General features: G+C 42.1%; 220 protein-coding genes, 1 pseudogene and 1 other annotated feature (1 of these 222 running past the window's edge). Of the genes and pseudogenes, 30 read left to right on the top strand and 191 right to left on the bottom strand.

Annotation, left to right across the window (positions count from 1 at the left end; translation table 11 throughout):
• Positions 1-43: 43 nt before the first annotated feature.
• From HNR41_RS02855 to HNR41_RS02515, 69 genes are all read right to left on the bottom strand, one after another.
• Entirely contained in the window at positions 44-1,861 is a 1,818-nt protein-coding gene (locus HNR41_RS02855) for an ABC transporter ATP-binding protein (RefSeq protein WP_184281533.1), read from the bottom strand.
• Complete coding sequence (locus tag HNR41_RS02850) at positions 1,854-3,575, bottom strand: ABC transporter ATP-binding protein (RefSeq protein WP_184281531.1); 1,722 nt, start codon at positions 3,573-3,575, stop codon at positions 1,854-1,856. The genes HNR41_RS02855 and HNR41_RS02850 overlap by 8 nt, the downstream gene beginning before the upstream one ends.
• Positions 3,576-3,779: 204 nt before the next feature.
• Entirely contained in the window at positions 3,780-4,538 is a 759-nt protein-coding gene (locus tag HNR41_RS02845; protein WP_184281529.1) for a TIGR00282 family metallophosphoesterase, read from the bottom strand.
• Positions 4,539-4,802: 264 nt separating this feature from the next.
• Positions 4,803-5,783 (bottom strand): nuclease-related domain-containing protein, encoded by a 981-nt coding sequence (locus HNR41_RS02840; protein WP_184281527.1) that lies wholly within the window; start codon positions 5,781-5,783, stop codon positions 4,803-4,805.
• Between the two features lie 479 nt (positions 5,784-6,262).
• Entirely contained in the window at positions 6,263-7,822 is a 1,560-nt protein-coding gene (gene rny, locus HNR41_RS02835; RefSeq protein ID WP_184281525.1) for a ribonuclease Y, read from the bottom strand.
• A 167-nt stretch (positions 7,823-7,989) separates the two neighbouring features.
• Positions 7,990-9,051, bottom strand: coding sequence for a recombinase RecA (gene recA / locus HNR41_RS02830; protein WP_184281523.1), 1,062 nt, complete (start codon positions 9,049-9,051; stop codon positions 7,990-7,992).
• Positions 9,052-9,222: 171 nt separating this feature from the next.
• Complete coding sequence (gene pgsA / locus HNR41_RS02825; protein ID WP_184281521.1) at positions 9,223-9,807, bottom strand: CDP-diacylglycerol--glycerol-3-phosphate 3-phosphatidyltransferase; 585 nt, start codon at positions 9,805-9,807, stop codon at positions 9,223-9,225.
• Between the two features lie 6 nt (positions 9,808-9,813).
• Complete coding sequence (locus HNR41_RS02820; protein ID WP_184281519.1) at positions 9,814-10,656, bottom strand: helix-turn-helix domain-containing protein; 843 nt, start codon at positions 10,654-10,656, stop codon at positions 9,814-9,816.
• 16 nt (positions 10,657-10,672) lie between these two features.
• Positions 10,673-11,443 carry a DUF3388 domain-containing protein gene (locus HNR41_RS02815; protein WP_260399585.1) on the bottom strand — a complete coding sequence of 257 codons (771 nt, stop codon included), beginning with the start codon at positions 11,441-11,443 and terminating at the stop codon, positions 10,673-10,675.
• A gap of 47 nt (positions 11,444-11,490) precedes the next feature.
• Positions 11,491-12,177 (bottom strand): SDR family NAD(P)-dependent oxidoreductase, encoded by a 687-nt coding sequence (locus HNR41_RS02810; RefSeq protein ID WP_184281515.1) that lies wholly within the window; start codon positions 12,175-12,177, stop codon positions 11,491-11,493.
• Complete coding sequence (gene yfmH, locus HNR41_RS02805) at positions 12,170-13,465, bottom strand: EF-P 5-aminopentanol modification-associated protein YfmH (protein ID WP_184281513.1); 1,296 nt, start codon at positions 13,463-13,465, stop codon at positions 12,170-12,172. The genes HNR41_RS02810 and yfmH overlap by 8 nt, the downstream gene beginning before the upstream one ends.
• Positions 13,455-14,729, bottom strand: coding sequence for an EF-P 5-aminopentanol modification-associated protein YfmF (gene yfmF / locus HNR41_RS02800; RefSeq protein WP_184281511.1), 1,275 nt, complete (start codon positions 14,727-14,729; stop codon positions 13,455-13,457). Before yfmF ends, yfmH begins: the two co-directional genes overlap by 11 nt.
• Positions 14,730-14,744: 15 nt before the next feature.
• Positions 14,745-17,186 carry an FtsK/SpoIIIE family DNA translocase gene (locus tag HNR41_RS02795; RefSeq protein WP_184281509.1) on the bottom strand — a complete coding sequence of 814 codons (2,442 nt, stop codon included), beginning with the start codon at positions 17,184-17,186 and terminating at the stop codon, positions 14,745-14,747.
• A gap of 83 nt (positions 17,187-17,269) precedes the next feature.
• On the bottom strand, positions 17,270-18,943 hold the full coding sequence (locus HNR41_RS02790) for a ribonuclease J (protein ID WP_229714922.1): 1,674 nt from the start codon (positions 18,941-18,943) through the stop codon (positions 17,270-17,272).
• 36 nt (positions 18,944-18,979) lie between these two features.
• A complete protein-coding gene (gene pnp, locus HNR41_RS02785; protein ID WP_184281507.1) occupies positions 18,980-21,100 on the bottom strand; it encodes a polyribonucleotide nucleotidyltransferase in 2,121 nt (706 codons plus the stop codon).
• Between the two features lie 481 nt (positions 21,101-21,581).
• Positions 21,582-22,568 (bottom strand): nuclease-related domain-containing protein, encoded by a 987-nt coding sequence (locus HNR41_RS02780; protein WP_184281504.1) that lies wholly within the window; start codon positions 22,566-22,568, stop codon positions 21,582-21,584.
• 251 nt (positions 22,569-22,819) lie between these two features.
• Positions 22,820-23,089, bottom strand: a complete 270-nt coding sequence (rpsO, locus tag HNR41_RS02775; protein WP_184281502.1) for a 30S ribosomal protein S15 — start codon at positions 23,087-23,089, stop codon at positions 22,820-22,822.
• A 158-nt stretch (positions 23,090-23,247) separates the two neighbouring features.
• The gene (gene ribF / locus HNR41_RS02770) at positions 23,248-24,186 is read right to left on the bottom strand and encodes a riboflavin biosynthesis protein RibF (RefSeq protein WP_184281500.1); all 939 of its coding nucleotides are present in this window, start codon (positions 24,184-24,186) and stop codon (positions 23,248-23,250) included.
• A complete protein-coding gene (gene truB / locus HNR41_RS02765; protein ID WP_184281498.1) occupies positions 24,173-25,123 on the bottom strand; it encodes a tRNA pseudouridine(55) synthase TruB in 951 nt (316 codons plus the stop codon). Before truB ends, ribF begins: the two co-directional genes overlap by 14 nt.
• 182 nt (positions 25,124-25,305) lie before the next feature.
• Positions 25,306-25,656 carry a 30S ribosome-binding factor RbfA gene (gene rbfA / locus HNR41_RS02760; RefSeq protein WP_184281495.1) on the bottom strand — a complete coding sequence of 117 codons (351 nt, stop codon included), beginning with the start codon at positions 25,654-25,656 and terminating at the stop codon, positions 25,306-25,308.
• A gap of 2 nt (positions 25,657-25,658) precedes the next feature.
• Positions 25,659-27,752, bottom strand: coding sequence for a translation initiation factor IF-2 (infB, locus tag HNR41_RS02755; RefSeq protein ID WP_184281493.1), 2,094 nt, complete (start codon positions 27,750-27,752; stop codon positions 25,659-25,661).
• Between the two features lie 14 nt (positions 27,753-27,766).
• Entirely contained in the window at positions 27,767-28,063 is a 297-nt protein-coding gene (locus HNR41_RS02750; protein ID WP_184281491.1) for a L7Ae/L30e/S12e/Gadd45 family ribosomal protein, read from the bottom strand.
• Positions 28,060-28,344, bottom strand: a complete 285-nt coding sequence (gene rnpM, locus HNR41_RS02745; RefSeq protein WP_184281489.1) for an RNase P modulator RnpM — start codon at positions 28,342-28,344, stop codon at positions 28,060-28,062. The genes HNR41_RS02750 and rnpM overlap by 4 nt, the downstream gene beginning before the upstream one ends.
• Before the next feature lie 11 nt (positions 28,345-28,355).
• On the bottom strand, positions 28,356-29,411 hold the full coding sequence (nusA, locus tag HNR41_RS02740; protein WP_184281486.1) for a transcription termination factor NusA: 1,056 nt from the start codon (positions 29,409-29,411) through the stop codon (positions 28,356-28,358).
• A 16-nt stretch (positions 29,412-29,427) separates the two neighbouring features.
• Positions 29,428-29,895 (bottom strand): ribosome maturation factor RimP, encoded by a 468-nt coding sequence (gene rimP / locus HNR41_RS02735; protein ID WP_184281484.1) that lies wholly within the window; start codon positions 29,893-29,895, stop codon positions 29,428-29,430.
• Between the two features lie 117 nt (positions 29,896-30,012).
• Complete coding sequence (locus HNR41_RS02730; RefSeq protein ID WP_184281482.1) at positions 30,013-34,296, bottom strand: PolC-type DNA polymerase III; 4,284 nt, start codon at positions 34,294-34,296, stop codon at positions 30,013-30,015.
• Positions 34,297-34,368: 72 nt separating this feature from the next.
• Positions 34,369-36,063: a proline--tRNA ligase gene (locus HNR41_RS02725; RefSeq protein WP_184281480.1), complete on the bottom strand. Its 1,695-nt coding sequence runs from the start codon at positions 36,061-36,063 to the stop codon at positions 34,369-34,371.
• A gap of 12 nt (positions 36,064-36,075) precedes the next feature.
• Positions 36,076-37,359 carry an RIP metalloprotease RseP gene (gene rseP, locus HNR41_RS02720; RefSeq protein WP_184281478.1) on the bottom strand — a complete coding sequence of 428 codons (1,284 nt, stop codon included), beginning with the start codon at positions 37,357-37,359 and terminating at the stop codon, positions 36,076-36,078.
• Positions 37,360-37,364: 5 nt separating this feature from the next.
• Positions 37,365-38,492, bottom strand: a complete 1,128-nt coding sequence (locus HNR41_RS02715) for a 1-deoxy-D-xylulose-5-phosphate reductoisomerase (protein WP_221432870.1) — start codon at positions 38,490-38,492, stop codon at positions 37,365-37,367.
• A gap of 15 nt (positions 38,493-38,507) precedes the next feature.
• Positions 38,508-39,293, bottom strand: coding sequence for a phosphatidate cytidylyltransferase (locus HNR41_RS02710; RefSeq protein WP_184281476.1), 786 nt, complete (start codon positions 39,291-39,293; stop codon positions 38,508-38,510).
• Positions 39,283-40,044: an undecaprenyl pyrophosphate synthase gene (gene uppS / locus HNR41_RS02705; protein ID WP_184281474.1), complete on the bottom strand. Its 762-nt coding sequence runs from the start codon at positions 40,042-40,044 to the stop codon at positions 39,283-39,285. Before uppS ends, HNR41_RS02710 begins: the two co-directional genes overlap by 11 nt.
• A gap of 119 nt (positions 40,045-40,163) precedes the next feature.
• Positions 40,164-40,721: a ribosome recycling factor gene (gene frr, locus HNR41_RS02700; RefSeq protein ID WP_184281471.1), complete on the bottom strand. Its 558-nt coding sequence runs from the start codon at positions 40,719-40,721 to the stop codon at positions 40,164-40,166.
• Between the two features lie 14 nt (positions 40,722-40,735).
• A complete protein-coding gene (pyrH, locus tag HNR41_RS02695; protein WP_184281469.1) occupies positions 40,736-41,461 on the bottom strand; it encodes a UMP kinase in 726 nt (241 codons plus the stop codon).
• Positions 41,462-41,532: 71 nt separating this feature from the next.
• Positions 41,533-42,411, bottom strand: coding sequence for a translation elongation factor Ts (gene tsf, locus HNR41_RS02690; protein ID WP_184281467.1), 879 nt, complete (start codon positions 42,409-42,411; stop codon positions 41,533-41,535).
• Positions 42,412-42,486: 75 nt separating this feature from the next.
• A complete protein-coding gene (rpsB, locus tag HNR41_RS02685; RefSeq protein ID WP_184281465.1) occupies positions 42,487-43,254 on the bottom strand; it encodes a 30S ribosomal protein S2 in 768 nt (255 codons plus the stop codon).
• A gap of 148 nt (positions 43,255-43,402) precedes the next feature.
• Positions 43,403-44,173, bottom strand: a complete 771-nt coding sequence (codY, locus tag HNR41_RS02680; RefSeq protein WP_184281463.1) for a GTP-sensing pleiotropic transcriptional regulator CodY — start codon at positions 44,171-44,173, stop codon at positions 43,403-43,405.
• Positions 44,174-44,193: 20 nt separating this feature from the next.
• Positions 44,194-45,573 (bottom strand): ATP-dependent protease ATPase subunit HslU, encoded by a 1,380-nt coding sequence (gene hslU, locus HNR41_RS02675; RefSeq protein ID WP_184281461.1) that lies wholly within the window; start codon positions 45,571-45,573, stop codon positions 44,194-44,196.
• A gap of 16 nt (positions 45,574-45,589) precedes the next feature.
• Positions 45,590-46,117: an HslVU peptidase proteolytic subunit gene (hslV, locus tag HNR41_RS02670; protein ID WP_184281459.1), complete on the bottom strand. Its 528-nt coding sequence runs from the start codon at positions 46,115-46,117 to the stop codon at positions 45,590-45,592.
• A gap of 5 nt (positions 46,118-46,122) precedes the next feature.
• Complete coding sequence (xerA, locus tag HNR41_RS02665; RefSeq protein WP_268234286.1) at positions 46,123-47,001, bottom strand: site-specific tyrosine recombinase/integron integrase; 879 nt, start codon at positions 46,999-47,001, stop codon at positions 46,123-46,125.
• A gap of 429 nt (positions 47,002-47,430) precedes the next feature.
• Complete coding sequence (gene topA, locus HNR41_RS02660; RefSeq protein WP_184281455.1) at positions 47,431-49,500, bottom strand: type I DNA topoisomerase; 2,070 nt, start codon at positions 49,498-49,500, stop codon at positions 47,431-47,433.
• A 109-nt stretch (positions 49,501-49,609) separates the two neighbouring features.
• Complete coding sequence (dprA, locus tag HNR41_RS02655) at positions 49,610-50,398, bottom strand: DNA-processing protein DprA (RefSeq protein ID WP_184281453.1); 789 nt, start codon at positions 50,396-50,398, stop codon at positions 49,610-49,612.
• A 157-nt stretch (positions 50,399-50,555) separates the two neighbouring features.
• A complete protein-coding gene (gene sucD, locus HNR41_RS02650) occupies positions 50,556-51,464 on the bottom strand; it encodes a succinate--CoA ligase subunit alpha (protein WP_184281451.1) in 909 nt (302 codons plus the stop codon).
• Between the two features lie 17 nt (positions 51,465-51,481).
• Positions 51,482-52,651, bottom strand: a complete 1,170-nt coding sequence (gene sucC / locus HNR41_RS02645; RefSeq protein ID WP_184281449.1) for an ADP-forming succinate--CoA ligase subunit beta — start codon at positions 52,649-52,651, stop codon at positions 51,482-51,484.
• Between the two features lie 217 nt (positions 52,652-52,868).
• Positions 52,869-53,627, bottom strand: a complete 759-nt coding sequence (rnhB, locus tag HNR41_RS02640) for a ribonuclease HII (RefSeq protein ID WP_184281447.1) — start codon at positions 53,625-53,627, stop codon at positions 52,869-52,871.
• A 4-nt stretch (positions 53,628-53,631) separates the two neighbouring features.
• Positions 53,632-54,489: a ribosome biogenesis GTPase YlqF gene (gene ylqF, locus HNR41_RS02635; RefSeq protein WP_184281445.1), complete on the bottom strand. Its 858-nt coding sequence runs from the start codon at positions 54,487-54,489 to the stop codon at positions 53,632-53,634.
• A gap of 648 nt (positions 54,490-55,137) precedes the next feature.
• Positions 55,138-56,118: a nuclease-related domain-containing protein gene (locus HNR41_RS02630; protein WP_184281443.1), complete on the bottom strand. Its 981-nt coding sequence runs from the start codon at positions 56,116-56,118 to the stop codon at positions 55,138-55,140.
• Positions 56,119-56,318: 200 nt separating this feature from the next.
• A complete protein-coding gene (rplS, locus tag HNR41_RS02625; protein ID WP_184281441.1) occupies positions 56,319-56,666 on the bottom strand; it encodes a 50S ribosomal protein L19 in 348 nt (115 codons plus the stop codon).
• A 143-nt stretch (positions 56,667-56,809) separates the two neighbouring features.
• Positions 56,810-57,481 carry a tRNA (guanosine(37)-N1)-methyltransferase TrmD gene (gene trmD, locus HNR41_RS02620; RefSeq protein WP_184281439.1) on the bottom strand — a complete coding sequence of 224 codons (672 nt, stop codon included), beginning with the start codon at positions 57,479-57,481 and terminating at the stop codon, positions 56,810-56,812.
• A complete protein-coding gene (gene rimM / locus HNR41_RS02615) occupies positions 57,481-57,975 on the bottom strand; it encodes a ribosome maturation factor RimM (protein ID WP_184281437.1) in 495 nt (164 codons plus the stop codon). Before rimM ends, trmD begins: the two co-directional genes overlap by 1 nt.
• A gap of 49 nt (positions 57,976-58,024) precedes the next feature.
• Complete coding sequence (locus tag HNR41_RS02610) at positions 58,025-58,252, bottom strand: KH domain-containing protein (RefSeq protein WP_184281435.1); 228 nt, start codon at positions 58,250-58,252, stop codon at positions 58,025-58,027.
• A 5-nt stretch (positions 58,253-58,257) separates the two neighbouring features.
• Complete coding sequence (gene rpsP, locus HNR41_RS02605; protein ID WP_184281433.1) at positions 58,258-58,533, bottom strand: 30S ribosomal protein S16; 276 nt, start codon at positions 58,531-58,533, stop codon at positions 58,258-58,260.
• A gap of 100 nt (positions 58,534-58,633) precedes the next feature.
• Positions 58,634-59,980, bottom strand: coding sequence for a signal recognition particle protein (gene ffh / locus HNR41_RS02600; RefSeq protein ID WP_184281431.1), 1,347 nt, complete (start codon positions 59,978-59,980; stop codon positions 58,634-58,636).
• Between the two features lie 13 nt (positions 59,981-59,993).
• A complete protein-coding gene (locus HNR41_RS02595) occupies positions 59,994-60,329 on the bottom strand; it encodes a putative DNA-binding protein (protein ID WP_184281429.1) in 336 nt (111 codons plus the stop codon).
• On the bottom strand, positions 60,319-61,428 hold the full coding sequence (ftsY, locus tag HNR41_RS02590; protein WP_184281427.1) for a signal recognition particle-docking protein FtsY: 1,110 nt from the start codon (positions 61,426-61,428) through the stop codon (positions 60,319-60,321). The genes HNR41_RS02595 and ftsY overlap by 11 nt, the downstream gene beginning before the upstream one ends.
• Entirely contained in the window at positions 61,428-64,982 is a 3,555-nt protein-coding gene (gene smc, locus HNR41_RS02585; protein WP_184281425.1) for a chromosome segregation protein SMC, read from the bottom strand. The genes ftsY and smc overlap by 1 nt, the downstream gene beginning before the upstream one ends.
• Before the next feature lie 6 nt (positions 64,983-64,988).
• On the bottom strand, positions 64,989-65,750 hold the full coding sequence (gene rnc, locus HNR41_RS02580) for a ribonuclease III (protein ID WP_184281423.1): 762 nt from the start codon (positions 65,748-65,750) through the stop codon (positions 64,989-64,991).
• Between the two features lie 83 nt (positions 65,751-65,833).
• Positions 65,834-66,073: an acyl carrier protein gene (locus HNR41_RS02575; RefSeq protein ID WP_026867576.1), complete on the bottom strand. Its 240-nt coding sequence runs from the start codon at positions 66,071-66,073 to the stop codon at positions 65,834-65,836.
• Between the two features lie 36 nt (positions 66,074-66,109).
• Entirely contained in the window at positions 66,110-66,847 is a 738-nt protein-coding gene (gene fabG, locus HNR41_RS02570) for a 3-oxoacyl-[acyl-carrier-protein] reductase (protein WP_184281421.1), read from the bottom strand.
• Positions 66,840-67,748 (bottom strand): ACP S-malonyltransferase, encoded by a 909-nt coding sequence (gene fabD, locus HNR41_RS02565; protein WP_184281419.1) that lies wholly within the window; start codon positions 67,746-67,748, stop codon positions 66,840-66,842. Before fabD ends, fabG begins: the two co-directional genes overlap by 8 nt.
• The gene (gene plsX / locus HNR41_RS02560; protein ID WP_184281416.1) at positions 67,741-68,724 is read right to left on the bottom strand and encodes a phosphate acyltransferase PlsX; all 984 of its coding nucleotides are present in this window, start codon (positions 68,722-68,724) and stop codon (positions 67,741-67,743) included. The genes fabD and plsX overlap by 8 nt, the downstream gene beginning before the upstream one ends.
• A 3-nt stretch (positions 68,725-68,727) precedes the next feature.
• Positions 68,728-69,291: a transcription factor FapR gene (fapR, locus tag HNR41_RS02555; protein WP_184281414.1), complete on the bottom strand. Its 564-nt coding sequence runs from the start codon at positions 69,289-69,291 to the stop codon at positions 68,728-68,730.
• A gap of 502 nt (positions 69,292-69,793) precedes the next feature.
• Complete coding sequence (locus HNR41_RS02550) at positions 69,794-70,420, bottom strand: sortase (RefSeq protein WP_184281412.1); 627 nt, start codon at positions 70,418-70,420, stop codon at positions 69,794-69,796.
• 21 nt (positions 70,421-70,441) lie between these two features.
• A complete protein-coding gene (gene recG / locus HNR41_RS02545; protein WP_184281410.1) occupies positions 70,442-72,409 on the bottom strand; it encodes an ATP-dependent DNA helicase RecG in 1,968 nt (655 codons plus the stop codon).
• Positions 72,409-73,284, bottom strand: a complete 876-nt coding sequence (sdaAA, locus tag HNR41_RS02540) for an L-serine ammonia-lyase, iron-sulfur-dependent, subunit alpha (RefSeq protein WP_184281408.1) — start codon at positions 73,282-73,284, stop codon at positions 72,409-72,411. The genes recG and sdaAA overlap by 1 nt, the downstream gene beginning before the upstream one ends.
• A gap of 3 nt (positions 73,285-73,287) precedes the next feature.
• On the bottom strand, positions 73,288-73,953 hold the full coding sequence (gene sdaAB, locus HNR41_RS02535; protein ID WP_184281405.1) for an L-serine ammonia-lyase, iron-sulfur-dependent subunit beta: 666 nt from the start codon (positions 73,951-73,953) through the stop codon (positions 73,288-73,290).
• Between the two features lie 60 nt (positions 73,954-74,013).
• Positions 74,014-75,669, bottom strand: coding sequence for a fatty acid kinase ATP-binding subunit FakA (locus HNR41_RS02530; RefSeq protein ID WP_184281403.1), 1,656 nt, complete (start codon positions 75,667-75,669; stop codon positions 74,014-74,016).
• A 21-nt stretch (positions 75,670-75,690) separates the two neighbouring features.
• Positions 75,691-76,059 (bottom strand): Asp23/Gls24 family envelope stress response protein, encoded by a 369-nt coding sequence (locus HNR41_RS02525; protein WP_184281401.1) that lies wholly within the window; start codon positions 76,057-76,059, stop codon positions 75,691-75,693.
• 229 nt (positions 76,060-76,288) lie between these two features.
• Positions 76,289-77,107 (bottom strand): prohibitin family protein, encoded by an 819-nt coding sequence (locus HNR41_RS02520; RefSeq protein ID WP_184281399.1) that lies wholly within the window; start codon positions 77,105-77,107, stop codon positions 76,289-76,291.
• On the bottom strand, positions 77,104-77,370 hold the full coding sequence (locus HNR41_RS02515) for a hypothetical protein (protein WP_184281397.1): 267 nt from the start codon (positions 77,368-77,370) through the stop codon (positions 77,104-77,106). The genes HNR41_RS02520 and HNR41_RS02515 overlap by 4 nt, the downstream gene beginning before the upstream one ends.
• A 322-nt stretch (positions 77,371-77,692) precedes the next feature.
• Between HNR41_RS02515 and rpmB the strand changes: the two genes are divergently transcribed.
• Positions 77,693-77,878 (top strand): 50S ribosomal protein L28, encoded by a 186-nt coding sequence (rpmB, locus tag HNR41_RS02510; RefSeq protein ID WP_084135671.1) that lies wholly within the window; start codon positions 77,693-77,695, stop codon positions 77,876-77,878.
• Between the two features lie 53 nt (positions 77,879-77,931).
• Here the strand turns inward: rpmB and HNR41_RS02505 are convergent, their stop codons facing one another.
• From HNR41_RS02505 to rsgA, 4 genes are read right to left on the bottom strand one after another with little or no spacing between them, the layout of a single operon-like run.
• Positions 77,932-78,633 carry a DUF554 domain-containing protein gene (locus HNR41_RS02505; RefSeq protein ID WP_184281395.1) on the bottom strand — a complete coding sequence of 234 codons (702 nt, stop codon included), beginning with the start codon at positions 78,631-78,633 and terminating at the stop codon, positions 77,932-77,934.
• Positions 78,634-78,643: 10 nt separating this feature from the next.
• Complete coding sequence (locus HNR41_RS02500) at positions 78,644-79,258, bottom strand: thiamine diphosphokinase (RefSeq protein WP_184281393.1); 615 nt, start codon at positions 79,256-79,258, stop codon at positions 78,644-78,646.
• 4 nt (positions 79,259-79,262) lie between these two features.
• A complete protein-coding gene (gene rpe / locus HNR41_RS02495) occupies positions 79,263-79,907 on the bottom strand; it encodes a ribulose-phosphate 3-epimerase (protein ID WP_184281391.1) in 645 nt (214 codons plus the stop codon).
• 2 nt (positions 79,908-79,909) lie between these two features.
• Positions 79,910-80,770 carry a ribosome small subunit-dependent GTPase A gene (rsgA, locus tag HNR41_RS02490; RefSeq protein WP_184281388.1) on the bottom strand — a complete coding sequence of 287 codons (861 nt, stop codon included), beginning with the start codon at positions 80,768-80,770 and terminating at the stop codon, positions 79,910-79,912.
• A 95-nt stretch (positions 80,771-80,865) separates the two neighbouring features.
• Between rsgA and HNR41_RS02485 the strand changes: the two genes are divergently transcribed.
• Positions 80,866-81,168 carry a rhodanese-like domain-containing protein gene (locus HNR41_RS02485; protein ID WP_229714924.1) on the top strand — a complete coding sequence of 101 codons (303 nt, stop codon included), beginning with the start codon at positions 80,866-80,868 and terminating at the stop codon, positions 81,166-81,168.
• A gap of 85 nt (positions 81,169-81,253) precedes the next feature.
• On the opposite strand, the gene HNR41_RS02480 is transcribed toward HNR41_RS02485, so the two are convergent.
• From HNR41_RS02480 to gmk, 9 genes are all read right to left on the bottom strand, one after another.
• A complete protein-coding gene (locus HNR41_RS02480; protein WP_184281384.1) occupies positions 81,254-82,522 on the bottom strand; it encodes a cytochrome P450 in 1,269 nt (422 codons plus the stop codon).
• A gap of 65 nt (positions 82,523-82,587) precedes the next feature.
• Positions 82,588-84,573 (bottom strand): Stk1 family PASTA domain-containing Ser/Thr kinase, encoded by a 1,986-nt coding sequence (gene pknB, locus HNR41_RS02475; protein WP_229714925.1) that lies wholly within the window; start codon positions 84,571-84,573, stop codon positions 82,588-82,590.
• A complete protein-coding gene (locus HNR41_RS02470) occupies positions 84,570-85,316 on the bottom strand; it encodes a Stp1/IreP family PP2C-type Ser/Thr phosphatase (protein ID WP_184281382.1) in 747 nt (248 codons plus the stop codon). The genes pknB and HNR41_RS02470 overlap by 4 nt, the downstream gene beginning before the upstream one ends.
• 23 nt (positions 85,317-85,339) lie before the next feature.
• Positions 85,340-86,641, bottom strand: a complete 1,302-nt coding sequence (gene rsmB / locus HNR41_RS02465) for a 16S rRNA (cytosine(967)-C(5))-methyltransferase RsmB (protein WP_184281380.1) — start codon at positions 86,639-86,641, stop codon at positions 85,340-85,342.
• Positions 86,641-87,576, bottom strand: a complete 936-nt coding sequence (gene fmt, locus HNR41_RS02460) for a methionyl-tRNA formyltransferase (protein ID WP_184281378.1) — start codon at positions 87,574-87,576, stop codon at positions 86,641-86,643. Before fmt ends, rsmB begins: the two co-directional genes overlap by 1 nt.
• Before the next feature lie 10 nt (positions 87,577-87,586).
• Positions 87,587-89,968, bottom strand: a complete 2,382-nt coding sequence (gene priA, locus HNR41_RS02455) for a primosomal protein N' (protein ID WP_184281376.1) — start codon at positions 89,966-89,968, stop codon at positions 87,587-87,589.
• A complete protein-coding gene (gene coaBC, locus HNR41_RS02450; protein WP_376698651.1) occupies positions 89,968-91,164 on the bottom strand; it encodes a bifunctional phosphopantothenoylcysteine decarboxylase/phosphopantothenate--cysteine ligase CoaBC in 1,197 nt (398 codons plus the stop codon). Before coaBC ends, priA begins: the two co-directional genes overlap by 1 nt.
• 48 nt (positions 91,165-91,212) lie before the next feature.
• Positions 91,213-91,407: a DNA-directed RNA polymerase subunit omega gene (rpoZ, locus tag HNR41_RS02445; RefSeq protein WP_184281371.1), complete on the bottom strand. Its 195-nt coding sequence runs from the start codon at positions 91,405-91,407 to the stop codon at positions 91,213-91,215.
• A complete protein-coding gene (gene gmk / locus HNR41_RS02440; protein ID WP_184281370.1) occupies positions 91,407-92,030 on the bottom strand; it encodes a guanylate kinase in 624 nt (207 codons plus the stop codon). The genes rpoZ and gmk overlap by 1 nt, the downstream gene beginning before the upstream one ends.
• A 130-nt stretch (positions 92,031-92,160) precedes the next feature.
• On the opposite strand from gmk, the gene HNR41_RS02435 reads away from it, so the two are divergent.
• On the top strand, positions 92,161-93,855 hold the full coding sequence (locus tag HNR41_RS02435) for an Rqc2 family fibronectin-binding protein (RefSeq protein WP_184281368.1): 1,695 nt from the start codon (positions 92,161-92,163) through the stop codon (positions 93,853-93,855).
• Positions 93,856-94,013: 158 nt separating this feature from the next.
• Here the strand turns inward: HNR41_RS02435 and pyrE are convergent, their stop codons facing one another.
• From pyrE to bshC, 27 genes and pseudogenes are all read right to left on the bottom strand, one after another.
• On the bottom strand, positions 94,014-94,619 hold the full coding sequence (pyrE, locus tag HNR41_RS02430; RefSeq protein ID WP_184281366.1) for an orotate phosphoribosyltransferase: 606 nt from the start codon (positions 94,617-94,619) through the stop codon (positions 94,014-94,016).
• A 1-nt stretch (position 94,620) separates the two neighbouring features.
• Complete coding sequence (pyrF, locus tag HNR41_RS02425) at positions 94,621-95,316, bottom strand: orotidine-5'-phosphate decarboxylase (protein WP_184281364.1); 696 nt, start codon at positions 95,314-95,316, stop codon at positions 94,621-94,623.
• A 21-nt stretch (positions 95,317-95,337) separates the two neighbouring features.
• On the bottom strand, positions 95,338-96,246 hold the full coding sequence (locus tag HNR41_RS02420) for a dihydroorotate dehydrogenase (protein ID WP_184281362.1): 909 nt from the start codon (positions 96,244-96,246) through the stop codon (positions 95,338-95,340).
• Entirely contained in the window at positions 96,246-97,004 is a 759-nt protein-coding gene (locus HNR41_RS02415; RefSeq protein ID WP_184281360.1) for a dihydroorotate dehydrogenase electron transfer subunit, read from the bottom strand. Before HNR41_RS02415 ends, HNR41_RS02420 begins: the two co-directional genes overlap by 1 nt.
• A 17-nt stretch (positions 97,005-97,021) precedes the next feature.
• The gene (gene pyrC / locus HNR41_RS02410) at positions 97,022-98,284 is read right to left on the bottom strand and encodes a dihydroorotase (protein ID WP_184281358.1); all 1,263 of its coding nucleotides are present in this window, start codon (positions 98,282-98,284) and stop codon (positions 97,022-97,024) included.
• Positions 98,250-99,173, bottom strand: coding sequence for an aspartate carbamoyltransferase catalytic subunit (locus HNR41_RS02405; protein ID WP_184281356.1), 924 nt, complete (start codon positions 99,171-99,173; stop codon positions 98,250-98,252). The genes pyrC and HNR41_RS02405 overlap by 35 nt, the downstream gene beginning before the upstream one ends.
• Entirely contained in the window at positions 99,174-100,481 is a 1,308-nt protein-coding gene (locus HNR41_RS02400; RefSeq protein WP_184281355.1) for a solute carrier family 23 protein, read from the bottom strand.
• An 18-nt stretch (positions 100,482-100,499) separates the two neighbouring features.
• On the bottom strand, positions 100,500-101,021 hold the full coding sequence (gene pyrR / locus HNR41_RS02395) for a bifunctional pyr operon transcriptional regulator/uracil phosphoribosyltransferase PyrR (RefSeq protein WP_184281353.1): 522 nt from the start codon (positions 101,019-101,021) through the stop codon (positions 100,500-100,502).
• Positions 101,022-101,250: 229 nt separating this feature from the next.
• Positions 101,251-102,156 (bottom strand): RluA family pseudouridine synthase, encoded by a 906-nt coding sequence (locus HNR41_RS02390; RefSeq protein ID WP_184281351.1) that lies wholly within the window; start codon positions 102,154-102,156, stop codon positions 101,251-101,253.
• A complete protein-coding gene (lspA, locus tag HNR41_RS02385; RefSeq protein WP_184281349.1) occupies positions 102,153-102,632 on the bottom strand; it encodes a signal peptidase II in 480 nt (159 codons plus the stop codon). The genes HNR41_RS02390 and lspA overlap by 4 nt, the downstream gene beginning before the upstream one ends.
• A gap of 3 nt (positions 102,633-102,635) precedes the next feature.
• Positions 102,636-105,374 carry an isoleucine--tRNA ligase gene (ileS, locus tag HNR41_RS02380; RefSeq protein WP_184281347.1) on the bottom strand — a complete coding sequence of 913 codons (2,739 nt, stop codon included), beginning with the start codon at positions 105,372-105,374 and terminating at the stop codon, positions 102,636-102,638.
• Between the two features lie 251 nt (positions 105,375-105,625).
• A complete protein-coding gene (locus tag HNR41_RS02375) occupies positions 105,626-106,105 on the bottom strand; it encodes a DivIVA domain-containing protein (protein WP_184281345.1) in 480 nt (159 codons plus the stop codon).
• A 10-nt stretch (positions 106,106-106,115) separates the two neighbouring features.
• Positions 106,116-106,901, bottom strand: coding sequence for a YlmH family RNA-binding protein (locus tag HNR41_RS02370; protein WP_184281343.1), 786 nt, complete (start codon positions 106,899-106,901; stop codon positions 106,116-106,118).
• A 100-nt stretch (positions 106,902-107,001) separates the two neighbouring features.
• Positions 107,002-107,307: a YggT family protein gene (locus HNR41_RS02365; RefSeq protein WP_184281341.1), complete on the bottom strand. Its 306-nt coding sequence runs from the start codon at positions 107,305-107,307 to the stop codon at positions 107,002-107,004.
• Positions 107,308-107,318: 11 nt separating this feature from the next.
• Positions 107,319-107,900: a cell division protein SepF gene (locus HNR41_RS02360; RefSeq protein ID WP_184281339.1), complete on the bottom strand. Its 582-nt coding sequence runs from the start codon at positions 107,898-107,900 to the stop codon at positions 107,319-107,321.
• 9 nt (positions 107,901-107,909) lie between these two features.
• Positions 107,910-108,542 carry a YggS family pyridoxal phosphate-dependent enzyme gene (locus HNR41_RS02355; RefSeq protein WP_407929346.1) on the bottom strand — a complete coding sequence of 211 codons (633 nt, stop codon included), beginning with the start codon at positions 108,540-108,542 and terminating at the stop codon, positions 107,910-107,912.
• Entirely contained in the window at positions 108,532-109,314 is a 783-nt protein-coding gene (locus HNR41_RS02350; protein WP_229714926.1) for a purine nucleoside phosphorylase YfiH/LACC1 family protein, read from the bottom strand. The genes HNR41_RS02355 and HNR41_RS02350 overlap by 11 nt, the downstream gene beginning before the upstream one ends.
• A 300-nt stretch (positions 109,315-109,614) precedes the next feature.
• Positions 109,615-110,568, bottom strand: a pseudogene (gene ftsZ / locus HNR41_RS02345) (cell division protein FtsZ); the annotation flags it as partial.
• A gap of 24 nt (positions 110,569-110,592) precedes the next feature.
• On the bottom strand, positions 110,593-112,080 hold the full coding sequence (gene ftsA, locus HNR41_RS02340) for a cell division protein FtsA (RefSeq protein WP_184281333.1): 1,488 nt from the start codon (positions 112,078-112,080) through the stop codon (positions 110,593-110,595).
• A gap of 104 nt (positions 112,081-112,184) precedes the next feature.
• Positions 112,185-113,465, bottom strand: a complete 1,281-nt coding sequence (locus HNR41_RS02335) for a cell division protein FtsQ/DivIB (RefSeq protein ID WP_184281331.1) — start codon at positions 113,463-113,465, stop codon at positions 112,185-112,187.
• 20 nt (positions 113,466-113,485) lie between these two features.
• A complete protein-coding gene (gene murD, locus HNR41_RS02330) occupies positions 113,486-114,823 on the bottom strand; it encodes a UDP-N-acetylmuramoyl-L-alanine--D-glutamate ligase (protein WP_184281329.1) in 1,338 nt (445 codons plus the stop codon).
• A 1-nt stretch (position 114,824) separates the two neighbouring features.
• Positions 114,825-115,787 carry a phospho-N-acetylmuramoyl-pentapeptide-transferase gene (gene mraY / locus HNR41_RS02325; protein ID WP_184281327.1) on the bottom strand — a complete coding sequence of 321 codons (963 nt, stop codon included), beginning with the start codon at positions 115,785-115,787 and terminating at the stop codon, positions 114,825-114,827.
• 8 nt (positions 115,788-115,795) lie between these two features.
• Positions 115,796-117,943, bottom strand: coding sequence for a penicillin-binding transpeptidase domain-containing protein (locus HNR41_RS02320; protein ID WP_184281325.1), 2,148 nt, complete (start codon positions 117,941-117,943; stop codon positions 115,796-115,798).
• Positions 117,930-118,307, bottom strand: coding sequence for a cell division protein FtsL (ftsL, locus tag HNR41_RS02315; RefSeq protein WP_184281323.1), 378 nt, complete (start codon positions 118,305-118,307; stop codon positions 117,930-117,932). Before ftsL ends, HNR41_RS02320 begins: the two co-directional genes overlap by 14 nt.
• Before the next feature lie 11 nt (positions 118,308-118,318).
• Positions 118,319-119,248, bottom strand: coding sequence for a 16S rRNA (cytosine(1402)-N(4))-methyltransferase RsmH (gene rsmH / locus HNR41_RS02310; protein ID WP_184281321.1), 930 nt, complete (start codon positions 119,246-119,248; stop codon positions 118,319-118,321).
• An 11-nt stretch (positions 119,249-119,259) separates the two neighbouring features.
• A complete protein-coding gene (gene mraZ / locus HNR41_RS02305) occupies positions 119,260-119,691 on the bottom strand; it encodes a division/cell wall cluster transcriptional repressor MraZ (protein WP_184281319.1) in 432 nt (143 codons plus the stop codon).
• A 139-nt stretch (positions 119,692-119,830) separates the two neighbouring features.
• Positions 119,831-121,396: a bacillithiol biosynthesis cysteine-adding enzyme BshC gene (gene bshC, locus HNR41_RS02300; RefSeq protein ID WP_184281317.1), complete on the bottom strand. Its 1,566-nt coding sequence runs from the start codon at positions 121,394-121,396 to the stop codon at positions 119,831-119,833.
• Between the two features lie 111 nt (positions 121,397-121,507).
• On the opposite strand from bshC, the gene HNR41_RS02295 reads away from it, so the two are divergent.
• Entirely contained in the window at positions 121,508-121,960 is a 453-nt protein-coding gene (locus HNR41_RS02295; RefSeq protein ID WP_184281315.1) for an N-acetyltransferase, read from the top strand.
• Positions 121,961-122,157: 197 nt separating this feature from the next.
• Here the strand turns inward: HNR41_RS02295 and rpmF are convergent, their stop codons facing one another.
• The gene (rpmF, locus tag HNR41_RS02290; RefSeq protein ID WP_184281313.1) at positions 122,158-122,337 is read right to left on the bottom strand and encodes a 50S ribosomal protein L32; all 180 of its coding nucleotides are present in this window, start codon (positions 122,335-122,337) and stop codon (positions 122,158-122,160) included.
• Positions 122,337-122,858: a YceD family protein gene (locus tag HNR41_RS02285; protein ID WP_184281311.1), complete on the bottom strand. Its 522-nt coding sequence runs from the start codon at positions 122,856-122,858 to the stop codon at positions 122,337-122,339. Before HNR41_RS02285 ends, rpmF begins: the two co-directional genes overlap by 1 nt.
• A 137-nt stretch (positions 122,859-122,995) precedes the next feature.
• Between HNR41_RS02285 and HNR41_RS02280 the strand changes: the two genes are divergently transcribed.
• Positions 122,996-124,129, top strand: coding sequence for a nucleotidyltransferase (locus HNR41_RS02280; RefSeq protein WP_184281309.1), 1,134 nt, complete (start codon positions 122,996-122,998; stop codon positions 124,127-124,129).
• On the opposite strand, the gene coaD is transcribed toward HNR41_RS02280, so the two are convergent.
• Both coaD and rsmD read right to left on the bottom strand, forming a co-directional pair.
• A complete protein-coding gene (gene coaD, locus HNR41_RS02275; RefSeq protein ID WP_184281307.1) occupies positions 124,116-124,607 on the bottom strand; it encodes a pantetheine-phosphate adenylyltransferase in 492 nt (163 codons plus the stop codon). The genes HNR41_RS02280 and coaD overlap by 14 nt on opposite strands.
• Before the next feature lie 8 nt (positions 124,608-124,615).
• Positions 124,616-125,188, bottom strand: coding sequence for a 16S rRNA (guanine(966)-N(2))-methyltransferase RsmD (rsmD, locus tag HNR41_RS02270; RefSeq protein WP_184281305.1), 573 nt, complete (start codon positions 125,186-125,188; stop codon positions 124,616-124,618).
• A gap of 27 nt (positions 125,189-125,215) precedes the next feature.
• Between rsmD and HNR41_RS02265 the strand changes: the two genes are divergently transcribed.
• Positions 125,216-125,587, top strand: coding sequence for a DUF7147 family protein (locus HNR41_RS02265; protein ID WP_184281303.1), 372 nt, complete (start codon positions 125,216-125,218; stop codon positions 125,585-125,587).
• A 1-nt stretch (position 125,588) separates the two neighbouring features.
• On the opposite strand, the gene HNR41_RS02260 is transcribed toward HNR41_RS02265, so the two are convergent.
• Positions 125,589-125,852, bottom strand: coding sequence for a DUF2129 domain-containing protein (locus HNR41_RS02260; protein ID WP_184281301.1), 264 nt, complete (start codon positions 125,850-125,852; stop codon positions 125,589-125,591).
• Between the two features lie 87 nt (positions 125,853-125,939).
• Between HNR41_RS02260 and HNR41_RS02255 the strand changes: the two genes are divergently transcribed.
• Positions 125,940-126,860 carry a glycerophosphodiester phosphodiesterase family protein gene (locus HNR41_RS02255; protein ID WP_184281299.1) on the top strand — a complete coding sequence of 307 codons (921 nt, stop codon included), beginning with the start codon at positions 125,940-125,942 and terminating at the stop codon, positions 126,858-126,860.
• A gap of 79 nt (positions 126,861-126,939) precedes the next feature.
• On the opposite strand, the gene HNR41_RS02250 is transcribed toward HNR41_RS02255, so the two are convergent.
• Positions 126,940-127,377: a YlbF/YmcA family competence regulator gene (locus HNR41_RS02250; protein WP_184281297.1), complete on the bottom strand. Its 438-nt coding sequence runs from the start codon at positions 127,375-127,377 to the stop codon at positions 126,940-126,942.
• Between the two features lie 126 nt (positions 127,378-127,503).
• On the opposite strand from HNR41_RS02250, the gene HNR41_RS02245 reads away from it, so the two are divergent.
• Positions 127,504-127,872, top strand: coding sequence for a YugN family protein (locus tag HNR41_RS02245; RefSeq protein ID WP_184282835.1), 369 nt, complete (start codon positions 127,504-127,506; stop codon positions 127,870-127,872).
• 54 nt (positions 127,873-127,926) lie between these two features.
• Here HNR41_RS02245 and HNR41_RS02240 read toward each other — a convergent pair whose 3' ends face one another.
• From HNR41_RS02240 to cyoE, 7 genes are all read right to left on the bottom strand, one after another.
• Positions 127,927-128,394 (bottom strand): DUF420 domain-containing protein, encoded by a 468-nt coding sequence (locus HNR41_RS02240; protein ID WP_184281295.1) that lies wholly within the window; start codon positions 128,392-128,394, stop codon positions 127,927-127,929.
• 11 nt (positions 128,395-128,405) lie between these two features.
• Entirely contained in the window at positions 128,406-129,365 is a 960-nt protein-coding gene (ctaG, locus tag HNR41_RS02235; RefSeq protein ID WP_184281293.1) for a cytochrome c oxidase assembly factor CtaG, read from the bottom strand.
• A gap of 139 nt (positions 129,366-129,504) precedes the next feature.
• Positions 129,505-129,846, bottom strand: coding sequence for a cytochrome C oxidase subunit IV family protein (locus tag HNR41_RS02230; RefSeq protein WP_184281291.1), 342 nt, complete (start codon positions 129,844-129,846; stop codon positions 129,505-129,507).
• Complete coding sequence (locus HNR41_RS02225; RefSeq protein ID WP_184281289.1) at positions 129,847-130,473, bottom strand: cytochrome (ubi)quinol oxidase subunit III; 627 nt, start codon at positions 130,471-130,473, stop codon at positions 129,847-129,849. It abuts the gene before it with no gap.
• On the bottom strand, positions 130,473-132,392 hold the full coding sequence (locus tag HNR41_RS02220; protein ID WP_184281287.1) for a cytochrome c oxidase subunit I: 1,920 nt from the start codon (positions 132,390-132,392) through the stop codon (positions 130,473-130,475). The genes HNR41_RS02225 and HNR41_RS02220 overlap by 1 nt, the downstream gene beginning before the upstream one ends.
• A 2-nt stretch (positions 132,393-132,394) precedes the next feature.
• The gene (gene coxB / locus HNR41_RS02215) at positions 132,395-133,528 is read right to left on the bottom strand and encodes a cytochrome c oxidase subunit II (protein ID WP_184281285.1); all 1,134 of its coding nucleotides are present in this window, start codon (positions 133,526-133,528) and stop codon (positions 132,395-132,397) included.
• A gap of 30 nt (positions 133,529-133,558) precedes the next feature.
• Positions 133,559-134,479, bottom strand: coding sequence for a heme o synthase (cyoE, locus tag HNR41_RS02210; RefSeq protein WP_184281283.1), 921 nt, complete (start codon positions 134,477-134,479; stop codon positions 133,559-133,561).
• A 317-nt stretch (positions 134,480-134,796) separates the two neighbouring features.
• Between cyoE and HNR41_RS02205 the strand changes: the two genes are divergently transcribed.
• Both HNR41_RS02205 and HNR41_RS02200 read left to right on the top strand, forming a co-directional pair.
• Positions 134,797-135,696, top strand: coding sequence for a COX15/CtaA family protein (locus tag HNR41_RS02205; RefSeq protein WP_184281281.1), 900 nt, complete (start codon positions 134,797-134,799; stop codon positions 135,694-135,696).
• Positions 135,697-135,807: 111 nt separating this feature from the next.
• Complete coding sequence (locus HNR41_RS02200; RefSeq protein WP_184281279.1) at positions 135,808-136,809, top strand: cation diffusion facilitator family transporter; 1,002 nt, start codon at positions 135,808-135,810, stop codon at positions 136,807-136,809.
• Positions 136,810-136,859: 50 nt separating this feature from the next.
• Here HNR41_RS02200 and HNR41_RS02195 read toward each other — a convergent pair whose 3' ends face one another.
• Together HNR41_RS02195 and HNR41_RS02190 are read right to left on the bottom strand one after the other, a co-directional pair.
• Entirely contained in the window at positions 136,860-138,044 is a 1,185-nt protein-coding gene (locus HNR41_RS02195) for an FtsW/RodA/SpoVE family cell cycle protein (protein ID WP_184281277.1), read from the bottom strand.
• Positions 138,045-138,083: 39 nt separating this feature from the next.
• Positions 138,084-138,374: an Fpa/YlaN family protein gene (locus HNR41_RS02190; protein WP_184281275.1), complete on the bottom strand. Its 291-nt coding sequence runs from the start codon at positions 138,372-138,374 to the stop codon at positions 138,084-138,086.
• Positions 138,375-138,528: 154 nt separating this feature from the next.
• Here HNR41_RS02190 and HNR41_RS02185 point away from each other — a divergent pair, with 154 nt between their 5' ends.
• Entirely contained in the window at positions 138,529-139,014 is a 486-nt protein-coding gene (locus HNR41_RS02185; protein WP_184281273.1) for a hypothetical protein, read from the top strand.
• A gap of 40 nt (positions 139,015-139,054) precedes the next feature.
• Here the strand turns inward: HNR41_RS02185 and HNR41_RS02180 are convergent, their stop codons facing one another.
• Complete coding sequence (locus HNR41_RS02180) at positions 139,055-139,429, bottom strand: YlaH-like family protein (RefSeq protein WP_229714928.1); 375 nt, start codon at positions 139,427-139,429, stop codon at positions 139,055-139,057.
• A 24-nt stretch (positions 139,430-139,453) separates the two neighbouring features.
• Positions 139,454-141,280, bottom strand: a complete 1,827-nt coding sequence (gene typA / locus HNR41_RS02175) for a translational GTPase TypA (protein ID WP_184281271.1) — start codon at positions 141,278-141,280, stop codon at positions 139,454-139,456.
• A 135-nt stretch (positions 141,281-141,415) separates the two neighbouring features.
• Here typA and HNR41_RS02170 point away from each other — a divergent pair, with 135 nt between their 5' ends.
• Together HNR41_RS02170 and HNR41_RS02165 are read left to right on the top strand one after the other, a co-directional pair.
• Positions 141,416-141,607, top strand: a complete 192-nt coding sequence (locus tag HNR41_RS02170) for a DUF5325 family protein (protein WP_184281269.1) — start codon at positions 141,416-141,418, stop codon at positions 141,605-141,607.
• Between the two features lie 166 nt (positions 141,608-141,773).
• On the top strand, positions 141,774-142,334 hold the full coding sequence (locus HNR41_RS02165; RefSeq protein WP_184281267.1) for a hypothetical protein: 561 nt from the start codon (positions 141,774-141,776) through the stop codon (positions 142,332-142,334).
• Between the two features lie 310 nt (positions 142,335-142,644).
• Here the strand turns inward: HNR41_RS02165 and HNR41_RS02155 are convergent, their stop codons facing one another.
• Entirely contained in the window at positions 142,645-143,457 is an 813-nt protein-coding gene (locus HNR41_RS02155) for an inositol monophosphatase family protein (protein ID WP_184281263.1), read from the bottom strand.
• Positions 143,458-143,535: 78 nt separating this feature from the next.
• On the opposite strand from HNR41_RS02155, the gene HNR41_RS02150 reads away from it, so the two are divergent.
• A complete protein-coding gene (locus HNR41_RS02150; RefSeq protein ID WP_184281261.1) occupies positions 143,536-144,150 on the top strand; it encodes a YktB family protein in 615 nt (204 codons plus the stop codon).
• A gap of 86 nt (positions 144,151-144,236) precedes the next feature.
• On the opposite strand, the gene HNR41_RS02145 is transcribed toward HNR41_RS02150, so the two are convergent.
• From HNR41_RS02145 to HNR41_RS02065, 17 genes are all read right to left on the bottom strand, one after another.
• Positions 144,237-145,214 carry a threonine/serine dehydratase family protein gene (locus tag HNR41_RS02145; RefSeq protein WP_184281259.1) on the bottom strand — a complete coding sequence of 326 codons (978 nt, stop codon included), beginning with the start codon at positions 145,212-145,214 and terminating at the stop codon, positions 144,237-144,239.
• 23 nt (positions 145,215-145,237) lie between these two features.
• Complete coding sequence (gene leuD, locus HNR41_RS02140) at positions 145,238-145,834, bottom strand: 3-isopropylmalate dehydratase small subunit (protein ID WP_184281257.1); 597 nt, start codon at positions 145,832-145,834, stop codon at positions 145,238-145,240.
• A 10-nt stretch (positions 145,835-145,844) separates the two neighbouring features.
• The gene (gene leuC, locus HNR41_RS02135; protein ID WP_184281254.1) at positions 145,845-147,257 is read right to left on the bottom strand and encodes a 3-isopropylmalate dehydratase large subunit; all 1,413 of its coding nucleotides are present in this window, start codon (positions 147,255-147,257) and stop codon (positions 145,845-145,847) included.
• A gap of 23 nt (positions 147,258-147,280) precedes the next feature.
• Positions 147,281-148,339 carry a 3-isopropylmalate dehydrogenase gene (leuB, locus tag HNR41_RS02130; protein ID WP_184281253.1) on the bottom strand — a complete coding sequence of 353 codons (1,059 nt, stop codon included), beginning with the start codon at positions 148,337-148,339 and terminating at the stop codon, positions 147,281-147,283.
• A gap of 15 nt (positions 148,340-148,354) precedes the next feature.
• A complete protein-coding gene (locus HNR41_RS02125; RefSeq protein WP_184282831.1) occupies positions 148,355-149,911 on the bottom strand; it encodes a 2-isopropylmalate synthase in 1,557 nt (518 codons plus the stop codon).
• Positions 149,912-149,950: 39 nt separating this feature from the next.
• Positions 149,951-150,949, bottom strand: coding sequence for a ketol-acid reductoisomerase (ilvC, locus tag HNR41_RS02120; RefSeq protein WP_184281251.1), 999 nt, complete (start codon positions 150,947-150,949; stop codon positions 149,951-149,953).
• Positions 150,950-150,987: 38 nt separating this feature from the next.
• A complete protein-coding gene (ilvN, locus tag HNR41_RS02115) occupies positions 150,988-151,503 on the bottom strand; it encodes an acetolactate synthase small subunit (RefSeq protein ID WP_184281249.1) in 516 nt (171 codons plus the stop codon).
• Positions 151,491-153,221: a biosynthetic-type acetolactate synthase large subunit gene (ilvB, locus tag HNR41_RS02110; protein WP_184281247.1), complete on the bottom strand. Its 1,731-nt coding sequence runs from the start codon at positions 153,219-153,221 to the stop codon at positions 151,491-151,493. Before ilvB ends, ilvN begins: the two co-directional genes overlap by 13 nt.
• Positions 153,222-153,294: 73 nt before the next feature.
• Positions 153,295-153,533, bottom strand: a binding site (T-box leader).
• 281 nt (positions 153,534-153,814) lie between these two features.
• On the bottom strand, positions 153,815-155,527 hold the full coding sequence (gene ilvD, locus HNR41_RS02105; protein ID WP_184281245.1) for a dihydroxy-acid dehydratase: 1,713 nt from the start codon (positions 155,525-155,527) through the stop codon (positions 153,815-153,817).
• Positions 155,528-155,551: 24 nt separating this feature from the next.
• The gene (locus tag HNR41_RS02100; RefSeq protein ID WP_184281243.1) at positions 155,552-156,547 is read right to left on the bottom strand and encodes a bile acid:sodium symporter family protein; all 996 of its coding nucleotides are present in this window, start codon (positions 156,545-156,547) and stop codon (positions 155,552-155,554) included.
• Between the two features lie 243 nt (positions 156,548-156,790).
• A complete protein-coding gene (locus HNR41_RS02095; RefSeq protein ID WP_184281241.1) occupies positions 156,791-157,645 on the bottom strand; it encodes a DUF4064 domain-containing protein in 855 nt (284 codons plus the stop codon).
• Between the two features lie 192 nt (positions 157,646-157,837).
• On the bottom strand, positions 157,838-158,113 hold the full coding sequence (locus HNR41_RS02090) for a UPF0223 family protein (protein WP_184281239.1): 276 nt from the start codon (positions 158,111-158,113) through the stop codon (positions 157,838-157,840).
• Positions 158,114-158,178: 65 nt separating this feature from the next.
• Positions 158,179-159,585, bottom strand: coding sequence for a dihydrolipoyl dehydrogenase (lpdA, locus tag HNR41_RS02085; protein WP_184281237.1), 1,407 nt, complete (start codon positions 159,583-159,585; stop codon positions 158,179-158,181).
• A 4-nt stretch (positions 159,586-159,589) separates the two neighbouring features.
• Positions 159,590-160,927 carry a dihydrolipoamide acetyltransferase family protein gene (locus HNR41_RS02080; RefSeq protein ID WP_184281235.1) on the bottom strand — a complete coding sequence of 446 codons (1,338 nt, stop codon included), beginning with the start codon at positions 160,925-160,927 and terminating at the stop codon, positions 159,590-159,592.
• A gap of 25 nt (positions 160,928-160,952) precedes the next feature.
• Entirely contained in the window at positions 160,953-161,930 is a 978-nt protein-coding gene (locus HNR41_RS02075; protein WP_184281233.1) for an alpha-ketoacid dehydrogenase subunit beta, read from the bottom strand.
• Between the two features lie 2 nt (positions 161,931-161,932).
• Positions 161,933-163,039, bottom strand: a complete 1,107-nt coding sequence (pdhA, locus tag HNR41_RS02070) for a pyruvate dehydrogenase (acetyl-transferring) E1 component subunit alpha (RefSeq protein WP_184281230.1) — start codon at positions 163,037-163,039, stop codon at positions 161,933-161,935.
• Positions 163,040-163,204: 165 nt separating this feature from the next.
• Positions 163,205-163,834 (bottom strand): YkyA family protein, encoded by a 630-nt coding sequence (locus HNR41_RS02065; RefSeq protein ID WP_184281229.1) that lies wholly within the window; start codon positions 163,832-163,834, stop codon positions 163,205-163,207.
• A 110-nt stretch (positions 163,835-163,944) separates the two neighbouring features.
• Here HNR41_RS02065 and def point away from each other — a divergent pair, with 110 nt between their 5' ends.
• On the top strand, positions 163,945-164,496 hold the full coding sequence (gene def / locus HNR41_RS02060; protein WP_184281227.1) for a peptide deformylase: 552 nt from the start codon (positions 163,945-163,947) through the stop codon (positions 164,494-164,496).
• Between the two features lie 56 nt (positions 164,497-164,552).
• Here def and HNR41_RS02055 read toward each other — a convergent pair whose 3' ends face one another.
• On the bottom strand, positions 164,553-164,825 hold the full coding sequence (locus tag HNR41_RS02055; RefSeq protein ID WP_184281225.1) for a hypothetical protein: 273 nt from the start codon (positions 164,823-164,825) through the stop codon (positions 164,553-164,555).
• Between the two features lie 282 nt (positions 164,826-165,107).
• Here HNR41_RS02055 and HNR41_RS02050 point away from each other — a divergent pair, with 282 nt between their 5' ends.
• From HNR41_RS02050 to HNR41_RS02040, 3 genes are all read left to right on the top strand, one after another.
• Positions 165,108-165,326, top strand: a complete 219-nt coding sequence (locus HNR41_RS02050; RefSeq protein WP_184281223.1) for an RNA polymerase epsilon subunit — start codon at positions 165,108-165,110, stop codon at positions 165,324-165,326.
• Positions 165,326-167,005 (top strand): ribonuclease J1, encoded by a 1,680-nt coding sequence (rnjA, locus tag HNR41_RS02045; protein ID WP_184281221.1) that lies wholly within the window; start codon positions 165,326-165,328, stop codon positions 167,003-167,005. The genes HNR41_RS02050 and rnjA overlap by 1 nt, the downstream gene beginning before the upstream one ends.
• A 96-nt stretch (positions 167,006-167,101) precedes the next feature.
• The gene (locus tag HNR41_RS02040) at positions 167,102-168,010 is read left to right on the top strand and encodes an acetamidase/formamidase family protein (protein WP_184281219.1); all 909 of its coding nucleotides are present in this window, start codon (positions 167,102-167,104) and stop codon (positions 168,008-168,010) included.
• A gap of 45 nt (positions 168,011-168,055) precedes the next feature.
• Here the strand turns inward: HNR41_RS02040 and HNR41_RS02035 are convergent, their stop codons facing one another.
• The 10 genes from HNR41_RS02035 to purD all read right to left on the bottom strand — a co-directional run bounded on the left by HNR41_RS02035 (position 168,056) and on the right by purD (position 178,901).
• The gene (locus HNR41_RS02035; protein WP_184281217.1) at positions 168,056-168,721 is read right to left on the bottom strand and encodes a potassium channel family protein; all 666 of its coding nucleotides are present in this window, start codon (positions 168,719-168,721) and stop codon (positions 168,056-168,058) included.
• Between the two features lie 24 nt (positions 168,722-168,745).
• Entirely contained in the window at positions 168,746-169,765 is a 1,020-nt protein-coding gene (locus HNR41_RS02030; protein ID WP_184282829.1) for a cytochrome d ubiquinol oxidase subunit II, read from the bottom strand.
• 2 nt (positions 169,766-169,767) lie between these two features.
• Positions 169,768-171,150, bottom strand: a complete 1,383-nt coding sequence (locus tag HNR41_RS02025) for a cytochrome ubiquinol oxidase subunit I (RefSeq protein WP_184282827.1) — start codon at positions 171,148-171,150, stop codon at positions 169,768-169,770.
• A 136-nt stretch (positions 171,151-171,286) separates the two neighbouring features.
• Positions 171,287-172,585: an MFS transporter gene (locus HNR41_RS02020; RefSeq protein ID WP_184281216.1), complete on the bottom strand. Its 1,299-nt coding sequence runs from the start codon at positions 172,583-172,585 to the stop codon at positions 171,287-171,289.
• 83 nt (positions 172,586-172,668) lie between these two features.
• A complete protein-coding gene (gene ptsP, locus HNR41_RS02015) occupies positions 172,669-174,393 on the bottom strand; it encodes a phosphoenolpyruvate--protein phosphotransferase (protein WP_184281214.1) in 1,725 nt (574 codons plus the stop codon).
• On the bottom strand, positions 174,393-174,659 hold the full coding sequence (locus HNR41_RS02010; RefSeq protein WP_184281212.1) for a phosphocarrier protein HPr: 267 nt from the start codon (positions 174,657-174,659) through the stop codon (positions 174,393-174,395). The genes ptsP and HNR41_RS02010 overlap by 1 nt, the downstream gene beginning before the upstream one ends.
• A gap of 57 nt (positions 174,660-174,716) precedes the next feature.
• Entirely contained in the window at positions 174,717-175,193 is a 477-nt protein-coding gene (locus tag HNR41_RS02005) for a hypothetical protein (protein ID WP_184281209.1), read from the bottom strand.
• Positions 175,194-175,257: 64 nt separating this feature from the next.
• On the bottom strand, positions 175,258-176,151 hold the full coding sequence (locus HNR41_RS02000) for a formimidoylglutamase (RefSeq protein ID WP_184281207.1): 894 nt from the start codon (positions 176,149-176,151) through the stop codon (positions 175,258-175,260).
• Positions 176,129-177,385, bottom strand: a complete 1,257-nt coding sequence (auxA, locus tag HNR41_RS01995) for a lipoteichoic acid stability factor AuxA (protein WP_221432835.1) — start codon at positions 177,383-177,385, stop codon at positions 176,129-176,131. Before auxA ends, HNR41_RS02000 begins: the two co-directional genes overlap by 23 nt.
• 244 nt (positions 177,386-177,629) lie before the next feature.
• Positions 177,630-178,901 carry a phosphoribosylamine--glycine ligase gene (gene purD, locus HNR41_RS01990; RefSeq protein WP_184281205.1) on the bottom strand — a complete coding sequence of 424 codons (1,272 nt, stop codon included), beginning with the start codon at positions 178,899-178,901 and terminating at the stop codon, positions 177,630-177,632.
• Between the two features lie 172 nt (positions 178,902-179,073).
• On the opposite strand from purD, the gene HNR41_RS01985 reads away from it, so the two are divergent.
• Entirely contained in the window at positions 179,074-179,925 is an 852-nt protein-coding gene (locus HNR41_RS01985) for a bifunctional 5,10-methylenetetrahydrofolate dehydrogenase/5,10-methenyltetrahydrofolate cyclohydrolase (protein WP_184281203.1), read from the top strand.
• Positions 179,926-179,971: 46 nt separating this feature from the next.
• Here HNR41_RS01985 and HNR41_RS01980 read toward each other — a convergent pair whose 3' ends face one another.
• A complete protein-coding gene (locus HNR41_RS01980; RefSeq protein WP_184281201.1) occupies positions 179,972-180,931 on the bottom strand; it encodes a calcium/sodium antiporter in 960 nt (319 codons plus the stop codon).
• 94 nt (positions 180,932-181,025) lie between these two features.
• On the opposite strand from HNR41_RS01980, the gene HNR41_RS01975 reads away from it, so the two are divergent.
• A complete protein-coding gene (locus HNR41_RS01975) occupies positions 181,026-181,754 on the top strand; it encodes an immunoglobulin-like domain-containing protein (RefSeq protein WP_184281199.1) in 729 nt (242 codons plus the stop codon).
• A 48-nt stretch (positions 181,755-181,802) separates the two neighbouring features.
• On the opposite strand, the gene HNR41_RS01970 is transcribed toward HNR41_RS01975, so the two are convergent.
• The 5 genes from HNR41_RS01970 to HNR41_RS01950 all read right to left on the bottom strand — a co-directional run bounded on the left by HNR41_RS01970 (position 181,803) and on the right by HNR41_RS01950 (position 187,352).
• Positions 181,803-182,315: a type 1 glutamine amidotransferase domain-containing protein gene (locus tag HNR41_RS01970; protein WP_184281197.1), complete on the bottom strand. Its 513-nt coding sequence runs from the start codon at positions 182,313-182,315 to the stop codon at positions 181,803-181,805.
• A 103-nt stretch (positions 182,316-182,418) separates the two neighbouring features.
• The gene (locus HNR41_RS01965; RefSeq protein WP_184281195.1) at positions 182,419-183,090 is read right to left on the bottom strand and encodes a hypothetical protein; all 672 of its coding nucleotides are present in this window, start codon (positions 183,088-183,090) and stop codon (positions 182,419-182,421) included.
• A gap of 97 nt (positions 183,091-183,187) precedes the next feature.
• Positions 183,188-184,969, bottom strand: a complete 1,782-nt coding sequence (locus tag HNR41_RS01960; RefSeq protein WP_184281193.1) for an SLC13 family permease — start codon at positions 184,967-184,969, stop codon at positions 183,188-183,190.
• A gap of 84 nt (positions 184,970-185,053) precedes the next feature.
• A complete protein-coding gene (locus HNR41_RS01955; RefSeq protein WP_184281191.1) occupies positions 185,054-186,532 on the bottom strand; it encodes a polysaccharide deacetylase family protein in 1,479 nt (492 codons plus the stop codon).
• A 22-nt stretch (positions 186,533-186,554) separates the two neighbouring features.
• Positions 186,555-187,352: a WecB/TagA/CpsF family glycosyltransferase gene (locus HNR41_RS01950; RefSeq protein ID WP_229714929.1), complete on the bottom strand. Its 798-nt coding sequence runs from the start codon at positions 187,350-187,352 to the stop codon at positions 186,555-186,557.
• A gap of 96 nt (positions 187,353-187,448) precedes the next feature.
• On the opposite strand from HNR41_RS01950, the gene HNR41_RS01945 reads away from it, so the two are divergent.
• Entirely contained in the window at positions 187,449-188,168 is a 720-nt protein-coding gene (locus HNR41_RS01945; RefSeq protein WP_184281189.1) for a glycerophosphodiester phosphodiesterase, read from the top strand.
• Between the two features lie 19 nt (positions 188,169-188,187).
• On the opposite strand, the gene tagH is transcribed toward HNR41_RS01945, so the two are convergent.
• Genes tagH through HNR41_RS01930 form a run of 3 tightly spaced genes read right to left on the bottom strand, consistent with a single transcriptional unit; the run spans position 188,188 to position 191,614 of the window.
• Positions 188,188-189,549: a teichoic acids export ABC transporter ATP-binding subunit TagH gene (gene tagH, locus HNR41_RS11470; RefSeq protein ID WP_184281187.1), complete on the bottom strand. Its 1,362-nt coding sequence runs from the start codon at positions 189,547-189,549 to the stop codon at positions 188,188-188,190.
• A gap of 12 nt (positions 189,550-189,561) precedes the next feature.
• Positions 189,562-190,383 (bottom strand): ABC transporter permease, encoded by an 822-nt coding sequence (locus HNR41_RS01935; RefSeq protein WP_184281185.1) that lies wholly within the window; start codon positions 190,381-190,383, stop codon positions 189,562-189,564.
• Positions 190,384-190,420: 37 nt separating this feature from the next.
• On the bottom strand, positions 190,421-191,614 hold the full coding sequence (locus HNR41_RS01930; RefSeq protein ID WP_184281184.1) for a CDP-glycerol glycerophosphotransferase family protein: 1,194 nt from the start codon (positions 191,612-191,614) through the stop codon (positions 190,421-190,423).
• A gap of 95 nt (positions 191,615-191,709) precedes the next feature.
• Between HNR41_RS01930 and tagD the strand changes: the two genes are divergently transcribed.
• Together tagD and HNR41_RS01920 are read left to right on the top strand one after the other, a co-directional pair.
• Positions 191,710-192,105, top strand: a complete 396-nt coding sequence (gene tagD / locus HNR41_RS01925; protein WP_184281182.1) for a glycerol-3-phosphate cytidylyltransferase — start codon at positions 191,710-191,712, stop codon at positions 192,103-192,105.
• The gene (locus tag HNR41_RS01920; RefSeq protein ID WP_184281180.1) at positions 192,098-193,249 is read left to right on the top strand and encodes a CDP-glycerol glycerophosphotransferase family protein; all 1,152 of its coding nucleotides are present in this window, start codon (positions 192,098-192,100) and stop codon (positions 193,247-193,249) included. The genes tagD and HNR41_RS01920 overlap by 8 nt, the downstream gene beginning before the upstream one ends.
• A gap of 36 nt (positions 193,250-193,285) precedes the next feature.
• Here the strand turns inward: HNR41_RS01920 and HNR41_RS01915 are convergent, their stop codons facing one another.
• The 3 genes from HNR41_RS01915 to HNR41_RS01905 all read right to left on the bottom strand — a co-directional run bounded on the left by HNR41_RS01915 (position 193,286) and on the right by HNR41_RS01905 (position 198,474).
• On the bottom strand, positions 193,286-195,940 hold the full coding sequence (locus HNR41_RS01915; RefSeq protein WP_184281178.1) for a CDP-glycerol glycerophosphotransferase family protein: 2,655 nt from the start codon (positions 195,938-195,940) through the stop codon (positions 193,286-193,288).
• A gap of 99 nt (positions 195,941-196,039) precedes the next feature.
• Positions 196,040-197,230: a glycosyltransferase family 4 protein gene (locus tag HNR41_RS01910; protein ID WP_184281176.1), complete on the bottom strand. Its 1,191-nt coding sequence runs from the start codon at positions 197,228-197,230 to the stop codon at positions 196,040-196,042.
• Between the two features lie 80 nt (positions 197,231-197,310).
• Positions 197,311-198,474, bottom strand: a complete 1,164-nt coding sequence (locus HNR41_RS01905; protein ID WP_184281174.1) for a glycosyltransferase family 4 protein — start codon at positions 198,472-198,474, stop codon at positions 197,311-197,313.
• A gap of 108 nt (positions 198,475-198,582) precedes the next feature.
• On the opposite strand from HNR41_RS01905, the gene HNR41_RS01900 reads away from it, so the two are divergent.
• The 3 genes from HNR41_RS01900 to HNR41_RS01890 are packed head-to-tail and all read left to right on the top strand — an operon-like array spanning position 198,583 to position 200,868.
• Positions 198,583-199,950: an LCP family protein gene (locus HNR41_RS01900; RefSeq protein ID WP_184281172.1), complete on the top strand. Its 1,368-nt coding sequence runs from the start codon at positions 198,583-198,585 to the stop codon at positions 199,948-199,950.
• 10 nt (positions 199,951-199,960) lie between these two features.
• Positions 199,961-200,434 (top strand): DUF2538 family protein, encoded by a 474-nt coding sequence (locus HNR41_RS01895; RefSeq protein ID WP_229714930.1) that lies wholly within the window; start codon positions 199,961-199,963, stop codon positions 200,432-200,434.
• The gene (locus HNR41_RS01890) at positions 200,395-200,868 is read left to right on the top strand and encodes a GNAT family N-acetyltransferase (RefSeq protein WP_260399567.1); all 474 of its coding nucleotides are present in this window, start codon (positions 200,395-200,397) and stop codon (positions 200,866-200,868) included. The genes HNR41_RS01895 and HNR41_RS01890 overlap by 40 nt, the downstream gene beginning before the upstream one ends.
• An 18-nt stretch (positions 200,869-200,886) precedes the next feature.
• On the opposite strand, the gene HNR41_RS01885 is transcribed toward HNR41_RS01890, so the two are convergent.
• The 12 genes from HNR41_RS01885 to HNR41_RS01830 form a co-directional block, all read right to left on the bottom strand.
• Positions 200,887-203,058 carry a glycosyltransferase gene (locus HNR41_RS01885; protein WP_184281166.1) on the bottom strand — a complete coding sequence of 724 codons (2,172 nt, stop codon included), beginning with the start codon at positions 203,056-203,058 and terminating at the stop codon, positions 200,887-200,889.
• Positions 203,059-203,067: 9 nt separating this feature from the next.
• Positions 203,068-203,277, bottom strand: a complete 210-nt coding sequence (locus tag HNR41_RS01880) for a hypothetical protein (RefSeq protein WP_035807796.1) — start codon at positions 203,275-203,277, stop codon at positions 203,068-203,070.
• A 12-nt stretch (positions 203,278-203,289) separates the two neighbouring features.
• Positions 203,290-204,198 (bottom strand): ABC transporter ATP-binding protein, encoded by a 909-nt coding sequence (locus HNR41_RS01875; protein WP_184281164.1) that lies wholly within the window; start codon positions 204,196-204,198, stop codon positions 203,290-203,292.
• Positions 204,199-204,220: 22 nt separating this feature from the next.
• Positions 204,221-206,308, bottom strand: coding sequence for a hypothetical protein (locus HNR41_RS01870; protein WP_184281162.1), 2,088 nt, complete (start codon positions 206,306-206,308; stop codon positions 204,221-204,223).
• Positions 206,308-206,931 (bottom strand): hypothetical protein, encoded by a 624-nt coding sequence (locus HNR41_RS01865; RefSeq protein ID WP_188357530.1) that lies wholly within the window; start codon positions 206,929-206,931, stop codon positions 206,308-206,310. The genes HNR41_RS01870 and HNR41_RS01865 overlap by 1 nt, the downstream gene beginning before the upstream one ends.
• A complete protein-coding gene (locus tag HNR41_RS01860) occupies positions 206,924-207,301 on the bottom strand; it encodes a hypothetical protein (RefSeq protein WP_184281158.1) in 378 nt (125 codons plus the stop codon). The genes HNR41_RS01865 and HNR41_RS01860 overlap by 8 nt, the downstream gene beginning before the upstream one ends.
• A complete protein-coding gene (locus HNR41_RS01855; protein ID WP_184281155.1) occupies positions 207,288-208,436 on the bottom strand; it encodes a glycosyltransferase family 4 protein in 1,149 nt (382 codons plus the stop codon). The genes HNR41_RS01860 and HNR41_RS01855 overlap by 14 nt, the downstream gene beginning before the upstream one ends.
• Positions 208,437-208,449: 13 nt before the next feature.
• The gene (locus tag HNR41_RS01850; protein WP_184281154.1) at positions 208,450-209,259 is read right to left on the bottom strand and encodes an ABC transporter permease; all 810 of its coding nucleotides are present in this window, start codon (positions 209,257-209,259) and stop codon (positions 208,450-208,452) included.
• A gap of 129 nt (positions 209,260-209,388) precedes the next feature.
• Complete coding sequence (locus HNR41_RS01845; RefSeq protein ID WP_184281152.1) at positions 209,389-211,380, bottom strand: acyltransferase family protein; 1,992 nt, start codon at positions 211,378-211,380, stop codon at positions 209,389-209,391.
• A gap of 72 nt (positions 211,381-211,452) precedes the next feature.
• The gene (locus tag HNR41_RS01840; protein ID WP_184281150.1) at positions 211,453-212,259 is read right to left on the bottom strand and encodes a hypothetical protein; all 807 of its coding nucleotides are present in this window, start codon (positions 212,257-212,259) and stop codon (positions 211,453-211,455) included.
• Positions 212,256-213,779: a hypothetical protein gene (locus HNR41_RS01835; RefSeq protein WP_184281148.1), complete on the bottom strand. Its 1,524-nt coding sequence runs from the start codon at positions 213,777-213,779 to the stop codon at positions 212,256-212,258. Before HNR41_RS01835 ends, HNR41_RS01840 begins: the two co-directional genes overlap by 4 nt.
• 2 nt (positions 213,780-213,781) lie before the next feature.
• Positions 213,782-214,270: a competence protein ComK gene (locus HNR41_RS01830; protein ID WP_184281146.1), complete on the bottom strand. Its 489-nt coding sequence runs from the start codon at positions 214,268-214,270 to the stop codon at positions 213,782-213,784.
• Positions 214,271-214,488: 218 nt separating this feature from the next.
• Here HNR41_RS01830 and HNR41_RS01825 point away from each other — a divergent pair, with 218 nt between their 5' ends.
• From HNR41_RS01825 to HNR41_RS01815, 3 genes are all read left to right on the top strand, one after another.
• Entirely contained in the window at positions 214,489-214,956 is a 468-nt protein-coding gene (locus HNR41_RS01825) for a sigma-70 family RNA polymerase sigma factor (protein WP_184281144.1), read from the top strand.
• 75 nt (positions 214,957-215,031) lie between these two features.
• Positions 215,032-215,244, top strand: coding sequence for a DUF2187 family protein (locus HNR41_RS01820; RefSeq protein WP_035785876.1), 213 nt, complete (start codon positions 215,032-215,034; stop codon positions 215,242-215,244).
• Between the two features lie 122 nt (positions 215,245-215,366).
• Positions 215,367-216,446, top strand: coding sequence for an LCP family protein (locus tag HNR41_RS01815; RefSeq protein WP_184281142.1), 1,080 nt, complete (start codon positions 215,367-215,369; stop codon positions 216,444-216,446).
• A 50-nt stretch (positions 216,447-216,496) separates the two neighbouring features.
• Here the strand turns inward: HNR41_RS01815 and HNR41_RS01810 are convergent, their stop codons facing one another.
• The 10 genes from HNR41_RS01810 to HNR41_RS01765 all read right to left on the bottom strand — a co-directional run bounded on the left by HNR41_RS01810 (position 216,497) and on the right by HNR41_RS01765 (position 228,316).
• Positions 216,497-217,354 carry a metallophosphoesterase family protein gene (locus HNR41_RS01810; protein ID WP_184281140.1) on the bottom strand — a complete coding sequence of 286 codons (858 nt, stop codon included), beginning with the start codon at positions 217,352-217,354 and terminating at the stop codon, positions 216,497-216,499.
• Positions 217,355-217,376: 22 nt separating this feature from the next.
• Positions 217,377-218,726 carry a TrkH family potassium uptake protein gene (locus HNR41_RS01805; RefSeq protein ID WP_184281138.1) on the bottom strand — a complete coding sequence of 450 codons (1,350 nt, stop codon included), beginning with the start codon at positions 218,724-218,726 and terminating at the stop codon, positions 217,377-217,379.
• A gap of 118 nt (positions 218,727-218,844) precedes the next feature.
• A complete protein-coding gene (locus tag HNR41_RS01800; protein WP_184281136.1) occupies positions 218,845-220,287 on the bottom strand; it encodes a S1C family serine protease in 1,443 nt (480 codons plus the stop codon).
• Between the two features lie 72 nt (positions 220,288-220,359).
• Complete coding sequence (locus tag HNR41_RS01795; protein WP_184281134.1) at positions 220,360-221,142, bottom strand: MeeY/MeeF family manganese export membrane protein; 783 nt, start codon at positions 221,140-221,142, stop codon at positions 220,360-220,362.
• Positions 221,143-221,397: 255 nt separating this feature from the next.
• Positions 221,398-222,954 (bottom strand): peptide chain release factor 3, encoded by a 1,557-nt coding sequence (locus tag HNR41_RS01790; RefSeq protein WP_184281132.1) that lies wholly within the window; start codon positions 222,952-222,954, stop codon positions 221,398-221,400.
• On the bottom strand, positions 222,944-223,198 hold the full coding sequence (locus tag HNR41_RS01785; RefSeq protein ID WP_184281130.1) for a YueH family protein: 255 nt from the start codon (positions 223,196-223,198) through the stop codon (positions 222,944-222,946). Before HNR41_RS01785 ends, HNR41_RS01790 begins: the two co-directional genes overlap by 11 nt.
• Positions 223,173-224,672, bottom strand: coding sequence for a UDP-N-acetylmuramoyl-L-alanyl-D-glutamate--2,6-diaminopimelate ligase (locus tag HNR41_RS01780; protein ID WP_184281128.1), 1,500 nt, complete (start codon positions 224,670-224,672; stop codon positions 223,173-223,175). The genes HNR41_RS01785 and HNR41_RS01780 overlap by 26 nt, the downstream gene beginning before the upstream one ends.
• A 130-nt stretch (positions 224,673-224,802) precedes the next feature.
• Positions 224,803-225,639, bottom strand: a complete 837-nt coding sequence (tatC, locus tag HNR41_RS01775) for a twin-arginine translocase subunit TatC (protein WP_184281126.1) — start codon at positions 225,637-225,639, stop codon at positions 224,803-224,805.
• 11 nt (positions 225,640-225,650) lie between these two features.
• Positions 225,651-227,381: a GMC family oxidoreductase gene (locus HNR41_RS01770; protein WP_184281125.1), complete on the bottom strand. Its 1,731-nt coding sequence runs from the start codon at positions 227,379-227,381 to the stop codon at positions 225,651-225,653.
• Positions 227,382-227,518: 137 nt separating this feature from the next.
• Complete coding sequence (locus HNR41_RS01765) at positions 227,519-228,316, bottom strand: gluconate 2-dehydrogenase subunit 3 family protein (RefSeq protein WP_184281123.1); 798 nt, start codon at positions 228,314-228,316, stop codon at positions 227,519-227,521.
• Between the two features lie 532 nt (positions 228,317-228,848).
• On the opposite strand from HNR41_RS01765, the gene HNR41_RS01760 reads away from it, so the two are divergent.
• A complete protein-coding gene (locus HNR41_RS01760) occupies positions 228,849-229,241 on the top strand; it encodes a hypothetical protein (RefSeq protein ID WP_184281121.1) in 393 nt (130 codons plus the stop codon).
• Positions 229,242-229,268: 27 nt separating this feature from the next.
• On the opposite strand, the gene HNR41_RS01755 is transcribed toward HNR41_RS01760, so the two are convergent.
• Positions 229,269-230,045, bottom strand: a complete 777-nt coding sequence (locus tag HNR41_RS01755; protein WP_184281118.1) for a M23 family metallopeptidase — start codon at positions 230,043-230,045, stop codon at positions 229,269-229,271.
• A 101-nt stretch (positions 230,046-230,146) separates the two neighbouring features.
• Positions 230,147-230,686 carry the 3' end of an AI-2E family transporter gene (locus tag HNR41_RS01750; protein ID WP_184281116.1) on the bottom strand. Its footprint extends 561 nt past the window's final position, so 540 of the gene's 1,101 nt are visible here — the last part of the coding sequence; its start codon lies off the right edge, out of view; its stop codon occupies positions 230,147-230,149.

Below are 230,686 nucleotides of genomic sequence, written 5' to 3'. Positions count from 1 at the left end.
ACCGCACCTGACTCCTCTTTGGAATCCGGGTGCGGCTTTAATTTTACTGATTCACCATATCGTAGTATTTGCCGCGGTGTGCAAGCAGTTCTTCTTCCGTACCCGCTTCAAGCAGTTCTCCCTGCCCGAGCACGAATATCCGGTCCACGGCTTTTATCGTGTTGAGTCTGTGGGCGATAATAATACTCGTCCGCCCTTTCATTAAGCGTTCCAGCGATTCCTGAATTTTTAATTCGGTAATCGTATCGATGCTCGATGTTGCTTCGTCAAGCAGCAGAATGGCCGGGTCGGTAATTAATGCTCTCGCAATTGAAATCAGCTGTTTCTGTCCCTGCGAGATAAAGCCCTCATCCAGATCCAGTACAGTATCGTACCCCTGTTCAAGCGTCATAATAAAGTCGTGTGCATTTGCTACTTTCGCAGCTTCCACTACTTCATCGTCCGTTGCATCCATTCTGCCGTAGCGGATGTTTTCACGGATTGTCGCTTCAAACAGATACGGATCCTGCAGCACGAATGCTGTCTGTGAACGGATATTGGTACGCGAGTAGTCCTTAATGTTTTCCCCGTCGACAAGAATACGTCCTTTATCTGTTTCGTAGAATCTGGCGAGGAGCTGCATGACTGTCGTCTTGCCTGCCCCCGTCGCACCGATCAGCGCGACTGATTCACCCGGTTTTACATCGAATGACAGATTTTTAATCGTCGGGTTTTTTTGTTCTTTACTGTATGAAAATGTGACATCATCGAATTCAATGTGCCCTGTTATTACCTTGTCAGTAATTTTTCCTTCGTTTGATTCTGACGGTGTATCGAGAATCTGGAAGACACGTTCCGCCCCTGCGATGGCTGAAAGCACCTGGTTTAACTGGTTCGATAAATCCGCAAGCGGGCGCGTAAACTGGCGGGCATATTCCGCAAAGACAACGATAATACCGACAGTCACTACACCGTTCGTTGTCAGTGCGAGAATACCCCCTGCACCGGCAACAATCGTAAATGAAACGTTGTTCAGCATATTCATGATTTTGGGAATGAATCCCGAGTACAGGTTCGCCCAGAACGTCACTTCTCTTAAGTTTCTCGCACGGCTTTCAAAGTTTTTTACCGCACGGTCTTCCTGAGAGAACACTTTAACGATTTCCTGTCCCGAAACTATCTCCTCAATGTAACCGTTCAGCTCACCCGTACGGCGCTGACGCATTTTAAACAGCGGACCGGTACGGTTTGTAATAAAACGGACACTGACAATCAGGATCGGAATAATCAGCGCTGTCAGGAATGTTAACAGCGGGCTTAAATAAAGCATGACCGAAAACGTACCGATCAGCGTGACGATACTCGTCGTAAATTGAATGAACGATGAGTTCATCGTCTGGGATAATGTTTCAATATCGTTCGTCATCCGGCTCATTAATTCACCGTGCTGACGTTTATCGTAAAATGTGACAGGCAGTTCCTGCATATGTTCAAACAGGTGATGCCTTAAGTTGTATATTGTGCGCTGTGACAGTCCGACCATCAGGTAAGCCTGAATAAATGTCGTCGCCGACAGCAGGACATATGATGCGAGCAGAATCATCAGTATGCGGAACAGTCCGTCGAGCTCACGCGGGATAAAGTAATTATCCACGATGCGTCCGACTAAAAACGGTCCGACAATGCTGAGGAGACTCGTTACAACTACGAGTGAAATTATAAGGTATAATCTCTTTCGTTCACCGCGCATAAACTGCCAGATTCGTTTTAAAGTCTGCCCCATATTATCCGCTTTGTTTTTGTTTGAACGTTTGTTCTTTCCGATATCTTCTTTTGATATAAGAGGCTCGTGCCCAAACGGCCGTGCAAAAAAGTTAGTCATCGAGATGGCCCCCTTTTTTCTGCGATTCGTAGATTTCTCTGTACAGTGATGATGTCCGGAGCAGCTCATCATGGGTCCCTAGAGCGGAAATCATACCATCGTCCAGCAGCAGTACCCGGCCCGCCTGTTCAGCAGTCGATATCTTCTGCGTAATAACTATACGTGTTACGTTTTCGCCTTCCAGTGCATCCCATAAATTGTTTTCAGTTTTGACATCGAGTGCCGATGTTGAATCATCCAATATGAGAATTGACGGTTTTCTCACCAGTGCACGCGCAATTGACAGACGCTGCTTCTGACCGCCGGATAATGTCACACCCATCTGACCGACCGGTGTTTCATACGTATCATCAAAATTCATAATATTATCATGTATCTGCGCTTTTTCAGAAGACATAAACACATCATCTTCCTCAGCGTGCAGATTGCCCCACAGCAGGTTTTCATAAATACTGCCGGTAAATAAAATCGCACGCTGCGGCACGTAGCCGATCGTCTGTCTGAGTTCCGCTGTGTGCCAGTCCAGCACGTTTTTGCCGTTAACAATCACGTTACCGTCTGTCGCATCATACATATTCGGTATCAGACTGATTAAAGAACTCTTGCCTGAACCGGTGCCGCCCATAATGACGAAGTTTTCATTATCGTGAATTTCAAATGAAATATCCTTCAGCACATAGCGTCCCGTGTTCGGATATTTAAACGATACGTTTTCAAATTTAACCGTACCTGCACTGTCAGCTGCCTCAAACGTTTCTTTCTCTTCAACAGCAATTGGTGCATGAAGTATTTCACTGATACGGTCACTCGAAGCTTTCGCTCTTGATGAAGCGATGATCAGAAACGCAAACATCGAGAATCCGCCCTGCATACGGAGTGCGTAGTTAATGACGGCTACAATTTCACCGACCGCAACTTCATTCGTCTGAAGCAGGTCTGAAGCTACCCACAATACGAGCAGCAGACTGCCGTTCATAATCAGGAGCAGTACTGGAAGTATCGATTCCATCAGTCTTAAGGCAAATATTGTATCGTCGCGCAGTCTGGCTGCGACTTTTCCAAACTTCCCGGTTTCGTAGCCCCCCGTGTCATTGGCTTTTATCAGTCTGACCGCTTCTAAATTCTGTTGAATGAAACGGTTAATTCTGTCGAGCCAGTGCTGTACCCGGAGGAATATTTCCGCCCCTTTTTTCGATGCGAAAAACAGAAATATTGCGAGAATCGGTGTCAGCAGCGATAAATACAAACCAAGCGTCGGATTGACAAGGAATGACATAACGAGCGATCCGATAACGAGCAGCGGTGCACGGAGCAGTATGCGCAAACTCATGAAAAGCAGCATTTCTGTCTGCAGCACATCCTGCGTCATCCGGGTAATCAGACTGGACGTCGAAAAACGCGATAACGTCGCAAGCGTGAAATGCTGTACCCGGGTGAAAATTGCCATCCTGAGATCATAACCGAACATGTTCGTTAAATGACTTGTAAAGTATGTATTAAATATCCCTGCAAGGAGTGCAATCAGCGATATCCCGAACATGACCAGCAGGTAGAAAATTACATTGTCGATACTGTTAATCATAATTCCGTTGTCGATAATCTGCTGGATGAACAGCGGCTGAATCAGCTCGACAGACAGTTCGATAAACATAAAAAATAAGGCAATAAAAATCATCCATTTGTACTTCATGGCATAGCGGTAAACTGTAATCATTGTGAACCCATCCTTTGTTTCTGTGACGTGAATGCCGGATTGCTGCAAATTCCCCTGAATAATATTCTTTCGAAATCCGAATTAATTATATTATGCCATAAAAGTGACATAATTTTCACTAAACTTGAACTGAAAATTTAATTTTTATTTCCGGATGCAAAAAGCGGACGCTCTGTGTCCCGGTGCGCCCGCTTTTTCATGCTGTTACTCTTCGATTTTAAAGTTTTTAATTGTTTTGCTGTCAGTATCGATAATGACACCGCTGATAACACCCTTGCCTTCATCAGGAACAACGTGGCGTTCAGGCAGGTTCGTAATAAATCTGCGGATGACTTCGTCTTTTCTGATACCTAATATTCCATCTTTAAAACCGGTCATGCCGACATCAGTGATGTAAACTGTGCCATTCGGCAGACGCGTCGCATCGTTCGTCTGCACGTGCGTATGTGTGCCGACTACAGCATTCACACGCCCGTCGAGATGATAACCCATCGCAATCGACTCACTCGTCGTCTCGCTGTGGAAATCAACGAATGCAGCATCATATTCATTCTCTTCGAGAATTTTATCGATTACTTTAAACGGATTCTCAATCGGCTCAAGGAAACTGCGCGCCTGCAGGTTAACAATTAAAAGCTTTTTGCCGTTAATATTAACAACGCGGCTGCCGTCACCGGGCGTCCCTTCCGGGAAGTTTGCCGGACGCACCATTTTCACGTCTTTTTCCAGCAGCTCATACACTTCGCGTTTAGCGAAAGCATGGTTGCCCAGCGTGATAAAATCCGCACCGCCGTTTAAAATTTCTTTATAAGTACTTTCAGTTATACCTTTACCGTGCGCCGCATTTTCACCATTAACAATCGTAAAATGTGCACCGTGTTCTCTTTTCAGAGCCGGCAAATAATTTTTAATCATGCGTCGGCCAATTTTTCCGACTACATCTCCAATGAATAAAATTCTCATCAAATCACCCTATCTATTGTGTTAATTATACATTATTTTGCGGTGGATAATAGAGGGAGATTTGTGGGTTGGGGTGATTGTATTTCGCTCATTGAGACGATTAACTGTCTGCGTCTCATTGTGCATCCTTCGATGGGACGATTTGAAGTATTTGTCCCAATGCGACGCTCTCATTGGGGCGATGCTTATTTTTTGTCTCAATGTGGCGTGTTCATTAAGACACTAAAATGTTTTCGTCTCAATGTGAGCCTTCACGACTTCCATTTACATAGGTTTTATAATTGTATTCTTATATCTGCAGCCTTTTATAATCTTTAATGCAGCATTAAAATCATAATACTTATATTTATATGTAGAGCTTCGCCCTTTATATTCAATATTACAATGTTTGTTCATCATTCTTGCCAAAGTTGACTTAGGGAGCTGATGGTCAATTAAGCGGAGAATTGTTTTTTTTGTAATAGGCTGATTATAGAATAAATACTTATGATCACTTATCGCACGTAAAAGATGAGTTTCGCTGGTCTCAATTGTCCCGCAATTACCACATGTAAAATGAAATCGTCTTTTTATCAGATTATAGCTCCTGCATTCTCCGCAATAGAACCCTGATTTGAGCCGGGATATATCCGCTTTCTCGTTAAAATAAGTATTGTTTACTCTATGCTTATTTATGATGTTGGCTATTTTCTTCGCTTTATTTCCTCTTTGAGCATTGTTCAGATTTCGAAGATAACTTCGTAAATGACTCCTGACAATTGTTTTATCCCAAATAGCATCGGTGTCACTTGTTAACCTGAAATCATCGTTGATAAAAATTAGTGCACCTGTCACTTCAAAGTTCAATGCAGAGTTCTTAGCCAGCCTCATCAGTTTGCCCTGGGCTCTTCTCAGTTGTGCAAAAGCATCATCTTCCAGCAGATACCCATTTTTATACCAGTTATCTTTGGAATAATGAAAATCCCCCTGGAAGTTTTTGATTTCATTCACCGTCACCCTGTCATCAGTAATGACGATGCTGTCGTACTGTGTTGTTGTATTACCTGTTTTCAGATAAACATCTCTGAAAATATATAAATTGGAATGATCAATTTCGTCGAAGATTTTATCGTACTGACATTCACCTTCATAACCTTTTTTTACAATTTCCATTTGATATTTCTCATTAGCTGTTAATTCTGCTCGCGCTGAAAGTGCGCTGTAATATAATAGTTCCACCGGTATTTCACGATTATTAATAAACAAGCTATCTCCTCCTAATATATAAAAAGTATCTCCTACTCTATATATAGGTGAAAATGGCGATTTCCTTTTAAAAAGTTCATGTTTAAACAAAAATAGCAAAACTGTCCGATTTTTTACACGAATCAGCTGATTTTTACCTTTTTATGTATGTGACATTTTGCCAATTACTCTATAAAAACGTATATGAACCGGAGTATAATTGAAGTTTGGATGCAGTTAAATACTATAGATTTATAGTGTTTATAATATTTACTGATAAAGTTTGCTCATTGAGACGAATACAGATATTAGTCTCAATGTGAGTCTCTCGTTGGGACAATAATGTCTCTGTATCTCATTGAAGACTGTTCGTTGGTACGATTAGTCTTATTTGTCTCAATGTTTATCAGTCGATGAGACGATTAACGCTATTTGTCTCAATGTGACCCTGCACCCCCGCCAAAACAAAAAAAGATCAGAGACTTCCGTCTCCGATCTTTTTATTTTGCGTATTCTATGGCCCTCATCTCGCGGACAACTGTCACTTTTATGTGTCCTGGATATTGCAGTTCATCTTCTATACGTTTCTTAATGTCTCTTGCAAGACGGTGTGCTTTTAAGTCATCGATATCTTCAGGGCTGACCATTACACGAATTTCGCGGCCGGCCTGAATTGCAAATGTTTTTTCTACGCCATCGTAGCTTTCTGCAATATGCTCGAGTCTCTCTAATCGTTTAACGTAGTTTTCCAGCGTTTCACGACGCGCGCCCGGGCGCGCTGCAGAGAGTGCATCTGCTGCTGCTACGAGAATTGAAATGACACTTGTCGGTTCAACATCACCGTGGTGTGACTGAATCGCATTAATAACCGTATCCTGTTCTTTATAACGGGTTGCGAGTTCGACTCCGATTTCTACATGGGAGCCTTCAATTTCGTGGTCGATTGCTTTACCGATGTCGTGCAGCAGTCCTGCACGGCGGGCTAAAGCGACATTTTCGCCGAGTTCGCTCGCAAGTATACCTGCGAGGTAGCCGACTTCAATCGAATGCTTAAGCACATTTTGTCCGTAACTTAAGCGGTATTTCATCTTACCTAAGTGTTTTGCAAGTTCAGGATGAAGATTGTGAATATCGAGTTCAAACGCTGCAGCTTCACCTGCGTCACGAATTTCAGTTTCCATATTGCGGCGTGCTTTGTCCACCATTTCTTCAATGCGTCCAGGGTGAATGCGGCCGTCCTGCACAAGTGCTTCAAGTGCGCTCTTCGCAATTTGTCTTCTGATTGGATCGAATCCTGACAGTATTACTGCTTCAGGTGTGTCGTCGATAATAAGGTCGACACCTGTCAGTGTTTCAAGCGTTCTGATGTTTCGTCCTTCACGGCCGATAATGCGGCCTTTCATTTCATCGTTCGGTAATGTGACTACTGATACCGTAGACTCACTGGTGTATTCGGCTGCGTAACGCTGCGCTGTAAGTGCGAGCAGTTCACGCGCTTCTTTGTCTACTTCCCGAGTTGCTTTTTCTTTCTTTTCCTTAACCATTACAGCCATATCATGTGACAGTTCGTGTTCTACCTGAGAGAACATTTCCTGACGTGCTTCGTCGCGCGTCAAGCCGGAGATGCGGGATAATTCTGTTTCTTGCTGACTTATCTTTTCATTAATCTCGTTACCCCTGGCATCAACCATTTGCTGTTTTTCTTCAATTTTAGCTTCTCTGTTTTCCAGCATGTCATCTTTCTTATCGAGTGATTCACTTTTACGATCAAGTGATGTCTCACGCTGCAATAATCTGTTTTCAAACGCTTTCAAGTCGTTGCGCTGAGTATTCATTTCGCTGTCAAACGCTTCTTTCAGATTTTGGTTTTCTTCTTTCGCTTCGAGCAGTTTTTCTTTCTTCAGGTTTTCGGATTCCTTTTTAGCTTCATTTATAATATGTTCAGCTGAACTCCTTGCCTGACGCTGCTTGTTAGTCAATATATTATTGACAATAAAATATCCGATAACAACACCCAGAATAATACCAAGTAAGAGTAAGAGAATGTCTATTAAGTCCACAATAAACACCTCCCTAACTAAGGTTCTAAAGTGTGTTAAATATAATATGAGTATTAATTAAAATATTATATAATTCAATTCTAAATATAATCATAAAGAAAATCAAGCACGAGTATTTATAATACCGGTGCTTGATTGAACAGCCTGTCTAAATCAGGCTTCAGTTATTATTTTAATTCGTCCTTTTCAAATAAATCTGCGTCTTCTTTGGCATCTTTGTCTTTTTCGTCTTCAGGAATATCTTCGCCGAATCCAAGTGCAGAACGTAATTTACGTTCGATTTCTGCGAACAGTTCCGGGTTTTCCTTCAGTGTCTTCTTGGCATTTTCTTTACCCTGGCCGAGACGTTCGCCATTGTAAGAATACCACGCACCGCTTTTCTCAACGATGTCCTCTTCAACACTTAAGTCGATAACTTCACCTGTGTGTGAAATACCTTCTCCGTACATAATATCCACTTCTGCTACTTTAAACGGCGGAGCGACTTTGTTTTTAACAACTTTGATTTTCGTGCGGTTACCGACGATGTCCTGGCCAATTTTTAAGCTTTCTGCACGGCGGACTTCAAGGCGGACCGAACTGTAGAATTTAAGCGCACGTCCGCCAGTTGTCGTTTCGGGGTTACCAAACATAACTCCGATTTTTTCGCGGACCTGGTTAATGAATATTGCTGTCGTGTTACTCTTCGAAATGGCACCGGACAGTTTTCTTAAGGCCTGTGACATTAGACGCGCCTGCAGACCCATGTGAGAGTCTCCCATCTCGCCTTCGATTTCAGCTCTCGGTGTAAGTGCTGCAACGGAATCGACAACGACCATGTCTACTGCACCGCTTCTAACGAATGCTTCTGTAATTTCAAGTCCCTGTTCACCGGTGTCCGGCTGTGAAATATATAAGTTATCAATATCTACACCAAGTTTTGTTGCGTACTCCGGATCAAGGGCGTGCTCTGCATCGATAAAGGCAGCAATGCCGCCGTTTCTCTGTACTTCTGCAATGGCGTGCAGGGCTACAGTCGTTTTACCTGATGATTCCGGTCCGTACACTTCTATAATACGTCCCTGCGGATATCCGCCGACGCCGAGTGCTCTATCTAATGTGACTGATCCCGAAGAAGTTGTTTTAACTTTGCGTCCCGCATCGTCTCCAAGCTTCATAACGGCACCTTTACCAAATGACTTTTCCATGTTTTTAATAACAGTATCTATCGCTTTATGTCTCTCGTCCATAATGTACCTCCAGTCGTAATCTCATTTATTATTATATCATGCACAAATTAAAAAAGCGAATATATGTTCGCTTTCAAAAAGCAGTTTTTGAATATTTGCCGGCAGTATTGACATAACCGTAATGCACAGTCCAAAAAAAATAAAAACTGCAGTGAAATCACCGCAGTTTTTTTAATTCTTATCCGCCTTAAACACGCCGCGGCCTTTGTAGAAGTATTCTATTGCCGACAGTATCGTAAAGAATACTGCGATATACATAAATACCTGACCGGGTGAAAACGGCAGATATGCTGTAAAGATATCTCCAAACAGCAGAAATACCAGTGCAAGCATCTGGAAAACTGTTTTGATTTTACCGAGCTGTCCCGCCGCCGAGACGAACCCCTGCTCTATTTGTAAAAGACGCAGTCCTGTCACGGCAAACTCTCTTGCGATAATAACAACCGCAATCCAGCTAGAAATGGTGTGCCATTCAACGAGCACAATCAGTCCTGCTGCAACGAGCAGTTTATCAGCTAATGGATCGAGGAATTTCCCCATGTTTGTAATCATGTTCCACCTGCGGGCAAGATAACCGTCCAGGAAATCAGTCAGCGCTGCGATAACGAATATCACTGCAGCGATAAACTGCTCGACCAGAATGCCTTCACCGCCTAAAAATGTCATGGTGCCAAAGCCGAAGTCAAGGAGTGCAAAGACTAAAAAGACCGGAATTAAAACAACTCTGAAAACGGTCAGCCAGTTAGGTATGTTCATTTATTGTCACTCCCTTGTGATGTTAAATTGATAATAAACCGTAACGGTATCCCCGCGCTGCGAGTTATCGACAGCGGCACCGTTCAATGCAATATCAAATGATGTTGAGTTCCCGAGCGCAAGACTGACAACCGACGCTTCCGGATCAATTTCAAATGTACCGCCGTCTGATTCTTCGTACAGATAATTATTTTCAAGGTCATCGGTTAAGCTGACCCATGAAGTTTCTTCGCCCGACAGTTCCAGTGTCAGTTCTTTTGGTGCTGTGACGTTATAATTCAGCGTGTTGCCTTCACGATTGACGAATTTCACTTCCGCCTTCGGTTCTTCCGGCTCTTTTTCTGCCGGTTCCTCCGCGGGTTCTGCCGCTTCTTCAGCCGGCTGTTCTTCTTCGGCAGCTTCATCTTCGTCATTTTCTGCAACACTTTCAGTGACTTCTTCATCAGTTTCATAGACTCTTTTCGTCTCAAAAATATCACCTTGGGAGCCGATTTGTAAAAGGACCAGCCAAACGGCAAAGAGGACGACGATCATCGTTATAAAACCAATCAGCACTTTTTTTAAATACTGGAAATCCTGATTCGATTTCTGATTGCGCTTTTGCTTTCCTGCAGCTGTGTCCGGAATTTCATCCTCGAAACGTTCCAGTATCTGTTCTGAATCCAGATGCAGGAAATCTGCATACTTTCTAATTAGAAAGCGCGTATGTTTCGATTCAGGCAGCTGCGTCAGGTCACCCGCTTCAATAATCTGAATCACGCTCCGTTTAATACCGGAACCGCGCTCCATTTCTTTTAAAGTGACCCCTGATTTTTCACGTTTATTTTGTAAGTATGTCCCAAGTTTCATAGTTTGTTAGCTCCAATTAGAAAAAGTCCATATTGTCACTTTCGAACCAGTGACGTTTCTTATGTTTTTCATAAGTGATTTCCTGATCTTCGTATTCACGGATTTCGATAATGTAATCAAAATCTTCCTGCTTCAATTTAAAGAACGGATCATCGATTAATAAATCCGGATGCTCGACAACTGTCGTACCGTCGTAATTAATCACCTGGCTGACGAGCCGTTTATGATCTGTGCTTGTCGATTTCGAGGTCACTGCACCATCGATAATGTAAACATTGCCTTTATCGAATTCCTGTTTGTGGAGACTTGTGCGTTCTGTCTGTTTCAGCATCGTAGATGATAAAAACAGCCACTTGTCACCTGCTGACACACTTCCTGCAACTACCGATTCTGTTTTACCGACACGCGGCATACCGCGTACACCGATCAGAAACGTTTCATCAATATCGAACAGTATCGCGAGAAAGTCGACAACCACACTGATTTCGGCGCGTGTAAATTTGAAAATATTTTTATTTTCTTCCGCACGCTTAATGAAGCGTCCGTGACGGAGCGTCAGTCTGTCTGTAATGGTCGGTGTCCGCATTTTACCGACTTCAATTTCATCTACATGTTCGCAGATCCATTTAAAACGTTCGAGTTTCCACAGATCATCAGTACGTATCAGCAATGCACGCTGTGATATTTCCACACCGTTAATTGTTTTAATGCTGAGACCGATGTTGCCCATCAGACTTAAAATATCACCGAGCAGTCCGGGACGGTCATCCAGGTTTTTATATTCCATATAAATTTCTTCATCGCGTTCCGGATAAAAATTAGGCTTCTCAGTATTCACGTATACCATCCCCCGTTAATTTTTAATACTTCTCCCGTAATGCTCCGCGCATTGTCAGATATTAAATACTCTGCTGCTGATGCGACCTCCCCGGGTTCGATTAGCCGGCCCTGCGGAAGATCTTCAAGCATCATTGCTATGTCTTCTTCACTCAGCTTTAATGTCATTTTACCACGGACGACACCGGGTGCTACAGCATTAACTGTAATATTTGACGGTGCCAGTTCCTTCGCCAGCGATTTAACAAGTGTTTCCTGGGCCCCTTTGAACGTACTGTAGATGCTTTCCATACTTGCACCGTACGTGCCCCAGACGCTTGAAATGACAATTATGCTTGCGCGTTCACTCCGCCTTAACTTCGGCAGCAGTACTTTGATAAAAGTAATCAGTGCCCTCACACTGACATTGTACTGTCCGTCAACCTGTTCAAGCGTTGTATCCTGAATTAATTCAAATAATGCCTCTCCCGGCGTAAAAATCAGTGTATCCACTGAATCCACACCGGCAAAGCACACTTCCAGCTCGCTTTCTGTAAATGGCCGGGACAGGTCAAGATAGTGATGCGTACTGTTAAGTTCAGGTGTTTTCCGGTTGGAAAAGGTAATAATATCCTCATGTTTCAGACATTCATGAATACTTTTACCGATATCACCTGTTGCACCGACTAAAACGACATTACTCATAAGCTTTCACGATCACTTCGACCATGTTTTTCGTGTCGATTGAACTGTTGAAATAGTTTTTAACATCATCGATTGTAATGCTGTCGACAACCTGCGGCACATTGTACAGATCATAGCCGTCAAAATAATATTTAGTATACTGGTTTGCAATATACTCAGGGGAGTTCAGACTTGTTAAATAGTCTCCCATTAATTCACGTTTCTGGCTCTGCAGACGTTTATCAGTAAAGAAATCTGTTCCTTTAACTTCTTCAATAATGCGGACGATTTCTTTCGTAAACGTTTCATAGTCTTCTGTTTCGACTGCCATCAGCGTATGTCTGATTATTTCTTCTTCCTGATATGCGAAGTTGAATGAATCATCGATAATCCCCCGTTCAACCAGCTCCTCATAATATGGGGACTGCTCTCCGAAAACCATGTCCAGTGCAAACAGCATTGCAGCATCACGGCGTTCGCGTGTTGCGCTGTCACTGTCGTCGGGCAGCGACTTAAAGCCGAGCATCACTTTTGGTGTCGATACCGCAAGTTCCATTGTTTTGTGCGGTGTTTTAACCCCGTACGGTTCTTCCGGAATAAAACGCTCGATCTCAGAAGGTTCAAATGTCCGGCGTGAATGCTGATGCGTCTCTATATAGTTGAAAGTTTCTTCTATATTAAAGTCACCGGCAAGAATCATCACCATATTATCCGGTGCATAAAATGTCTTATGGCATAAGTACAGATGCTCTGAAGTAATTTCAGAAATCGATTCAAGCGTTCCCGCAATATCGATCGCAGCCGGAGAGTTTTCATACATTGCATTCAGCGTCTCATGGTACAGACGGTAACCCGGGTTATCCTGATACATTTTAATTTCTTCGTTAATAATACCAATTTCTTTTTCCACTTTTTCCGGCGTGAAATAAGGAATTTCAACCATATCCATTAACAGCTGCAGATTCTCAAAGAAGTTTTCTGTCGTGCTGAATAAATAGCTCGTTCTGTCGATTGATGTAAATGCGTTCGCACCCGCACCCATTTCAGAAAACTTATTGAACACATCGCCCGCTTCTTTATCGAACATTTTATGCTCTAAAAAGTGCGCAATGCCGTCCGGCACATTGTGGACTTCGCCGTGAGCTTTAAAGTGATTGTCCACAGAACCGTACTTCGCCGTGTAGGTGGCAAATTTTTTATTGTAGCCTTTTTTATCGATGATAAATACCTCAAGGCCGTTATCCATCACCTGTTTATGAACGACTTCATCCAGGTGGTCATAGCGGACTGTTGTATATTTATTGGTCATTGTCTATACCGCCTTTCAGCGTAAATACTGTATCGAGTTTAATTTTTTCTGCGATTCGGATGACATCCGCTTTCGTAATCGCTTGGAGCTGTTCAGTCCAGCTCTTCACCGGTGCTGTTACAGACTGTTCTTTTAAAAGCGTGTTGTAATTTAAGGAAATTAATCCGCGCGGTTTATCCATCGATTCTTTACGGCTTGAGAGCATATTGCGTTTGATTTCTTCAACGAAAGATTCTTCGAAGTCACCATCAATCACACGCTGAAGTTCGCGTTTCACTGCATCTTCGAATACTTGAATATTTCCGTTGTCGACACCTGCAAGTACGAACATATAGCCGTTTTTCACGTCGACCTGTGAATGAATCGAATAAGCCAGACTCATTTTTTCACGGATATTCGTAAATAACAGTGATGCTGCACTGCCGCCGAACAGCTGGTTAAATACATTCAGCGCCATAATGTCGCCCGGTTGTGAATACTGTACACGGAAACCGAGGTTTACTTTAGCCTGTTCAATACGTTCATATGCCGATTCGTATTTCACTTCACCAACAGGGCGTACCGGATACCCTTTATACGGATACATCTTCGCTTCATCATGTTTATGGAGCTTGGATAAGTAATCAAAGACGTTATCCTCTACTTTACCCGCAACGAGGACTGACATATCATCATCGGCCATCATACGGCTGTGTGCATCCTTTACATCTTCGAGCGTAAGCTTTTCAAGTGCTTCAAGATCACCGAATGATAAATATTTATAATCTTCGTCGTCAAACATCGTCTCGAGCAGCAATTCAAATGCACGCTGTGCGTGGTTATCCTTCATACTCTTAAGACGGTTCGTCATCAGACGTTTTTCACGCTGGAAAAATGCTTCGTCAGACTCATCGTAATTAAACGGTGTGTTCAGCACATCTTTTAAGAGTGCCGTAATATCACCAAGCATATCGATATCTTCCATAATGAATTTATCGTTAACAAATTCAATTGAGAACTTCACGATATGGTCACTGCCCTTTTTCACAACATTCGATGTTAAATGCGCACCGTAATGTTCTGCTAAATATTCAAGCAGCACCGCGTTTGTTTTAAGACTGCTCGTCTGTTTAATCATCATGCGGCTGAGTAAACTTCTCACAGTGACATCAGTGCCTGTGAGCGGTGCTCTGAAATACACGCTCACGACTACTGTTTTAAATTTCTCTGTATATATTTTTACGATTGGCACATTATTAATGACTCTTTTGTCTACACCTGACATTTAAAAAACTCCTAACTAGTCTTCGTGGTTTTCCATTAAGACACTGCGCGGCTTGGAACCGCTCGCAGGTCCGATAACCCCGTTCGCTTCTAAATCATCCACCAGACGCGCTGCACGGTTGTAGCCTACTCTGAACTGGCGCTGCAGGAGACTTGCCGACGCACGCTGTTCTTCGATTACAAACCATTTTGCATCCGGATAAAGTTCATCTTCCGACTCGACCGGTGCAGCAACTGTCTCTTTCTGATTCATTATAACTGATTTCTCATAATTTGCTTTCATTTGATCTGTAATGTATTTCACAACATCAGTGACTTCATCATCAGTTAAAAACGCTCCCTGCACACGGATCGGCTTCGAACGTCCTGACGGCAGGAACAGCATGTCCCCGCGTCCGAGCAGTTTCTCGGCACCCATTGAATCGATAATTGTACGGGAGTCCGTCTGGGAACTTACACTGAATGCAATTCTCGATGGAATGTTCGCTTTAATAATCCCCGTAATAACATCCACTGACGGACGCTGTGTTGCGATAATTAAATGAATACCGGCAGCACGGGCCATCTGTGCAATACGTGTAATAGACGCTTCAACATCTTTAGATGCAACCATCATTAAGTCGGCAAGCTCATCGACGATAACGACGATGTAAGGCAGCTTCTGAACTTTCTCCGGATCTTCCGCCTGACGGACCAGATACTGGTTGTATGCTTCAATATTTCTCGTATGCGATGCACTGAACAGATCGTATCTGCGTTCCATCTCGCTGACGATACGATTTAACGCATCGCTCGCTTTTTGAGGATTTGTGACTACCGGAGCAAGAAGATGCGGAATACCATTGTAGACATTCAGCTCTACCATCTTCGGATCGATCATCATCATTTTAACTTCGTGCGGTTTTGCATTTAACAGAATGCTCACGATAATACCGTTTATACATACGGACTTACCGCTTCCTGTAGACCCTGCCACAAGAAGGTGCGGCATCTTGTTAAGTTCAGCCATAATCGGCGCACCGGAAATATCTTTGCCCAGTGCGACTTCAAGCGGGTTATCCGATGATTTACGTTTAATCACTTCACGCAGCGTCACCATGCTGACAACCGAGTTCGGCACTTCAATACCAACTGCAGATTTACCCGGTATCGGCGCTTCAATACGAATATCTTTTGCAGCTAAACTGAGCGCAATATCGTTTTGAAGATTGATGATTTTAGATACTTTCACTCCGACGTCCGGCTGGATTTCAAACTGCGTTACTGCAGGCCCGATACGGATTTTAGACACTTTCGCATTGACATTAAAGTTCCTGAGCGTTTCTTCCAGAATACGCCCCTGCTGGATGACTTCCTTGTTGCTGACTTTCTCGCCCGGTTCTGCATCGTTGAGCAGGTCGATCGACGGCAGCTTGTACTCGATAAGCTGCTTGAGTTCTTTATCATCGAACTCTTCGAATTCACTGTCAGCTGCCTCGCCTTCAGGAATATCAACTGCACCGTCATCATCCGGCGTATCGTATTCAAGTTCTTTCTTCTCTTCAACTTCTTTTTCAATCTTCAGTGCATGTTCTTCCGGCGTCATATTATCAGGTACCGGTTCTTCTTTATATTCTTCCATCAGGATTTCCGAATCGTATACTTCAGGTTCAACGTATTCATCAGCTTCTTCAAGAAGAGAATCCGTTTCAGGCTCTTCCTCTTTTTTACTGAAGCGTGCTTTACGTTTCTTATCAGTACGTTTTTCAACCGGTTTTTCTTCAGCCGGTGATTCGATAATCGGTTCTGACTTTTGTTTCGGCTTTTTAGCTTTCGGTTCTTTTTCTTTCTTCGGACGGTTTTTAAACCATTCAGCAAACCTTTCGAACAGACTGACGATGCCCGCCCCGATTGCAGTCAATCCGCGTATAACAAAGTTAAAGTCATTGCGGAGTGATTCTTCAATGCTCTTATGACGGACAATAATTACACTCAGATAAATAAATATTAAGCCGATTAAGAGCGTACCGAAGAAACTGATGCTTGTTGCTGAAAAATTAAACAGCGTCTGGCCGATAATTCCTCCGCCGGTAAAGTCAAATCCGGGCTCTCTCGTCATGTTGAGCATATCTGCAAATGCATAATAATTATCTGTTCTGCCGCGGTCCGATAAATAAAGTATCGAGTGCAGCAGGAACAACAGGCCGAACTGCATCATTAAATAACCGAGCATGCGTTTGGTAAACGGAAATTTTAAATGTGTCGCCAAATAGAAACTCGCGAGCAATAACACGAGGTATGTAAAGTAGCGGCTTGTGCCAAAAAGAAAATTAAACACTGCATCGGTATATTCTCCGACGAGGCCCAGCTGGAATACTGTAATGATAAGTAAAATAATAATGATTAAAGCAAAACTCGCATAATACGTTTTCTTATCATTGTTTTTCTTTTTCGCAGTGCGCTTTCGTTTAGTCGCCATCTTTTACCACCTTCATTTTCACTTTTTAATTATAACAACGGAGATATAAGGTTATCCTAATATCTCCGTCGCTTTATACTATATTATATTTCAGAAATGATTGGAATAATCATCGGACGACGCTTCGTTTCATCGTATAGGAATTTACCGAGGTCATCTCTGATATTTTGTTTTAAGACACTCCATTCAATTTTACCCGCACTGATATTGTCTTCGACAATATCTCTTACGTGCTCGGAAGCTTCTTTTATAAGCTCTTCCGATTCTTTCACGTAAACAAAACCGCGTGATTGAATTTCAGGTCCTGCCATGATAGCTCTTGATTCACGGTCGATTGTTACGACAGCGATAAAGATCCCGTCTTCAGAAAGAAGTCTGCGATCGCGGAGTACAATGTTACCTACATCGCCGACACCGCTTCCGTCAATCAGTACGTTGCCTGCTTCGACTTTCTCGGTACTGAACATTTTCTCTCCGTCATACTGAACAACGTCGCCTTTTTCAAGCAGGAAAATGTTTTCCGCTTTAACGCCGGTTTCAGTCGCCAGACGTGCATGTGCAATCTGGTTTTTGAATTCACCCTGTACAGGAATAAAGTGCTCCGGATTAAAAATGTTCAGCATCATTTTAAGTTCTTCAGCAAGTCCGTGACCTGAAGCGTGAATATTTTTCGATGGTGTATTAATCTGTGCACCGGCTTTAACGAGTTCGTTAAGCGTTGTGTACAGAACAACTTCCATATTTGATGACGGCGTCGTCAGAATGTAAACTTCGTCGCCTTCTTTAATATTCGTTACTTCGTGCTGGCCGCGTGACATTTTACCAAGTGCCTCAATCGGTTCACCTTGTGAACCTGTAGCAATAATTACGACTTCGTTATCCGGGTAGTCTTTAATTTCATGGCTCGGTAAAAGCAGTCCGTCCGGAATATCGAAATATCCGAGCTTTCTTGCCACTTTGAATGATGATTCAAGTGTACGTCCAAGGAACGACACTTTACGGTTAACTTTCGCAGCATTAGTCAGCACCTGCTGGATACGTACGAAGTTTGATGCATAGCATGATACGATAATGCGGTTTTTTGATTTCTGGAACGCATCTAAAATTGCGCCTTCAATCAGGTTTTCCGCTACGTTGTAGCCCGGTTTTTCAGCTTCTGTTGAGTCACTGATCAGCGCGAGCGTTTTGTTTTTAGCTGCAAGTGAATACATTTTCGACATGTTGTAGTCGTAGTTGCCTTTTAAGCTCTGGTCGAATTTGAATTCGCCTGTATAAACAACTGCACCATACGGTGTATTCAGGCTGATTCCGTATGAATCGGGAATACTGTGTGATGTTTCGAAAAACTCCACATTTGTGTCGTTGAATTTCATTACTGATTCACTGTTGATTGCGTAAAACTTAACTTTTTTCTTAACGTTCTTCTCTTTCAGACGTTCTTTAATTAAAGCAAGTGTTAAACGGGAACCGTAAACGGGTACGTTTAATTCTTGAATAATGTAAGGAATTGCACCGATTGAGTCTTCATGTCCGTGTGTAACAAAAATCGCTTTCAGACGATCTTTGTTTTCCAGAACGTATGAAATGTCAGGTATGACAATATCGATACCCAGCATTTCATCTTCCGGGAACATAAGACCCGCATCGAGAATAAACATATCGTCGTCAACTTCAACAACATACATGTTTTTTGCAATCTCACCAACGCCGCCGAGAGGAACGATTTTCACATGTGCTTTTTTACTTTCTTTCTTCACATTGAAGTCCTCCTTGTTAATTTCCGGCAGTTATATTTAGTCTTCTTTTTTCTCTTTATCTTCTTCAAGTAATACTTTACGTGATGCGTTAACGCGGCCCTGTCTGTCGATCTCAGTGACTTTTACGCGCATTGTTTCGCCTTCTTTAACGATATCTTCAACTTTGTTGACGCGTGCTGTGTCGAGCTGTGAAATGTGTACAAGTGCGTCTTTGCCCGGGAAGAGCTGAACGAATGCACCGAATTTCTCAATGCGGCGTACTTCACCTTCGTAAATTTCGCCGACTTCCGCTTCACGCGTAATGTCTTCGATAATTTTACGTGCTGCTTTGATTGCATCCTGGTCGCTTGAACCGATGTATACAGTACCATCCTGTTCGATATCCAGTTTAACGCCTGTTTCGTCGATAATTTCGTTAATCTTCTTACCGCCCGGTCCGATAACGTCGCGGATCTTGGCAGGTTTAATATGCATAACTTCAACTTTCGGAGCGTGCGCTGATAATTCAGTGCGCGGCGTGTCGATTGTTGCAAGCATGTTATCTAAAATGTGCAGACGTCCGATGCGTGCCTGCTCAAGAGCTTCCTCAAGAATAGATTCGCTTAAACCGTCGATTTTAATATCCATTTGGATTGCAGTAATACCTTTAGGCGTCCCTGCAACTTTAAAGTCCATATCTCCGAGAGCATCTTCCATCCCTTGAATATCAGACAGAATTGTGTAGTTCTCATCTTTCTTAACAAGACCCATTGCAATACCTGCAACCGGTGCTTTTATCGGTACCCCTGCATCCATTAATGCAAGTGTCGAACCGCAGATTGATGCCTGTGAAGATGAACCGTTTGATTCAAGAACTTCAGACACTACACGGATTGTGTACGGGAATTCAGTTTCGTTTGGAATAACCTGCAGTAAAGCACGTTCTCCGAGAGCACCATGCCCGATTTCGCGGCGGCCGGGACCACGGATCGGCCCTGTTTCACCGACAGAGAAATTCGGGAAGTTATAGTGGTGCATGTAGCGTTTGTTGTCTTCAAGACCGAGACCGTCGATAATCTGGTGTTCACCAAGACCGCCAAGAGTTGCTACAGATAAAGCCTGAGTCTGCCCGCGTGTAAATAAAGCTGAGCCGTGCGTGCGGGGCAACAGACCCACCTGCGAGTTAAGCGGACGGATTTCTGCCGGCTCACGGCCGTCAGGGCGTACTTTATCGTCTGTGATCAGACGGCGTACTTCAGCTTTAACCAGCTCGTCGAATACAGTTGAAGCATCTGCAACCAGCAGGTCGTAGTCTTCAGCATTCTCGTCGAAGCTCGCAATAATATCCTGCTTCACCGCAGTAATATTTTCTTCACGTGTCTGCTTGTCGTTTTCTTGAATTTTAGCGTACAGGTTCATACCTTCGGCCTGAGCTGTAACCTGTGCACGGAATTCTTCGTTAATCTGTTCAACTGTTACTTCGCGTTTAACAGGGTTAATCTGTGCAATCGCATCATTTTGGAACTGTACAAGTTCCTGGATGTTTTTGTGACCAAAAAGAATCGCCTGTAACATAATATCTTCAGGAATTTCCTGTGCCGCTGCTTCAACCATGTTTACTGCGTCGTAAGTTCCCGCAACCTGAAGTTCAAGTTCCGATTGTTCCATCTGTTCAGTTGTCGGGTTGATGATAAACTCCCCATCGATTAAACCTACAGTAACGCCGGCAATCGGTCCGTCAAACGGAATATCCGATACGCTTAGCGCCATTGAAGATCCGAGCATTGCTGCCATTTGCGGAGATGCATCATTGTCTACAGATAATACCATGGACATTACCTGTACATCGTGACGGTAACCGTCCGGGAATAACGGACGAATCGGTCTGTCAATCAGACGGCTCGTAAGCGTGGCATCTTCACTCGGACGCCCTTCACGCTTATTGAAACCGCCGGGAATTTTCCCTGCTGCGTACATTTTCTCTTCGTAAGCTACTGTTAACGGGAAGAAACCGATGTTCTTCGGCTCTTTCGACCCTGTTGCTGTAGAGAGTACTACTGTATCGCCGTAACGTACAAGTACAGAACCACTCGCCTGCTTAGCCATTTCCCCGTACTCTATAATAAGCGGGCGACCGCCCCACTCAGTTTCAAACACTTGTTTAGTCTGTTCATTCATAATTTGTTTTCTCTCCTTAGCTTTGGCACTTATAATTATCATATCATTTTTAATGTAAAATATATATATAAAAAGGTGTTGGGTTTTAGTGTGAAGGCGCGTGTTCCGTAACAATGAGAAGCGTTCATTGTTACGCTGCGGTGCTATCGTGACTATGAGACACCCTCATTGTTACGCTGGGATTCTACCGTGACTATGAGACACCCTCATTGTTACGCTAGGGTTCTACCGTGACTATGAGACACCCTCATTGTTACGCTGGAGTTCTATCGTGACTATGAGATGCCCTCATTGTTACGCTGGGGGTCTTTCGTGACTATGAGACACCCTCGTTGTTACGCTGGGGTTCTACCGTGACTATGAGACACCCTCGTTGTTACGCTGGGGTTCTACCGTGACTATGAGACGCCCTCATTGTTACGCTGGGGTTCTACCGTGACTATGAAACGCCCTCATTGATACTTAAAACGATAAACTTCCGTTATTCAGCCAGATTACCCAGCTTGTCTTTATATCTTTGTGTTTTTCTCGCTTCTTTAATTGCAGTATCGTGATCATAGTATTTAAAACGGTACGATGTATATCTCCCGTTTTCAATTACATCACAATGTTTCTTTAAAGCACGAAGTACTGTAACAGTGTGCATCTGATTATTTATGAGCTCAAGCAGTGACCGCTTCGTCATCGGCTGATTATAAAACAGGTATTTATGATCGCTCATTGCGCGGAGCAGGTGTGTTTCGTTACTTTCTATTGTACCGCATTTCGTACATGTTAACTGGAAACGTCCTTTATCGAGTTCAAAACTTCCGCATTCACCGCAGTACAATCCCTGACGGATTTTCCCGACGTCGGAACTTCCATTGAAATACGGATTTAAAGTCACATGTTTTCGTATCAGCGTTATGATTCTGTCAGCCTGTTCAGTATTATAACTGTCTTGAAACTGACGGAAGTATTTCTTTAAATCCATACGTATCACAACGTTCTTCCAGATTGAATTGTCTTCTGAATACAGTCTGAAATCGTCATTTGGAAATACTACTTTACCCTTAATTTCAGCAGATACTCTATTTTCCCGGAGGATGCGGTACAGTTTCCCCACCGCACGGTCGACCTGCGTAAATGGATTGTCAGGAACCACTTCATTATTCTTAACCAGGCGTCCGTCTTTATAATAATATTCACCGCTGTAGTTTTTAATCTCATTCACCGTAATTGCATCATCAGCAATAATAATACTGTCATACTGCGCACCGCTCTTTCCGGCAGTAAGATAAACGTCGCGGAAGATAAAGAGATTATCGTGCCCGGCTTCGTCGAACAGATTATCGTATAAACATTCTCCGGAAAATCCGGTCTCGTAAATTTTAAAATTCCGTGCATCTTCAAAGTTTAAATCCATTCTTTTCTTTAAAGCTCTGTAATGCAAAAGTTCCGGTGTCGTATTTCTGTCATTTAAGTACATTACACTTCCTCCTTAAAAAGATTCCTCTACTCTATATATAGGCGAAAACAGCAGTTTCCTTTTAAAAAGTTCATGTTTTATCAAAAATAGTAAAACTGCAGTGAATTTCAGACCACTTGCCACATTATTTCCATTATATGTATGTATAAATTTAACAGAAACAAGCACCTGACGTTCCATTATGTTATATAATTAAAAGTTTAAATCAAAAAAACCGCTCCTCATCAGAGGAACGGTTTTAATATTATAAATTAACGACGCAGACCAAGTTTAGCGATTAAGTCGCGGTATCTGACTACATCTTTGTTACGCAGGTAAGTAAGCAGGTGCTTACGGCGACCTACCATTTTAAGAAGACCTCTTCTTGAGTGGTGGTCTTTCTTGTGCATACGTAAGTGGTCGTTTAAAGTGTTGATTTCTTCAGTTAATACTGCGATTTGAACTTCCGGTGACCCAGTATCAGTTTCGTGTACGCGGTATTCTTCGATAAGTTCTGTTTTTCTTTCTTGTGAAATTGCCATTATAATTTCCTCCTAATAATTTTTATACACCTGTATCCGAGCATGCGTCGGAGCTTCAACAATGCCAAGATAAGGTACTCGTAATATTATATACGTTTACGCGCAGTTTTTCAAGTATTCATTACAAGATAAAAACCGGACCCCGCTGAATGTCAGGACTATTTGTCTTTCAGCATCTCACGTGCGATGTTCGCATCTGAGTCGATCGCTTTAATCAGCGGTTCGATGCCGTCGAATTTCTCTTCGCCGCGGACAAAATGGTGCCAGTGAATCGTCACGTTTTCCCCATAAATATCACGGGCAAAGTCGAAGATATATACTTCTGTCGTCAGGCGGGCGTTATCGTGGAATGTCGGTTTAACGCCGACACTTGCCACACCTTTGTACAGCGTATCATCGTTTTCAATCGTCATCGTCACAGCGTATGAACCTTTAGCCGGCATAAAGTAGCGGTAGTTCGGCTCGATGTTTGCTGTCGGAAAGCCGATTGTTCGGCCGCGCTTCTCACCCTGCACAACAATCCCCTCGATATCATAAGCGCGCCCTAATGCAGCGTTGGCCTCATCGAGCTGATGGTTATCGAGATATTCGCGGATGCGCGTCGTCGATACTTTATCGTCTGCAAGTTCGTGTTTTGTCACTTCTGTCGTATTGAATTCTTCGTACTGTTTTAAGTCTGCTACTGTGCCGCTGCCTTTTTTGCCGTATGTATAATCAAAGCCGGCAACGACTTCCCGGATTTTGCTGCCGATAATATATTCCCTGACGAAGAAGTCTTTATCAAGTCCTGCAAATGCGCTCGAGAAGTTAATTACAAATACATAATCTATATCGAGTTCTTCCAGTTTTTTCATTTTAATATCAAACGGCGTTAAATAAGTTGTACGCTGTTTTTTTGGATCCAGCACGACAGACGGATGCGGGTCGAATGTCATGACTGCCTTTTTTAAGCCGCGTTTTTCAGCAATCTCCTTCATCGTATCGATTACATCGATATGACCTAAGTGGAGACCATCAAAAAAACCTAATGCTGCTGCTGACGGCTCTATGTTTGAAAGTGCTTCATCGTTTGGATAGTGCAATTTAATTATTTCCATAAGTCCCCCATAAGTTGTTAAACATTTTAAATGGTTTTAACTGATCAGGTTTTTCCGGATGTGTTTTGTAAATTCCGAGCGGCATCTCACCGCGGGTAAATAAAATAGTATCGAGTTCAGTTAACCCCAGCATTGTTAATATATCACTTTTTACTACTTTTTGCCCGTGTGTGATTTTAAATAATAAATCTTCATCTTTAATGTCAAATCTGAGTATACCGTCCAGCACATTGATGACCGGAATCGGCTCTGCTTTTACTGTACCGTCTCTTAAATCATCGAGCCTGACCGCCTGGTCAATTGTGAATCCGCATGACCCGGTACGACGGAGATAAGACATGTGCGCAGGGTAGCCGAGCGCCTTGCCGATATCGACTGCAAGTGTGCGGATGTACGTTCCTTTTGAGCAGGTTACATCAATATCAAATGATATCTCTCCATTTTCATAACGGATATCCGACGTCAGTTCCAGATTTTTAATCTTCACAGTGCGTGACGGACGTTCGACTTCGATGCCTTCGTGTGCGTACCAGTAAAGTTTACGGCCGTTCACACGGACCGAACTGTAAAGCGGCACAGTCTGGTTGTAGTCGCCTTTAAACTGTTCAATTACAGTGAGTACATCTTCTTTTGTTACACTGCCTTTTGCAACTTCTGCAGTTTCAAGTGTTTCTCCTGTCGCATCTTCAGTATCGGTTGTATGTCCAAGTGTCACAGTGGCGATGTATTGTTTATCGCGTTCCTGCAAAATTTCAGTCAGCTTTGTTGCATCACCGATAACTATCGGCAGCACGCCTGTAACGGAAGGATCGAGCGTACCTGTGTGTCCGACTTTCTTCGTGCCGAGAACACGGCGCATTTTATATATGACATCGTGTGAAGTCATGCCGGCCGGTTTATCGACCGGGATGACGCCGTGGATATTATTGTTTGCCATTAAAACTCACCTGCTTAATTTATGTATAGTATATTATAAAATAATAAAAACCGCACTCGCTTTCCCGGGGCACCGCGTGAGCCTGCAGGCTCACGCTGGTGCTCTTCCCCTGGGAGTCGAGTGCGGTTTTATCTGGTCAATGCTGGTGACTGCTGTCCCGCTCCACCATTAATTATTATTTATTACTTATCGTCGCGTTCTTTAATATCGCTTAAGAGTGATTCGATCTTCTGACCGTAATCGATTGAAGTGTCGTATTTGAACTTCACTTCAGGTGCTTTACGGAGACGGATGTTTGATGCAACTGCTTTTCTGAATAAGCCGTTGAATTTATCAAGCGTTTCCTGCACGAATTCTCTGTTGTTGTTCAGTGACGTATAGTAAGCTGTCGCTGTTTCGTTTTCTTTTGTCACTTCGACTTCGGTAATTGTTACCATACCGATGTCCGGCTCTTTGTCTGTTACTGTTGTACGGATTTCTTCGCTAAGCACTTTTTTGATTTCTTCTGCTATGCGTTCATTTCTCGTTGACATAATTATTTCCTCTCAATCTCTACCATAATGAATGGCTCTATTTGGTCGCCTTCTTTGATATCGTTGAAGTTCTTAATTGTAAGTCCACATTCGTAACCTGTAGTCACTTCTTTTGCATCGTCTTTGAAACGTTTCAGCGTATCGAGTTCTCCTTCGAAAACTACGATGCCGTCGCGGATGACGCGTACACCGCTGTCGCGTGTAATTTTACCGTCTGTAACGTAAGCCCCTGCAATAGTACCCACTTTGGATACTTTGAAGATTTCACGTACTTCCACGTTACCGATAACTTTTTCTTCGTACTCGGGATCCAGCATACCCTTCATAGCGAATTCGATTTCTTCGATCACTTTATAGATGATGCGGTGAAGTCTCATGTCGATTTTGTTTTGCTCTGCTGCACGTTTCGCATTAACATCCGGGCGGACGTTGAACCCGATAATGATTGCACTTGAAGCGTTTGCCAGTGTAACGTCTGATTCGTTAATTGCCCCGACACCCGTATGGATGATGCGGACGTTAACGCCTTCTACGTCGATCTTCATAAGTGAAGCAGCAAGTGCCTCAACTGAACCCTGGGCATCACCTTTGATGATAAGGTTAAGATCTTTCATCTCGCCTTCTTTCATCTGTTCGAACAGATTGTCGAGTGATACTTTCTGGTTTACTTCTCTGTCGCGCATAACTTTGTTTTCGTGACGGGCTTCACCGATCTGACGTGCTTTCTTATCATCTTTGAATACTACGAAACGGTCTCCTGCTTCAGGGACGTCGTTAATACCTGTAATTTCAACTGGTACTGACGGGCCGGCAGACTTAATGCGCTGACCTGTATCTGAAACCATTGCACGGACTTTACCGAATGTAGAACCGACTACGATTGAATCTCCGACATTAAGCGTACCGTGCTGTACGAGCAGGCTCGCTGCCGGTCCGCGTGATTTATCGAGTTCAGCGTCGATTACTGTACCAACGGCAGCCATTTTGCTTGTCGTTTTAAGTTCAGCCATTTCGCCGACTAAAGTAATCATTTCAAGAAGTTCGTCGATTCCGTCGCCTGTTAAAGCTGAAAGTGGAACGAAGATTGTGTCGCCGCCCCAGTCTTCCGGATAAAGACCGTGTTCACCAAGCTCAGTCATAACGCGGTCTGCGTTAGCTGTCGGCTTGTCTGTTTTGTTAACCGCTACGATAATCGGCACTTCTGCCGCTTTCGCATGGTTGATTGCTTCGATTGTCTGAGGCATTACACCATCATCCGCTGCAACTACTAAAATAGTAATATCCGTTACCTGAGCACCGCGTGCGCGCATTGTTGTAAACGCTGCGTGCCCCGGTGTATCAAGGAATGTAATTTTCTTGTCGCCGTGTTCAATCTGATAGGCACCAACGTGCTGAGTAATACCGCCGGCTTCGCCTGCAGTTACTTTAGTGTTACGGATTGAGTCAAGCAGTGTTGTTTTACCGTGGTCAACGTGACCCATAATTGTAACAACGCTTGGACGTTCTTCATCAAGTACCGCTTCTTCCAGGTTAAAGAAGTTCGTAAGGTCTGTGTCATCTACGAATACTTCGAGTTCAGAAGTGAAACCGTAGTTTTCCGCAACGACTTCAACTGAGTCCTGATCCAGCGACTGGTTGATGTTCGTTACGATACCGAGCATAAATAAATCTTTAACGATAACTGAAGAGTCTACGCCGATTTTTTCTGCAAGTTCGCCGACTGTAATACCTTCTTCATATGTGAAGTGCTTTTCAGCAGGTTCTTCCTGTTTCGGTTCTTCTTTTTTAACTTCCTGTTTTTTAGGCGCGTTATTTTTCTGGTTCTGCTTGTTTTTCTGGTTTTTGTTTTTGTTGTTATTATTTTTCTGCTGGTTCGGTTTGCTGTTTTGTTTAGCAGCAGGTTTATTGCCGGCCGGCTTAGTTTCTGCTTTTTTGGCAGATTTATTAAACTCGGCATCGAGAACTTTCAGCACATCGTCTTCAAGTGAAGACATGTGGCTTTTAACCTCGATTTTTTTCGATTCAAGGAAATCGATAATTTCCTTGCTTGTTAAACCTTTTTCTTTGGCGTACTCATGAATTCTAATTTTACTCATTGAACCAATCCCTTCTATAGGAGCTCTTTTATCTTTCTGGCGAATCCCTTGTCGGAAATTGCCAGTACGACCCTGTTATATGTGCCGGTCGCCTGAGACAGCTCTTCGTTTGTGTACTTGTCAATTACTGTGACTTCATACGTTGCACATTTGTCTTTAATTCTCTTTGCTGTACTTTTACCCGCATTTGCCGCAAGTAACACAACTTTTGTCTTTCCGGTCTTTATAGCTTCAAGAGTTTTCTCTTCACCGGTTACAGTTTTACCCGCACCTGTCGCTAAACCGATATAACTTAATATTTTATCATTCATCGTTTTGGAATATCCTCTCTGTAAATGAGACGGATAATCTCATCGTATACCGGGTCTAGTGTTTCGGTTGATTTACCAATTACTTTTTCCAGCACTTTTTTGGCGCGGGCATTTTTTACTTTGTCGAGATCTTTTACGACATAGCTGCCCCGGCCGTTCAGCTTGCCTGTTGCATCTGCCGCGACCATGCCTTCTTTATTAACAACGACGCGGATTAAATCTGCTTTTGGATGCATTTCATTCGTCAGGATGCATTTGCGCATCGGAATTTTCCGTGCCATTCAGTTCACCTCTAGTCGTTACTGATGCCGGCTTCTTTGGCATCTGTTTCGCTCTTAATATCGATTTTCCAGCCAGTGAGTTTTGCAGCAAGACGTGCGTTTTGTCCTTTTTTACCAATTGCCAGTGACAGCTGGTGGTCAGGTACAACAACGACTGTTGATTTGTTATCTTCGTCAACTTTAACACTGACGACCTGCGACGGGCTCAGTGCGTTTCTTACGAATACTTTCGGATCTTCATCCCAGAGCACGATATCGATTTTTTCGCCGTTCAGTTCATCAACGATCGCTTCAACACGGGCACCTCTCGCACCGACACATGAACCGACTGCGTCAACGTCTTCGTTTTTAGCGAATACACTGATCTTCGAACGTTCGCCCGCTTCACGTGCAACGCTCATTACTTCAACAGTACCGTCAAAAATTTCCGGTACTTCTTCTTCGAATAAACGTTTTAACAGATTCGGGTGGGTTCTCGAGACGAAAATCTGAGGCCCCTTAGTCGTCTGCTCAACTTTGTTTACGTAAACTTTAATACGGTCATTCGGAATGTATGACTCGTTAGGCATACGCTCTGATTCAGCAAGCACTGCATCAGTTTTTCCAAGCTGGACATAAACGAAACGGTGGTCAACACGGTCGATAAGACCTGTCAGCACTTCGTCTTCTTTATTGATAAACTCATCGTACAGTATGCCGCGTTCAGCATCGCGGATACGCTGCATTACAGCTTGTTTCGCTGCCTGGGCGCCTACGCGGTTGAAATCCTGCGGTGTCACATCTTCATCAAACGGATCGCCGATTTCATATGCAGGGTTGTAGTTTTGTGCTGTTAGAAGATCGATTTCTGCTGTCGGATCTTCAACTTCAGCTACTACATCTTTACGTGAAATTACACGGTAAGCACCTGTTTCCATATTTAAATCAATAGATACGTTTTTGTGCTCTGTATAGTTTTTCTTATATGCAGTAATCAGTGCTGCTTCAATTGCATCCACAAGCACTTCCATCGGAATGTTTTTCTCTTTATGAATAAATTCAACTGCATTCAATAGTTCCTGATTCACTCAATTTTCCTCCATTCTAGAATAAGACGGCTTTTCTTATTGTTGCTATTTTGTCCCGTTCAATTGTAATTGTTTTTTTGCGTGTTTTTACTTTGTAGTCAATCGTTACAGAATTTTCATCGTAAGCAGTTAATACACCTGTCCACTCTTTTTCACCATCAATTTGCTGGTACGTCTTCACGAAAATACCTTTGTTCAGTGTGAGTTCAAGATCTTCTTCGTCTTTAATCGGACGTTCTGCCCCGGGAGATGACACATCTAAGTAATAAGCGCCCCCAACAATATCCCATTCGTCAAGCTGCGCGCTGATAATTTCTGAGAACGCTGCACAGTCATCGAGTGAAATACCGCCTTTTTTATCCAGGAAAATACGCAGGAAAAAATCCGGTCCTTCTTTAACGTAGTTAACTTCAACCAGTTTTAAATCGTTGTCTTTTGCAATTGGCTCGACATGAGTAAATACTTTCTGTTCGGTTGCATTCATGTCAAAGTCCCCCTTTCAAAACTAAGAGAAGAACGGGGCAAACCCGTTCTTCTCCTGCAGACTGAGTATTTTTAATCATTAATATTATACCATAGGCGCTATTCACGTGCAACAATGCTAAATGTCAAAGATTGACAGCTGAGCTTTGTCAGGTAAATGGTCGAGACTGCCGAGTTCCGTTAAGTAATCGATCAGTTTCTGCGATACGCCTGCTTTTTTATTTAAATCTTCTTTGGAGATGAACCCCTCGTCCTCGCGGGCTTCCACTACACGTTTAGCCACCGAGGCGCCGAGCCCCGGCACCGAGATGAACGGCGGGATGAGCGTGTCACCTTCGATAATAAAATCAAACGCATCCGATTTATCGACGTTGACAGGCTGCATCTTAAATCCGCGCTGTGCCATTTCGTTTACAAGTTCGAGTACCACCAGTGTGTCTTTTTCTTTTTTCGACAGCTCCTGGAAGTTCTGGTTCAGTTCGTTAACACGGTGACGGATAGTGTCTTTATCTTTAACCATCGTTAACAGGTCGAAGTCCGTCGCACGGACTGTAAAGTAACTTGCGTAATAGAATAACGGGAAGTGCACTTTAAAGTATGCAATTCTTACCGAGTTCAGTACGTATGCTGCGGCGTGGGCTTTCGGGAACATGTACTTGATTTTCTTACATGAATCGATGTACCACTTCTCAACACCGTTGTCTTTCATCGCCTGTTCGTGTTCTTCTGTCAGACCTTTACCTTTACGCACTTTCTCCATAATGTTAAATGCGAGACTCGGTTCAAGTCCTTTATACATCAGCGTTACCATAATATCATCACGGCATCCGATTACGTTAGACAGGTCACATGTTCCTTTACGGATTAAGTCCTGCGCGTTACCGAGCCATACGTCCGTTCCGTGGGACAGTCCTGAAATCTGCACCAGTTCACTGAATGTCGACGGTCTTGTGTCTTCCAGCATCTGACGGACGAAGCCCGTTCCGAATTCCGGAATACCGAGCGTTCCCGTTTTACATAAAATCTGGTCCGGTGTTACACCGAGCGACTCAGGTCCGCTGAACAGTTTCATCGTTTCCGCATCATCTGTCGGAACAGTTGTCGGATCAATACCCGATAAATCCTGAAGCATGCGGATCATCGTCGGGTCATCGTGACCAAGTATATCGAGTTTTAATAAGTTGTTGTCGATCGAATGGAAGTCAAAGTGTGTCGTCTTCCATTCCGATTCAACATCATCCGCCGGGAACTGTATCGGCGTAAAATCGTATATATCCATGTTGTCAGGTACAACGATAATACCGCCCGGGTGCTGTCCCGTTGTCCGTTTAACACCTGAACAGCCGAGTACGAGACGGTCGACTTCAGCACCGCGTTTATGCAGTCCGTTATCATTTAAGTATCCTTTAACGTAACCGAACGCAGTTTTCTCAGCGACGGTGCCGATTGTTCCGGCACGGAATACATAATCTTCACCGAAGAGATCTTTCGTATAGTTATGGGCTTTAGGCTGGTACACACCACTGAAGTTTAAATCGATATCCGGTACCTTATCCCCTTTAAATCCAAGGAATGTTTCGAACGGAATATCCTGTCCTTCTTTAATTAAATCAACGTCACATCTGCTGCATTTTTTATCCGGCAGGTCATAACCGCTGGATACTGAACCGTCGGTAAAGAACTCTGATTCCTTACACTCCGGACACACATAGTGCGGCGGCAGCGGGTTTACTTCGGTAATCTCAGTCATCGTTGCGACTAAGCTGGAACCGACCGACCCCCTCGAACCAACGAGATAACCGTCATCGAGCGATCTTTTAACAAGTTTATGTGAAATCAGGTAAATAACCGCAAATCCGTTACCGATAATACTGTCAAGCTCTTTTTCAAGACGGTCGACAACAATCTTCGGCACTTCTTCACCGTACAGCGCTTTCGCGTTATCGTAGCTCATCTGTCTGATTTCTTCTTCCGCACCTTCAATTTTCGGCGGATACAGATCTTTTTTAATCACTTCGACTCTGTCTATCATATTAGCGATTTTCTGCGTGTTATCGACAACAATTTCAAATGCTGTCTCTTCATCGAGAAAATCGAACAGTTCGAGCATTTCTTCTGTAGAACGGAAATGCGCTTCAGGCAGGTTGCCGCGTGACAGCGGGTTACCCGGATTTGCTTTAACCAAAATATCACGTGACAATTTATCCGACTCTTCAAGGTAGTGCACGTTGCCTGTAGCAACGACCGGTTTACCCAGTTCTTTACCCAGTTTAATAATATTTTCAATGATTTCTTCAAGCGTCTCTTCATCGCGTACCACTTCTCTGTCCAACAGACGCTGGTACAGCGGTTTAGGGAAAACTTCGAGATAATCGTAAAAGTGGGCTTTTTTCTTCGCTTCTTCGTATGACTTCTGCATCATTGCAGTAAACACTTCACCGTTGTCGCATGCACTGCCGATCAGCAGCCCTTCACGGTGCTCTTCCAGCACCTGGCGTTTAATACGTGCCGAACGGTAAAAGTGGTCTGTCAGTGACATACTGACAATCTTAAATAAGTTTTTTAAACCGGTATTATTCTGCACAAGAATTGAGACGTGTGTCGGCATCGCCCGCTTGTACGAATCGCTGTTCGACAGACTCGAGTTAATATCTTTATGGTTGGTAATACCATAGTCTGATTTTAACTGTGACATCATCTTGATGAAAATATATGCCGTAGCTTCAGCATCGTAGATTGCTCTGTGGTGCTGCGTTAAGTCAACATTGTACTTCTTCGCTAAAATATTCAGACCGTGTTTTTTCATACTCGTGTTAATCGTACGCGACAGTTCAAGTGTATCGATTACTCCGTTTGCCGATTTGCCAAATCCTTCTTTTTCGTAGGCTTCATCGATAAAGCCCATATCAAAGCTTGCATTATGAGCGACAAATATAGCATCTCCGACCCATTCTTTAAAGTCGGTAATCACTGAGCTGATATCCGGTGCACCGACGAGCATATCATCGGTAATGCCTGTTAATTCCTTGATCAGCTCCGAAAGTTTTTCTCCCGGGTTACTGAAACGTTCGAACTTATCGATAACTTCACCGTTTTTTACTTTAACGCCTGCAAGCTCGATAATCGAATCGTATTTTGACGACAGTCCTGTCGTCTCTACGTCAAACACGACAAATTCGTGATTATCCAATGAATAGTCCTGTGGCCGGTAGGCAATCGGTGCACCGTCATCGACGAGCATGCCTTCCATGCCGAATATCATTTTAAAATCATCGTCACCGTTCGTTGCGTTAAATGCATCCGGAAATGCCTGCACATTATTGTGATCTGTCACAGCAAGTGCCGAATGGCCGTACTGTTTCGCGCGTTTAATATATTCTTTAATATTTGTCATGCCGTCCATCTGGCTCATTGCCGAGTGAAGATGCAGTTCAACACGTTTTTTCTCTGCATTATCACGCTTTGGCTTTTTATTGACTGCCGTCAGGTTACGGATATTTAAGACCATATCTTTCGTAAACTCATCGTACTCCACACGGCCTTCAATAATTACCCAGTCGCCTGTTTCCAGCACTTCGAATACTTCATCGTCGTTCTTGCCGTGACGCGAGAACATTTTAGCCATGATGGAATCTGTATAATCCGTCAGTTTCAACTGCAGTATTTTACGGCCGCTTCTAAGGTCGCGGATTTCTTTAGAGAAAATATGTCCTTCAATTTTCACGCTGTATTCTTCATCAAAAATATTTTCAAGCGGACGCACGCCGTCAAATGTCTGTGGCTTGCCGATCTGCTTAGGCACATTGCCCTGGCGCTCCATCTGCTCTTCCTGTTTCTCCCTGTCGGAAATAAACTGTGTAATGAGCGTCTCCCGTTCTTCGCTTATACGGTTTTCAAGTTCTTCCGATAATGAGGACTGAAGGTCATCATCAATCGTTACTTCAAGCCCTTTTAAGTGAATACCGTAATATCTGTAGGCATTCAGCAGGTTGCCGTTTATATGTTTATTGAAGTGGGACTGCTCTATTGAGTTTTTCACTGCTATATAGAGCACGTCTTCATCGAGTTTCTTGGCCGTCCGTTCAAGCTGATGCTTTATATTGTCATTGATCGGCAGACTTTGTACCGCACTCGCAAAGTAATCTGCAACGAGCTGTTCGTCGAACTCGCCCGGCGACATAATCAGTTCTGTTTTTGCAATGTCTTTAAATGCTTTATTTATATTAGTACTCATCAGCTGATACAGCGCGCTTGGTATAATGCGTGCTGTTTTCAGATGAAACTGCCACACTCTCTTATCGTCATCGACGACAACTCTTTCAAGCTCAGCATCTTCCAAATAGTTATTCTGAGTAATATTTGCCTGTTCAAGTAAAATCTTTAATTTATCGTGGCTTTCCAATTAGAAAACACTCCCAGTAAAAAATTCCATATCCAGCACCGGTCTGCTTAGAAAAACGCGTAAATCTAGGATTTACGCGTAGTCATTGTCTGCAAGATATGATGTTAAGTCTGTAATCTGTACTTCTGTTGATTCTTCGTCGAGACGGCCTTTCACTTCTACAATGCCGTCTTTCGCACCGCGTCCGACAACAATTCTGACAGGCAGTCCGATTAATTCTGAATCGGCGAATTTAACACCTGCACGCTCGTTGCGGTCGTCATACAGTACACGGTTATTTTTCGATAAAACTTCGTATAACTCCGATGCAGTGTTTGTAATCGTCTCGTCTTTCGTATTCGCAGTAATAAGGTGAATATCGAAAGGTGTGACTGATTTCGGCCAGAAAATACCTTTTTCATCGTGGTGGCTTTCGACAATTGCCGACAGCACACGTGAAATACCAATACCGTAACAGCCCATAAGCACAGGTTTTGCGCGGCCGTTCTGGTCGAGCACGTTAAAGTTCATAGACTCGGAATATTTAGTGCCGAGTTTGAACACCTGCCCGACTTCAATACCGCGCATAAATTTAGCAGCACCCGAACCGTCGGAGACCATTTCACCTTCATTAATGAATCTGAAGTCACCGGTACCTGCCGCTTCAAAGTCCCGTTCGTGATTCACATTTAAAATGTGGTATCCGGTTTCATTGGCGCCGACCGGATAGTTTCTCATCGCTTCCACCTGATAATCAAGATACACAGGAATTGAAGAATTAACCGGACCAAGCGAACCTGGTGAAGCACTCAGTTCAGCCGTGATTTCTTCGTCAGTTGCCATCTCGATAATTTCAGAGTTAAAGTATGCTTTCACTTTAACATCATTTAATTCCTGGTCGCCGCGTATTACGATCATCTTCAGACCCTCATCTGTTTTAACAACCATCGTTTTAGTCGTTAACGTTAAATCAGTGTTCAGAAATTCAGCAAGGTCTTTAACCGTAGCTATTCCTGGTGTTTCAATCTTTTCAGCCGCAAGCATATCTGCTGTGCTCTTTTCTTTAGGAGCTGTACATTCTGCTTTTTCAATGTTTGCAGCGTAGCTGCTTTCATCTGTATAAACAATCGTATCCTCACCGATATCAGCAAGTGCCATAAATTCATGTGTATGGCTGCCTCCGATAGAACCGCCGTCTGCTTCAACTGCTCTGAAGTTTAAATCAAGTCTTGTAAAGATGCGGCTGTATGCATCGTACATATCATTATAAGTTTTATCGAGTGATTCTTCGTCGATATGGAATGAGTATGCGTCTTTCATTATAAATTCACGTCCGCGCAGGAGACCGAATCTCGGTCTCAGCTCGTCGCGGAATTTCGTCTGAATCTGGAATAAAGTTAACGGCAGTTTTTTGTAGCTTTTTAACTCATCGCGGACCAGTGCTGTAATAACTTCCTCATGCGTCGGTCCTAATGCAAATTCTCTGTCGTGGCGGTCGCTGACTCTCATCAGTTCTTTGCCGTATGCCTGCCATCTTCCTGATTCTTCCCATAATTCACGCGGATGCAGAACCGGAAGGTGCACCTCGGCACCGCCGATGTTCATCATTTCCTCGCGTACAATTTCCTGAATATTGTTCAGTACCAGCTGTGTAATCGGCAGGTATGCGTAAATACCGCGTGCGAGCTGTTTAATCATGCCCGATTTCAGCATCAGGCGGTGACTTAAACTTTCGGCTTCTGTTGGTGTTTCCCTAAGTGTCGGGATAAACATTTGTGATTGCCTCATATTGTTTCACTCCTATAAGAAAAATGTTTTAATGTCGTTCCAGGTGACAAGCACCATAATTACAAGGACGAATAGTACGCCGAGCAACTGTATATTTAATTCAACTTTGCGGTTAAGTGGGCGTCTGAAGATTCCTTCGTAAAGAACGAATAAGATTCTTCCGCCGTCAAGTGCCGGAATCGGCAGCAGGTTCATTATACCCAGGTTCACACTTAAGAGCGCAGTAAAGTTCATCAGTACTAATATGCCCTGAGATGCGACTGTTTCCGTTACTTTGTATATTCCAACCGGGCCGTTCAGCATATCAAAACTGAATGTACCGGCAAAGATTGTGCCGATCATATTGACCACAAGTTCAAAGATTAATGACATGCTGGAAACAGTTTCCTGTATTCCCCACCATACCGGTGCAATAATTCCGTTTTCGAAATCCCTGCCGACACCGATTATCAAACGTTCCTGTACAGTGCCATCCGGCAGTTCTGCTGCATCTACTACCGGCTCAAGTGTTGCGGTGCGCGTTTGACCGCCGGACTCAACTACGAGCTCCTGAGGATTGCCTTCGCCTTCCTGAATCAGCTGTGTCATATGCTCCCAGCTGTCGACCGCTGTTCCGTCAATCGACTGGATGCGGTCGCCTTCTTCAAGATTGATCTCCGCTGCAGGCGTATCTTCCACTACTGTACCGACAATCGGTTCATCCATCGGTTTACCCTGGATGTAAAACAGTATTGTAAACAGTACAAAAGCAAGGAGGAAGTTGAATAAAGGACCGGCAAAAAGCGTTAAGAAGCGAGCCCACACACTTTTCGTTTCAAATCTGCCTGACAGCGGCGCAATACGTTCAAGTTCCGAGTTTTCAACGAAGTAGCATTCGTCGCTGAAGTGATAAGTCACTTCACTGTTGTCATTCAGCTTCAGTCCTCTGACGTACATCTGTTCGGAAATGTCGCTTTCAACCACTTCAATTTCCTCGACGTGCTGGAAATTGTGTTTATCATCCAGCAGAATGTGTGTAATTTCATCATTCTGATTTAATTTAATATTGATGCGCATACCGGCATTCAGCGGATTGACCTCCATATCTTTTGAAGCCATCCGCACGTATCCGCCTATCGGCAGAAGACGCACCGTATACTGCGTATCGTTGTATTTATATGAAAATATTTTCGGTCCCATACCTATAGCAAATTCTGGACACATAATTCCAGCGCGTTTTGCGAAGAACATGTGGCCGAATTCATGAACGGTAACAAGCAGACCGAAAACAACTATAAATGCTAAAATTCCTGTCACTTACTTCACCTCATATTCGATTTATAGCGCGCGTCAAGGCTCAGTATCGTTTCAAGATCGGGATTCTGAATATTTTCGTGCTGCATCATGCGGGATTCAACGATTTCTTCAATTTCCAGAAATTTAATTCTGCCGCCGAGAAATTCTCCAACTGCGTATTCGTTTGCAGCGTTCATTACTGTAGGCAGCGTACCGCCTGCTTCGAGCGCATCATAAGCGAATTTTAACATTTTAAAGCGGTCAAAATCCATTGGTTTGAAGTTAAGCTGTGATAATTCACTGACAGACAGCGGATTATTTTTATGTAACCGCTCCGGATGAGTAAATGCGTACTGAATCGCAGTTCTCATATCAGAGTTCCCGAGCTGCGCCATTATGCTGTTGTCGATAAACTCCACCATCGAATGAATAATACTCTCTTTATGAAGCAGTGTTTTAATCTGTGAAATTTCGACATCGAATAAGTGTTTCGCTTCGATGACTTCAAAACCTTTGTTCATCATCGTTGCAGAATCGATAGTAATCTTCTGACCCATCGACCAGTTCGGGTGATTCAATGCATCTTCCAGCGTAACCGAGCCGAGCTCTTCACGTGACAGATCTCTGAATGAGCCGCCGCTTGCCGTAATAATAATATTGCTGATTTCCTTTTCGTTTTCACCTTTCAGGCATTGAAACAGCGCAGAATGTTCCGAATCAACCGGTATAATCTGCACATTTTTTTCACGTGCACGGTTCATAACGATTTCTCCTGCAGCAACAAGTGTTTCCTTATTGGCAAGTGCAATATCAATACCTGCATCGATTGCAGCAAGTGTCGGCTTCAAACCTACACTCCCTAAAATCGCAGTTAACAGAAGATTGCTGTCATATGTTGCAACTGAAATCAGACCTTCGTCTCCCGACATAAATTCGATATGGGGGAATCTGCTCTTAAGTTCCTTCACAGCACTGTCGTCCTGTACCGATACTAATGGCGGATTAAAGTCTGCTAAAATCTCTTCGAGCTTTATTAAGTTGCGTCCGGCGGAAATTGCACCGAGTTTAAAATGTTCCGGATTATTTTTAATGACATCCAGTGCCTGGGTTCCGATGGAGCCTGTGACACCGAGTACAGAAATGGTTTTTATCATAGTTTTCACCTGTTATTATGAAATGATCGGTAAGATGTTCATCAGGGGCAGTACGAAGATGAAACTGTCAAAGCGGTCTAAAATACCGCCGTGTCCCGGTAAAAATGTACCTGAATCTTTAACGTCAAAGTGACGTTTCAATGCGGATTCCACGAGGTCCCCCATCTGCCCGAATATGCTGAGAACAATCGTAAACGGAATTAAGAGCCACAATGAACCTTCCATTAAGCCTGTTAAGACGAACACTGACGGTATAATTACCGATACCAGCGTACCGCCGAGCGAGCCTTCAATCGTTTTGTTCGGACTGATCTGCGGCCACAGTTTGCGTCTGCCGAAAGCTTTGCCGAACAGGTAAGCACCTGTATCCGTCAGCCAGACAATCAGGAGTGCATACAGAATGTAAATAAGACCTGATTCACGCGTTTCAAAAAAGTACATGAAGCCGATGCCGATATATGCAACCGCGAGTACACAGAAGCCCATATCAACAAAGGTAAATCTGTTTTTTGATACTACTGTCGTCGACAGCATGATAAGTGCCAGTGCAACGATAATTTCCAGCTGGAAGTCGCCGATTGCCGGCGAATATGATTCCTGCGGAATTAACACCATGCACAGTGCAATTAAAGATAAAACACCCGGCAGTGAAAATATATGAATCCGGTTCATCTTTAATATTTCATAAAGACCGGTAATTGCCATGAGGTAGACTAATATTAACAGCGGCCATGAGCCGATAATTACAACCGGTAAAAATAACAGCAGTGCAATGACTGCGGTTATCGTTCTAGTCTTCATCTGGTACATCCTCCTCATTCAAGCCTCCAAAGCGCCGCTCTCTCTTCTGGTACTGGAGAATCAGATCATCCAGCTCAGCAGCAGAGAATTCCGGCCACAGCGTACTTGAAAAGAACAGTTCACTGTAGGATGCCTGCCATAATAAGAAATTACTCAGCCGGTACTCGCCTGAAGTTCTAATAATCATTTCAGGGTCCGGCATATCTTTAGTCATTAAATAATCATCGAATGTACTGCTGTCGAGTGCATCAGGCTGAAGCGTCCCTGCCTGTACATCAGCAATCATTTCCTTCACCGCACCGATCAGTTCGTCACGTCCGCCGTAATTCAGCGCGAATACGAGCGTCAGTCCGGTATTATCAGCTGTTTTATCCATCGCTGTCTGAACTGCCTTCCTGGTATGTTTCGGCAGTGCTTCGAAGTCACCGATTGTTTTAACGATAACGTTCTTTTCAATCAGCTCAGGTAAAAATGTACCGAGGAAATCCGTCGGCAGCTTAAGCAGATAATTCACTTCACTCTTTGGACGGGACCAGTTTTCAGTTGAAAACGCATAGAGCGTTAAGTACTTAAGTTTTATATCTGCAGCATGTCTTACAATACGTTTAACATTCTGCATTCCTTCGTAGTGACCTTTAATACGCGGCATACTGCGCATTTTTGCGTATCTGCCGTTGCCATCCATAATAATCGCAATATGTTCCGGTAGTGGTCTCTCTGTCAGAGATTTATCTTTAGTCGCTTTAAACATGACGATCCTCCGTGCCAAATATGTATCTTTGATAAATTTTTATATACTTCTTCAATTATTTTATTTTAACATAGTTATACAATAAAAAAACAGGTAAGTCCCCTTACCTGTTTTTAAGATTAAACTTCTAAAATATCTTTTTCTTTAGCATCGCACATTGCATCGATTTCAGCGATGTGTTTATCTGTTAATTTCTGTATGTCTTCAGTCAGGCCTCTTAATTCATCCTCTGAAATATCGCCTGCTTTTTCTGCAGCTTTAAGATCATCGTTGGCGTCACGGCGTACGTTGCGGATAGCAACTTTGGCATTTTCGCCTTCTTTGCGTGCGTCTTTAACGAATTCTTTACGGCGTTCTTCAGTAAGCTGAGGTACAGTAATACGGATTAATGTTCCGTCACTTGTCGGATTAACACCAAGATCTGCCATTTGGATCGCTTTCAATACGCTGTCAACAGAGCTTTTATCGTATGGTGTAACAACCAGCATGCGTGCTTCAGGAATACTGATACTTGCAAGCTGATTTAAAGGTGTCGGTGCACCGTAGTATTCAACGTTAACGCGGTCAAGCATGCTTGAGTTCGCAGCACCTGTACGGATTGAAGCAAGTTCTCTTGCCAGGCTGTCGATTGATTTGGACATTTTGTCTCCGGCTGTTTTCAAAACGGATTCACTCATATTAATATCTTCTCCTATTGCTTTGTAATAGTCGTACCAATTGTTTCTCCCGAAACGGCACGCTTAATATTACCCTCTTCTGTAATTGAAAATACCATAAGCGGGATGTCGTTGTCCATACAGAAGGATGATGCAGTAGCATCCATTACCTGCAGGTTTTCCTGTAACATTTCAATGTAAGTCAGCGTGTCATACTTAACAGCTGTTGGATCGGTTTTCGGATCTGCAGAATAAACACCGTCTACGTTGTTTTTACCCATAAGGATAACATCTGCTTCAATTTCCGCTGCACGAAGTGCTGCTGTTGTATCTGTTGAGAAGTACGGGTTACCGATACCTGCTGCAAATATAACGATACGGCCTTTTTCAAGATGACGGATTGCACGTCTTCTTATATAAGGTTCAGCCACCTGTTTCATTTCAATAGAAGTCAGCACTCTTGTCTCATGACCGAGCTGCTCTAAACTGTCCTGCAATGCAAGGGAGTTCATTACTGTCGCCAGCATTCCCATATAATCTGCAGTACCGCGGTCCATACCAAGGTCGCTGCCTATTTTACCGCGCCAGATATTGCCGCCGCCGACGATAATCGCCATTTCAACGCCTAATTTCTGTGCTTCGGAAACCTGTGAAGCGATATTTTTAATGACAACCGGATTAATTCCGAAACCGTCATCACCAGCAAGTGCTTCCCCGCTTAGTTTTAACACGATACGTGTAAATTTAGAAGATTCAGCCATGTTTTTCAATCCTTTTCATTGAATTTATTACTTAGAAAAAAAGACACCGAAGTGTCTTTTTTTAAATTAATTTATTTTTTAACTTGTCCTAATACTTCGTCAGCGAAGTTTTCTTCGCGTTTTTCGATACCTTCACCAAGCTCGTAGCGAACGAAAGTACGGATAGTTGCTTTTTGAGTATCTAAGAACTGCTGTACAGTCTGATCAGAGTCTTTAACAAACGGCTGATCAACGATGCAGATTTCTTCTAAATACTTACGAACTCTTCCTTCAACCATCTTGTCGACGATTTTTTCAGGTTTTCCTTCGTTTAATGCCTGCTGGCGCAGAACTTCACGCTCGTGATCAAGTTCAGCCTGATCAACCTGGTCGCGTGAAACATATTTAGGGTTTAATGCTGCAGCGTGCATAGCAACGTCTTTAGCAACAGCTTCGTCAGTTGTACCTTCAACTACTGTTAACACACCGATACGTCCGCCCATGTGCATGTACTGGCCGAATGCATCGTTGTCAGTTTTAGTTTCAACTGCAAAACGTCTGATGTTTAATTTTTCCCCGATAGTTGCAACTGCGTTGTTCATTAATGAAGTAACAGTTTCGCCATCTAATTCAGAGTTATATAAAGCTTCTACATCTGCAGGTTTAGTTGCAAGGATGTGTGAAGCAATGTTCTTAACAAGTTCCTGGAAAGATTCGTTACGTGCTACGAAGTCTGTCTCAGAGTTGATTTCAACGATTACTGCTTCGTTGCCTTCAGAAGTAATGTAAACAGCACCTTCTGCTGCGATACGGTCAGCTTTTTTAGCTGCTTTGGCAATACCGTTTTCTCGCAGATAGTCGATCGCTTTGTCTAGATCTCCATCAGTTTCTACCAGCGCTTTTTTACAATCCATCATACCTGCGCCTGTTTTATCACGTAGTTCTTTAACTAATTTTGCTGAAATAGCCATTGTTCAGTCCTCCATATAATTGTTTTAAAAAAGGTGATAAGTATTACGCTTATCACCTGAATTCTCAATTAATTATTACGCGTTTTCTTCTTTAGTTTCAGCTTTAGCATCTTCTTCTTTTAAGTCGATGTTTTGCTCAGCTGCAACTTCTTCGTCAGAAATACCACGCTGACCTTCTAAAACAGCATCTGCCATTTTGCTTGTCATAAGTCTAACCGCGCGGATAGCGTCGTCGTTAGCAGGGATTACGTAGTCAACTTCATCCGGATCACAGTTAGTGTCAACCATTGCTACGATTGGAATTCCTAATTTTTTAGCTTCTGCAATCGCGTTGCGTTCTTTACGCGGGTCAACGATGAAAATAGCGCTCGGCATTTTCTTCATGTTGCGGATACCGCCTAGGAATTTGTTTAAACGTGCATACTCTTTACGAAGTTCAACGACTTCTTTTTTAGGAAGTACGTCGAATACGCCGTCAGCTTCCATTTTTTCGATTTCAGAAATTCTCTTAATACGTTTGTTGATAGTCTGGTAGTTAGTTAAGAGACCGCCTAACCAGCGCTGGTTAATGTAAAGCTGGCCTGCACGTTCCGCTTCTTCCTGAATAGCGTCCTGAGCTTGCTTTTTAGTACCGACAAATAGAACTTGTCCGCCTTCTTCAGAAACTGACTTAACGAAGTCGTAAGCTTCTGCAACTTTCTTAACTGTTTTCTGTAGGTCGATAATGTAAATGCCGTTACGCTCCGTGAAGATGTATCTGCTCATCTTAGGGTTCCAGCGGCGTGTCTGGTGTCCGAAGTGTACACCTGCTTCAAGCAATTGTTTCATAGTAATTACTGCCATGATTTGTTTCCTCCTAATTGGTTTATACCTCCAGCATCGTGCTGAATAACCACCTGTTTACAGGCACCGGTTAGTCCCTTACTCTGCTGTGTGTATTTGGTCTTTTGACCATTTAATACTATAGCATATTTAAAATGCCTCTGCAACCTTAGTTGTCTTTGCGAAGTTCCGGCAGGAAGTCTTCTTTTTTAACTTTGATAAACGTCCCTTTCATACCAAGTGAACGTGATTCGATAACGCCTGCACTTTCAAGTTTACGGAGTGCGTTAACGATAACCGAACGTGTAATACCCACACGGTCTGCAACTTTAGAAGCTACAAGAAGACCTTCGTCTGCATCAAGCTCGTCAAAAATGTGTTCGATAGCTTCGCGCTCAGAATATGATAATGAACGAATCGCCATTGCGATGCTTGCTTTGTCGCGTGCTTTCTGTTCAACTTCTTCATTTTTCTCACGAAGAATTTCCATACCGACAACTGTGCCGGCATATTCAGCCAATACTAAATCATCTTCAGAGAATTTGTTTTCTCTGCGTCCAAGTACTAATGTTCCTAAACGGTTGCCTCCGCCGTAAATCGGCACGATGCATGTTTCTGAATCCTGGTACGGATCTTCTGCAGGAAAAATAGTTAAGTCGTCTTCAAATGCGATGTTTTCGCGAGTTTCAGTAATACGCATAATCTGGTTAACGTAATACTCAGGGAACTGTCTGTTATCAAGCATATCGACGATACGTTCGTTTTCAATTGTCTGTACAACACCGATTCCAAGAAGCTTACCTCTTTTAGATACGATAAATGTATTACATTCAATAATACGGCTTAACTTATCCGCTACTTCTTCGAAGTCTACTTTAATGTTCGAACTTCCTTGAATTAAATTGTTAATCTCACGTGTTTTCTGTAATAAACTTGGCATGATACTTCACTCCTGTTAAATTATAAAATAAATTCGCTTAAATCTTTATCTGTAGAAATATGATTAAGTTTTGAGTCGACATACTGTTTCGTAATCTCAACGTGTGCTCCCTGCATATTGCTTGCTTCGAACAACAGCTCTTCAAGCAGTGTTTCCAATATCGTATGCAGTCTGCGTGCACCGATGTCATCATTTGATGAATTGACTTTGTATGCAATTTCGGCAAGCGCTCTGATTGCTTCATCAGTAAATGAAACGGCTACGTCTTCTGTTTTCAGTAATGCCTCGTACTGCTGCAGCAATGAGTTCTTCGGTTCTTTTAAGATTCGTTCGAAATCGTCTGTCGTCAGTTTGTTCAGCTCAACGCGGAGCGGGAAACGCCCCTGCAGCTCCGGGATTAAATCACTCGGCTTGGCTACATGGAATGCACCTGCACCGATAAACAGAATGTAATCCGTTTTAATGGAACCGTATTTAGTCTGTACCGTCGAACCTTCAACTATAGGCAGGATGTCGCGCTGCACACCTTCGCGGGAAACATCTCCCGAGTTCTGGCCGCTTTTCGCAATCTTATCAATCTCGTCGATGAAAATAATGCCTGTCGTCTCTGCCAGTTCTACCGCTTCGTCGTTTACATTATCGAGGTCGATCAGCTTTTCAGCTTCTTCATCGATTAAGTACTGACGTGCTTTTTTAACCGGCATCGTACGTTTATGTGTTTTCTTCGGCATTAAGTTCTGCAGCATGTCACCCATGCCGTTGTTATCCATACCCGGCATCATCATGCCGAGCTGGTTTGAACTTTCGGCAACTTCAATCGTCACCTTTTCATCTTCCATCTCGCCTCTGTGCAGTTTTGCTTTAATATCGCGGCGCTTCATACGGACTGAATCGTCTACTTCTTCCTGCTCCTCATCCTGATTCTGCTGGTTCATAAACATTTCAAAAGGATTTGAGCCGGTCTGTTTCTGTTTTTTACGTCCCGGTGCCAGCAGCCCTGTCAGACGTTCATTCGCCAGTTCAAGCGCATCATCGGCAACTTCTTTTTTCTTTGTCTCTTTAACCATGCGCACCGCATTGTCTACAAGATCTCTGACCATCGATTCAACATCGCGCCCGACGTAGCCGACTTCCGTATATTTAGTCGCTTCGACTTTCGTATACGGACTGCCTGTAATTTTAGCAATGCGTCTGGCAATCTCTGTCTTACCGACACCGGTAGGTCCGATCATCAGAATATTTTTTGGAATGACTTCTTCTTTAAGTTCATCATCCAGCAGCATTCTTCTGTAACGGTTGCGCATCGCAATCGCGACTTTCCGTTTTGCTTCCTGCTGCCCGACAATACTTTCGTCAAGCCGTGCTGTAATTTCTCTTGGAGAAAGATTGTTGTTTGGCATTTATCTCACGCTCTCTTTAATCGATTGTTTCTACTATTATATTATCGTTAGTAAATACGCAGATTTCACTTGCGAGAACCAGACTGTCACGTGCAATTGTTTCTGCACTTAATTCGGCACTGTGTTTTTTCATTGCACGGCCAGCCGCCAGCGCATAGTTGCCGCCTGAACCGATTGCGAGAATTCCGTCGTCCGGTTCAATGACTTCGCCTGTTCCCGACACGAGCAGCAAATCGTTCTTATCCATTACGATCAGCATTGCTTCAAGCTGGCGGAGCATTTTATCGCCGCGCCATTCTTTTGCCAGCTCGACTGCAGCACGCTGCAGGTTGCCGTTGTACTCGTGCAGATTCGCTTCGAATTTTTCAAACAGTGTAAAGGCATCTGCCACACTGCCTGCGAATCCTGCGACCACCTGTCCATTAAATATGCGGCGGACTTTTTTAGCTGTATGTTTCATTACGACCTGATTGCCCAGTGTTACCTGGCCATCACCTGCAATCGCCATTTTGCCGTTATGCTTAATCGCGAATATCGTCGTCATCAACGTCACCTCTTCTTATTACTCGGGTGTGCATTTAAATAAGTCTTCTTAAGCTGTTCTGTCGTCACATGCGTATAGCGCTGTGTCGTCGATAAAGACTCATGGCCGAGCAAATCCTGCACTGCCCGTAAATCTGCTCCGTTGTTCAGTAAATGTGTTGCAAACGTATGCCTGAAAGTATGAGGATGAATGTCGAGGTGAAGCGCGCTCCGCTTCACAGTCATATCGATAATATGACGGAGTCCGCGTACTGTCAGCGGTCCCCCTCTATGGTTTACCCACATTGCATCATTTTTAAGTATCTCTTCGCTGTATGTTTCAGCATAGCTTTTGAGCGCCCGGGCGGCACGGTCGTGAAAAGGCACGACCCGCCATTTGCGCCCTTTACCGAGCACCCGGACAACCTGCACTGTAAAATCGATATCCTGGAGTCTTAAGGAAATGAGTTCACCCGCCCGCATACCGGTAGCATAAAGAAGTTCCAGTATCGCGAGATCGCGTTCATACATTTTATGATTTTCATCCAGACTGCTGAACAGCGCTTCGATTTCATTCTCGTACATAAAGTCCGGCAGTACTGCTTCCTTTTTCGGAAACGGCAGTCCCGTAAACGGATTGATATCGACGCAGTCCCGGTCAGCCAGATAATTATAATAGCTCCGAAGCGTCGATATCTTTCTCGATACGGTAGATTTTTTTAAATTGCGCCCGTACAGCATTGCCAGGTAGTTTCTTGCATCAATATATTTAAATGTCTGTACAGATAAACTTTCCGTCTTCAAAAAAGTAATAAATTCATGAATATCATGATCATAACTTTTTATAGAATGATCTGAAAAATTACGCTGATACTTAAGCATTCGTAAAAAATCATTGACGTAAATTTCAACCACCTCATTCTTTGTCTGAATTTTATCATAATTTAAATTATTTATCCAAGTAATGCAATACAGACCTGCCCGATAAATAAACAACATTAGCTATTTTAAACTATTTTTAGTGGAAATGCACTTAATTGTACAAATATTTATAATTCTGTCGGAATGGAAGACAATAAAGGCGCTTTCATTTTGATAATGGCGCGTTTTGAGCAAATACGAACATTTAATGGCTGCCTGGCGGTGTGTTTGACCGCATGAGCGATTCTCATGCGGTTGCATTTCTGCTTGTAACCATATGTGAGTCCTTCATGCGGTTGAAACGTAATTTATAACCACATGTGAGTCCTTCATCCGGTTGAAACGCTTTTATCGGCCGCATGAGAAAATCATTAACAAAAAACCGCATCCGGTTTCCCGGATACGGTTCATCAGTTAACTTGCGTCTTCTGTATAATCACAGTTCGTACATTTAACCTGCGCTTTTTTACCTTTTTTCGTTTCGACCAGGTGATGTTCACATTTCGGGCAGTCGCGTCCGATTGGACGGTCCCACGATACGTAATCACACTCAGGGTATCTTTCACAGCCGAAGAAAATTCTGTTTCTCTTCGATTTGCGTTCGACAACTTCCCCTTCTTTACAAGTCGGACATTTTACGCCGATTTCTTTAACGATTGCTTTCGTGTTGCGGCAGTCAGGGAAATTAGAGCATGCCATGAATTTACCGTAACGTCCCATTTTATATACCATTGGAGAACCACACTTCTCACAGTCTTCTCCAACCGGTTCATCTTTAATTTCTATTTTTTCCATTTCTGCTTCCGCACGTTCCACCTGCGGACTGAATCCTTTATAGAACTCATCGATCACTTCGCGCCATTCTTTATTACCTTCGGCGACCGAGTCAAGGCTTTCTTCCATATTACGTGTAAACGCAATATCAATAATGTCCGGGAAGTATTCAACAACCTGCTCGTTAACGATTTCACCCATTTCAGTCGGGATAAAACGCTTCTGATCCATGCGGACGTAGTTACGCTTTTGAATCGTATCAATCGTTGGTGCGTACGTCGACGGACGCCCGATTCCTGATTCTTCCAAAGTCTTCACGAGACGCGCCTCTGTAAATCTCGGCGGCGGCTGTGTGAAGTGCTGAGCCGGTTCAATCTTTTCGGATTTCACTGTTTCTCCTTCGTTCATTTCAGGAAGCTTGCTGTTTAAATCGTCTTCCCCATCATCAGTACCTTCGATATATATCTGCATAAATCCTTTAAATTTAATCGTCTGTCCGGTACTTCTGAAGAGTACACCGTTGTTGCTGAGATCAATCTTCACTGTATCCAGAACAGCCGGTGCCATCTGACTGGCAATGAAACGGTCCCAGATCAGCTTATACAGACGGTGCTGGTCACGGCTTAAGTACTGTTTCATATTATCCGGTGTGCGGTTTGCAGATGTCGGGCGCACCGCTTCGTGCGCATCCTGTGCTGCAGCTTTGTTCGCTGATTTCTGCGTACCTGTAAATTCCCTGCCGTATGTCGACTGGATTAAATCGTATGCTTCCTCTTTAGCCGTATTTGAAATACGCGTCGAATCAGTTCTCATATAAGTAATCAGGCCGACTGTACCTTCTTTTTTAATATCGATACCTTCATATAACTGCTGGGCAAGCATCATTGTTTTACGCGCTTTGTAGTTCAGTTTACGCGCAGCTTCCTGCTGCAGTGAAGATGTTGTAAACGGCTGGGCCGGATAACGTTTCTTCTCTTTCTTCTCAACAGAGTCGATATTGAAGTCATTGCCTTTAATCTCGGCCATTACTTTATCAACATCGTCTTTTGTATGAAGCTTCGTCTTCTGTTTATCTGAAGCAAGCTTGTTGAACTTGCCAGTGAATTTGGAACGTCCTGTTTTAAATGTTCCTTCAATGGACCAGTATTCTTCAGGTACGAACTTACGGATTTCATTTTCACGGTCGATAATTAACTTCAGTGCAACCGACTGAACACGTCCCGCCGATAATCCTTTTTTAACTTTCTTCCATAATACAGGTGAAATGTTATAACCAACCAGACGGTCGAGTATGCGCCGTGCCTGCTGTGCATCCACAAGCTGCATATCTATTTCCGACGGTGTTTTAAAACTTTCCTTAACTGCATCTTTCGTAATCTCGTTGAAGACCACGCGGTAATAATCGTTGTCGGGTCCAAGTGCGTGGCTTAAATGCCATGCAATTGCTTCCCCTTCTCTGTCGGGGTCACTTGCGAGGAATACTTTTTTAGCTTTTTTAGCTTCTTTTTTTAATTCTTTCAGTAACGGACCTTTTCCGCGAATCGTAATATATTTAGGTTCGTAATTATTTTCTGTATCAATTCCAGTCTGACTGCGTGGAAGATCTCTCACGTGTCCCATGGAAGCAATTACTTTATAACGTTTACCGAGGTACTTTTCAATTGTCTTTGCTTTCGCAGGTGATTCTACGATAACTAAATTGTCTGCCACTCTGCTGCCTCCTAATTTGCTTTTAATCTATTCAAGTCCAAATGATACACAGTCAAATTTTACTTTGTCAATGAAAATCGACTTATTATAATATTCGCACCTGCCGTTTTCAGTCGAAATCACGCTGAATATCCTGTGCATTTGTAACTGCTGATGCACCTTCTTTAATACGTAAGTTCGTTCCTTTTGACAGTGCTGAAGTGATGTTCCCAGGCAGGCAGTATACGTTTCTGTTATCATCGAGTGCCATTTCCAGCGTAATTAAACTGCCGCTTTTCTCTTCTGCTTCAGTCACCAGTACACCGCGTGCGCATCCTGCAATAATTCTGTTCCGCGCGACGAACTGCCATTTCTGAATTGAAGTGCCGGGCGGATATTCGCTGATGGTTAAATGATTTTTCTCCATCTCGATGCGAATGTCCGCTGTCGTTTTCGGATAGTGCGTATCGTGCCCGAATGCCAGTACACCGATTGTCTTCATATTATTGCTGATTGCAATCCGGTGAGCCGCTTCATCTGCGCCGTACGCAAGTCCTGATATGATAGCAATGTTTTCAAGAGACGGCAAGAGCAGCTTCAGTGATTTCTTTGTATAATCAGTCGCTTTCCGGCTGCCGACTACACCGAGCATATTTTCTCCGAGGAGCCCCGGATCTCCACGGTAATATAATATGTAGGGAAAATCATAAATTTCTTTTAATAAATGCGGGTAAAGCCTGTGTTCATGCGTGATATAGCCGATATTTTTCTGTTCCAGTTCAGCAAGAATTTCTGCTCTGTCCAGCGTTTCTGCATATGCTGTTTTTCTCTTTAATTCCGGTGAAATCCAGCCGTTATTTTCCAGTGCCAAATATTCTTTTGACGTAACACCTGCATAACTTAAAAGCAGTAGATCCATACCATTTCCTCCCTTGATGTATTACTTCTATTATAAGAGTTTACAGGAATATTCAGATTTCATTTTACCGACAACAGCTTCCATAAAAAGACAAAAAAAGACGATAATCCGGATGGATTACCGTCTTTTTCACTCACTTGAGCGAGTTATATTAAACTTATTTTACAGTAAGACATTTCTCGTAAAGTCCGTCTTCTTTCTTAATGCGGCTGATCAGTGTTTCACCAATTTCTGATGGTGTATCAGCTGTTTCAATTCCACATTCGTTCATGATACGGATTTTTTCGTCAGCAGTTCCTTTACCGCCTGAGATAATCGCACCGGCATGGCCCATACGTTTCCCTGGAGGTGCAGTCTGTCCGCCGATGAAGCCGACAACAGGTTTAGTCATGTTATCACGAACCCACTCTGCAGCTTCTTCTTCAGCAGTACCGCCGATTTCCCCGATCATTACAACAGCGTAAGTTTCAGGATCTTCGTTGAATTCTTTTAACACGTCGATAAAGTTCGTTCCGTTAACAGGGTCTCCGCCGATACCGACAGCAGTTGTCTGGCCGACACCTTCCTGAGTTAACTGATGAACTGCTTCATAAGTTAATGTCCCTGAACGTGATACGACACCAACGTGTCCTTTTTTGTGAATATATCCAGGCATAATACCGATTTTAGTTTCGTCGGCAGTAATAACACCAGGACAGTTCGGTCCGATCAGACGCGTGTTTTTATCTTCTAAATAACGTACTACTTTAACCATATCAAGTACCGGGATATGCTCTGTAATACAAATTACAAGATCAAGTTCCGAGTCAGCAGCTTCCATAATTGAATCTGCTGCGAATGGAGCCGGCACGTATACTACTGATACAGTAGCGCCAGTTTCTTTTTTAGCTTCTTCTACAGTGTTAAATACAGGTACGCCTTCAACTTCCTGTCCGCCTTTACCAGGTGTCACACCAGCAACGATCTGAGTACCGTACTCAAGCATCTGCTTCGTGTGGAATAGTGCTGTTGAACCGGTAATACCCTGTACCATTACTTTAGTATTCTTATCTACAAATACAGCCACAATATATTCCTCCGTTATTATTTATTTTCGTTTACAGCAGCGATGATCTTCTGAGCACCTTCAGCCATTGTGCTTGCCGGTGTGATTGCAAGACCTGAATCTGCAAGAATTTTCTTACCTTCTTCTACGTTTGTACCTTCCAAACGAACTACAAGAGGAATTTCAAGTCCTACGTTATTTACTGCTTCTACTACACCTTCAGCAATAACGTCACACTTCATGATTCCGCCGAAAATGTTAACAAAGATACCTTCTACAGCTTTGTCGCTTAAGATAAGCTTGAATGCCTCAGTAACTTTCTCAGCAGTCGCGCCGCCCCCTACGTCAAGGAAGTTGGCAGGTTTTCCGCCAAAGTGGTTAATTGTATCCATCGTTGCCATTGCAAGTCCGGCACCGTTAACCATACAGCCGATATTACCTTCTAAAGCGATGTACGCCAGGTCGTGTTTAGATGCTTCGATTTCTTTTTCATCTTCTTCATCAAAGTCGCGTAATTCAACAACGTCTTTGTTTCTGTAAAGAGCGTTAGCATCGAAGTTAACTTTCGCATCAAGTGCGATAACTTCACCGTCACCTGTAGTTACAAGCGGGTTAATTTCCATAATTGCTGCATCTTTTTCCATGAATACATCATATAAAGAAAGCATTAATTTAGCTGCTTTGTTTACTGATGCTGTTGGAATATTGATATTGAAAGCAAGTCTCTTAGCCTGGAACGGCATAAGACCTACTACCGGATCAATTACTTCTTTAAAAATCTTTTCAGGAGTTGCTTCTGCTACTTCTTCGATTTCCGTTCCGCCTTCTTCAGAACCCATTAATGTAACGCGGTTCGTCGCGCGGTCGATTACGAAACCTAAGTAGTATTCGCTGTCGATATCGCAGCCTTCTTCAACAAGAAGACGTTTGATTTCAGTCCCGTCCGGACCGTTCTGATGAGTAACTAATACTTTGCCTAATAATTCTTCAGCGTATTCTTTAACCTCATCGACAGATTTTGCTATCTTAACGCCGCCTGCTTTACCACGGCCACCCGCGTGGATTTGAGCTTTAACAACGTAGACATCTGAATCAAGTGTTTTTGCTACTTCAACTGCTTCTTCTGGTGTAAGAGCAACGTTACCTTTAGGAACGTTTACACCCATTGAGCGAAAAATTTCTTTTCCCTGATACTCATGGATATTCATGATTTTCCTCCTAAGACTTTTTAATAAAGCTTACATACCTAATTATAGGAAACACTTACTCGAATGTAAACGTGTAAGTGGTAACTAATCGAACAAATTATTGTTATTTCGGGAAAGTTTGAAAGGTATTTCACAAGATACAAAGAATATAGTTCGAATCCGCACTATTATTGGGATTTCACGTTTTTACTGTAAGAAAGTTTGTGAATTAAAACACTTAGAACTGTCTGCCGAACATACTTTTCACCGGTTCAAATGTCTTTCTGTGAATCGGTACGGCACCGTATTTTTCCAGTGCTTCAAGATGAGCTTTTGTCCCGTACCCTTTATGATTTGCAAAACCGTATCCGGGATATTCCGCATCGTATTTTTCCATCATCATGTCCCGTGTCGTCTTCGCAATTATCGAAGCTGCTGCGATTGAATTCGACACAGCATCCCCTTTTATAAGCGAAGTCTGCGGTACGCTGTTATCCAAAGTCATTGCATCGATTAATAAATGGTCAGGCGTACGCGGTAAATTATCGAGTGCGCGCTGCATCGCAATTTTTGTTGCATTGTAAATATTGTGCGTATCGATCTCTTCAGCCGTTACAATGCCCACGCCGTAATCCGCATGTTCCATAATCTCTTCACGGAGTGCGAGACGTTTAGCGAGCGGAACTTTTTTTGAGTCGTCGAGGCCGATGATTTTACGATCTTCCGGAAGAATAACAGCGGCCGCCACTACATCGCCCGCGAGCGGCCCGCGGCCTGCTTCATCGATACCGGCGATGATAAGTCCGGGGTGTTTGTTTTCATGCTGCAGCATCGTTTCGTACTGTTCTGCGAGCGCCAGTTCTTTGTCGAGGAGGCGCGCCCTTGATTTAAGCGCGCTCTGTACACCTTTACGCTCGTCTGTATTAAATGGGGAGGCCGTTAAATCTTCCATGGTTTTTATCTTGTTGATTTCGAGTTTAATATCGCTTATCTTCATAAAGTTATTCCTCTGCCCCGGCGAAATCGAATGTGAACTTGCCGATTTTTGCATCACGCGTATCGTAAATCACTTTTTCCGTAACGCGTTCGTAGTCAATTTCGTTGCCGCTCATCTTAAAGCCGCGCGACTGGCCGATTGCATCGAAGATTTCCACAATCTCAGTGTCTTCATCGATGTTGATATTATAAAACTTGTTCAGTCCGTCGAGATAATGTTTCTGCATAAATCTGAGTGCATAAATAGCGATATCGTCCAGGTTTACAACATTGTCTTTAATCGCACCTGTCAGTGACAGTTTCTGTCCGATTGATTCGTCTTCGAATTTCGGCCACAGCACTCCCGGAGTATCAAGCAGTTCCATTTTCGTCCCCGCTTTAATCCACTGCTGGGCTTTCGTCACACCAGGCGTGTTCCCTGTTTTCGCAACTTTGCGTTTAGCGATGTTGTTAATAATCGTCGACTTGCCGACGTTCGGAATGCCGACAATCATTGCTCTGATTGCGCGCGGGTTAATGCCTTTACGCTCCATGCGCTCGAAAATTTCTTTCGTTGCTTCAACAACTGTGTTTTCGATTTTCTTGAGTACGTTCGGCTCCTTGCCGTTCAGCGCTACAGGATAAACACCGTCAGCTTTTAAGCGGGCGATCCAGCGATCCGTTTCCTTGCTGTTTGCCATATCCTTTTTGTTAAGTACAACTACTCTCGGCTTATCACCGATCACATGGTCCAGCATCGGATTTTTGGAAGCGTATGGAATACGCGCATCCAGAATCTCGATGACTACATCCACTTTCTTCAGACTCTCTTCAATTTGACGGCGAGCCTTCGCCATATGTCCCGGGAACCAGTTAATAGACATCTTTGGTTGCCCCTTTCTTATATAAATTATTTTTAGTTGGTTGTTTTTTGTCAGGTTGGTTTATTCCTATTATATTTTATCATGATTTAGGGACTCGATGTGAGGATGATTAGTCCTGAGAAGGATGAGATGTGTAGATATAATGATTGTTTCTTTATTATTGCTGGAAATCTGTCGATTATGAATACAGTTCAGTTCTATAATGTCAGTCAAACTCATTTGAGTGACTATGTCGGTTCTACACTGTCAGTCAAATTTACTTGAGTGACTATGTCGGATTCACATTGTCAGTCAAACCTACTTGAGTGACTATGTCGGATTCACATTGTCAGTCAAACCTACTTGAGTGACTATGTCAGTTTCACACTGTCAGTCAAACCTACTTGAGTGACTATGTCGGATTCACATTGTCAGTCAAACTTACTTCAGTGACTATGTCAGTTTCACACTGTCAGTCAAACTTACTTGAGTGACTATGTCGGATCCACACTGTCAGTCAAATCCATTTGAGTGACTATGTCGGATTCACACTGTCAGTCAAATCCACTTGAGTGACTATGTCGGATTCACATTGTCAGTCAAATCCACTTGAGTGACTATATCGGATTCACATTGTCACTCAAATCTCAAATTCAAGTTAATTCTTAACTATCTAGCTATATAATCTTTATATTTTCGGTTTGGCTTCTCTTTTTCCATTGCTTCTTCAAAGTCATAGTACATAAACTCGTAACTTGTAGATTTATTTTGCCCATGAGCATGGCAGTACTTGGCTAATGAACGGAGTACCGTTCGATAATTCACCATACCGTCCGTAAACTGCATCATTCGTCTGCTTGTCATCTCTAAAGGTCCAAACAGATATTTAAAGTCACTCATCGCACGAACGAGATGGGTTTCGTTACTTTCTCTTGAGCCGCAGGTCATACAGAGCAGATGGAAGTGCTGTTTTTCGAGTTTAAAGCTGCCGCACCCGCCGCAATATAAGCTGTGTCTGACTGAATCGAATTCGACTCGCTGTTTAAAGTACGGATTCGGCACAATGTGACGTTCGATGACATCGGCAAGCTGTGATGCGTATTCACCACTGTATTCGTTATTGAAACCGGCCAGATAACGGCGGAGGTCCGCGCGCAGTACAACCTGGTTCCACACCCTGTCATCGTCGCAGAACAATCGGAAATTATCGTTTGGAAATATTAATTTGCCGCTGACATCAAAGTTAAATCTCACCGTATTCCTGAGGCGCATCAGCTTCCCTGTGGCGCGCCTGAGCTGGCTTGCCGCGTCGTCCGGAATTTGACCACCTCCTGAATGCGTCCACATACTGCCTTCCACCCGGTAATCTCCGGTAAAGTTTTTAATCTCATTTACAATAATTCCGGATTCACTGATAATCAATGTATCGTACTGCGTCACAGAGCCTTCTATCTGTAAATAAATATCCCGGTAGACATACAGATTCCCGTGCCCCGCTTCATCGAACAGCAGATCATATTCACGTTCGCCTGCTGACCCGCGTTCCAGTCTCATCAGTTTATCGGCATCAACAGCTGCAAGCACAGAGCGTGCACGAAGCGCCTTTAAATGAAGCAGTTCTTCAGGTAATTTACGTAAAGTAATAAACAATCGGCAGCCTCCTTAATAATTCAGTTAACATATTTATACAACATTTAACATGATAAACACAACAAAAGTTAACGAATATTATAAGGACCAGTAATATCCCGTAGCCGCCCCTTTCATCCCCTAAATACAAAATTCCAGAGATAAAAAAAGTTAAAAAAATACCCGGGCCTCTGTGAGGTCCGGGTATTTTATAAGCGGTCTTATCGGATTTCTCTGATACGAGCAGCTTTACCGCGCAGGTTGCGCAGGTAGTAAAGTTTAGCACGACGTACGCGTCCACGGCGAACTACATCGATTTTCTCGATTTTAGGCGTGTGAACCGGGAATGTACGCTCAACACCAACACCGTAAGAAATCTTACGTACTGTGAATGTTTCTGAAATTCCGCCACCACGGCGTTTGATTACAACACCTTCGAATAGCTGGATTCTTTCGCGGTCTCCCTCAACGATACGAACGTGAACTTTAACTGTGTCTCCTGCTTTGAATTCAGGAAGATCAGTTTTTAACTGTTCTTTAACGATAGAATTTAATAATTCCTGTGACATAATATATCTTCTCCTTCTTCCAATTATCTTGCCCGAGTTACTTTAGCAGCGGATGATTGTGATATTTACGTGTATTTACACTCGTACAATATTATCATACAAATGGTGACCATTCAATCACTTTTAGAAATAAAATTAACTTTTTACCCGTCCAAAAGATCCGGACGGCGTTCTCTTGTACGTTTCAGGCTTTGTTCATGGCGCCATTCTTCAATATGCTTATGATTTCCTGACAGCAGTACTTCCGGCACTTTCATGCCGCGGTATTCCCTCGGACGTGTGTAATGCGGATGTTCAAGCATTCCCGTAGAGAATGAGTCTTCCTGATGGCTGGCCTGATTGCTCAGCACATCGGGAATCAGACGGACGATTGCGTCAGTCATTGTCATCGATGCAAGCTCTCCGCCTGTTAAGACGTAATCACCAATGGATACTTCATCGGTAACGAGCGTACGGATACGCTCGTCGTAACCTTCGTAGTGACCGTTTATAAAGACGATGTTGTCTTCTTCAGCGAGCTCTTCTGCAAGCTTCTGATCAAACGGTTTACCCTGCGGGCACATTAAAATAACGCGCTTGTTATCGCCGATATCAAGACTGTCCATTGCGTTGAAAACAGGTTCTGGTTTTAACACCATGCCTGCGCCGCCGCCGTATGGATAGTCATCGACTTTGTTATGTTTATCGCCCGAAAAATCACGGAAATTAATCATGTGATAATCGACGATGCCCTTATCTTTTGCGCGCTTTAAAATAGATGCACCGAGGACACCTTCGTACATGTCCGGAAACAGTGTTAAATAATATATATTCATTAATCCAACAATCCTTCGAGTGGTGTAATTTCTACAATACCGCGTTCAATATCGACGGTTTTAACAACCTGTTCGATATACGGAATTAAATATTCTCGCTCGCCTTCGATCACCCAGACGTCATTGGCGCCGGTGAACATTACTTCTGAAATTTTACCCAGTTCAGTATTGTCGTCGAGATTGATTACAGTCAGACCGACAATATCACTCACGTGGTATTCATTTTCATCGAGTACAATATCTTCATTGTTTTCTTCGATAAAAACATCCGCGCCTTTTAAATGGAGGATATCGTTCATGTTCGATACGCCTTCAAATTTAAGCATATGGAAGTTTTTATGCGTGCGGTACGATTCAATCGTCAGCACGTCGCCGGCAACTTCAACTGTGTTGCCCGCTGCAAAGCGTTCTTCAAGGAAGTCCGAGTCGCTTAATATTTTAACTTCACCGCGTACACCGTGGAAATTTACCAGTTTACCAATTTTAATTCGCAAGATGAACACCTCTTATAAAGAATAAAAAGACACACTGTTAAAGTGTGTCTTAATGCAAATCAACAAACACTTTCTTTGACGCGTCTCTGTCAGCGTTTGAAACAACAATGCGGAGCGCTTTAATAAAACGGCCGCCGCGGCCGATTATCCGCCCGACATCTGATTCATGTACGCTTATTTTATACGAAACTTTATGCGGCGTCTCGTCACGTGTAATGACGAGTTCTTCCGGATAATCCAGCATCGGTTCAAGAATTGTTTGAAGTAATTTGTCCATCGGAATTATTTCCCGAATTTAGCATTGTGGTACTGTTCCATGATGCCTCTGTCACTGAAGATATTACGTACAGTGTCGCTTGGTTTAGCACCATTTTGTAACCACTCTAACGCTTTTTCGTTGTCTAATACAACGTTCTCTTCAGATTTAGAAACCGGGTTGTATGAACCGATTTGTTCGATGATTCTACCATCTCTCGGGCTGCGTGCGTCTGCAACTACGATACGGTAGAAAGGATTTCTTTTAGAACCCATACGAGTTAATCTAATTTTTACTGCCATGTGTGAAAACTCCTCTCTTTACTTCTTTTCGACTTTCTTATCATAACAAATGAAAACACACATGTAAAGAGTTTTTTCTTTACATGTGTGTTTTTTTATTTTAAAACGGAAGACCCATGCCGCCAAACGGATTTTTACCTTTACGTTTGCCGCTTGTCATCTGTTTCATCATTTTCTTCATGTCGTTAAATTGCTTCAGTAAGCGGTTGATTTCCTGCAGTGAACGCCCTGAACCTTTAGCAATACGCTTCTTGCGGCTGGCGTTCAGTTTTTCAGGATGCTCGCGCTCATCCAGTGTCATCGAACGGATAATCGCCTGTACATGGTCAATTTCCTTCCCGGTGAACTGCATTTTATCGAGTCCTTTAATTTTGTTTGCACCCGGCATCATCTTCAGAAGATCATCCAGCGGTCCGAGTGTTTTCACCTGGTCCATCTGGGACAGGAAGTCATCCAGAGTAAAACTTGAATCTTTCAGTTTCTTCTCAAGCGCCTTCTGCTCATCTTCATTAACGTTGTCCTGGGCTTTTTCGATGATTGATAAAACGTCACCCATACCGAGGATACGTGAAGCCATGCGTTCCGGATGGAATGCTTCCAGCCCGTCCATCTTCTCTGATACCCCGATAAATTTAATCGGTTTCTGTGTTACCGAACGGATTGACAGTGCTGCCCCGCCTCGTGTATCACCGTCCAGTTTAGTGAGTGTTACGCCTGTGATGTCTAAAAGCCCGTTAAAGCTTTCTGCAACGTTTACAGCGTCCTGACCTGTCATCGAGTCGACGACAAGCATGATTTCATCCGGATTGGATAATTCTTTAACGTTTTTCAGCTCGTTCATCAGTGCTTCATCAACGTGCAGACGACCTGCCGTATCGATGATCACTGTGTCGAGGTGTTCTTCTTTAGCGTGTTTCAGTGCATTTTCAACAATTTCTTCAGGTTTAACCTGATCACCCATTGAGAATACCGGAATGTCGATTTGTTTACCAACTGTCTGCAGCTGATCAATTGCTGCCGGACGGTAAATATCTCCCGCTACAAGAAGCGGACGCTTATTGTGTTTCTTACGCAGATGAAGCGCCAGCTTACCTGCTGTTGTCGTTTTACCTGCACCCTGCAGGCCGACCATCATAATTACTGTCGGCGGTTTCTGCGCCAGATTAATCTTCTGGTTCTCTCCGCCCATTAATGATGTTAATTCTTCCTGAACGATTTTAATGACCTGCTGCCCCGGTGTTAAACTCTGCATAACAGCCGAGCCCAGTGCGCGTTCTTTAACGTCGTTGACGAACTGTTTAACAACTTTAAAGTTAACGTCAGCTTCAAGCAGTGCAAGGCGCACTTCGCGCATCATTAATTTAACGTCGGATTCAGTTACTTTACCTTTACCTTTAATGCGGTCCATTGTGGACTGCAGTCGTTCTCCCAGACCTTCAAAAGCCATAGTGCCGTCCTCCTTAATCCAATTTTTCCAGCTTATCGATTATTTTTGCAGCATCTTCTGTTATATCGCCGCCGAGCTTTTCTTTAAGCTCCGCATATAGTTCAAGACGCTTATTAAAGTTTTTATACATACCAAGTGTTTCTTCGTATTGTTCGAGCATGTCACGTGAACGCTTAAGGTTATCATAAACAGCCTGACGTGTCACACTCATTTCCTCTGCAATTTCACTGAACTGAAAATCTTCCAGATAATACAATTCAATGTATTTCTGCTGTTTGTCAGTTAACAGAGACTGATAAAAATCATACAGATAATTCATCCGCATCGTGCGTTCTAAATCATTGGTCATCTTTATCTTCCTCTAATTTTTCTTCGAGCATATCGCTCTCCTGAATCATATCAGCAAATAAGCCGTACACATAGTTTTCCGCATCGAACGGCTGCAGGTCATCGAGCTGCTCGCCGAGGCCGACAAATTTCACCGGAATACCCAGTTCGTTTTTAATTGCCAGCACGATTCCGCCCTTGGCAGTACCATCCAGTTTAGAAAGAATAATACCTGATACGTCAGTCACTTCTTTAAATGCTTTCGCCTGGCTGAGTGCGTTCTGTCCTGTCGTTGCGTCGAGTACAAGCAGTACTTCGTGCGGTGCTTCAGGCACAACTTTCTGAATTACTTTTTTAATTTTGGAAAGCTCATTCATTAAGTTGCCTTTGTTCTGCAGACGTCCTGCAGTATCACAGAACAGAATATCGGCACCGCGCTTTTTAGCTGCGTTTACTGCATCAAACATTACCGCAGCCGGATCTGACCCTTCCGCCTGTTTAATTACATCAACGCCGACACGGTCACCCCATACCTGCAGCTGGTTAATTGCACCGGCACGGAACGTATCTCCCGCAGCGAGCATAACTTTTTTGCCTTCCTGCGTATACTTGTGAGCGAGCTTGCCGATTGATGTCGTCTTGCCGACACCGTTAACACCGACCATTAACACGACAGTCAGACCATCTTCGTTAATCGTCATTTCGTCTGAAGCATCACCGTTGCGCTCGTAAATCTCAACCATTTTTTCAACGATTGTCTCACGCAGATCAGATGTTTCAGTAATGTTTTTCAGCTGTGCTTCACGGCGCAGCTCTTCTGTTAATTCCATTACTGTATTAAAACCGACGTCTGCTGAAATAAGTACTTCTTCAAGCGCTTCGAAGAAATCTTCATCCACCGTACGGTAGCGGGACATTAAAGCATTGATGTCCTGCTGGAATTTGTCGCGGCTCTTTTTAAGGCCCTGTTCAAATTTGTAGCTGAGCTGTTCCTGTTCCCATTCCTCGAACTCATCGAGGGAAATCAGGCCGTCGTCCAGTTTGTCCGTCTGCGCCTCGAGTGATGCCGGCTGTGCTTCCTGTGCTTTTTTCTTCCGTCTAAAGCGGTCAAAAATACCCATTAATTTCCGTCCTCTCTTACCGGTTCCGGTTCTTCATAATTTTTTAAGTCTACGCTGATCAGCTTCGTGACACCTTTTTCCTGCATTGTGACACCAAACAGGCGGTCAGCTTCTTCCATCGTTCCTTTACGGTGTGTAATAACGATAAACTGCGTATCAGCTGAAAGTTTCTTCAAGTATTTCGCATATCTTGTAACGTTTGCTTCGTCGAGCGCCGCTTCAACTTCATCGAGAATAATGAACGGGCTCACTTTCACTCGGAGTACACTGAATAACAGGCTGATTGCCGTCAGCGCACGCTCGCCGCCTGATAACAGCGACAGTGACGACAGTTTCTTGCCTGGCGGCTCGGCAAATATTTCTATGCCCGAGTCCAGATAATTCCCCTCGTCAAGCAGTCTCAGTTCTGCACGGCCGCCGCCGAACATATCCGTAAACACTTCCTGGAAGTAATGATTGACCTGGCAGAACGTTTCTTTGAAACGTGCTGCCACTGCTTCATCCATCTCGCTGATTACATCGAGCAGCGTCTGGCGCGCTTCGATTAAATCGTCTTCCTGTTCCTTTAAAAACGTGTAGCGTTCGTTAACTGTTGCAAACTCTTCAATTGCACCGATATTTACCGGTCCGAGTTCCTCAATACTCTTTTTGTTCAATGAAATCTTCTGACGTTTTGCTTCAATACTTTCAAATTCTTCAAACTGCGTGCGTGCAAGTTCGTAAGTCATTTTGTAATTGTCGCTTAAGTACGTTATCTTGTTTTCAATCTGCGTATCCAGACCTTCGCGTGCTGCAGAGTCTGTCCGAAGCTGCTGCTGACTGTAATCCGCCGCTTTACGCAGTTCATCTTCTTTTTCGGTGTTTTTCTTATGATTTTCTTTAATAGACGTAAGCTGCTCTGTAATTTCCCTGAGACGGCTGTTCACCTGTTCAAGTGATTTCGAAAGACGCGCTTTGTTCTCTTCGAGCTCGGAAATATCCATCGCTCCGAGATCATCATTAATCATATCCGCTTCCGACTTCGTGTTATCGATATTGTGTTTAACGTTATCGATATTCACACTGATGCGTTCAATCGCTGCATCGGTAAAGCGCATTTCACCGTCTAATGTTATTTTATCATTATTCAGCTGCTGCAGTTCACTCTGAAGCTGTGCAATCTGTTCATCTTTTTCGCTTTGTGAACGGCTCATCATATCGATGCGCGTATTAATGTCGCTCATCTGATGAGTGTAGACTTCAATTTTTTCATCAAAGCCGCCTGCTTCTTCACCCGGCGACAGAGCTTCCACTTCACGTTTCAGTTCAGCTGCTGCATCTGTTTTGTTTGTCAGCGTAAAATCAAGCTGAGTCACTTCCTGCTGCAGTGCGTCGTGAGATTCACCAAGCGTCGACCCCGCTTCTTCAAGCTGCTTCAGCTCGACAGTGGCATCCGCAATTTGTTCCGATGCGTCATCCACCGCTTTTTTTAGTGCCGACGTCTGTGATGTATACTCTTCAATTTTCTCTGTAATGTCTGCGATTTCCTTTTTAGATTCCATAATAGAACCTTTACGGTTACGTGAGCCGCCGCTCATCGCCCCGCCCGGCATAATCGTTTCGCCGTCCAGCGTAATTATACGCACACGCTGCCCGGTTGCACGCGCGAGTGCCGAAGCGTCGCTCATGTTCTTCACGACAACTGTCGTGTTTACGAGGTGAATCAGTACTTTACGGTATTCGCGTTTAATATCTGCAACTTCAGACAGAATCTGATAATCGATATTCGATGCTTCGAGCGATTTCTCAACGTCGACCGACAGATGACGTTCACGAATCGTATCGAGCGGCAGGAATGTCGCAAATCCGAAATTCTTCTGTTTTAAAAATGCAATCGCAGTGCGGGCATTGTGTTCGACATCCATAACGATGTTCTGACTCGCCTGCCCAAGCGCCGTATCCAGTGCTGTCATATATTCAGACGGCGCTGAAATCAGTTCGCCGACTGCTCCGATTACACCCGGAATACTGTCTTTATTTTTAAGGACTGCACGGACTCCCGGATAATAACCCTGATAGTTCTCCTCCATATTTTTCAGCATATCGAGTTTCGACTGCTGGTTCTGGATAAAGTTCGCCGCACGGTTATAGTCATTTTTAGACTTATCGTACTGTGCGTTCAGTTCATTCAGTTTAAGGCGTACATCTTTATAATCATCGCGCGCAGCAGTTAATTTCCGAGCCGCATCGCTGAGTGCCTCTTTCTTCTCTTTAAACGTACTTTCAAGGCTTGTAATTTCTTCGTTCAGCGTTGTCAGTCTGTCATTTTTATACTGAATGCTGTCAGCGAGCTTCGACTGTTCGTCGCGGCTCCGGCGTTTATCGTTCTCGAGTGTGGTCTTTTTAACCATCAGCTCGTAGTATTCATCTTTCAGCTTTTCAATGTCGCTGTCGTCTGTCAACTGCACGACATTCAGTTCTCGTTTTTTATCTTTAACTGTTTTTGCAAGTTCAGAACTTTCTGCAGACATATCGTTCTTTTTTTGTTCTTCCTGTTTGAGCGATGCTGTTAAAGTTTTCAGTTCTTCTTCAAATGCTGTGAGACGGTTCCCGAGATCCTGTTTCAGCGTTTCCTTGTTCGTTTCGCGCTCTGCGTATAATGCAATGCGCCCTTCGATTTTTTCAAGTTCACGTGTCGTTTCAAGAAGTGTCTGATTCTGCGTACGCTCTTCCTGCTGCAGTGTGTCACGCTCTTTTTCAAGTGAATCGAGTGCTGTCAGCACTTCTTTTAAAGTTTCGCGTGCAGACTCAAGCCCGGTTTCTTCTTTTTTAATACGTGCATTAATTTCATCAAGCTCCGTCAGGAGATGCATCGTATCGTAAACGTTCACTTCGATATCGCTCTGCGTCATTTCCTCTTTCAGGGCAAGATACTCTTCTGCTATCGCACTTTCACGTTCCAGACGGTTTACACGGGAACTGATTTCTTCAATAATATCGTGTACACGCGCCAGGTTCTGCTTCGTTTCATCCAGACGTTTTTCCGACTCGTGCTTGCGGTTTTTATATTTCATTACGCCCGCTGCTTCTTCAATAATTTTGCGGCGTTCGACCGGCTTCGCTTTTAGTATTTCATCGACCTGTCCCTGACTGATAATATTATATGCATTTTTTCCGAGCCCTGAATCCAGAAATAATTCCGTAATATCTTTCAGTTTGGATTTTTCATTGTTGATAAAATACTCGCTGTCACCGCTCCGGTACAGCTTTCTTGAAATCACAACTTCTTTTGATTCACCAAGTGTGCGGTCGTCGTTGTTTAATATCAGACTGACCGAAGCATAATTCATCGGCGTACGGTTTTCTGTCCCGTCAAAAATGATGTCTTCCATTTTCGCACCGCGCATGACGCGTGCCGACTGTTCACCGAGTACCCATCTGATGGCATCCGTGATGTTACTTTTACCGCTCCCGTTGGGACCGACGACAGCAGTCACGCCGCTGTCGAATTTTATATTGACCTTGTCTGCAAATGATTTAAAACCATGTGCATCGATCTGCCTTAAAAATACCATATGTCCCTACACCTCTTGGCCAAGTGCATGCAATGCACTTTTGGCTGCTTGTTGTTCTGATTCTTTTTTCGATAAACCTGTACCCGTACCGTGTACTTTGCCGCCGATTGACACTTCCGTATCAAACTTGCGGTGGTGACTCGGTCCTGTCGAGCTGACAAGTTCATAAGTGACGCTTTCAGAAAACGCCTGATGCGAATATTCCTGCAGCATCGTTTTATAGTCGATAACCGCGTTATAATCTTCGGATGAAATATGCGGGAATACGAAATCGTTTAAGAACTTCCACGCACCTTCATTGCCCTGGTCTAAATACAGTGCACCGAGAAACGCTTCAAACGCATCGCTGACGATTGACGGACGGTTTCTTCCGCCTGTCTTGTCCTCGCCGCGTCCGAGCAGAATTAATACCGGCATTTCGAGTTTCGAGGCAAATACTACAAGTGAAGGTTCACACACGATATTCGCACGAAGTTTAGTCAGCCTGCCTTCAGGAAGTTCTTCGTACTTGTTGAAAATATGATCTGATACCATCAATTCTAGTACTGCATCGCCGAGAAATTCGAGCCTTTCGTTATTATATCTCTTATCAAGCCCAAGATCGTTAATATACGAACTGTGCATAAATGCCTGCTGATAAAGACCTAATTTATCGACTTTGATATTAATTTTGTCTGCAAATTCTTTAAATATTACGTTAAATTTATCGAGTTTACTTTGTGCTGATGCATCTGTTTTAACTTTGTCCAGCACTACTTTAAAATCCATGTATCCACCTCATTCATTTTACTATTATTTGTATTTATTCACAAAGAAAAATCCACTTCATCATAAGTGGATTTTTCAGTGTTTTATTGTTCTTTTTCAATTTTGTCAATGAAATCCAATGCGTCGCCTACTGTGTTGATTTTTTCAGCTTCCTCATCAGGAATTTCCATATCAAACTCATCTTCAAGTTCCATCACCAGTTCAGCGATATCAAGTGAGTCTGCTCCAAGGTCATCTTTGAAAGATGCTTCTCTTGTTACTTTTTCTTCATCGATGCCAAGTTTGTCAACGATGATGTCTTTAATTTTATCAATATTAGCCATTATTAAATTCACCTCCCTTAAATAATATCACAGCTTTTAACCCATGTACATACCGCCGTTGACGTGTAATACCTGACCTGTAATATAAGATGCTTTGTCGCTTGTTAAGAAACTTACAGCGTTGGCAATGTCCTTCGTTTCACCGAAGTGCTTCAATGGAATCTGCTGCAGCATGCCGTCTTTAATATCATCTCCGAGGACATCTGTCATGTCGCTCTTGATGAAGCCGGGCGCTACGCCGTTAACTGTAATATTCTTCGAAGCAAGTTCACGTGCAACCGACTTCGTCATACCGTCGATCGCCGCTTTAGTCGCAACGTAGTTCGTCTGTCCGGCGTTGCCGAGTGAACCGACGATGCTTGAAATGTTGACGATGCGTCCTGATTTCTGACGGATCATCGGGCGGGACACGCTCTTAATTACGTTAAATACACCTTTTAAGTTGACGTCGACAACATCGTCGAACTCACTCTCTTTCATGCGCATTAACAGATTGTCGCGTGTAATTCCCGCGTTGTTCACAACGATGTCGATTGAACCGTACGTATCAGTAATATGTTTAATCATCGCTTTAACGTCGTCACCGTTCTGCACGTGGCACTGATAGCTTTCAGCTGTGCCGCCTTTTGATTCAATTTCTTTTACCACGTCGTCTGCTTTATCTTTTGAACCGGAATAGTTCACGATAACTGTATGGCCGTCTTCAGCCAGTGCCAGTGCGATTTCACGGCCGATTCCTCGTGATGCACCTGTAACCAATGCTGTTTTACTCATTTAAAAACACCTCTGCCTGTTCGAATGTATCGATATTTGAAGTAGATATTTCTTTTGTGATTTTACGCACCAGTCCGGACTGTACTTTCTTCGGTCCGACTTCTACTGCTTCTGTTACACCAAGTCCGGCGGCAGTTTCCACACATTCCACAAATCGTACCGGGTGTGTAATCTGTTCGACAAACTGATGTTTAATCACAGCTGCATCTGTTTCAGCCTGTGCGCTGACGTTTTGAATCACCGGAATTTCTGCATCGTTAAAGTCAATCGTATCGACGAATGATTTAAACTGTGCACGTGCAGGCTCCATTAAATGCGAGTGGAAAGCACCTGATACTTTTAATGGAATAATACGGCGTGCACCGCGTTCTTTTGCAAGCTCTTTAAAGCGTTCAACCGCATCCGTATCTCCGGATACAACAACCTGATCCGGTGCGTTAATGTTTGCCGGTGCAACTTTAGAACTGTCATCCGAGGCGCTGATACATACTTCTTCAAGATCTTTAAAGCCCATGCCGATTACAGCTGCCATTGCACCGCTGTCCGCCCGGCTCATTAATTCACCGCGCGTTGTTACGAGCTGAGCGCCGTCTTTAAGCGATACTACTCCTGCGTGCACAAGTGCCGGCAGTTCACCAAGTGAATGTCCCAGTAAGTAATCGCCTTTAAGACCTGTCGCCGCAAGCACTGCAAGGCTGTGTGCGAATAATGCCGGCTGCGTATATTTCGTATCGTTTAAACGCGCGTCTTCTTCTGCAAACATAATTTCTTTTAAGTCGAAATCAACATATGAAAAAATTTCGTCGAGTACAGCGCGGGATTTATCATTTTGCTCGTATAAATCTTTTGCCATTCCTCCGTACTGGGCACCCTGTCCCGGAAAAATTATCAGTTTAGTCATTTTGTTCACCTATTAAATCTTTTATTTTGTCGATCGTGCCGGACTCCGCCATAATCTTCGCCTGTTTCACAGCGTTGACAATTGCAGTCGCATCCGATGAACCGTGAGCTTTAATTACGTTACCCTGCAGCCCCATCAGCGGCGCACCGCCGAACTGTCTGTAATCGAGCATATTTTTAAGTTCTTGGAAATCATTCTTCATTGCCAGTGCCGCAAGTTTGTTCACCGGGTTTTTAAGCATGATTTTCTTCACTTCGCCAAGCAGGCTTGATGAAGTACCTTCGATCGTTTTTAACACGACGTTGCCGGTAAAACCGTCTGTCACAGCTATGTCCACATCACCTGTTAAAATATCACGTGTTTCAAAAAATCCTGCGAAGTTCAGACCGCTGTGTTTTAACAGCTGATATGTTTCTTTCGTCAGTTCAGTTCCTTTAATCTCTTCGCTGCCGTTGTTGATTAAACCGATTGACGGGTTTTTACGTCCTTCAATGTTTTCCATATACACGCTTGCCATCTGTGCAAACTGCAGTAAATGGTTCGGTTTATTTTCAGAGTTCGCACCCATATCAAGCATCAACATACCTTTGCCTGAAGTTGTCGGCAGCATCGTCGTAATTGCAGGACGCTCAATACCTTTAATGCGTTTAACACCGAAAAGTCCCGCACTCATAATCGCGCCTGTGTTACCAGCTGAAACGATTGCCTCTGCCTCACCGTCGGCAACAGCTTTTACCGCTCTGACAAGTGAACTGTCTTTTTTACGTCTGACAGATTTTACCGGATCATCATCCGATTCAATTTTCTCAGTCACTTCGATGAACGTTACACGCGGATGGTTCCCGCTGTAGCTGCCCGCCATACCGTATGCCAGAATCTCTACATCTTCAAAAGTATCCACCGCCTGGAGTATACCTTCCTCTATCGCTTTCGGGGCGTTGTCTCCGCCCATTAAATCTACAGCAATCTTAGCCATCGTTTATTCACCTTCATCTTTATAATACATTTCAAATTCGCCTGTAAAAATTACTTTGCCATCGACTTTTGATTCCACTTCGATGTGCGCTTTATTATTATCCATCGCTGTTACTTTCGCTTTTGCGACTACTTTATCGTTTAATTTCGCCGGACGCTTGAAATCCACAGCCGCATGCTGCGTTAACGCCAGCGGCTCATCGATTAAAGCAACACAGAGCGAGTTCGCCTGGGCGAACAAAAAATGGCCCCGTGCAATATGGTTCTTTTCGAACACGTGACTCTCTTCTACGATAAAAAGCGACAGCGCGCTCTCGTTTAATTCAATATCGATAATCTCTCCGACTACTTCCTGAATAGACAGTGAGCGGATTTTATCGACACCCTCACGTGCTACATTTTTAATGCGGGCACGCAGCTCAGGAATGTTCAGTTCCAGCCGGTCGAGACGTATCGTCTGTATCGATACACCGAAAATATTCGCAAGCTGCTCATCCGTTAAAAATGGGTCTTCGGAAATATGAGACTCGAGACTCGATTGACGTTCCTGTTTTTTTAGCTTCACCATTCTGATTCCTCTTTTAGTAGTTGGTATTAATATCTATACATAACACTAGAATTAGTATATAAAACCTGGCTCATGATTTCAATTAATTTGGGAAAGTATTTTTGAAACGGGCTGTATTTCAGAGGTACAGGCAGTTATGCTGCTGGTGATTTGGGTGATTTGGGTGACTATGTGATCCCGACATTGTCACTCAAATGAGTTTGACTGACTATGTGGTTGCGACACTGTCACTCAAATGGGTTTGACTGACTATGTGATTCTGACACTGTCACTCAAATGAGTTTGACTGACTATGTGATCCCGACACTGTCACTCAAATAGGTTTGACTGACTATGTGATCCCGACACTGTCACTCAAATAGGTTTGACTGACTATGTGATTCCGACATTGTCACTCAAATGAGTTTGACTGACTATGTAACTCCGAAGCCAAATTAAAAAAGCATCCAAATCCACTCGATAAAAGGATTCGGATGCTAAATTTATCGTACTGAACAGAAAACTATTCCGTCTCAATCAGTTCGGCTTTAACAATCAGCCGCTTCTCAAAAAGCAGTGTGTCCGGGTTGTAGTCTTCGCACGTTATAAGAGTAATTTCCTGGACGGCACCTTCGGTCTGGCCGAGCACGCCGACTTCAGACGGATCGACTTCGAACATCTCGGTTATTTTATAGACGCGGGTTTCGTCGCGTGTAATAAAGTTTATTTCATCACCGACGTCTGCACGGTCTATATAGTTAAACCGGATGCCGGCGCCTTCAACCCGGTGGCCGGCGATGGGAATGTTCTGCATATCAAGGTGATCGGTTTCTTCCAGCATACTGACACCGTTGCGGAGTTTTTCTTCTGTAAGAGGCCCCCGGTATACGGGCTCAAGAATATCTGCACTGGCAATTTCAAGTACTCCGGCCATGTCCTCTCCGATGTTAATTCCTTTAGTGTTCTGTTCAACACCGGTGACGAATGTTTCTACCGGGTTCAGCTTAACGTCATCGTCACCGTCCTGGTAGGCGGTAATTAAGCGGTCGTTGACCTGATCGGTAAAGTATTCCCTGATATCCTGCCAGAAAAACAGCACAATCGCAGCCAGTATCATTAAAATCCCGACTGTTCGTATAAATATTTTCAACAGATATTCCCTCCCTCAGTATTATAAATTATTACTCTCGTAAACTTTCACCGCTTCATCGCGTGCGACTTCAAGTATTCTGTAGTCTTCTGTAATATCCGCCACTTTAAACTGCGGCAGACCGCTCTGGCGCACGCCGAAGTAATCTCCGGGTCCGCGCATTTCAAGGTCGCGTTCACTTAAGACGAATCCGTCAGTCGTACTCGTCATAATATCCATGCGCTGTTTCGCGTTTTCCGTTGCCGGGTCGCTGACCAGCACACAGTAACTCTTTTTGCTGCTCCGCCCGACACGTCCGCGCAGCTGATGCAGCGTGGACAGTCCGAAACGTTCGGCGTTAAAGATAACAATCGCTGTTGCGTTCGGTACGTTTATGCCGACCTCGATGACTGTTGTCGAAACGAGCAGCGGTTTTTCAAGCGCTTCAAACGAGCGCATCGCTTCATTTTTCTCTTCAGCTTTCATCCGGCCGTGCACGAGCACAACATCTTCCGGACTGAAATACGCCTCAAAGATTTCATAAATTTCATAGACGTTTTTCAAATCGAGCGTTTCCGATTCTTCAATCAGAGGCGCAACGATATAGGCGCTATGTCCTTTATCGATTTCAGATTTTACGAAATCCAGTACATAATCGATTTCCTTAAATCTGCGCCATTCCGTCTCAATTGGAATACGGCCTGCCGGCATCTCTCTTATAACAGAGACATCCATATCGCCGTATGATGTAATCGATAAAGTTCTCGGAATCGGTGTTGCAGTCATATAGAGGACGTTTTTACGGTATGCCTTATTATTTAATTTTTCGCGCTGGTTCACGCCGAAACGGTGCTGTTCATCGATAATAATAAACGACAGACGGTCGAAGACCACATCATCTTCTATCAGCGAATGAGTTCCGACCAGCAGATCGATTTCTCCTGCCGCAAGCCGCGCCAATATGTCGCGCTTTTCTGCAGGTTTCGTCGTACCCGTCAGTTTCGCAATCGTCAGCTCATCCCCGTACGTATCCTTAAAGCTTTCATAATGCTGGTTCGCAAGCACTTCAGTCGGAACCATAACGGCACTCTGCTCGCCGATTGTTTTGACCGCGTATGCACAAATCCCGGCGACAATCGTTTTACCGCTCCCCACGTCTCCCTGCAGGAGACGGTGCATTGAAATGTTCTGCTTAAAGTCGCGGCATATATCGTTGACACTTTTTTTCTGGTCGCCCGTCAGTTCAAACGGCAATGTATCGATAAACACCTTCAGCTTGCCGATATCGTAATCGACGATAAAGCGGTCGCTTCTGATGCGCTCTTTCTGACGGCGTTCCATAATTTTAAGCTGGTAATGATACAGCTCATAAAACTTCACTGTCCGGCGTGCTGCAGCTACTGTTTCATGACTGTCCGGGAAATGGAGTGCATACAGTGCGTCTCTTATCGGCATCAGTTTGTACTTTGCTTTTAACGCATCGGGTAGGTCGACATTAAATGTTGCCATCTCAAATGCAGAGCGGACAATCTTCTGGAAAGTCTTCGCCTGCATCACACCGCCGAGCGGATATTTCACCTGATAGCCGCCGCCCGCTTCAAAAATCAGCTTCGTACCGTTTATTTCCAGTTTGTTGCGGTGGAATTTACCGTACAGTCTCGCAAACTCACCATTGATAATTTTACTTTTTAAGTACGGCTGATTAAAGAAAGTAATTTTAACGTAAATACCGTCGACATCCATAAAGAATGTCAGACGGCTTTTGCCTTTACGGAAAAAGGCAACCTGCGGTTCAGTTTTAACCGTACCTTCAATTGTTATGTTCGCACCGTCGGGTGCTTCATTTAAATTGACCACGCTGTGATCTATGTAGCCTGCCGGCAGGCAGAAGAGCACATCGTTCATTCCCGTAATATCGAGTCCGAACAACTTCTCCGCAACTTTGTCGCCGACACCTTTCAGTTCTTTAACACTTCTGTCAGGACTTTGTACGACATGAATGCCGCTCATTATTTCGCACCGAAAAGTTCAGCTTTTAAGCGTTCTCCCGTCGGAGTTGCAGCAAGTCCGCCGCGTCCTGTTTCACGTAATGCTGACGGCATCGTTAAGCCGATTTTGTACATTGCTTCGATAACTTCGTCTGCCGGAATACGCGATTCAATTCCTGCAAGCGCCATATCCGCTGCAGTCAGTGCGTTAGTTGCACCTGCTGCGTTACGTTTAACACACGGCACTTCAACAAGTCCGGCGACCGGGTCGCAGACAAGACCGAGCATATTCTTCATTGCAATTGCAAATGCGTGCGCACTCATGTCAGGCGTACCGCCTGCGAGCTCTACGAGTGCGGCTGCAGCCATTGCACTGGCACTGCCGATTTCAGCCTGGCAGCCGCCTGCAGCACCTGAGATGCTCGCGTTATTCGCTACGACAAAACCGAATGCTCCTGAAGTAAACAGAAAACGGATTTTCTGTTCTTCAGTAATCGACGGATCTTTCTTCGCCATCGCAAACAGTACGCCCGGTACAACACCTGCAGAGCCTGCTGTCGGAGTTGCACAGATTTTACCCATTGCCGCATTCACCTCATTCGTGCTGACTGCGTTCGCAATCGCAAGCAGGTTAAGCTCTCCGCTTAATCCTTTGCCTGAATCGATATACTTCTGCATTTTCACTGCATCCATACCTGTCAGGCCTGTCGTTGAATGAACACCTTCGAGCCCTTCAGCTACAGCGCCTTCCATCGTCGTTAAGTTGGTTTTCATCAGATTATATATATCGAAATAACTTTGTCCCGTTGCTTCCATTTCCTGTCTCATCATTACTTCAGACAGCGAAATACCTTCTGACAGCGCACGTTCTGTTAATTGATTAATACTGTTAAACATGAGTTATCCTCCCGTCATTTCAATTACGCGGTCTACACCTTTAACCGCTCTGATTTCCTCTAGTGTTTCTTTGGAAATTGTATCGTCGAGCTCAACGGTCATTAAAGCGACCTGGCCTTTTTCTTTACGCGATACGCTCATCTGCGAAATGTTCAGCTTTTCGTCGCCGAGTTTCGTAGTGACACGTGCAATCGTTCCGAATTCATCTTTATGGAATACGAGCAGTGCATGATAGTTGCCCGAGATATTAATATTGTAGCCGTTAATACTCACGAGCTCTATCTTACCGCCGCCGATGGACACTCCTTCGATTACGAGTTCTTCTTCGTCTTTATAAAGATGAAGTACCGCTGTATTCGGGTGAGAGCGTTCCTCGTTCATTTCGATAAAGTTATACGTTAAGTTATTGTCCGCCGCTTCCTGTTTGGCGTTAATTATTCTTTCATCATCGGTGTCATAGCCGAGAATACCGCCGAGGAGCGCAACGTCTGTTGCGTGCCCCTGGTACGTATCACGGAATGAGCCGTACAGATAAATATCCACCTTATCCGGCTGACCGCCGAAAAGACTTCTTGCAAGCAGGCCGATTCGTGCTGCGCCTGCTGTATGTGATGATGATGGTCCAATCATTACTGGTCCGATTATATCAAAAACGCTTTTAAACTTCATAGTTTCCCCCTCCCAGAGTGCAAAAAACCACATCGGTATTAACCGATGCGGCTGATATTATTACTCAACAGATATTAGATAACTGTAGACCGGCTGAGCACCATTATGAATTTCAAATTCAACATCCTCATGCGTGCCTTCAATATCTTCAACTACTGATTCAACTTCCTCTTCAGAGCCGTCTTCACCGATTAGAATCGTAATGATTTCTGTATCTTCATTAATCATCTCAGTGATTAATGTGTGAAGCGTTTCTTTCTTGGAGTCATTGGCAGTAATAATCTTACCTTCGGCAATACCCATATGCTGATCTTTCTTAATGTCCACACCATCTATTTTAGTGTCGCGGACTGAGTATGTCACCTGTCCTGTCCGGACGTGCTCAAGCGACTCGCTCATTGCAGCTTTGTTATCTTCAAGTGATGCGTCCGGATTGAAGCTGAGCATGCTTGCAAGTCCTTCCGGTATAGATGTTGAAGCAACAACTGCTGCTGGAATATCAAGAACTTCCACAGCCTGTTCAGCTGCCATAATGATATTTTTATTGTTCGGCAGGATAATTACCTGTTTAACATCTTCGTCTTTAATAACGTTAACGATGTCTTCCGTTGCGGGGTTCATCGTCTGTCCGCCGTTAATAACGTGAGTTACACCGATACTCTTGAACAATTCGTTAATGCCTTCACCTGAAGAAATCGTAATAATTGCTGTGTCGTAAGACTGCTTTTCAGCTGCAGCAGTATTCGTTTCTCCGTGAACAGTTCTGAATTGTTCGCGCATGTTTTCAACTTTCATCTTGATTAACTCACCGTAAGTTGCAGCATACGTAAATGCTTCACCCGGAGTTTCAGTATGAACGTGAACTTTCACGATTTCATCGTCGTTAATAACAAGCAGCGAGTCACCGAATTCACTCATTTCATTACGGAATTCATCTTCGTTAAACTGACGTTTACCGTCTGCGAAACGAACCATAAATTCAGTACAGTAGCCGAATTCAATATCGTCAACGCTCATAAAGTCGTTAAAATCGTTATCGTGGTCGTGATCGTGTCCGTCATCTGCGAAAGATGCAGCTGCCTGAGCAGGATCTTCAGCGATTTCTTCACCTGTCATGGCGCTGAGGAAACCTTCGTATACGTATACCAGTCCCTGTCCGCCTGAATCGACAACGCCGACTTCTTTCAGTACAGGAAGAAGGTCCGGAGTACGCAGCAGTGAGGCTTTAGCCTCTTCAAGCGTAGCAGTCATCACATCGATCATCGATGCACCGCTTTCTTTAAACTCTTCCGCTTTAATTCCTGCATCTTTAGCGACAGTTAAAATTGTTCCTTCAACAGGTTTCATTACTGCTTTATATGCAGTGTTAACACCCTGTTTTAACGCTTCGATAAATTCCTCTGCGCCGATTTCTTCTTTTGCTTCAATCGCTTTAGAAAAACCTCTAAATAATTGCGAAAGAATAACACCCGAGTTACCGCGTGCACCCATGAGGAGTCCTTTAGAGAAATGTTTCCCTACGTTCCCGATATGTGCGTCGTCAAGCGGTTCTACTTCAGCTGCGCCTGAAGACATCGAGAGATTCATGTTAGTACCCGTATCACCGTCTGGAACGGGGAAAACGTTTAATGAATCTACATAATCAGCATTTTTTTTCAGATTACGTGCCCCGCTCAAAATCATCTGGCGGAACATCAAGCCATCTATCTTATCCATTGTATTGTAAATCCTCCCCAACTATTCGTCTCCGCCGATAATACGTACACCCTGTACGTGTATATTTACAGCTTCAATATTTAAGCCTAATGTTTTTTCAAGTTTATATTTTACAGTTGACTGCACGTTTGCTGCTACTTCTGAAATTTTCACACCGTAACCTACGATAATATATAATTCGATTTTCAGTTTACCTTCGTTGTGTTCAACGAGGACTCCGCGTGAATAATTTTCTTTACCAAGTAATTCCGCAAATCCGTCACGGACCTGGTTTTTAGAAGCCATACCGACTACGCCGTAAGATTCGACGACAGTACCGCCGGCAATGTTTGCTATTACGTCTGTAGAAATTTCAATTTTACCTAATTCATTTTCAATTTCCAGCGCCATTTATTTCGCCTCCCAATACATCATTTAATTATAAGCAAATACCGTATGGAAATACAAGTGTTATTATAGTATTTTCCCGGCTGCAAATTAACCTTTTTCAATGTTTGTTATCGATAATATTATATCATACTGTATTTTGCTTAAACACACATATATACAGCTGCAAAAAAATTGCCCGTACGTCTCTTCTTTATGAAGTATGACGTACGGACAAGGGTCTTATATTAAATCATTCTTCTTCTGTCTCAGGTTCCGGCTGCGGCAGATCAATCATCACGCCTTCGCCGCCGATTGAGATCGGCTGTACACCGCTCCATTTTTCAATCAGCTGCTGCATCAGCACTTCTTCGCTCAGTGATTCCTGAACGACTCTGTTGGCCTCAGCTTCACCTTCTGCTTCGATGCGTTTACGTTCCGCTTCTTCTGTAGCAATCAGTTTGTCAGTCTTCTTACGCTCAAGCTCCTGAGTTGCTTTTACGCGGTCGTCGATTGCTTTTTGGGTTTCAGCATCCGGCTGAGGTGCGCTCAGCATGATGTCCTCAATAATAATGCCGTCTTTTTCAAGATCTGCTTTTGCGATTTCGATCGTTTCAAGTTTAATGTCGCCGATACGTTCACCGAACGCTTCGATTACAGTGTACTCTGAAACTGTTTGACGCAATGCATCATTAATACGTGTTTTTATGTAACCCTCTTCAAGGCTTTCAATAGTTACGTTACCGAATTTTTTATAAACCGCCGAAGCTTTCTCGCTGTCTACATGATAGTTAAGCGAAACCGGCATATTGATTGTTTTACCGTCAATCGTTGCGACTGCAAGTGATTCGTAGTTTTTATTCTGAGTACGGACCGGATATTCAATCACACGTTCAGTCGGATACACCAGGTGCCACCCCTGACCCAGTACTTCATCCTGCACCCCGCCGTTAATGCTGTAAATTACACCGACATGTCCGTTTTCAACTTTTGAAATCATTAAAATCAGACCGATGATTAAACCTGCGAGGACAAGAACCCCGACGCCTATTGCTGCATACATTTTCTTCATTTACTCTGCTCCATTTCTCTCTTAAGTTGTTCGAGTTCCTTTATTTCTTTTTCGAGCATCTCAGCTTCGACTGTAGACCCGAACTTTTTAACGTGCGCGTCATACGTAATATTTTTACGTTTAATTTCATGCTGAAGCTTCTTAACCTCATCATATTCATTATACTTATGTCCGAGTGTTCCGAGCTCATGACGGAAAATATAAGCCAGTGCAATAATTAAAACAGCCAGCATAATTCCCGCAAACAGCAGTAATTTAAACATATACCGTTCCTCCTTCCGGCAGTTTAAGCGTTTCATCAATGAGAATTGAACTCTGTATTTCATTTTCTCCACTTTACTATCGTACCATTTAGTTTGTCTGCGTAAATGATTATTTTTAACAGATAATGCTCCCGGGTTATGACTTTCAGTCTGAGGAAAAATTCATATCCTGCTGAAAACGACTGTTTTAAAGCGTTTAGAGCGTATTGATTTTGTGCGAAATATATAGACAATAAGAGTGAATTAATGTATCATATTGGAGTATGCATAAAGAAGAGATGAACATGATTATGTAAATTAAATTAAAGGAGTGGGATACAAGGTGAAAGAATGTTATGTAACAGGACGCAGATCAAGATCTGGTAACAACCGTTCTCACGCGCTTAACTCAAGCAAAAGAACTTTTGGTGCAAACCTTCAAAAAGTTAGAATCTTGGTTGACGGCAAACCTAAAAGAGTTTGGGTTTCTGCTCGCGCGCTAAAATCAGGTAAAGTTGAACGTGTTTAATACTTCAATTTAAAAACTGGTATCACTTACACAAGTGATACCAGTTTTTTTATTTAAAAGAAGGACAGCAGCCAGACCATAAACATTCCGATGAATATCGCAGGTATCATGTTGCCGACACGCATGTGCGTCACGTTAAGCATATTCAGCCCGATCGCAAGAAGGATTACCCCGCCTGTCGCACTGACCTGGTCGACCATCATATCGAGTACGTCGACAGGTATAAAGTTCGCAATCTGACGTGCACTGATAATAATTGCTGCAATGTAGAAAAACGTCGGAATACTGGACAGTATAACGCCTCGCCCGTAGGCGGTTGTCATTACGAGTGCGATGAAAAAGTCCATCGTCGCCTTCGTATACAGCACGTCGTTGCTGCCCTGCAGTCCGGCATCCAGACCGCCGACTATCCCCATTGCACCGACGATAAAAATCAGCATTCCGGAAATCAGTCCCTGTGAAATATTACCACCGTGTTTATCGCCGAGACGGACTTCCATCAGGTGTCCGAAACGGTTGAGCAGCTCTTCGAGTTTTACTACTTCCCCGATAACCACCCCGATGATGAGTGATATAAGCGTCGTCAAAATATCGGTTGCCCCGACAACCATCTGAATACCCATCGTAATAATAAATAATCCCTGTATTTTCATAATCGCGTCTTTTATATGCTCGGGAATAAAAGTAAAGACCATCCCGAGCGCGCCGCCGATAATAATCGCTAACGAGTTAGCGAGAGCACCTGCAAATATCATTCACTCACCTCTAATCTGTTGATTTAATCATTAATATATCTTTATCCGTCTTAACTGCAGCAGACGGTTCTTTAAATTCATTACTTACTGTTAAAGTTCTGCCAATATGCAGGTATGTATCCTGTATATCATATTTAAAACCATTCAGGGTGACAAGCGTCTTATCATGAACCGGAATAAACGATATATATTTCTTTTTATTATCCGGTGCAATCACATGATCACCTGCTGTCAGCAGCGTGATTTCGTTTGTGTCATTTAACAGACGGATGTCAAGATTCCTAAGCTCATCGTGTGCGAGCAGCTGAATGTTCATAAGCTCGTGATCTTTTCTGCCGCCAAGTGCACCGTACACATCAATTGCCGTATACCCGAGTTTCGATAGCGACAGCAGTGCCAGTTCACTGTCAGTATAATTTTTAGCACTCGGAACAATATCGAGGGCCAGATTTTTCCTGAATAACTCAATATCCTCTGCCGTTACACTGTCAAAGTCTCCGTATGCTTTTTCAACTTTAAAGCCGGATTCAAGCAGCCCTTTCACTCCGGCATCGACACCCGTCCACGGTGCATCGTGTTCAGGTGTAAACGGAATGTTCCGGAGCAGCACGTTCATGCGTTTCATATAATCATCCTTTTAAAGCGCTGATTACAGCAGCTTTATCGTCTGCTTTAAATAAGTATGAACCGCTGACAAGCAGGTTTGCACCATGTGCTTTAACGATTTCTGCCGTTTCGCCGTTGATACCGCCGTCTACCTGAATATCAAATTTGTTATCGAGGGTTTTTCTCAGTTCAACAAGTTCATCCAGTTTTTCAACACATGTTTCGATAAAGCCCTGACCGCCGAAGCCGGGGTTCACTGTCATAATCAGCACGAAATCAACGTCGTTTAACAGATGACGCACTGCTTCAACCGATGTCTGCGGATTCAGTGCAATACCGGCTTTCATGCCTTTACTTTTAATCAGCTGTACCGCACGGTGTGCATGCGGTGTTGCCTCGATATGGAATGACAGCATGTCGACACCCATATTTTTAAAATCATCCACAAACTGTGTCGGATCATAAGTCATTAAATGAACATCAAGAGGAATCGCCGCTTCTTTCGCAATTGCTTCGCATATGGGAATACCATAAGAAATATTCGGCACAAACTGTCCGTCCATTATATCAAGATGAAAAATATCAGCGCCTGCTGCTTCCATTTCTTTAATATCAGCACCAAGTTTTGAAAAATCAGCTGCGAGTAATGATGGTAAAATTTTAACCATGTTTAATACCTCTCTTTTCTGTTATCAATTTCGTTATAAATTTTTACATAGCTGTCGTAACGTGACTGTGCAAGTTCTCCTGATTCAACAGCGGCTTTAACACCGCATTTCGGTTCATTAATATGCAGACATTCCCTGAATTTACAGTTGTACTGATTAAAATCGACAAAGCAGAATTTAATATTATACTTATCGATATTTAAAAAGTCGATTGTTGCAAATCCCGGAGTATCAGCAATAAATCCGCCGTCGATGCTGATCAGTTCAACGTGCCGCGTCGTATGTTTGCCGCGGTTCAGCGCATTCGAGATTTCATCTGTCTTTAAATCCAGATGCGGCAGCAGCGTGTTTAAGAGCGTTGATTTCCCTGCGCCCGACTGTCCTGCAAGAACACTCGTCTTCTTATTAAAAACATCTGCCAGATCTTCATTGATATGCGCTTTATCGGTAAAGTGCACTTCGTACACCGGACCGTAAACTGATTTAATTTTTTCTATCAGTGATTCGTCATCGTTTAAATCGTTTTTAGTTACGATAATTACCGGATCAATATCATTCGCTTCACTGTACGCAATAAAACGGTCCAGCAAATAAAAACTGAAGTCCGGAGATTTTAAACTCGCCGTCAGCAGCAGCTGGTCAATATTTGCAACCTGCGGTCTGATAAGCGAGTTTTTACGCGGAAGGATTGCTGTAATATAGCCTTCATCAACATTTTCTATCTGGAATTCAACATAATCGCCGACCAGCGGGCTTTCCGCTGTTTTTCTGAACCGGCCCCGTGCACGTGTCTCGTACACTTTATCATTTGATTCTACATAGTAAAAGCCGCTCAGTGCTTTAATAATTTTTCCTGTCTGCATATAACACCTCGGTTAATTTAAATACTATTATATTATAACAACAATTTAACTGTGATAATATTGAATTTGTAAAATAGACTTGGGAGGACATGAAAATGGATATAAATATTTCACAAATCGATACAGTTCAAAAAGACGGCAACAGTGTAATCATCGACGTCAGAGAAGCTGATGAGCTTGAACTGACAGGGTTTCTGCCCGGTGCAGTACACTATCCGATGAGCACTTTCAATCTGGAGGATTCCGTTCTCGATAAAGATAAAAGCTATTATCTCGTCTGCAAGGCAGGCGGACGCTCCAGACGCGTGCAGGAATATATGCAGGCTCACGGATATGATGCTCATAATGTCGAAGGCGGCATGATGGAGTACACGGGACCGAGAAATTATATTCACTAGTTAAAATGAACGTGTAAAATCAGCTGCTTCTATAAAAAACACACTTGATTCCCGGAAGGAATCAAGTGTGTTTTTATTTAAAGAATTATTTTCTGTCTACTACTTCCTGAACGTTGCTGATAATGAATCCGCTCTTAACGTATCCGGGGATACTGTTAAGGTCGACTGTTAAGTCCTGTTCCGGAACATCATAAGTAACTTTCTCTGCGAAGTACTTCATAGTTTCTTCCATGATGATTACTGTAATCCACTCACCGGCACAACGGTGGTTAGTCCAGTAATCTCCGCCGCCCTGCGGAATAAGGTCAAACGGTGAACCGTCCCAGTCTTCGAATCTTTCCGGACGGAATTCATTTGGATCTTCCCAAACTGTTTCGTCATGCATTGTTCCGTATACGTCTAATGCAAGACCGTGACCTGCAGGAATTGTAACACCCTGGAAGTCGATATCCACCTTGGCTTTACCAGGCAGGAATGGAACGAATGGGTAGAAACGGCGGACTTCCTGTGCAAATTTATATGCATAGTCAGGCTCGCTCTTGATTTTCTCGCGTGAAATCGGATTGTCATGCATAGCAAGCAGACCAAATGATACGAATCTGTTAATAGCGATTAATGGACGGAATGTGTTCATTAAGTCGATTGCACAGTTTCTTGAATCCATCGGATTCCCCAGGTAGTCTTCCCAATGAGCGAATTCGTAAAGTGCAGTTCCCTCAGGAGGATGAATGTTACCTTTACGTGTTTCAAGAATCTGCTCTTCCAGCCAGTCTTCTACACGGCGGCGGGCAGCTTTGGATTCTTTATATCCTTTGAACACGCCTCCAAGACCTTTGAATGAGTCGATCATAATATCCATGTCAGTTGCGATTCTTTCGATATCTTCAGGCGGTGCCTGAACTCCAGCCCAGCGGGTACCGACTTTAGTAAGAAGAACGATAGATTCGCGGTAAATGTTTACCTGATCCATGCTTTCCATACGCTGAGTGTTCGCCTGCCATAAAGTACGTGTCAGTTCACGAACGTAGTTAAGGTTTCCTTCAGTCATTAAGCTCATGAATAACGCTTTTCTGTCGATGTGTTTTTTACCATCGATAGTGTGGATTGCACCTTTACCGAAAAGTGTGTTAACGATACGTTTCGGAAGCATGCCTTCACGCTGAACGATTTCGTTATTGTAGAACATTTCTGCGCCTTCTTTACCTGTAACTACCGCGAAAGGCTTACCGCCCAATACTTTCGTTTCAAACACCGTAGTGTTTAAACGGTTACGCTGGTTTGTAGTATAAAGGTATCCTTGTTTCATTACTTTTAAAGTGTTATCCAGGCCTTTATCCCTCTTAAGTGATGCCATAATTCATTCCTCCAATTCGAATGTACTTCACCATTATATATAAACAGTAAAGCCAATGCCAATATTTACTCATTAACTACAGTTTCGCTTATTACTCGTTCTCCGTCAACCTCTACACGGTATTGTCCTGATTCGCCTTCCTGGAGAATCAGTGAAATCGTATGATTGGTATCTTCGGTAATTTCAATCGTTTCAGAAACCTCTTTTACATCGTTATCCTTATCACCGATAAAGATTTCAGCTTCAACCGGTTCAGGTTTTTTATCCGCTTTCGAATCTTTCTTATCCTCATCTTTATCTTTCGAAGAAGCACTGCTTTCCTCTTCTTCCGGATAAGGGATATTCAGCGAAATCTGGTACGTCGTTTCGCTCGGCGGTTCTTCACCGAGCGAGACGATGACGTTAATCTGAGAACCGGGCAGGAAGTCGCCGTAGCTCGGGTCCTGCGAGACGATTGCACCTTCAGGTATTTCATTGCTGTAGACTTCTGTCGTTACATTAACGATAAAGCCCTGACTCTCAAGTTCTGCACGTGCCGCATCGAGGGATGTCCCGGCATAGTTCGTAATCGGAACCGGCTCGACACCGTCCGACACTGTGAATGTAATTGATGTTTCGTCGGGATACACCTCTTCACCCGGAGCAATATCCTGCTCGAGAATTATACCCGCCGGCTGATCACTGTACCGGCCTTCTCTGTCGATATTCATAAATCCTTCTGATTCAAGGTCCGCTTCCACATCATCAAACATCTGATTCGTATACTCCTCTATCTTATACGGCGCTTCGCCGAGACTGACAAGCATGTCCACAGTGCCGCCGCGTTCGACTTCAGCACCCGATACGGGCGACGTCTGTATAATACTGCCTTCTTCAAAGTTATCATCGTAAGTTTCTGAAATTTCTCCGGCTGCGAGATCTTCCGAGAGCAGATATTCTTCTGCCTCTTCAACCGTCATATCCTGCAGATTCTGAAGGCTCACAGTCGGAGACTGTCTCGGCCACATCAGAAATGCTATGAGCGCTGCAGCTGCCAGCAGGAAAAGAAGAAAGAATAATACCCACGGCCATTTACGCCGCTTTTTCTTCGGTTCCTCTTCAGGCTTTGACGTTTTCGGTTCCTGCACCGGCAGCGGGGCTGCCTGTACTTTTTCTTTTGGTTCCTGTTTTTCTGTCTTCTGAACCGGAGTCACCATCGTCTGTTCCTGCTCTTCTTTTTTAGCCGGTACATACGGCTTTGAAACATCCTTATAGTAGACCAGTGCCGACAGCACATCATCAGCATGCCTGTATCTGTTAAGCGGTTCTTTTTCTGTACACTTCATCACGATATTTTTTAAACCGACTGGAATATCACGGTACTCCGAAATATCGGGAAACGGTTCTGAAATATGTTTCAATGCGACTGACACTGCAGTTTCTGCTTCATACGGCAGACGCCCGGTTAACAGTTCAAACAGCATGACACCAAATGAATAAATATCTGTCCGTTCGTCTGTATTATGCCCTTTTGCCTGCTCCGGGGAAATATACTGTACTGAACCGATGACCTGGTTCGTCTCGGTCATTCGCGTCTCACTCAGAGCTTTCGCAATACCGAAATCAGTAATTTTCACTTTGCCGTTCTCATCGATAAGAATATTCTGCGGTTTAATATCGCGGTGAATAATCCCGCGGTCGTGTGCATGTTCAATACCGCGCAATGTCATCATCGCAATGCTGATTACTTCATCGATATCGAGCGGGCTGTTTTTAACGATATGCTCTTTTAAATTCGATCCGTGAACCACTTCTGTGACAAGTATGTGATACTCCTCTGTTTCATCGACATCAATCACGCTGACGATGTTCGGATGAGACAGCTGGATTGTACTTTCAACTTCGCGCTGAAAACGGCGCACAGATTTTTCTTTGTCCAGCGGATCCGCTTTAATCATCTTGACGACAACTTCACGGTTCAAAATAATATCTGTTGCCAGATATACGGAACTCATACCGCCGCCTAAATATTTTTCAATTTTATAACGTTCGGAAACTACTTTGCCGATCACTTGTCTCCACCTGCTTTCAGGTCTGCAAGGACGACGCTGATGTTATCCCGCGAGTTGTTTATTTCTGCAGTTTTCGTCAGCTCAGCTGCTTTTTGTTCAAGCGTAAGTTTCGTACTGTACATTAAATGATGGATCTCATCGGTTCTGACAGCATCTGTCAGCCCGTCTGTCGCAAGCACGATGTAATCATACTGGCGTCCGCGGAGGCGGAACACATCAGCCTGAATTACTTTTTCCGTTCCCATCGCCTTCGTAATTAAATTACGGCGCGGGTGCGTCAGTGCTTCTTCTTCTGTTATTTCACCGCTCGACACTAGCACATTCACAAATGTGTGATCTTCGGTGACCTGTTCAATTTTACGGTTGTTCATCACGAATGCACGCGAGTCCCCTACGTTTAACACGAGAATTGATGACTCTATTACTGCAACCAGTACGAGTGTCGTTCCCATGCCGCGGTATTCGGGATTTTCTTCCTGATAATCATATAATTCATGATTTGTTTTCATTACCAGAGCGCGTAAAAAGCGTTCCGCTTCATCCATATTAAACAGGTTATTGTTTTCCCATGCCGTTTTTACTTTATCGTAAACAAATTTACTCGCGACTTCACCGTACTGGTGCCCCCCCATACCGTCTGCGATTAAGAGCAGCGGCTGGCTTGTGCGGTTGTAAAAATGTCCTGTTAAATCTTCATTGATTTCTCTGTAATTACCGCAGATACTTTTTTCAGTTATTTTCAAAATTAACCCTCCTGCTCCGTGGATCAGCTGTCAGACTTTTTAAATCTCGCAATGAAAAAACCATCGGTGTGATGTTCATACGGAAGGATTTGTCTGTATGGCCCCGTAAAGTTAAATGCCGGAATGCTGAAATCATCAAATTCAATGTCATCGTTATTCTTTTTAAAAGTATACGCGACATTTTCATTTTCCAGCTGATGAATTGTACAGGTAGAGTAAATTAATACTCCGCCCGGTTTCAAATACTTTTTAACATTATCTAAAATTTCGATCTGCAGTTCAACTAATTCGTTAATACTGTCTTCACTGCGCTCATATTTAATTTCAGGTTTGCGTTTTACAACACCTAAACCGGAGCATGGTGCGTCGACGATTATACGGTCAAACTGACGGCCGTAATTATATTTTGCAGCATCTGCCACAAATGCTTCGTAGTTCGAATGTTTAAGTCGCGCTGCTTCATTATCGATCAGTGTGATTTTATGTTCATGCACATCACCGAGTGCTACAGAGCCGCCGTCCATCGATTCAAGAGCGTGAAGCCCTTTACCGCCGGGCGCACTGCATGCATCAAGAATATCATCTTCTCCCGCCGGGTCCAGCGCAAGATTCACAAACATGGATGATACGTCCTGAATTGCAAAGAAACCGTCTTTGTAACTTCGGCTGTGTGTAATATTCTGCCCGTTAAATTCAATCGCATCCGGATGCAGCTCTGATTCTCTGACGTCATATCCTTCATTCAGCAGTATTTCTATTAAATTGTTTCTGTCCACGAGTTTTTTATTAACGCGAAGATACATTTGCGGTTTTTCATTCAGCGATGAAATAATGCGCTCTGTTTCTTCTGTACTGTAATGTTTAAACCAGTGCTTCACAAGCCATTTCGGCATGCTGTACTTCAGCGACAGCCGTGCCGCATCATTTTTAATGCCGTCGATATCGGGTCGCTCTCCGCGTAAATAAGCACGCAGAATACCGTTGATTTGTTTTCCCGCCTGCAGACCGCCGCGTTCTTTCGCAATCTCAACCGCTTCATTGATTACCGCAAAATCCGGTACACGGTCAAGATATTCCAGCTGATAAACAGATATGAGCAGCAGATAGCGCTGCCAGCGGCGCAGTTTCGTTTTAATAAACGGTCTGATGTAATATTCCAATGTCAGCTTGTGCTGCAGCGTGCCGTAAAGTATTTCCGTCAGCAGCCCTTTATCCTGCGGGTTTAATTCTTCAAAACGCAATGCATCGTTTAACACGATGTTGCTGTATGCTTTGTTATCGATTACTTCTTCATATAATTCCAATGCCAATGCTCTGACTGTCATTAGTCCTCACCCAGTTTCGTGCCGATTAAATCACTGTTATTGTTAATAAAATCAAGCGCATTATTTTTCTTTTTGCCCGCAAGCTGAACTTCTGTAATATTTACAAGTCCGTCTGCTGATGCGACCAGAAAGCCGTTCTCACTTTTCCCTGTAATTGTTCCCGGTTCTTTTTGTACTGTACTGTCAGCAAGCTCTGCTGCAAAAATCTTCAGGCGCTTGTCCCCGAGCATCGCATGACCGACCGGCCACGGCGCAAGTCCGCGGATATGATTAAACACTTCACGTGCCGGCTTGTTAAAGCTGATCACTTCGTCGCTCTTTAAAATATTCGGACTGAATGTCGCTTCGCTGTCATTCTGCGGCGTACGTTCATTTGTTCCGTCGATTACGGACGGCAGTGTGTCCATCAGCAGCGAGGCACCCACACCGCTCAGTTTATCAAACAGTCTGCCTGTGTTATCGCTGTCTTCAATGTTAATGCTGCGTGCGGCAATAATATCCCCTGCATCGAGTTTCTTCGCCATGTACATAATTGTTACACCTGTTTCATCGTCGCCGTTTATAAGCGCACGGTGAATCGGTGCGCCTCCGCGGTGTTTAGGCAGCAGTGATGCATGGACATTCAGCGAACCGAGTGCCGGTATATTTAAAATATTTTCCGGCAGCAGCTGACCGAAAGCAGCTGTAATAATTAAATCCGGATTCAGGTCCGAAACGATTTCAAATGCTTCGTCGGATTTCATCGTTTCCGGCTGGTAAGTTTCAATACCGAGCAGTTTTGCCGCTGTTGCCACCGGTGGATCTGTCATAACTTTTTTGCGTCCGACAGGACGGGCCGGCTGTGATATTACCAGGTCGACGCCGTATTCTTTATGAAGTTCTTTTAATATCGGTACTGAAAAATCGGGAGTACCCATAAAGATAATTTTTGTCATATTAAATCTCCTACATAATATATTGTGGATCGACATCAATTTTTAAAGACAATCCAGTCTTTTTATATATTTGAGTATATTTTTCATCGAGTGCGTCGAGTACATTTTTCAATTCAGGTTCTCTCTTATATTTTAAAAGAATCTGAAATCTGTTTTTGTTTTTAATTCTTTCAATCGGACTTGGCGACGGGCCGATAATAATACAGCTTTCGCTGACATTATCGACCAGTGTTTTATGAATATCCGTTGTCGCTTCAAGACAGTCCTGAATCCGTTCCGCCGAAACAGTGAACAGAATATGAAAGTAATACGGGGAGTATCTCGCAAATTTACGGAACTGCATTTCTTTTTCATAGAATTCCGTATAGTTATTTTTCATTGCGAGTGTGATTGCGTAATGTTCCGGATTATACGTCTGGAATATTACTTCACCCGGGAGTTCATGACGGCCTGCACGGCCGGCCACCTGTGTCAGCAGCTGGAACGTCCGTTCATTCGCTCTGAAGTCCGGCAGATTTAACATCGTATCCGCATTCAGTACGCCGACCAGCGTCACATTCGGATAATCGAGTCCTTTTGCGATCATCTGGGTACCCAGCAGTATCGGCACATTGTCGTTTTCAAACCGGCTGAGCAGCTGCTCATGTGCACCTTTACGCTGTGTGGTATCGACATCCATCCGGATAATATCCACGTTGAATACATCCCGTAAAATTTCTTCCACTTTCTGCGTACCCGTTCCCCGGAATGTCACATCATTTGAACCGCAGTCCGCACATTTACGCGTTACCTGTTCTTCGTAACTGCAATAATGACATAACAGACTGTTGTTGTTTTTATGATACGTCAGCGAAATATCGCAATTTGGACAGTTTGGCACGTGGCCGCAATTCTGGCAGATCTGGAAGTTCGCAAATCCCCTTCTGTTTAACAGAAGAACGGTCTGCTCGCCTTTATTAATTCTGTCGCGGATTGCCGCTTCAAGTTTTCTAGATAATATCCCTGAGTTGCCGTCCTTATGCTCATCGCTCATATCAACAATGTCCGCCTCCGGCATCGGCTGCATTCCAGGACGGTGTGTGAGTTCAAAACGTTTGTAAACGTCTTTTGAGCTCCTTGCATATGATTCCAGCGACGGTGTCGCCGAACCGAGCACAACCGGACACTGATGATACTCCGCGCGCAGTTTGGCAACTTCCGCTGCGTGGTACATCGGGCGTTCCGACTGTTTATAAGTTGTTTCATGTTCTTCATCGATAATAATGATACCGATATTTTTAAACGGTGCGAATATTGAAGAACGTGCGCCGACTGATACCCGCGCGCGTCCACTTTGGATTTTACGCCATTCATCGTACTTTTCACCGTGTGACAGTGCTGAATGCAATACTGCCACATCGTCGCCGAAGCGCGCTTTAAATCGGTTAACCATTTGCGGCGTCAGTGCAATTTCAGGCACCAGCATAATCGCATCGCGGTTATTATTCAGCGCTGTCTGTATCAGCTGTAAATATACTTCTGTTTTCCCGCTTCCGGTAATACCGTGCAGCAGAAATGTTTCGTCTTTTTTATCGTTGAGTGCGGCATTAATACTGTTAAATGCATCTGCCTGCTCTGTTGTTAATTCCTTTTCATAATCCGCTTCAAACACTGTCGATTCATAAGGATCCCGCTCGACAATCATGTCGAGTTTTTCAACGTATCCTTTTTTCTCCAGTTCACGGACGATTGCTTCTGAATAGCCCTGTGCTTTCAGCTCAGTCAGCAGCACCGGTTCATTGTAATTTTCAATAACCTGCAGTGCTTCAAACTGTTTTGGTGCACGTTCAAGCGGGGCTTTGTTTAAATACAGAGAGCGTACACCTTTTTGAACTTTTTTACGCGTGTGCTGTTTAATCAGAATATCTTCATAAATCTCACCGGTTTCGATATAAGGCACCAGTTCTGCGAGCTCACGTGTATGGAGGCTTTTTGTTTCCAGCTCCCCGTTTACGGCATAGCTGTCGTAAGTAAACTTCGCTTCCCCTGAAGCCGCATCATCCAGCAGCAGTACTTTTTTGGATTTTGTTTTCAATGCCACCGGCAAAATTGTTTCGATAACGGAAATGTACGGTTCAATATAATACGCTGCCAGTTTCTTAGACAGCTCAACCAGTTCATCTGTCAGTACAGGCTCGACATCCATTACCTTGACGATTTCTTTTACTTTGCCGGCCGGTACATCGCTTTCATCATGAATACTCATAACGTAAGCCTGCACATGTCTTGGACCGAACGGCACGAAGACACGGTGCCCGACTTTAATAACATCCGTGAGGCGTTCCGGGATTTTATAATCAAACAGCCGGTTAACGTTCTTACTGTTGACGCCGACGATTACTGCAGCAAACATCAGTGCATCACCTTGTTTACAAGCTCGTCTGCAATTTTTTCTGCAAGTTCGGTCTTCGCCATTTTAGGCAGCGGCACTTTGCCGCCGTCTTTATAAATAATCGTTACTTCGTTATCATCGCTGTTCATGCCGATTGAAGTATCCGAGACATCATTCATAATAATCGCGTCCGCTTTTTTGGATTCGAGTTTCCCCTGTGCATAAGCTTCAACATTATCCGTCTCCGCAGCAAAGCCGACGACATACATATCTTTATTGTTATGACCGGCATATTTTAAAATATCCTGTGTTTCAGTTAATTCGATTGACGGTACAATACCCGCCTGTTTTTTAATTTTCTGCGTGCTTTTGTCTTTCACTGTAAAGTCCGAGACTGCAGCAGTAAAAATACCGATATCGGCATCCATATGTGCTTTAACGGCTTCAAACATCTCCGCCGTTGATTCCACATCGATGTGCGTAACACCCGGCGGCACCGGCAGATTAGTCGGTCCGCTGACCAGTATTACTTCAGCCCCGCGGCGTTTAAAGCTGTCCGCGATACTGTAGCCCATTTTCCCGCTTGAAAAATTGGACAGGTATCTGATTGGATCAAGGCGTTCTCTCGTCGGTCCTGCCGTAACGAGTACGCGTCTGCCTTTCAGTTCCTGCTTATCACTCAGCATTTCGTTAATTTTTGCCATGACATCGGGTACTGCTGCAAGACGTCCTTTAGCATTGTAGCCGCATGCAAGAAAACCTGTTTCCGAATCGATAAACTCCACACCCTGGCTGCGCAGTTTATCGATGTTTTCCTGAACTGACGGCTGCTGCAGCATATGAACGTTCATTGCCGGCGCCATTAATACGGGTTTCGTATTGGCTGCGAGCACGTTAAGCAGCATATTGTCATAGATGCCGTTGGCAAACTTGCCGATTGTATTGGCTGTGACCGGAACAACTGCAATAATGTCCGCCCACTCACCGATATTAATATGTGCAATATGACTTGGATTTTCTTCTAAAAAAGTATTTGTATAGACGTGGTTTCTGCTGATTGCCTGAAAAGCAAGCGGCGTCACGAATTCCAGTGTGTTATCCGTGAGGACAACGCGGACTTCATGGCCGGATTGTATGAGTTTGCTTGTTAAATCTATTGCTTTATAACTCGCAATTCCCCCTGTTACTCCGAGGACAATATTTGCCAAATTAATCACCTCTTTAAAAAAAGCTGACAATTTCTTGTCAGCCTCATTATATCTCTTTTATTTGTGTACTGTAACTTTGCCTGCTGCGATCTCTTCAAGAGAGTAGCCGACGTTCGTTTTAGATTGGTATGATTCGAGCACTCCACCTTCAGGGTTATCCTGTAACTGTCTTGCGCGCTTTGCCGCCATCGTTACTACAAGGTATTTTGAATCGACGTTCTTTTTAAGTTCATGACCAGCTGGGTATAACATTAATTATTTGCCTCCAGTAAAAGTTTTCTTAACTTGTTTTCCACTCTTGAACGTTCGAGATGACTCGCTTCAACAATGCATTGAATTTTTTGACGCGCTGTATCGACATCATCATTAATTACGACATAGTCGTATAAGTTCATCAGACTGAGTTCACGTCTCGCTTCTTTAATACGGTGATTAATCACTTCTTGTGAATCCGTACCGCGGCCGATTAAACGCTCTTCAAGCTGCGCCAGTGTCGGCGGTGCCAGGAAGATAAATAATGCGTCCGGGAATTTCTCCCTTACCTGCTTCGCGCCTTCAACTTCAATTTCCAGAAAAACATCGTGTCCGTCTGCAATTGTGTCTTTAACGTAATCTACCGGTGTGCCATAGTAATTCCCTACATATTCAGCGTACTCGATGAATTTATCCTGTTCAATAAGTGTTTCAAATTCCTCGTGCGACTTGAAAAAGTAATCTATGCCATCACGTTCGCCTTCTCGTTTCTGTCTTGTTGTCATAGAAATAGAGTATTTAAAATTCGTCTCCTGGTGGTCGAATACAGCTTTTCTTACTGTGCCTTTACCGACGCCCGAAGGGCCCGAGAGAACGATGAGCAATCCTTTATCAGATACCATAGAATGTAACCTTTCTAATTTTGATTACTTCTTAATGTACCACAGATTGCATAAAATTTCATCCTTAAAACGGACATTAAACCTCTATTCATGCTAAAATAATATGTAATCATTTTGAGGAGGATACCCCATGGCTTTTGACGGAAATTTTACACATGCACTGGTAGATGAACTCCAATTTTTAGTGCGCGGTAAAATAAATAAAATTCAGCAGATGGATAATTCATCTCTTCTATTTAAAATGCGCGCAGGCGGTAAAAATCATCAGCTGTTAATAAGCAGCCATCCGATGTATGCCCGCTTCCATATAACGGAGCAGAAATATGAGTTCCCATTCGATCCGCCGATGTTTTCACGGATTTTAAGAAAACACATCGAAGGCGGTTTTATTACGTCCATTGAACAGCTTGGCAATGACCGCCAGGTTCATATTCATATACGTGCCATCAACGATATCGGAGATGACATTGAACGAATACTGATACTGGAAATAATGGGACGCCATTCGAATATCATTTTAACAGATAAAGAATATAAAATTATCGACGGTATTAAACATTTAACACCGAACAATAATGTTCGTACGATTATGCCGGGCTTCACGTATGAAGGACCGCCGACAGATAAAAAATTAAATCCGAGAACGGAAGAACTGAATGAACTGCCGAAATTTATCGACTTTAACTCAGGAAAACTGAAGCGTCAGATACTGACAAATATTGAAGGCTTCAGCCCGCTGTTTATCGATGAAGTAGAATCTCATGTTAAATATTTCAATACGGATAATATCGTACCGGCGATTAAAGAAACGCTGAAAGCAGGCGAAAACATTCAGCCGGTTTACTACGACTTAAAAAAACCGGTCTTTTACTTTACCCCGCTGGCGCATCTCGGCGAGCCGGATAAAATATACGGTTCTTTAAGCGAACTGCTCGATAAATTTTATCACCGCCGCAATCAGATCAGCGCCATCCGCCAGAAATCGTCGGATTATCTGCAGGTTATTGAACGCGAACACGATAAGACGATTCGTAAAATTACGAACCTTGAAGCGGATTTAAAAGAAGCTGCAGAAAAAGACAAGTATCAGAAATACGGTGAGCTGATTACTGCGTACATGCATAATATCGGCAGCTATCAGGAGTCTGCCGTCGTGATGGATTACTATACGAACGAAGATATAGAAATTCCGCTCGATAAACAGCTCTCTCCAGCTGAGAACGCACAGCGTTACTACAATATGTACAACAAGCTTAAAAACCGTGAGAAAGTTGCAAAAGACCAGCTTCGCCTCGCCCATATGGATGTTGAGTACTTCAGCAACCTGCTGCATCAGATGGAAAACATTACAACAGCAGATGAAGTCGAGGAAGTCCGTCAGGAATTAACCGAACAGAAAATTATTAAAGAACGCAGCCGCGGCAAGAAGAAAAAGAAAACAAACAAAATTCAGCTGCATGAATTTGAAACATCAAACGGCCTGCCTGTTTTTGTCGGCAAGAACAATAAGCAGAATGACTATTTAACAAACAGAAAAGCACAGAATAACCATCTGTGGTTCCATACGAAAGATATTCCGGGATCGCATGTAGTTATCGCACATAACGCTTCAGACATATCAGAAGAAGACATACTTGAAGCGGCAATGCTTGCAGCATTCCACTCGAAAGCCGGACAATCAGCAGGCGTGCCTGTCGACTACACGGAAATCAAACATGTTAAAAATATACCGGGAACAAAACCCGGATTTGTAACTTACAGTGAACAGTTGACTGTACTCGTTGACCCTGATCCGGAGAAAGTTAAAGAAATGAAGAAAGATTAAAATGGAAGCGCCGTTAATCCGGCGCTTTTTTTGTGGTTAAAATATTTTGTGACCGCATGTGACTACTTCATACAGTTGATTAGCAGCATTCGACCGCATGAGACAATCCGCACAAATTAAAAAACCGCCAAATCTGTCGATTTGCCGGTTCTGCTGTATTATAATCTGTCTCTGAAACTGCGGACATCGTCTGCACCTTTTGTATCCAGCACATTACGTTCCTGTGCCACGTCAAGCAGTGTATCAAGATCACACAATACCGAATATGCACATTCTGCATTCTCAAACTTTTCCTGTGCGCCTGTAATGCCGTATGAGAATATCGCAGCGACACCGAGTACTTCAGCGCCGTCTTCACGCAGCGCCTCGACAGCGTTCAAACTTGAACCGCCTGTTGAGATTAAGTCTTCAATAACGACCACCCGTTTGCCGTTAACTGCAGCGCCTTCTATCTGGCGTGCTGTGCCGTGTGCCTTTTTTGATCCCCTGACATACGCTGACGGCTTGTTCAGACGGTCGGCAATCAGTGTTGCATGAGGAATACCTGCAGTTGCCGTGCCGACAATGACGTCTGCTTCATCAAACTGTGCAAGTTGTTCTATCAGCAGCTCTATTACTTTGCGGTGGGCTTCAACATTTCCTAAGATCTGTCTGTTATCGCAGTAGATTGGAGATTTTATCCCGCTCGCCCATGTGTACGGATCTTTCGGCGACAGTTTTACCGCATCTATATCGAGTAACGTGTGTGCAACTGATGGATACATATTACTTGCCCTCCCATAATTGTTTGATCTCTTTATAAGCCTTCGCCGGATTATCACTTTGTGTAATCGGACGGCCTACGACTATATAATCAGAACCGAGCTGTTTCGCTTTGTCTGGTGTAACGACGCGCACCTGATCGTCGTTATTATTTTCCGATAAACGGATTCCCGGTGTTACTGTTAAAAAATGTTCCGAGATTTCGTTATGAATCATTCTGCTTTCAAGCGGTGATGATACGACACCGTCGAGCCCTGCTTTATATGCCAGTTCAGCATAATGCAGTACGCTGTCCGTTAATGACAGCGGTGTCTGCTGTTCGCGCTGCATCGTATGCTCATCCATACTTGTCAGCTGCGTCACCGCAATAATTTTACCGTCTGCATTTTCTTTTCTGAAAGCCGATGCGGCACGTTTCATCATTTCATAACCGCCGGATGCATGAACGTTAACCATATCCACATTAAGTTTCCCGAGCACCGACATCGTGCGTTCGACTGTTGTCGGTATATCGTGTAATTTTAAGTCCAGAAAAACATCGTGGCCGTATGCTTTAATCACATCTATAATTGCCGGCCCGCTCTGCATATACAACTCCATGCCGATTTTAACATACAGTTTTTCATCGAAGCCTGCGAGAAATGTTTTCGCCTCTTCGTATGTACTGAAATCTAATGCAATAATTGGTTTCGCTGTCATCTTAAAATTCCTCCTAATGTGTTAAAGAAAAGCCCGTCCTTTTATATCGTGTATATGATTCAGATTCATTTCTTCTGTCTTTTTCCCAAGTTCATCAATCAGTTCTTTGCATATATAAGGATTCGTAAAGTTCATCGTTCCGATTGCCACTGCATCTGCACCTACACTGATAAAGTCCAGTACATCATCGACTGTTGCAATACCGCCCATGCCGATAATTGGAATATCCGGCAGTGCCTGTCTGACCTGATACACCATGTTTAAGGCGACCGGTTTAATTGCAGGTCCGCTCAGACCGCCTGTCGTATTAGCCAGTATCGGACGCCCGCTGTTATTCAGACGCATACCGATCAGCGTGTTGATCATCGAAATGCCGTCTGCAGCTTTAGCCACACTTTTAGCCATCTCCACTATGTTCGTTACATTCGGTGACAATTTTACATACACCGGTTTTGTACTGACTTCCTTAACCGCCGCTGTCAGACGGTATGCTGTTTCAGGGTCGGTACCGAATTGAATACCGCCCTCTTTAACGTTCGGGCATGAAATATTCAGTTCCAGTGCACTGACATTGGGTGCAGCCGAAATTTTTTCTGCCACTTCAACATAATCTTCAATTTTAGTTCCTGCCACGTTTGCAATGACAGGTACATCATACTGTTCCAGAAATTTAAGTTCATTCTCAATAATGTGATCCACACCGGGATTCTGCAGCCCGATTGCATTAAGCATGCCGCTTGATGTTTCTGCAACTCTCGGTGTTTTATTACCCGGTCTCAGTTCATCTGTCGCCGCTTTAATCATAATCGCACCGAGCTCCGACAAGTCGTACAGATGTGAGAACTCCTCACCGAAACTGAAACATCCCGATGCAGGCATAATCGGATTTTTTAAGTCCAGACCCGGCAGCTTAATTTGTAGTTTGTCCATCACAGTACAACCGCTCCTTTTTCAAATACGGGGCCGTCCGTACAAATTTTAACCTGACGGCCATCTTTAGTATCACATACGCATGCATAGCATACTCCGAAGCCGCAGCCCATTCTTTCTTCCAGGGAAATGAAGCCGTCCATCGGCATCGTTTCATCCAGCACTTTCAGCATTACTTTAGGTCCGCATGCATAAAACTTATCAAATCCAGTTCCGATTTCCCCAATAACGTCTGTTACAAATCCTTTCGTACCGTATGTTCCGTCAGCTGTTGCAACATATGTTTCCCCGAACGCTTTAAAATCCGCTTCGTAAAACACATCTTTTCTACTGTTAAAACCAAGTACGTGCGTTGTTTTAACACCGCGTTCGTGAAGCTGTTTTGACAGTTCATACAGCGGCGGCACACCAATTCCCCCGCCGACAATCAGAACATGCTCTCCCGCTTTGGCAGATTCAATATTATATCCGTTGCCGAGCGGCATCAGCACATCGACCGTCTCGCCCTCTTTAATCTCAGCAAGTTTTTTCGTCCCCGGCCCTTCCGCCCGGAACGTAATCGTAATTTCATTATTGCCTTTATCAATATTTGAAATTGAGATCGGCCGTCTCAGCACATGTTCAACAGACTTTGACACTCTCACATGAACAAACTGTCCCGGACGGAGCGTATATTTACCGAGCGCCGTTTTAAGAACAAGTTCATAAATATTATCGGCAATTTCTGATTTGGATATTGCGGTTGCAAGTTGAAGCATGTCAGCACCCCTGTATTTTACTTATTGTCGTACACAATTTTTCCGTCAACGATTGTCATGGCAATATCACTTTGCAATGTTTCACCATGGAACGGCGTATTTTTTGATTTAGATAAAAATTCATTTTTATCCAGTGTGTATTCACGGTTTAAATCAATCAGTGTCAGATCAGCCGCTTTGCCTGTTTCAAGCTTTCCGCTGTCGAGTTTAAATACCTCGCCAGGTTTAACTGTCATCCAGTCAATTACCTGCTGCAGCGTAAATACACCGGTTTTAACAAGTTTTGTATAGACCAGCTGGAAGGCATTTTCAATTCCGACTATACCGAATGGGGCCGTTTCAATACCCGCTGCTTTTTCATCTTCATGATGCGGTGCATGATCTGTCGCAATAAAGTCGAGCGTGCCGTCAAGCAGTCCTTCTATTAATGCTTCTCTGTCATCCGAACCGCGGAGCGGCGGATTCATTTTGTAGTTTGGATCTTTCTCAGTAATGTCATTCTCATCCAGTACAAGATGATGCGGTGTAACTTCAGCAGTCACTTTAATACCTGCACGTTTAGCGTCACGGATAACTCTGACACTCTCTTTAGTCGAGACATGACAGACGTGGTAATGACAGTCCGCCGCTTCGGCAAGAAGTACATCCCGTGCAATCTGCGTCGATTCAGTAATTGCGGGAATTCCTTTAATACCAAGTTTTTCACTTGTTCTGCCTTCGTGAATTGCTCCGCCGTAAATCAGCGTGTTCTCTTCTGTATGTGCAACTATTGCCATATCCAGTTTTGCAGCGGCCTGCATTGCACGGTACATCATGTCCGCACTTTGAACCCCGACACCGTCGTCAGTGAAAGCAAATGCCCCTTCCGCCTTTAAGTTGTCAAAGTCTACAAGTTCCTCGCCTTTCAATCCTGTTGTAATCGACACGTAAGGCAGTACTTTAATTACTGCATCTTCTTTAATTTTAGTATTTAAATCACGGAGTATTTCCGGCGTATCTATAATCGGATTCGTATTCGGCATCGGGCAGATTGTTGTAAAACCGCCGCGCGCCGCAGCTCTTGATCCTGTTTCAATCGTTTCTTTATGTTCAAATCCGGGCTCTCTTAAATGAACGTGAACATCGACAAGTCCGGGTGTTAATAACAGTCCGGTGCAGTCAATTACTTCACCGTCTGCGTTTAAATTCTGCCCGATTTCAGCAATCTTTCCATCTTTAATATATACATCTGATGTCTGTTCCTCATTATTGAGTAACAGCGTAGCGTTTTTCAAAAGCATTGTTGTTGCTCCCTTCTCTGTCCAGTACTGATTCTAAAATACTCATGCGCATAAATACGCCGTTTGTCATCTGCTCGAATATCACACTCTTCTCGCCTTCAATCACATCCTCCGTAATTTCTACGTTGCGGTTGATTGGTGCCGGGTGCATTACCAGAGCGTGCGGTTTCATGTTGTCCATGCGTTCTTTATTCATACCGTACAGTGCGTTGTACTCTTCTTTAGGCATTTGTGTATATGATTCATGACGTTCGTGCTGAACGCGCAGCAGCATAATAACATCGCACATTTCCACCGCTTCATCGATGCTGATGTGGGAAATTCCAAGCGTGTTATCCTGAAGTTCGCGCGGGCCTGAGAAATACACTTCAGCGCCCATTTTTGTCAGCGCCTCTGCATTTGATTTAGCAACACGGGAATGTTTTATATCTCCGACAATTGCAACTTTCAAGCCGCAGATCTGTCCCAGGTTTTCATAAATTGTCATCATATCAAGGAGTGACTGTGACGGATGTGATCCGCTGCCGTCTCCTCCGTTAATTACCGGGATATTGAGGTTTTTGAGTCCTTCGTAATACTTATTATCCGGATGTCTGATTACGAGTGCGTCTGCGCCGATTGCTTCAAGCGTTTTGCATGTGTCGTAAAGTGATTCTCCTTTTGATACCGAACTTGTCGATACATCGAATGGCAGCCGTTCAATGTTAAGGTTTTTCTCGGCCATTTCAAAACTCAGCTTCGTTCTTGTTGAATTTTCATAGAACAGATTCACGACTGTTTTGCCGTTCAGCTTTATTACCGATCTGCCGTGTTTAATATCGATTGCTCTCGTAATTAATGCTTCGATTTCTTTCGGAGTGACATGTTCCATAGATAATAAGTTTTTCATTCAGTTCGTCTCCCTCTTAGGTAAAATTAGATTTAGAATAATTCCTGCTACTGCAGCGAGCGCCATTCCTTCAAGGTTGAATGGAATGTTGCCTATCGTGAAGTCTAAATGTGCTTTACCGATTCCAATGACCAGTATCACCGATGCGATAACCAGGTTGCGTTTGTTGTCAAAGTCAATTTTTGCGTCGATCAGCATGCGCAGTCCGCTTGATGCGATAATTCCGAAGAGCAGTATTGATACACCGCCCATAACCGGTGACGGAATGCTCTGGACAACTGCAGTAAACTTGCCGACAAAGCCGAGTATTACTGCGAGCACTGCCGCGCCTCCAATTACCCAGACACTGAATATTCTCGTGATTGCAAGGACACCGATATTCTCGCCGTAAGTCGTAGTCGGGGGCCCGCCGATTGTGCTGGCAAACATTGTCGCTACACCGTCACCGATAATCGAACGGTGCAGTCCCGGTTTTTTAAAGAAGTCGCGGCCGACAATTTTATTAATCACCATCTGATGTCCGATGTGCTCTGAGATTGTTACAAACACAATCGGCAGCATGACCATGAATAACCCGATGTTCATTGCCGGTGTGTAATCCTGATAAGGGATGTACAGGTCGGGCAGTACAAACCATCCTGTGCTCTTAATCAGGTCCAGGTCTACGATGCCGAACAGCAGCGCTGTTGTATAGCCGCCGATTATCCCGATCAGTATCGGGATTAAGCCGAGTACACCTTTAAGGAAGATTGATGCAAGTACTGTAATTGTCAGTGTAATCAGTGCGACAGTGATGTACGTCATGCTGTAGCCTTCCTGATTGCCTGAGTCTGTATACATCGCCATGTCCACTGCTACAGGTGCAAGGCCGAGGCCGATTACCATAATGACCGGTCCGACGACTATCGGCGGCAGGAGACTGATAATCCATCCCGTTCCTGCAAGGCGTATTATCAGTCCGATAATGACGTAGAGCACACCGCTGAAGAACAGTGCGGTGAGCACTTCACCAAGCGTATTCGCACCGAGTGCGATTGTAATCGGCAGTATAAAAGCAAAGCTTGAGCCGAGATAAGCCGGTATCTGGCCTTTTGTAATAAGAATGTAGAGCAGTGTGCCGATTCCGCTTGCAATCAGTGCAGCGCTGACCGGCAGTCCTGTTAGAAATGGTACGAGCACTGTCGCTCCGAACATTGCAAAAAGGTGCTGGGAACTCAGCAGCAGCCCCTGGAAAAATTTCGGTCTTTCATGTACATCGAGCTCAGGTTCTACACTGCGCTGAAAAATTTCATCTTCAAACTTTGCCATCTTCCAATCCCCTTTTTATTAAAGTATGGTAACACTCGTTTCATGATCGACTTCTTCCATTTTCACTGATACTTTTTCTGATTTCGATGTCGGAATATTTTTACCGACGTAGTCCGGTCTGATCGGCAGCTCTCTGTGTCCTCTGTCAACGAGTATTGCAAGTGAGATTGTCGTCGGTCTTGCCGTATTGAGTATTGCGTCAATCGCTGCTCTGATTGTGCGCCCTGTCTGGAGCACATCGTCGACGATCACTACGTTCTTGTCTGTAAAGTCTGTATCCACTACAACCGGGTTATCCGCCAGTACATCTTCCGGGCGGTCATCTCTGAATGCGCTTATGTCGATTGTGCCTGTCGGCAGCTTCACACCTTCTATTTCTTCGATGCGTTCCTGGATGCGCAATGCAAGATGTTCACCGCGTGTTTTAATTCCGAGCAGCACAATGTTGTCACTGCCCTTATGTTTTTCAAGTATTTCGTGGGACATTCGTGTTATCGCTCTTTTTATCTGTACGCTGTCCATAATTATTTTTGCCGTCATTTATGATTCCTCCATTTTTTGCATAAAAAAATACTCATGTCAGAAGACATGAGTATATAGTTATCCTATATTATCGCACAGAGAATTTTGTATAGTCTGCCCATTCCGGCCCAGATTACTGTTCTTTGTGCAGTTCACGTCTTCTTAGCCTCACAGGACTAAAATTTAAAGACTTCGTATTCGATTGATTGAAATTATCATACCAGCCGGAGTGATTTAAGTCAAGCGGTTATTTTTCAGCCTGACGCATTTCGTCCAGTACATCCGTAAAGTATGCAGGAAGCTCAGTTTTAAATTCCATACGCTCTTCTGTTTTCGGATGTGTGAATCCAAGAGTACCCGCATGCAGCAGCTGGCCCCCGACATCAAGCGTTTTTCTCGGTCCGTATTTCGGGTCCCCTGCAAGCGGATAGCCGATATATTTCATGTGCACTCTGATCTGGTGAGTGCGTCCTGTTTCAAGAATACACTCAACAAGTGTAAAGTTCTCGAAACGTTCAAGTACGTTAAAGTGCGTTACAGCATCCTTGCCTTCATCGACAACAGCCATATCCTGACGCTCTTTCGGATTACGCCCGATCGGTGCTTCTATCGTACCGAGGTTGTGAGGAATCACACCGTGTACAAGTGCTGTGTATTTTCTCGTCACCGATTTTTCAACGAGCTGATCAACGAGGTGACGGTGCGCCACATCGTGTTTGGCAACCATCAGAAGACCTGACGTGTCTTTATCAATACGGTGAACGATTCCCGGACGAAGTTCGCCGTTAATGCCGGACAGGTTGTCAAGCTGACCCATCAGTCCGTTAACGAGCGTGCCTGACGCATGTCCTGCCGCCGGATGAACCACCATGCCGCGATCTTTGTTAACAACCGCAACATCATCATCTTCATACACAATATCAAGATTTAAATTTTCAGGAACAATATCCGCTTCAACGTTTTCACGTTCAAGCATTTCAACATTGTCATCCTGTTTTACTTTATAGTTCGGTTTTACTGTTTTGCCGTTCACTGTAATGTGACCCGACTTTACGCGATTCTGTATATCTGTACGGGATGTGTCGGGAACGATGCCTGCGAGTACTGTATCCAGTCTTTCGCCTGCATTTTCTTCAGTTATAATTAAATTCATTTTTCTTCTTTACCTCTTCCCGTTATAAATACTTCGATTAACATTATAATCACGCCGATTGTAAGGGCACTGTCCGCCACATTAAAAATAGGGAAATCATAAGCGATTAAGAGTACATCTGCAAAATCGACAACTTCCTGGAATAACAGGCGGTCGATAAAGTTGCCGACTGCACCTGCCATCAGGAGTGTAATACCGAGCTGCATTAAAAAGTTATTCTTTGCTTCCGTCTTATAGAAATATATTAAAAGTATAAGTACCAGGACGGTAATGATATAGAAGAACAACATACGTCCTTCAAACATTCCCCATGCGGCACCGCTGTTGCGGTGGGAAGTTATTTTAAAGAACTCCCCGAGAACCGGGATGGACTCGCCGAGCTCCATTCGTGTTGCCACTAAATATTTAGTCAGCTGATCGATTGCGAGCACAATAATTCCGATAACAGCCATAGGCAGTATTCTGTATTGTTTCATCGCTTACTGTGCATCCACAACTTCGCGGCAGCGCGGACAAATATCGTCTTCGCCTTCCACTAATGTTTCAGCTGTTGAATAATTCCAGCAGCGGTCACAGCGTTCGCCGTCAGCATGTTCAACTTTAACTGTTACAACATCATACTCCGTGCCGCCTTCAACTGCATCAGCCACTTCAACCTGAGAGACGATGAAGAACTGCTCAAGGTTGCCGCGGATGTCGTCCAGATTAAAGTCTGCAGGCTGTGTAAGTGTAACTTTAGCATCGAGTGATTTACCGATTATCTTTTCATTACGTGCTGCTTCAAGCGCTTTGTATACATCGTCGCGGACCGTCATGAACTTCTGCCATTTCCCAATAAGTGCAGCATCAGTTTCTTCACGGTCAGGGAAGAGTTCAAGATGAACACTTTCCTTCTCAGTGTGCGGTGTATGCTCGTAAATTTCTTCAGCAGTGTGTACCAGCACCGGTGCAAGCACAAGGTTTAATTCTTTAAGAATTTTGTACAGTACTGTCTGCAGGCTGCGTCTGATCGGCGCGTCTGCATCTTCGATATACAGAATATCCTTGCCGTAATCCAGATAGAAATTTGACAGGTCAACGTTGATAAAGTTCTGTACTGTCTGATACATCGTTACATAGTCGTAACGGTCGTACGAATCCAGCATAAATGTTTTCAGCTCATTAAAGCGGTTGTACATATATTTATCGACTTCAAATAAGTCTTCGTAAGCTACGTTATTTTCTGCAGGGTTAAAGTCGTTAACGTTACCTAACAGGAATCTGAAAGTATTGCGGATCTTGCGGTACACTTCCGAAACCTGTTTCAGAATGTCGTCAGATACGCGAACGTCTTCCTGGAAGTCAGATGACATTACCCACAGACGGATAATATCTGCACCCATCTGCTGCATTACTTTTGTAGGCAGAATAACGTTGCCGAGTGATTTCGACATCTTCTTGCCCTGACCGTCCATTACGAAACCGTGTGATAACAGTTCTTTATACGGAGAATGGCCTCTCGTTGCAACACTTGTAATAAGTGATGAGTTGAACCATCCCCGGTACTGGTCGGAACCTTCAAAGTAAAGATCAGCCGGATAAGTTAAGTTTTCTCTGTAATCAAGCACACCGCGGTGTGTTGAACCTGAGTCGAACCATACGTCCATAATGTCTGTTTCTTTAGTGAATACGCCGTTCGGAGCACTTTCATGTGTGTATCCTTCAGGCAGCAGGTCTTTTGCATCCCACTCGAACCAGATGTTTGAACCGTGTTCTTCAAATAAAGTTGCCACGTGCTCAAGTACGTCGGCGTCGATGATTTCCTCACCATTCTCACCGTAGAAGAACGGTAATGGCACACCCCATACGCGCTGGCGTGAAATAACCCAGTCTCCACGGTTTTTAATCATGTTGTACATGCGTTTACGGTTCCACTCAACCTGGAACTTCGTATCCATTAATGCATTAAGGATATCTTCACGTACGCCTTCAATTGAAGCGAACCACTGCGGTGTTGCACGGAAAATTACAGGTTTCTTCGTACGCCAGTCATGCGGGTACGAGTGCGTGTAGAATGACAGTTTTAATAATGCGCCGGCTTCTTTCAAATCATCTGAAATTACCTTGTTTGCATCATCGTAGAACATGCCTGCATATTTGCCGGCTTCTTCAGTGAAGACACCCTTGTTGTCTACAGGACTTAATACATCCAGGCCGTACTGCTGACCTACTTTAAAGTCATCGTCCCCGTGTCCGGGTGCTGTATGAACGACACCTGTACCTGCTTCAGTAGTTACATGATCGCCGAGCACTACAAGGCTCTCACGGTCGAATAACGGGTGTTCTGCAGTAATGTACTCAAGTTCTGAACCTTTGAACTCTTTCGTACGTGTGATCTGCTCTTTGTCAAATTCCACTTCGTCAGCGAAAGTATCAAGCAGATCTTCTGCTACGATAAATTCTTCGCCGTTATAGTTAAACTGTACGTAGTTTAAGTTTTTATGCACAGCAAGTGCAAGGTTTGACGGAATTGTCCATGGAGTTGTTGTCCAGATAACAAATTTAACGCCTCCGTCAACAGTATCTTTGCCGTCTTTAACTTTGAATGCTACGTAAATAGATGGTGATTTTTTATCCTGGTATTCAAGTTCTGCTTCAGCAAGTGATGATTCACTTGTCGGAGACCAGTAAATAGGTTTCTTGCCTTTGTAGATTAAACCTTTAGTGACCATATCTTTTAGAACACGGATCTGGGATGCTTCAAACTCAGGTTTGTAAGTTAAATAAGGGTTGTCCCACTCGCCGTCGATACCCATACGCTTAAAGCCGTCGCGCTGAATGTCGATTTGGGAGTTTGCAAATTCGATACATTTGTTTCTGAATTCCTCGATAGACATTGATTTACGGTCGACACCTTTATTAGTCAGTGCCTGTTCGATCGGCAGACCGTGCGTATCCCAGCCGGGAACGTAAGGTGTGTAATAGCCCTGCATCTGTTTGTTGCGGTTAATGAAATCCTTGATAATTTTATTAAGCGCATGTCCCATATGCAGATTTCCGTTAGCGTATGGAGGTCCGTCGTGCAGAACGAAAGGCGTGTTGCCTTTGTTTAATTCAAGTTTTTTGTTGTAAAGATCGATGTCTTCCCAGTGCTGCTGCATTTTTGGTTCTTTGTTTACTAAACCGCCGCGCATTTTAAATGCTGTTTTCGGCATTAACAGAGTGTCTTTATAGTCCATAATGATTCTCCTTTTTTATAATAAAAAGACTCTAAGCATATTAAGGGGCGAATGACCGCGGTACCACCCTTCTTGACTGCTTAGAGTCCACTTTGTTGTTTTATTTTTTATAAATCATTAGTGATTTCAAAGCGTTCATCGCCGCCGGGGCTCCCACCATCCCCCGGTCGCTGCAGTCGAATGAAAGTTTGCATGTCTAATAATACATATTAATTATGCTAAATATCTTACAATCCGTCAATGTAAATCTGCTATTTTTCCAAATCGCTGCTGTTAAATTCAAGTAATCTCTCCCAGTCTTCTGTTTCCAGCAGATCCAGCTGAGCCTGAATGAGCAGTTTATAACGTGCTCTGAAAATTTTAGCCTGACGTTTTAAGTCCTCATTATGTTCCATCATATGGTTTTCGCGCTGACGGGCACGGCTGATAATCTGCTCGCCTTCCGTCTCCGCTTTCTGAATAATACTGTCACTGTAATTCTGTGCACGCAGTTTAATTTCGTCGCCCGCTTTTGAAGCACTTAATATCGCTTCCTGGATCGATGATTCCACACTCTTAAAGCTGTTTAGGTTTTCTTCACGTTCATTAAGCATTTCTTCCAGCTGCCTTATACGTGCATCTTTTTGCTCAAGTGCATCAGCAACTTCTGCCAAATGCTGTCTTACCGCCTGTTCATCAAGTCCACGGTATACTGCAGTAAACTTTTTGTTTGTTATATCTTCTCTTTTCATTCCGTTCACCTCAATTATCAGTTACTATCATGACTTCGAGCCGGTATTTTCCTTTTTTCGTTTCCGCAATCTGTTCCGTTACGATAAAACGGCCAAATCCGCGAACCGAAATTATATCTCCGGTTTCTATTATAAACGAAGGTTCATCGACTATCGAATGATTCACTTTGACCTTCTCTTTTTCAACCCGCTCTTTCGACTTTGCTCTTCCCTCTTTTAAGACGAGTGAAACGATTGAATCAAGACGGTACGATGAACTGAGTATCGCAACCGGCTTCATATTAACGTCTGCATCCATAAACTCACTGTGAGGTATTTCAGTCAACTTAAGCGGTGCATTTTTAATTTTTGTGAGCTCTGTCTTAAACAGTTCTTTAAAAGGTGAAGTGACCGCGAACTGAATTTTATCGCCGTTTACTATATCGCCGATAATTGCCCTGTCCACACCAATGCTCATAATGGCACCGAGCAGATTGCGGTGCGACAGCGTAACAAATTTATCGGGGTACGACACTTCAAATACCGTAATTTCAAAATCATCATCGGAATGGTCAAAGTACTCAGGGAGAAGCAGCGCGCGAAGTCTTTCCCGTTCACCGTTATTCCCGCCGCCGTAATAATGCACGGTTATATCCGGATACTGCCCGCTTAAACTTTCAATCATTTTTTGTTCACGCGGATTCAGAAAATCAGTCAGTACTGCGTAATAATTATTTGAAGCCTGTTCAAACTTGCTGTTCAACATCGTCAGTATTTCCCGCTCTTCCGGCCTGAAATGCTGGTATATACCTGTCATAAAAAATCACACCTTAATAAATAATAAAAATATCCGGGAATAAATAATCCGTACGCCAGCGCTTCCAAAAGGAATCTAACGTACGGATTTTCAGTCCTGTTTATACGACCAGATTAAGAATCAGTCTGAATATTTCATTCATGCCTCTTTGGAACAGGCTGAATATGATAATTAAAATTATCGGTGATAAATCCAGGACGCCGCCTAAAGGCGGAATCATACGTCTGAACGGCTCGAGCAGCGGTTCATAGACTTTGCCCAGAAATTCGCCGAAAGATGATTCACGCAATGCCGGGAACCACGAGGACAATATGTAAATAATTAATCCCCATGTGAATATCGGCCATGCAAAGTTAAAAAACTGCCAGATGTATATTAATATAGTGCCAATTAATGAATTATCCAAAATAACTCTCCTTACATTTCATCGAAAAACTCTTCTTTGTCGGAGATTTCGCCTTCCACACCAAAACTGTTTGGTGTGCAGAGAAAAATGTCCGCACCTACTTTTTGTATATCGCCTTCTAAAGCATAAACTGTTCCGCTTAAAAAGTCCACGATACGCTTTTTTGGAACTGAATCAATTTTAGTCAGGTTTACCAGTGCCGCCCGGTTACTTTTCAGCTCATCGGCAATATCCTGTGTTTCTGCAAATACTCTTGGTTCAAATAGACATACTTTTGTATTCTGGTCATTTACAGGCATTGTTCGACTCTCCCTGTTTTGTGGTTGATTGGTTTTCTTTTGTTCCTGCTGTTTGTTCTGCACTCGTGCTTTTGGAGCTGCCGGTTTTTCCGTCCCCTGTTTACCGAGCGGAAGTTTCCTGCCGCTTTGCGCTGCTTTTTTAGGTGCCGTCTCTTTTTGACGGCTATTCGGTTGTTTATTCGTATTCAGATTTGTGACTTTCGCCGGTGTTTTCGTCTGTTCTGTCTTCTTATCATTTACAGGAACTTCTTCTTCAACGACAAATAAATCTTTTATAAACTTAGTAATAGCCATTTTACTCACCTAGCTCCCCATAATTTTACTGCCGATACGTATGTATGATGCACCGTGCTTTACTGCGATCGGATAATCATTGCTCATACCCATGCTAAGTTCCGTCACATCAGGATAAACTGCTGCGATTTCATCACGCAGTTCTTTTAATCCTTCAAATGTGTTTTCAATAATTGAACTGTCCTCCGTATGCGGTGCCATGGTCATTAAGCCGATGACTTTAACATACTTGTAGTCCTTCAGTTTTCCAATAAATGCTTCAACTTCATCCGGTTTCAGACCGTGCTTTGAAGATTCGTCGGAAACATTCACCTGTATAAAACAGTTTACAACATGTTGACCTGCCTGTTCAATTTTTTTCGCTACACTTTCACGCTCAAGTGAATGCAGATAATGAAGTTCACCGATGACGTCTTTTACTTTTCTCGACTGCATCGTACCGATAAAATGCACTTCTGCATCATCCGGCAATGCTGCACGTTTTTCGATAAATCCTTCAATACGGTTTTCCCCAAAATGTCTGACGCCTGCTTCATATGCTTTAAGTGTTTCTTCCACAGTATGATATTTAGTCACAGCGATAATATTAATGTCTTCGCCGACTTCATTTTTAATCTGTTCGTAGTTTTCCTTAATCATTATTACGCCTCCCAATAAAAGCCAGTGCACGGCCTGTTTTCCCCTGTTCCATACGGAACGAGAAAAACTCATCCGACTCTGTGCCGAGACCGGTTACACTAATATGTTTTTCATTAATGCCCACAGCTTCAGCCTGATGTTTATTAACATCTTTTAAATCGAGCTGCCAGCCGGAGCCGGTTTGTTCATAAGAACTTTCTTCCAGCGGCTGCAGTGCATGAATCACTTTATCGTCGACTTCATAATAGTCACGGTTAATACCGACACCGATAATGACCCGCAGATCATCTTTACTTCCCCTGTAACAGTCAATTAATTTTGCTGCAATGTTTTCAGCAGTGCCTCTCCAGCCCGCATGCGCAAGTCCTGTAAAAGTATCTGTGACACTGTAAACGTATACAGGAATGCAGTCAGCATAATTCATCGTTAAAAGAACACCCGGGTCGTATGTAAATAAACCATCCACATCGTTAAGTCTGCTGCCGAGTTTTTTAATATTCGTACCGCAGTCTGAAATCGTGACTTCTTTAATGTTACCGCCGTGTTTTTGTACCGGCAGTACCCAGGAACTTACAGGGAATCCGATTTCCTCTGCAAGCTGTTCCTGATGAGCATGTACATTTTCTGCATCGTCACCGATATAGAGCGCCATATTAAAACTGTGTTCCGGATATGAGCTTTGACCGCCGTGACGCATTGTGTACCCGAATGTCAGATTGTCTGAAACTCCGCCGACAAAATGTTTATGTAATTTAAATGAATTGTTATTCTTCAAATTATCTCCCACCTATAAAATAAAGGAGATATTGGGTCGCCAATATCTCCGATATATATAAAATGCAAAAATTTATCTTCTGCGTCTTTCTCTTCTGGAGCTGTTCCCTTTAAGGAAAGTCGGCACATCCGGTTCTTCCTGAGAACGTGTATCGAATCTGTCCGGCTCACGAGTGAATCCGTCATCTTCAGCAATGTCTCTTGAGTTGTATGCAGGCGGCTGGTTAAAGTTGCTGCCTCCGCCGCGCGTTTGTGTCTGTTCAGTCTGTTCAGCAGGTCTTTCTGATGAACGCTGAACTGATTTTTCATTAAATCCTGTTGCAATAACAGTGATTACAATTTCATCTTCAAGTTCAGGGTTGATTACAGTACCGAAGATCATGTTAACATCTTCATCTGCTGCATCCTGAACGATATCAGCTGCTTCCTGTGCTTCAAACAGTGACAGTGATTCTCCGCCTGTGATGTTCATAAGAACACCCTGAGCGCCAACGATTGACGTTTCCAACAGCGGGCTTGAGATTGCTTTCTTAGCTGCTTCAACTGCGCGGTTTTCGCCAGCTGAAATACCGATACCCATTAATGCAGAACCCTGGTTTTGCATAATAGTTTTAACGTCTGCGAAGTCGAGGTTTACTTCACCGCTGACAGCGATAAGGTCAGAAATACCCTGTACACCCTGGCGCAGAACGTTATCTGCTTCTTTGAATGCTTCCATCATCGGAGTAGATTTATCTACGATATCTAATAAGCGATCATTTGGGATAATAATCAGAGTATCAACAGCGGCTTTCATCTGTTCAACACCAGCAGCAGCTTGTGTTTGTCTCTTTCTTCCTTCGAAGCCGAATGGACGTGTAACAACACCTACAGTAAGTGCGCCCATTTCTTTAGCGATTTTAGCAACTACAGGTGCAGCACCCGTACCTGTTCCGCCGCCCATACCAGCCGTAACGAACACCATGTCCGCACCCTGGATAGCATCTTCGATTTGTTCACGTGATTCTTCTGCAGCTTTTTTACCGATGTCAGGGTTAGCTCCTGCACCTAAACCGCGCGTTAATTTTTCACCAATTTGAATTCTTGACTCAGCCTTTGACAGGTTAAGTGCTTGTCCATCAGTGTTAATAGCTATAAATTCAACATTGGACATTCCGTCCTCGATCATGCGGTTAACGGCATTATTACCGCCGCCGCCAACACCGATAACTTTTATTGTAGCCATGTGGTTAAAACCTTGTTCAAATTCTAACATTAATCTTTCCTCCCAAATGTACTTCTACTCAAATAGATTTTTAAATATTTTCTTAAACTTCGTACCTAGATCGCCTTGCTCTTTAGGTTCCTGTTCAGGACGTTCAGAACGTATTTCGGCGTCATCATCAGCGTAATCCTCGTATTCATCATCAGCAGCATCTTCATCAGCCTGTGATTCTTCAACACTGTCTTCATCAGGATAATTGTAATCATCTTCGTATGAATCTTCATCGCGGTTAACCTGAAGCTCATTCTCTTCTTTACGTTTTGCAAATAATCCTGTAAAGAAGTTTGCAGGCTGTGCTTCCTGGTCATCATTCACAGCATTTTGTGAATCTGTTTCCGGATAGTCATCATAATTATCAATTGTAACATATTCCAGTAACTCATCAAACATAATTCCGCTTGACAGCACTGAGATAGCGCTTGTAAATTCAGGTTTTCTGGCACCCATCTGATTCGGAATATGAACTCTTACTTTTTCAGCGACAAGATCCTGCATCAGTTCTTTGATGCCGCGGATGTTTGCAGAACCGCCTGTCAGGACAAAACCGCCCTGCACATTGTTGATACCGTTCTTCGCAAGGTCTTCAAAGACTGCCATAAATGCGTCTTCCACTACGAGCTCGATAACATCTGCAAGATCTTTCGAAGTCACTTCAGCCGGCTGGCCGGAATCGTTCTGTGCAAGCATCATTTTCTCTTCATCGCTTGCAAGATCGAAGAATGCATGACCGTACTGTTCTTTAGCCTGGTCAGCTTCATCGTATGATGTATTAAACTCATCGACTAAGTCGAGCGTAATATCGCGTCCGGCAATACCCACGCTGTTAGCATATTTTAAAGAACCGCGTTCGTAATATGCAAACTGGGTTAAGTCCAGACCCATATCGATGACAACAGCACCAAGTTCAATTTCAGCGTCTGTCAGCACATGCTGATAGTTCACCGCATCAGAATAAACATCTAAAATAGTTAAGCCTGCTGCTTCAACACATTTAACGATGTTAATAAGCAGCGTACGGTTAGCCGAAACGACACCCGCCTTAACTGCAAGGCTTTCTTCTGCGATCATATCTTTCGGGTCGTTCACTTCGTGCAGACTGTCTACGACAAAAGAAACCGGATAAACGCTGACTGTTTCGTACTGTCCCGCCGAATCGTTCATGCGGACATTTTCCAGCAGTTCTTCGATATGTTCACCGGTAATTTCCGTCGCTTCTCCGCCGAAACGAATTGCATCTTCTGTAAAGTGAATATGAGTATCCGCAATTGGAATCTTCACAAACACTTCGTCAATATCTACACCTGAAGCGATTTTCGCTTTTTTAATTGTATCTGTAATTGCATTTTTAGCCTGATCAAAATCGTTGATCATCCCTTTAGAAACCCCATCAGTGAAGGTTTGGCCGGTCCCAATAACATTCACACCATTGTGAAATTTTTCCCCGACCACTACTTTGACACTAGACGAGCCGATATCAAGGGCAACATAATAATGTTCCTTCACCTTATTGCCTCCTACACAGCCATTTTCATAATACTATTTCTAGTTTACATTATACTCTGATTAATGTGAACTATTTCAAAAGATTTGTTTCACTTTATCTGTTTTTATTCCTCCGAAGCACCGTCAATGTCACCAAGTGCTGATCTTACACCGTCAAGTGCCTCATTTATATCTTCGATATAACCGACCTGTGACGGTTCATTATAAATATTATCTTTAATCTCACGGGCATCGGCACTGTCGTACGGAAGATAGCTTGTTCCTACCTCCATATCTATAATACCGCCAGTTTCATCACCGATTTCCTGACGAATACCGATATAGTAATTCATTTTATCACTAAATGTTTCGTAATCTGCAACTATCTCCTGGCCATCATTCATAAACACGTGTATACGGCGCATTGAATTATCCGTCGGACGGAAATATATTTCCGAAATACTTGCCAGTATATCGACTTCAATTTCGTTCAGTGCTGTAACGAGTGCATCGAATTCCTCGCCTTCGAAGTTGTAAATAATCGGTGCATTTCTCGGAGCGCTTGGATAACCGCGCTGTATTCTGCTGTTTTCAAGAACCGGGAAATAAAGATCTTCACTATTAATGTAAGCAATAGCTTTATATTCATTAACATTAACTGTAACATTATTCGGCCAGTCGCGCTCTACCGAAACCTCTTCAATTACAGGCAGCAGCTCCACGTTCTCTTCGGCTTTGCCTGCAGAAATACTGAACATCTTATCCCCTGTACTGAATCCGATACGTTCTTCAAGCTCTGTTTCAGTAACCAGGCTGTTGCCTTCAAAGTTAATTTCCTTCACGTCACTTGCACTTGAAAATACATACCACAGCAGCGTCGCAAGCAGCAGTACGAGCAATACAACAATACCGGTATACATATGTATACGTTTAAACTCAAACTTCTTTTTTACCTTAGCGGGCTTGCCTTCTTTATTTGCCGCTCCGTCTGCCGGAGTCTTTTTACCGGTACGCTTTTTGTCCTTCGGCATTTTCTCTTTTTTCCTGCTGTTTTTGTTCTTGCTCTTACTGTTTTCGTCAGCAGGTGCCTTCTCTTCAAAATCTTTATAGTGTTCAATTTTTAAAGCCAGTTCATCATGCGGTGATGTTTTTTCAGACCGTTCTTTATTCTTAGATGCTTTGTTCTTATCAGCTTCTTTATTTACTGATATCTTTTTTGCTTTTTTTTGTTCGTTGCTGTCAGCCGGTTTTTTTTGTTCTGCTGCAGTTTTCTTAATGTCCTGCTCTTTGTCTCGATCCTTTTTCTGTTCAGGTGTTTTTGCAGTATAGCCGACATACTCAGTATCCTGACGTCTCTTTTTTAACTTTTCTTTTATGTCATTGATATTTTCTTTATCTTTTTTCATCGGCTATACCTCCTGATCTGTTAACTTAACTTTGCGAAACCTTCTTTAAAGTGATCTCCGCGGCGTTCGTAGTCTTTATACTGGTCCCAGCTTGCACATGCAGGTGAAAACAATACTGTATCACCGGGTTCTGCATGCCGGTGTGTCAGTTCAATGCCTGTAAACGGGTTTTCCGTTATCTCGGACGGAATGCTCAGTTTCTGTGCAAGTGCTTCGAACTTCGGTGCTGTTTCTCCGAATGTCACAATACGCTTCACATGCCCTGCATACTGCATGAGCTCATCCACAGACTGTCCCCGGTCGAGCCCGCCTGCGAGCCAGATTACCGGTGTATCAAAGCTTTTCAGTGCAAATGATGTTGCCAGATTATTTGTTGCTTTTGAGTCATTATAATAAACAACTTCATCCACTGAACCGAGTCGCTCAAGTCTGTGCGAAATACCGCTGAATGTAGTCAGCGTGCGTTTGATCGCTTTATTGTCCACGCCGTGTGCTTTGGCGACAAGCAGTGTCGCAAGTATATTTTCAATATTGTGGTCGCCTTTTAACACTACGTCTTTAATCGGCATAATCGCTTCACCGTATACGACAAAGTTACCGTCTTCTGTATAGGCATCTGCTTTTGTATCCGAATCGAAGTACTGAATACGGCATTTGATATTAAGACCTTCAAGCATATGCGCCTGCTTTTTATTAAAAATCAGCAGATCCTGTGCCGTCATATTTTTAAATATTTCGAGTTTCGCATGAACGTATTCTTCCACTGAACCGTGGTAATCAAGATGCGCTTCATAAATATTAGTAATAACTGCGATATTCGGCCGGAATTCTTTTATCCCCATCAGCTGGAAAGAAGACAGTTCCATCAGCAGTGTGTCACTCACTCCCGCTTCCATCGCTGCGTCTGTTGCAGGATAGCCGATGTTGCCGCATAAAATTGGACTGCCGCCACTATGCTCAAGCATCTCCCCGAGGAGGTGCGTACATGTCGTTTTACCGTTCGTGCCCGTCAGTGCATAAATTGGAGCTTCACTCACATGATGAGCAATTTCAACTTCCGTAATAATCGGAATCTCCCGTTCTTCTGCTTCTTTTAAAAATGGAATACTGTAAGGAATACCCGGATTTTTAACAATTAAATCAGCACGGTTTAAAAGATTCGACGGATGGTGGCCGTCGACTATATCGACACCCCATGCCTTATACTTCTGTTCCGCTTCTCCGTCGGAAAACACTTCATTCGTTGTCAGTGTAACGTTTGCACCCAGATTAACCAGTGCGTTCACTGCGCTTTTACCGCTTCGTCCATATCCGAGTACGATGACATTTTTATTTTCGTATCCGCTGAATGGCTTCATCTTACATCACTCCTAATATTACACCGAGTATGCCCGCTAACAGGCCGGCAGACCAGAAGACGATAACTATTTTCCATTCATTCCAGCCCGACAGTTCGAAATGGTGATGAATCGGCGTCATCTTAAAGATTCTTTTACCTGTCGTTTTATATGATGCAACCTGCATCATAACGCTCGCTGTTTCAATAACGAACACGATACCGATAACGAGCAGCAGCAGACTGCTGTTTAACAGAATTGAAACCGTTGCAATAATACCGCCAAGTGCGAGTGAACCTGTATCACCCATAAACAGTTTGGCAGGATATTTATTGTAAATTAAAAATCCAATCAGTGAACCGATTAATATAAACAGGAACAGTGCCACTTCCGTTTCACCTGTAACCAGACTGATTACAAGAAACGCGCCGAAAGCAATAATCGATGTACCTGTAGACAGTCCGTCAAGACCGTCAGTTAAGTTCACTGCGTTTGAAAAGCCGACAAGCCAGAATACTATCCATACGACAAAGAATATGCCGAGCGGGATAAACAGCCCCGTACCCGGAATCTGAATGCCTGCTTCGATGGATGGAATCCAGTTCGTCATTATAATAAAGATAATAACTGCGACTGCAATCTGTGCAAGAAACTTCTGTTTTGAAGACAGCCCCGCGTTATCTTTTTTAACGACGATAATGTAATCATCGATAAATCCAATAAGTCCAAAACCGACTGTTACGATTATCAGTACGAGCAGTTTGTAAATATCATCAACGAACAATAGTCCGATGACAGACAGTATAATTGTCACTGAAATAAATGACAGTCCGCCCATCGTCGGTGTTCCCGTTTTAATTAAATGGCTTTCCGGACCTTCTTCCCGGATTGTCTGCCCAAATTTCATGCGTTTTAATAATGGAATTAAAATCGGTATCAGTATTGCAGTCAGCACGAGTGCCGCTGCTAAAAATATATAGTTCATAGCTCCTCCTAATCGTTCGGGTCATTTGACGATAAAGTGATTTCCACAGCAGTGTCTTCCGTTACCGCTGTGCCCGCATTCTGAGACTGGCCATCCACATACCCTTCACCTTCGACTGTTATATTAATTCCTATAAAGTCAGCCAGCATCAGCGCTTCTCTCTTGGAAAGGCCTTTAAAGTCCGGCAGTGTCGGATCACCGTCTGTTTTCACAAACAGTGAATCGTAAGGGAGCAGTGTGTCATCCTGCGGGAAATGTTCGGTAATCTCTGTACCGTTCCCGACTATTTTTACATCAATTGTATCATTTAATTCATCAGTTAAGGCGTCAATTTCCCGGCCTCTGTAATCTCCGATTTCAACGACGCTCTGGTCACCTGAAACATCCGCTTCAGATACTTCCAGATACTTAAGCGTACGCTCCATCAGCGGATTAAATCCTCGTGCGACACCGTTATCCCATGTTTCACTCTTATTCTCGCTGGCAAGCTTAATACCGTAATAGACAATCACTTCAGGATCCTCTTTCGGTGCATAACCCAGGAATGAAGTAAAGAACTGGTAGTCCCCGTCCAGATAGCCGCCTGTTTCCGGGTCGTATATCTGAGCAGTACCCGATTTCCCTGTTACTTCATACTCGTCGGATTTGTACTGGGGATTATGGTCCAGCGATCCGTCAATCAGCGTATTCATTTCGGCCATTGTTTTTTCCGCTGCATCTTTTGAGATAACCTGTCTGACTGTTTCTTCCTTGCCGTCGTAAACTACTTCACCGGAATCATCGGTAATCTCATCAACGACGTAAGGTTTCTTCATTTCACCTTCGTTCAGCAGTGCTGTCATTCCCTGAATCAGCTGAATCGGTGTAACAGTGGATGTCTGACCGAATGATGTTGTTTTTTGCTGCAGCTCATTATCCCATGCCATCTGCCCTGTAACTTCTGTCGGAAATTCAGAACCTGTTGTCTGACCGAAACCGAAGTCTTTATAGTACTGGAGCATTTTATCGGCACCGACTTTATCCTGCAGAATCATCATCAGCACGTTTGAAGAATACTGCATTCCTTCGTTATAGGTAATATCTCCCCAGCCTTCTGTTTCCCAGTCATAAATCGTTGAATCCATAACATCCATTGAACCCGACGTATAAACAGTATCCGGGTCATAGGCGCCTTCTTCAATAGCAGCTGCCAGGCCGAACACTTTAAAAGTGGAGCCCGGTTCAAATGAATATTCGTAAAGCATGTTCAGCCAGCTGTTTCCGAATCCCTCACGGGTTTCCGGGTTAAATGACGGGCGCTGCCCGCTTGCAAGTATTTCTCCGGTTTTCGCATCCGCAACTACCGCAATCAATTCTTCCGGTTCAAAGTGATCGTCCATATCATTCAATGTATCTTCTAAATACAGCTGAATATTCGGATCGATTGTCAGCTTAACATCGTTCCCGTTAACAGGCGGTTTTACATTGTCCGAGTTCGGGACAATATATCCCCACACATCCTGTGAGTAGTCCACACTGCCCGGCTCACCTTTAAGCAGATCATTGTATATACGTTCGAACCCAAGCTGTCCGTTAAGTCCGCCGAGTTCATCATTTAACTCGGCAAAGCCGATTAAGTGCGAAGCGAACTGTCCATTCGGATAAAAACGTCTCGTTTCCGATTCAAAAACTATGCCTGTTGCTTCTGACTCTTCCAGAAACTTCTTATCGTTATATGAGATATTACGTCCGGCCTGTCCAAGTTCCATCTGGAACCGGCCTTTTTTAATATTCTCTTCAATTTTTTTCTGTATTTCCGCTTTATCCATATCGACAACTTCAGAAAGCAGCGCTGCAGTTTCTTCAGGATTGCTTACATGGTTCGGATAGTTTTCATCAGTGATGATTGCGATACGGTATGCTTCCATGTCTGCTGCGAGAATATTCCCTTCTCGGTCAAGAATTTCCCCGCGTTCCGGTTCATTTATCGAACTGACCGCATACTTGTCCTCTCCTCTTGCAATTAAATCCTCGTCATCTATCGTCTGAAATATCATCAGTTTTGTAAACTGACCGATAATCAAAAGAAAAAGCACTCCTATACCGAAATATATCAGGAGTGCGCCAATTGTTACCTTGCTATTTTTAAGACTGATCTTCCGTCTAATCTTCGCCATACTTTTCTACAACCTTTACATTGCTATTATTCAAATCCAAGCCCAGTTCCTGAGCTTTTTCATATATGCGATCATATGAAGCAAGGTAAGTGACTTCAGTATTCAATTCACTGATTTCACCGTTTTTAACTGCGATTGTCTGTTCCAGCGATGTCTTTTCATTCTGATAGTTATATGCTTCCATTTTTAAAGATAGCACATAAATGGAAACTGCCGCAATCAGAACGGCAAGTGTTATGTAGACTGCCATTTCCATACGTTTAATGCCGACAATTTTTTCTTTTGTCCGGGTTTTCGGCTGACTGTCAGGTTCTCTGTATACTTTTTTCGCGGGATTCACTTCAGTATATCTTTCTACTACCATGTCAACACTTCCTATACTTGTTTCTCGGCAATTCGAAGCTTCGCGCTGCGCGCGCGCGGGTTCGCCTCTAAATCGTCACCTTCGGCGATAATCGGTTTACGGTTTACCCTTTTTAATACCGGTTCATATCCTTCAGGGATAATCGGCATATTTTTTGGCAGCTCCGGCCCCTTTTCGTATTCAACAAACATCTGCTTGCAAATTCTGTCTTCGAGCGAGTGGAATGTAATCACTGATACTCTTCCGTCTCTGTTCAGCAGGTCAATCGCCTGTTCCAATGATCGTTCGAATACTCCGAGTTCATCATTAACTGCGATACGGAGTGCCTGGAAAATACGTTTCGCAGGATGTCCGCCTGTTCTTCTGAACTTCTGCGGGATTTGTGATTTAATAATTTCCGCCAGTTCCGTCGTTGTTTCAATGGGTTCAATTTCTCTTAAACGTTCGATTTCCCTTGCAATCTTTTTCGAGAATTTTTCTTCCCCGTATCTGAAAAAGATGCTGACTAAAGCTTCGTATGAGTACTCATTAACAATCTCGTAAGCATCGAGCGACTGTGTCTGATCCATTCTCATGTCGAGTCTTGCTGTCTTCGAGTGGCTGAAGCCGCGCTCTGTAACGTCGAGCTGCGGACTTGAAACGCCGAGGTCGTAAAGAATACCATCGACACCTGTGACACCGAGTTCGTTAAGTGCTGAAGTTATATTTTCAAAATTCGTATGAATTAAAGTTATATTGCTGTTATCTTTAAATTTTTCACGGGCATTATTTATTGCTGTCATATCCTGGTCAAATGCATAGACATGACCTGTTTCAAGCTGTGACAATAAATATGAAGTATGTCCGCCGCCGCCGAGCGTTGCATCGACGTATATGCCGTCTGGTTTAATATTTAAACCATCGACTGTTTCTTTTAGTAAAACTGAAGTATGGTTGAACATCCTGTCACATCCTAAAGGTCAAAATCAATTAAATCTTCTGCTATATCTTCAAAGTTATCTTCAGATTCTGTATAAAAATCTTCCCATGCTGCTGAATCCCAAATTTCAATTCTGCTTGAGACTCCTATTACCGTGCAATCTTTTAATAAACCGGCATATTCACGCAGATTCTGCGGAATGTTAATACGGCCCTGCTTATCGATTTCCACGGCAGTTGCACCTGAGAAAAATAATCTCGTAAACTTACGCGCATCTTTTTTGGTCAGCGGAAGTGTTTTAAGTTTTTCTTCAATGCGGCTCCATTCATCCACTGTATACGCAAATAAACAGCGATCGAGACCGCGCGTAATAACGAATTGTTCATCGAGCAATTCTCTGAATTTACTCGGCACTATTATGCGGCCTTTCGTATCCAAATTATGTTTGTACTCACCCATGAACATATTCTCACCCCGCTATATATATTAATTTACCACATCTCCCCACTTTCCTCCACAAATTATAAAAAAGATTCCCGATTATTTCCCTAAATAAAAAAAGCGGTTTCTTCAAATGAAGAAACCGCGCGGTATACAGCAATTATTAACTTTTTATGAGTGTTAATTTTTCTGTGTAACTGAGTGGGGAGTAATCCCAATTTCCAACCTGATACTGCCATGGGTGGAAGAGTCTTTCCTGCAGTGCTCCATTCGGCATCAGTTTTTCACTCAATTCATCCAGATTGTTCAGTTCTGTTCTTAAACTGCGTTTTACATCGACTGAATAACGCTTCTTTAAATAATCCAGTTCATTCATATGGCGTTTTTTATTGCCGTCGATTATACCGCTCTTAAAATAATCATCGGAATAATCATAAAGCGGCTTGAATGCATTTTCCAGCGTCTCTTTCACACGTTCGATTTCAGTGATTATATTATCGTTCATGTGTGTTTGTATAAGCGTCTCTTTACGCTCCTGAATCTGTTCGACGACAGTGCTGTCAAGTGTAAGCCCGTATTTGTCCAGCAGCTTCTCTATTCTGCTGTCCACATGCATGAATTCCATCCGCTTCATAACAATCGGCATCGGAGTTTCCACTACATCGAATACTTTGTGGAGTTCGCCCCAATACGACACTTCCGCGCCGCCGCCTAAAAATACAGCTGTATTAAAGAGCATTTCCTGCATCAGCGGACGTGTTACAACGTTATTGGAAAACTCTGCAGGTGTCTGTTCGATGCGCTTTAATATATCATCAGCACTTAAACTTTCACCGTTCAGCATGTAACCATCGTCTGTTTCGGTAATCAGCTCGCGCGTTGACGTTGCATTGCCAAACAGATGCACATTAGTATCCGTCTGGATAACCGGTTTTTTATTTACTGTACTTAAGAACGCTTTCTGACCTGTTTTAAATGCTGCATCAATTGCTTTATGATTTTTAAACATGTTCTGCATGATCGGTACTTCAAGTTTACGGACAGATTCAAGGTGCGAGTTAAAAATAACGAGGCCATCATCTTTAAATGTGTCGTGGACCAGGCTGTGGAACAGCTCTGTCCACGACGTACATCGTTCTATAGATTCAGTGACTCTTTTCTTTAAATCAGCAGTATAGTCAGAATCCCCGATATACTTTACAACTTTTTCGAGTGTCCCGGCCATTGCTTTTTTATCGTAATTATAAAAACCGATACTCATCGGCACTGTTAAATTCGGTTTATAGTTCACTTTTACACGCCTGCGGTGATAGGTATCGTAAAGGTGCGTGTGGTTCACTTCCTCAAAATCGTGATCCTCCCCCGCAACCCAGAATACGGGAACTGCATCATAGTCGTAATTATCTTTAAACTCTTTAGCCACGACTAAAATTGACACTATTTTATGAATGATATAGGAAGGGCTCATAAATAAACCCGCCTGCTGGCCGGCTATAACTACTTTATGCCCTTTTTTAAGCAGCTCAATGTTACGCTTCTGAGCATCCGTCAGACCGTACTGAGCCATATCCGCTTCGATTATACTGCCAAGCTCTGCAGTGTGATTATGCACAGGACGCTGAAGTACTTCTTTAACCCCTGCATCATCGTAAGACAAACCACCATAGAATTGTTTATTGTCAGTTGTATTATGTATGTTCCCAGAAAAATCAATAGTCTCAAAATGCATAAATCTTTCTCCTCAATTAATCGTTATTCAAAGTATAAAAGGTATTTAACTATAAAACAATTGAACGGCTTGGTAATTATGAATATACTGTATGAAAAGGAGCGTTGCCAAATGTCAAAAGTAAAAAACTTAGCTATTAACTACAAAACAGCAGAAGAATTTAAAAAATTCCGTGAGTACGGTTCCCAGGAACTTCACATGATTGATGAACTCGAAGCCAATGTAATCGATGCGAATATCGATTCACCATTTTACGGTATTTACCAGGGGGATGATCTGGCGGCACGCATGTGTCTGTACCGTCGCGAAGATACGGACCACCCGATTGACAACGATACAGCAGATTACTTAGTTATATGGAAACTTGAAGTACTGGAAAAATATCAGGGCCGGGGACTCGGCAGTGAACTGATTGAATACGCCAAATCATTTAACATCCCGATTAAAGCCATCAGCCGATTCCAGAACTCGCGCGACTTTTTTGAAAAACATGATTTCGGCGCCCATGAATATGATATCGAACGCGATTTGGCAGACGAATCACTCATGTGGTATCCAAAATAGAATTTATATTTAATGTGAATGTATAATGCGGCCGGGACGATGAGAATCGTTCCGGTTTTAGTTTGTGATTGATGGTGATGGTCGTGCGCGAAGCTCTATGAAGAGCGCTCATAGAAACCCAAAACACCGACAACACAAAAAAACAGCCCGAATATCTTAATAATTAAGATTTTCAGGCCGTTTTCTTATAAAGACGATTAGTTAGCGTTAGCTACAACTTCTTCGCCTTTGTAGCTTCCGCACTCTTTACATACACGGTGAGCTAATTTAGTTTCACCGCAGTTTGAGCATTCTACCATTCCTGGTAATGAAAGTCTCATGTGTGAACGACGTTTATTTTTACGTGTTTTTGATGTTCTTCTTTTAGGTACTGCCATTATTTTTCCTCCTCATCGCTTAGCTTTAAAGCTTCTAGTTTTTGTAATCTCGGATCCACAGCCGGTTTTTCACTGCTGGCTTCCGATTCATCCATTACTGTCCAACCACTTGCTCCTGATGACCCGGGTAGTTCGTCACTCTCAGTATAAACTGTCGGTAAGTTAACGATTAGCAGTTCTCTGACTACAGGCTCGAGATCCAGCGTGTGGACCAGCGGATGCATGTTATCATCTTCTGTTTCCTCGTCTTCTTCAAGTGTTTCATCAAACACTTCGACAGATTGTATTTCGAGAGGCAGACTAACGGCATCACCGCTCCGGCTGTCGATCATCTTAACAACCGCCGATATATGCAAGTCAACATCTACTCGATGATGTCCGAAAAACATATCACCATATACTTTAGTATCTTCTATAGCGAGTATGTCCGCACGATCATACAATGTGTCTAACTGAACAGTTTCATTAAAAGTGAATTTGTCGTTGGCATACTTTCTGATTTGTGAAAGCGACCATTTCATATAAATTCCACCTCTTATGAGCACAACAGATATTGTACAATTATAAAGAAAAAGTGTCAAGTTTTTTTCTTAACAAATAACTTCAATCTGTCTAATATTTTGATACACTTAGTATAACATTTATCGGGGGTTTATGTATGAAAATTTTAGCTTTAATTACAGAGTACAACCCATTTCATAACGGACATATTTATCATATCGAGAAAGCGAAGGAACTTGTGCAGCCTGATGTGACGGTCGCGATTATGTCGGGGAGCTTTACACAGCGCGGCGAAATCGCCATTACGGATAAGTTTACGCGGACAGAAGCCGCGCTTCAGCACGTCGATCTCGTTGCGGAGCTGCCGTTTTTAAATGCGGTCAGTTCTGCAGATGATTTCGCACGGGGCGGCGTCCGCATTGCCAGCCTGCTTCGGACGACTGATCTTGTTTTCGGCAGCGAATCCGGTAATATCGACACCTTGCTCAGCGCTGCACACGAATCCCGCAGTCTTCACGATTCTCCGGAATTCAATGATTTACTGAAACAGGGATACAGCTATCCGCGCGCAATGAGTGTGCTTGCTGATAATACACTGCTCGCTTCACCGAACGATACGCTCGGTATTGCGTATATTAATGCTGTGAATGAATTACAGTCATCTATTAAACCCGGGACGATTAAACGTATCGGCAACAACTACAGTGATGCATCGTTATCCAGCTCAGAGTTTTCGAGTGCAACGAGTCTCCGTGCTGCACTGTTTAGCGGCGATACGACAGAAGCTGCCAAATTTATGCCTGAAAGTCTGGTCAATCAGATGATGTCGGCACACCTCGCTTCGAACGAAGATTTTTACGAAACGCTGAAAGCTGTAATTCTTACACGTTCTCCGGGAGAACTTAAAAACATCTATATGATGACGGAAGGTCTCGAACACCGCCTGAAAGATAAAGTCCGCAGTTCAGACAGTTACGCCGAATTTTTATCAGCAGTAAAAACAAAGCGCTATACATGGACGCGCCTCAGCAGACTGATGATATCGATTCTGCTGAATATTACGAACGATGTAATGGCGCAGTATGTCCCATCCGACAGCGTGCGCATTCTCGGTATGACCGGAAACGGACAGAAATATTTAAAATCGCTCGACTCCGTCAGCATTATTACTAATGTAAATAAGAAAAACCGTGACCTCGTGTCACATGAAGTGACGGCCACGGAAGTTTATAATACTTTTACCGGTTCAAAGAAAAATGATTTCAACACACCGGTGATTATTGTTCGTTAAATTTTTTCTTTAGAGCATCTTCTATCAGCGGCGGAACAATATCTTCGATCTTGCCGCCGTATTTTGCCACTTCTTTAACGATGGACGATGAAATAAACGAGTAATTGTTATTTGTCATGATATACATGGTCTCAATCTGGCTGTCGAGCTTTCTGTTCATGCTCGTCAGCTGCATTTCGTATTCGAAGTCACTGACTGCACGAAGTCCCCTGATGATTGCATCCGCTCCGACCTGCTGGCAGTAATCGATTAAAAGTCCGTCGAACTGTACTACTTCTACATTATCCAGATGTTTTGTTACACCGGAAATTAAACCGATGCGCTCTTCCGGCGAAAATAATCCCTGCTTCGACGAGTTTCTTAATACTGACACGTATACTTTATCGAAAATCTTACATGCACGTTCTATAATATCCAGATGGCCGTATGTAATGGGATCAAAACTCCCCGGTACAACTGCTATTTTTTCTTTTGCCACAATACTCCCTACTTTCCTTCTTTAATAAGCATCCATACTTTAATTGAACCGTAATCATTTTCCTTAACGATTTCAAATCCGGGATGTGCAAATGTTTCATTTTTACCTGCTTCGGCAACAATTCTGCCGCCGTCATTCAAAATACTGTATTCTGAAATCAGTTCGAGGCTTTTATCGATGAGTTTCTTATTATAAGGCGGATCCAGAAAGATCAGGTCAAATGATTTTTCACGTTTCCCCATCGCTTTTAATGCACGGCGGTAATCATTTCTGAAAATCTCCACCGGTTCATCGAGGTCTTTAGTATTTTCTTTTATTATTTTAATCGCATCGCCTGCGCCGTCGATAATCATCGCCCTGTCAGCTCCGCGGCTCAGCGCTTCAATCGCAAGACCGCCTGTGCCCCCAAACAGGTCCAGTACGCCCCCTTCAACGTCTCCAAGCATACTGAATACACTTTCGCGTACTTTGTCGCTTGTAGGCCGTGTATCGTTTGATTTTAACGTATGCAGTTTCTTCGCTTTATATTTCCCGCTGATAATTCTCATAAGTATTGCCCTTTCATTTGGCTCTCTGGTCATATATTATAATTTATAGGAGTTGATTACATGCAAAAATTCATCACTATGGGTGAAGGTTACCACGAAATATTTGAATTGCAGGCATTGATTGAATATAATCATGAACGTGTCCAGCACGCAATATTTTTAAACAATGAAAAATCACCTGCAACATTCCTGCTGGTTATGAAACCTGTTGAACAGGACCTGCAGGCAATTTATACTATTTACAACGGCATCGCCTATAAAGACGGCCAGGGTAAAAAATATCAGTTAATAAAATCATGGTGTGAGGATAAACATCTGAGCATCGTGGAATTCTCAACGAAATCACCGGAAGACTTTTACGAACGTGAACAGTTCTACCAGTATTTAACCGGAATTTTAAGATTGAATCATCTGATTATGCCGATGACATAAACTATATAACGCGATAATCTTCTTTTTCTTTATCTTCAGTATGATACTCGCGTTTTATATTCGGATACTCACTCATGACGATATCAGTGACAAACTTCAGTTTGCCAAGGTCTCCGAGTGTCTTATCCAGATCGGCTTCATCGACATACAGAAGGACATATTTTTTAGTTTTATTCACATAAATTAAATGTCCGTGCCGTTTCAATTGTCGAATGAATTTATTTTGTTTAAAATAAACATATATACCAATTCGGTTGACTATCATTGACTGACCACCTATCTAAATCTTTAGAATCATAATAACATATATCTTATATGTTTTTTAAATGAATATCTCATGGAGGTTTCCAATATGGCAAAATGTATTAAAAGAATGGCAACAGCAGTCGGCGTCGCAACCGGTCTGACACTCGGCCTCTGGGCAGGAACAAAGGTAATGAAAGAAACGAAAGTACGCGATATCAAACCATACTTCAAACAGCGTTCACCGTATATTTTCGCACACCGCGGCGGTATGGGGCTTGCGCCTGAACATACACGCATCGCTTTTGACAAAGCATCGGAGTTCAATGTTGAGGGATTCGAAATCGATATCCGTCTGACAAAAGATGAAGAGATTGTCGTTTTCCATGACGCATATGTAGACAGAACATCAAACGGTGCAGGTAAAGTAAGCAATTTAACTCTTGATGACTTAAAAGAACTTGATTTCGGCTATCACTTCACTGACGTTGAGGGCAACCACCCTTACCGCGGACACGATAAAGCTAAAATCGTTACACTCCGCGAACTGATTGAAGAATATCCGGGCACGTTAATTAATATTGATATTAAAGATGATCCCGAATCATATGCAGGCAGTCTCGTTCCGAGTCTTCTCTACCGCTTAATTACCGAGCTCGGCGCTGAAGACCGTGTGCTTATTACAAGTTTCCACGATGCACAGATTAAACAGTTTAACCTGTACGCTGAAGACTCTGTAGCACTGGGTGCCGGCGTCGATCAGGTGAGCCGTGCATTCTTCATGCACCGCGCCGGATTCGGTCACATGTACGAACCTGCAGCAGATACATTCCAGATTCCGACAGAATACAATGGTATCCGTCTCGACACGAGCCGTTTTATCGGGTTCCTGACGAGTCTGAACATTGCAGTAGGATACTGGAACATTAACAAGATGGATAAGATAGATGAACTCATTCAAAAAGGTGCACACACAATTGTTACCGACTATCCGGACATCAGCTACCACCTTTTAAAAGACAGATACTGATAAATCAGACCCGTATAACTGCGGGTCTTTTTTTGTACAAAAAACACGCACCCATCGGGATGCGTGTTGGAAATATATATTAACCTGCGCAGCTGCAGCTTCCGCCTGTTGCACAGCCGCTGTTCGAACTGTTTGAGAAAAATGGATTGCTGCTGACGATATTTGCATGGGGACTGACCGACTGGCCGATAATGAAAAGCACTTCATCCAGCAGTGACTGCAGCTGAAATTCCGCTCTTCTGTATTCCATAATAATCGGATGCATATCCAATGCTTTTTTATACTGGTTGATCTCTTTTCGTTTCTTACTGAAATCAGGATGATATTTACCAAAGCGTTCAACGTCGGTAAAATCTTCTTTTAAACGCGCAAAGTGTTTAATCATGCCGCTGACTTCTTCATCAGTCTCCAAGAGAGCTTTATAGTTACAGTAGTTTATATACTCTTCTGTCTCAGTAATCATATCGTTTAGAGAGTCTAGTGAATCCATAATTTCAAAATCTGTACTCATTATCATATAATCACCTCTCCCCAATCATTTTATCATATTGATACATTTGTTACTATATGATAAATACCATTTGCAACTGGTATTGTAATAGATTAAAATTAGGGTAATGGATAAATGATAGGGGGCAAAATGATGGTTTTTGAAAACTCAGGTATTGAAAATGTAGTCATTCCACAAGGCTCACTGCAGGATATTATGAACCACAATGGTTGTGTTCTTGGCGGCAGTTGGGATTATGAGCGTATGACTTTCGATTATAAATACGAAATTCCTGAAGGTATTTATTACTTACGTTTTCCTGGATATGCTGTAGACGGAGATGTTGGTGCAAACAATGCAACAATGCAGTTAATGGACCCTTACATGGGTAAACATTACTATCCGACAGGCGTTGAATACGGCAGTGACGAAGTATTCCCTGAACGCATCGTTGAACATGCGATCAGTAAAATCAGAGCAATCAGCAAAGAATTAACTGAAATTGCAGCTTATCACCAATAAACGCTGCTACATAATAAAAACCCTCTTACAGATTAATCTGTAAGAGGGTTTTTATTAATTCTGGTGGAATATTGCATCCCACAGACCGGTCGTTTCTCCGCCCGGGTATAAAATATAAAGAATGATGTAAACCATAATTCCGGTAATTGCAGTAAACGACCAGATTGTCGCTGCTGTCATACCAAATTTTCTGTGTGTGCGCAGTTTGTTCTTCTTACCGGTAAATACCTGGATTGCTCCAAAAATACCGCCTGTTGTCGCCAGTATAATATGACTGACAAGGAAAATAACATAGTAGATTTCCAATGAATCCGGGCCGCCAAACTGCGTATTCCCGAGAAATACTGTTTTCGATATGTAGATAACGAAAAATGATAAAGCGGAAATCGCAGCAAATGTCATGAATTTCTCATGAGTCTGCACATTGCCCTTTTTAATATGATAAACTCCTATCGCCATAAATATCGCACTAAGGACAATAAATGACGTACTTATCGTCGGCAGAATAAAATATATGTCCAAGATGTTTCCTCCTATACTCTAAAGCGGTTATCCATTTCTTTTTGTGCCTGTGCTTTAACTAAAGCAGCCTCTGTAATCTGGTCTTCATTTTTACGCTCTTCATTAAACCATTTGAAGAATATGTGGGCAAGCATAATACCAAAAAATACTTCCTGCAGAACTTTCATAATAATTCCGCCTGTCTGCTGGTCGATCAGCGGCGTAGTATTAGTAAAGTATTCAGGACCTGATATCATTCCGGCACCGGCAATACTGTCAAGAATACCTGCCGGAACACATAATTCCATTGCACTTAGCCATGCTTCACCTTCCGTAAATGTTGCATACATCGGTGAGCTCGCAAAGATAATCAATGCACATGCCGGTGTTACAAATGCCCCGATACCGAATACATAAAGCAGTTTAAACAATCCGCCCATATGTTTCTCTTCCGGCTCAACTTTGTTGAAAATCGGGTAAAAGGCCATTACAGCTGTCAGGAACATAATAGCCAATACAAGCGTGTGAAGAGTTGAGCTCATCTTCAGATTATCCATTACTACCGGCAGATGATAGATTGAAAAAGCAGCAATTAACAGCATCAGTGAAAATAATGGTTTTTTAGCTCCCAGTCTGAGTACCGGACCGATTACCGGTAGCGATACTAAGTATTTCTGCAGATATTCCGGAATGCTGAAATATACAAGTGGTGCGATTAAGAACAACACGAAAGCCATCTGCAACATGTGGAATGTAAATAATATATGACTTAACAGGTCGACCGGCGAACCGTACATCGCATACAGTAAAATCATATTGACTGCAAACAGAGTGCCCTCTCTTTTTGTCAGCGGACGCCCGCCTTCAAATTCCCTGTACCATCTCGTCGTTACGAGAAAAAATACTGCCGTAAGCAGAATAATGAAAGTCAGGAAAAAGGGACTCCAGTTTGCCATGAAACCAAAAATTTTAATTGAAGTTATATTTTCCATCCGTACCACCTTAAATTTGACCTTATTACTTCTAGTATAAAATTATTATCTTTATAACTCAAGGCGATAAAAACACACAAAGTGACAAAGTGTTGACCAAAAAAAAGATGACCTCCGAAAGAGGCCATCTTTTTCAGTATTAGATCGGTGAACCGATCCATACGATATAAATGAATGTTACACAGAATGAAATTGCAAAGAACATTCCTACGATCATAAACAGTTTAGCGAAATCATGCCCTTGATCTTTCATATGCATGAAGTAGTAGAACTGAAGAATAACCTGGATGAATGCAAACAGCATTACAACCCCCATAATGAATGTTGGATCAAAGTCCAGTGCCACCATTCCAAATGCCATGAATGTTAAGAAAATCATAAGTCCAAAGCCTGTAAGCTGCAGACGCATTTCTTTCGTTCGCTGGCGTCGAAGATTTCTCAGCTGAGTTTCCGTCATTGATTTAACTTCTAATTCTGCCATTTATATCACTCCTAACAGGTAAACGATTGTGAAGATGAATACCCACACAACGTCAATGAAGTGCCAGTACAGCGCAGCAGTGTTTACTTTAGCTGCAGTATATACTGATAAACCGCGAGTTGCGTTACGGATAATAAGACCCGTAATCCAGATCAGACCGATAATTACGTGGAAACCGTGCGTACCGATCAGAATGTAGAATGCACTACCGAATGCACTGGATCTGAATGTATGACCAAGATGTACATATTCATAGAACTCGTAAATTTCAAGTGCAAGGAACCCTGCGCCAAGTAATACTGTTACGGCTAACCATAACTGCATTTTACTGAAATTATTATTACGCATGTGGTATACAGCGTACACACTTGTCAGTGACGATGTAAGTAATAACATCGTCATGACAAATGCAAGTTCAAGGTGGAACAGATCAGCTGCAAGCAGATGATCAGAGCTTGGCACACTGTCTTTCAGTGCAAGGTAAGTCGCAAATAATGATGCGAACAGTACAGTTTCTCCGCCTAAGAAAGTCCAGAAACCGACGAATTTATTCTTACCTTCGAGTGTTGCTGTCTCCGGGTGCTCAGGCCACTGTTCGTTAGGGACATTATATTTCATTTCAGCCATTATTTTGCACCCCTTTCTCGTTCTTCAAGATCTCTCAATACTTCTTCCTTAGTTACATAGTAACCAAGGTCATCTTTGAATGAGCGTGTAATCATTGAGATAAATGTAATTGCAAGTCCGATTACAAGTACCCAGAATGCCCAAGGTTTTTCCGGTAAGTCTGCTACTGCATCGATTGCCCACTCTTTGCCTGAAGCAAAGTAAAGTGCACCGAATGAAGCAACGAATAGTCCGAATGACATTACAAATGGAATGATTGAATTATTCGGCATGTGGAAATCTTCAAGCGATTCAGCCGGAAGCATCTCTCCATTACCTTCTTTCTTCTCAATCCAAAATGCGTCAAGTCCGCGAATTAGCGGAATCTGAGCAAAGTTATAATACGGAACCGGAAGTGGAAGTGACCACTCAAGTGTACGTCCGTCACCCCAAGGGTCCCGTCCGACTTTCTCATTTTTAACCAGTGTCATAATGATGTTAATTACTAATACGATAACAGCCAGTGCCATGAACAATGCGCCGATTGTTGAAATCATATTTGCTGCATTGTATCCCTGTCCATCTAAGTACGTGAATACTCGACGCGGCATTCCCCACAGCCCTAAGAAGTGCTGGATAAGGAACGTCATATGGAAACCGATAAAGAATAACCAGAATGTTACTTTACCTAATTTTTCATTTAACATCGTAGCGAACATTAACGGCCAGTAATAGTGAAGGCCTGCAAGTAATGCGAATACTACTCCGCCTACGATTACGTAGTGGAAGTGAGCTACGATAAAGTACGAGTCATGGTACTGGTAATCTGCTGGAGCAACCGCCTGCATAATCCCTGTAACCCCACCCATAACGAATGAAGGAATAAATGCTAATGCGTACATCATAGGTGTTGTAAACTCTATGCTTCCGCCCCAGATTGTAAAGATCCAGTTAAATATTTTAATACCTGTCGGTACTGCGATTGCCATTGTTGCCAATGCGAAAATAGCGTTGGCTGTCGGTCCAAGACCAACTGTAAACATGTGGTGTGCCCATACCATGAATCCGAAGAAACCGATAAGCACTGTTGCGAATACCATTGCCGAATAACCGAATAGACGTTTACGGGCAAATGTTGCGAATATTTCAGAGAATATCCCGAATGCCGGAAGGATTAAAATATAAACTTCCGGGTGACCGAAGATCCAGAATAAGTGCTCCCAGATAATAGTATTACCGCCGGCTTCCACAATAAAGAAGTTGGAACCGAACATACGGTCAAAGATTAATAGGAATAGACCAATTGTTAATGGTGGGAATGCGAAGACAATCAGTACACCTGCAACAAGTGTAGTCCATGTCATAAGCGGCATTCTCATATACGTCATACCAGGTGCTCTCATCGTAATAATTGTTGTTACGAAGTTGATACCTGATATTAATGTACCTGCCCCTGAGACTTGAAGTCCAAGTGCATAGAAGTCAACCCCGTGTCCAGGTGATGCAATTGACAGTGATGCGTAGCTTGTCCAACCTGCATCCGGTGCTCCGCCTAAGAACCATGAAAGGTTAAGGAAGATACCACCAAAGATAAACAGCCAGACACCCAGTGAGTTTAAGAACGGGAATGCTACGTCACGTGCACCAATTTGAAGTGGTACCGTAGCGTTCATAAACGCGAATAACAGCGGCATTGCTGCCAGGAATATCATCGTTGTTCCGTGCATTGTAATTACTTCGTTAAACAGTCCTGCTGAAAGGAAATCGTTATTCGGCACTGCAAGCTGAATACGGATCAGCATTGCTTCAATACCGCCGAGTACGAAGAAGAATCCACCAGCAATCAAGTAAAGTATAGCAATTTTCTTATGGTCAACGGTTGTCATGTAATCCCAGATTACCGACCAGAAACCGCGTTTTTGTGCTGTTGCCTGAGACATTCCTAGTTACCCCCCTCTTCTGACTCTTCATCTGCAGCGGGTTCTCTTAATGACGAAACATCGCCTGAACCTTCTTCTACTTTAAGTTCCATTAAGTATGATGCAACTGCCTGAATTTCATCGTCAGTTAATTCGTAAGTTCCTGCCATTTTGTTATCCGGTTTAAATGACTCCGGATCTTTAATCCATGCTTCAAGGTTTTCCTGATCGTGCTCCAGGAATCCGGCGATTAAATCACGGTCACCGAAGTTCGTTAAGTTAGGACCCATAGCACCCGGGCTTGTCGGTGTAGCTGCGTGACAACCCATACATGAGTTATTGAAGATTTCTTCTCCGCGCTGTGCATCTTCAGATGAAGCCTGTACAGGTTCTTCAACTGCTTTCATATCTGCAAGCCACTGATCGTACTCTTCTTCAGGCAACGCTTTTACTTTAAAGTCCATAAGTGCGTGGGACGGTCCGCAAAGCTCAGCACATTTACCGTAGAATAAACGGTCTGCTTCCTGAGATGCATCATCGTCGAATACTAAGTAGAAGCTGTTGATACCATCGATGTTAGTATCCATTTTACCACCTGCTGCCGGTACCCAGAATGAGTGTTTAACATCTGCACCCTGCAGGTTGAAGTAAACTTTTTGGTCAGTTGGAACTACAAGTTCCTGAGCTGTTACAACTTCTTCGTTTGGATATTCAAATTCCCACCAGTACTGGTAAGCTCTGACGTTGATAACTGTTTCTTCGGCGTTTACATTGCCGTCAGCATCAGTCATTGCTTCAGTATCAGCCTGTTTAAATACATAGTAAACAGTCGGGACAGATAATACGATAAGCAGAAGAATCGGAATTGATGTCCAGATAACTTCAAGTGTGTGGTTTCCGGCAACATCAGCTGGTTCGAAATCCTCACCCTTTTTACTTCTGCGGCTTTTCAATACTGCGATAGTGAACAATACAGTAACTACTGCAATAACAAGCAGCATAATAATGATTGATAGTACCATTAAGTTAAACTGTTCTTGTCCAACTTCACCTGCAGGTCTTAAGGTACTTAATTCATTCGTACCACAACCGGCAAGGAAAAGAGTAAGTGCAGAAACTAATAATAGTGCCTTACCTTTAAGAAAACTTAAATTCATTGTTAGACCCCTCTTTCATTCATTTACTTTTTAAATATTCACAAGTAAGCCGGCTACGATAATCATGACGAAAAATATCACGAGGTAGTTGAGAGAAAAGACAAATATTCGCCCGGCATAGCGATTATAGTCCGTAATCCGTTTGAACTGGTTAACACTTAAATAGAACCAGATAACATTAAGTACAGTTGTCAGTGCAACAAACCAGATACCGAGTTCAAACGTCATCAGTGGTGTGAACAAAAGAAGTGTCACCCAAAAAATAATGGAGTTTCTAGTGCGAACATTCCCTTTCACTGAAGGCAGCATTGGAATGCCGGCTTCTTTATATTCATCACTGCGTCTTATAGCAAGTGCATAGAAATGAGGCATTTGCCATAAGAACATTACGATAAACATCGCCCACGCTAAAATATGTAGATTAGGCTCAAAAACCGCCCAGCCTATTAGCGGAGGCATTGCTCCAGGAATTGCTCCTATAATTGTGTTTGAGACAAGATGTCGTTTGGCAAAGATCGAATATACAACTGCATAACCAAACGCTGCGGTTAACCCTAGAACACCGACAGTAGGATTGATTAAAAATAACATTATCAGGCCGATTCCGACCATCGTAAATCCGATTGTAAGAATCTCTTTTCCTGAAAATGTTCCGTCAATACTCGGTCTTTCCTGTTTCGACTTCATCAGTCTGTCAATATCTCTGTCATAGAAATTATTAAGGGCACAAACGCCTCCGATGACTAGTGTCGTACCTAGAAGCATCAACAGCATGACAGGAATTGCTTCGAAAAATGAAATGTTATAATACATAACAGCAAGAAAACCAGCTGCGAATGCAGGTATTAAGTTCGCTTTAATTATGCCATCCTTGATGAGTGTTTTAATTGCTTTCAAATCTTTACTGCGTGCTGTTTGATGTACCTCTTGCTGGTATACATCACTGTGCATCTATACGCCCCCTTTCATAAACAAACACATTTACCTTTAATAATAGATTATCCCGGTCACATTTTCTATACATATTTGAAATAAAATTGTTACTTTTTGCATTGTTCATGAATTATTCATCAATATGCCTCATATGAAACGGAATCTGCTTTATACTCAGAAGAGTATGGTATGAATCTCTACACTAGTTAATTTTACCATAGTTTTATAAATTGTTAAGAGCTATTCAAAACTTTGCACATTGCAAAGAACGTTATTCTAATATATATTTATTATTTGTATAGCGAACAGAAACGCGATTGTTTGAGGTGTTGCATTTGTATAGAAATTTAAAAGTTGTAGCAATTATTACGACACTGATTATGGTCTTCGTACAGATTGGTGGCGCACTTGTTACAAAAACAGGTTCTGAAGACGGCTGCGGAGATTCATGGCCGCTGTGTCACGGACAGCTTATTCCAAAAGACTGGCCGCTCGACACGATTATTGAACTCGCACACCGTGGAGTTTCAGGCGTTGCTATTATATTCCTGTTAATATTAGGATATATGGCCTGGAAACAGATTGGTCATGTCCGGGAAGCCAAATTCCTTATTTACTTATCACTCAGCTTTATTCTGATCCAGTCATTGATTGGTGCAGCAGCTGTAATCGGTATTTGGGAAGGCGATTTCGTTCTGGCAGCCCATTTTGGTATTTCATTAATTTGTTTTGCTGCAGTACTCCTGCTTACATTACTGATTTTTGAAGTCTCTTACGGACAGCATGAACGCAAAATTTATGTCAGTCCCTTCTTAAGATACAACACGATATTACTGACTATCTACATATATTTTGTTATCTACAGCGGAGCACTGGTCAGACACACAGATTCATCACTTGCCTGTACAGAATGGCCGCATTGTATGCCGGGAGCAATAATGCCCGGAAACTTTTATCAGGCTGTACAGATGGGACACAGATTCCTTGTAGGCATACTTGCGATATGGATGCTGTTAATACTCATCCACGTACTGCGTAATTACAGTGATTCCCGTCTTATTAAGAACTGCTGGATTATTGCATTCGCACTCCTGATGATGCAGGTAATTACCGGAATGCTGTCTGTCTTTACAATGGTTAATATTTTCGTTGCATTATTCCATGCATTATTTATTACCCTGCTGTTCGGACTGCTCTGCTACTTCATTATGCTGTTATCGAGAAATAAAGATTAATACTTTAAAATCCGTCAATCAAAAGATTGACGGATTTTTTATATTACATACATTCCCCTATTTCGGGTATTGCTTCATAATGTCTTAAATTTTATTAAAGGAGATGTATTCATGAAAGATATATTCGCTTTACTTAAACAAGGGAGTATGGCCGCACTGACTGCAGCAATAGTAAACTTTGTGCTTGCCTGCCTGAAAGGTTTAGCATTTTTATTTACTGCAAACGTTGCGATGTTCGCAGAAATGATGCACTCTTTCGGGGATGCTGTCAACCAGCTTTTTGTCTTTACCGGATCCAGTCTTTCAAAGAAAGCGCCGACTAAAAGATTCCCGTTCGGCTTCGGCCGTCTGGTCAATCTCGTTTGTCTGTTTGCAATTATAATAGTTGCAATCCTTTCCTATGAAACTGTAAGAGAAGGTATACATCACATTATAGAACCATTGCCGGTTCAGACTGATACAACGATGCTGCTCATTAATATCGGCGTATTGTTAATCGCAGTAGTTCTGGAAGGTATCGTGCTGTTCAAAGCAGGCAAGGAACTTCTTCAGCAGGCTGAACAGCCCTACGACGGTATTAAACCGCTGACACTGAGCTACAAATATATGAATCGGGCAAAACCTGCTACAAAACTCGTCTTTTTAGAAGATACTGTTGCAACAGCAGGTGCTCTGCTTGCGATTATCGGTATATTAATCGGACGTTTTGCGGGCATTGAACAATCGGAAGGTATAGTATCCGTAATCATCGGTCTGATGATGTTCTATATCGTGTATAAAGTATTTATGGAAAATGCTGCCGGTGTACTCGGGGAAAGCGATCCGCAGATGGAACAGCGTATCTCCCAGATTGTGTTCAGAAATGATGATATTAAAGATATTCAGAAACTTATCGTCATGAAAGAAGGAGATGATCTCCACGTGGAAGTCGTTGCGGAAATTGCTCCGGAATTAACTGTCGAATACACTAACAAATTAAGAGATGACATCGAAGCACTGATTATGAAGCAAAGTCATATCGCTGACGTCAACCTGGAATTTGAAGTCGATGACGGCCGCCGCTCATGGCCGGAAACTCAAGGTCAGCTTGATAATAAGTCCGGTAAAAAATAATAATTTTTAAAACTAAAACCTCCGGAAATTAAATTTCCGGAGGTTTTATATTACCTTTGTTTTTTAAGTTCAATTTCTTTCTGCTTAACGTGCTTCGCTGCAATAATTAAAAGTCCTATTGCTATCGACACACTGAGGAATGATGAACCTCCGTAACTTAAAAGCGGCAGCGGTACACCAGTCAGCGGAATGATCTTCGAAATACCGCCGACGTTTATAAATACCTGCATCGTGATGTACATTGCGACCCCGATACATACAATTCTGTAAAATGTATCCGTTGAGCGGTGTGCATATGACAATGCTTTCAGTATTATGACGAGGTACAGCAGGATGATAAATAATACACCTATGAGACCAAGTTCTTCAGCGATAACCGCCATTATAAAATCCGTATGCGGCTCCGGCAGATAGCCGAGTTTAATAATCCCGTTACCGATACCGGTACCGAACATCCCACCGTGGGATATCGCGATCAGCGAGTTGGTCAGCTGATAACCGGTACCCATGGGATCGTTAAACGGATGGAAGAAAGTTTCGATACGGTTTAACTGATACTCATTTAATATTGATCCCTTTACCAGAAACGTAATACCGGCTATAGCAGTACCTACTCCCCCAACTAATACACCTGTCCATAAAATTGCTTTTACAGGAATACGGATATACAGAAATGTACCTATAATCATCGCAGCAATTACTAACCATGTACCAAAGTCGTGAAGCATTACCATTCCTGACACGATGAGAATAAATGCCAAAGGAATAATACTTGTAATGTCATCAGAATCTATTCGCTTTTCACGTTTATTATATATGTACGCCAAGTATAAAATTGCAATTATTTTAAAGAACTCCGATGATTGGAGATTGAAGAATCCAAGATCAATCCAGTTTCTCTGACCATTAATTTCGGAACCGAAAAACATAGTAAACAACAGCAGAAATATAATTGAAACCAGCATAATCAATTGTACGCCTTTCATTTTAAAGAAGTTTCCGCTCATAAAATAAGTCATGAAGAATACAAGTGAAAATCCTAAAATGATAATCAGCAGCTGTTTTGTATAAAAGTTTTCAGCATTGCCAAATTGCATTTGTGCAGACACCATACTTGCACTGTAAATCATAACCAGACCTATGAGAGACAGTGCTACGTATGCGATTAGTATTAAGAAATCGACGTACTTTGAATACGACTTAACATAGTTGAAAAAATTCTTTATAAATTGCACGGCAGGTCCCTCATTTAAAAAAGTCTAAAGAAATATTCTTTAGACTCGATTCTTTTCTTTTTCCATATATGCTTCGTGTACTTTGGATACTTCAACTTCAAGATGATCCAGAATATCACGGCCGTCTTGTGCGTCAACTAAACCAAGTCTCACTGCAAAATTTATTTCTTTCGATAGGCCGAACATTTGTGTATCCAGTACTTCTTCAAAAACCGGACACTGGGGCATCGTTAAATTTTCCATTTGAACTTCGATTAGTTGGAGAATTCTGTCGGCGTCTTTATCTAATTGGTCATAAGCGACTTTACTCATTTGTTTTTCAGCAGACACGCGGTTCCCCCCTCATTTACTCTTCATAAATTTTATCTTAACAAACATAAAAAAGCAAGTGACATCCGGACACGCAATAGTGAACGTTTATGTATCCATTGTATAATTTTCTTAAAAACTTTGCTATAATTTCTAAGCAAAGGGAGCGATATTAATGATTATTCAACTTACCGGCAATGTCCGATACCAAATTACTCTGGATCCATCGACCTGGATTTTTGATGACCGCAAAATTGTCCTCGAAGATTTACTGTCACAAGGAGAAGACGGAGAAGAAATTACATTCAATGATGAAACTGAATGGAATCGTCAGATTATCGAAGGGGAAACAAAACCGCCTACGCTGAAATCTGAGAAAAAATTTAAGAAACGCGAGCTTCTCGAAAATTCATTCGTTATCAGCCTTGCACCTTTCCTTGAGTATGCCGAAGCATATGAAGATGAAAATGCAAAAATTGTTTTTGTACATAATGACGGCGAAACTGAACTTTTATACAAAGACCGCGAAACTTTTTATGCGCACTTCTCAAACAAAGGCAAACGTCTGCATGAAGACGGACTGTTCGATTTACTCGTTGTCGGAGATGACGGCATTGAACAGGAACGTCTCGTATACGTAACCAAAATAGAATTCAAATAAAAAACCGCGAACATGATGTTCGCGGTTTTTTCATTTTATTTTATTGCGCCGGCGGCCCTTTCGGCTGTGCAATATTACCTTCTTTTCTTTCTTTATGCAGTCTGTATCTGTAGCCTGCGAGTACTATTGCAATAACAATTAAACACTCAGCAACAGGATAGAATGCTCCAAAAAACGTCAGGAATATTACACCGATAAACATCAGTAAATAGATGACTATCGTTTGCCACAGCTTCACTTTGCGGGCAAATCCCAGTTGATACACGATAGCACACAGTACGAAAATCGTAATGAATAAATACCACATACCTGCTTCAGGATTGGAATCCAGACCATATAATCTCCCGAAAAAAGTAAGACGTTCTGTTAAACCTGTCCCGCTTTGAGTGTTCAGGAGAATGAGGGGATTAAACAACTGCCTCACTCCATTTCGCTAATATTAATTACCTTTTTTATACGCTTTTTCACGAGCGTTTTTCTCTAAAATTTTCTTGCGCATACGAATTGTTTCCGGTGTAATTTCCACAAGTTCGTCTTCGTTAATATACTCAAGTGCTTCTTCAAGAGTCAGTGATCTCGGTTTCTTCATCGTAGTCGTCTGCTCTTTGTTGGCTGAACGGATGTTGTTCGCAGCTTTAACTTTAGTAATGTTAACTGCAAGATCATTTTCGCGTGAGTTTTCACCAACAATCATACCTTCGTAAACTTCAGTACCCGGTTCCATAAAGTTAGTTCCGCGCCCTTCAAGTGCAAGGATTGAGTATGTGCTGGCAGCACCTTTGTCAATCGATACAAGCACACCGTTACGGCGTCCGCCAATACGTCCTTTAACAACTGGACGGTACTCTTCAAAAGTATGGTTAATGATACCGTAACCGCGTGTCATTGACATGAATTCTGTACGGTAACCGATAAGTCCGCGTGCAGGAATAAGGAATATCAGACGAGTCTGCCCGTTTCCTGTAGTAACCATATCGAGCATTTCACCTTTACGTGTACCCATTGATTCGATGATGCTTCCTGTGTTTTCTTCATGAACGTCGATTTGTACACGTTCGAAAGGCTCACATTTAACTCCGTCGATTTCACGGATAATAACTTCAGGTTTCGACACCTGCAGCTCGAATCCTTCACGGCGTAAGTTCTCGATAAGAATAGACAGGTGAAGCTCACCACGTCCTGATACTTTCCATGCATCCGGCTGATCTGTAGGATCAACGCGAAGTGATACATCAGTTTCCAGTTGAAGCATTAAGCGCTCTTCAATTTTTCTTGCAGTAACGTGCTTACCTTCGCGGCCTGCGAATGGTGAGTTGTTTACAGCAAATGTCATTTGAAGTGTCGGCTCATCAATGTGAAGTACAGGAAGTGCTTCCTGAGCGTTTGTCGGTGTAATTGTTTCACCGACGTTGATGTCCTCCATACCGCTTATTGCAATAAGATCTCCGGCTTTGGCACTTTCAATTTCAACACGTGTCAGTCCGAGGAAACCAAAAATCTTCGATACACGGAAGTTTTTAGTTGATCCGTCTACTTTAATTAATGAAACTGTTTCACCGACGTTAATCGTTCCGCGGAATACGCGTCCGATTCCGATACGGCCGACATAGTCGTTGTAGTCCAGTAATGATACCTGGAATTGCAGAGGCTCGTCACTGTTATCAACAGGTGCCGGAACATAGTCCAGAATAGTATCGTAAATAGACTGCATATTTTCATCCTGCTCGCCCAGTTCAAGACTCGCAGTACCGTTCATTGCAGATGCGTATACAACCGGGAATTCAAGCTGTTCGTCATTTGCATCAAGTTCGATAAATAATTCAAGAACGTCGTCCACTACTGCTTCAGGACGTGCACTTGGTTTATCGATTTTATTTACTACTACTACCGGTTTTAAGTTTTGTTCTAATGCTTTTTTAAGTACGAAGCGTGTTTGCGGCATCGTTCCTTCATATGCATCGACAACGAGAATAACCCCGTCAACCATTTTCATAATACGTTCTACTTCTCCACCAAAGTCAGCGTGACCAGGTGTATCTAAAATGTTTATACGCGTATCTTTATAATCGATCGCCGTATTTTTTGCCAGAATTGTAATTCCGCGTTCACGTTCAATATCATTCGAGTCCATGGCACGGTCTTCAACGTGTTCATTTTCACGGAAAATACCGGACTGTTTTAACAGCTGGTCTACCAGTGTCGTTTTACCATGGTCTACGTGTGCAATAATTGCTATGTTTCTAATGTTTTCTCTCAGGTTCATCAAGAGGATTTTCCCTTCGTATATAGAATATCTTTATAACCGTAACAGTATACCACAATTTTTACCATTTTAAACAATCAGGGATTTATTTTTATGATATAATTTGAAATAAGACAAATGACTTTTAGGGGATTGCTTATGGAAAAGAAAAAATCAAAAGCTGTATTTTTAATACTCGCTGTTTTGGCAGTGTTAATGATGGTTGCATTCTCAGTCTTCATCGCTGAAGAAATGATTATACTGGCAGTACTGTCCGTAATAGTGTTTATCGCTATTTTCGGTATAGGTTTTACACTGAAGAAAAAGTATCGTGAGAATGATTGGCTCTAACTTCAGTTTTTATTTAACTGCTTATTTATTATAACAGATTTCCTTATTTGTATTGGAATAATACGGAAATCTGTTATTTTTTTTTGTCTTTTTTTTAATTTCTGTGTTTTGACGGTATTTTATAAGCGATTAATAATGTACTTATCATTATTAAAGGAGCTTTGCTGTGAGACAAAAAAATGAAAAATTAAAAGTTTACGAATTTCTGTATAACCGGTTGCCTTTTAGCGATGACGAGACTGAAGAATTCAAAGCAATGCAGCGGATGGACTTGCTGGAAGAACATTTTGATTTGTATCTCAGCAAGATTAATAAGGAAAACATGGAACTGTTCTGGCATTGCGAAGTAATAATAGGCACAGATCATGAATTGATAAATGTTCTGATTGCAACAGAATACTGTTACTACTTATTTATTCTTCATGATTATGCCGGTGAACATTTCATCAACCCGTTTAATATTCTGATCGACAGTAATTACGAAGCTGTTTACGATTTAAACCGGACTGAGAAAGTCTATGGTAAATTTAAAGAAACACTTATTGATGACGGTAAGTTTCAGCGCCCGATTATTATTAAACACGTCGTAATGAATGAAACATTCAAACTCGCCAAACGGCCTTCCGATCAGTTTTTATCTCTTAAAAATCTTCCTTACTACTTAAAAGCTATCGAACACAGTGCTGTAATCAGAAAAAAGCATCCGCGTCCGGAATTGCAAAGTTAAAAAACCGTGCGGCATTCCCGAACGCGGATTTAAGTCAATTTAAGCCCGGTTTCAAATGCACAGACTGCATGGAGTTTGAACTCTCACTTCTCAGCAGTAATTTAATAATGTGTGAAGCCTGCCACACCATTCATAATCTCGAAAATATTTTTACCGATTATTTTGATATGCTGAATCTCTTAAATATTAACCAGCCCTACTCTAAAAAAGACATCAGGAAACATATCGAAGTTCCTCTCAGCAACTATGCTCTGCTGAAGTATGTCAGCAGACTTTTCACGAAAACATCCAGGCAGGCTCAAAAATATTATTATAAGTCGTGAAATGCATCATGGAATTCATGCAGTGTTTTATCATCTTTAAAGTGTTCAATAATTTCCCCGTGTATTTTCGGGTTGCCGCTGATGACGCTTGCAGAACTTAAAAGCGGCAGTTCATCTCCGTAAATATCCGTTGTTTTATAACCGAGTTCCCCGGTAATAATTACACCGCCGGTATAATCCCACGGATATAATTTGAGAAACATCAGTGCGGAAATCTGACCTTTGGCAAGCATCGCAAACTCAAGTGCTGCCGAACCGTATGAACGGACACTGCGTGATTTGGCCATAATTTCAAAGAACGGGCTGCGTGTTGCATCGCTTAGAATTCTTTTCGGATTAATGGCAATCAGAGACTGATTTAATGGGATATTCTCAGCAGGCTTCAATGCCTGTTCGTTAACAAACGCCCCGTTTCTATACTTTGCATGGTATAAATCACGCTTCATACAATCATAGATCAATCCGCAATACGGTTCACCATCGATAAATACACCGATTGATATCGCAAAGTTCTCACCCTGGTGCACAAAATTTAAAGTACCGTCAATCGGGTCGACAATCCAGATGACTCCTTTTGTATCATTTATATCCTCACCGTGACCCTCCTCACCGATAATACGGTGGTCCGGAAAACGTTCCAGTATTCTGGTGTATAACAGCTGTTCTGTCTCTTTGTCGACATCGGTAACCAAATCATTCGGATTTGATTTACTGTCCACCTGAAACTCATGAGTCATGCGTGTTTCGATAAATTTTCCTGCTTCAACGATTAATTCTTTGCCAAAGTTATATATATCCATGAATACACCTCAATCATTTGATTGCTCTCCAACTTTATTTTATCATAAGAGAGACCTTTTGAAAGGAGCTCAACCTTAATGAAGTATACTTTTACACAAACAGACTTCGATGTCTTCAATATCGACGGCCTCGAAAACAGAATGGCAGCCCTGATTGAGAACACGCGTCCGAAGCTCGAACAGCTCGGGGAACACTTCAGTTCATACATAACTGAAATGACAGGTGACGAAACTTACGCACATGTCGCTAAACACGCCCGCCGTACGACAAACCCGCCTGACGATACATGGGTGGCATTCAGCACGAATCCTCGCGGCTACAAGATGATGCCGCACTTCCAGATCGGTTTATACAACAGCCACGCATTTTGCATGTACGGTATTATTTACGAATCAAAAGACAAGCAGCGTCTGGCAGAAAACTGGCTCAGCAATATGGATAAATTCGATAACCTGCCTCAGGACTATCAAATTTCATTAGACCATATGAAGCCGGCTAAAACAGCGTTGAACGAAATGACAGATGAAGAACTGGAAAAAGGACTGATACGGCTCCGGGATGTTAAAAAAGGTGAATTCCTTGTCGGTAAAGTATATAAACCCGGCGACAAAGAGTTAAGTTCTGACGATGTGTTTATTAATGACCTTGAACAGGTTATGGAAAACCTCGTTCAGTTCTATCACCAGGACTGATATATTCAGGTGACGCACAATACTCATCTATACAAAATAACCCGTACATCAAACTCCCCGGGAGTTTGATGTACGGGTGTATTAATTTACAGCACAGTTATTTGTTCTCTCGTTATTGTTTTATGATTTGATTTCAGCGAAAGCGCCTGGATTTCTCCCATTTTACTGAGATCCAGGTTCCCCCCGCTGACGATAACTCCTGTGTGTTCAGAGTCTATCTTGTCATTGTATGCAAGGAGTGCTGCGAGTGCCGATGCACCTGCACCTTCAACTAATGATTTCGTACGTTCAAGCAGATAAATCATTGCATACGCAATCTCGCTTTCCGATACGCAGTAGATTTCATCTACATACTGCCGCACAACCTGCTGTGTTAATTCACCGGGCTGTTTGACCGCGATGCCTTCTGCTATCGTACTGCAGCTGTCCAGCACCACATGGTCATCTTTTGTGTAATATGATTTGAACATCGAAGGTGCATTTGATGCCTGCACTCCGATTATTTTAATAGATGGTTTGATCATCTTCGCCGCTACTGCAATGCCGCTTATTAGACCCCCGCCGCCTATCGGTACGATTATTGTGTCCAGCTGCGGTATTTCTTCCAGCATCTCAACTCCGATTGAACCCTGGCCTGCCATGATGTCATAGTCATCAAAAGGATGAACGTATGTCGCACCTGTCAGTTTTTTATGTTCCAGCGATGCAGTGAAAGCTTCCTGGAAGCTTTGTCCAACAAGTTTAACAGCCGCACCATATCCTTTTGTTGCTTCTACTTTAGCTGAGGGTGTACCTTCAGGCATAAAGATTGTAGCTGTAGCGTTCAGTTTTTTTGAAGCAAGCGCCACACCCTGTGCATGGTTTCCTGCAGACGCAGTCACCACACCTGCTGCCAGCTGTGCCGGTGTCAGTTTCGACAGTTTGTAAGAAGCACCCCGATATTTGAATGCACCGGTTTTCTGATGATTTTCCAATTTCATATAAACATTTTTACCGGTTCTTTCGTTTGTTGTCTGTGATGTTACCACCGGTGTTTTGTGTACATTGCCCCGCAGATATTCCATAGCATCTCTGACTAAATCATTATTTAACGAATTCCCAAAAGACCACGCTCCTCAAAAGCTGTTATTTTTTCTTCATTTAATAAAGTTAATGCAATATCATCCCAGCCGTTAATTAATTTCTCTTTGTGATAAGCCGGGATTTCAAAGTTAAATGTCTTCCCGCTGCTGTCTGTAATTTTCTGTTTTTCAAGATCAACCGACAAGTTAAATTCTCCGTCTTTTGACTGTTCCTGCCACTCCGCCACCTGCTCTTCCGGCATCTTAATTAAAATTATGCCGTTCTTGAATGCATTCGAGTAGAATATATCCGCAAAGCCCGGTGCAATAATAACTTTGTAGCCGTAGTCAAGAAGTGCCCACGGTGCATGTTCACGTGATGAACCGCAGCCAAAGTTTTCTCCTGCAACCAGTACAGAAGCTCCGTCAAATTTCGGCTCATCCATATCGAAATCTTCCCGTTTCGAACCATCGTCATTAAAACGCCAGTTATGAAAAACGAATTGTCCAAATCCTGTACGTTCAATGCGCTTTAAAAACTGCTTCGGGATAATCTGGTCTGTATCAACATTGGAACGGTTCAGCGGATACACTTTACCTTCATGCTTTGAAATTGCCTCCATAATTACCCTCCTATGCAGTTACTCTGCTCTGATATTTTCTAACGTCTACGAAACGTCCGTTAATCGCTGCTGCCGCCGCCATTTCAGGACTGACAAGATGAGTTCTCGCACCATTCCCCTGACGGCCTTCAAAGTTGCGGTTTGAAGTTGATGCACAGCGGCCGCCCGGCGGTACTGTGTCTTCGTTCATTCCAAGACACGCACTGCATCCGGCGTTACGCCATTCGAATCCTGCATCGGTAAATACTTTATCAATCCCAAGTGCCTCCGCTTCCTGTTTAACAAGGAATGATCCCGGAACAACGATTGCTTTGACACCATCTTTAACTTTACTGCCCTGAATAATATCCGCTGCACGCTGTAAATCCAGCACACGCGAGTTCGTACATGAACCGATAAAGACATGATCTATTTCTATATCAGTAATCGCCATTCCTTCTTCAAGGCCCATATACTCCAGTGCACGTTTCGTTGAGTCTTCATCTTTGGAACCGCTTATGACAGGTGTTGCTGCACTGATTGGAACGACCATGCTCGGGTTGGTTCCCCATGATACCTGAGGTTCAATTTCAGATGCGTTAATTTCAAGTGTTGTATCGTATTCTGCATCTTCGTCTGTACTCAGGCTCAGCCACTCTTTGGCAAGTGCTTTATATTCCTCTTCATCTTTCGGAACATAACGGCGTCCGCGAAGGAAGTCTACAGTTGTTTCATCCGGAGAAATCAGCCCTGCGCGTGCACCGCCTTCAATTGACATATTACATACCGTCATGCGGCCTTCCATCGTTAAATCTCTGATCGCCTGTCCTGTATATTCAACGACATGTCCTGTACCGAAGTCGACTCCAAATTTCGCGATTATCGCTAAAATTAAGTCTTTAGCCGTTACACCGACACTTAAACTGCCATTAACTTTAACATTCATAGTTTTCGGTTTTGACTGCGTTAATGTCTGAGTTGCAAATACGTGCTCCACTTCACTCGTCCCGATACCAAAAGCAAGTGCTCCAAACGCACCGTGAGTTGAAGTGTGCGAGTCTCCGCAGACAATTGTTTTACCCGGCTGGGTTAATCCCAGCTGCGGTCCGATTACGTGAACAATCCCCTGATCCGGATGATACATATCTGCAAGCTTAATACCGAATTCTTCACAGTTTTTCTTTAATGCATCCATCTGTTTTTGAGCAGTGGCATCCTGGGCATCTTCTCTGTTTTTCGTCGGCACGTTATGATCCATCGTTGCAAACGTTAAATCCGGACGGCGGACTTTTCTATTATTTAAGCGTAATCCTTCAAAAGCCTGGGGCGAAGTCACTTCATGGATTAAGTGCTGATCGATATAGAGCAGATCAGGCTTGCCTTCTTCTTGATGAACGACATGCCGTTCCCAGATTTTTTCGATTATTGTTTTTTTCTGAGCCATGTTAACCTTCTCCTTTAACTTTTTTATAGACAGCTGATAATTTTTTCAGTCATTTCCGCCGTAGATAACGTTACTGCTCCGTCAATCTTTAAGTCTGCCGTTTTAAATCCGTCTGCAAGCACCTGATTCACAGCTTTTTCTATCGCTGCTGATTCTTCATGCAGACCGAATGAATACTTAAGCATCATGCCGACAGACAGCATCATACCGATTGGATTTGCTATATTCTCTCCCGCAATGTCGGGTGCTGAACCATGGATCGGTTCGAACAGACCTAACCCATTTTCGCTTAAACTCGCTGACGGCAGTACGCCGAGTGATCCTGTAATTACAGAAGCTTCATCACTTAAAATATCTCCGAACAGGTTTTCAGTTACGATGACATCAAAATATGAAGGATTCGTAATCAGTTTCATCGCAGCTGCGTCAACAAGTTCATGTTCTACAGTAACTTCCGGGTATTCTTTACTTACGGTATTGACGATTTCACGCCACATTCTGCTCGATTCCAATACGTTCGCTTTATCTACTGATGTTAAATGTTTACGTCTTGTCATTGCCGTATCGAAAGCAATGCGGACGATACGTTCTATTTCTCCGTATGTGTAAGTCAGTGTATCGACTACACTCTGTCCGCCATCCCTGCGCTCACTCGGCTGACCGAAGTACAGACCGCCTGTCAGTTCTCTGACAATCATTAAGTCACTGCCGTGAACAATACTCTGTTTCAGCGGTGATGAAGCTTCCAGTGAATCGAATATTGTTACCGGACGCAGATTCGCAAACAGATTAAAGTGTTTGCGGATCTTCAGGAGCCCCTGTTCCGGACGTATTTTGCTGTCCGTCCATTTCGGCCCGCCGACTGCACCAAGCAGTATAGCGTCAGCTGATTCACATGCTTCAATGGTTTCCAGGGGCAGCGGATCATTATGTTTATCTATTGCGATACCGCCTATATCTTTCGACTCAGCTGTAAATTCGTGATTATATTTTTCTCCCACTGCTTTTAACAGCTCATGAGCCGAGTTCATAATTTCCGGACCGATACCATCGCCGGGAAGTGTAATTATATGTTTTTTCATTGCCGTTTCTCCCCTTTATGCATTTACGCTGACTGCAGGTGTTACTGCCTGTTCACTCATCAGATAACGGTTGACTGCGTTAATATATGCATTCGCCGATGCTGCAAGCACATCCTGAGCTGTGCCCCGGCCGGAAAATTGCTGTCCGTTAATATTAAGCTGCACACGCGATTCTGCAAGAGCATCTTTCCCTCCGCCGACCGAGCTCAGCTGGTAGTCGAGTAAGTTCGTCGTTTCAGAAAGTATTTCCTGAATTGCTTTATACAATGCTTCAACACTTCCTGAACCTGTCACTTCATGAGAAACCTGTCTGCCTGCCGGTGTAACTGCATCGATATGCGCTTTCGTCTGACCATCCTGTTCGTAATTAACATGGAAGTTTTCAAGAACGTAGCGTTCAATATTCGATGCATCTGTTTTGATTTCCATAATGATTGAGTAAATATCATCGTCTGTAACTTCTTTTTTATGATCTGTCAGTGCTTTAAAGTTTTTAAATGCAGCAGACAGCTCTTCATCCGTCAATTCGACATTAAATGATTTCACTTTATCTTTAAATGCATGACGTCCTGAGTGTTTGCCGAGGAACAGCGTATCTGCCGAGTCTGCCGAAACCCCGACAAGTGCCGGAGAAATAATTTCATAAGTTTCCGCATTTTTCAGCATGCCGTCCTGATGAATTCCTGATTCATGAGCATAAGCGTTGCGGCCGATAATTGCTTTGTTCGGCTGCACTGCCATGCCTGTCAGCTTAGCAACGACATCACTTGAACGTTTAATTTCCTGAAGATTTAAGTTAGTGGTATACGGATAAAAGTCACCGCGAATATGAAGTGCCACTGCAATTTCTTCGAGTGCCGCATTTCCTGCACGCTCACCGATACCATTAATGGAACATTCTATTTGTGTCGCTCCATTTTCGATGCCTGCTATTGAGTTTGCCACTGCCATTCCAAGATCATCATGACAATGTGTCGACAGAATCGCTTCTTGAATATTCGGGACATTTTCCGAGACGTATTTAAACATCTCACCGTATTCTTTCGGTGTTGTAAAACCGACTGTATCAGGCAGGTTTATAATAGTTGCACCTGCATCAATGACCGCTTCGATAATCTCAGCGAGGAACGGCAGTTCAGTGCGTGATGCATCTTCTGCTGACCATTCGACTTCATTAAAGAGCGTTTTTGAATACTTCACCATTTCCACCGACGTGTCGATTACCTGCTGTTTATTCATCTTCAGTTTGTATTCACGATGAATCGGACTCGTCGCCAGGAAAATATGAATTCTTGGACTTGGTGTATTTTGGAGTGCTTCGTAAGCACGGTCAATATCGTGTTTTTTTGTTCTTGCAAGTGCCGTTACCGATGACTTTTTGATAGTATCTGCAATGAGTTTTACTGCCTGGAAGTCACCTTCTGAAGATGCAGGAAAGCCTGCTTCTATAACGTCAACGCCGAGTCGCTCGAGCTGTTTTGCAATTTCCAGTTTTTCCTGCCTGTTTAAGTTCACTCCGGGTGACTGCTCACCATCTCTCAGCGTAGTATCAAAAATTTTAATATCAGTTATATCAGTCATATTGACCTTCCTCTCTTCAGTTTTATTGTTTTATCTGATCGGGTTTTGTACAAATGGCATTAAATCTCTTAATTCCTGTCCAACTGCCGTAATCGGGTGGTTGTATTCGCTGTTGTTGATTGCGTTATACTGCGGACGACCTGCCTGGTTTTCAAGAATCCATCCTTTAGCAAACTGGCCGTTCTGGATTTCTGTCAGGACTTCGCCCATGCGCGCTTTTGTTTCTTCGTTAATTACACGCGGTCCGCTGACAAAGTCACCCCACTGTGCTGTATCTGAAATCGAATAGCGCATATTTTCCATTCCGCCTTCATACATTAAGTCCACGATAAGTTTTAATTCATGGAGACATTCGAAGTATGCAACTTCCGGCTGATAGCCCGCTTCAGTTAATGTTTCAAAGCCTGCTTTAACTAATGAAGTCAGCCCTCCGCATAATACAGCCTGTTCTCCGAACAGATCAGTTTCTGTTTCTTCCTGGAATGATGTTTCGAGAACTCCGGCACGTGCAGCACCAATTCCCTGAGCATAAGCTTTAGCAACGTCCGATGCGTTTCCAGTTACATCCTGGAATACACCGTATAAAGCAGGTACACCCGCTTCTTCCTGATACGTCCGGCGTACCAGGTGTCCCGGTCCTTTAGGAGCAACCAGGAATACGTCAACATTTTCCGGAGGTACAATCTGATTAAAGTGAACATTAAAGCCGTGTGCAAAAGCTAATGCACTGTTTTCTTTTAAGTTGTCTTTAATTTCTGCTTCATACACTTTCGGCTGCCCTTCATCCGGCAGTAATACCATCGTTACGTCAGCATCTTTAACTGCTTCGCCGACCGTTCTTACATCAAAGCCTTCCTCTTTCGCTTTATCAAATGATTTACCTTTACGAAGACCGACGATTACATTATGGCCCGAGTCTCTTAAGTTTTGTGCATGTGCATGTCCCTGCGAACCGTATCCTACGATTGCTACTGTTTTCCCCTGTAAGCTCGCTGTGTTGATATCTTTGTCATAATAAACTTTAGCCATAATTTAATTTCTCCCTTTTTATATATATATTTTTATTTTTAAACACTAAGTGTTTTTAAATCCTGAATGTTCTTTTGCTGTCCGCGCCTGAATGCTGTAACTCCTGTACGGGATAAGTCTTTCAGTCCGTATGGTGTAAGCAGTTCGATTAACGCATCCACCTTATCCGGCTTCCCGGTTACTTCTATAATGAGTGAGTTTTTTGAAACATCGAGCACCCGTGCTCTGAACGGTTCAATAATACTTTGAATCTCGCTTCTCGATGTATTGTTCGCCCCGACTTTAATCAGGGCAAGCTCTCTCGAAACAATTTTCGAATCGGTAATATCATCGACTTTCAGTATATCGATTTGTTTATGCAGCTGTTTGGTCAGCTGCTCTGAGCTTTTATCGTTTGCAATATCAACGACGATTGTCATCTTCGATATCCCCGGAGTTTCCGATGCCCCGACTGTAATACTCTCAATGTTAAAACCGCGTTTGGCCAGCATCCCTGTAACTCTGTTCAGAACACCGCTTGAATTTTGTACTGTTAATGTAATTACTCGCTGCATTTTCTCACTCCTATCATTTCGTGATTGCCTTTGCCTGCCGGGACCATCGGATACACTAAATCAAGTTTTACAACTCTCGCGTCGATCAGTACCGGTTCATCAGACGCCAGTGCTGCTCTCATTTCATCCGAAACTTCTTCTTCCCTTGTAAATCTGAATGATTTAACGCCGAAGCTTTCACCCAGTTTTACAAAATCAGGGTTCGTCTGCATCAGTGATTCCGAGTAGCGTTCGTCGTAGAACTTCTCCTGCCACTGTCTTACCATGCCAAGTGCTTCATTATTGACGATAACTACTTTCACCGGCAGATTGTACTGTTTCAGTGTTGCAAGTTCCTGCATTGTCATCTGGAACCCGCCGTCACCGACAACAGCAACCACTGTTTTTTCCGGGAATGCAAGCTGTGCACCAATTGCTGCCGGAAGTCCGAAGCCCATCGTTCCAAGACCGCCCGATGTAACAAAGTGATTCGGCTGATTAAATTTGTAGAACTGTGCACTCCACATCTGATGCTGACCGACATCTGTCGTTACTATTGCTTCACCGTCAGTTGCTTCATACACCTGCTCGATTAACCACTGCGGTGATATTAAATCTTCACTGCGTTCATACCACAGCGGATTCTGTTCTTTATCAGCCTGTGTTTTATGTCTCCAGAGATCGATTACTTTCATATCACATTGTCCTGCATTTAAAAGTTCCAGTGCTTCTTTCGCATCCGCAACGACCGGTATTTGTGTTTCAACGTTCTTACCGATTTCTGCCGGGTCTATATCTATATGTGCGACTCTGGCATGCGGAGCGAAATCCGGAATTTTACCTGTCAGTCTGTCATCGAACCGGGCGCCGATATTGATCAGCAGGTCAGCATCATGAATTGCCATATTCGCTGCGTACGTACCGTGCATTCCGGCCATGCCCAGGAAGTTTTTATCGTCTGCATTAAATGTCCCAAGACCCAGCAGTGTTGAAACTACCGGGAGATCATACTTTTTAACGAATTGACGAAGTTCTTCTGAAGCTTTTGCAAACTGAATACCTGCACCGGTTAAGACAACCGGGCGTTCTGCTTGCTGCAGTGCTTCAAGCAGCCGGTTGATCTGCAGCGGGTTCGGTTTCGTTGTCGGCTGGTAACCCGGAAGACGGATTGCATCATCTGTTTCTTCTTCTGCAATTGCTTCCGAGATGTTTTTTGGAATATCTACAACGACCGGACCCGGCCGTCCTGTAGAAGCTATATGAAATGCTTCTTTTACGATTCGTTTTAAATCTCTTACATCTGTTACCTGATAGTTATGTTTTGTAATCGGTGTTGTTAACCCTATGATGTCTGCTTCCTGGAAAGCGTCTGTCCCGATTACTTTGGAAGATACCTGACCCGTAAATGCTACAATCGGCAGTGAATCCATCATCGCATCGGTAATGCCTGTAATTAAGTTCGTTGCACCCGGTCCGCTTGTTGCAATAACAACTCCCGGTTTGCCGCTTACTCTTGCATATCCTTCTGCTGCGTGGATTAAGCCCTGTTCATGTCTACAAAGAATGTGTTTGAATGAACTCTCATGACGGTAGAGCGCATCATAAATCGGAAGAACTGCACCGCCCGGGTAACCGAAGACAGTGTCTACTTCATGTTCTGCCAATGCCTCTACTAATAAGTCAGCACCTGTTTTTATATTCGCAATAACTTCCTGTGAGTATTCAACTTCAACCTTCATAATATTTCCTCCTTATAGCATAAACTTAAAATAAAAAAAGCCCTCTTCTCTCAAAGATCACTATAGTAGTGATCAATGGGGAGAAAGGAGCTTTCACGGTACCACCCAAATTTGCATACACATTCCTGTGCATGCCTCTGTAACTGGCATAACCAGTTAAAATTAGTAACGAGTTTTAACCCGTCCCTGCCTACTTCTTTTCAGCCGGGCACTCAGGGATGAGATTCTCTACTGCTGCATTCCGAGTTCACACCAGCCACTCGGTCTCTGAAAAATGTAATGCAGTATCGAAGTTCCCTTCAACGCTTTAAGTTCTGACTATTTGAATTGTTTGATTATTTAAATTTCTTAATGAATGTATAATACCGCGTCTATTAAACAAAAGCAACAGCAAAAAGTTAATTATTTTAAATAGTCTAATATTTCTGATAATGTAATCGTTTACAATGTTGATGTGTCCGCATTAATAAAAATAAAAGGTTTTAGTTACTTTTTACTCCATTGTAAATTTGATGAAAAACAAGAAAATCCGTACGTCACTTATTAAGATAAGTTCCACGTACGGATTTAATTTTTTATACTTATTTAAATTTCTAGTTTCTTCCCGGAAGATCGTCGCGGTTAAAGAAATCTGTAATTGCACCTTTAGAAGATGAAGATACGATATGTGCATATTTACCAAGCACACCTTTAGTGTGAAGAGGCGGCAGCACTAAATCTTTGCGTCGTTCTTCAAGCACTTCATCAGAAACATTAAACGACAGTTCTTTCGTATCCTGATCGATCGTTACGATATCTCCTGTCTTAATTAATGCCACGTTGCCTCCGTCCTGTGCTTCCGGAGCAATATGCCCCACTACAAGTCCGTGGGTTCCGCCGCTGAAACGGCCGTCTGTTAACAGTGCAACATCTTCTCCGAGTCCTTTACCGACAATTAAGCTCGATAACGAAAGCATTTCCGGCATTCCCGGTCCGCCTTTAGGACCAACATAGCGGACGATAACGACGTCACCTTTAACGATATCGTTTGCCATTACTGCTTCAATCGCTTCCTGCTCATTATCGAATACTTTCGCTTCGCCGACATGACGGCGTACTTTAACACCCGATACTTTTGCTACTGCGCCTTCCGGCGCCAGGTTCCCTTTAAGAACGATTAACGGGCCATCGGCACGTTTTGGATTCTCAAGCGGCAGGATAACATCCTGACCGTCTTTTAGATGTTCAACTTCTTCCAGGTTTTCAGCAATCGTTCTGCCTGTTACTGTCAGGCAGTCGCCGTGAATATACCCTTTTTCATAAAGATACTTCATCACACCCTGTACACCGCCGACATTAAACAGGTCCTGGAAAACGTATTTACCGGATGGCTTAAGATCAGCAAGATGTGGTACTTTTTCCTGGAAGTCGTTAAAGTCATCAATTGTCAGTTCGACTTCTGCTGCATGTGCAATTGCAAGAAGATGAAGAATAGCGTTTGTCGAACCGCCAAGTGCAAGTACAACAGTAATCGCATTCTCAAAAGCTTCTCTCGTTAATATATCTTTCGGATAAATTTCTTTTTCAAGAAGATTTAACACAGCTTTACCTGCTTCATATACATCCTGTTCTTTTTCTTTTGTTACTGCCGGATTTGAAGCTGATCCCGGGAGACTGAGCCCCATTGCTTCGATTGCTGCAGCCATCGTGTTTGCCGTATACATACCGCCGCATGCGCCCGGTCCTGGACACCCTGCACATTCTATTCTTTTCAGCTCTGCATCATCGATATCCCCGTTGTTCCATTTACCGACACCTTCGAACACTGATACGAGATCGATATCCTGACCGTTGTGACGGCCCGGTGCAATAGTTCCGCCGTAAACGAAAACAGCCGGAACATTAATATTTGCAATTGCGATTGCACAGCCCGGCATGTTTTTATCACATCCGCCGATTGCTACAAATGAGTCGAAGTTCTGACCCTGAACCATAGTCTCAATTGAATCTGCAATAATATCCCGTGAAGGCAGTGAGAAACGCATGCCCGGAGTTCCCATTGCAATACCGTCTGCAACAGTAATCGTATTAAATTGAACCGGTACCCCGCCCGCTTCAGACACACCTGCTTTGGCAAACTGTGCAAGATCATTTAAGTGAACGTTACACGGCGTTGTTTCAGCCCAGTTGCTGACAACCCCGATTTGCGGTTTCTTAAAGCTCCCGTCGTCAAAACCGACTGCTCTCAGCATTGCTCTGTTTGGTGCTTTTAATCCAATATCATCATATACATGTGAACGAATTCTTATATCTTTTTTCTCTGTCATAGTAGACCCCGCCTTTTTAATCTTTTAAACTTCTGAATGTTTTACTTCTTTATGCTGTTTAACTGTTTCTATATCTTCTTCGGTTAATTTTTTATCAGTTCCAATTTTACTCATCCAGTTTGCTGCAAGTGAACCGGAAATATTGTGCCATACACTGAACAGTGCACCGGGTACCGCTGCAATTGGCGAGAAATGTGTTGCCGCAAGTGTTGCTGCAAGACCTGAGTTCTGCATTCCGACTTCAATCGATAAAGTTTTCGTGTTTTTCAGATCAAATCGTAAAACTTTTCCAAGCAGAAATCCTGTTAAATAACCCAGTAAATTATGGAGAATAACAACTGCAAAAATAAGTAATCCTGATGTCAGGATATTTTCAACGTTATTCGATACTACCGCAGTGATTACACCGATAATCCCGAGTACTGAAATTAATGGCAGTATACCTACTGCCTGTTCCACTTTGGAACCCAGCAGGTACTGAACGCCAACACCCAGTGCAATCGGTATAAGTACAATCTGGATAATTGAAATAAACATTGCCGAGAATGATACCGGCAGCCATGCACTGGCCAATAAAAGTGTGAGCGCCGGTGTAACAATCGGTGCGAGTAAAGTCGTTACCGATGTTGCCGTAACTGACAAAGCCATATTCCCTTTAGCAAGGAATGTCATAACGTTACTGGACGTTCCTCCCGGGGAACAGCCGACCAGAATAACACCAATGGCAATTTCAGGCGGCAGCTGGAACAGGAATACCAGTCCTACTGCCAACAGCGGCATAATTGTATATTGAGCGACTACAAGTGTAATAACTTCTTTCGGAGCCTTTACTACTTGTTTAAAATCATTAAATTTTAAAGTCAGGCCCATGCCGAACATAATAATTCCAAGCAGCAGATTTATGTATGGAGAAATCCACGTAAAACCTCCGGGCAGAGCAAAAGCCAATGCTGCAAATAAAATAACCCAGACAGCAAACGTATTACCGATAAATGTACTTAATTTGATTAAAGCTCTCACATTAACCACTCCACTTTCACTTCTTATTTAGTTATAACAGGTATCATAACAGAAATATTCAGTTTTTAGAACATGAATATTTGATTATTTCATAAATTCTGATAACTTATAATAGATATAAACAGCTGCAAGTATTGAATTCATTATGTTGTTATCGTTTACATTCCCTATTAATAATTATGTGTAAAATTTTACAAAACAAAAAACCGGAAGAGGTTTTATCTCTTCCGGTCAGTTACTTTCTTATTTACGGTTTCTGCGGTCTACGTTATCTCTTCTCGTACGCGCAGGATCTTCTCTGTCAATTTCATTTAATTCATCCGGCTCAACACCGCTGTTACGGTTATACTCATCGTCAGTTACCGGACGATTAATATTTTGTGAGTCGATGTTGTGATCAGCAGTATTCACATCGTCTTCGTCAATACGGCTGAACTTGCGTGTACTTTCAATATCTTCATTATTAACTTTTTCGTTATAACCGTATTCAGGATCTCTTCTCTCGTGAACTTTAACATCATCGTCAGCCGGTACAGCTGCACGGCGTTCATCAGTTCTGTGATTTCGTTCCTGACGGTACTCATCATCACCTGCATCGAAGTCATTTCGTTCTCCGTGCGGATGAGCATCTGCCGGATTCTCGTTTTTAACTACAAGGTCTTTACGTGCAAAGAGCAGAATTGCTGCAATAACGAAGAACAGTGATGAAATTAAAGTGATTATTAACGGTGCTGCTAGAATTGCTGCAAGCAGTAACAGTATTCCTGATAAAATTCTGCGGCGCATATTCAGTAACCCGATAATTGCTGTAATTAAAGGTAGTACAAGATATAATGCGATCATCCAGAAATTGCCCAGTAATCCAATTGTCGAATCAATTACTGCCTGCGGATCCGCACCCTGCAGATTCATTGTAGAAAGTTCTGCTTCCATTTGTGTTGTTACGTTTTCAATTGTTGCCGGGTCGTTCATAGTAACTAATGAGAAAAACAATATTCCTGCTGTAAATGCCAGCAGTAGAAGCCAGCCAAGCCAGCCGAAAATTCTTTCAGCAATACGGCTGACAGGTTTTACTGTCTGTGTGTACTCTTTTGCCATAATAATCCTCCTAATTTGTCTTTAGTGATTAATACCCACCCTGAACCTTCTTTAATCAAGTGAAATTTAAAATTACAGAACAGTTCAAGTGCCCGGTCATTTGGTATCCTGGGAAGCGGGTACGCCGGAACGATAAATATCCTGCAATAATTCAATTTATTATATGCAATGCTATTACAGTATGACAAATTATTAAGGCTTAATTATGTCGGATGGTTCTGCATCCTTAAGCTGTTTGATCAGCAGATAAGGTACGTTGCCGCTGACCTTTTCATATTCTTTGAAAAGTGTTTTCTCTTCCGATTTTGAAGGTACTATTACTTTAAAATCTTTATATGCTTCTTCAAACTTTCCTGCAAGAATGCCTTCTTCGTAGCCGATTTCAACTGCCTGGTAGAAAGACATTACATGCAGAATTTCATCAGTGCTCCAATCGTAATCAAGCGGATAAGAGTATTCATTGTTCATTATATTTTACCTCCAAATAAAATAAAGGCCAGAGTAATTAACCCTGACCTTTAAAATTTATAAATTTACATTGAGTGAATTGGACGTCCTAAAGCAACTTCAGCTGCTTCCATAGGAATTTCACCTAATGTAGGATGTGCGTGAATTGTTAATGCGATATCTTCAAGCGTCATACCAGTTTCAACTGCAAGACCAAGTTCAGAAATAATATCTGAAGCTCCGTTACCTGCAATTTGAGCACCGATAACAAGTCCATCTTCTTTACGCGCTACAACTTTAACAAAACCATCTGTTTTGTTAAGTCCAAGTGCACGGCCGTTAGCCTGGAACGGGAACTTGCCTGTAACAACTTCAAGACCTTTATCTTTAGCTTGTTTCTCATTGTAACCCACTGTAGCCAGTTCAGGCTCAGTGAAACATACTGCCGGCATAGCGATGTAATCAACTTCTGATTTTTCGCCCGCAATTGCTTCAGCAGCAACTTTACCTTCGTAGCTTGCTTTGTGAGCAAGTGGAAGACCGTCAACGATATCACCGATAGCATAGATGTTGGAAATGCTTGAACGTGACTGCTTATCAACTTCAATTAATCCGCGGTCAGTCATTTTAATTCCCAGCTCTTCAAGACCCAGCTCATCAGTGTTTGGTCTGCGGCCTACAGTAACAAGTACGTAGTCAGCTTCAACTTCATGAGTTTCGTCCTTAGCTTCGTAAGTTACTTTAACACCGTTGTCTGTTTCTTCTGCAGACTTAGCCATTGCTTTAGTAACAATCGTTGCATTTTTAGATTTAAGGTTTTTCTTAACAAGCTGAGTCATCTGTTTTTCGAAACCGCCTAAAATATCAGCAGTTCCTTCAAGAATCGTCACTTCTGTACCGAAGTTGGCATATGCCGACCCCAGCTCAGTACCGATGTATCCGCCGCCGATAACGATAAGTTTCTCAGGAGCTTCTTCAAGTGCCAATGCACCCGTAGAGTCTAAGATACGGCCGCCGAATTTGAATCCTGGGATTTCAATCGGACGTGAACCTGTTGCGATGATTGCATTTTTAAACTCGTAAGTTTGTGACTGCTTATCATCCATAACTTTTAATTTGTTGCTGTCTACAAAGTAAGCTTCGCCTTTAACAACGTTGACTTTGTTACCTTTTAAGAGCATGTCAACACCGCCGACAAGTTTGTTTACTACGCTGTCTTTAAACTCCTGAACTTTTGTGAAGTCTAATTTTACGCCTTCAGTAATAACACCCATGTCTTCAGAGTTTTGTGCTTCCTGGTAACGGTGTGCAGATGAAATCATTGCTTTCGACGGGATACACCCAACGTTTAAGCAGACTCCTCCGACGTTGCCTTTTTCTACAAGTGTTACACTTTGGCCAAGCTGTGCAGCACGAATCGCAGCGACATATCCGCCGGGACCTGCTCCAATTACAATTGTATCTGTTTCAATAGGAAAATCTCCAACTACCATTTTACTACCCCTCCATTAATAATAAATCCGGATTATTAAGCAGTCGCTTAATGTGATTTAAAGCATTTTGAGCTGTTGCGCCATCGATTTGTCTATGGTCGTAACTTAGTGATAGTGCGAGAACACGTGCCGCGACAACTTCCCCGTCTCTTACGACAGCCTGCTCTTCAATACGTCCAATTCCTAAAATAGCTACTTCAGGCTGATTGATAACTGGTGTGAACCACTTACCGCCTGCAGAACCAAGATTGGAAATTGTTACTGAGCCGCCCTTCATCTCTTCAGATGAAAGTTTGCCGTCACGCGCTTTTGTAGCTAATTCGTTAATTTCATCAGAAATTTCGAACATTGAAAGCTTGTCAGCATCTTTTACAACAGGTACTACTAAACCTTTTTCAGTATCTGCCGCAATACCTACATTATAGTAATGTTTCTGAATGACTTCAAATGTTTCTTCGTCAATTGAAGTGTTTAATTCAGGGTATTTCTTAAGTGCGGATACAAGAGCTTTAACAACGTAAGGAAGGAATGTCAGTTTAACACCCTGCTCTGCTGCAATTTCTTTGAACTTCTTGCGGTGATCCCACAGTGCATCAACTTCAACTTCGTCGATATGTGTCACGTGAGGAGACGTGTGTTTAGAGTTAACCATCGCTTTCGCAATTGCTTTTCTCATTCCGCTCATCTTCTCGCGTGTCTCAAGATCGCCGGTTGCCTGTTTAGCAGGAGCTTTCTTCGCAGATGCTGCTGATTCTGTTGTTTCTTCGGCTGATTCTGATACAGCCGCTTTTGGTTCAGCAGATTCTTTCCCGAAGTTCTCGATATCTTCTTTAAGGATACGGCCGTTTTTACCAGTGCCTGTAACCTCTTTAATATTAACATCATTTTCGCGTGCAAATTTACGTACAGAAGGCATCGCAATAACTATTTTATCGCTGTCTGATGCATCTGTATCTGCTTTTTTGTCTTCTTTATTTGGAGTTTCTTCAGAAGCCTTCTCTTCATCTGCAGGTTTTGCTGCATCATCCACAGGTTTTTCTGAAGTTTTTTCAGCTTTCTCTTCAGGTTTTTCTGAGGTTTTCTCTTCAGAACCGGAATCTTCACTGCCGTCATCGATCGTTACAATTGTCGTACCGACAGTAGTAACTTCGCCTTCTTCGATATGAATCTTAGAAACAGTTCCATCTACAGGAGACGGGATTTCTACGACTGCTTTATCGTTTTGAATTTCTACCAATACATCATCTTCGTTAATTTTATCGCCTTCAGCTACTAACCATTTTGCGATTTCCCCTTCGTGAATTCCTTCACCGATGTCCGGGAGTTTAAATTCAAATGCCATAACTATTCCTCCTATTTATTAGACTCTAGAAATCCAGCACTTCTTTTGCACGTTCAATGATATCATCTTTGTTCGGTAACCAGACGCTTTCAGCCTGAGTGAACGGATATACTGTGTCCGGTGCAGTAACGCGTTTAATCGGTGCTTCAAGGTGCAGAATCGCGCGCTCTGATAATTCAGATACTACGTTTGCTGCTACACCAGCCTGGCGCTGTGCTTCCTGGATAACTACTGCTCTGTTAGTTTTCTTAACAGATTCGATTAACGTGTCGTAATCAACAGGTGAAACAGTACGAAGGTCGATAACTTCTGCACTCACATCTTCTTTAGCTAGTTCTTCAGCAGCTTTCATTGCTTCCTGAACCATAGCGCCGTATGCGATTAGAGTAATGTCAGTACCTTCCTGTTTAACACTTGCTTTACCGATTTCCACTTCGTAGTCCTCTTCAGGAACATCTTCACGGAATGAGCGGTATAACTTCATGTGCTCAAGGAAAATAACAGGATCGTTTGAACGGATCGCTGCAATTAACAGTCCTTTTGCATCTACAGGGTTTGACGGGATTACCACACGTAAACCTGGAGTCTGAGCCATCAGACCTTCCAGTGAGTCTGCGTGAAGTTCCGGAGTGTTAACACCACCGCCGAAAGGTGCGCGGATAACGATTGGAGCTGATTTAGATGCACCTGAACGAACTCTGTGACGTGCAATCTGTCCTGCAATACCATCCATCGCTTCAAATAGGAAACCGAAGAACTGTATTTCAACTACCGGACGGTAGTCTTCTAAAGTTAAGCCTAAACCTAATGACACCAGGCCGCTTTCTGCAAGCGGAGTATCAAATACGCGGTCAACGCCGAATTCTTCCTGCAAACCTTCTGTTGCACGGAATACCCCGCCGTTAACACCAACGTCCTCACCAAAAACAAGAACGTTCTCATCATTTTTAAGTTCTGTCGCCATAGCATTAGTAATAGCTTGAATCATCGTCATTTGTGCCATAATTATTTAGACTCCTTTCCTTTATAGTACTCATACTGCTCTTCTAAGTTAGATGGTTTTACATCGTACATTAGATCCATCAGTTCAGTTACTGATTGTTTTTCTGTTGCGTCAGCTTCTTTAAGTGCAGCCTTCACATCATCTTTAGCCTGTTCGATAATTTCTTCTTCTTTTTCTTTAGACCATAATTTTTTGCCTTCTAAATAAGTACGGAAGCGTACAATCGGATCTTTTTTCTCCCAGTCAGTATCTTCATCAGAAGTTCTGTAGCGTGTTGGGTCGTCCCCTGCCATTGTGTGCGGTCCGTAACGGTAGCACATTGTTTCAATCAGTGTCGGACCGTCTCCTGCAATTGCACGGTCACGTGCATCTTTAGTTACTTTGTAAACTGCAAGCGGGTCCATACCATCTACTACAACACCGGGGATTCCGGCTGCTACTGCTTTTTGAGCAAGTGTTGCAGCTTTACTCTGTAATTCTCTCGGTGTTGAAATTGCGTAGTTGTTGTTCTGGATAACAAAGATTGCCGGTGCATTGTAAGCTCCTGCAAAGTTAATTCCTTCATAGAAGTCCCCTTGTGAAGTACCGCCGTCTCCAGTGTACGTAATTGCTACGTTTTCCTTACCGCGTTTTTTAATTCCAAGTGCAACACCGGCGTTTTGTACGTACTGCGCACCGATAATAATTTGCGGGCTTAGTGCGTTAACGCCTTCCGGGAACTGGTTTCCCTTATAGTGTCCGCGTGAGAACAGGAATGCTTTAGTCAGTGGAAGACCGTGCCAGATAAGCTGTGGTACGTCACGGTAACCCGGAAGTACATAATCCCCTTCAGATAATGCGTAGTGACTCGCAATCTGCGATGCTTCCTGACCTGCTGTCGGAGCATAGAATCCAAGACGTCCCTGGCGGTTAAGTGCCGTCGAACGCTCATCTAATACTCTTGTCCAAACCATTCTCGTCATTAATTCAACGAGTTCCTCATCAGATAATTTTGGATCCATGTCTTTATTGACGATTTCGCCCTTTTCATTCAGAACCTGAAGCATTTCAAATTTCGCTTCGATTTCAGAAAGAACATCAACCGGATTCAATTTTTTATTTGCTGCCATGTGTGTTCACAATCCCTTCTAATTTGTTTGTAATTAACTTTATTTTATCATACTACTGTTCTAACAGTAAACTAAGTGTAGGTATAACAGTTTGGAACAGCCTTGTTATGTCAGCGTTTTCAAGACTGATACAGTTATAACTGTTATAGTAACACTTCCTGATTCTTAGTTATTCTCAAGGATTTGTTCAATTTCGCCTTTAAGCTGATTGATTTTCTCTGTTTCTGCAGTGAAAGTCTCAGATGCTTCGTTAATCGGCTCGCTGTATTCTGCTATTTTGTTTAAATGTTCGTCAACCGCATCCTGTGTAATTTCTTCCTCTCCTAAATATTCGAACAGTTTCTGTTCAGCTCCGAGTGCCTCTGTGTATGTATCTGTCATCGTTTTGTGTGCATCAAAGCGTGCATTCATCGCTGCAACTAACGAGTCAGCTTCTTTTTTATATTCTTCATTGGAGATGTCTTCTGCTTTTTCACGTGCATCTTCAAATGCTTCATTTGAGCCGGCAATCAATTCGCGCTCTTCTTCCAGCAGTTCGAGACGTTCCGCTGTATTAGTCTGAAGTTCTTCGCTGATGCCGTTAATTTCTTCAATTTCAGCATTGTTAAGTTCTTCCTGAAGCGATGCTTTCGCACCTTCCAGTTCGTTATATTGTTCATTCAGTTCGGCAAGTCCCTTTTCCTCGCTCAGACTTCCTGTAAATTCATCATAAAAATCATTCAGTTCTGATTCAGCATTGCTGCACCCCGATAAGAAAAGTGCCGCACCGCCCAGCATTAAAATAAGTTTCTTCACTTAAAATGTACCCCCAGGTTAATTTAGTTGTTTCTCAGTATTTACAATACCATTTTAACTCAAATATATTGTATAATAAACCGAGTGTTTGAAACGGAGGAGGTTTTATCGTGCTGACTATGGAAAATATTGTGCGCGACGGTCATCCGATGCTGCGTAAAAAAGTAAGCGAAGTGGCAGAAATCGATGCACAGACAATAGCAGAATTAAAAAGTATGAGAGAATATCTCATCAACTCACAGGACCCGGAACTGAGTGAAAAATATTCCCTGAGAGCAGGTGTCGGTCTGGCCGCACCTCAAATCGGACTCGATAAACGTATGCTCGCAGTATACGTTGAAGACGAGAATGGTGATCCTGAATATGATTACATGCTGATTAACCCTAAAGTTATCAGTCATTCTGTCAATGAAACTTACTTACCCGGCGGCGAAGGCTGTTTAAGTGTAGATGAAGAGATCGAAGGCATTGTCCAGCGCAAAAAGCGCATTCGCGTCAGTGCTCTGACGATTGACGGAGAAAAAATCGAGATTAAAGCTAAAGGGTTTTTAGCAGTCGTACTGCAGCATGAACTCGATCATCTCGATGGAGTAATGTTCTACGACCATATCGATAAGAATGCACCCTTTGAACCGGTCGGCGATGCACAGCCGCTCGAGTAAAAAGACAGCAGAAAAGACGGCACCTGTAAATGCTCAGGTACCGTCTTTTTTATAACTTAAATAAAATCATCTTTTCTGATATTGTAACCTATACTCTTATCCCGCAGCTTCTGAATGAGCATGTTCATTTCTTCTTCACTGATGAATTCCGGGTCCCGGCCGTGCGGCATATACATATCTTTACCGGTGTTCTCACAGCTGCCGTAATCAGCATATACATAGTTCATAACGACCTGTTCCCCGCGGACGTTAAACTCAATGCCGGTGAACATTTTATCGCTTCGCATCTTTTCATTCTTAACCTTTGTCATAATCTCTTCTATCTTCACAGTTTCCCCTCCCCTGTCCTATTATAAAGTCTTTGCAAGTACAGAGTCTATATTGTAAAATGAGAATAAGTATATAAGGGTGTGATAGTATGCTGAGAAGGTTACGTGAGAAGCTGATGAAAAAGTTGAAAAGCATCCTGGGCAGAAAAGGTTTATTGCGCAATGAATATATGAAGGGTAAATAACTTCCCTAAATAATGTGCTTAAATGTTTAGGCACATATTTTTATTTTTTTACATTTATTTTAATAATGATAATTAACTAACAAAGGAGTCATAAATTATGGCAGTATTTAAAGTATTTTTCCAAGAAGACATGGACACGCGTATCATTAGAGAGGACACGCAGATCCGCTATGTCGAAGCCGAAACAGAAGAAGAGGTTCGTAATTATTTAAAAACGAGCCAGAACAATATCGAATTTATCCAGGCACTTAGTCCCGCGCATCTGGAATACGAAAAAAGCAACAACGATGAATTTAAAGTTGAGACTATCGCGTAATGACACTTGAATCAAATGAAGTAGGTGTATTCGCTCTTGGGGGACTGGGAGAAATCGGGAAGAACACATACTGTGTCGAGTACAAAGATGAAATCATCATAATCGACGCAGGAGTCAAGTTTCCAACAGATGCCGAACTTGGCGTGGATTACGTAATACCTGATTACACTTACTTAAAAGAAAACGAAGATAAAATCAGTGCACTGATTGTGACACACGGTCACGAAGACCATATCGGCGGTATTCCTTTCTTATTGAGACAAATTTCAGTGCCTATCTATTCAGGCCCTCTTGCTTTAGGCTTAATTCGCAACAAACTTGAAGAGCACCACCTTCTGAACCAGACTGAATTAATTCCTATCGAAGAAGACACTGTCCTGAAATTTAAGCATATGGATATAGAGTTCTACTTAACAACTCACTCTATCCCTGAAGCATACGGCGTTGTTGTCCGTACACCGGAAGGCAATATTGTACACACGGGGGACTTCAAATTTGACTTCACTCCTGTAGGGGAACCGGCAAACCTTGCGAAAATGGCTAAACTTGGAGAAGAAGGCGTACTTGCACTCCTTTCGGACTCAACAAACGCCACTGTTCCAAACTTCACAATCAGTGAAAAAGAAGTTGGTCAGAACGTTGAAGATATATTCCGTAAATGTACCGGACGTATTATCTTTGCGACATTCGCATCGAACATCTACCGCGTTCAGCAGGCGATTGAAGCTGCCGTGAAATTTGACCGCAAAATTTGTATTTTCGGCCGAAGCATGGAAAACAACATTAAAATTGGTCAGGAGCTCGGCTATATCACTGCTCCGCCGGAAACATTTATTGAACCTAAAATGATTAATAAAATCGAAAAACATAAAGTAATGATTCTTTGTACCGGTTCACAGGGTGAGCCGATGGCTGCACTGTCACGTATTGCGAACGGTACACACAGACAAATCAGCATCATTCCTGATGATACTGTAGTCTTCAGTTCATCGCCGATTCCAGGTAACACTTTAAGCGTCAACAAAACAATTAATGCTTTATACAAAGCAGGCGCAGATGTTATTCACGGCAAACTGTCGAACATTCACACATCAGGTCACGGTTCTCAGGAAGAGCAGAAGCTAATGCTCCGCCTGATCCAGCCTAAATACTTTATGCCGATTCACGGTGAATACCGTATGCTCGATCTGCATAAGAAACTTGCAATCTCTACAGGCGTCAAAGAAGAAAATGTTTTCGTCTTTGAAATTGGTGACGTACTTGCCCTTACGAAAGACAGTGCGAGGTTCTCACACCGCGTTACTGCAGGCACAGTATTCGTTGATGGAAACGGCATCGGAGATATCGGCAACATCGTGCTCCGCGACCGTAAATCATTATCCGAAGAAGGTCTTGCGATTGTAGTTCTTACAATCGACTTCGAAACCGGCGAACTGTTGAGCGGACCGGATATCATATCACGCGGTTTTGTCTATATGAGAGAGTCATACGGATTAATCCGCAGCGCAGAGAAGAAAATCCGCGACGAAGTCAGAACATTGCTCGACTCAAAAGAAAATGTTGAATGGTACAACGTTAAGCAGTTGATTATTGAAGAGTTAAGCGGCTTCCTTTACAACAAAACGAAACGCCGTCCAATGATTCTCCCGATTATTATGAGAGTTAACGACGATAAATAACACTATTGAAGCACCGGAATTCCGGTGCTTTTTTTGTCTTTAATTTTATTTACTCTATACTTAAAGATGAATACATAATATTGAGGAGGAACTGCAATGTCACATCACAAGCTTTCAAAAGATCATCTATTTTATTCAATGAGCAAAGACAACGAAACTGCATTAACAGTCAATCTCGGAGATACTGTCGATATTGAGACACACGACTGTTTTACAGGTCAAATTACTTCTGAAGAAGGTTCATTCGGGGGTCTTGACTGGGAGAAAATCAACCCCGCAACCGGTCCGGTATATGTAGACGGCATTAAAGCCGGCGATGTTTTAAAAGTGACGATTAACAGCATTGATATTTCCAATTCCGGTGTTATGGTAACCGGTCCGGACATGGGTGTTATGGGGGATGTCCTTAAAGATACACTCGTGCGTATTTACGATGTCGATACCGAAAAAAATACTGTCGACTTTAACGGACTGGAAATTCCCGTAAATAAAATGATTGGTGTTATCGGTGTTGCACCGCCGGATGAACCGGTAAACAACGGTACACCGGATACTCATGGCGGTAATATGGACTCGCTGAAAATGGAAGCAGGCGTTACTCTGTATCTGCCTGTCTATCATGACGGCGCGCTATTCGGTCTCGGGGACGTCCATGCTGCAATGGCAGACGGTGAAGTCAGTGTTTCAGGTCTTGAGGTCAGTGCAAATGTTAACGTAACATTTGAAAAAGCAGAAAACCTTTCAACAGACCATCCGGTAATTATTAATGATGAAGGAATCTACCTGAACGTTTCCGATGAAAGCCTCGATACAGCTGTCGATACTGCAGTTCATAAAATGACAGAACTTCTGCAGCCGAAAACCAATTTGAGTATGGAGGAATTTACGATGCTGATGAGCCTCACAGGACATACTCAAATTAACCAGGTCGTCGATCCTAAAAAGACTGCCCGCTATTTTGTCCCTCAATATATTCTCGAGCATTACGGTATTAACTTTAAGTAACACTAAAAAGAGCGTCTCCCGTGTCGGGAGACGCTCTTTTTAGTGTTACTTGAGACGTTCCATAGTACTCTCAAAATGGTTCAGCTGTTCATCGCTGCCTATGAGAATCAGTATGTCTCCGGTCAGTATGCTGATTTGTCCATCAGGACTGACGATAATATCGTTATCCCGTTTAATCGCAATTATACTGATACCGAATTTGTCACTCAGATTTAAATCGTTAATCCGCTTGTTTTCAAATCTTTCATTCGCACTGTATTCAACAATAGAATGGCTGCTTGAAACTTCCAGGTACTCGACAACCGATGATGATACCAGTCTGTGGGCAATTCTCCGTCCCATATCACGCTCCGGATGCACAACGATATCAGCACCGATTTTCTCAAGCACTTTGCCGTGGTAAGTGTTCTGTGCTTTTGCCGTCACTTTCTGTACACCGAGATCTTTTAATATCAGTGTTGTCAGAATGCTCGCCTGAATGTTGTCACCGATCGCGACGATGACATTGTCGTAATTATTAATACCGATACTTTTCAGCATTGCTTCATCGGTAGAATCACCGATTATGCCTTCAGAGTAATATTCCTGATATTCATTTACTCTCGCTTCATTTGTATCAATAACAAGAACATCCGCATTCATTTCACTTAATTCCATGACGATGCTTCCGCCAAATCTGCCGAGCCCGATAACTGCTACTTCTTTTTTCATAGTATCAACCTATTCTTTAAGTTCCTAGTATTTTTTATTCCCTTTAACATAATCCTTATCGAACAGGAATAATCTTATGAGCAGGAATAATGATGGAATTAATAATAGTAAACCTAATACGAATACTACTGTCAATGCAAATGCCATGTTTTCGTTAACTACTGCATCATTAATATTTACATACGGATAAAGAATATACGGCAGTTTGCTGATACCGTAGCCGTAAAATGCAAATCCGTACTGCAGCATAATCATAATAAATGCTGTACCGTAATTGCGGCGTTTCCATATAAGGAATACTGCAATCAGCATTGCAGCGAGACTCAGTCCGAATAAATACCAGTAATCCTGGGCACGTACGAAGTGTTCGTAGTTATGCTGTCTGAGACCGAGAAACGTAAACTGTGTAATGACCAGTGTCGGAAGTGTCCAGATTAAGAACCATGTTCTCGTCAGATCACTCGCCTTTTTATCCTCTGCTTTCGCTGCGTAGAACGTCAAAAATCCGCTCGAGATATAAAGTACCGAGATGATTGCCAGAAATACTACTGACCAGCCGTACGCACTGAATATTAACTCTTCAACATTCAGATCAATACCGGTCGCTGTTTCTTCAATATAACCGCCTTCTGAAATTACAAGTGCAATCGACAATGCTGCCGGAATCAGCAGTCCTGTTATACCATACAGCGCCGACCATGACAGCTTACTCTCAAGGTTATACGAGTTAAATGCATAATACGAACCGCGGAGCGATAACAGTATTAAGGCAACCGACCCCGGAATCAACAGCGTTGTTCCTAAATAATATGCCGTATCCGGATAAAATCCTACAATTCCGACGAAGAAGAAAACGAAGAATACGTTTGTCGTCTCCCAGACCGGATTTAAATAACGTGCAATAATCGGACTGATGATATTATCATCACCGGTTAATTTCGAGTAGAAGCTGAAGAATCCTGCACCAAAGTCAATCGATGCGATGATGACATACATATATAAGAACGTCCACAAAACTGTGACACCTATAATCTCATAATCCAGCATCATGGCAGTCGACCTCCTTCACCTTTAGATACAATTCCGGACTCTCCGTACCACTTCAGTTTATCTTCTTCTGCCGATTGTCCTTTAAACATTCTGAGCAGCACATATATGCTCGTCACGCCAAGAACAACATACAGGAGCGCAAATGCAATCAGCGTAATGCCGAGGCCGTCTGCCTGCGTCACTGCTTCCGACACTCTCATATAACCGCGTACAATCCACGGCTGACGGCCCATTTCTGCCAGGAACCATCCTGCTTCAATAGCAAGGAAGGAAAGCGGTCCGGCCAGAGCATACATATATAATAGTCCCGGATGATGCTCGTGTATTTTCGTCCACCGTTTTGTAAACTTAACGATAAAGTATACAGCGGCAACACCCAGTCCGTACATGCCGAAGAACACCATCAGATCAAAGAAGTAATGTATTATGAGCGGCGGATGTTCATCTTCCGGAATATCATTTAATCCGGTAACTTCTGTATCAAATGAGTTGTCGGCAAGAAAGCTGAGCACCCATGGAATACGCAGCTCATATTTAATTTCCTGTGTTTCTTCGTCTAATATCCCGAAGAGCACAAGATCTGCTTTTTCTTCTGTTTCAAAATGCCATTCAAAGGCTGCCAGTTTTTCAGGCTGATGCTCGTGCAGAAATTTAGCTGTTAAGTCTCCGGCAAGCAATGTCAGTCCAGCCATAATAATACCGAGTGACATCATCACTTTTAAGCCTTTTTTATGATATGTCTTATCTTCTTTATGTGATGCACGGAGCAGTTTTACAGCACTGATTGTCGCCATCAGGAATGCAATAGTCATGTAAGCTGTTACTACAACGTGAAATACTCTGACCCATGTTGACGGGTTAAACATTGCGGCAATCGGATCGATATTTAAAAACTCTCCGCCTTCAAAATCAAATCCTGCCGGTGTATTCATAAATGAGTTCACTGTCGTAATAAATACTGCTGATAATGTAGAACCGATAACGATTGGTATATTTAACAGCCAGTGATACCAGGGATTTTTAAATCGATCCCACGTATATAAAAATATTCCAAGGAAAATTGCTTCAAAGAAAAACGCAAATGTCTCCATAAACAGCGGCAGTGCTATAATCTGTCCGCCGAGTCTCATAAAGTCCGGCCATATTAAGGACAGCTGCAGACCGATTATCGTTCCGGTCACAACACCCACTGCAACGGTAACCGTATAACCTTTGGCTATACGGCGAGCCATCGTCAGATAATGTGCATCTTTGTTTCTTAATCCTAAAAATTCAAGAACCATAAACACGATAGGAACACCGACTCCGATAGTGGCAAAAATTATATGAAAACCTAATGTCATACCGGTTAAGACGCGTCCAATTAATACCTCATCCATTAATACCTCATCCATTTATACTCACCCCATATTCGTACCTATCATTATAACTGTTTTACTGTATTCTATTAAATAGTTAGGGTTAAAATTTAGTGACATATTTGTGAATTAATTAACATACTTTCATTTCTGTAATTTAAACTCCACGGTTATGAGGTATTTTTACTCTGCTGTGGAAGTATAATCCGATAATAACCATGATGAGCAGACTCGTTATCGCAATACGGGAGGCTATTGTTCCGAAATCACTCAGCAGCAATGTAATTGTCCCGTAAATAAATGGTCCCGCTATCGCACTCATTTTCGCACTGAATGCAAAAAGACCAAAGAACTGTCCTTCTTTTCCTTCAGGTGACAGCTCGATAATAATCGTTCTGGATACCACCCAAACAGACCCCATTGCTACACCAAACAAACTTGCCGCGATCCAAAACGTCCACATCGGCAGCGGCAGTGCCGCTATCATTATTGCTGTCGCAAGGAGCAGTCCGATAACACTGAACGTCGGTTTCGAACCATACTTCTGGTTTACAAAACCAAAAACAAGTGCACCGACAATACTGAACAGCGTGGCTACCATAAACACCACCAGGAATGCACTTGCTTCAAAACCGACAACTGTCGTCGCATACGGCTGCATCATCGCAATTGCTGTTGCCAGCGCATCGTTAATAAAAAAATAAGCAATCATAAAAAAGAATATTGACGGATGTTTCCTGGCTTCTTTAAAAGTTCTGTAAATATCTTTATATCCTTTAAGAAACGTCTGTTTCGGCTTCTGTTTTTGGACTGGGTCCCTGTTAATGAAAAACAAAGGCAGAGCAAAGAGCAGGAATAAAATACCGCTCAGCCAGAATGCATTATGAATGCTGCTGTCTCCTATAATAATTAAGACCGAGAATATACCGAATAATGTACCTAAATAACCAAGTGCAACACCAAAACCGGATATGAGCGGCACTTCTTTTTTACTGCCGAGAGATGACAGCATACCATCGTAAAACACGTTTCCGGAACTGTAGGTAAATTTAGCAAATACAAACAGCATTATTGTCAGAAACAGTCCATTCGGAATACCGAATATTGTACCGGTGTTCATCCCGCCGAACAGTCCCATCAGAATCGATGCACCCACAGTTAACAGTGTAAATATGATAATATACTTCTTACGTTTCCCTGTTCTGTCCATCAGTACTCCGAATAACGGTGAAAATAAAATTAACAGTAACGCACTTGCTGCGTTGGCATACGCAATAACAGTTGATGATATTTGTTCCAATCTGGTATTTGTACCAATAATTTCCGTTATGTATTGCGGGAAAAATAACGTCACTATATTAGCTGAAAATATCGTGTTGGCAAAATCGAATAAAGCCCAGGCAAGGATAGGCAGTGATAAAAACAAGACGGCCGGCTTACGGTTTTGTGGCTGCATATATTAAACTTCCCTTCATTTTTTGTAAAAAAAGACATGCAGAAAAAGTTCTACATGCCCAGTGTACTATACAATATTTAAGATTAAGTTAAGTTTAAGTGTTCATCGATTAAATACAAAACATCTTCTGCACTGTCGCATGACAGTACCTGTTCACTCAGCTGTTCCATATCGGTCTTTTTGATTTTAGAAATATATTCGCGTATAGCAAGAATATTTTTAGGAGTAACCGACAGTTCATCGATTCCGAATCCCGCAAGAAGTGCAATGGATTTATAATCGCATGCCATTTCTCCGCAGATTCCTACCCATTTATTATTATTACGTCCGCTCTCGATGACTTTCTTAATCAGACCAAGCACACTCGGATGGTAAGGCTGGTACAAGTCACTTACCTGATCATTCAGACGGTCTGCAGCCATCGTATATTGAATTAAATCATTCGAACCGATACTGAAAAAGTCCACGTGTTTTGCAAGCTGATCGCTGATCATCGCTGCAGATGGTGTTTCAACCATTACTCCTGTTGCGATATCGTTCAGTTTTTTGCCGATTTCAGCTTCGTATTTTTCTTTTTCCTCAACAAGCAGAGCTTTTGCTCTGTTAAATTCATCGATTGTAGTAACCATCGGAAACATTACTTTTAAATTCCCGTGTCCGCTTGCTCTGACGAGTGCGCGGAGCTGTGTTTTAAATATCTCTTCATTCTTTAACAGGAAACGTATGGAACGTTCTCCGAGAAACGGATTGCTTTCTTTCGGCAGATTTAAATAAGATAATTCCTTATCACCGCCGATATCAAGCGTGCGGATAATTACCGGCTTATCATCCTGAGAAGAAAGTACTGCCTTATAGGCTTTAAACTGCTCTTCTTCAGACGGCAGGTTCATTCTGTTCATATACAGAAATTCCGTACGGTAGAGCCCGATACCTTCAGCATCGTTGCTTTTTACATCGTTCACATCTTCCGGTCCTTTAATATTCGCATATAAGCTGATATTAATACCGTCGAGTGTTTTTGTCTCTTTGCCGATAAATTCTTTCAGTTTTATTTCCCGTTCTTCCTGCGCTTTTTTCTTTTCGCTGTATGCCGCCATTTCGATTTCTGTCGGCGCGAGCACAATATCTCCGGTAAAACCGTCGATAATAATATCATCGCCGTGAGTTACTTTGGATAAAATATCATCAAGCCCTGAAATAGCAGGTATGTTAAGGCTGCGGGCAATAATAGCCGAGTGGCTCGTTATTCCGCCTTTTGCCGTAATAATACCTTTTACATATTTACTGTCTAATTGTGCTGAGGCAGATGGAGTCAGCTCCTCTGCCACGACTACTACAGGTTCGTCCACGCGCGTTAAATCCGTCAGCTGCACACCTTGTATATTTGCTGTTAAACGCATGCAAATATCTTTAACATCCAGTGCCCGTGCTTTCATATATTCAGAATCAAGAGATTCGAATTTTTTAATATACACGTCACCGGCAAGCTGAATTGCTTTCTCAGCGTTGTTAAGATTATTAATATGATTAATAATCTGCTCATTAAAGCCTGGATCATCCAGCATCATAATATGCGCATCGAAAATTGCGGCACTGTCCTCATCGAGGTGTTCGCCGACATTCTCTCTAAGCTGGCGCAACTGGATATGAGCTTTTTGAATACTATCTTTGTATGCTGATACTTCGTTATCAATCTGAGCAGTATCGATTTCCCTTTCCGAGATTTCGATATCTGCTTCCGAGGATATAAATATGCTTCCAAAGCCGATTCCTTCACTCAATTTTAAACCTGTAATAATTTCCGGCATTATTCAGTCAGTCCTTCACTAGATAAAGTTTCAGAAATTGCTTCAATCGCTTCTGCTTCGTCTTTGCCGTCCGCATGAATTGTTACTTCCGCACCTTTGCCTACTCCAAGTGACATTACACCCATAATTGATTTAAGATTAACTTTTTTACTATTATGTTCCAGCTCGATATCCGATTCGAATTTCGTTGCTGTCTGCACTAAAATTGTTGCCGGGCGTGCGTGGATTCCCGTTTCATCTATAATAAGAAATGACTTCGTTTCCATTATGTTTTCTCCTTTAAGTGTGAATTTCTCAATGATTACACTTATTTTACACCACTTTTAAGAATCTTGCACTGAACCGTCTATATTTTTAGATTCTAAATATTCTACGCATTTGTCAATGTGGTCATAACCAAGCTTCTTCATCAGAAAATAACTGATCAGCGCAGTCGAACCCTGTGTCACAATCGGAATTACTCCGAAACTTCCGCCTGCTTTACGATTCTTCCTGCCTATTTTATTTACTGCATAGCCGATAGTTTTACGGGCAACAAATTCTCCGCCCATACTGGAAATCATAACGGCAGCTCTCGTTTTCATATCATCGGAAAACTTCGCTACTTCATCATGTGTAATACCGAATATTTCTTCTATATCTTCTGTAAGTTCATTAAGCAGTTTCATATCTGTACCGACATCGAGCAACGGAATCGGCAGAGCTGCCGCCAGTGCTGATGTACCTGCTTTTGATTTTACAAGATCGCGTGCTTCTTTGGCACGTGCTTCAATTTGCTCATTTGTTAATGGTCCGGTCATAGTAAATACTCCTTTATTTGTAAAGATATATTATATGCTATACCCGTTTTTCAAATTTTCGAACTTAAAATGACTGTCTGACAGTTAAAAACTTGTACAGAATGCTTGCAGCCATCGCGCTTGTCCGGTCGTTCTCATCAAGCGGCGGAGATACTTCCGAGATATCGAAGCTTTTCAGATTCGGCAGTACCGCAAATTTACTGATAAGATTATGAATTTCAACGGCTGTATAGCCGTTTGGACTTGGAGCGCTCACACCCGGTGCAATTGCCTGCTGCAGAGAATCCATGCACAGAGTCATCAGCACTGCATCGTAATTTTTGAGTGATGCAGCGACTTTGTCTGCGGCATCCGTTTCGCGTACTTCATCAATGGAATAATATTTTACACCGAACTTATCCGCTGTATCGTAAAGCGTTTTTGTATTGCCCTGCGGCTGCAGGCCAAGGCAATAGTAATCGACTTCTTTGTCTGCCGATAAAATCTGATGGAACATCGTTCCGGATGACGGTGTTTCATCGCGTAAATCAAAGTGGGCATCGAAGTTGATGATTGCAATTTTCCCGCTGAACGCCTGTCTTGCACCAAGGTAATGTCCGTAAAATGTTTCATGTCCGCCGCCGATAATTAACGGAAAACTGTTGTTTTCATAAATTTCTTTAAGTACATCGCCTAAATTCTGCTGTGAGTCTTCCAGATTTTCAGTACCGATTACTGTTCCGGCATCATACAATTCATCTGTGAATGCATATGAACCCATTTTCTCCCGTACTTTAAATGGTCCTTCTGCGGCTCCCGGCGTCCCCTTATTTCTTTTGACTCCTTCATCTGAACTGAACCCCGTTATTACCGGTACACCGGACTGCCCGCTGTACTCTTTTGCAACCTGATGAATTCTTTCAGGAACTGAAGGATCGTCCGTACGTCCATTGTAGTTAAATTTTTCTGTCCGGTTCATTGTTATCTTCCCCTTTAAATTCCTTAAATATGCTGATTAGTAAAAGCGGTGTCAGCAGCAATACCAGAAATACGTTGAACGGTAAAATAAACAGAGATAATTCTACATCTTTAAACAGCGTAATATAAAGACTTACAGTTACATTAAGCCAAAGTATAAAAATCACGATCATCTGGCGGTGGTAATTTTTATTTTTCACCAGATTAATTATCGTAAACACTAAATATAAAACTGCAAGCACGAGGGTAATAAACAGATTGACCCATTCATAAATCGTCTGCATGTGGTTCAATCTGAAGTAGCCTTCAACGAAAACACCGTTACGGTTATTGAATTCCAGAAATACAAATATCAGTACGATAATTCCAAACAGGATTTCAATATAGTTCACTTTAAACCATGACGGAAGATCCGTTTCAAAGAACCGCTTCAGCTTATCCAGAATTCTGTTGCGGAAATCGTAGAGTTTCTGTGAGAATCCTAAATATTTGTCCGGAGCAAAGTTTATTCTTTTGCTCTTCTTGTTTAATCTCGACAGTTTTTCAGGATCATCGGCTGCCGGTTTCTTCAGCAGGTTATTTGCTTTAAGCAGGAACACTCCTACCCAGAGAGCCATAAATGATGATACCCAGACGAGTGCAAAGAACAGATTAATAGACAGTACGTCTGTCGGCGTAATTGTTGATTCTATGTTTGAGTACACCGCATTATTAGTAAAGAAATAAGCGATGCCGTAAAACAGAAGAATAATCATGTAGTGTTCTTTACGGTGTTCAGGATTTAAATATTCGTTAAATACGCTGAACAGTAAATGTATAATAAATGCTGCAAGATACAGCAGTGCCCATAATCCGTAAGACTGGGTCATTAATATTGTCGTAACGATAAACAGTACCAGCGACAGGCCGATAAAGAAAAACGTCAGCGGCACATCGTATTTGGTAGTGCTGTTAATCCACGAGCCTACTTTGAACATAAACAGACCGAACAGAATAATCAGTATCCCGGCAATAATCGGAAATCCGCCGATCATTACAGACAGCATATTCGATACTTCCACAAAGAATGCGTTAATTAAGTCAAATATTGTTTCAATCTTATCCTCTTCAACTGGTACTTCTTCATTTCTAATCTGACCGGTGTTAAATAAAATAAAAAGACCTAAAATAATAAAAAATACACCCAGCAGAAAACTTATAATCACTTCACTGCGATTTCTCAATTTACTTATCATCGTGTCACCTCAATCGTCTCTATTATATAAAATTCACTTATAAAAATCATTCTTCAGCATATTGATGTTTATATTTACAAAATCCGGTTATATATTTACTAACAGATAATAATATATATAATGATATCAGCCAAACTTTCGAATAATATACTTAGCATTTATACGTGCATGATAAGGAGTAATTATATCATTTAATCGTTCTTTACACATGCAAAAGAGGTTAGCATTCAGCTAACCTCTTTTTTTATTTTATTAACAGTGCACGATGTCCAATATCTGTTCTGTAAAATATTTCATTCTTATTAAATTCAATTTCATCCACACCGCTGTAAGCTGATCTAAGAGCTTCTTCTATCGTACTGCCTGTTCCCGTAACGAGCATAATCCGGCCGCCTGAAGAGATGTAATCTCCATTTTCAGTCTGCGCCAGACCGCTGATAAAACTCCGGTCCATTATTTCTTCGGTAAAAGCGATGCCGATTCCGCGTTTATATTCATACGGATAACCTTCTGTTGCAAGCATAACGCCGACAGTGTATCCATCTTTCCAGTCGATTTTAACGGGCTCTTTCCGCTGTACATGTTCAAGTATGCAAGCAAAGTCGCTGTCTATCATGGAAAGCAGCACCTGTGCTTCCGGATCGCCGAACCGTGCATTATATTCCAGCACTTTAACACCATCATCCGTCAGCATTGCACCAAGGTAAAGTACTCCGAAATAGCTCAGTCCCTCTTTAACCATTGCTGCTGCTGTAGGCTCGATAATATTTTTAATTGCTTCCTGTCTTACTTCCTCACTGATATGCGTCACCGGAGCATATGCCCCCATACCTCCGGTATTCGGTCCGGAACCTTTACCGAATGCACTCTTATGATCCTGTGCAATCACTTCGAATGTATGAGTGTATTCCTCATTGACCATAACCATAAGTGAAAACTCTTCGCCTTCTAAAAACTCTTCAATAAGAAGCGGTTCCATAACACCATCATCCGACACAACTGCCAGATCCTGAAGTGCTTTTAATCCCTGTTCTCTGCTCTGTATAATTACAACGCCCTTGCCTTCAGACAGGCCGTCTTTTTTAATTACATACGGCGGTACCGCCGCTTCAACATACTGCTCAGCTTCTTCGTAATTTTTAAATACTTTAAAGTCTGCTGTCGGGATATTATATTTTTTAAGCAGGTTCTTCGTGAATGATTTACTTGTTTCCATACAGGCTTCTTTTTTGCGCGGTCCGAAAACTGTAAGTCCGTATTCATCGATTAAGAAGTCTGCAAGGCCAAGCGATAATGGTCCGGCATCCCCTATGACGACCCAATCCACCTGTTTCTCAATACAAATTCCCGCTATCGCGTCGAAGTCATCTTCGTTAACACGGTACATGACCTCGCATATTTCACGCATGCCTGCGTTCCCCGGTATTGCATAAATATTATTAACACTTTTTGAATTTGCCAACATTTTGACAATGGCATGTTCTCTGCCGCCCTTGCCAATTACTGCAACGTTCATAATTATTCCCCTTTCATAATGTTACACTTATGTAATATGAACTTAATATCAGTATAACTTAAATAGATAAACACTACTAATTTCTTGGTACGGATAATAAACAATATCTATAGCTTTTTCTTATGATTTTCGAGATAATGAAATAGACAAACTTTTAGGGAGGATTTTTTTTATGACTGCAGAATTATTAAACGGCCGCGAAATCGCTAAAGATTACCGTGCCGGATTACAAAGCGAAGTTGAAAAATTAAAATCACAGGGAATTGTACCAAATCTTACAGTAGTAATCGTAGGTAACGACGGCGCTTCTTTAAGCTATGTCCGTTCTAAAAACAAAGCTGCTGAAAAAATCGGGATGGAGTCTTCTATCGTCCGTCTTGATGAAGATACTTCAGAAGAAGAAGTACTTGCAACAGTAGAAAAACTTAACAATGATGATAAAGTAAATGGAATTCTTGTTCAGGTTCCGCTGCCTGCCCAAGTAGATGAAAATAAAGTATTGGAAGCCATCGCTCCTCATAAAGATGTAGACGGATTCAGCCCGATTAATATTGGACGTCTATACACCGGCCAGCGCACATTTGTGCCTTGTACGCCGCTTGGTATTATGGAACTTTTAAAACACACAGGTTCACTTGAAGGTAAATCTGTTGCTGTTATCGGACGTTCACACATCGTCGGACAGCCGGTTGCTAAATTATTAACAAACGAGAATGCTACAGTAACACTGATGCACTCACGTACTAAAAATATGGTTGCACAGCTTAAAGATTTCGACGTTGTCGTAAGTGCTGTAGGTAAACCGGGGCTTATTAAAGGTTCAGACTTAAAAGAAGGCGCAATTGTTATCGATGTCGGTAATACAGTTGTCGACGAAAAATTAGTCGGAGACATTGACTTCGAGAGCGCTAAAGAAGTTGCAAGCTACATTACACCGGTTCCCGGCGGCGTTGGTCCATTAACTATTACAATGGTATTAAACAACACGCTGCTGGCTGCTAAATGGCATAATGAAGGTAAATAAGTTTTTAAAAAAGTGCTCCGCAAAAAAATGCGGAGCGCTTTTTTTCTTATCCCCGAATAATGATATAAACAAAGTACACTAAATACAATCCGGCGAGCAGTGCCCCTTCAATACGTGAAAATGTTTTTCTCCATAAAGCGAGCATCAGCAGCATAACTGTCGCACCAATCAGAATCCAGGTATCGGTGAATAATACCCCGCTGACGTCCAGCGGTTTAATTACCGCTGAAATCCCCAGCACGAAAAAGATATTAAATATGTTACTGCCGATCAGGTTGCCGATTGCCAGTGAAGCTTCACCTTTTCTCGCTGCTGTAATCGATGTTGTCAGTTCAGGCAATGCGGTACCGAGAGCAACGATAGTTAATCCTACAAGCGCCTGACTCATTCCGAGAGATAATGCAATTTCGGAAGCACTGTCCACAACGAAGTCTCCCCCGATAATAATGCCGGCGAGACCGATAGTGAGCATTATAATATTTTTCGTCCAGCTGCTGTCTGTATCCGGATTTTCTTCTTTTTCTTCCAGTGATTTTTTGGTTCTCCGTGCTTTAACGAAAATATAGTACAGGAATAATCCGATACCGGCTAATAAGATAATTCCGTCAACACGGCTGATTAGTGCAGCTTCTTTTGAAAACAGCAGCTGATCAGATATAAGAATCAGTACTAAAAATGCTGCTGCCAGTGAGAATGGTATCTCTCTTGTCTGTGTCTCACGTTCAATTGCCATCGGGGAAATTAACCCAGTCACACCGAGCTGCAATGTAATGTTTACGATATTACTGCCGACAATATTACCGGTAACCATGTCCCCGTTATTATCAAGAGCTGCAATAATACTGACAACAGCTTCCGGTGCACTCGTACCAAAAGCGACAATAGTCAGTCCGATGATCAGCGGGGAAACATTCATTTTACCTGCAATTTCCGAGGCACTGTCCACAAAATAACCCGCCCCTTTTATTAATAAGATGAATCCCGCAATTAATAATATATAAGTCAATTTTCTTCCCTCCCTGCCTTTCACTATTCTTGGTTGTTCCTGTAATAGTATGATAAAATTAAAAAAAGTATTGTGAATCCAGAGGTGTAATTATATGAAAGCAAAAACGCTCATAAAATTTATGATTGGTGCCCTTCCCGTTGCTCCAATAGTCGGTGATTTTGTTAATACAGATATTGAACCGGCTGGTGAAGGACCAGACGAAGCTTATGAAAATTATAACGGTCCGACGATGAAACAGGAAGTCGACAGCCACAGCGGCAACATTCCTGCTATTAAAGGTGTCGGCAATATTAATGTTAAAACCGGCAGCGATTTTAATCCTCTGGCCGGTGTTTATGCACTCGATAACCAGGATGGAAATATTACAGACAATATAGAAGTAACAAATAACAATGTAAACTCTGATACACCTGGTACATACAGTGTAACTTACCGTGTCAAAAATGCCCGGGGCGGTTACTACGAACACGTTCGTCAGGTGACTGTATCCGATGCAGAAAGCGATCCTGTGCCGCTCGTTCCGCCGACTGCAGCACAGCTCGGGGAAAGTGAAGACGACAGTAAGTCTGATACAGCATCCGAAGAAAGCAACTCGGTATCATTCAGCGGCACGGGAAATCTGACTATCTCCACAGGCGAGTCTTTTGATCCGAAGGACGGTGTCCGTGTACTGGATATTGACGGTACCGATATCAGCAATCAGCTTTATATTTCCGGCGAAGTTGATACTGAAACTCCCGGTGAATATACGATTGCATATGCTGTGTTCGACAGCTTCGGAGATCCGGCTGCTGATGCACGTACGGTCACTGTAGAATAGTATATAAATTAACAGGCTGCAGCGGAAATCCGCTGCAGCCTTTATTTTTTATCCTAATTGTCTTTTAATTTCGTCGTTAAACTGATCTAAATCCGCAGGTGTTCGGCTTGTCGCAAGATTTCCGCAAACTGCAAGTGCACTGTCTTCCCACTTCGCTCCTGCATTGATTAAATCATTCTTAACATTTTTTACACTCGTAATTTTTCTGTCTTTCAGTAATCCTGTATCTACCAGCAGCTGAGGACCGTGGCAAATCGCAAAGACCGGTTTGTCTTCTTCAAGGAAATGTTTGGCAAAGTTGCCAAAACGGTCTTCTTTGTCGCCGCGCAGAATGTCCGGTGAAAATCCTCCGGGAATTAATAATGCATCGTAGTCCGATGGAGTGACTTCTCCGATAGCTTTATCCGATTCGAATTTACCGCCTTTTTTGCCTTCGACTGTTGAACCGTCAGGTGAAATCAGCACCGTTTCGTGTCCGGCTGCCTCGATTGCTTCTTTAGGACTTGTGTATTCGATGTCTTCTGCCAAGTCCGTCATAATAACCGCTACTTTTTTTGCCATAAATAATTCCTCCTGTAATTTTCATTCTAATCCGTATTCTTCCCTTTTCAGAGTTTTATAAACATAAAAACAGCACCGGATTCCGGTGCTGTTTTCAATATTTCTACTTTGCTGTAACAAGCGCTTCATTTTGCAATGCCAGCTCGGCGTTCACTGTTTTTACTTCTTCTAAATAACGGTTGCTGTTGCTGATATGAATATCCATAAATGCCTGGTGCGATACTTCGTCGCTGCCGAGCATCGATTTAAATTCTATTACTGCAAGCGTCCGGTTCGAGATTGCTAGAAGCAGGTCGTCTTTGATTTCCTGTATACGCAGCTTTTCACCCTGGGACAGGTTATCCGGCACAGAAATACTTTCGACTTCTTTTTGCAGCTTCACGTAGCTCTCATTAAGATTCGTAATTTCATCTGCCGCATATTCCACTTCCAGGTTATCAAACTGGTATGCGCTGTAGAGTGGAACAAAATTGTCGTCCCAGACAGTGGATATATCGTCACAGGTTTCATCAATTCGTCCACTCAGCAGTTCAAGTGATTCGCTTGTCTCATCGCTCATATTATTTTTCATTAAGTTCTCAGTATCAAAATTGCCGTTGACGGCTCTGGTATTAGTTGTGTTATTTGCAGTATCTCCTGACGTGGTTATAATCAAGTTACTTGCAGTGAAATGTGTTTTAGCAACTGCCGATAAATCTTCTGCTTTAGAAAATTTTTCGTTCTGATTACATCCGATTAGAAATAATACAAATATTGATAATAATATTTGTCTCAAGTTAGGACCTCACAAACAATGACTTTTCATTTCGTTCATAAAGTATTGTAACACAGTTGTAACCTTGTTGAAATATAATATTTATTTTGCGGACCTATCAGCTGAACCAGACAAGATATATAATCGATGTTGCAATGACCATTGTAATCAGAGAGAGCGGAGCACCGACTTTAATGTAATCACTGAATTTATATCCTCCGGGCCCGTATACTATAAGGTTTGTCTGGTAACCTATCGGCGTCATAAAACTGGCAGAAGCAGCGATAGATACAATCACAATCAGCCCCATATAATCAATCTGCATCACTTCAGCGACTTCAAGCGCAATCGGGAACATCAGCACTGCCGCTGCACTGTTTGTAATAATTTCTGTAAAGATATTCGTTACTATATAAATAATAAGAATGACACCCGCTATTCCAAACGGTGTTGCAAGAGCCGTCAGTCCGCTTGCGATATAAAGGGCCAGTCCTGATTCTGTCATTGCAGCACCAACTGCGAATGCACTGGCTATCAGCAGTATGACATCAAACTGGACGAACTTTTTTATGTCATTTGGTGAAATGAATTTAAAACCAACCATCAGTACTACAAGAACCAGCATTGCTTCAATCATCGTCAGCCAGCCCAGCGTAACGACGAGAATCATGGAAATCAATGCAATTAAACTGATCCATCCTTTTCGCATATCCTGATTTAAGTTTTCAGGCGGCGCCACATCAGTTACAACATAAAAGTCCCCGGAATATTTATGTTTGTCTATAAACGTATTGTCTGCCAGCAGCAGCAGTGTATCTCCAGTCTTTAAGACGATATCTCCCACCCTGCTTTTAATCCGCTGGTTATTCCGGTGAATAGCTATAACACCTGCATCATACTTCGATTTAAAATCTGCCTGCTTCAATGTTTTATTTAACAGGGATGAGTTATGCGAAACGACTGTTTCAATTAGAATGCTGTCTTTGTTAATCACATCATCCAAAGTAAGTTCCGTGCCGGTTTTAATCGTGACACCTTTAAACTTCTGTATTTTACCGATTGTATTTAATGAACCGGAAAAAATAATATGATCTCCGTTTACTATTTTAGTTTCTCCTGTAATCGGATAGACTCTGCTTTCATTCCTGATAATTTCAATAATGTAAATACCGTCAAAAACTGTGCTGCCGAGTGCTGTTACTGTCTGACCTTCATATTCGAAGTTTTTTTCAATTACCGCTTCTGCGAGAAACTCTTTAGTTTCCTGACTGATCTGTTCTTTTGCACCAAGATGTTCCGGCAGCAGTTTGTAGCCGATGGTCAGCAGGTATATAATACCTGCTATCGTAATAGGCACCCCTACTACGGTCAGTGTGAAGAATGAGAATCCTTCAAGCCCTGCACCGAGCAGCAGCCCGTGCACAACCAGTGTCGGCGACGTACCAATCATTGTAATAGTACCGCCGAGTATGGTGATATAAGATAAAGGTATTAAAAATTTTGAAGGACTGTAGCCGTTATCTACTGCCCAGTCTCTTATAATAGGAGTCAGTGCGACGACTATAGGTGTGTTGTTAAGAAACCCCGAGGCAATCCCTACCGGCATCAGAACTTTCAACATACTTTTCCTGACACTCTGGCCTTTGCCTAGTAATTTGTAGATTACGAGTTCAATAATTCCGTGCTTCTGAATAGCACCGGCAACTATAAACAGCAGGAGTACGGTCAGCATCCCTTCGTTGGAAAAGCCGCTGAGCGCCTGTTCGTTTGTAATAACCCCGCTGAGTAAAAAAATCACCAGTACTAAAAATATTAGAAAATCTGCACGAATAACCTCAAATGATAAACCTATTAACATTAATACGATGATGACTGCGACAAAAATCATTTCTCCGGTCATTCAATCTCCCCCGCTGTTTCGTGTTCTGAATCTTAAAAATATCTTACCACAAAAGAATTCCTATCTATATAAAAACAGGACGGATTACTCCGCCCTGACTTCATTTTTATAATATAAAATTTCAGATACTGTGACCAGTTCATAGCCTTCATCTGTTAAATACTGCAGCATCTCATCGAGTGATTCGACTGTCATGTCATGCACATCGTGCATAAGAACGATATCACCGTCACTGATATTATTTTTAATCATTTGATTAATCTGTACAGGGTCGTGCGTCAGCCAGTCTTCGGTATCGATATCCCAGTTAACTTCCGTCATTGGAACGTACTGATCAACTGCGTCTGTATTAGCACCAAACGGCGCTCTGTATATTACAGGCTGGATGTTTGCCGTTTCAGCGATAATTTCATTCGTCCGGACAATTTCTTCGGTAATCTCATTAAATGAAATCGTCGTTAAGTCCTTATGACTCCAAGTGTGATTTCCAACTTCATGTCCAGCATCAATTGTCTGTTCCACAGTGGCCGGGAATAAATTCACTTTCGTTCCCAGCAGAAAGAATGTTGCCCTGGCATCGTGCGCTTTAAGGAGAGACAGCACTCTCGGTGTCAGTATATTATCCGGTCCGTCATCAAAAGTCAGCGCAGCCATTTTTAAATTTTTATCCAGTTCTCTGATTTCATAAACTGCAGGTTTTTGTTCTTCTTCTGCAGCAGCTTCTTCTGGCATATCTTCCGAAGGTTCAATATATTCTCCGTCAATCAGCTGTGTAATAGCATCAGGCATTGCTGCCAGCAGCTCAGTAAGCGGTATTTCAATCGCGGGCTTCCCTGCAGCATCAGCAGCAATTTCACCCTGCTCAAATGTAAATTCCATAATATTATCTGTAAAGCGCACATTGCTGAAATTATTTGCTTCATCAAGTACCCAGCTGCGCAGTTTCTCCTCATTCAGATAAGGTGCAATACTGAGATCCGTCTTCATGGTGCCGAGCAGCGTATTATATAAATGCTCGCGGCTGTTCAGATTTTTGGAAAACAGTGACTCTTCTGTCAGTAATGAATCCGTTCCGGTATTAATCATTACTATTTCGGTCTCTTTAAACACTGTATCTTCTGAAATATATGTATCGATAACAAACTGCAGAGCGTAAATGTTTTCTGCAAGCAGATTTGCATCAAAAGTCATGTTAAGCTGCGGTGCAAAATCTTTTGAGACGTCTTCAGATTTAATCAGCTCATTAAAAATATTCAGCTTTGATGTTTTAAATTCATCAAGCTGTTCATCTATGTTCTGCTGCTGAAATTCAGGATAGTACATTGCCACAACTTTTTTATCATTTTCTTCTGTATATGAAATAATATTCATATCTTCCGCTCCTGAAACCGACTGTTCAGCGGATGTTTCTTCATGTTCTTTTTTCTTTTCGTACTTCCCTGTCGTCAGCATGCTCTTTGCCTCTTCAGCACCGTGCGGCCCGGACGTCTCCGCCCCGCCGCATGCAGTCATTGAAAGAACGGACATCAGTAAAGTGCCGATTAGCAGTCTTCGTTTAAACATCTATATAACTCCCGTCCTGTTATCATCGTATACCATCTCTCGATGATCTTGGTTTCGACTTCGAAAATCCGAGCCACTTCATTATTCTTTTAATGACCGGCACGTGCAGCAGCATAAACTCAAGCACCTTCAGATCTCTTCTCATACGGTGAGGTTCTTTTAATAATCGGTACAGCCATTCAAGCTGCAGTTTTATCCATATCTCCGGCGCACGTTTAATCTGCCCGCTCAATACATCGAAGCTTCCTCCGATGCCGATAAAAATCCCTTTATCGAACTTATCCATATAATGATGAATCCAGCCTTCCTGGCGTTTGGCACCCAGAGCGACAAAAACAATATCCGGCTTTGTGGCTGCGATCTGTTCGGCGATGCGGTCGTCATACTTGTTAAAGTAACCGTTCTTCCGTCCCGCAATAATAAGCCCCGGATAATCTTTTTTAACAATATCCATCACTTTCATATTTACTTCTTCGCTTGCACCTAAAAAGAACACTTTCTTTTTATTATCAGATGCATACTGCAGCAGATCGTACATTATGTCGACGCCTGTTACACGCTCTTTAATCGGATTATTAATTAATTTGGATGCATTGACGACTCCGACGCCGTCGGCCAGTACGTAGTCCGCACTTTTAACTGTCGTTTTAAAGTCAGGATCATCCCGGGTCGCAATGACTACCTCGGGATTTGCAGTGACGATAAAACATTTCTTTTCCTGTTCGATCGACGGATAGACTATTTTTTTAAGAAACGAGTATCTCGATATATTGATAAAATCGATATCCATCAATTTAACCGTGTTATATTTTACCGTCACATTAATCCTTCCTTTCTTACATAATATTAATAATTTATTTACTTTCAGATGTTACACTATAAGTATTAAAGTCTTATTAAAATTGGAGTGAATTTTATGATTACTGTGTTTGCACACCGCGGTGCGGAATCTATTGCACCGGAAAACACCGAAATCGCATTTAAGACAGCGCTGGAATACGGTGCAGCTGCCATTGAACTGGATGTCCAGCTGACAAAAGACAATGTCCCTGTAGTCGTACATGACTACAAGCTGATGCGTTATAACAAAGATGCGGAACTTTCAGTAAATCAATATACTTTTGATGAACTTCAGTCTATTGATGTCGGCACATATTTTGATGCAAAATTTGCCGGTGCAAAAATACCTTCTTTAAAAAGTGTACTTCAGTTTATACCTGACCATATTATAATTAATATTGAAATAAAAAACTCACCTGTTCCCCATAAAGGTATCGAGCGCCAGGTAGCCAGGCTCGCGGAACAGTATTATAACCTTGATAATATTATCGTTTCTTCATTTGATCACACAGCACTGTTAAGAATCTCCGAATGCAATCCTGACATTAAACTTGGATTCCTGATGCATTATCCGATGATTAATGCAGGCAGATACGTCAGTATGACCGGACTTAATGCAGTCAGTGTTCATCCATTTAAAAAAATTACCGATGCTGCATTCATTGAAGAATGTCATAAATACGGTTTAAAAGTATACCCGTATACGGTGAAAAGTCAAAAAGAAGCTGACCGCCTCGTTAAACTCGGAGCCGACGGATTCTTTACATCACAGGAAACATTATATGAAATAAATTAAGAGGTGCCCGGTGCACCTCTTAATTTATTTCTTCTTCATTCAATTCTTCCGGATCACTGACAACGTTGTTGCTGTGTATCCATGCTGATTTATTTTCTCCTTCGATAATACCTCTGTACCAGATATTATTTCCGACAAGAATTGTTTCATCTGCATTAAAGTGCAGTCCGCCGTGATGCTCCAGTGACTCATGAATATACTGGCGCTTGCCTCCCCATGGTTCGGTCGATGCGTAACCGCGTCCTTTTAAATAAAATGTTTTTTTGTCATTGTCCACCAGTGTATGAACATGAGAAGATGTTTCAATACCTCTGATCCAGCCGATGACACCATCTTCACCGCTCGGTTTTGTACTCAGGAGATAATAATTCTCAAACTGGTATGTCGCTTCTCTTTTAACATAGTACACTTTGTTTTTTAAATGCTGTGCATCTTTTTTATCTTCGTCATTATTAGGCGAAGAATATATGAACGTTGTATATGCTTTTAAATGCGCCAGTCTGCTGACCGGCCGGACTGAGTATGTGTGTGATGCTTCGAGGTCATCCTCATCGTCCAGCACCATTAAATCGCCGAGTTTTTTATATTTATTTTCACTCGGATTTTTCGACATAATTTTAGTTCTGTATACGTCTCTTTCATCTTTCTGCATATTTTGCCATTTCAGCAGAAATGCTTCATACAGAGGCAGAACATCTTTTACTTCGCCGAAAGCTTTGACTCTTCCAAACTCAAGCCAGAGAATTTTATCACAGAATGTTTTCATCTGTCCGATAGAGTGGCTGACAAAGATCATCGTCTTACCCTGATCTTTGAATTCGAGCATCTTTTTCAGACTTTTATCTGCAAATGCCCTGTCTCCTACCGACAACGCTTCATCGATAATTAAAATGTCCGGATCGACTTTAACACTGATTGCAAAGCCGAGTCTCGATTTCATACCGCTCGAATAAGATTTTACAGGCTGATCGATAAAGTTTTCAAGCTCTGCAAACTCAATAATTTCCGGTTCAAGTGCTTTGATTTCATCTTTTGAGAAACCGAGCATTAAACATTTAAGTTCGATATTATCGCGTCCTGTTAAATCGTCGTTCAGACCTGCAGCTACAGCAATTAACGCGGGCTGCCCGTTAACCTGCACTTCACCGCTCGTCTCCGGTACAATACCCGCAATAATGTTTGAGAGTGTGGACTTACCCGAGCCGTTAATCCCGATAAAACCGATGACGTCTCCTTTGTCCGCTTCAAAGTTCACACCATTCAGCGCATAAAAGTCATCGCCGTGCCCTTTCGGGCTAATCAGATCCAGCATCCGTTCTTTCTGACTTTCGTACAGCCTGTATTTTTTCACGACATTTTTAGTAATAATAGCTTTTGTCATTTTTAAACCCCATTATAAGTAATCGATAAAGTTACGTCTGAATTTAATATGCAGCACCGAACCGATAAGCAGCATTACGAGCATCAGGCCCCAGAAGTATAATGAATACTTCCATTCTGTAACGAGGAACCATTCTGTGCCAAAAAATGCAGCACGGTATCCCTCAATTAGATATACAAGCGGATTTAACTGCATAAGCACCATCAGTTTCGGGAAATCCGAAAGCATTGACAGCGGCCACAGTACACCTGATAAATAAAGACCCATGCGCAGAAATGAGTTAAGTACAAGATGCACATCGCGTACGAGTGTCGACAATGTCGAAGTAATCAGCGAAAAGGCAAAGATCAGCACGTACGTTGCAAAAATAAAGTACGGAATCTGTATAAAGTACACACTGACGTAATACCCTGCAAATTGAAAAACGATAAACGCAATAGCCAGCATAATTAAATGCGTATAGAATTTTGAAAATATCGGAATGTTAGGTATAACGCTTAACGGAAAATTCATTTTTGCCAGCATTTTAAGTCTCGTATAAATAGACTTTGATGCCTCGATACTTGCCTGGAAGAAAAATGTCCAGACGACAAATCCTATAAACAGCCAGAAGAAGAACGGCACTTCCCTGCCGTCCATTTCTATCGGCGCGCGGGAACGGAGCGTGCCGAATACAAACCAGTATATTAGAATACTGATAACCGGCGTCAGGACTTCCCAGACTATTCCCAAATAGTTATTCTGGTTTTTACTTTTCATATCATATAAAGACAGCCGCCTCACTAAATAAAAATGGGCAATCTGTTCCTGCAATACTTTCCACATGGATTTCATAAGTTACTCACAACCTCAAATTTTCATCAATGGTGAATTATACAATTTTACTTCTTAAATAACAAATAACTTCATCAGCTACGCGCTGCGATGCTTTGCCATCTTCAAGCGCACCGAATCTGCTGCGGAATTCTTCAGTATTGTACACTTCGTTAAAGTCTTCAGTTTTTGTTTTTTCGATTGCTGCCAGAAGTTCATCCGTCGTAGTAACTAAAGGCCCCGGAGCTTTCTTCTCAAAGTCAAAGTAAAAACCTCTGAGCTTATCGCGGTAATTATCAATATCATATACGTAGAAAATCATCGGACGTTCCAGGTTCGCATAATCAAAAAATACTGATGAGTAGTCGGTAATAAGCATATCTGATATAACATACAGATCTCTGATTTCTTCGTACTTGGAATAGTCGTAAATAAATCCTTCATATTCGCTGATATTAAGATTTTCACTCACAAGGTAGTGCAGCCGCAAAATAATAATATATTCGTCAGACAATGTTTCGTACATTTTCTTCATATCAAATTCAAGATTAAATTTATATCTGCCCTTTCCATGATACGAATCATCACGCCATGTCGGTGCATATAAAATGACTTTCTTATCTGCAGGCAGGTCGAGATCCTTCTTCAGATTTTCTATTGCTTCGTCATCGCTGTTCGTAAATAAAAAGTCGTTGCGCGGATATCCTGTTTCAAGCATTTTATCTTCAAACCTGAACGCTCTTTTAAATATTTCACTTGAATACTCATTCGGGGAAATTAAGAAATCCCATTTTGCCGATTCGCGCGTAAAATTTTTCTTGTAGCGTTCTGTATCAGTTCCCGGCATATGAACCTCTTCCATATCCACCGCAAGTTTTTTCAGCGGCGTACCATGCCATGTTTGTAAATATGTCGTTCCTTTCGGTTTTGGTATCCAGAGCGGCAGTCTGCTGTTTGAAATCCATAATGTCGCTTTATTCATATAAATCATCCAGCTGAGAGAGAATCTTTTGATATACGGAATATCGTAGCGTTCAAATACATCAGCATAGCGCTTGTCGACACTCCATAAAAATCTGTATTCCGGATAATGTATCGACATATATTCATACAGTGCTCTTGGGTTATCACTGAACTGCTTACCGAGGAAACTCTCAAAAACGATCAGCGAATGGTCTTTGTTAAAAGACTTGCCGCATATCCAAAAAGCTATTTTATATAATTTTAATGCTAAATTTTTAATTTTTTTCATATCCACCACACCTGCAAAGTTTTCATAATTATCTTATGCTATAATTCATAATACTACAAAACACTATATTAATGCTTTAACGGGGGCAAATTATCATGAAAAAAGTAATTACTTACGGAACATTCGATCTCCTTCATACAGGACATATCAATATACTGAGACGTGCAAAAGCACTGGGTGACTATTTAATCGTCGCTGTATCAACAGATGAGTTCAATACTTTAAAGCACAAAGAAGCATATCACTCATTTGAAGAGCGCAAACAGATTCTTGAAGCTATTAAATATGTAGATGAAGTTATCGGTGAAAATGACTGGGACCAGAAAGTCCGGGATGTTAAAGAATACGCTATCGATACTTTTGTTATGGGTGATGACTGGGAAGGCGAATTCGACTTCCTTAAAGAACATTGTGATGTCGTCTATCTGCCAAGAACAAGCGGTATTTCAACGACTAAAATTAAAGATGAATTGAAACAGAAAAATGATTAAAGAAGGAGTCATATCCCTTTATCTTGCTGTTACAGGATTGGCTTTTAATATATTCCGGCTGATGCCGCTGCAGGAGAAAACAGTAATGCTGGCATCCTTCGGGGATAATATCGAGTATGTCGCTGCAGAAGTAAAGAAACAGACTTCATCCAAAATCATCATCTTAAAAGAACCGGGATGCAGAAAAACGTTCGAAAGTACAGTACCTGACCGTATTTTAGAATTTACACCGCGTAACGCTGTATCTTTTCTGAAAGGTCTCTACCACCTTGCTACTGCAAAATATTTGTTCGTCGATAACTACCACGTCGTACTGGCTGCATGCAATTTCCGGACACCGGTGAAATGCATACAGTTATGGCACGCAAACGGTGCGGTAAAATATTTCGGCTGCAGAGATAAGACGATTAAAAACCGGCCCGCCAGCGCACACAGACGTTTTAAAAAAGTATACAGCCGCTTTCATTATATAGCAGTCAGTTCTGATGAAATGGCTTATATTTTCAAGGAAGCATTTGGCGCGGGTCCTGAACGTATAATTAAATCAGGTGTGCCGAGAACAGATTTCTTTTACCATCCGGATGCTGTCGACACTGCTGCTGCAGAAATTCATGCAGCGCTGCCTGAACTTGAAAGTAAAAAAATACTGCTCTATGCACCGACTTTCAGAGATGATGAGTATGATGTGACAAAGATTCATCTCGATATCGACACTATGAAAAAACAGCTGTCGGCCGATTATCATCTGCTGTTAAAACTCCACCCGGCAGTTAAACTGACAGGTTTTGAAAACGATGAGTTCGTTACCGATGTGTCGGGCGATTTTGATATTAACCCGCTGCTTTTGGCAGCCGACATATTGATTACAGATTATTCATCAATTCCTTTTGAATTTTCAATTTTAAAGAAACCGATGATATTTTTTCCATATGACCTGAATGAATATGAAAAATCCCGGGGTCTCTGGTTCAATTACCAGTCTTATATGCCGGGGCCTGTTGCGTTCAGTACGAAAGAAATTATTAACATACTGAAAAATAATAATTTCGATATGGAGAGAATCGAAGCTTTTAATAATCAGTGGAATAAATACAGCAGCGGCAATTCGGCTGCACATCTGGTCAAAATAATATACAGCATGTAAAACAACACCGCCCGGTATTTCCGGACGGTGTTGTTTTTACTTCTCTATACTGTTAATTTTATCTTTTACGCTGGTATATATACGTTCCGAGTTATGATGATCCTGATACTTGAAAATCCCCGAAATGTCAGGATGTTCCGTTTGAAAGTTCAATTTAATCTGCTGTTCAATTAAATCCACCAGTTCATCTTCAGTACGTGCAATTTTTCCGATAAACGTCTGGAATAACGGACGGAGTTTACCCTGCCTGAAAAATTTCCCGACGTCAAAATGATAGTAAATGACCGGTTTATCCATCAATGTAAAATCAAAACTCACACTGGAGTAATCAGTTATTAAAAGCGCATGGTCGATAAGCAGTTCCTGCACTGTCTTTGTACCCAGCTGAATAAAATTAATATTGCTGCTCGGGTTCAGTATTTCATCGTTGAAATACATCTGCGCTCTGTAATGAGGATAAAAATTCAGCTGGACATCATTATCTTCCAGTATTTTAATCAGGCGTTCATTATGAATAAGTCCATTATAATTATGAAAATATTGACTGTTTAAAAACGCTTCGTCTGTATTAATCCAGTCACGCCATGTCGGCATAAGCAGAATATCTTTTGTCTTATTGCCCCGCGGGAGAGAATCAAATCTCGCAAGACCTGTAATCGAAACGTCTTCTTCATCATAGCCGAGCTTTTTCATTACCACGTCATATTTTTCAGGCTCACTGCTGACAATAAACAGGTCAAACGGAATATCATAATATTTCTTATGATATTCTACCCGTTTCCGGCCGAGTACACCATGCTGCAGAAATACTTTAAATGTATCTTCGTAGTTGAAAAAACCCCGTGCAGGTTTATACGGCAGCAGATTCTCAAGGTCATGAGTACCGAGCAGTACACCCGCTTTAAATGATATTTCAAAATGTTCAGGGGAACCGAATGCCAAAACATGCGGATCCGATTTTATTTTTTCATAATCGGGCGCAGCCGCTTCAATAGTATAATACGCATTAACATCCGTATTTTCTCTCAAATATTTATAGAAAGCATAACCGTTATCCTGTGCTGTATCGTAACGTTCCCCGACCAGCCACGTATTAAAATCCTTGCTGCTTGTTTTATCAGGTATAGTTACTTCTTCAGGAATAGAAAATGTTTCTATTTTAAGATTGTCGAACGGTGTTGTTGTAATTAAATGATAATGCACATTGCCGTCAGCATCATGTTCGGAGTGACTGCCGTAATAATTATCTTTTTTATAATCGGAAAATTTATATTTTATTTTTTCTTTTCTTATTATTTCATCATTGCTGTCCAGCATTGCGACAAACACATCGAGTATTGTTTTATCTTTGCTCTTAATGGATTTTAAATCCAGAGCAGCCAGGTCAATATTGAACTCTTCATCGATACGGATTTTAATGTATTCTTTACTGTAGCGGTCTTCAAAAATCATAAAGCTGTCACAGTCAGTAAAATTCTCCCGGCCTTTTATAAAACCGTCAAAGCCGAAACCTTCAATCCATGTTACTTGTCTTTTAATTCTCGGCTGTGTCACTTTAAAACCAAGTGCAGTATCTTTTCTTTTATAGAACCAGAGTTTAATATTTTGATTTTTGTAGCTTATAACCAAACGTTTCCCAAACCCCAGTACTTCAGCATAGTTCACATTCGGCTGCAGTGTAATCGGCTCGTCCGATTCTGTAATCAGCTTGAATTTCTTTCGGGTAAAATTATTAACCAAAGTGCCTACGGGTATCTCTGCTTTAAATTCGCCCGCTGACAGCATTTCTGCACGGAACGCTTCCTCTTCACCCGAAATAGTATCTGCAACGACGAAATAATTAATTTCCAGCTGCTCATCATAGGACATTTTAATACATACGGCATCTTCGTTCTCTGTCATTTCAGCATCAGCAGACAGCATTTCGATTTCGTGATTCTCAATAAAAGCATACAGCTCATTATCTTCGTTTAAAAACTGCAGGTTATGATCCTGAGTAGTTAAATTAACTTCCCGGATATCCAGTTTAACGGGTGTCATTTCATAGCCTTTAACTGCGTAAAGTGTCGCTCTGCCCATTGTAACAGTGCTGAAATCAGAAACTGTTACTGCAGATCCGTTACCTTCATTCGTCAGTTCTACAATTTTATTCGGATACAGCAATGCCAGATTGTAATCATCCATACTCCGGCTGCTGCCGAATAACACTGATAAATTTTCATATGACACTTCCATGCTTTCTGCATGAATATATGATGTGTTAAATGTATACTCTGCAAGCAGGTGCTCAAGAATAAGCGTCCCGTTAACGAGAATATTATAGTATCTCCCGCCTTTAAAAAATGACGTCTGACTGTCAATTCCCGCATTCGAATCGATAATCATATTTTTTCCGTCAACAGATACCTTAATAGATGAGTTGCCGGTTGTATTTTTAAATACACTGTCCGTCAGCTGAATCGACAGCTTATTTTTATCAACAGTGTACGCGAGAGTCTCAGCATATTCGCCATTTGACAGAGTAATTGTTATCTTGTCGTTAAGATTAAAATTATAAAAGTTTTTGAGTGTCAGATTAATTTCTGCATAATTCTTATGAACTGTAATATCCTGGAGTGTTACTTTTCTTATTAAACGCTCTCTCATACTGCGAGGTATTATAGTTTTTAATGTATTAATTATAGAATTCATTTTTCAAACCCCTAAGAAAGATTATATTTTATACTCAATAAATTCATTTTACATTAAATTATCTTTACTTAACATTAATAAAAGAGTTTAGCGGTATTATTACCGCCTAAACTCTTTATCGAATATAAAACTATTTAATTTTTCAATGTTTTCTTCCCATAAGAAGTGAGATTTCAGCAGCTGTCTCGCATTATTTTTCAGTTTTGCTTCCAGTTCTCTGCTGCCTTTAATTTTCAATATGGCTTCTGCAAGTTCCCCGGCAGTCGCTTTCTCTTTTGCATAACCTACATCATACTCATTTATAAGCTCGCTCGTGTATCCGCCGAGGTTGGTCACTACCGGTACACCGGAAGCAATACCGTCGATTACTTTGCCCGGAAGTACATTAAGGAATACGTCACTGTCTTTCAGGATGGACAGCTGGATATTGGACTTGCGTATTTCTATCAGACACTCTTCGCGTGTTTTCTCTTCCTCGAAAGTAACATATTCAAAATCATTGTATTCAATATATGACTGGAATAAATGAGCATTCATACCGTATCCGATAATTTTAAAATTAATTTTGTTCTCCTCAAGTTTATGCGCCATTTCCTGCAGTTTCTCATAACTCTGGGCAAAACCGATATTGCCGGTATAAATGACTCTGAAATCTTCCGGTGCCTCTTCAAAACCCGTTTCATTTTCCGTAAATGCATTAGGTAAAAATAATACGGGCTTATTTTTTATCATACGGATTATGTATTTTCTGAAGCCTTCGTTGTTGATAACTATTTTATCCGACTGTTTATACAGCATTTTTTCCATGAATTTTAAAATCGGGAAGAATAAATCAATATTCATCTTCTCGACGTCACGTACACTGTCCGGCCACAGATCCCGCACTTCCAAAATACGCTGCACGCCTTTTTCCCTCTTCTGGAAAAAAGCAGCCCACGGAAGAAAAATATTTGGTGTTGTGACGTATACAGCGTCATACAGATACTGGTACTTCTTAACATACACCCGCACTTTATAAGCAAGTTCAAAATAATATAATAAACGGAACGCCATGGATTTACTCTGCTTATCCATTCTCATTTTAAGTCGCATTATATCTTTTGAATCATTAATCTGTTCAGTGCTCCAGTATTTTTCCTCATCATACATCTTCGCATTCGGGTAGGATGGATTTGTCGTCAGCACTTCAACATCGTGCTTTTTGGACAGCTGGATATATAAGTTTTTTAATCTGTTCGCACCGGAACCAATTTCCGGATAGAAGTTTTGCGTGATTAATAATATTTTCATAAGTCACCTTAACTCACTTTATAATTGAGTATATTTTAAAATACTTACTAATTATATCAAAGTTGCCGGACCATTCAAAATTAAAGTTTCGTATATAAGCCTGTCAGAATTTCTTTTTCATTTTCCCAGTTATACTTCTGTTTTGCCAAGCTCGTGTTCTTCTTAAATTCCATTCTCAGTTCGTCATCATTAATCAGTCTGCTCAGTGCTCCCGCCAGTTCTCCGGCGTTGCCTTCCTCAACAGTCAGCCCCACTTTTTCTTCTTCGATTACTCTTTCTATTTCGGGCAGCTTCGATCCTATTACCGGTACATGCGCCATGATGTATTCGAATAATTTATTGGAGGATGCAGAATAATGATTAAAATTCGTGTTCTCTAAAAATTGAATCCCGATATCAGCAGCTTTCGTATATCTTCTCAAATCCTTATAAGGTACACGATCGATAAATATTACCTTCTTTTCAAGAGCAAGCTCTTTGTGATACTTAATCAGGTTTTGTCTTTCTTTCCCGTCACCAATCATGAATAGAACTGCACCTTCTGTTTCAGTGAATGCTTCAAGCAGTTTAAACAGCCCTCTGCCGTCCTGCATTCCTCCCTGGTACAGCACTACTTTTTTATCCTCCGGAATATCGTACTCGGCTTTTAACGGAAATGCTTCAACTTCATCAATCTCATAGAGTTCCGAATAGTTATGTACAGCAGCAGGAAGCTCTTTGTATAAATCATTATGATAATGTGCTCTTGTCTCGTTCTCTACAATTACTGCATCAGTAAAGTTCAGTAAAAACTTCTCTATCTTATAAATTTTATCAAAACTGTAATGTGTTCGGCTGGTCTGTACTTCATGGGAATCATAAATCAGTTTCTTTCTGTTCAGACGGAGTTTGGCACTGACAATCCCCTGTATTAAAGTGTTTAAATCATGTGCATGATATACATCTGTATCATACTTTCTTCCAAGCATAATCATTTTGAACATTAACAGCATATTTGGTATATGCTTAGTGATAACAGATGATTTAATACGTCCTGTAATTCTTTCAGACAACTCCAGTTTTAAAGGTCTGTTAACGAAGACACCTTCACTGATTTTTTCACTGGAAAGAAGATGCATTTCAGACAGTTCTTTTTTGGCAATTATCGTTACTTTATAACCGGTGTCTGCCAGTGCAGACGCTTCTCTCAGGACTCTTGCATCGTTCACAAAATTATTCCATACGAACATCGTTACCTTTTTCATTTGCAACCCTCTGTATTTTAATATATTGTTTTTAATTATGTCTTATTAACATTATAATAGAAGTTAGTGCATTTTAAAATCTAAACAAGAAATGGGTCTATAACATTGATGAAGAAAATAATCTGGACAATCGTAATTGTCCTCGTGCTTATTTTAATAGTCGCAGGAATATATATTTACAGTCTTTATAACACTTTTGATGAAGGAGTAAACAGTTCATACGAACCCACTGATCGGGACCGCTCCGATCTGCGTGAAGAAGATGCTACTGTTGACGACAGCTTTACTGTACTGATTCTTGGTACGGACGAAAACGAATCACGTGCAGAGAAAGAAAACCTCGGCGGTGACGATTTCCGTACGGACAGTATGATACTCGCTACTTTTGATAAAAACAGCGACGATGTAAAATTAGTTAACATCCCGAGAGATACTCTCGCGTACATTGAAACCGAAGAGTATTTCGATAAAATTAACCACGCGCACATGTACGGCGGTCCTTCAGCTTCCATGAAAGCTGTTGAATCACTGCTGAACGTGCCGGTCGACTACTACGTCCGCATTAATATGGCAGGAGTTGTAGATATTGTTGATTCTGTCGGCGGCATTGAATTTGATGTTCCTTTCGACATGAACGAACCGGATCAGCATGATACGGGCAGAATCATTCTTGAAGAAGGTGTCCAGGAACTTGACGGTGAAGAGGCACTGGCTGTTGTAAGAAGCCGTCGTGTAGACTCCGACCTTGGACGCGGGAACAGACAGATGGAACTAGTTGAAGCAGTCTTAAGCAAAGTGAAATCATCCGGCGGATTAAGTAAAATTGATGATTTAATTAAAGTCGTCGCAGATAACACAAGACACAATTTTACAGCAAAAGATATCCGCCAGCTTGCATCATATTACGCATTTAATAAAATATCGTTTGATTCAACGCAGTTACGCGGTACGGATTACTGGAGTCAGGGCAGCGGAGCATACTTCTACAGAGCCGATGACGAACATTTATTTGTCCTTTCCAATACAATCCGTTCCATTCTGGAAATTGAGCCTTCAGAGCCGTTTGATCTGCTGCAGCTCCGATTAGGCGATTACCTGGTTCCGTATGAATATATGGATGAATACATGCTGACAGATCATCAGCCTGAAATGATTCCTTATTACGCTGAAGAAGGATATGAAAGCCCGTACGGCGACGGTTTTGAAACTGAAGAGTTCAACTATGAAGAATCAGATATCGAGGGTGAAGATGATCTGGAAGACACAACGGATGAAGAATACAACCCGAATAACCAGGCTCCTGAAAACGAAAGCACTGAAGAACAGACACAGGAAGAAAACTACAACAATAACGGCACATACGACGATGGCACAAACAATCAGCAGGATGGCTACTATGATGACGGTACAGAAAACCAGGATGATTACTATGAAGGCAGTAACAGCGATTCAGTAAATAACGGTTATTATTATTAATTAAAGCGAGGTGGCTGTTTTGAGAAAATCATATGATAAAGTAACGAATATCCATGAAATGATGGATAATCTGGAAGAACTGATTAAAAACAGCAGTCAGCCCAAGATTGAGAATGAGTACTTTTATATGAATCACGAGCATAAAGAGTTATATTTGTCCCTGAGAAGCTATTTTTCAGAGTCGCAGAATAATTCTTCTGTAGATGCAGCATGTTATATTACTGCGATTCCTGAAATATACGAAGTGGTAAATATTTTTGATCATATCTTTCCTCTCGACTGGATTAAAAAAAATGGAAAGTTATCCGATGAATTTAAAATGCTGAAGCCGCACATGCAGTACATTGCACTTGCAGCGGCAGAAGGAAGCAGTATGAAATTTAATACACGTCCCGCTCTGTCACTCGGTATGGATTACTGGAATATTGAACAGCTTAAAGTATTTTGGCAGTATACGGTTATACGAAGAAAAAATGCGATGTAGGTGATAATATGGAGCTTAAAATAACAGATGATAAAAAGTACTACAATCAATGCCTGGAAATCAGAAAAGAAGTGTTTGTCGAAGAGCAGAACGTGCCGCTTGAAATGGAAGTAGATGAATACGAAAAAGAGTCCATTAACATTCTTCTTATGCTCGATGACCGTCCGCTCGGCACTGTAAGGTACCGTGATATCGGTGACGGCGTAATAAAAGTTGAACGTATGGCTGTAAGACAGATTGCGAGAGGCCTTCACCTGGGTCAGGCTCTTATGAACTTCGTTCATATTCATGCCGAAGAGAATGGCTACACACATGCTAAACTTGGTGCACAGGTTCACGCAATTAAGTTTTATGAAAAGCTCGGCTACCAGGTAGCATCCGAAGAATTTGACGATGCCGGTATTCCTCATAAATATATGCAGAAAGAACTATAAAAAAATTGAGTCCTGAAATCAGGACTCAATTTTTTTATTGTGATTAACTAATTCAAATAATGTTTCTTCGATTGCTTCGGTGTCACCGAGCTCACTGCCGAAGACGTTATTGTTATCATTCTTAACTATTTCACTGAGTACGCTGCCCTCTTCATAAAGAGACCATATTTTCGTACCCGAGGATATATAATCACTGTATTTTGAAGCAAGATAAGGGTTCTTCTTCATATACTCTTTCGTATTTGCGTCACTTAAAATCAAGCAGTCGAATTCTTTTGACGCATTAAGAAATTCGAAGTATTTCAAGTATGTATTTACCTGAACTATTTCAGAAACACCCTGTGTTATTACCTGGCTTCTTACTTTGGAAGTATCATTTGTAAATATATACAGCCTCGCTTTGATTTTATATTCCTTAATTTTTTTAGCAATATTTATAATATCTGTTGCACTTCTCGTTTCATAGAAATTTCCGAAGTAACCGATATTAAATTCATTCTGATTCAGCGATACGTAATGTTTATCTATATCATAATAGTATTCATCCAATGACGGGTGTTTTGAAATAACTGATTTCTTATACACCATATTTTTAAACTCATCGTCGAATCGTTCGAGCATTACTTCCTGCTGATTAATATTGGTAAACACTATTTCATCAGCAAAGATAAACGGCAGTACTTCGCACATATTAAACAGATTGGTATTGATATATTCCTCAAAGTTTTTAGGAACTTTTTTCTTCAGTCTTTTTACTTCTTTCACTGTAAAATAGCCTGCTTTACGCGCCTCATTTTTAATATCATATAAAATTGGATCTGAAAACTCCGCAGTCCACTTCAGACTGCTGTCATTCATTTTAAATTCAAACGCTGCCATATGTGAACCCGGCCAGAGTGCACGGCTGTATAGATGGTTATACTTTTGCATCTCTACACGTTTCTTCACTTTATCAACGAATGACTGAATATATCCTGCATTTGAGAACGATGAGGCTGTATTAATCATATACTTATCATCAATATACGGATTAGCTATGACTTCAAGTGACGGATCCATTCCTCTGACATCAGTCATATCATTAAAAACGACATCAACCGGTTTTTTACCCTGATTAATGCGTTTGGCCATTACGACACCGCTGGTATCTACAAACGGCGGAAAGCAATAACTGATGTACAAAGTTTTCGCCAGGTCCTTATTGACCTGCTGATACGGATAAAATTCATCCTGCTTGAATTTAATCAAGTCTGTTACTCTGCCGTAATCGTCCATATTTAAGACGAGGTACTTATTAATGAACAGTGCCTGCGAACGCATTCTGTCTATGATTAAATTTCTGACATCAAGGTCATCTTCGTACTTCAGAAGTTCCTGCAGTGCATCGATAACATTAATTCTGTCCAGTACATTAAACTGAAACGATACTTTGGCGCGGGATAATGTCCCCTGCCCTTTGTACCTGTAATAAACAGCCGGCTGCTGATTTATTTTTACAATCGGTTTAAATTCCGTTATTAACGCTGCGTATAAAACAACGTCTTCACCGTTATTCAGTGACTCATTGAATTGTGTATTCAGTAAAAAGCTTGTCGGCACGATTTTCGCACCATTTAATGACAGATTTTTACCTACTTCAAAATAGCTGTTTGGATACTGATTAAGTCTTAGAAGCTCTTTATTAATCACATTATTACCGTGATCATCTCTTGTTTCTACAATTTCATGCAGCTGGTTTAGCAATATAGTATATGGTTCAGCTTCTGAAAGTGAATTTTTTAAGTAATCAGCAGATAAAGTATCATCGACATCAAGAAAAGTTATATAGGAATATTGTGCATTATTAATCCCAAGGTTGCGGGCAATACCGACTCCCTGATCAGAATAGAGAATTTTGTGATTAAACGGTGTCTCCAGTTTTTCAAGGAGTGCCTCACTCTTTTCATACTCTCCGTTAAAGACGAATATTACTTCAAATAACCTGGTTTCAAGCGTCTGTTTCTTTAAAGAATCAACAAGGTCCTCTATAAACTTCTCTCCCTGATGAACAGGAATAATGACACTTATCCCGCATTCTAAATTACTGACAGGAAAAAGAGGGGTTTCCTCTTGAACTTTTTCATCCGAAAGTACTGAGTTTTTAATTTTATTTATTTCTTTTAGTCTCTCTCTAATTTTTAAATTAGACATACTCATACACTACTTTCTGACAAACTTTTTCATCTTCAAACCTACTTTGATAGGAAGAAAACTTTGATATTTTTTTATCTGTCTGTTTAATCTGTCGTTCTCATTTTTCAGAACTGATATTTGTCTGTCTATATTCTTCAGTTCATTTAAAGCACGTTCTTCTTTCTCCAAAGACTCCAACGCTATTTCTTTTAATTCTTCATAAGTTAATTTATTCATTTTATAAGCACCTTATAGATATTGAATTGCTTGTAAATAACCCATTACAACTATAATAACCGAAAAAATCATTAAAAGTATACTATTCCCTATACCAAATTTCGTATCATTTTTGTCTGCGTCAAAAGTTGTGGTTCTCTGCCCTTCAACCATCGCTTTTTTGTAGCGTTTCTGAATGTGCTTCGGCTTAATATTATAGCCTCTGACAAATCGTGCATACAGTCCCACGACCGGTATACAGTCGCCGTATTCACGCAATTCCCCAAAATGAATCCATGCTGCTTTATTACACATTTGCTGTATTTGGGGAATGGAATGACTGACAAAGAATATGGTTTTACCCTGTTCTCTGAAATCTTTCATTTTATCAATACACTTGCTGGTAAATGTATCATCCCCGACTGACAGTGCCTCATCGACAATCAGTACGTCAGGATCTGTGTGTACCGCAATGGCAAATCCGAGTCTCGACATCATTCCGCTCGAGTATGATTTAATCGGCTGATTAAGGAAATCCTCAAGCTCGCTGAACGCTACAATATCATCGTAGCGCTCTTCGATTTGTTTTTCACTTAAGCCGTGCATCAGACATTTCATGTGAATATTCTCTTCACCGGTCAATTCCATATTCAATCCTGCGGAAATCGCAATCAGAGACGGTTTTCCATCAACATATATTTCTCCTGATGACGGCACTGTAACGCCGCCGAGCAGATTGGACAATGTCGATTTCCCGGAGCCGTTTAAGCCGACGATACCAACTGAATCTCCCGGTTCTACTTCGAATGAGATATTTCTTAACGCATGATAAAATTCCTGTTCTTTATTCATAAAAGGAAATAAGATTTTCCACAGCTTTTTCTTGTTGCTTGTTGTATTGAAAACTTTTGATACATTATCAACTTTAACTTTATAAGTCATTTTTCCCACTTCCAAGTCAGTGTTAATTTAGACATTTAATATTAGCTGGATTATATACCGGTTTGCCGATATCTTTAGAAATCTGTGCAAATGCCTCACCGTACTTATAATAATCATGCTGCTGAACAGTGTAGAGGTTATCTTCCTCCGTTAAATCAAGAACACTGTTCTTTTCTGTAAATGCCCATATTTTACTCGTACTGCCTCTGTAATCGCTCAATTTGGATGGAACGTATGGATTATAAGGTTTTATACCCACAGTCTCTGCATCGAATATAAGCAGCACATCCATCAGATTGGTTAAATTAAGAAATTCGAAATAAGGGGCATACTGATTCATTTCTATATATTCTTTAAACTCGCTCTGTCTGAAAAATCTCATCGTTTTCTTATTGAGATTAGTGAAGACATGAATTTTAAAATTATTAATTTTGGCTTCATAAAGCTGTTTTGCCACCAGTTCTATTTGTCTGAATCCGCGTGTATCGTAAAAGTTTCCGAAGTATGCAACATTGATTTCATCCTGATTTACTTTATAGAATGACTTTACAATATCATACATCTCACCAGGCAGCGTCGGATGCTGGCTGATAACTGCTTTACTGCTTACCAGAGCTTTGATTTTTTCATCGAATCTCTCAATCATATAGTCCAGCTGATACTGGTTCGTGAAGATGAGTTCATCAGCGTAAAGAAACGGAATAACCTCGCATACATTGAATGAGTTATCATCGATCAGATGACTGTATTCCTCACCAGTATACTCTTTAAGCATCTGGATATAGTCATCATCTTCAATTGGAGCAAATCTGAGATTTGAAGAAACATCCGTATAGAGAGGATCCGAGAATTCAGCGATCCATTTAATATCCGGATTTTCTTTTTTTATTTCAAAAGCCGCAAAGTGAGAATGCGGAAACATTACACGTGAATATACTTCATCGTATTTATTCTCATAAAGCTTATATTTATTAGAAACACCCTGCATGTATTCTTCGATGCTCGTCCAGCTGCTGAATGCCTGAGGGCCTGTAAGTACAATTTGTGAGTCGAGCAGATGAGACATAATATTAAGCAGTTTATTATCTTTGTTGCGGATACGGCTCATATCATTCGATATCACATCGACTATGTCCCCTGCTTCGAAAATTCTTTTAGCCATCACGTTGCCGCTCGTATCATTGAACGGCGGGAAACAGTATGCCAGGACAAGTTTTTTCGCATCGCCTTTGTTTAAAGCGGAGTAATATATATTTTCAATACCGACAGATTTCATTTCTTCAACGAGACTTTCTCTGCTGATATTTCCTTTGTCGATATGATTTTTCAAATTGGCTGTAAATACTTTATTAAAGTACTGAAGAACTTCAGATACATCATCATCAAAGCGTTTTGCTATTTTGCTGTCGATATATTTTATGCACAGTACAGTATCTTTGCAGCTTTCGGGTATGCCTCTGTTCATTTCACCGTGAACACATATGCCGTCAGCCTTAACAATTTCACCGTTTAAATTAACGATTGCCATCAGATTCGACATCCAGATATTAAATCTGAATGAAAAGTTATATGAAAAGCTGTGATGGAATATAAGATCCGATGGAATAATACAGTTTGCTTCCCTGATTAATTTTTCAATTGTATGAGATTCAAAACTGTATTCATCAATATGATTATCAGCTAAAAATTTCTTATAAATTTTAGCATCCAGTGCATCGTTGTCAGCTATATCTGTAAGATATATTTTGTCATTGTCAAATTCCGGTATACTGCCGTTAAATTCAACTGTCAGACTGCCGTCAATAATCAGGACATGAGAATATTTAATATAAACTTTCGCATCCTCAACAGTACCGAATACGACTGCAGTAGCGCCAGCTGCCTGTGCTTTCAGTATTTCATATACTTCATGCTTATCAGCTGCGAGTACAGTATTCATATTCTCCATACCCACAGTTGCAGGTTTACTGAAACTTTCGGCTGATGCAGCGTCTGAAATATACTGAATGACTGTCAGGCCTGCTGGTCTTGTTTCCGACAATGAAGATATGACGTTGTTTATATATTGGGAGTTTGCATCTGCTGTATTGATTCTATTAACTACCTTCATTAATATCCTCTTTTCCTGTTCCAGTATGCAACTTGCATTTTACCAAGTTTCGAGCTTCGCAGCTGCTCCAGTCTGTCAAGAGACTGCTTATACTTTTCCATTAAATCTAAATATCTTGTTTCCAGATCATCATCGTCAGCTCTGCCGCGTGAAAACTGCAGCTGCTGTTTTTCTCTTACGAGACCGTTGATTACTTCATTGTTCTTATCCTGCTCTCTCAGCAGACTTTCAACAATTTCAAGTTCGTAAGATTTACTTTTTTGTTTAACGTTAATATTAATCATCCGGTACTTCTCAAGAATATGTGCACTTTTTGACCCGGATGTTAAATAATACAGTTCATTTTTAAAGTCTATATCCGCTATATTGTCCGTTGTGTTAAGCAGACTTTCATTAATCTGAAAATCGCTGATTATAAAAACAGCATCTATTTTATCAGCCGGAAAATCATTAATAATGTCCCAGACATTGCCTGTATCAATTTTTGTTAAATCGATAAACTTCGCCATATCATATGTACTGAGACGGGTATATAAATCCTGGATTCCTTCGTTTTTTGCGATTGTCAGTGTTACTGACAGGCCGTTATCCCTGTCGTCCAGTTCCATATAAAATTTATTCATCATTAAGCACCCGTTTAAAATTCACAGATATTTTCTCGAACACTCTTGAGTTGTCCTTTGCGCTTTCTTTTGCATAGGCAGTGACGGAGTATCTTCCATCAGGTATTTCAAAAGAAAAAGTATTGGACTTCTGATAGCCCGTTTTAATCGTTTCCATTTTTCCTTTACGATCAATGAGATCGATTGCATACTCCATTTTATCACCTGTTGCATCGATAATTACATCAAGCGTATTCGTCTTCGTTATATATACTTCATTCAGTTTTAATTTTGGGGCAGCATTGTTTACCAAATCGCTGGTTTCACGCATTATCGCTTCGATATGATCTTCCAGGTCATGATATGCTTTTTCCCAATTAACTCCAGCCATTAGTAATCACCTCAATTTCCTTGTTTATTACAACATTCAGACCGGCCTGCTTTTTAATACTTTTTGCAGCCTGGGCACTCATTTTTTTAAAATTACGAGCGTGTTTATATAAATAATCAATATGCTCCACCATTTCGCTTACGTTATCTCTCGATGCAAGCATACCTGTTTCTTTATGTGAAATGAATTCAGGAATACCGCCTATGGCATTCGTTACCGGCACCAGTCCGCTGCTCATTGCTTCTCCGAGAGACACACCCTGCGAATCATGACGGGATGGTCCAAGGTAAATCCCGTGCTGCTTATGAATTTCAGGAATATCATCCTGTTTCACAAATCCTTTATGAAGATTTACATTATCAAATTGTCTTAATGAATTAGTCAGTACATTAAACAATTTGCCGTCTCCGTATATATTGAATTCAAGCTTATTAAAGTATTTTTTTCTGCTTAACTGCTTAATAACGTCGACCGTTATATCGTTAGCATAGTTACGTGCTGTAAACGGCCTGATAGTACAGATTTTCATACGGTCATCAGCTGACTTTTTATGATATTCAAACAGCTCATCATCGATGATATTATGAATAATAGAATATTTTTCCGGTACGACGCCCACATATGGATCAACGTAAAGTTCTTTAAACCGCTGTGAAACGTAGATAAACTTAATGTTCAAATCATCACGTGTCATAATGTCCCGGATAAATTCCCGCTGCGGCTTAAATACAGTCTCTTTCCGTTCCAGTGCATTATCAAGCTGAGCCACGTTTTCCAAAAAATTATAATATCGGCGGTGCCATGCTTCTGCTTCGAAACCATGCAGCCATACTACTATATTTGGACGCCGGTCTTCTTCCAGCTGTTCAATACCGTAAAACATTTTTTTATTAATAAAGTGAAATAACACTGTAGAGTAATCATTTACTTTTAAATATGATGCGATTTGATATTCATCCATGTATTTAATGTGTACACCATCGTAATATTTATCTTTTAATACTTTTGTTGTTATAACAACAATATCGACTTCCAGCCCTTTTTGCTGATAAGCTTTCACTCTTCTGTGCAAAAAGCTGTTGGCATAAAGGTTCTGTAATGTCGGATATGCATTACATATCATTAAATACTTCATTATTTTACCGTCCTTATAGATAATCAATTAGTTTATAACGGAATTTAATGTGCAGGTAACTTCCTATGAGCAGGAATGCAATTGTTATTGCCCAGAAGTAAAAGTGCTGCTCCATCGTTCCATAAAATAATCCGTCACCGTATATCAGCGCATTACGGAAGTTCTGCACAAGATAAGCAAAAGGGTTTAAATCGGATATCATTTGCAGTAATCCGCCTCTTTCACCCGGCTGCCAGAATATCGGCGTCAGGAAAAATCCCATACGTATAACATTCTGCAGGACATTTCTAAAGTCCCGTACCAGTATAATAAGTGTGCTCATTATTAAGTTAATCGCAAAAATCAGTGCAAATGATGCGATGACAAAATATATCAGCATAAAGAAATACATCGGATTTACAAATCCGCTGAAAACTGAAATGAGCATTATAATTAATGTCATAAACGCAAGGTTTATTAAACTGTTTGTAAATGAAATTGACAGCAGTACGCTGGATGGAAATCTCATTTTAGTGACCAGACCGAGTTGTGCATAAATAGCATTCGATCCTATGTTAATCGCCTGTGAAATAAACAGCCAGGGGAATAGTCCCGAAATAAGATAAACAATAAATGGAATTTCTGAATCCGGCGCTGTTGCGCCTCTAAGACCCAGTCCGAATATCAGATAATAGATGGCGGCCTGCATCAGAGGCTGCAGAATGTTCCAGAACAAACCAAGATAATGGTTGGAGTATTCACTCTTAACATTGTAAATTGACAACTTCCATATTAAATGGAGATTTTGAAATTGCTCTTTAAATAAAGTAATTACGTGATTCATTATATTCCCTCTTATATGTTCACTTTTTAAATATAAATTTGTATCTCATTTATTATAATAGTAATTCATATCGGTGTCATTTAAAAACCCATAATTTAAAAAAGAGCAGACACAAGTCCGCTCTTTTATCTATACTGTGAAATCAGATACTTCATTTAATATTTTATAAACATCGTCAGTTATAAATGGAGTTATTGTTTTCATATAAGTATTCGTAATGTGATTTGCATCAAAGTAGATAATTACATTACCTTTAGTAGGATAGCATACTTCTTCATCACAAAAATGCTCTGTGTAATCGACATAATGAACATTATCCGGTTTTACTTCAAGACGATCCCATTTCGATGGTTCTGGAAGTATTTTTTGTCTGTCAAGCTGGCAATTACTGCTCCCTGGCCCATATTCTTCCACACATTCTGGAATATTCACTTCAAACCACGGATTATCCCGAATAGCCATAACCTCTATACCCATCTCATCCAGTTGACTATATCTTTTTAAATAACCATCTGTAACTTCAGGATATTGATTACTGCCTATATCTGCAGTCATTATAACTAAATCTGGTTTTCTTTCTGCTAATAAGTTCAGCACATTGAGGTTCCATTCATCACAGTCATCAGACATATGATCAGATGAAAAACGACATGCACTCTTAGTAATATTAACAAGTTTTATCTGCTCATTTTCTTTAGTAATTTCTTCAAACGCTCCATACCAATGAGCAGAATGAGAACCTCCAACTAATGCTACTTCATACTCTGCTTCGTCATTTCCAGCAACACAGTACTTTGCCTCTGTCCTTGTACCCATTTGATTACAGTCTTTTTCATATGTTAATGGAAGGTCGTCTTTTACAGATGCAAGATCAGGAATTAATTCTGCATTCTTATCATAGTTTGAATATTCCTGAAGGATACTCATTGCTCCCGGATGATCATTTGAGTAAATCAGACCTTCAAATTCTATTTCCGTATTTTTATATTCATAAATTAAATACGATGATGTAATTAATAAAGCTGCCAATACTGGTGCAAATCTTAAAATAAATCTCCCGTCTCTGGCTCTTACCGGTTTTTCCACAAATTCTGTAGTGATATAACTCAGTATTATTGAAACAATTAGTATTGCCGAACCATCGAGAATTCCTATTTTAATATCGTATGATGTTTTATAAAAAGTCAAGATTACCCAATGCCATAAGTAGAAAGCATACGAATAGCTCCCCAGTTTCACGAATATTTTATTTCCGAGAAATTTCTCCACACCAAATGAAGTGGAATTTTGTCCTGCCAGTAATACGAGGACTGCACATCCCACCGGCCAGAGCGCCATTGCTCCCGGGAAATTAGTGCTGACATCAAATATAATGCCGCACAGAATCAATCCTGTTAAGCCGGTCCAGCCTATTATGAATGATATAGATTTAGTTAATTTCACTCTGTCTATAAAAAGAAACAGCAATCCGCCTACGATAAATTCATACATTCTTGCTCTTGTATCAAAGTATGCCACAGGCTGATTAGCATCTGTCAGATAAATTGAGAAAATAAATGAGCTAATTAAAATAACCGAGAAAATAATAACAAGCATATTTCTCATCTGAATTTTAAAAGCTCTGGACAGGAAGATAGCTGCTGTCACTATAGTAAACAGTATTATGTAGAATTGTCCCTGTATACTCATTGCCCAGAAATGTTGTAGTGGCGATTGCGGATTGGATGAGTCCAGATAGTCTACTGAGTCAATTGCCAATCTCCAGTTTTCAAAATACAGCGCGCTCGCTATAAGTTCGCTTATAAGCTGTTTCCACTGCACACTGGGTAAAAATATAATTGTTAATATAACGACTGCTGTCAATACAAAGAATGATGCAGGCAATAAACGCTTCATCAAATTCCCTACAAATTTAAAGAGATTTACGTAGCCCTCTCTTAAATGTCTTGATACCAGGCTCGCTGTTATCAGGAATCCTGAAACTACGAAGAATACGTCGACACCACCGGACACTCTCCCAAGCCAAATATGATAAATTGCGACTAATAAAGCCGCTATAACTCTCAAACCTTCTATTTCTGGACGAAATCTTTTTTTCTCCAGTCTCACTTCTTTTTGCATTTTATCAGTACTACTTTCTAAATTTAATATTTTTACAAGATTTTAATGATAGCATATTTAAAATATCTTGTCTTACGCTTCCACTATCCGCTTCAGCTGCTCAATTTCCACAAACCCAATTGAATTTTTCTCATCCAGCTGAACGTAAGACGGCAGTTTGCCGTCTGATTCCAGTGATGTTTTGCTTACCTGGAATTTACCGATGATGACCATAATTCTATGTACGAGTGTTGTCAGTTCATCGATGATATCCTGATTCAGTTTGGATACTTCCAGATGAATAATCGGATTTTTACGTTCTTTCGAAGGGAACATTATTGTCCGTATCCATTTCAGTTCACTTGGTGTCAGTTCTTGTTTAGTTTTTAACTCCAGTATCAGGAACGGGAATCTGTCTTCGTCTTTAAATGCGTTGTCATACTGCAGTTTAAAGTGATACAGTTCAAAACCGTGTTCTTCATATCTGATTAAATACTGATGTTTTTCCTGCTGTACAAAAAATACTGTTCCGTATTCAACGTTCGAATCTCCTTCAAGTTCTTTGAATTTATCCACTACGTTGACGAGCTGCGAGTAATCGAGCAGCAGCTGCCCTGCTTTATGTCCTTCTGTCGATTTTTTTTGAGTGATTGTAATTTCAACTTTATTAGAAGTCAGCACTGCTTTTTCCTTACCGTGAAACAGGCTGGATGTTTTTAATCTATGAAATTCCCCATATGTATATCCCATTGTTTTAATGTTGGGTAAGTATGAATCAAACAGCAGGTCTTCCTGCACCAGTTTTCCAAGCAGCAGATCGACTGTTGATTCAGCAGGCACATCTATTTTCGTAATTGATATCCCGCTTTCGTAATCTCTCACTTTAACTTTTAGCTTCAAGTTGCTCTCTCCTTCTCAAACTGAACAAATGATTTTAAGATGTCCACTCTCAACGCAACGAGTTCAGCGTCTTCATACATTGATTGTACTTTAACATCGCGCAGTTGAGAACTGTTTGCAGGAATTTTTTCTGTAATAAACTTCATAAATGTTATCGCATAATCTTCTTTGACATTAGTTGCTTGATACGGCACGTAAAAATCCGTCACATTATTATTATAAAATCCTTTCAGCTGAAACCTGCTCTTTTCGGAATTTTCATGCCAGTTCTCGTCATACTGCGACCAGAAACGTTCCCTGTGATTATCAATAATCGTGTCTTTTTTCGCACATGAAATATCCGTACTGTCGCATGATTCATCAAAATCCTCAATGGGAAGTGAATAGATATGTCCGAATTCATGTATCAGATTACGATACTGTGTTGCTTTATGTGTATTGTCACGCACATCCATCGCAAGCACTGTGCCTTCTCTTTGAATTGATACGTAGGCAGATGTATTTCCCTCACCGTCAGAAAACAGACGGTATTCATCAATTTCTTCTAAATAACGGTGCGGAAAGACATACTGAAACACATCCCATATTGCTGTGAACGTTTCTTCTTTACCGAACGGCAGCGGATTTTCCTGCTCGCTGGCGGCAATCTCAAATTTATTTATTTCATAATTAATGAAAGTTGTCCGTGTTCTGTTCTCAAAAAAGATATGCGGCTCGTCTTGCAAATCAACATACGTTTTCAATTCTTTCAAATATTCATCACCAAGTACTGCACATGTTTCCACTGTGTCACAGTCATTATGCTCCACTTCCTGTGCCCAGTCGATATCCGCTTCAAAAGTTGCTCTGTCGCTGCTGATATACTCCAGCAGCTTAAATCCGCCTGTAAACAGCAGTAATATTACTGCAGCAAGCAAAAGCAGCTGTATGACTGTTCTGCCGGACCGCTGTGCGCCCGTTTCAGGTATTTCCCTGTCTTTGACCTCTGTAATGCTGATAAACTCCCGTTCAACCAGTATTCTTTTAATTTCATTAATATACGCGTGGTAATTCGGAATACCGCTGTTTTCCAGTATTATGAGATTTTCTTCAGCAATATGCTGAGGAATGTATTCACCGCAAGTAAATACGAGTGTTGTCAGTTTGTTTCTCCGTGCAAAGTTTAAAATATATCTGAAGTCCCGTTCGCCGATGTCGGTCGTTATAATCACTTTATCAATTTTCTTTAAATATTTTTCTTTCTGATGAAATGTATCGTAAATGTTTGAGTTCCCTGTAAATGTTTCATCACAAATTACGCCATACGGTGCTGAGACCGATTGTCCGCTTCGGTGATTCACTCCTTTTTTCCTGAGTGACTCCTTCAATTTGGAAGTCAACGCTGTTTCTTCCGAGCTGAAATTCGTATGAATATATACTTCATCATATGTATGCTGCGCTGTAAGAGCGGATATCAAATGGCCGCCGGTCAGCACGTCTTCTTTATTTTTATATATTCCGCCGGCTGTAAGTATCGCCATTATTATCCCTCCCTGTCGCTGTAGTACTTTCTCAATGCATTTTGATGCTTTACCGTTCTGTCCAGTATAAATAAGGTCTTCTCGTACTGTTTCCTGGAAAATTGGTAATCAAAATCCGTTTCCACTTCCCGTCCGTCTATAAATATAATAATCAGTTTGCCGTCCACCAGCTTAAAATCGATCAGCTGGCGCAGATTGACAAAAAACGGATTTTTATATTTACAGCTTTCAAGCGGAAAGAATACAAATTGATATTTCTCATCGATAATAATCGGCTGCAGCTTATGTATATTATGTATCAGCTTAACGTTTTGACGCCTTACTTTAATACTGCTCGAATAAAAGTAAACCAGCGTTTCATCAATCCATCGTTCGGATGTCTTTCTACAGTATATTACACCATCAGTATGAACGGCACGGCATAAGTACTCCGGATGTACAACCGGTTCAATATAAAGTACCTGCGGAGTCAGCTCAGGGACAGTCAGCATATTCTCACCCCATCATCAAATTAATTAAGTATTCATATTATAACCTTAAGTTAACTTATTTAATATAATTTTAACTATTGTTAACAAAAATAGTGTTTAAGTTGTAATTAATGATGTATTTTACCGTTTCAGCTGTTTTATTCTGTGCTTAATCTTTCATATATTACTGTTATCCGGAAATACATGATATGAATCGATTCATTTTAAGGACTGCTTAAATGACAGCAAACGATAAAATTATATCCTACGAACCGATGATTCACAGCATTGTGCAGCAGCTGAATATTTTATATGACAAAGATGAGTACATGCAGGTTGGACGCATCGCAGTTTATGAAGCCGTGAATAAATTTGATCCTGCTAAAACATTATGCAGTGAGTCCCAGTTTGTCTATACGTTAATCCGTCAGCGTCTTATTGATGAAATACGCAGGGTATCACGTTATCAGGAAAGAAACAGTCTTGTAAAAAATGAGAGTCTGAGTAATACTTCTTCCGATGACTCATACAATCTTGAAAATACGGCTGTGAAAGTACTGAATGAACGTGAATACCGGTGGTTTACACTGACTGCATCAGGTTATTCCCTTACAGAAATTGCACCCCTGCTCAAAGTCAGCCCGTCCACAGTAAAAAATATCCGTAAAAGTGCGCGCGATAAACTCCGCGGGTCATTCACACCGTAAGCCCTGATGCTTGTATTTTTCTGTATTTATAGTATAATGTCAGACATTATCGCTATTTGTAGTGGAGGAATTTACATGGACGCAAAGAAGAAAGAAAAAGAAGAGTTAGACGTTAAAGTGGGCAACATTGTTTCATTCGACGACATGATTGGCAAAGTAGAAAAAATTAATGATAACTCGGTAATTGTCGACCTTACTATTAATGATAATTTTGACGAGCATGAAATGTTCGAAAAAACTGTAGTTAATCATAAAAGATACAAAATTATTGATGACTCCACAGACTAATATTTAAACTGGACAAATGGTATCAGCCATTTGTCTTTTTTTATACGATTAATTGACAACCGCTGTGCATTAAATATATATTTACATTAACATTGAAAAAAATTCCAAAGTGGGTTATTAAAATGAAAAAAATTCTATGGACCATCTTTATCATTTTAGGTGTCGTGCTTCTTGCAGCTGTCATCTATATTCTTTATCTGTTTAATGCTTTTAACAGCGGGGTCTCGAACTCGTATGAAGAAATTGACCGCGAACGTTCGGAGCTCCGTGTCGACGATGTCGATGCATCGAACGACAGCTTTACAGTGCTGATTCTCGGTATTGATGCCGATGCTGAAAGAACACAGGACGGCCAGATTAACGCAGATCACTTCCGTTCGGATACGATGATTTTAGCGACATTTGACCGCAATAATGACGATGTTAAAATGGTCAGCATTCCGCGTGATACACTTGCATACATCGAATCGATGAATTACTTCGACAAGATTAACCATGCTCATGCATTTAACGGACCGGTCGGTGCAATGACTGCCGTCGAGTCACTCTTAAATGTACCGGTCGACCATTTCGTCCGCGTTGATATGAACGCAGTTGTCGAAATTGTTGATGCTATCGGCGGTGTGGAATTCGACGTTCCTTACGAAATGAACGGCCTGCAGCCGGGAGTTCAGCACTTAAGCGGCGAACAGGCACTCGCAGTTATACGTAACCGCAGCATTGACTCTGACTTAGGACGCGGCGTCCGTCAGATGGATCTGATTGAAGCGGTATTCAAACAGGCGCAGTCATTCAGCACATTGTCCCAGGTTGATGATTTAATCAAAATATTTACGAGCAATACGAGCCACAACTTTGCGACAGGCGATATCCGCTCACTCGCATCATACTATCTGTTTAATGATGTAGTATTTGAATCATCACAACTGCAGGGTACAGGATTCTCTGCACAGTCAAACGGCGTATATTACGCATCACCGGACCAGGAGCATCTGTTTGCACTGTCCAATACGATTCGCGGAATACTTGGACTTGACCCGTCGGCAGCAGATGATCTGATCAGCATCAGACTTGGTGAGCAGGTTCAGCCGGTTCAGGAAGTCAGCCAGGATTTACTTGAGAACTTTACACTCGATAATCCGCCTGCCTTTACTGAAGAAGGTGCCGAAAATCAGTACGGTGACGGCTTCGGAATAGAATAGACTAACATAGAAAACCATCTGCAGCTGCAGATGGTTTTTTGTGTTCTTGATTACAAGTATCTGTACACCAGGTCCAGATATTCGATGTCTTCTGCTACTTTTGAGAATTCTTTATCTCTTACAGCCATACTGTGACCCAGATACTCAAATGTATTCACCCGTGTTTTGAATCTGATATCCAGTTCCATAATCCGGCCGTTGTGAACATGATGATACAGCGGTACTTTTTCACCGTGCACGCGCGTTGTACTGAATGGCGATGTCTGTTCGTCATAATTTTTTTCATAGTCTGAACCGATTATTACAATACCTACACCTTCAAGACTGATTTTCAGTTTTTCTATTTCTTCATCATCATTTGTAAAATCCGAAACAAAGACAATTACATAGTCCGGATTTTCCTTACTGTGCAAATAGCGGAGCCATTTTTTAAATGACGCCTGCAGATTCACTGCTGAAATCTGTTCGGTTTTCTCTTCTGCCGGTCCGCCGTATCCTCCGACAACCGCCAGCTTCATTTTATTCATATTAAAAATTCTGTATGGCTGGCCGTAGAACGGCTCATTTGTAAATTTCTGTACTATATTTGTGCTGATCCACGGGAAATACGATGTACGCATCGCTTTACTCGTGCCCGCAATATTTTTAAGATCACTTACATTAAGTGTCGCAAATTTATAGCGCAGATGATTCATACTCATAATATGCGGATTTTGAGGACCGCGCACATTTACTGAATCTCCGACCGCACCGCCGAGGTCACAAAATATCGGCCGTTCATATTCTTTCATATTCATACTGTTGACCGCACTGGAAATCTTGCCGAATGTCACGCCTTCCTTCCTGCCGAGACGTTCATTCATATGCTGCGTTATATACAGCTTGACGTTAAAAAATTCAGATACCATTTTGTTCATTCCCCCGCTGATTCTAGCCTACCATCAGGCGTTCTTCAGAATATTTATAAGTCAGTTCGCGCTGTCTTCCTGCTATTGACAGAAGGAATGACACAAACCCTATTCTGCCGATAAACATAAAGATCATTATTACTGTTTTACTTAAAGTAGACAGCTGTTCAGTAATACCCGTCGATGTACCGGTTGTACCGAACGCTGATGTTACTTCAAAAATTATCTGCGTCAGTGTAAATTGATGACCGTCCGCAATCAATACTGTGAGTACACCTGCAAAAACAAGTCCGACTGCAAGAATAAACACTGCAAATGCCCGTTCAATATCTTTTTTAGCAATTCTTCTGTGGAATACATTAATATGCTGGCGCCCTCTTGAGAACGAGATCAGGAACAGTATCAGTATTGCAAATGTTGTCGTCCGGATTCCTCCGCCTGCACTGGACGGCGAGGCACCGATAAACATCAGCACACTCATAATCAGCTGTGTCGTTTCCGTAAGCCTGTCCACCGCGACTGTCGTAATGCCCCCGCTTCTGGTACTCGCAGATAAAAACATACTCGTCATAACTGATGAAAAAATGTTTTTACCTGCAAAGTACTTAACCGACTCCAGCATAAAAATTAAGGCTGTACCGGCAAAAAGCAGTATACCGTATGTGGAAACTGTTACTTTTGTAAATAGTGAAAAACGGGATCCCGGCGAGTGCTTGCTGAAAAAATGCTTAAGCTCAATCAGTACGGGATAACCGATTGCCCCGAGAATAATCTGGCACATTACCGGCACTTCAATAAATAAATTTCCTTCAAGATGAGTCAGTGAATTGCTGTACAGATCGAGTCCTCCGTTGGTCGTTGCCGAAACAGATAAAAATGTTCCGTGCAGGAATGCATAGGCAATATTGCCGGACTGCATATAAAAATAAGTAATATAAATTACTGCACCTGCAATTTCAACAACAATAAGCAGCGTAATAATATCGAGTACAAGCTTCACTGCCCCGGACATTTTGTACTGTGCATTATCTGCGATTATCTGCCTGCGCTCCCTGACACCGATTTTCCTGCCAAGTAAAATCCACAGCAATGTCCCTACTGCCATAATCCCGATGCCGCCGAGATTCATCAGAAACATCAGCAGTATATATCCCGGTATATTGAACGTTTCCACAATTGTTACCGTACTTAATCCGGTCACGGATATCGCAGATGCCGCGACAAACAGCGTATCAATAAATGGAATACCGTCACTCTGATAAAAAATTGGAAGACTTAACAGCAATGTCGCTGCAGCCAATGCCAGAAAGTAATACAGTAATATGCCGCGCTGCGGGCTCAGATTTGTAAACCACCGGCTTAATTTTCTCAAAAAGACTATCCCCAATCCGTAAATCGCTTAATAAAAGATTATAGCCACATTATACAATAAAAACAGCTTTACTGATTAAAAAAACGGAATCCCGTTTTGGGATTCCGTTGTACTTTTTTTATTCCAGCACTACTGTAACTGACTGCTGTTCGCCATTACGGTAAAAATCAATTGTCATTTCTTCACCGGATGCTTTCGCATAATAGAGGTGCTGTCTCAGTTCAACCATATTATTTATCGGTTCACCGTCCAGATGAGTAATAACATCAAGTTCCTGCAGTTCAGCCTGTGCTGCAGGGGAGTTCTCCTGTACGCCGCTGATTATAACGCCGCCTTTAACATCTTCAGGCAGCTGCAGCTGATCGTACACAGGTGACGATGCCACTGTAAGCAGATCCTGCAGTGTAATACCGAGGAATGGTCTCGTTACTTCACCATTTTCTTCAAGCTGGGCTGCAACCTGCTCCACTTCATCGACAGGAATAGCAAAACCGATTCCTTCAACAGATGCAATACCGATTTTCATAGAGTTAATACCGATTAAACGCCCTTTAGCGTCAATTAGAGCGCCTCCGGAGTTCCCCGGGTTAATTGCTGCGTCAGTTTGAATAACGCTCGCTTCCCAGTCCGTTGAGCCGTCTCCGTCGAGATCTACAGGTACGGAACGGTCAAGTCCCGAAATAATCCCCTGGGATACCGATCCTGAGAATATTTCACCAAGCGGAGAGCCGATTGCAATTGCCGGTTCACCTACAAGCAGATTGCTGCTGTCGCCGAATTCAATCGTCGTTTCAACAACATCTGACGGAATGCTGAGAACTGCAAGGTCTGTCCAAATGTCAGTACCGACAAGTTCTGCATCTACAGAATCTCCGCTTTCAAGATTAATTTTAATCTCTTCAGCACCTTCGACAACATGATGATTGGTAATGACATATGCAGTGTCGCCTTCAGTTTTATAAATTACACCTGAACCGCTGCCCGCTTCTTCCGCTTCGTCGGATGTATTATTAATTCCCGGTATAATTGACTCGATGCGCTGCATATTAATTACGGATACGACTGCCGGCTTCGCTTTTTGAATCGCTGCTGTTGTATCGGTAATAACCTTATCAGCATTCTCTTCTTCAAGCTGTTCTTTGACTTCCGATAAATCCTTGTTTGACTCTGCTTCAGAAGCAGTTTCTTCACCAGTCTCTTCAGCTTCGTTTCCGGCACCTTCATCATTGTCACTAAACAGTATATATGCGCCGAGTACAAGGAGTGCTCCGATAATTCCTGCCAGGAGCGGAATTAAGAATGACTTAAATCCACCGCCTGAACTATTTCGGTGATCTTTTTCATCTTCAGCCGGTGAACTGTCCGTTTCTGCCGCATTATGGTGCTCATCAATATTATCACGGGTCTCATCAGCCGAATCGAATTCACGCTGTTCCTCACGTGACCTCGTAAATTCAAACTGATTCTCAGCTTCTTCCGATGATTGATTCTTATCCGTGAAATTTCGTGCTGTCCGTCTGTATTTTTCTCTGTCAATCGGATGTTTTTTTTCATCGCTCATAATAATCACTCCATCTCAATGCTCTATTAAGTAATTATAATGCCTTTTAAAAATTCTTTCCAATTATAACCGTTATGATTTCGCTTTTACCGAACCATCATCTTTTTTGCTGCCGCCGAACCAGCCGACAAGAACAATGATGATCATTACAGCCCAGAAGATTACTTTCCATGTTGTCGAATGCGGGAATTCAGCAGGAATAATACCCACTGCTTCGTGAGCAAGTGTCAGTACTGAAAGCTTGACTCCTACCCAGCCGACAATGACAAACGCTGCCACTTCAAGTGACGGGCGCTGCGCAAGCAGTTCAACAAAGTAGTTGGCAAAGAATCTCATGATAATTACACCGACAAGACCACCGATAAGCATTACAGAATACTGGCCTGCGTTGACTCCGAAGAATTCTCCGCCGACTTCAGGCAATGCAAGAGCAATTGCTGCTGCAGCTAAAATAGAATCTACTGCGAATGCGATATCCGCAAGCTCTACTTTAAATACAGTCATCCAGAAACCTGATTCTTTTTTGCCTTTTTGTTCTTCCACTAAATCATCTGCTGATTTGTCCTTATGTTTGTAAATCGCAATTAAGTGCGAAATTGATACGTAGAATAAGTACAGTGCACCAATCGCCTGAACCCACCACCACTGCACCAGCCAAACGAGCAGCAGAATTGCGATTACACGGAACACAAACGCACCGAGCAGTCCGTAAAACAGAGCTTTTCTTCTTCTTACAGGATCCAAGTGACGTACCATGACTGCGAGAACTACAGCGTTGTCCGCTGCAAGCAGTCCTTCAAGTCCGATCAGTACAATAAGGACCCATCCATATTCCAGTATTACAGCTGTATCCATCTTTATTTCCTCCTTTTTTATATCAAACACAAAAAGAGACCTAAACAGGCAGTCCGCGCTTCTTTATGCAGGACTGTCTGTTAAGGTCTCACGATACAATATTATATATTGCTCGGTGCACCGGGATTTCTCCGTAATGACGATACACCGATAGTTTCCTATTCGTTACTCCCCTTAAAAACAGGTTCGTTATATGTGTTTTTCAATTCTTATTAAATATAAGATATTAAATGTAAAAAGTAAAGTAAAATTTACTTACAGCAGACTGTATAATTTAATCTCAGGATACTTATCCGAGAACCAGCGCATCGCAAATTCATTTTCAAACAGGAAGACCTGCTGATCAAAGCGGTCATATACTAAGTTTGCACGCGGTGAGTTCATGGAATCTTTAATATCTTCCTCATTCTCAACCCAGCGGGCAATCTTCTTGCCGACCGGCTCCATAATAATATCCGTATTATACTCATTCTTCATACGGTGCTCGAATACTTCAAACTGAAGCTGACCCACTGCACCTAAAATAGGCTGATTCGTATGCATTGATTTGTAATACTGAATCGCACCTTCCTGTACGAGCTGTTCAATACCTTTGTAGAAATGTTTCTGCTTCATAACGTTCTTCGCTGAAACTTTCATAAACAGTTCCGGTGTAAATTGAGGCAGCGCAGCAAAATCAAGATGTTTCCCGCCGTATAAAGTATCACCTATCTGGTAATTACCGGTATCGTATAAACCGATAATATCTCCTGCATATGCTTCATCGATTGTTTCCTTATCATCAGCCATAAACATCGTAGCACGTGTAATCTTCGATTTCTTTTTAGTACGTGCAAGTACCGCGTCCATACCGCGTGTAAATTTACCGGATACTATTCTCATAAATGCCAGACGGTCACGGTGTTTCGGATCCATATTTGCCTGTATTTTGAAAATAAATCCTGAGAACTCTTCATTTGTCGGACTGATTTCCGTTCCATCTTTCGTTTCACGTCCTGTCGGCTGCGGTGCAAAGTCAACGTAAGTATCAAGGAATTCTTCAATACCGAAAGTTGATAATGCCGAACCGAAGAATACCGGAGTCAGATCACCTGTTGCGATTTTGTCCTTATCGAAATCGTCGCCCGCTTCTTCTACAAGCATGAACTCATCGATTGCATCTCTGTATGCAGAATCCTCTTCAATTTTATGTGGTTCAGTCAGTTGATAGTCATCATCCAGTGTCAGCTTTCCATCTTCTCTGAACGGATTAATTGTACGTTCGCGCCGGTTAATGATTCCAAAGAAACTTGGTCCCATTCCGATTGGCCACGTCATCGGGTAAGTTTCAATTTCAAGCGTCGACTCGATTTCCTCAAGCAGCTCAAAAGGTTCTTTACCGACACGGTCCAGCTTGTTAATAAACGTAAAAATAGGAATACCGCGCATCTTACAAACTTTAAACAGTTTTAATGTCTGCGGTTCAATACCTTTGGCAGCATCGATAACCATCACTGCCGAGTCAACCGCCATTAGGGTACGGTACGTATCCTCCGAGAAGTCTTCGTGTCCCGGTGTATCCAGAATATTTATTTTATAGCCGTCGAAATCAAACTGCATTACCGAACTTGTTACACTGATTCCGCGTTCCTGTTCTACTTTCATCCAGTCACTTGTTGCGAATTTCCCCGTCTTCTTACCTTTAACCGTTCCCGCTTCACGAATCGCTCCGCCGAATAACAGCAGTTTTTCCGTCAGCGTCGTTTTACCGGCATCCGGGTGGGAAATAATACCAAACGTCTTGCGTTTCTGTATTTCATCTTTAATATCCATTATTTTCTCCTTGCTCAGCTTTAATTGCTGATTGTATTGCTTCTCCCGCATCATTGCTTTCATCTTCATCGAGCAGTGTAAAGAGGTGAATAATCAGTTCATCGGTCATCTCTTCATCACTCAGATTATTATCCATCTGCATACTGAATGCCAGTTCCGGTATGCTGATAATATACGTTTCTTCATATTCTGCTATATAAACTGTACAGTCCGTACCGTTAAATTTTACTGTCTGAGTCAACATACTCATCACTCCGGTATTTTCGGTATGCAGCATCGAGTGCGATTAAGTCATCTCTGTGCGGCACTTTTACGTAGTTCTCCATAATCTGATACGGCTCGCGTCCTTTGCATGCGAGAATAATAGTATCTCCAGGTTCTGCAATATCCACAGCATGAATAATACCTTCCTCACGGTCTGTATACGATACATAATTATTATGTGCAGCGCCGTCCTCAAGCAGCTTAACCAGCATTTCCGGATCATCGTTTGACGGATTATCCGGTGTAAATACTGCATAATCTGCAAGTGTTGCAATTTTCCCCATCTCTGCACCTTTGGAGTAATCACGTTCTCCCGTCATGCCGATTAAACAGATTAATTTTCCTTTGGCAAACGGCTTCACAGTATTGATTACTTTACGGAGCGCGTCCGGTGTATGTGCAAAATCGATAATAATATCGATAGGCAGTGTCGGATCCAGTACTTCCAGTCTGCCTTCAACCGGCTTCATTTCCGGGACAGCCGACAGAATATGTTCAATTTCATAACCCTGCAGCCATTCGCTGATAATCGCACACATCAGATTTTGAATGTTATACTCTCCGACAAACGGAGAATTCACTTCAAAACTGCCTTCAGGCGTATTCAGCATAAAGTTAAACCCTTCCAGGCTTCCTTTAATATCAGTCGGATAAAAGTCGGAAGAATCGTCCATACCGTAGGAAATCGTTTCAAACGGTGTCATATCACTGTAAACTTTTGACCATTCATCATCGTTATTTAACACGACGTATTTATGCTTCTTAACATCCTGGCCGAGCTGTGAAAATAACAGTCCTTTAATGTGTCCGTATTCATCCATGCTGTTATGGAAATCCAGATGATCCTGGGTTAAATTCGTAAATATCGCAATATCAAAATCTATACCGAACGTGCGTCCGAGTTTCAGTCCATGTGACGATACTTCCATCGTAAACACTTCTGTATCATTCTCATGCGCTTCTTTAATACGCTTATGAAGACGCGTCGTTTCCGGCGTCGTATTTTGAGATACCATGTGCATCTCGTTAATCATAAAACCGTTCGTACCGAGATATGCACTCTTCTTGCCGAGCGCCATGCTCAGATTGTGAATCATCGTCGATACCGTCGTCTTGCCGTTCGTCCCTGTTACACCGATCATCGTCTGTGATTCATGCGGAAAATCATATATATACTCTGCAAACAGCGCCGCTGTTTTCGATGGATCTTTTACTACCAGCAGACCGATATCCGAAGCGAGTTCAACGTAACGGTCCGATATGATAAAGCGGCAGCCGCGTTTAATTACATCTTCTATAAATGCATGACCGTCAGTCTGATGTCCTTTTATCGCTACAAATACAGCATCCTCGTGCGTTTCCCGGGAGTCAGCTGTAATATCCTTAACAGTTTCCGGAAAATTTCCGTACGTGGTTTTTATCTTTAAAAGAGATAGAAGCATTATCGATTTCATCTCGGTTACCACCTTTCAACTTAAGTAATTATACATGAAAATACCCGCTTAAAGATAGAGATAAGTTGTTTTTCATTAAAAAACGAGCGGACATGGCAATGCTGCCGTATCCGCTCATTTAAACAATATTTTATTTACGTTCTTTTTTCTCTGCTGCAGCTTGCTCTTTAGCCGCTTTGGCTTCCGCTTTCCGTTCTTTTCTCTTAATCAGAATAATACTCAGTTCATATAAAAGAATCATCGGAATAAGCGTTACCATGTGCGTAAACACATCCGGCGGTGCGATCAGTGCTGTAATGACAAGGAGTGTAAAATACGCATATTTACGCATCGTCGTCATTACTTCCACAGTTAACAGTTCAATATGATGCAGGAATAATGCTACAACCGGAAGCTGGAAAACCAGTCCGAACGGAATTGTCGTAATCAGCAGAAATGACATGTATTCATCTGCAGTGACCAGCACGTTGAAGTTCTGTTCCCCCATTGAAATAAGGAAGAAGTAACTGAGCGGGTGCACGATAAAATAACCGAATGACAGACCGGTTACAAAAAGCAGCAGCATAATCGGCAGCGAACCTTTAAGGAACTGTGTTTCTTTGTCCACAAGACCGGGTCTCATAAACTGCCACAGGAACCAGCAGATGAACGGGATTGAAAACCCGATACTGATGGCGCCTGACGTTCTTAAGTAGAAACGGATTACTTCAAATGGTCCAAGGACAACAATATCCGCGCCTTTTGAGACGATGGGAAACCACCATCCGACAGTAGAGAAGATAATCAGGAACCAAATTGTAATTGCGACCGCAGACTTAATAAGAACTGATCTCAAGTCCTCAAGATGATCAGTAAGCGGAGCATATGGATCCTCCTTCGTCACTTTTTTACGTTTAGTAACGAGTTCAGGTTCATTATTCATATTTTTATTTTCAGGGCCTTGATTTTTAGTTTTCTTCGGCTCCATTTTATATCACCTTATTCTTCTTCTAGGCGTCCGCCATCTTCAGCATATTTAATAATACCATCTGCACAGCGGTATGCAAGTGCTCCTACTGTTGCAGTCGGGTTGTAGCCGCTGTTGTGCTGGAAGTTCCCCGCACCGACAACGAATAAATTATCGCGGTCCCAGTGCTGCAGATAGTTGTTTACCACACTTGTTTCAGGGTCAGCACCCATTGTCGTACCTCCGGTATTATGCGTTGACTGGTAGGGTACGATATTGTAATCTGTCAGCTCAGCTGAAAGATCAACGTGGGACGCGCCCATTTCTTCCAGGATTTCACCTGCACGTTCAGCAAGATATTTCTGTCTGGCTCTGTCCTGATCAGTAAAATTATAAGTCAGCTGTACCAGCGGCACATTAAAGGCATCTTTATACTCTGTATCCATGCTCAAATAGTTATCCTTGTGAGGACTTGTTGCTCCCTGACCTGAAACAGATAACACACGTGTATAGTTTTTAATAGATTCTTCTTTAAACTCTTCGCCCCATGATGCTGTTCCGCTTTTAACGGGATTACTAAGTATCGGTCTCGCACCGGTTTGAGTTATCGCCATGTTTCCGCCGTGCAGGAAGTCTAAGTCTTCGTGATCAAAATTATCCCCGTTATAATCATCCAGCGCCATACCGAGTGCACCGGCACCCATAAATGTATTGAACTGCTCCTCAAAGAATCCAGTTGCGCCGCCGAAAATCTGGTAACAGTAATTACGTCCGAGCGAACCTTTGCCGGTTTCAGGATCATACTGTTCACCAATATCCGACACAGCAAGCAGTTTATAGTTATTAAAGATGTAGCTAGTCAGAGCGACAATTTCTGCCGGCTGAATAAATTCTTCCCCCGTCAATGTATCGACAAATTTCACACCTGATACTTTCGTATCGTCGTCTTCATCTGTTATTATCTCAACAACGTTAGCATGTGTACGCAGTGTGAAATTATCGCTTTTCTGTGCCGTTTTAATTACTGTAATCTCAGGTGTTGCTTTCGCGTCATACTCACAGGCAAAACGTTCACAAAAAGCACAGTACTGACAAGCATTAATCGTTTCGCCATCAGGGTTTTCGTATTGCTGGCTAAGGTTTGCAGACGGCATCATAATAGGGTTAAGCTCCATATTATTCGCAGCTTCTTCAAACATTCTGAGCATACGTGATTTTAACATCGGCGGAGTCGGATATGACTCCGAACGTTTCCCTCCAAGAGGGTTGTCTTCACCTGAAATACCTGCGGTTTTTTCAAATGTATTAAAATAAGGCTCAAGTTCGTCGTAAGTAATGCCCCAGTCCTCAAACGTGTACCCGTCATCTTCCTGCAGTTTATCTTTACCATAGCGCTCTTCAGTCATCGATTTGATTTCAAAATCATAAGGTAAAAATCTCCACGTCTGGCCATTCCAGTGTGTTCCTGCTCCGCCGAGATTATCCCCTAAAAGGAAAGAGCCCTGCTGGCGCATCGGCAATGCTTTTTGATCTTTGTTATTTCTGAAAGTAATCGTTTCCTTTGCTATATCCTGCATTAATTCATAACGTACTGCGTATTTCAGCTCATCGTGCACATGCTGATAGTCTGCTGTACCGCGTTTTTTCCCGCGCTCAAGTCCCATCACTGTTAAGCCTGCTTTAGTTGCTTCTGCTGCGATAATACCGCCTGTCCAGCCGACCCCTACTGTTACTACATCTACTTTATCTAACGTTGTTACCATAATTTTTCCCCCTTAAAAAATTTAAATACTGGATTCTTTTAACAATCCTCTCAGTTATTCTCAGTCTGGATTTGTCATTTAATCAAATCCAGACTCCGATGAATTTCATCAGAGTCTGTGAATTATTGGCCAATATATTAGTGAGCCATGCCGAATACCGGTTCCGGCTCAATTTCATGGAACTCATCATCTTCAATGTACTGAATATATGACATTTGATGTCCAGGGAATTTTTTCATTTTCCAGCCGGCCATATCGCGGTTCCCGCGGTATACAGGGTCTGCATAAGCCCCTTCAATTGTCGCTGAACGCAGCATTGTGAAGAAGTAGCTTGCTGTTGCGGTATGCGCAGGCACACCGAAGTCTACATCTCCCGATTCAAAGTCAGTCAGAATTTCATCCATCTGACCATCTTCAAGGTCCGGGAAGTTTGCATCATGACGGTCATTTGCCTCTTCATTCAGCTTGTTAATACCAAGCATGAAGTATTCGCGTCTGTTTAAGTTCGACTGGTAGCCCTGTGTCGGTAACGGTTCGCGGAAAGGTCCCTGCATGTACTCTTTAGAGTTAAAGCCGTACTGTCCTGTAAGCTGACCATCTAAATAATATGCACAGCCTAATCCCACAGCACCCGGGCCTGTTTCAGTTTCCGGGAAAATTCTTTCCATAGCTGCTTCAACTGTGTTGAAATCCAGGTCATTCGAGAAAAATACACGTGAATTATCTGTTAGTCCGCCTGTATTGCTTCCTGATGATGTTTCTTCTGAAGCTGTCTCTTCAGATGTTGAAGTTTCTTCCTCACTGGATGAGCTGTCGAGATTAAAACCGACCAGCCCGCCAAGTAAAGATCCACCGATGATTCCACCTGTTGCCACACCGGTAGTTTTCAGAAAGTCGCGTCTTGAAAACTCTTTTTCTTTTGGTGTTTTCGTCATTTTATACTCCCCCTATTTTAATATATATTTATTATAAACCTGTTTTCACAGATTGTTACCAGTTTTTAAAAAACATGATTCTTATGATTCAAGTCTTTTTGGTGATTTAGAATATTCAATAATACCTTCTGCACAGCGGTAAGCTAATGCACCTACAGTAAGAGTTGCGTTGTATCCGCTCATGTGAGCGTAGCTTCCAGCACCCAACTGTGACTACATCTACTTTGTCTAATGTTGTTACCAATTTAAAGCTGCCTCCAATAAATTCAAAACAAATATTTTGTTTTTATATAATAGTATTTGTGTAAAAAAAAATGACATACCAATACAGCACTAATGGTATAATCAGGAAGAACTGTCTTGCTGATATATTCATTATATTACAAGTGAAGTCAACTTGCTGTCCACCTGTCTGAGTATGACAATATATTCTTCGGGTCTGCTGTCAGCCGTATTGACCACCTTCCTAAAATATAATATGATTAGATTATATACTAAATTTGACAATTTTAACATAGGTGGTGGAAATTAAATGTCATTCTTCAATTTACTTACTTGGAATAACAGCCATATGGATTTACGTTTTAGAGAAGATGATTTACACGGCAAAGTAAATATTACTAATGTTTATAATGACGACCGTTACGTAAATATGGACAAAGTGAATGAGAAATATGATTCAAGACTAGAGGATGCACAGCGCAGTATCAGCTCAAACAGAATTATGATGCTTGTTCTTTTTACACTTGCAGTATTCCTTCCGGCTTTACTTTTAAGCGTTATTCAAAGTAACCTGCTCTTAATCGGCGGTATTATTGTATACGCGATTATTGCTTATTTCTTAATGGAAGCAGTAAACCAGGTTGAAATCAACAAGGTGCTTCACGAAATTACCAACGATAAAGAAATCCATACGCAGCCCTAATCAGGTGCGCATGGATTTTTTAATTTTCTATTCCTTTCCCCCGCTGGTATTAAGCTTCTCAACGTCTCCGTACAGTTCTGTTTCAGTAAATACTTTCCCCTGAACCTTTTTCCCGCACGCGATAAACACGGTTCGTCCGTTATGCAGACATCTGATCCACCAGTAGCCGTCATTATCATACAGTTTGTCGAAATATAATTTCATATTATTACCTGTAAAACCGACTCGCTGTCCCGCCAGAGATGGAAAATCCCTGATATTTATAATTTTTTTGGCAATAAATAAGCCGCTCCACATCCAGGCAGCATGATATCGCCGTTTATCAACATTTATCGTCAGCGGGTTAATGCCGGTGCAGACAAAATCCCGCTCGTTGTTAATATAACCGTACTTTTGGAACTGAATATGAAGATGACTGTCCATCCGGACATTCTGGTAATTTGTATTGCTCTGGTAACCGATAATTTCTCCCTGTTTTACATGCTGGCCCGGCCTGACATTGAGCGCTCTCGCAAGATGTCCGTATATAACCTGAACGCCAAGATTTTTATTCGCAATCACTGCGGTGCCGCCGAAATTACCGTAACTTTTTGTACCCGCAGAAACAATACCGTCAAACACTGCAGGCACCGGTGCCCGGTCGTACTTTACAAGATCGTAGGCCCGGTGATATCCGCCGCAGTAATTATCATAGTTATACCCGTTAACTGTATAATTCCTGAGTCCCCATATACCGCTTTTGTATTTTCCCGGATCTGATGTGACTTTGTATCCCTGACTGATTAAATATGAGATTGGATCCATTTGATTCCCCCTTTACCTTCTGACTTTTATATCGTCAGTACTCATTAAAAAGGACAATCAAAAATTAAGACCCCGTCCGTATCCCGGACGGGGTCAAGGTATTATCTGCTGGGTTTCCTCATATCTGTCAGCATTGTATTTTTCAGATTTTTACGGTATTTCCAGATGTTCTGGATAATCGTCTTAATTACCGCATACGTTGGAATTGCGACAAGAATACCGATGAATCCGGCGATGTTTCCTGCTGCAAGCACAATCGTAATGACCGTAAGCGGGTGCAGTGCAAGTGACTGTCCCATTACGTTCGGCGTAATCAGGTTACTTTCAATCTGCTGGGCAATCAGCGTAATAAGAGATACCCAGATAAACATAATTGGATCCTGAATCAGTGCGAGCAGGCCGGCAGGGATAAACGCCACCCACGGACCTACGAACGGTACGATGTTCATGAACAGTGCAAATATTGCAAGAAGCAGTGCATAGTCCAGTCCGATAATCGTATAACCGATAAATAAAATAATACACAGTATAAATGATACGAGCATCTGTCCCTGAATAAATGAGCGGAGTGTCCGGTCGATATCGTGCAGCAGCTCCACCAGGAACTCTTTAAACGTTCCGCCAAACGGAGATGTCATTGC

Origin of the sequence: Jeotgalicoccus coquinae (assembly GCF_014207425.1) — a bacterium.
GTDB lineage: Bacteria > Bacillota > Bacilli > Staphylococcales > Salinicoccaceae > Jeotgalicoccus > Jeotgalicoccus coquinae.
This window is presented reverse-complemented; position numbering and strand designations above follow the sequence as displayed.

Excerpts from the sequence above, each read along its gene's own strand:
- HNR41_RS01985 (WP_184281203.1), top strand. The coding sequence starts at position 179,074 with ATGACTGCAGAATTATTAAACGGCCGCGAAATCGCTAAAGATTACCGT.
- pyrH (WP_184281469.1), bottom strand. The coding sequence starts at position 41,461 with ATGGCTGAATCTTCTAAATTTACACGTATCGTGTTAAAACTAAGCGGG.
- pdhA (WP_184281230.1), bottom strand. The coding sequence starts at position 163,039 with ATGGCAGCAAATAAAAAATTGAATCCGGTTGATGTTCTTTCTGAAATC.
- HNR41_RS02375 (WP_184281345.1), bottom strand. The coding sequence starts at position 106,105 with ATGAAAAGAGAAGATATAACAAACAAAAAGTTTACTGCAGTATACCGT.
- tatC (WP_184281126.1), bottom strand. The coding sequence starts at position 225,639 with ATGGAGCCGAAGAAAACTAAAAATCAAGGCCCTGAAAATAAAAATATG.
- HNR41_RS02150 (WP_184281261.1), top strand. The coding sequence starts at position 143,536 with ATGAAGTATACTTTTACACAAACAGACTTCGATGTCTTCAATATCGAC.
- HNR41_RS02575 (WP_026867576.1), bottom strand. The coding sequence starts at position 66,073 with ATGGCTAATATTGATAAAATTAAAGACATCATCGTTGACAAACTTGGC.
- ffh (WP_184281431.1), bottom strand. The coding sequence starts at position 59,980 with ATGGCTTTTGAAGGTCTGGGAGAACGACTGCAGTCCACAATGGACCGC.
- HNR41_RS01870 (WP_184281162.1), bottom strand. The coding sequence starts at position 206,308 with ATGAAGGTAGTTAATAGAATCAATACAGCAGATGCAAACTCCCAATAT.
- HNR41_RS02710 (WP_184281476.1), bottom strand. The coding sequence starts at position 39,293 with ATGAAGACTAGAACGATAACCGCAGTCATTGCACTGCTGTTATTTTTA.
- HNR41_RS01970 (WP_184281197.1), bottom strand. The coding sequence starts at position 182,315 with ATGGCAAAAAAAGTAGCGGTTATTATGACGGACTTGGCAGAAGACATC.
- HNR41_RS02405 (WP_184281356.1), bottom strand. The coding sequence starts at position 99,173 with ATGAAAAACTTATTATCTATGGAACATGTCACTCCGAAAGAAATCGAA.
- HNR41_RS02220 (WP_184281287.1), bottom strand. The coding sequence starts at position 132,392 with ATGTCTCAGGCAACAGCACAAAAACGCGGTTTCTGGTCGGTAATCTGG.
- lspA (WP_184281349.1), bottom strand. The coding sequence starts at position 102,632 with ATGAAACAATACAGAATACTGCCTATGGCTGTTATCGGAATTATTGTG.
- HNR41_RS01855 (WP_184281155.1), bottom strand. The coding sequence starts at position 208,436 with ATGAAGTATTTAATGATATGTAATGCATATCCGACATTACAGAACCTT.
- pyrR (WP_184281353.1), bottom strand. The coding sequence starts at position 101,021 with ATGACGGCAAAAATAATTATGGACAGCGTACAGATAAAAAGAGCGATA.
- HNR41_RS02075 (WP_184281233.1), bottom strand. The coding sequence starts at position 161,930 with ATGGCACAAATGACGATGATTCAAGCTATTACTAATGCTATGGCGACA.
- sdaAB (WP_184281405.1), bottom strand. The coding sequence starts at position 73,953 with ATGAAGTTTAAAAGCGTTTTTGATATAATCGGACCAGTAATGATTGGA.
- fabD (WP_184281419.1), bottom strand. The coding sequence starts at position 67,748 with ATGACTAAACTGATAATTTTTCCGGGACAGGGTGCCCAGTACGGAGGA.
- HNR41_RS02255 (WP_184281299.1), top strand. The coding sequence starts at position 125,940 with ATGGCAAAATGTATTAAAAGAATGGCAACAGCAGTCGGCGTCGCAACC.
- HNR41_RS02485 (WP_229714924.1), top strand. The coding sequence starts at position 80,866 with ATGGATATAAATATTTCACAAATCGATACAGTTCAAAAAGACGGCAAC.
- sucC (WP_184281449.1), bottom strand. The coding sequence starts at position 52,651 with ATGAATATCCATGAGTATCAGGGAAAAGAAATTTTTCGCTCAATGGGT.
- pgsA (WP_184281521.1), bottom strand. The coding sequence starts at position 9,807 with ATGAACATACCTAACTGGCTGACCGTTTTCAGAGTTGTTTTAATTCCG.
- HNR41_RS02090 (WP_184281239.1), bottom strand. The coding sequence starts at position 158,113 with ATGAACAATGAATACTCTTATCCGCTTGATTACGATTGGAGCACTGAT.
- ctaG (WP_184281293.1), bottom strand. The coding sequence starts at position 129,365 with ATGGAAAATATAACTTCAATTAAAATTTTTGGTTTCATGGCAAACTGG.
- HNR41_RS01825 (WP_184281144.1), top strand. The coding sequence starts at position 214,489 with ATGACAGCAAACGATAAAATTATATCCTACGAACCGATGATTCACAGC.
- HNR41_RS01815 (WP_184281142.1), top strand. The coding sequence starts at position 215,367 with ATGAAAAAAATTCTATGGACCATCTTTATCATTTTAGGTGTCGTGCTT.
- HNR41_RS02265 (WP_184281303.1), top strand. The coding sequence starts at position 125,216 with ATGCAAAAATTCATCACTATGGGTGAAGGTTACCACGAAATATTTGAA.
- smc (WP_184281425.1), bottom strand. The coding sequence starts at position 64,982 with ATGGTATTTTTAAGGCAGATCGATGCACATGGTTTTAAATCATTTGCA.
- truB (WP_184281498.1), bottom strand. The coding sequence starts at position 25,123 with ATGGCAAACAATAATATCCACGGCGTCATCCCGGTCGATAAACCGGCC.
- coxB (WP_184281285.1), bottom strand. The coding sequence starts at position 133,528 with ATGAATTTAAGTTTTCTTAAAGGTAAGGCACTATTATTAGTTTCTGCA.
- rplS (WP_184281441.1), bottom strand. The coding sequence starts at position 56,666 with ATGTCACAGGAATTATTAAATTCTATCGTTAAAGAACAGTTAAAAACT.
- HNR41_RS02500 (WP_184281393.1), bottom strand. The coding sequence starts at position 79,258 with ATGAAACGCATGAACGTGCTGCTCCGGAACATTCCGTTTACACCTGAA.
- HNR41_RS01900 (WP_184281172.1), top strand. The coding sequence starts at position 198,583 with ATGAAGAAAATAATCTGGACAATCGTAATTGTCCTCGTGCTTATTTTA.
- HNR41_RS02225 (WP_184281289.1), bottom strand. The coding sequence starts at position 130,473 with ATGGCTGAAATGAAATATAATGTCCCTAACGAACAGTGGCCTGAGCAC.
- HNR41_RS01975 (WP_184281199.1), top strand. The coding sequence starts at position 181,026 with ATGAAAGCAAAAACGCTCATAAAATTTATGATTGGTGCCCTTCCCGTT.
- HNR41_RS01920 (WP_184281180.1), top strand. The coding sequence starts at position 192,098 with ATGATTAAAGAAGGAGTCATATCCCTTTATCTTGCTGTTACAGGATTG.
- leuC (WP_184281254.1), bottom strand. The coding sequence starts at position 147,257 with ATGGCTCAGAAAAAAACAATAATCGAAAAAATCTGGGAACGGCATGTC.
- HNR41_RS02000 (WP_184281207.1), bottom strand. The coding sequence starts at position 176,151 with ATGAACCGGACAGAAAAATTTAACTACAATGGACGTACGGACGATCCT.
- dprA (WP_184281453.1), bottom strand. The coding sequence starts at position 50,398 with ATGGATCTACTGCTTTTAAGTTATGCAGGTGTTACGTCAAAAGAATAT.
- HNR41_RS02815 (WP_260399585.1), bottom strand. The coding sequence starts at position 11,443 with ATGGAATATAAAAACCTGGATGACCGTCCCGGACTGCTCGGTGATATT.
- HNR41_RS02435 (WP_184281368.1), top strand. The coding sequence starts at position 92,161 with ATGGCTTTTGACGGAAATTTTACACATGCACTGGTAGATGAACTCCAA.
- HNR41_RS01820 (WP_035785876.1), top strand. The coding sequence starts at position 215,032 with ATGGACGCAAAGAAGAAAGAAAAAGAAGAGTTAGACGTTAAAGTGGGC.
- HNR41_RS02370 (WP_184281343.1), bottom strand. The coding sequence starts at position 106,901 with ATGACAGGTATATACCAGCATTTCAGGCCGGAAGAGCGGGAAATACTG.
- HNR41_RS02820 (WP_184281519.1), bottom strand. The coding sequence starts at position 10,656 with ATGAAACTTGGGACATACTTACAAAATAAACGTGAAAAATCAGGGGTC.
- leuD (WP_184281257.1), bottom strand. The coding sequence starts at position 145,834 with ATGGAGGCAATTTCAAAGCATGAAGGTAAAGTGTATCCGCTGAACCGT.
- ileS (WP_184281347.1), bottom strand. The coding sequence starts at position 105,374 with ATGGACTATAAAGACACTCTGTTAATGCCGAAAACAGCATTTAAAATG.
- HNR41_RS01935 (WP_184281185.1), bottom strand. The coding sequence starts at position 190,383 with ATGAAATCCATGTGGAAAGTATTGCAGGAACAGATTGCCCATTTTTAT.
- HNR41_RS01880 (WP_035807796.1), bottom strand. The coding sequence starts at position 203,277 with ATGAATAAATTAACTTATGAAGAATTAAAAGAAATAGCGTTGGAGTCT.
- HNR41_RS01860 (WP_184281158.1), bottom strand. The coding sequence starts at position 207,301 with ATGGCTGGAGTTAATTGGGAAAAAGCATATCATGACCTGGAAGATCAT.
- HNR41_RS01800 (WP_184281136.1), bottom strand. The coding sequence starts at position 220,287 with ATGAGCGATGAAAAAAAACATCCGATTGACAGAGAAAAATACAGACGG.
- rimP (WP_184281484.1), bottom strand. The coding sequence starts at position 29,895 with ATGAATGCAACCGAACAGAAAGTATTTACTCATGTCGAGCCAATTGCA.
- HNR41_RS01770 (WP_184281125.1), bottom strand. The coding sequence starts at position 227,381 with ATGGTAACAACGTTAGATAAAGTAGATGTAGTAACAGTAGGGGTCGGC.
- HNR41_RS02010 (WP_184281212.1), bottom strand. The coding sequence starts at position 174,659 with ATGGAAACGAAGTCATTTCTTATTATAGATGAAACGGGAATCCACGCA.
- HNR41_RS02250 (WP_184281297.1), bottom strand. The coding sequence starts at position 127,377 with ATGATAATGAGTACAGATTTTGAAATTATGGATTCACTAGACTCTCTA.
- HNR41_RS01845 (WP_184281152.1), bottom strand. The coding sequence starts at position 211,380 with ATGCAAAAAGAAGTGAGACTGGAGAAAAAAAGATTTCGTCCAGAAATA.
- HNR41_RS02715 (WP_221432870.1), bottom strand. The coding sequence starts at position 38,492 with ATGATAAAAACCATTTCTGTACTCGGTGTCACAGGCTCCATCGGAACC.
- ilvD (WP_184281245.1), bottom strand. The coding sequence starts at position 155,527 with ATGACAGAGAAAAAAGATATAAGAATTCGTTCACATGTATATGATGAT.
- recG (WP_184281410.1), bottom strand. The coding sequence starts at position 72,409 with ATGAGCGGCATTCATGTCGTACAAAGTCCTGACAGAAGTGTTAAAGAA.
- HNR41_RS02095 (WP_184281241.1), bottom strand. The coding sequence starts at position 157,645 with ATGGCAAAAGAGTACACACAGACAGTAAAACCTGTCAGCCGTATTGCT.
- HNR41_RS02280 (WP_184281309.1), top strand. The coding sequence starts at position 122,996 with ATGAAAATTTTAGCTTTAATTACAGAGTACAACCCATTTCATAACGGA.
- HNR41_RS02200 (WP_184281279.1), top strand. The coding sequence starts at position 135,808 with ATGAAAGATATATTCGCTTTACTTAAACAAGGGAGTATGGCCGCACTG.
- HNR41_RS02505 (WP_184281395.1), bottom strand. The coding sequence starts at position 78,633 with ATGATATTTGCAGGTGCTCTCGCTAACTCGTTAGCGATTATTATCGGC.
- mraZ (WP_184281319.1), bottom strand. The coding sequence starts at position 119,691 with ATGTTCATGGGTGAGTACAAACATAATTTGGATACGAAAGGCCGCATA.
- HNR41_RS02040 (WP_184281219.1), top strand. The coding sequence starts at position 167,102 with ATGTCACATCACAAGCTTTCAAAAGATCATCTATTTTATTCAATGAGC.
- HNR41_RS02610 (WP_184281435.1), bottom strand. The coding sequence starts at position 58,252 with ATGGACAAATTACTTCAAACAATTCTTGAACCGATGCTGGATTATCCG.
- HNR41_RS02285 (WP_184281311.1), bottom strand. The coding sequence starts at position 122,858 with ATGAAATGGTCGCTTTCACAAATCAGAAAGTATGCCAACGACAAATTC.
- plsX (WP_184281416.1), bottom strand. The coding sequence starts at position 68,724 with ATGGCTAAGATTGCTGTAGATTTAATGGGCGGAGACAACGCCCCGAAA.
- tagD (WP_184281182.1), top strand. The coding sequence starts at position 191,710 with ATGAAAAAAGTAATTACTTACGGAACATTCGATCTCCTTCATACAGGA.
- HNR41_RS02320 (WP_184281325.1), bottom strand. The coding sequence starts at position 117,943 with ATGGCGAAGATTAGACGGAAGATCAGTCTTAAAAATAGCAAGGTAACA.
- HNR41_RS02335 (WP_184281331.1), bottom strand. The coding sequence starts at position 113,465 with ATGAAAAAAGATAAAGAAAATATCAATGACATAAAAGAAAAGTTAAAA.
- HNR41_RS01790 (WP_184281132.1), bottom strand. The coding sequence starts at position 222,954 with ATGGATATTAAAGATGAAATACAGAAACGCAAGACGTTTGGTATTATT.
- HNR41_RS01830 (WP_184281146.1), bottom strand. The coding sequence starts at position 214,270 with ATGCTGACTGTCCCTGAGCTGACTCCGCAGGTACTTTATATTGAACCG.
- HNR41_RS02155 (WP_184281263.1), bottom strand. The coding sequence starts at position 143,457 with ATGGATATATATAACTTTGGCAAAGAATTAATCGTTGAAGCAGGAAAA.
- trmD (WP_184281439.1), bottom strand. The coding sequence starts at position 57,481 with ATGAATATATATTATTTAACACTGTTTCCGGACATGTACGAAGGTGTC.
- rsmH (WP_184281321.1), bottom strand. The coding sequence starts at position 119,248 with ATGTTCAACCATACTTCAGTTTTACTAAAAGAAACAGTCGATGGTTTA.
- pyrF (WP_184281364.1), bottom strand. The coding sequence starts at position 95,316 with ATGACAGCGAAACCAATTATTGCATTAGATTTCAGTACATACGAAGAG.
- rpoZ (WP_184281371.1), bottom strand. The coding sequence starts at position 91,407 with ATGTTATACCCAGCTGGTCATGAACTTAAAAAGAACGTCGATTCAAAA.
- HNR41_RS01875 (WP_184281164.1), bottom strand. The coding sequence starts at position 204,198 with ATGACTTATAAAGTTAAAGTTGATAATGTATCAAAAGTTTTCAATACA.
- HNR41_RS02050 (WP_184281223.1), top strand. The coding sequence starts at position 165,108 with ATGGCAGTATTTAAAGTATTTTTCCAAGAAGACATGGACACGCGTATC.
- rsmB (WP_184281380.1), bottom strand. The coding sequence starts at position 86,641 with ATGACAGTCAGAGCATTGGCATTGGAATTATATGAAGAAGTAATCGAT.
- rnjA (WP_184281221.1), top strand. The coding sequence starts at position 165,326 with ATGACACTTGAATCAAATGAAGTAGGTGTATTCGCTCTTGGGGGACTG.
- HNR41_RS02360 (WP_184281339.1), bottom strand. The coding sequence starts at position 107,900 with ATGGCTATTACTAAGTTTATAAAAGATTTATTTGTCGTTGAAGAAGAA.
- HNR41_RS01785 (WP_184281130.1), bottom strand. The coding sequence starts at position 223,198 with ATGTTGACTCAGACAGTAAAATTTAACGGTACGGACTGTACAGTTTAT.
- pyrC (WP_184281358.1), bottom strand. The coding sequence starts at position 98,284 with ATGCTTTTGAAAAACGCTACGCTGTTACTCAATAATGAGGAACAGACA.
- HNR41_RS01960 (WP_184281193.1), bottom strand. The coding sequence starts at position 184,969 with ATGACCGGAGAAATGATTTTTGTCGCAGTCATCATCGTATTAATGTTA.
- uppS (WP_184281474.1), bottom strand. The coding sequence starts at position 40,044 with ATGTTTAAAGCGACTAAAGATAAATCTCTGACAGAGAGACCACTACCG.
- rnc (WP_184281423.1), bottom strand. The coding sequence starts at position 65,750 with ATGGATTTTAAAGTAGTGCTGGACAAAGTTAAAACAGATGCATCAGCA.
- ilvC (WP_184281251.1), bottom strand. The coding sequence starts at position 150,949 with ATGGCTAAAGTTTATTATGACAAAGATATCAACACAGCGAGCTTACAG.
- leuB (WP_184281253.1), bottom strand. The coding sequence starts at position 148,339 with ATGAAAAAACATATAATTACACTTCCCGGCGATGGTATCGGTCCGGAA.
- HNR41_RS01905 (WP_184281174.1), bottom strand. The coding sequence starts at position 198,474 with ATGAAAAAGGTAACGATGTTCGTATGGAATAATTTTGTGAACGATGCA.
- ribF (WP_184281500.1), bottom strand. The coding sequence starts at position 24,186 with ATGGAAATAATTAAATTGCACTATCCAAACGATGAAGCACTTTCAAAC.
- rpsP (WP_184281433.1), bottom strand. The coding sequence starts at position 58,533 with ATGGCAGTAAAAATTAGATTAACTCGTATGGGTTCTAAAAGAAATCCT.
- pnp (WP_184281507.1), bottom strand. The coding sequence starts at position 21,100 with ATGAATGAACAGACTAAACAAGTGTTTGAAACTGAGTGGGGCGGTCGC.
- rpsB (WP_184281465.1), bottom strand. The coding sequence starts at position 43,254 with ATGGCAGTAATTACTATGAAACAATTGCTTGAAGCAGGTGTACACTTC.
- HNR41_RS01780 (WP_184281128.1), bottom strand. The coding sequence starts at position 224,672 with ATGAAATCGATAATGCTTCTATCTCTTTTAAAGATAAAAACCACGTAC.
- HNR41_RS02480 (WP_184281384.1), bottom strand. The coding sequence starts at position 82,522 with ATGGCATCACTTAAGAGGGATAAAGGCCTGGATAACACTTTAAAAGTA.
- HNR41_RS02420 (WP_184281362.1), bottom strand. The coding sequence starts at position 96,246 with ATGGACAAACTACAAATTAAGCTGCCGGGTCTGGACTTAAAAAATCCG.
- HNR41_RS01885 (WP_184281166.1), bottom strand. The coding sequence starts at position 203,058 with ATGTCTAATTTAAAAATTAGAGAGAGACTAAAAGAAATAAATAAAATT.
- HNR41_RS02530 (WP_184281403.1), bottom strand. The coding sequence starts at position 75,669 with ATGGATAAGATAGATGGCTTGATGTTCCGCCAGATGATTTTGAGCGGG.
- HNR41_RS01795 (WP_184281134.1), bottom strand. The coding sequence starts at position 221,142 with ATGGATACAGCTGTAATACTGGAATATGGATGGGTCCTTATTGTACTG.
- HNR41_RS02850 (WP_184281531.1), bottom strand. The coding sequence starts at position 3,575 with ATGATTACAGTTTACCGCTATGCCATGAAGTACAAATGGATGATTTTT.
- mraY (WP_184281327.1), bottom strand. The coding sequence starts at position 115,787 with ATGAACTATATATTTTTAGCAGCGGCACTCGTGCTGACTGCAATACTG.
- HNR41_RS01955 (WP_184281191.1), bottom strand. The coding sequence starts at position 186,532 with ATGTTTAAACGAAGACTGCTAATCGGCACTTTACTGATGTCCGTTCTT.
- HNR41_RS02390 (WP_184281351.1), bottom strand. The coding sequence starts at position 102,156 with ATGAATTTAATTATAACTGAAGAAAATGCAGGCGAAAGACTGGATACA.
- fmt (WP_184281378.1), bottom strand. The coding sequence starts at position 87,576 with ATGACAAAAATTATCTTTATGGGTACTCCCGATTTTTCAGTACCGATA.
- HNR41_RS02025 (WP_184282827.1), bottom strand. The coding sequence starts at position 171,150 with ATGGATGAGGTATTAATTGGACGCGTCTTAACCGGTATGACATTAGGT.
- HNR41_RS01755 (WP_184281118.1), bottom strand. The coding sequence starts at position 230,045 with ATGGATCCAATCTCATATTTAATCAGTCAGGGATACAAAGTCACATCA.
- rpe (WP_184281391.1), bottom strand. The coding sequence starts at position 79,907 with ATGGTTAAAATTTTACCATCATTACTCGCAGCTGATTTTTCAAAACTT.
- HNR41_RS02750 (WP_184281491.1), bottom strand. The coding sequence starts at position 28,063 with ATGAATGATAAAATATTAAGTTATATCGGTTTAGCGACAGGTGCGGGT.
- tagH (WP_184281187.1), bottom strand. The coding sequence starts at position 189,549 with ATGACAAAAGCTATTATTACTAAAAATGTCGTGAAAAAATACAGGCTG.
- fabG (WP_184281421.1), bottom strand. The coding sequence starts at position 66,847 with ATGAGTAAAACAGCATTGGTTACAGGTGCATCACGAGGAATCGGCCGT.
- codY (WP_184281463.1), bottom strand. The coding sequence starts at position 44,173 with ATGCCAAGTTTATTACAGAAAACACGTGAGATTAACAATTTAATTCAA.
- HNR41_RS02005 (WP_184281209.1), bottom strand. The coding sequence starts at position 175,193 with ATGACCGGACCATTAACAAATGAGCAAATTGAAGCACGTGCCAAAGAA.
- recA (WP_184281523.1), bottom strand. The coding sequence starts at position 9,051 with ATGGACGAGAGACATAAAGCGATAGATACTGTTATTAAAAACATGGAA.
- HNR41_RS01850 (WP_184281154.1), bottom strand. The coding sequence starts at position 209,259 with ATGAATCACGTAATTACTTTATTTAAAGAGCAATTTCAAAATCTCCAT.
- hslV (WP_184281459.1), bottom strand. The coding sequence starts at position 46,117 with ATGACGACGATATTCGCGATTAAGCATAACGGCAAAATGGCGATTGCA.
- ftsL (WP_184281323.1), bottom strand. The coding sequence starts at position 118,307 with ATGGTAGTAGAAAGATATACTGAAGTGAATCCCGCGAAAAAAGTATAC.
- HNR41_RS02230 (WP_184281291.1), bottom strand. The coding sequence starts at position 129,846 with ATGGCAGAATTAGAAGTTAAATCAATGACGGAAACTCAGCTGAGAAAT.
- HNR41_RS02780 (WP_184281504.1), bottom strand. The coding sequence starts at position 22,568 with ATGTACTTAAATGACAGAAATACGACACCGGAACTTTTGCATTACAGA.
- sdaAA (WP_184281408.1), bottom strand. The coding sequence starts at position 73,284 with ATGTTTAACAGTATTAATCAATTAACAGAACGTGCGCTGTCAGAAGGT.
- HNR41_RS01945 (WP_184281189.1), top strand. The coding sequence starts at position 187,449 with ATGATTACTGTGTTTGCACACCGCGGTGCGGAATCTATTGCACCGGAA.
- tsf (WP_184281467.1), bottom strand. The coding sequence starts at position 42,411 with ATGGCTATTTCAGCAAAATTAGTTAAAGAACTACGTGATAAAACAGGC.
- ftsY (WP_184281427.1), bottom strand. The coding sequence starts at position 61,428 with ATGGGTATTTTTGACCGCTTTAGACGGAAGAAAAAAGCACAGGAAGCA.
- HNR41_RS02595 (WP_184281429.1), bottom strand. The coding sequence starts at position 60,329 with ATGACCAATGATTTAGAACGCACGATGCGGATGAATTATCTGTATGAT.
- rpsO (WP_184281502.1), bottom strand. The coding sequence starts at position 23,089 with ATGGCAATTTCACAAGAAAGAAAAACAGAACTTATCGAAGAATACCGC.
- HNR41_RS02035 (WP_184281217.1), bottom strand. The coding sequence starts at position 168,721 with ATGAAAAAAGAAGTAGCAGTTATCGGGCTCGGCAGATTTGGCGGAAGC.
- HNR41_RS01760 (WP_184281121.1), top strand. The coding sequence starts at position 228,849 with ATGTCATTCTTCAATTTACTTACTTGGAATAACAGCCATATGGATTTA.
- frr (WP_184281471.1), bottom strand. The coding sequence starts at position 40,721 with ATGAGTGAATCCGTTTTGAAAACAGCCGGAGACAAAATGTCCAAATCA.
- HNR41_RS02725 (WP_184281480.1), bottom strand. The coding sequence starts at position 36,063 with ATGAGGCAATCACAAATGTTTATCCCGACACTTAGGGAAACACCAACA.
- HNR41_RS01910 (WP_184281176.1), bottom strand. The coding sequence starts at position 197,230 with ATGAAAATATTATTAATCACGCAAAACTTCTATCCGGAAATTGGTTCC.
- rnhB (WP_184281447.1), bottom strand. The coding sequence starts at position 53,627 with ATGAAGATAAGCGATATTAAACTCGAAATCAACAAGATAAAAACCATG.
- yfmH (WP_184281513.1), bottom strand. The coding sequence starts at position 13,465 with ATGACCAATAAATATACAACAGTCCGCTATGACCACCTGGATGAAGTC.
- HNR41_RS02795 (WP_184281509.1), bottom strand. The coding sequence starts at position 17,186 with ATGGCGACTAAACGAAAGCGCACTGCGAAAAAGAAAAACAATGATAAG.
- cyoE (WP_184281283.1), bottom strand. The coding sequence starts at position 134,479 with ATGCACAGTGATGTATACCAGCAAGAGGTACATCAAACAGCACGCAGT.
- lpdA (WP_184281237.1), bottom strand. The coding sequence starts at position 159,585 with ATGGTAGTTGGAGATTTTCCTATTGAAACAGATACAATTGTAATTGGA.
- HNR41_RS02260 (WP_184281301.1), bottom strand. The coding sequence starts at position 125,852 with ATGATAGTCAACCGAATTGGTATATATGTTTATTTTAAACAAAATAAA.
- rsmD (WP_184281305.1), bottom strand. The coding sequence starts at position 125,188 with ATGACCAGAGAGCCAAATGAAAGGGCAATACTTATGAGAATTATCAGC.
- HNR41_RS02400 (WP_184281355.1), bottom strand. The coding sequence starts at position 100,481 with ATGGCAAAGTTTGAAGATGAAATTTTTCAGCGCAGTGTAGAACCTGAG.
- hslU (WP_184281461.1), bottom strand. The coding sequence starts at position 45,573 with ATGCCAAACAACAATCTTTCTCCAAGAGAAATTACAGCACGGCTTGAC.
- HNR41_RS02525 (WP_184281401.1), bottom strand. The coding sequence starts at position 76,059 with ATGGCGCTGGAAATTGAAAATGAATTAGGTAAAATTGAAATTTCTACA.
- yfmF (WP_184281511.1), bottom strand. The coding sequence starts at position 14,729 with ATGTCAGGTGTAGACAAAAGAGTCATTAATAATGTGCCAATCGTAAAA.
- HNR41_RS02185 (WP_184281273.1), top strand. The coding sequence starts at position 138,529 with ATGATTATTCAACTTACCGGCAATGTCCGATACCAAATTACTCTGGAT.
- gmk (WP_184281370.1), bottom strand. The coding sequence starts at position 92,030 with ATGGTATCTGATAAAGGATTGCTCATCGTTCTCTCGGGCCCTTCGGGC.
- HNR41_RS01915 (WP_184281178.1), bottom strand. The coding sequence starts at position 195,940 with ATGAATTCTATAATTAATACATTAAAAACTATAATACCTCGCAGTATG.
- HNR41_RS01865 (WP_188357530.1), bottom strand. The coding sequence starts at position 206,931 with ATGAATAAATTTTATATGGAACTGGACGACAGGGATAACGGCCTGTCA.
- pyrE (WP_184281366.1), bottom strand. The coding sequence starts at position 94,619 with ATGTATCCATCAGTTGCACACACGTTACTCGATATAGATGCGGTAAAA.
- HNR41_RS01930 (WP_184281184.1), bottom strand. The coding sequence starts at position 191,614 with ATGAAAAAAATTAAAAATTTAGCATTAAAATTATATAAAATAGCTTTT.
- rnpM (WP_184281489.1), bottom strand. The coding sequence starts at position 28,344 with ATGGCACGGAAAATTCCGATGCGCAAATGCATCCTGACGAATGAAATG.
- rpmF (WP_184281313.1), bottom strand. The coding sequence starts at position 122,337 with ATGGCAGTACCTAAAAGAAGAACATCAAAAACACGTAAAAATAAACGT.
- HNR41_RS02515 (WP_184281397.1), bottom strand. The coding sequence starts at position 77,370 with ATGTTTAAATTACTGCTGTTTGCGGGAATTATGCTGGCTGTTTTAATT.
- HNR41_RS01765 (WP_184281123.1), bottom strand. The coding sequence starts at position 228,316 with ATGACGAAAACACCAAAAGAAAAAGAGTTTTCAAGACGCGACTTTCTG.
- fapR (WP_184281414.1), bottom strand. The coding sequence starts at position 69,291 with ATGGTGAAGCTAAAAAAACAGGAACGTCAATCGAGTCTCGAGTCTCAT.
- rbfA (WP_184281495.1), bottom strand. The coding sequence starts at position 25,656 with ATGTCAACGAGAAATGAACGCATAGCAGAAGAAATCAAAAAAGTGCTT.
- HNR41_RS02170 (WP_184281269.1), top strand. The coding sequence starts at position 141,416 with ATGGAAAAGAAAAAATCAAAAGCTGTATTTTTAATACTCGCTGTTTTG.
- HNR41_RS02855 (WP_184281533.1), bottom strand. The coding sequence starts at position 1,861 with ATGACTAACTTTTTTGCACGGCCGTTTGGGCACGAGCCTCTTATATCA.
- HNR41_RS02245 (WP_184282835.1), top strand. The coding sequence starts at position 127,504 with ATGGTTTTTGAAAACTCAGGTATTGAAAATGTAGTCATTCCACAAGGC.
- murD (WP_184281329.1), bottom strand. The coding sequence starts at position 114,823 with ATGAAGCCATTCAGCGGATACGAAAATAAAAATGTCATCGTACTCGGA.
- HNR41_RS01835 (WP_184281148.1), bottom strand. The coding sequence starts at position 213,779 with ATGGCGATACTTACAGCCGGCGGAATATATAAAAATAAAGAAGACGTG.
- priA (WP_184281376.1), bottom strand. The coding sequence starts at position 89,968 with ATGTTTGCTGCAGTAATCGTCGGCGTCAACAGTAAGAACGTTAACCGG.
- HNR41_RS02845 (WP_184281529.1), bottom strand. The coding sequence starts at position 4,538 with ATGAGAATTTTATTCATTGGAGATGTAGTCGGAAAAATTGGCCGACGC.
- HNR41_RS02145 (WP_184281259.1), bottom strand. The coding sequence starts at position 145,214 with ATGGAATATCTGCGGGGCAATGTACACAAAACACCGGTGGTAACATCA.
- HNR41_RS01810 (WP_184281140.1), bottom strand. The coding sequence starts at position 217,354 with ATGGTATCTGAATTTTTTAACGTCAAGCTGTATATAACGCAGCATATG.
- ylqF (WP_184281445.1), bottom strand. The coding sequence starts at position 54,489 with ATGTCTATTAACTGGTTCCCGGGACATATGGCGAAGGCTCGCCGTCAA.
- HNR41_RS02415 (WP_184281360.1), bottom strand. The coding sequence starts at position 97,004 with ATGCTTCAACTTGCAACCGCAATATCCAAATCAGAAATTGCCGATAAT.
- ilvN (WP_184281249.1), bottom strand. The coding sequence starts at position 151,503 with ATGCAGCGAGTAATTACATTAACAGTACAAAATTCAAGCGGTGTTCTG.
- HNR41_RS02520 (WP_184281399.1), bottom strand. The coding sequence starts at position 77,107 with ATGAAGAAAATGTATGCAGCAATAGGCGTCGGGGTTCTTGTCCTCGCA.
- infB (WP_184281493.1), bottom strand. The coding sequence starts at position 27,752 with ATGAGTAAAATTAGAATTCATGAGTACGCCAAAGAAAAAGGTTTAACA.
- HNR41_RS02295 (WP_184281315.1), top strand. The coding sequence starts at position 121,508 with ATGTCAAAAGTAAAAAACTTAGCTATTAACTACAAAACAGCAGAAGAA.
- ilvB (WP_184281247.1), bottom strand. The coding sequence starts at position 153,221 with ATGAAGGTTGAAGTTGAATACTCACAGGAAGTTATTGCGAATATAAAA.
- HNR41_RS02080 (WP_184281235.1), bottom strand. The coding sequence starts at position 160,927 with ATGGCATTTGAATTTAAACTCCCGGACATCGGTGAAGGAATTCACGAA.
- ptsP (WP_184281214.1), bottom strand. The coding sequence starts at position 174,393 with ATGCCGGAAATTATTACAGGTTTAAAATTGAGTGAAGGAATCGGCTTT.
- HNR41_RS02020 (WP_184281216.1), bottom strand. The coding sequence starts at position 172,585 with ATGCAGCCACAAAACCGTAAGCCGGCCGTCTTGTTTTTATCACTGCCT.
- rsgA (WP_184281388.1), bottom strand. The coding sequence starts at position 80,770 with ATGCAGACAGGAAAAATTATTAAAGCACTGAGCGGCTTTTACTATGTA.
- purD (WP_184281205.1), bottom strand. The coding sequence starts at position 178,901 with ATGAACGTTGCAGTAATTGGCAAGGGCGGCAGAGAACATGCCATTGTC.
- HNR41_RS02810 (WP_184281515.1), bottom strand. The coding sequence starts at position 12,177 with ATGAGTAATGTCGTTTTAGTCGGTGCAACAGGTGATATCGGTAAAAGT.
- bshC (WP_184281317.1), bottom strand. The coding sequence starts at position 121,396 with ATGCATTTTGAGACTATTGATTTTTCTGGGAACATACATAATACAACT.
- auxA (WP_221432835.1), bottom strand. The coding sequence starts at position 177,385 with ATGATAAGTAAATTGAGAAATCGCAGTGAAGTGATTATAAGTTTTCTG.